The organism is Candidatus Neomarinimicrobiota bacterium (assembly GCA_041154365.1).
Taxonomy (GTDB): domain Bacteria; phylum Fidelibacterota; class Fidelibacteria; order Fidelibacterales; family Fidelibacteraceae; genus Fidelibacter; species Fidelibacter multiformis.
Window position 1 is genome coordinate 2,479,872 of record AP035449.1, and the last position, 230,686, is coordinate 2,710,557.

Sequence of the window (230,686 nt, forward strand, 5' to 3'; positions counted from 1 at the left end):
GAAACGAATTATGACAAAAAAATTTACATGTATAATATGGCTGATTTTGATTGGAATTTCTTCATTAGCCGGGATTGATGATTCGTTGCCATTTGACAGTCTTATTCCCGGTGCAATGGAAAAAAATCCTGTCGTAAAACGTGCCAAAATGGATATTAAAATGTCAGAGCTTGATAAAATGGAGTTTTATTTTGATTATATTCCTCCAATAAATCTCTCCCTTAGCAGCAGCAGCATGATACAGGGAGCCAGAAAGGTGCAATTGGGCGGAGATATCTTTCTTCAGGAGGGGAAAAAATATCAAAGTCATTTAATGGGAGTCTCATTATCGTACTATCTTGTTCAGTGGGGAGAAAAAAGAAGAAATTTGAATATTCAGGAAATGAAGGTGTTGAAAAGCCGTTACGAATATATATCTGTTTACAGGGTTCATCTATTACAATTAATCAAAGACTTGCTGAAATTAGAGTCACTCCTTTTTCAAACCAGGCTGAATGAAAAGGAGATAGAAGATTTAAATCGTCAACTTGAATTGGTAGAAAAAAAAATTGAGTCCGGCAGCCTTTCAGCAGTGAATGGCTGGAAATTTTCAGCAGAAATAAGCAACGAACTCAATCGAACGGATCATCTCAAACAAGAGGTCCTCAGTCTAATGCGAATTATTGAGAACAACTATGGATTAGAGACTCATACACTTAACCATATAAACCCGGTTCCAGTAATGAATGAAGTTGATTTTTCTTTGCCAGACAGGCTCCCGGCTATCGAAACAATTCAGAAAAACATCGATATTGCATACAAAGAGATGGAAAACATCAAACGAAAAACACTCCCTGATATTGGTATCAGTATGGGATATTTTCGAAGTGGGACTGAAATAGCCGATGTGTGGTCAGCATGGGATGAAAACTGGAATGCCAGCGCCTCTGTCAATCTTTCATTGAACCTATCCAACATTTTTCTCAATAAAACCCACATAGAGAAAAAACAGGTTCAAATTAATCAAATGCAGGAGGATATCAACAGCTATTATCAGGAATGGAATCAATGGCTGGAAGATCTGACTCGTAGATTTAAACAAACCCAAAAGGATATTTTAATGATTCAGGAAAATCAAAAAATCTACGATAAAATATTTGAATATGAATCTAAGCGGTATGAACAAGGCCTTGTCAGTTTTGAAAATTATATTGAAATCAGACGCCTGATAGTGCAGAATAAAATTGATCTTCATCAAAGTTATTTAAACTATCTGGAGTTACGTTATGAATATCGCATCAATTCAGGGAAATATGATCCTGATTGATAGATACTATTTTTATAAATTTACTAAGATCCCTGATTTATTAAACACACTATCATGTTATCTTACTACGTCCTAAAAAGCATTGTAATCCGATTTACAACAACTTATTAGACTCGCGTTGAAAATGTAAGAAGCGGCTACTTATCATACAGACGTAAAATCTTGCGACTCTCATTCATCACTACTTGACTGCCGACTGTCCACTGTCCACTGTCGACTGCCGACTGAAAAAATGACTCGTAACGCGTGACGCGTGACAAGGGGGTTTGAGGGAAAGGTATTTATTGGCGGGAAAGGTAACGAATCAGGTCGATATCCATGTTTTTGAATTCAAGAATCTCTTTTAAATATGTTTCTAATAATTCTCCTGAAATGTACTCGAGACGATGTGAGGTGAGTTGTGTCTCCAGTTCCGATAAACTGCCAGAGCAGAAGGCAATGTTGGATGGAATTGAAACCACAGATCGTTGTATCCGACGGATCATACCATATTTCCTATCATCTGGAAATGCTTTCGTTATCCTGTATATCCTGGTTACTCATGCAATACTTCTTTTCCAAACATCCAAATCTTTGTGTGATTTCAAAATAAATCCCCATTTTACACAATTAACTAACATATACTAATATTCATCACACTAAACAATAATTATCCCACAAAAACCACTTGTTACTTGTCACTCGTCACTGCCTTGTCCCTTTTCACGGGGCAAGCAATCATCACCTGGAAGTTAGAAATTAGCGTCGCTTCGCTCCTGGTGTGTCAATCAAATCAATCAAACCAATCTAGTCAATCGACTTTTCGACTTTCGACTATTGACTGACGACTGCCGACTGTCGACTGTCTACTGCCCACTGCCGACTTGTCCCTTGACATTCCCCCAAATTCAACGGAAATTTCAAGACTATGAAAATAATTACGTGGTATTATCCCGACAACCCGGCAGAGGCCGCCGGACTTTCTGAATCGGATAAGGTTTTTCTTCACAGCGGGGGGACCGGCTTGCTGATGAGCAACCTGAAAGGGGTACAGGGTCTTGTGGATTTGAACAAACTCCCCCTGAAAACCATTCATTCCGAAAAAGGCCTCATTACCTTCGGCAGTCTGTGTACCTATGCCGATGTGGTATCCTACTTTAAAAAAAAGAATCCGGATCATCTCCTGGTTCACTCTTTGCACCAGTCCGCCAGTACACCTCTCCGGAACCGGGTTACCCTGGGCGGTACACTGGCCATGGCACCGCCCTGGTCCGATCTGACAGGCCCGCTCATGGCCCTGGATGCCCGCCTGGCTTTGGAAGGAAAATCCCGGGGGGAATATTCCGTAGAGGATTACCTCACACAAAAAGAACTCCGGAGCGGCACGGTGATCACATCCGTTAAAATCCCCCTGGAATGCGGTCTGTGTGCCCATTACCGGGAGGTCCGGACACAGCGGGATATGCCCCTGTTCAACCTGACAGTGGTTTTGAATGTTGAAAAGGAGAGGATCTCCCACGCCCGGCTCATTGCCGTAGGGACCCGAACAAAATTCACCCGGATGAAGGAAATGGAAACCTGGCTCAAAGGACAATCCTTAAAATCCGTGAAGATTCCGGAAGTTGAAAAACGGTGCCAGCTTTCCTTTGGGAATAAAGCAGGGACCGATCCCGAATATCTGGCTGTAAAGGCCTCTATCGAATTGGGTCGCATGATCGCCGGTCTGGCAGGAGTCACATCATGAAAGCAGAATTTACCGTAAACGGAAGTGCCCGGACCTTTACCTTTGAGCCGGATGAACGTCTGTTAACCACTCTGCGAAATCACGGCTATATGGAAGTGAAAAACGGTTGCCTGGAAGGGGTCTGCGGTGCCTGCGTGATCCTCCTGAACGACAAACCGGTGAATTCCTGCCAGGTTTTAACGGCTTCGGTAACGGGACAAACCATCACCACGGTCCGGGGTATCGGCACCCTGCACACACCCCATATCATCCAGGAAGCCTTTGTGGAAGCCGGAGCGGTCCAGTGCGGATTCTGTACACCGGGAATGATCACTGCAACATACGCCCTCCTCCGGGAAAATCCTGATCCTTCTGAAGCAGAGATCAAGAATGCCCTGGACGGAAACCTCTGCCGCTGTACCGGCTATGTAAAAATTATCGAAGCAGTTCAACGGGCAGCCCAAAGACTCCGGGAAACGCAAGGAAACGAATAATACCATGAAAAAATATACACGCATCGGCAAGGCTGAACTGAAGATCGATTCCCTCTCCCTGGCCACGGGAAACCATAAATTTACCGATGATTTCGCCGTGAAGGATTCTCTCCATTTGGCCCTTCTCTACTCTCCCCATGCCCATGCCGAAATTCTGGATATTGACGACTCGGAAGCCCGAAAATCCTCCGGAGTGATGGGTGTCTTCCACTATAAAAATGTCAAACCCATCCTTCATACCACGGCCGGACAGGGATTCCCGGAACCCTCTCCCTATGACACGGTTCTCTTTGATAAAAAGGTCCGCTTTGTGGGGGATAAAGTGGCCATGGTGGCAGCAAAAACCCTGAAAGAAGCCCGGGAAGCCCTGAAAAAGATCAGGGTGGAATACAAAATCCTCGACCCGCTATTTGATCCGGAAAAGGCCATGGAGGCCGATGCACCCAAACTTCACGGACCGGATCACCATGCAGCCATTCCTGTGACTTATGATCCGGATAAAAACCTGGCGGCGGAAGTGGAAATCGACTTTGGCGATCTGAAGAAAGGCGAATCGGAAGCCAATTTCATTGTGGATGAAACGTATCATGCCCATTACGCTTCCCACTGTGCCATTGAGCCCCATTCCGTGAAAACCTTTTTCGATGAGATGGGCCGCCTTGTTATCATTTCATCCACCCAGGTCCCTTTTCATGTCCGCCGGATTGTCTCCAAAGTCTGTGAATTCCCCCTGGCGAAAATCCGGGTCGTGAAACCCCGTATCGGCGGCGGATTCGGTGCCAAACAGGAGGTAATGCTTGAACAACTGGCAGCCTGGGCCACCATCAAACTGAAACAGCCGGCTACATTGATTCTTTCCCGGGAGGAAGTCTTCCGCTCTTCCAGAACCCGCCACCCTGTCCGAACCCGCCTGACAATGGGTGTGAAAAAAAATGGGGAAATTACTTTCCTGGATATGAACACCCTTCTCAATTCCGGGGCTTACGGAACCCACGCCCTGACGGTTCTTTCCAACTGCGGGGCCAAGGTTTTGCCGTTGTTGAATAAAATTGAAAACCTCCATTTTCTGGGCCGGTCCGTCTACACCAATCTTCCCGTAGGCGGCGCTTACCGGGGATACGGCGCCACCCAGGGTTATTTTGCCCTGAATCAGCACCTGGATATCATTTCCCGAAAACTCCATGTGGATTTTATCGATTTTGTGAAAAAACATCATATCCGTGAAGGGGAAACGTCCGAAGTTTTCAAAGCCATCGGCGAGGGGACGGAAGGCGTGACCCAGACAGTGAAATCCTGCAAACTGGATGCCTGTCTGGACTGGGGCGCCAGGGCCATCGGCTGGAAGGAAAAACGGGGTAAACGGATAACCAATGGTGACAAGGTCCGGGGAATCGGGGCCGCCGTGGCCATGCAGGGATCGGGCATTCCCCTCATCGACATGGGGGCCGCTTCCATGAAAATCAACGACGACGGGTCGTTTAACCTGGATGTGGGTGCTACCGATATCGGGACCGGCTCTGACACCATCCTGGCACAGATCGCCGGAGAGGTTTTGGGCGTGGGACCGGATAAAATCATCGTCCTCTCGTCCGATACGGACCGCACACCCTTTGATGTGGGCGCCTATGCTTCCTCCACCACCTACATTTCCGGCAGGGCTGTAAAAAAATGTGCTGAAAAAATCCGCGAACAGATTTTTGATGTGGCTGTTACCATGAAAGGCTGGAACCGGAAAGACCTTGTTCTGGCGGAAGAATCCGTAAAAAACAGGAAGACAGGTGAAGCGGTCTCATTATCCGACATTGCCATTTTCGCCCTCTACACACAGGACCAGTTCCAGATACAGGCTTCCGCATCCCATACCGCCCCTGAATCCCCGCCACCATTTATTGCCCATTTTGTGGAACTGGATGTGGATAAACGCACCGGAAAGGTGGATCTGATCCGGGTGGTCACAGCCGTGGATTGCGGACAGGCTATCAATCCGGTTCTTGCAGAAGGTCAGGTGGAAGGTGCCGTGGTGAACGGACTCTCTTATGCCATGGCGGAAAAGTACGTTTTCACGTCTAAAGGAAATCTGATCAACGCCCATTTTAAGGATTATAAAATATTTACTGCGGCGGATCTGCCGGAAATGAAAACCCATATCGTGGAATCCCATGAAGTAACAGGTCCCTTCGGCGCCAAATCAGTGGCGGAAATCGGCATCAACGTGTCCATGCCCGCCATCGCCAACGCCATTTACGATGCCGTGGGTGTCCGCCTTTTTCAGGCACCTTTTACACCGGATAAAGTCTACACAGCGTTAAAGAAAGCAGGTAAGCTTTGATTATCAAACACGGTTATATCGCCCTTCCCGGCGAAAAATCCTTTCTCCCCCTGGATATTGAGATCGAAGACAGTAAAATTGTCCGTACCGGTTCCAATCTTTCGGGAAAAGATATTTTTGATGCGGAAGGATTATTGATCTTTCCCGGAGCCATCGATCCCCATGTCCACTTTAATGATCCGGGATACACGGAACGGGAGGATTTTACCCATGGAAGCCGGACTGCCGCATCCGGTGGCGTAACCACCGTTATCGATATGCCCTGTACCTCCATCCCTCCTGTGACAACACTGAAAAATTTCCACAAAAAACTGGATGCCGTCAGAAATAAAAGTGTGGTGGATTTTGCCTTCTTTGGCGGTGTTTCGGGACAGTGTTTTGAGAATGATCCTGACAAAAACATCTCAGAACTGGCCCCGCATGTGCTGGGTTTTAAAACCTATTTTATATCGGGGATGGATACATTTCGCCGGCTGACTTTTGAGCAATTCACCCATGTGTTGAAAAGCACAGCTAAAGTCAAACGCCCTGTCCTTCTCCACGCGGAAGATTACGATACGGTAACCCGCTATGAAGCGACAGAGCGGGAAAAGGGTTCGGACTGGCAGAACTTTTACGCCTCCCGGCCGGAAGAAGCAGAACTGATCGCTGTAAAACATGCCGTGGATCTGGCCCAGGCCGCGAAGGGATCTCTTCATATTGTCCACATCGGCACGGCAGAAGCAGCCGAATACCTGGCAGGTAAACCCTTTGTGACCGGCGAAACCTGTCCCCACTACCTGGAATTTTCCCGGGAGGATTTTGAGGAAATCGGCGGCGCCCTGAAAACCACGCCTGTGGTCAAATCCCCGGGAAACGGGGAAAAGCTGTGGAAACACCTGATGACGGGAATTCTGGATTTTGTAGCTTCCGACCACGCCCCTGCCCCGGCTTCCCAGAAAAACACCGGCTCTGCCTGGACCGATTATTCCGGCATTCCCGGTACAGGAACGCTTTTCCCGTATCTCTATTCTGAAGGACTTGTCCGGCGGAAAATGCCATTGGACCGATTTTTGAAGGTCATCGCCGAAAATGCGGCAAAGCGGTACGGACTCTTTGACCGGAAAGGATCCATCGAACCGGGAAAAGATGCCGACCTGATCCTCCTGGATCCGGACAAAACAACACGTATCCGGGGGAAAGAGTTTTATTCCAAGGGGAAAATCACACCCTTTGAAGGGCTGACTTTCGAGGGAAAAATCATGAAAACCCTGCTTCGTGGACACATTATCTACGACGCGGATAAAGGGATCACCGTACCCCCGGGTACCGGACATTTTTTACGAAAAGGATAGCTTTTTATGGCATATATACTCGGTAATGCTGTGATTACAGACGGATTCTCCACCCTTATAGAAAACGGGGCACTGGAAATTTCAGAGGGAAAAATCATCCGCATGGGCAAAACAGAGGAACTGAAAAAAGAAGACGTCCGGTTTTACGATCTGAAAGGCCGGCTTATCCTGCCCGGACTATTAAATCCCCATCATCACCTCTACTCCGCCCTGGCAACGGGACTGGCGCCTGTCGGCCCAACTGAGAATTTTCAGCAGATCCTGGAAAATCTCTGGTGGCATCTGGATCAGTCCCTGGATAAGAAAACCAGCCATTATTCCGCCCTTCACGGACTTCTCCAGTCCATTAAATTCGGCGTCACCACCGTCTTCGACCACCATGCTTCCATGAATGCCGTGAGAAAAAGTCTGGATTTTTTGGAATTCGCTTTTCTTGAAGCAAATCTGAAAGGACTTCTCTGCTATGAAATATCCAACCGGATGGGTAAAGAAGCGGTCAAGGAGCACCTGGAGGAGAATATCCGGTTTTATGAGGATCATAAAGGGAACCCCCAAATTCAGGGACTTTTAGGACTCCATGCCAATTTCACCCTGAGTGATGAAAGCATGACATACATCGCGGACAACAAACCCCCGGATATGCCCATTCATATCCATTGCGGCGAAGATAGATCCGATTTTGATTTCTGTGTTAAGCAGGGGACAGCCGGACCGGTAGACCGTTTGCAAAAGTATGGACTTCTGGACCGTAACTCCCTTCTGGCCCACTGTATTCACCTGTCCAAAAAAGATTATGAGTGGATCGAAAAAATCAATCCCATCGTCATATCCAATCCCGAATCCAATGCCAATAACAATGTAGGCATGATGAATACAGACCGGATCAGCAACTATATTCTGGGGACGGACGGGATGACAGGAAACGTCCTTGGCACCCTGCGTTCCCATTTTCTGCTCCGGAACGGGAAAATTGACGAACCTCTGAAAATCCTCTTTCAACGTCCGGCTGACGTGATTCAACGGTTCTTCCCCCATGCCGGAACCCTGAAAGAAGGATTTGACGCAGATGTGGCCGTGACGAATTACATTCCCGTCACACCCATATCCCTTGAGAATTTATTCTATCATTTGATCTTTGGTGTTCAGGGACAGGAAATGCACATGACCATCGCAAATGGCACCATCCTCTGGGAGAAAGGGGAATTCAAAACATTCGATGAAGGAAAAATCCGTCATGATGTAAAAGAAGCCGTCCAGAAACTACACAAGGTGTATCATGAGTGACCGTTTCGGTATTATCCCTTTCCGGATCCTGATGTCTTATCTACTCCGTTCCCTTGAACTGGGAAGGGCTTTCGGGATTTATGACCATCTCTTTTTTACACCGTCAGACAAAGATCCTTTTAAAACAGAAATTTTCGGTCAGCCCCTGGATACCCCCGTGGGTCCCGCTGCAGGCCCACATACCCAGATGGCCCAGAATATCGTATCCGCCTGGCTTTGCGGCGCCCGGTACATCGAACTGAAAACGGTCCAGACGCTGGATGAAATTACCGTCTCCAAACCCTGTATCGAACTTCAGGATGAAGGCTACAACTGCGAATGGTCCCAGGAATTGAAAATCGAGGAATCCTTCACCGAATATCTGAAAGCCTGGATATTGATTCATCTCCTCCACCACAAATTCCGGCACCCGGGTCCTGTTGGAACGGTCTTCAACATGAGTGTAGGCTACGATATGGCCGGCATCCTCAAAGAGAATGTCCAGTGGTTTTTCCATAAAATGGCAGACTGCCGGACGGAAAAAGAAGCGCTTCTGGATGAAATCCGGGATCTGTACCCGGCGGTGGATGAACTGAATATCCCCAACTGCATATCAAACAACATCACCCTGTCCACCATGCACGGGTGTCCACCGGATGAAATCGAAAAAATCGGCACATATTTGCTGGAAGAGAAAAAACTCCACACCTATATCAAACTCAATCCCACTCTTTTAGGCGCCGAAAAAATCAAAGATATATTGAATAAGCTTGGATATGAAACGAGAGTCCCCGATGTGGCCTTTGAACACGATATCACCTGGGATGCAGCGAAACAGGTTATCCGGTCCCTCCAAAACAAGGCGAAAAAGCACGGACTCCATTTCGGAGTCAAACTCACCAACACACTGGAAGCCCTGAATCATAAGGATGTTTTCAGTGAGGATGCCATGTACATGAGTGGCAAGGCCTTGCATCCCATCAGTATAAATGTAGCTGATATGGTACGCCAGGAATTCCCCCGGCTGCCTGTCTCCTTTTGTGCCGGCGTAACTGTCCACAACATTCAGGATGTGCTGTCCTGTGGTTTTTCACCGGTCACCGTTTGTTCAGATCTTTTAAAGCCGGGCGGATATGGCCGGTTATCCCAGTACGTGGAAAAGATGGGCACCCTGCCCGATTCTTTTTCTTCAGAAGCCCGGCAATATCTCAGGACTTATGCACAAAAAGTGGCAGACAATCCCCTGTATCAGGCAACCTACCCCAACATCAAAACAGATCGGGAACTGAAATCCTTTGATTGTATTGCCGCACCCTGCGTGGGAACCTGTCCTGCCAATCAAAATATCCCCGAGTATATGTACCGCACAGCCAATGACGACCTTCCCAATGCCTTCCGGACCATACTCGGCACCAATCCTTTCCCGTCTGTTACAGGCATGGTCTGCGATCACCTGTGCCAGACCAAATGCACCCGGATCAACTACGAAAAGGCTTTACTGATCCGTGATATCAAGCGCTATGTTGCTGAAAATGCCCCGGTGGAAGAACTGACGCCTTCGACTCAAAAAAACGGAAAACACGTTTCTATCATCGGAGCGGGCCCGTCGGGACTGGCCTGTGCGTATTTTCTCATCCTTTCCGGATTCGATGTGGATGTATATGAAACCAAAGCATTTCCCGGGGGCATGGCCGCCGATGCCATCCCCAAATTCCGTCTTTCTGAAAAAGCACTGCAGGAGGATATCCACCGCATCGAAAAACTGGGGGTAAGAATCCACACATCCCAAAATATTGATCAGGACCGTTTCGAAGCCATCCGGCAAAAAAGTGATTTTGTATACATTGCCGTTGGGGCTCAGAAATCCCTGAAGGTTTCCATTCCCGTAGACGATCTACAAAAGGTCCCAGCAACTATGAATAATTATAAAAAAACCTCTGCGCCCTCCGCGGTTAACCCAAAAGGGTTCCTTGATCCTCTGGAATTTTTATCTGCCGTACGGCAGGGGAAAGAAAAATTTTCCGGGAAACAGGTCCTGGTATTAGGTGGTGGTAACACCGCCATGGATGCGGCACGAACAGCCAGACGGCTGGCGGGAAAAGATGGGGGTGTTACTATCATCTACCGGCGGACCCGGCGGGAAATGCCGGCAGATCAGGATGAAATCTCGGCTGCCCTGAAAGAGGGTATCAAGCTGATGGAACTGGCGGCGCCGGAAAAAATCCTGTCTGAAAAGGGACACGTCACCGGACTGGTTTGCAGCCGTATGAAACTGGGGGAAAAAGATGCTTCCGGGCGACCCCGTCCGGTTAAAATCGAGGGAAGTGAATTCACACTGAAAGCAGATACGCTGATTCCCGCCTTTGGCCAGGAACGGGATATACCTTTTATGTCTGCAAATGACCTTGAAATCCGGGATTCTGAGACCCGGGAAACACAAATAGATAACATTTTTATTGGCGGAGACGCTTTCAGGGGGGCTGCAACGATCATCAAAGCCATCGGAGACGGACGACAGACGGCCCGGGTGATTCTTGAACGGTGCGGACAGGCACTTGAAACAGCCCGGCTTACCATCCCCCGGGAAAGCCGTTCACACCGGGAGCACCACAAAGCCCGGGCACGAATTGTTCCAGGTGTACATCCTGAAGAAATCCCCCTGGAAAAACGGGACGGGCAAAACCTTGTGGAACTCACACTGACACACGAGAATGCCGTAACAGAAGCGTCCCGCTGCCTGCTGTGCGATGAGGTCTGCGATATCTGTGTTACGGTGTGTCCCAACCGGGCAAACATCTCCTACACAGTAGAACCTTTTGAAATTCCCCTGAAAAAAATCCAGTGGAAAAACAAGCAGATTGAAACGAAAAAGGATGGTATATACCGGATCCGCCAGCCTTACCAGGTCTTGAATATCGAGGATTTCTGCAACGAGTGCGGAAACTGTACGACATTTTGTCCCACCGCCGGGGCACCGTATAAAGACAAGCCCAAAGTAGCCCTGACGGAAGAGAGTTTCCGGAATATGACAGAGGGGTTTTTCCTGGAGAACCGGGTACTCCGCTATAAGAAAGAGGATGAAATCCTCTCCCTGACAGAAACAAAAGACGCCTGGATATACGAAGGCAAAGATTTTTCCGCAATCCTGGATCAAAAGTCCTTTGAAATCCGTAGCATAGATATCTCATCACGGGAACAGAAAGAGATCCGTCTGCATGACGCCGTCACTATGAGTCTGATACGAAAAACACTGATACACGAAAGGATAGGATATGAGAACCGCTGAATATATCCGGCAAAAAGCCCGTGAATACCGGAATGACACTGCCCAATACCTGTCAGAGATGGTAAAGATTCCTTCTGTCAGCTGTGAAGAGAAAGAGGTGGTGCTTAAAATCAAGGAGCTCCTCGAATCTGCCGGTGTCCACAATGTGCGGATTGATGCCCTGGGAAACTGCATTGCCCGGGTGGGAAACGGACCGAAAGTTTTGGCAATTGATGCCCATATTGACACAGTGGATACGGGAGATGAATCCCAATGGGAGTTATCCCCTTTTTCCGGGATTATCAAAGACGGGTATGTCCACGGCCGGGGAACGGTGGATCAGGAAGGGGGTGCCGCGGCCATGATCACCGCCGCCCGGATACTGACGGAAATGAAATATGACGGTGACTATACCATCTATTTCACCTTTACCGTCATGGAGGAAGACTGCGACGGCATGTGCTGGGAATACCTGATCACCGAGGAAAAACTGGTCCCCGATTTTGCCGTTATTACCGAGCCGACGAATCTGGGAATTTACCGGGGACACCGGGGACGGATGGAAATGGAGCTTTATTTTAAGGGGCTCTCAGCCCACGGCTCAGCGCCGGAACGGGGAAAAAATGTGATCTATTCCGCTTCAAAGGTGGCCCTGGGAATCGAAAAACTGAATGAAAATCTCCGTTCAGATCCTTTTCTGGGCAAAGGAACCATCGCCGCCACCCTTTTCCGGAGCCAATCTCCCTCTTTGTGTGCCATTCCCGATCTTGCCCGTATGCACATTGACCGGCGCCTGACCTGGGGAGAGGACAAAGAAAGTGCTTTGGCGGAATTGAAAAAAATCTGCGGCAAAGATGTGACAATAGAAGTCCCGGAATATCACCGCCCAAGTTATCAGGGCACTGTTTATACCGTTGAAAAGTATTTCCCCACCTGGAAAATTCCGGAAGACCATCCACTGGTACAGTCCGGGGCAAAAACTTACGAAGCGCTTTTCAACGAAAAGCCACGGATTGACAAATGGACCTTTTCAACCAATGGGGTGTCCATCTGCGGACGTCACGGGATCCCCTGCATTGGTTTCGGACCGGGGAATGAGATTCACGCCCACGCTCCCAATGAAAAAACACCGGTTGAGCATCTGGAGAAAGCTGCGGCGTTTTACACACTGATACCATACTTGCTATAAACCGCAGAGAGCACGGAGGACGCAGAGGAGATGAGATGATTTATGGATGATGATATTAATAAGTTGACTGAAAAAATAATAGGACTGGCAATCAAAGTTCATAAGAATCTTGGTCCTGGTTTTCTGGAATCTGTCTATCAGGCAGCACTGGCATATGAACTTCAAAAGGCAGGAATCACGTTTGAAAAAGAAAAAAATTTACCAGTTCATTATGCAGATATTGTTATCGAAAAAGGCTTTCGTTGTGATTTTCTTATCGACAACCAGCTGGTTGTCGAATGTAAAGCCGTCAACAAAATGACAAATATTGATCAGGCTCAACTTCTGAATTATCTGAAAATTTCAAAATTACAGGTGGGACTACTGATAAATTTTAATGTACCTATTCTGAAAGATGGACTTAAGCGAATCGTGAATAATTATAAAGGAAAAACTCCGCGTTCTCAGCGCCCTCCGCGGTTAACTCAAAAGGACCCAGCGAGCCTTGAATAATTTTAAAGAAAAAACTCCGCGTCCTCAGCGCCCTCCGCGGTTAACTCAAAAGGACTCAGCGAGCCTTGAATAATTATAAAAAAAACTCCGCGTTCTCAGCGCCCTCCGCGGTTAACTCAAAAGGACTCAGCGAGCCTTGAATAATTATAAAAAAAACTCCGCGTTCTCAGCGCCCTCCGCGGTTAACTCAAAAGGAACTACAATGCCTCAAACACTCTTACACGGAAAACACCTGATCACATTCCAGGACTGGACAAACCCGGAAATCGAAATGGCCCTGAATGTGGCATCGGATTTAAAGCGACGCTTCGCCATGGGTGAAGCCCATCGCCTTTTGCAGGATAAAACCCTGTTTATGATGTTTTTTGAACAATCCACCCGGACCCGGAATTCCATGGAAGCGGGTATGACCCAATTGGGCGGACATGCCCACGATCTGACACCGGACAAGATGCAACTGTCCCACGGTGAATCGGCCAAAGATACGGCCATGGTTCTCTCACGGATGGGACACGGTATCGCCTGCCGGAACTGCTTTTACGGCATCGGGAATCCCTACCTGAATGAACTGGCAAAACATGCATCGATCCCGGTCATGTCCCTGCAGGATGACCTGTACCACCCCATGCAGGTCATTGCAGACCTGATGACCATCCGGGAATATTTCGGGACCAACACAAAGGGATTAAAGGTGACCCTCTCCTGGGCGTATGCCACATCCCACGCAAAACCGCTCTCCGTCCCCATATCCCAGTTCCTCATGTTCCCCCGCTTCGGCATGGATGTCACCATCGCCGCGCCCAAAGAATTTCCCTTCCCTGATTTTCTGGTAAAGCAGGCCGGTGAAAATGCACGAAAATTCGGCGGTTCACTCCGGTACACAGAAGATATGGATGAAGGATTTGAAGGAGCACACATTGTCATCCCCAAAAACTGGGGTGGGTTCGGAAACTGGAGCTTTGATGAATACAATGCCAATGAAGAAGCCTGTAAACAGGAGATGAAAGCGAATCTGGAAAAACACAGGGACTGGATCTGCGACGAACGGCGTATGAAGTTGGCGGCACCGGAGGTAAAATACATGCATGCCCTTCCGGCAGACAGGGGCAGGGAAGTCACGGATGCAGTGATTGACGGACCGGCATCCATCATCTACGACGAAGCGGAAAACCGGCTCCATACGGCCAAGGCCGTCATGGCCCTCACCATGGGCGGAAGACCTTAAACGCCAGCTTATGAAATAAAAAGATTAAACTGATGATACACTTTTTCTACAGATGCTCCGAATGCGGCAGGGAATACGAGATCCATCCGTCACGGATGGTCTGTCCGGAGTGCGTAAAGAACCAGTCTCCGGACGAACCCCTCCGGGGGATTTTGGAAGTGATGCTGGACGGACGGGTTTCCAACCCGGAAGACCCGTTCGCTTTTCTGCCTGTGGAAAAGAGATATTTTCCATCGGTACCTCTTGAATCCATGCCCTTATGGCAATCCGCACGGCTGACAGATAAAACGGGATTTACACATCTGTATCTGAAAGACGACACCCGTCAGCTTACCGGTTCTCTGAAAGACCGTGCATCCCTCATGGTGGCTGCTTTTGCCCGGCGGGAAGGCATCCGGGAAATCACCGTAGCTTCCACCGGCAATGCCGGTTCATCCATGGCAGGAATCGGCGCAGCAGCAGGACTCCAAATCACCCTTTTTCTGCCAAAATCCGCCCCGAAGGCCAAAATGATCCAGGCCCTTCAGTATGGAGCCAGAGTGATTCCTGTAGACGGTAATTACGACCGTGCCTTTGACCTTTCCCTGACGTACAGCCAAAAAGGCAAAACCTTAAGCCGGAACACGGCCTATAATCCCCTTACCATCGAAGGGAAAAAAACTGTTTCCCTGGAAATTTTCCGTCAATTGAAAGATATCCCTGATATGATCTTTGTCCCTGTGGGCGATGGTGTGATTTTAAGCGGCGTGTATAAAGGATTCCGGGATCTGAAACATCAGGGATTGACCAATCGGATTCCCCATGTGGTGGCTGTTCAGGCAGAGGGCAGTGATGCCATCGCACAAGCCCTGAAAAAGGGCAGCTTCACACCAATTACAGCCTCCACCCTGGCTGATTCCATCTCTGTGGATATCCCCCGGAACGGGTATTATGCCCTGAAACAACTGAAAGAAAACGACGGATCCTGCGTGACGGTGACCGATAAAGAAATCCTTCAGGCACAAAAGGAACTTGCTTCCACGTCCGGACTTTTTGCCGAACCCGCAGCTGCCGCCTCTTATGCAGGGTTTCTAAAAATAAAACAGTCCATCCCCAAAGATAAAAAAGTGGTGCTGCTCATCACCGGAAACGGTCTGAAAGATACCGGTTCTGCACAAAAAGGAATTCTATTTCCCAATCAGGCCATCTCATCCCTGGAGGCGTTGGATCATGATTGAGGGTGTGATACTTGCTGCAGGATTTTCACAACGGGCGGGGACATTCAAACCGGCCCTTCTTCTGAACGGGAAACCCCTGATCCGGCATTGCATTGACAGTATGCGTCCCGTCTGTGAACGGATTATCGTCGTGGGCGGTTATGACTTTGAAACCCTCCGGGATATATGTGTCGGTGACCCGGAGCTGGTCCTTGTTTTCAATGAAAAATTTGAATCCGGGATGTTTTCTTCGGTGCAGAGTGGTCTCCGGGCTGTGAAAGGAGAAAAATTTTTTCTGATTCCCGGCGATCAGCCGGTGGTAAAACCGGAGACATACCGGCAGATGCTAAAAGCACCAGGGACACTTATTGTTCCACGATATAAAGGTAAAAAAGGCCACCCCGTGCTCTTTTCATCCTCCCATATTCCGGGGATTTTATCCATGCCGGAAGACGGGATTCTCCGGGATTATATTCATAGCCAAAAGGTAACAATTCTTGATGTGGACGATCCGGGGATCGGAATGGATGTGGATAATCTCCATGATTTCGACAAAATTAAAGCATACACACGGGAGAAAACACCGTGAAAATGACCATCAGTAAATCGATAAAACGGACGGATGCCCGTGAAAAAATCCGGGGTGAGGCCCAATATATCGGTGATATGGCTTTTGACAATCCCCTTTATCTGAAAACCGTCCGCAGCACACGGCCTCACGCAAAAATTCTGGATATCCGCCTGCCTGATCTTCCTGAAAACTGTTTTATTATCGATAAATCCCACATCCCGGGAAAAAACCGCATGCGGACCGTGGTTTCGGATCATCCCATTCTGGCAGAAGATGAAGTGCTGTATATCGGTCAGCCCATCCTCCTGGTGGCAGGTCCCAGCCGGGAGCTTGTGTATCAGATTTCTGAAAAAATCCGGATAGACTATGAAGATCTTCCGGCGGTTTTTACCCTGGAGGAATCGGAAAAGCAGAACTGTGTTTTTACAGAATACTCATTCTCCAAGGGGGAGCCGGACACCGCTTTTGCACAGGCGGCGAGAATCATTGAGGACGAATACCGGACAGGTCTTCAGGAGCATGTATATCTGGAGCCCCAGGGGATGGCAGCAGAGGTGAAAGACGATACGGTCTTCGTCTACGGATCCATGCAATGTCCCTTTTATGCCGAAGGGGCCCTTACCGAAGCTCTGGGCAGGCCGGCAGACAAAATCCGGGTCATCCAAACCACAACCGGCGGAGCCTTTGGCGGTAAAGAGGAGTTCCCTTCCCTCACAGCCTGCCACACTGCCATTGCCGCACTGGCAACAAAACATCCCGTCATCCTCATCTACGACCGGGATGAAGATATCATCTGCTCTACCAAGCGGCATCCCGCCATCATCCGTTATAAAGCAGGACTCGATGACAATAACCGGGTGACTGTTCTGGATATGGATCTTTTATATGATGCCGGAGCCTATACCGGACTTTCCCCTGTGGTGTTACAACGGGGTATTTTCTCAGCCACCAATGTATATAATTTTCACCACCTGAAGGTCCGGGGACGGAATTTCCAGACCCATACCGTCCCATCCGGCGCTTTCCGGGGATTCGGGGCACCCCAGTCCGTCTTTGGTACAGAGATGTTGATGCACAACATTGCCATAACGCTGGGACTCGATCCCCTTGAGTTTAAAATGAAGCATATTTTGAAGCAGGGGGATCCTTCCTGCACCGGCGGAAAAATTCACGACAAAGTCATCCTCCCGGAATTGGTTGAAAGGGCTCTGGATTTATCGGATTACCGTCAAAAAATCCAAAAGAAGAAAAAATTCACCGGTGTGGGCATATCACTTTTTCTCCACGGCTGTGGTTTTACAGGAAACGGTGAGCAGACCATCAAAGGAAAAATCATCCTCCGGAAAAGCAAAGACCGGGTTGTATTAAAAGTTTCGAGTGTGGAAATGGGGCAGGGTGCCGATACCACACTCCGGAAAATAGTCGCCCATACACTGGATTTGCCCATAGAAAAGGTCACCTGTGAAATCCGGGATACAGGGCTTGTTCCCGATTCGGGTCCGACCGTGGCATCCCGGACCATCATGATCGTGGGAGGACTTTTAAAGACGGCGGCGGATGAGATGAAATCCCGGTGGAATGACACAGAGGACTTTGAGATCAGTAAAGTATATCATCATCCCGGTTTTCTTACATGGGATAACGACACGTTTCAGGGTAATGCCTATCCCACCTATTCCTGGGGAGTCAACGTGGCGGAAGTAGCGATCGATCCCGTGACGTATGATATTCACATTGAAAAAGTCACGGGAGTATATGACGTAGGCCGGGCTATTGATGAGCGGGCTTTGCGGGGACAGATGGAAGGAGGCATCGCCCAGGGAGCCGGATGGGCCACCCTTGAAGTCATGAAAAGCAAAGAAGGCAGATTGGTACAGCACAACCTGACGGATTATAAAGTCCCTACCTCCATGGATGTCCCGGAAATTATCTGTGATTTTATGGATAACCCCTATGAATTCGGTCCTTTTGGTGCCAAGTGTGCCGGAGAACTCCCCATGACCGGTGCCCCACCGGCAGTTGCTGCAGCCATATCCAACGCCCTGGGAATCCCCCTGAACGAAATCCCGGTGACCCCGGAAATGCTCATGGAGTTAGAAAAACATGAAGATTGAATTCATATTAAACGGTGAAACACAAACGATAGAGGTCCATCCGGCCCGGCGGTTGTTGGATATCCTCCGGGAGGATTTTCATCTTACGGCGGTGAAAGAGGGCTGCGGTGAGGGAGAATGCGGCGCCTGTGTGGTATTGATGGACGGAAAAGCGGTGAATTCCTGCCTGATACCTGCCGGTTATCTGGAAGGAAAATCCATCCTCACACCGGAAGGATTTAAAAAAACCCCCCGGGGGCAGATCCTTGAAGAAGCATTTATTGAAGCCGGAGCAGTTCAGTGCGGGTTTTGCACACCAGGTTTTATTATGGCGGTGGAATCCCTCCTGAAGGAAAATCCCAATCCCACGGACGCACAAATACGGGAAGGTCTTTCGGGTAATCTATGCCGGTGTACAGGCTATCAGATGATTTTCAAAGCTGTCCGCCTGGCCGTGGAAAAGGGAGAAGAATGATGGTAGACGCATACCGCCCCAAAACCCTTGCCGAAGCCCTGAAAATCCGGAATGAAACCGATTGCCTGCCCATTGCCGGCGGGACAGATCTCATGGTGCAGAAAGCACGGGGGACAGGCCTGGGACCCGGTTTTGAAAAGCCGCTGCTCTTTGTAGGACACCTGCCGGAACTACACCGCATTGAAAAAAAAGAGGGTTATATTCATATTGGTCCGGCTGTATTACTCTCCGAACTCCTTCACAATCCCCTCATTTCAGACACTTTTAAAAAGGCCGTGGCTTTGATGGCATCACCGCCTTCCAGAAATCTGGCAACCCTGGGAGGCAATATTTGCAATGCTTCACCAGCCGGTGACACCCTCCCCTTTCTATACGCCGCCGATGCGGAGCTCCTCCTGGAAAATCATGAATTTGAAAGACGGATAGCCATTGAGGATTTTATCACCGGTCCCAAACAAACAGACCTGAAACCCGATGAACTTTTAACGGATATTATCATTCCGGATATCAATTTTCCTGTCACCTATTACAAAAAAGTGGGACAGCGCCGGGGCATGAGTTTGACCAAGGCCTCTTTTCACGGACTGGCCGACGTGCTGGACGGGTATGTGGAAGATCTGCGTATGGCTTTCGGATCCGTTGCACCGACGGTTGTCCGCTCACGGGATATTGAAAACTCCCTCATCGGTGAATCCGTCAACAGCCTTAAAAACCGCTACCAGGAAATTCTTGAACTCTATGAACCCCTGATTCAACCCATTGACGATGCCCGGTCCAGTGCCATGTACCGGAAAAATGTCTGCTTCAATATTCTGAAGGATTTTCTCAACTACCTGGAAAAAAATCAAGGAGATATAATATGAGTGAGAACAAAAAAATTTTGAATCTGGCTATTTTTTACGGTGGCCTGTGGGGACTTGCAGAGGCTACACTGGGATATTTGCTCCACTTTTTGCCGACGGGTGTTGCAGGCATGATCATGTTTCCTGTCGCCTTTTATTTGATGTTTAACCTGTATAAGTCAACCGGTGTGCAATCTGCTGTTCTCATGGCAGGATGTATTGCCGCAGGCATTAAACTCACCGGACTGGCTATTCCCCTTCAAACACCGATGAGTGTCATCAATCCGGCTGTATCCATCCTTTTGGAATCCCTGGTTATATTTGTTTTCGTAAAAAGCACGGCAACACGGGAAAGCGTGTATATAAAAACCTTCGCCATGGCAACCATCCACATGGGACTCTTTGTCCTTGTCCAGACGCTCATATTCCGCCCGGCAGAGGGACTTTATCTCCTTTCCGCCTTACCTTTGGTGGGATATATTATACTGAGTGGGATAGTGGGTTCTGTAATCCTGGGCAGCTGGTTGCGTAATCCCCTGGGAAACCTTTCCGAATATACACAAGGGCTGTCCATACTTCATCCCGGACTCATGATCGTGGCAGCCATATTACTGGAAGCAGGAACCCGCCTGATCTGACATGACCGTCTATGAAAAACTTCTGGAAGATATTCCCCATATCCCGGTGGATGAAATCATCGTCGGTTTCTTTTCTGTTTTAGTGAAAACAGGAAAAACAGCCGGTATCGCCTCGACCATCAAGTACGGGAAAATACATGACCGGATTGGGGATGTAAGAGACCTGGAAAGAAAAAGTCTTCGGGAGCTGGCGGGGCTCGTCTGGTCAGATAACATGCTTGCCGCTTCTCTGGGGATGGCGGCCATAAATTGTTACTGGGCAGGGAGAGACCCGGATTTTATAACTATCAATGCCAAAGATATGGTGCTGGATAAAGGCCGGGGAAAAACCGTAGGTGTAATCGGGCACTTTCCCTTCCTCAATAAACACCGTGAACAATACAAAGAACTCATGATCTTTGAAAAATCCCCGCAGGAAGGGGATTGGGGAGAAGGGGATATCCCTGAGCAACTCCCCCGGGCGGATGTAGTCGCCCTGACGGCAACCACCTTAACCAACCATACCTTTCACGAAGTGATCCGTCACATGTCCCCGGAGAGCTATAAAATCATCCTGGGCCCTACCACACCCCTTTCACCGGTCCTTTTTGATTATGGATTTCATGCCGTTTGCGGCACACTGATCCGGGATTATGATATTGTGAGAAAACAGGTACTGATGGCTACACCCACACGGTATTTGAAGGGAGTGGAATATGTGGGGATGATAAATGAAGAATGATGAATGATGAATGATGAATTGAATTGGGGAATGATGAATTTGGCTTGGAGAATAAATAAATGACTTATCCTGAATATCCTGACTATCCATGTTAAATAAAAATGAAAGTACGATCCATGAAAAATGAAAAGACGATTCACGATGAGATATACCGTCTGAGTTCGGGCAAAGGGTCTGGCATTGTGGTGACCGTTGTAAAGAAAACGGGGTCGGGACCGGCGGAAACAGGGACAAAGATGCTGGTGTATCCCGATGGTTCAACGTTGGGGACCGTCGGCGGTGGAGCCATAGAAAAGATGGCAGTCGAACGGGCACTTGCACTTTTTAACGATAAGAAAAACCACCTGGAAGAGTTTGTGATGCAGAATGCAGGTGAAGGAACGCAGACCGGGATGATGTGCGGTGGTACGGCAACCCTGTTTTTTGAATATTATGCTCCCCACCACCATGTCTATATTTTTGGTGCAGGTCATGTGGGTTCGGCTCTTGTTTATCATTTGAAAGCTCTGGATTATTTTATAACGGTGCTGGATGACCGGGAGGATATGTTAAACGCCCTTCAGGGAGCCGATGAAAAGATCCATGGTTCATTTGAAACTGTATTATCCGACAAGGCTGTGGAAAGGGACAGTTATTTTATTATCGCAACCTATGAACACCGGGCAGACAGTCTGGTATTGAACCGGATATTTAAAGAAGGGTGGAAGCCCCATTATGTAGGCATGGTGGCTTCCCGGCGGAAACAGAAAATCATGTTGAAGGAGTTGAAAAAAGCTGTTCCGGAAGCGGATACGGATGTCTGTTATATTCCCGTGGGACTGGATACAGGCGGGGGGTTACCACATGATATCGCCATCTCAATCGTCGCGGAAGTTCAAAAAATCCGCTATCAATCCAATGGCGGCCATCTGCGGGATCAGGGATGATTCATCTTGTCACCGGTGGAATTAATACGGGAAAAACCACAAAGATGGTGGAACTGTATAAGCAAAATCCTCACGGAGACGGCTTTGTTTGTCCAAAAGTTTATACAAAAGGCATCTTTTGCCGGTATGATATCCGACATCTCCAAAGTGGCCATTCCATGCCCTTTGCGTATCCTGTTGATGCTGTGCCAGAAAACTGGGATGAACAGATCCGATACGGAAAATACACATTTTCTGCTCAGGCCTTTTTCTTTGCCGAAACGATTGCCGACCAGAGCATCAAAGATCATATTTCTCCGCTTTTTCTGGATGAACTTGGTCCATTAGAACTGGATTTACACCAGGGCTTTTATTCCATTCTAAAAAAAATACTTTCTCAGGACATAGATCTTTATATCAGTATCCGGAAAAGCAGAATGAATGACCTTGCGAATTATTTTAATATGGGGAAAACACACATCATTTTTCTCTAAAAGAAACTCATTTTTTCTAACACATTAATTTTAATTATTTGTATTTTCTTTATAGTAATCTATAATCTTATGAATGATAGCGATACCTATAAATTATACAAATCGTAGTGACAGGGATACTCAGGATGGTCAGGATAATATGATCAAGGGTTAATTATGAGAGAGCGAAAGAAACTTCGAAAACATGATTATGATTATTCAAAACCTGGTTTTTATTTTATTACAATATGTGTCCATCAAAGATTACGATATAAAAACATTTTTGGAGAGATTAGAAATAAGAAGATGTACCTGAATAGCAACGGAGAAATATTATTACATTGCTGGAATGATCTACCAAACCATTATCATAACATAAAATTAAATGAATTTGTAATCATGCCCGATCATTTTCATGGAATAATTCAAATTATCAAGAAAAATGCGGCAGGGAACGGTTTGAAACCGTTCCCTGCCGTAACGTTTCATGGATTACCCGAAATAATACGAGGGTTAAAAACATTTTCATCCCGGCGAATTAATGAAAAAAATTCCAATTTACATTTCAGGTGGCAAAAATCATATTATGACAATATTATTTATAATTTAAACATGTTACATATCTTTCAAAATTATATTATTTATAATCCCGAAAACTGGAAACAAAAATAACAACTATTGTACAGGCGCTTTCAACCCTGATACAAACCTTATAAATTCACTCAAGAAATGGCCAGACAACAAGTTTAAACTTTTTTTATTTTTCATCAGGATATATTGGAATTCAAAAGTTTAATCCTTTATATTGATGTATGAAAAACGTCCCAACACACATAGCGATATCATTCATTTAAACAACAGTAAAGGAGCATTATTATGGAGACACATGCATCCGGAAAAAATGCCAGACCCGGCGTTATTCTCACCTTCCTGAGTTTGATCGGTCTCGTCTGGGTTTTTGAATGCGCTTCTGCAAATGCATGGACTGCATTTATGATCGTTGCAGAAATCATTCTTGTCCTCATTTTTATTGCCGGTTTTATCGCCAGCGCCGTGAAAACCGGATGCTGGAAATATGTCAATACATCCATAAAAGATCTGGAAGAAAATGAGTCCATCGTGATTAATAAAGCCTTAAAAGCCGGTTATGCGCTCTTTTCTCTCATTGCATTATGCCTGCTAATTATTTTTGCACTTATCGGCAAACCTGTCAGCATTGTGATGGCTGTTGCTATGATCCTGCTGGCATATCTCATCCCCATATCCATCATCGCATGGACTAATAACGGGAAACCATCTTAATATACGTTATTGAATCCTGCGGAACCATTTTTGAGCCTCCAAGATGGAGACCGTATTAAAACCTTCCTTTATTTAAAGAAACTTTATGGGTTTTGGTGGATATAATTCTCGAAAATGTCACAGGAGTCTGTTTATGAAAGAAAAAATTCTTAATACTCTACAAAATCCCGAAGGGCTGGAATCCCTTTACCGGAAAGATCCCGGGGTCTTTGCGGCTTCTTTCCTCCAACTCCAACCGGAAACCACCGGTCCCCTTTGGGCATTCTGGTGTGCCCGTTTTGAGGCAGACGGCATACATACGGCAGGCGAAAAAGAGAGACATAAACAGGAAAAATCAATCTCCCTGCCCATATTGATTCTCCTTATTCTGACAGCAGGGACACTTGTCAAACTTCCGGATTTAACCGGCATCAGCGAAACATATTTTTATCCCCGCTTTTTGGGATTTGCCCTCTTTCCCGTCCTTTCTGCCTATTTCATCATTCGGAATGGGTTCAAAAAAAATGGTTTGATTTTCATGGCATCCCTTCTCCTGATCAGTGGGATCTACGCCTCAATCATTCCGGCACCCGAACAATCTCATACCGCTTTGATCGCACTGATTCACCTTCCTTTTTTTCTTTGGTTTCTCACGGGATTTGTCTTCGTAAAAGGGGACATAAAAACGATAGAAAAACGAGGCACTTTTCTGGATTTTAATGGGGAATGGATAGTATACTCAGCCCTTCTTGCCTTTGCCGGTATGATCCTCACTGGAATTACCGCCGGACTCTTCTCCCTGGTGGATGAATCATTGTTTGAATCCCTAATGCCCTGGATTGCTCCCTATGGAGCAGCTCTCTGTCTGCTGGGCGGAGCACATCTGGTCTTTTTCCGTGAGAAAAGTACAACACCCATGGCTCCAGTTATTGCCCGGATTTTTACACCCCTTTTTCTCCTGACCCTCCTGGCCTATCTGGGCATTGTCCTCCTGAAAGGCATGAATCCTTTTATAGACCGGAATACCCTTATGGTTTTCAATGCCATGCTTCTTCTGATCCTGGCTATGGCAATCTTTAGTATCCGGGAAAATGAGGTGTTTGAAAACAGCAGGTATTTGGATGTCATCCTGACCGCCTTGCTCTCTTTGGGACTCCTTCTGGATTTGACAGCCCTGTCCGCCATTCTTTTCCGTCTGGGATCCTATGGACTGAGTCCAAACCGGATCGCCGTATTAGGATTAAACCTGCTTATAGCCGGTCATGCGGCAGGTCTCCTCTATGACATCATCGGAAAAATCCAGGGGAAAAAAGAATTTTATCATCTCCGGAACAGGACCAACCGATATCTCACGGTTTATGCAGGATGGACTGCTTTTATGGTATTTATATATCCCCTTTTATACGGATATAAATAAACATATTCCCGGATAGACAGCTTGTACATTCTTTTGGAATGATTCCCTATAATCCCTACATTTGAGATGCAAAGGATTGGAAATGTACACTCATCAAACAGAAAGCAAATCGTCATGAAAATTGGTATCATTATTTGTGATCGGTATAAGTCATGTGCCGGTGGTAAATGTTTTCGGGCTATGGAGAAGTGGGATGGCGGATTCAGCATCTATTCCCATGATGAACCTTTGATTCTGGGGGGATATACCAGTTGCGGTGGGTGCCCGGGCGGAAACATCGAATATGCCGTGGATGAAATGATAAAAAACGGGGTTCGTGCCGTCCATTTCGCCACCGGTTTTATTGTTGGATATCCCCCATGCCCCTATATAAGCTATTTTAAAAAGTTCATTGAAAAGAAGTATCACATTCCGGTCGTCGCAGGAACTCACCCAATCCCCCGGAAATATTGGATCATGCATGAAAAACTGAAGACCTGGGACTCTGACGAATGGCGGTTATTGATTCAAGCGACAACAGCAGATGAAACGTTGCGCAAAGCCTACGATTGAGAGACAGACCATGTTTCAAACACTCTTTGGTCCCGTTCCTTCCCGGCGTCTGGGCATGTCACTCGGCATCGATTTGGTCCCCCTAAAAGTTTGCTCTCTAAACTGCGTCTATTGTGAAGTCGGACCTACGACAACCCTGACTCTTGAACGAAAAGAATACATTCCTTTCAACCAGGTCAAAAAAGAGTTGACGGAATTTTTTCAATCGCAACCCGATCCTGATTATATCACCTTTTCCGGTTCCGGTGAACCCACCCTTAACAGCCGAATCGGAGATGTACTGATATTGGCTAAAACATTGCGTCCTGAGATTCCTGTTGCTGTATTAACCAACGGAACCCTCTTGTACGATCCGGATGTAAGACATCAAATTCATAACGCCGATGTAGTACTCCCCTCATTGGATTCAGCGACAAAGACCGGCTTTTTAAAAATCAACAGGCCTCAGAAAAACCTGAAACTTGAGGATTATATTCAGGGACTCATCGATTTTAGAAAAGAATATCCGGGTCAAATCTGGCTGGAAGTCTTTATTCTCCCCGGGTATAACGATTCAGAAGAAGAATTAAAGGCTTTGAAACAGGCTATTCTTGAAATAAACCCGGACCGGATACAATTGAATACATTGGACAGGCCGGGAACGATAAAAAATTTACACAGTGCGTCCCGCCAGGATCTCCAACAAATCATTGATTTTTGGGCTTTGGATCATGTAGAAATTATTGCCGCCGCCCCTTTGCGGAAAAACATCCCATCTTACCGGGGAGATATTGAATCCACCATTCTTCAGACCATAGCCCGCCGCCCCTGCACAGCCCTCGATTTATCCCAGCTCCTGGGTATTCACATGAATGAAGTCAATAAATACCTGGATGTCCTGGACGCTGAACATAAAATTGAATCTATCTCCGGGGACAGGGGATTTTTTTATCAAATATCAAAAAAATAATTCTGAATTTTGAAGTCTGGATTCTGAATTGAATTTTTTAATGATGATCCCGTGAAATTCCCAATCTTGATTGGGAGGCCTATTTCACGGGGGATTGATTCGATTGAATAGATTGATTGGATTGGTTTGATTGGGAGATTGGCATTTCGCTGCGCTCAGCATCTCCGCCCTCTCTGCACTATAAAGAACATTCTCTGCGTCTCTGCATCCTCTGCGGGAGGAAAAAAATCCTCCGCGCTCTCCACACTCTCTGCACACCCTCCAAAAACATTCTCCGCATCTCCGCGCCCTCTGCAGGAGGAAAAAAATCCTCCGCGCTCTCCGCACTCTCTGCACACCCTCTAAAAACATTCTCCGCATCTCCGCGCCCTCCGCGGGAGGAAAAACTCAAAACTCAAACTCAGTGGCAGGACACGTCCTGCCCCTACAACTCATCACTCTCCACTCTCAACTCTCCTTTATTCTTACTGCTTGTAACCCCAAAGTTTGTTAATTTCCAGGGAAACGTTATTCATAAGAAACGAGGAAATGATGATTGATCTGACACTGAATCCCACACAGTTGAAACAAACCGTCCAACGATGTAAAGAACGGGATATTATTATTCCAACCTTTGAACAGATGAAAAATCCGGAACGAATCCCTGATCATATAAAGGAAGAACTGAAATCCATCGGACTCTGGGATGTTCATCCAAGAAACCTCTTCAGGATCACGTGGAAAAATGAGCCGGTCCCTGAAGGTGGTGGTTTTAATGGCGTGAACTATATCGAACTTCCCCCGGAACTCACAGAAGTGAAAGCCCGGATCATTGCGCTGGTGGGACGGTGGTTCCCCACCGGATCCCATAAAGTGGGAGCAACCTTCGGCTGCCTGGTTCCCCGACTGGTGACGGGACAATTTGATCCCACCTCCCAGAAGGCAGTCTGGCCTTCCACGGGAAATTACTGCCGCGGAGGAGCCTATGACGCCGCCCTTCTGGCTTGTGAATCTATTGCCATCCTCCCGGAAGAAATGTCCAAAGAACGCTTTGAATGGCTCTCCCGTGTCGCCGGCGAAGTCATCGCCACGCCGGGCTGCGAAAGTAATGTAAAGGAAATTTTCGACAAATGCTGGGAACTGAAACGGTCCCGGGGAAGTCATGTGGTAATTTTTAACCAGTTTGATGAATTCGGCAATCACCTGTGGCATTACGAAATCACCGGCCGGGCTATGGAAGAGGTGCTAAAAAAGGAAATGAAACCCGGGGACCGTTACTCCGGTGTGGTATCGTCCTCCGGTTCCGCCGGGACTCTGGCCTGCGGCGATTACCTGAAAGAAAAATTTCCTGCGTCCAAAATCACTGTGGCCGAAGCTCTCCAATGTCCCACCCTCCTTAATAACGGTTTCGGAGGTCACCGCATCGAAGGCATCGGCGATAAACACGTCCCCTGGATCCACAATGTGAAAAATACCGATTTTGTCATCGCCGTGGATGATGAACATACCATCCGCCTCATGCGCCTTTTTAACGAGGAAAAAGGCAAAGAATATCTAGTCAACCTGGGAGTTAAACCGTCCCTTGTTGAGAATCTGGATCTCCTGGGGATTTCATCCATCGGGAATATGGTGGCGGCGATTAAATATGCCAAATACAATGAACTCACAGAGAAAGATATCGTCCTGACCGTTTTCACCGATTCCATGGAACTCTATAACTCCCGCATGCGTGAAACCCATGAGAAATATGGTGAATATTCCCGGGATGATGCCATCAGGGACAGTGAAATTCTGAATCAGATCACCATTGACAATATGCTGGAACTGGATTACTACAGCAAGAAACGCATCCACAACCTGAAATACTATACCTGGATTGAACAGCAGGAAAAGCCTCTGGATGAACTGAATGCCCAGTGGTATGACGCGGAAACATACTGGGGTTCCATTCATCAAATGGCCCCAAAAATTGATGAATTGATCAAAGCGTTTAATGAAAAGACAGGACTGTTGAAATAATGTCCATTTTGATTAAAAATCCCCGCCTGGCCTGCCGTATGAATAGTGACTGGAAAGATGGCGGTGATCTGCTGGAATCCTTTTCCGGCGGACACATTTATATCGAGGACAATCAGATCATTTCGGCCGGTTCTGAACCTTTTACCGGCCATGCAGATACCACAATCGACGCATCGCGCATGGTTGTCCTGCCGGGATTAGTCAATACCCATCATCACTTTTTTCAAACATTGACCCGGAATGTCTTGGCAGCCCAGGATTCGGAACTCTTCGACTGGCTGATCACCCATTATGAAATCTGGCGGGGAATCAGCAGTGAAGCCTTTTATATAAGTGCCAAAACCGCTTTGGCGGAGCTTCTGAAATCCGGCTGCACCACCAGTTCGGACCATTTGTATCTCTTCCCCCGTGAAGCAGAAACAATTCTCATTGACCGGGAAATTGAAGCAGCCCGTGAACTGGGAATCCGTTTCCAGCCTACCCGGGGTTCCATGTCCATGAGTCAAAAGAATGGCGGGCTCCCCCCCGATGACGTGACCCAGACGGAACAAGAGATCCTGGAGGATACGCTTCGCCTGATCAAAACCTATCATGATCCGTCTCCCGGTGCCATGACCCGGATTGCCCTGGCGCCCTGCTCTCCCTTTTCCGTGACCCGTGAACTGATGAAACAAACGGCAAAAATCGGGAAAGACAACGGGGTGCAGATACACACCCATCTGGCAGAGACAAAGGATGAAGAAAATTTCTGCCTGGAAAAATTCGGCCAGCGGCCTTTTGATTACATGGAATCCCTGGGCTGGATCGATTCCCACGCATGGTTTGCCCATTCCATCTATCTGAATGAAGGTGAAATCTGTAGGGGCGCAAAATCGGGTATTGGTGTGGCACACTGCCCATCTTCCAATATGCGACTGGGTTCCGGCATTGCCCACATCAAAGAGATGCTGAAAGCCGGTATCAAGGTGGGAATCGGTGTGGACGGATCCGCCTCCAATGATTCATCCAACATGCTCATGGAACTTCGCCAGGCCATGCTTCTTTCCCGGCTTCGTGAACCCGAATCCCGCCTGACTGCCGGTGATGTGCTCTGGATGGGAACTGTCGGCGGAGCCAAAGCCCTGGGACGGGATGACATCGGCCGGATCCTTCCGGGAAAATGCGCAGATCTGATTATGATCTCCATGGACCGGCTGGAATATGCCGGGGCTCAGCACGATCCGGCGGCTGCCCTGGTCTTTAATGTGGCCATGGAACCGGTAGATTATTCCATTGTGAACGGAAAAATCATAGTGGAAAAGGGTATTATTCAAGGCTTTGACGAGGCATCCCATATTGCCCGCCATCAAACCCTGTCAGACCAGCTGGTGGCCAAGGCCCAAAAAATCCTCCCGGATAAAAAACTGACCCGGTAACACACGCCACCGGGCCAGAAAAAATCTATTCATTCAATTTTTGAATATTACTTAAACAGAAACTTTAATACAGCATCCATCAGGGTATTTCGGTCTGCTTCTTCAAGAATTGTTTCAAAGGGGAATCCCATGACCACGTGGCGGTAATCACCGTCGTAAGCCACGGCGGCGCTGTAATAATTATCCCCGTAGCGCAGGATGGTTGTGGCCAGGGAATCTACAGGATCGATGGCATCCACGGCTTCCGCCTGGTAGATCTCCGGATGATAACGGGTGTTGAAAGAGAGGGTCGTGCCGTCTTTCAGGAATGCATCCTCAAAAGAGATGGCTTTTCCGCCCCATTCGGCATAGGAGGATGCCAGGGTGAATTTCAGCACATCCATGGCAAACAGACTATCCGCTTTGCTCTTTCCGTTTTTAAACAAATCCGTCCCCACATACGAACCGGAGATGAACATCTTCCCGCCACCGGTCAGATAATCTGTGATCAGGGACTGAAGCTCCGGATCAAAGGTTTGAAAAGCCGGTTTCATACCCGGAGACGGTCCGGGGGTGCTTTTTTCCTCCCCGAGAATCAGGATAACCGCCGGGACATCCTTCAATTTGTCCGGAAATTTTACAATGGCTTCATCAGAGGTGGAAAGGAAGCTGTATCCTGCCTGGAGGATGGATTGGCCATACACTTCAGGGAAATTATGGGTATTTCCCGGTGTGACTTTTTGTTCATGATACGCCATACTGGCCCCGTGTCCCGGTGCATCGTTGGTCAGGAAGGGAGATGAGGGCGCCCAGTCCGTTTGTCGGCCTGTAAAGAGATAATCCTTTCCGTCTGCCACCCCCATATCCATAAAACCGGCAAATCCTTCAAAAATATTCGTTTCAACCGTCGCCGGACCGCTGACCCGGTCAAACCCGTTAATCACCCAAACTGTTGTATCGGAACGGGAAGAAAATCCGGCAGACAGTATTTCGGACGGAAAACTTTCACCACCCGTATTCACCGCTGTCACTTTGAAGGAGTAGATTTTATCCATTTCCAAACCAGTCACTATGAATGAAGTATCCTCAACCGGCCGGCCGTTATCGAAGGCTTTTCCTTCCTCACGGATATAGACCCGGTAGGATTTTGGTTCAGCCGTGGGTTCAAGGGGATCGCTGACCGGTTTCCATTTCAGAACCAGGGTCCCCTTTTCCGGACTCTCCATGGTAAAATGATCCACGGGCAGGGGCTGAACCACATAAGGCCGGTCATACTGATCGGCGATAAATTTCAGCATGGCCTTATAAATGGAGCGGCTGATGTCGAAGCGGAACCTGGGATCCCAGGTAAATTTCATGTCGTAAAAATTCTGATGGGATAAAAGCTCCAGGAGTCCGGCAGGCATGTTAGGGCGATACGCTTCGGAATACATGCCCTGCATCAGCTGCCGGCGGGTCCAGAACGGGTCATATTTTGCCCGGATATCATTGACAATCTGGGTTTGGAGGATATCGGCATAATCCCGGCTGGCGAGTCTGGATTGTCCGTCAGGAAATTCGCGGTTATTCTCTTCATCAAACATGCTGTAAATGGAGAGGGTTCCCACGGAACGGCCGTCTTTCCGGATTCCCGCATCCGTATGAAAGGCAAAACTCAAATCCACGGGAATGCCCAGTCCCGGCGCATCGCGGTTTACATTGGGACCATAGGGTGCTCCTTTCAGATAATTCGCCCATTCGCCCCGGCTTTTATAATCATCGTTGTAATCCAGCGTATCGTCATGGAAATCATAAACCAGGGTATCCGGCATGCCGGCAAATTGAAGATAATATCGGGAAGCTTCAAGCCACCGGGGCCGGCCACTGAGACGGCCATTCCGGGCCACATCACCCATACCTCCGCCGAATTTCACTGCATCGGCAGTTATCATCCGTCCCCGGCTCTCTGTTTCATTCGTCAATACGATTGAACCCTTTTCCGGATTTTGGCCGGCATCAAATTCAAAATAATCCAGGAAGATCCAGGTTCTGCCGCCTATAGTCTGGTTGACGGCAAATTCAGTCTTCCCCCCTTTGTGATACACGGTATACCGGGCATCGGTTACATTTCCCGGATGGTGCTCATAAGAGACATACACGGCATAACGCCCTGCTTCAGGTATATCAGGAATCCACCGGATTTGGGCCGTTGCCACCGAATCGGCTTCAGTCCGCCGGATGGTTCCGAGCCGGAAAGGATTCACATTGTGTTCATAGGGGGGATTCCCTATCGCAAATCCGGGAATTTCACTGTTTCCCCAATCCCCCTTTTCCCGGTAGGATAAAGAATCGGAAGAATCATTATCTACAATCACCTCATGGACCTGCGTATCCCGTTCCCGGGCCACGAAAACGGTACCGCCTGCATTTTCCAGCATGGGAATGATATAAGGGATCATGAACGAGAGGGGCAGTTTATCCTCCACCGTTTCAAACAGCCGGGGGCGTTCCCATTCCCAGCGATCCTTTTTCAGGTTGTAATACCATCCGTGACTGTGCCACAGCGCGATGGCATTTCCGGAAAGTCCTGAATCCGGATTTACCTGCTTACTCAAATTACGCACCAACGGTTCTGGACGGTCCACCATCGTACCCCGGCGGGCCGGATCGGTTTCTGTTGAATCCCGGTAAACATTGGGGACCAGCTCGGAAATGGGTGTTTCAAGGGTGTATAATGTCACGTTCCATTTCCGATACCACCAGCCCAGATCATCTTTTAACGCATCATATATCATCGTAACCCGCTCCGGGCGATAGGGGAAATAGGAGAAATATTGGTTTAAATAGATTTTCATGGACTGTGTTTCTTCATCAAGGAGAACGCTGTCCACCCGGGACTGTTGACCGATATAGGCCGGGATTTCCGGTGTTTGAAAAGATTTGAGAAATCTTTCTGTCCGGATCACAATTCGCCGGGTTTTCCGGTCCATGCTTTTAAAATCGTAGGCTTCTTTTGAAACGGGCATCATAGAAGCACATCCGCCAAGTGCCAGTGCCAGTAGTATGAGTATGTGTTTTTTCATAATATCTCCCTGTCAAGAGTATAAGATGTTCCGTGATCGTCAGGTTACACTCTATATGATTTCAGACCTTGTTTCAATCTCATAATCCGTTCAAAAGAACGATCAATCACTGATTCCTGAATCCGTCCCTTCCGAATCCCTTCCCGGATCATGTCCATAATCCGGAGGGCGATTTCGGGATCATAGTGATTCGCATTGGCAATGGCAAGGATATCCACTCCGGCATTCAGGGCCAACTCCACGGCTTCCGCCTGATCGTAGTGGTCATGTATGGCAGCCATGTTCATATCATCGGATATCACCACACCTTTGAATCCCAGCGTATTCCGAAGAAGATCCGTCAGGATTTTCCGGGAAAGGGTTCCGGGAAAATCAGGGTCCAGTTTCCGATTATAGGCATGGGCAGTGAGAATAAAATCGGAAAATCCTTCTGTAATCAACGTTTTAAAAGGATCCAGTTCCCATTCACGCCACCCTTCTGTGACATCCACCAGTCCGAAGTGGGAGTCATTGGTGGAGCTTCCGTGTCCTGGAAAATGTTTTAGGGTGGAATAAATTCCCTGATCATGAAAGACTTGAATCATAATCCCGGCATGTTTTGTAACAATTTCCGGATTGTCGGAAATACACCGTTTCCGAAGACCCAGTGCCGGATTTTGGGGATTCACGTTCACATCCACTACCGGCGCCAGATTGACATTGATCCCAAGTTCTTTCAGCAGCTTTGCCCGCCTTTTCGATTCCTCACGTGTGAATATCTCATCATCCCGATCCCCAAATTCAGATGCGGAACACGCAGGAGGAAAACCATATTTTTCTTTCAGGCGGTTCACACTGCCGCCCTCGTGATCAAGAGCGATAAATAGAGGAATATCTGCGGTATTTTGAATTTCCCGGGTCAGGGCTTTCAATTGTTCCGGACTTTCTACATTACCCCGGACAGGGGGACCGAAAGGGCTCACATCATCTAAAAGAACCACCGATCCAAGATGATGGTCACGGATAATTTTCCCGATATGTTTATCTTCCGAAAGACTTCGTCCCCGAAATCCGACCATCAGCAACTGACCGATTTTTACATCCCTGGAAAAGTTCGGCATCGTACCTCCTGATAATTCACCTGATAATTTGGCACAACTCTATTACAAATCAAAGGAGTTGAGAGTGGAGAGTGATGAGTTGAGAGTTTGAGTTTTTCCTCCCGCGGAGGGCGCTGAGATACAGAGGACTTTTATCCTCCCGCGGAGGACGCGGAGATGCGGAGAATGTTTTTAGAGGGTGTGCAGAGAGTGCGGAGAGCGCGGAGACTTTTTTCCTCCCGCAGAGGGCACAGAGATGCAGAGAATGTTTTTGGAGGGTGTGCGGAAAGCGCGGAGGATTTTTTTCCTCCTGCAGAGGGCGCGGAGATGCGGAGGGATTTTGGGTGATGCCTCCCGCAGGGGGCGCAGAGATGCGGAGGGATTTTGGGTGATGCCTCCCGCTGAGGGCGCGGAGACGCGGAGAGTGTTTTTATATTGCGGAGGGCGCAGAGACGCGGAGATTATTTTTTATATATCGCAGAGGAAATTTGGGAGCACGGAAGGTATGAGGGTATAAGGGCACGATGGGGAGAGGGTGCAGACCTGTATCTGCCCGAAATATTGGCACCTCGATATGCCGGCCAGTCGGCGGCCTACTCAACGACCGGGATGATTGAAATAAAGCCTCAATCTGTTGTTTTATTCGATAATACATATATACGAATAACAATATTATCTTGCATTGTGTCGCATTTCGGTGTATTTTACCCCCGGGGTGGGGGGCGCTACCTAATCGAAATCATATATCTCGTTTCACTTATAGCCTTTGCAGTAATTGATTGCAAAATCATCCAATGAATAAAAGTCTGAAAATCTGCAATTTTCTAAAAACATACACTCAAAACTCAAGACTCCAACTCAGAGGCAGGACACGTCCTGCCCCTACGACTCTCCACTCTCCACTCTCCACTCATTCAATGTATTTTACCCCCGGGGTGAGGGGAGTTACCTAATCGAATTCATATATTCCATCTCTCCTATAATCTCATCTTCAGTTCAGCTAAACACAACAATCTAATAAAATCAAATCCCCTCGTGAAATATTCCAATAAATTCGGTCCCTTTTCATGGGGCAGACAATCCCCTGTGAAATACGCTGCGCTCATTTCACGGGGCAAGCAATCCAGTCAATCTATTCAATCGAATCAATCCCTCCAATCTCCTCGTCACTGATGACTGTCGACTGATGACTGCCGACTGTCGACTGTCCACTACCTCCCCCTACTTTCCCTTTTTAATTTCGATCTTTGACATTAATTTTTAAACATGCGAAAAAATGTGATTTTGTTCATATCCGTCATTTTCCTGTTTGCCTGCGAATACCGGGATGAGGTCCCTCCGGCAGTACATATTGCACGACCGGAAGATGGACAAATGGTGGCGGATAACATGGAAATTCTTGTGGCAGCCACGGATAATACATCCATCCGGGATGTGGCTATAACTCTTGATGACCATTATATCACTGATGTCACAGGGAATCCCTTTATGCGCGCCAGGTGGGACAATCACACACTGGATGACGGACGGTTCCATATCCTCCGGGCAGTAGCAACAGACCGGGAAGGTAACAGTTCAGACTCTCCGCCGGTCCGCATTCTGGTCCACAGTATTCCCACATCCGAATCCCCCATTACCCTACACGCTGATCCGAAAGGGTTTTCATGGCTGTCCATCTCCGGCGAACCCTATGACATCAGCCTGATCAATCCTGAAATTCCTGCAGATACGCTGGAAGGCTATACGGCATATCCCGATACCTTTCTCTCTGTCAATCACCTCACAGATCTCCTCATCCAAATCCGTCCCCACGACACCGATACGGTTACTTATGAACGTTATGCAAGTTTTGCACCTTCCTTCGTATTTCTCGATATTCGGGATGACAGATTTCAATCGGCGTACATCCGGAGTATTCAAACACCTTTCATACGCCGTATCACCCATGAAAAAACTATTTACAGTGTCCAGACTTTCCCCGGCAGAGATCAGGTGAATTACCTTCTTTCTGACGGCTTGTACCAGTCTAAATCAGACGGTTCGGGATTTGAACGCATCCAATCGGGCAATTTTTTCCGGATGGATGTGAACCACTACACCGGTGATATCCTCCTCCTGTCCTATCAAACCGTACTGATCTGTCATCCGGACGGAGAAAGTAAAGAGATTCCTTTCAAGGGATATCCAAGGGACATTCGATGGTCGTCCCGTGGCGAACGTATCCTCCTGACGGGCATTCCCTATAAATTGGAACACCAGAGGATTTACGAAATCGACCCTCAAAATCCGGATCAGATCACACGGCTTTCTCCAAATGAGGATATCCGGCATTATTCATTTCCCCTTGATATTGACCCGGGGAATCATACCCTTTTCACATCGGATAGTACTGTATACCATTTAAATCATGCAGACGGATCTGTTCGCACACTTGCCCGTTTTGACGGAGATATCCTTCAGATGGAAGGAGATCCGGAGGGCCGGCAATTTTTCATTGTCCTACGAAAACAGGGTTTTATGGTCGGGGATACCCACTATGATGTATTCTCACTCTCCTGGCCCGGATTGGAAAAGAGACTGATCCTGTCAGAACCGGCTGAACCGGATCTTCGTCTTTCACCTTCAGGCGAACATCTTTTGTATAATCAGAATGGACATCTTTGCATTTCTGATGACGAGGGACAAAATGAGCGCATCCTTGAAAACACCGGTTACGGACAGGACTGGTGATGAAATATAAACACATCTTCCTGTTTCTTATTTTTACAGTTACTCTGCTTCAGGGAGAAACGTTCCGTGTGATGGATAAAAAAACGGGGGCTCCGCTGGCAGGTGCCAACGTTCTGATCGTGGGATCGGAAAAAGGAACGGTATCCGATGAAGAGGGTTATTTCACCCTGAAGAACCTGGATCCCGCGACGGAAATCCGCATCACGTATATGGGGTACTATGCCCTGGAAATCAACTGGAGTAAATTGAAAAACCAGACAATCGTGCCACTGATGCCTACCGCCATTCCCATGGGACAAATCGTGGTGCTGGGGGATCAGAAAGACTGGACCAAAGAAGAAGTCACTACAAACATTCGTCTTTTGGAAACGGAGGAGTATCTCCGCTTTGGTGTAACAGGTCCGGCTGATGTGCTTGCCATGGAAGCCTCAGTGCAGATTACGGGTCCACCGGATGGCAGCCAGTATATCTCTATCCGGGGAAGCAATGCCGACGAAGTGCTCATTGTCTATGATGGCCTCCCCCTGAATACTGAATTCAGCGGCACCTTCGATCTGTCGCTTCTGAATATTTACGATATTGAATCTTTTCAGATCCTTAAGGGAAGTCATTCCACGTTGTTTGGTTCCGGTGCTTTTGGAGGAGTTGTAAACATCACACCGAAAATTTCCGGGGACCGGCACCTGGAACTTTTCGCCCGGGCTGACGAGTTGTATGGACAGGATGCCGGGACAAACATCTATCTTCATCTGAAAGGGCTCGACACCCGTTTAGGAATCATGTCCAAGACTTATAAACTCCAGGACCAGCCCATTGTCCGGCATGAAACCTTTTATTCACTTCTCAGCCGGTATCAATTTGAAAATGATAACCTTTTTTCCGGAAAAATCCTCTACCGGCCGGCCATGTCCGGAGGAACCACCCTGCCCTATGCCAACGAAGAAGAACATGGTATTGCTCATCTTTCATTTAACGGATCCCTGGGATTTCTGAAAGATATTCAGGCAGAAATGGCCTTTAAAAATTATCGGACCGAGTCCTTTTTTGTTCAGGATTCCTACCACCGGAAAGCTGTCAAATCTGAAGAAAACAGAATCTATACATTGGGAAAGAAGCTGCTGTTCCCCTATGGATCCCTGCAGCTCAGGGCGGATATGAACGGGTCTGAATATGCCGGAACCCAGATGAAAAAGGGATACTATATTGAACCGGTGGTCTATCATTACGAGGATATTCTTACAAAGAAAGCTTACGACGGGGTAGGCATCCTGAAATTAAAGGATGAGACGGGTTATTCTCTTATTGAATGGTTTGAGATTGACATTGCCCTCCGGCTGGACCGGCAGGAAATCCGGAGTGAAAAACACGGAGAGGGCATGGAGTATCCCATCTTCCGTGAAAAAGAGTACAACTGGCAGAAATTCTCCCGAAAAATGAGTTTTTCCGTGAGTTCGCATCTGAAAAACAGTGATTACGTGCTGTACGTCCTAAGTGGGGATAATGTTCGTTTTCCAAAGTTGGATGAATTGTACCGGTCCGGATTTACTGAACTGGGGGCTTTTCAGGATTGCACCCTTGTTCCGGAGCGAAATGTCTCGTTTGAACTGGGAATCAACGGGACGGGCTATCCTCAGGGGACATGGGGTTTTCTGGATAAAGTGGAATATGCCTTTTCATATTTCAACAACCGGTATGAAAACAAAATTTACGAAGTCTATGCCATGCGGAAAGATCCCACACCGGTGAATTCGGTAAACCCCTCGGAGATTCATGGTGTAGACCTCTCCCTCACCGCCACCACCCTTCACGGTGCATTGGAAATCCAGGGAGGGTCCATGCTTTTGGATATCAGTGACATCCGGGTTTTTCAAAACAAACCTGAATACCGGCATCAGCTTGAATTCCGCTTCCATCCCTGGAAAACACGATACCGGATCCGCCTGTTTTTGGAAGGGCGCCAAAGTTATTACTACAGCCAGACAGAAGGCATTATTTATCAGGGTGAACTGGAGGGTCGTAAAAATGTGGACATGTACATTAGCCGGGATTTTAAAACAGGTCCCCTGACCTGGACAGCCGGCGGGTCGGTCAGAAACCTTTTTTCAAACCATGCAATTTCGTACCTTGACCGGCGGTATTGGATGATTTCACTGAATATGACCTGGTAGCACTATGTACATTCCAGAAAAACCCTTGGATACCGGCAGAATCGCCATCGAAAAAGCCCGTTTCCTGAACGGCCAGAAACCTTCACCGGATATTGTCCGGGATTTTATTCTGGATTCCTGGGAAAGATCCAGAATTTACGGCATAACCCTGGCACCATCTCCTGAACCGGAAAGGGCTGCCGAAGGTGAAATCCGGCGGCGCATGCAATCGCTTGCCCCTTTTATCGAACTGTTTGAAAACGTTCGGGAAAGCCTGGATATCCTTTTAAAACATAAAAACATTCCTGTCACCCTGATCTGGGTGGATGTGGCAGGAACCGTCATTAAAACGGATGGAGAATCTCCACTGTACCGGACGGGCATACGGGTAAGTGAACGGGATATAGGAACCAACATCGCCGGGACCTGCATCACTCTGAATCAGTCCATGGTGATGACCCAAAAGGAATTTTTCCAGAGCCACTTTCACGACAGCATTTATGCCGCTCATCCCCTGAGAGACGCCGAAAAACATGTGGCAGGATGCTGCATTCTGGAGATGCACACAAGCACCTATGATCCGGAAGCGGTTCGGATGTTTCTGCTCATCGGTGATTTGCTGAACCGGCAAAGAATCCAGCATACACATTTACATCAAGTACAGGAACGGGAATCTGTCCTTTTAAGGATTTTGGACCATATCCCTTCAGGAATCATGGTCCTGAACACATCCGAGCAAATCACCTTCATCAATCAGCAGGCCCGGAAACTCTTTGACCTGAATCAGAAATCGGTGGAAAAACGTTACCTGCAATCCATCATCCGGAAAGGGCTTGTCCCGGGAGATCTGATACGCCTTGAAAAGGAATTTTTATACCGGGAACATGTGCTAACCTACGGAAATCAGTCCAAAACTTTTTTTGTCTCTTCAGCCCTCATAAGAAACCATGAAAAGACAATCACCGGATTACTTCTGGCTTTTTCCCCTGTTGAAAGCATTACCTGTCTCAGACCGGCCCGGGAATCATCCGTACCGTCGCAGATTCCACTCCAGGATATTCTAAAAAACACGGCATATCAAAAAAAAATTCAGAATGCTCTTCAGGATTTGGGCAGATCCCCCTGGGATATTCTCATCACAGGCGAAAAGGGACTGTTTAAAACTGAGTTCGCCCGCCTGATTCATGCCGGATCTCCCCGGGCATCGGGACCTCTGACGATTTTTGATGTCGCCGGACATCACTCTTTAGAAATCCGGGATCTCCTTTGGGGAGAATTTAAAACGAACCCTGAGAACAATACGGGACAGTGCCTGATATCCAGGTCCAACAGTGGAACACTTGTCATGAATCATGCAGACCGGATGAAAGAAGATCTTCAGGTGGATTTTTACCATTTGCTGCGAAACCGGGAATTGCCGGATCATACAAAATTCAATGTACGATTTATCTGTATCACCGGGGATGAAAAACCCGGTGGGTTTATTCCGGAACTGGCTGCATTCTTTGATAAAGGACAGTTGTTGCCGGATCCGGTAAGAAGTCATGCTTCGGATATAGAAATCTTTACAGACAATATCCTGCACACTTTATCATCCCGGTTCCATTTGCCCGCCCCGGAGGTCTCTCCGGCCGTCCGGCAGATCTTTTCCCTGTACGGCTGGCCGGAAAATCTGGAAGAGATGCAGGATGTGCTGGCAACAGCCCTGTTGAAACACCGGCCCAAAATCCTGGATGAAAATCATTTGCCCGGACGCATGAGAAAATTAAAAGCTCCCACCTTTTACAAAGACCTTAACGCACAAAAGAAAATCCGTGAAATGACAGATGTCCTGAAAAGCAGCGGCGGAAACTGCAAAGAAGCAGCAAAACAGATGGGCGTAGCCCGGAGTACGTTTTACGAGTGGCTGGCTAAATATAATATACCGCATTGAGAATGAAGAATGATGAATGATGAATGATGAATTAAATGAAGAGTTATGAGTTTGGCTTTGTTTGTCAGATATGGTATTTAGGTTTTGATCATATCTTTTTTTGTTTAAGATATATTCGAAAAGCATAGCTGATCACAGAACCAAATTCATAATTAAATAATTGATCCCACTCCGAAAAGTCGACAGCCATGCTCGGGTACAGGCGTTATGACAGGCGTCAAATAGTCTATAAGTCTTTGATAATCAGTAATATAACTTGATATTGTTGATAAAATATTGTAAAATATGAGCAATATTTTAAGAGGCAAAGATGTTCAAAGAGACAGAGTCCAGTCGGCCGGTAGAGTTGTTTGGTGATGTAGAGAACCTGTTAGAATGGAACAAGAAGAAGCTGAAGAAATACCGTGATGAGACGCGATGGCACAATCAATTCCGGTGCATGGTCTATGATGTCATTGACGAGACGCCTTACCGGATATTGTTTGATGCGCGGATGGGCGCACCGAATGCCCCAGTAAAACAGTTGGTATCCATGATGATTATCAAAGAGCTGTTTCGCTGGAGCGACAGTCAGTTATTTGAGCAGTTTGAGTTTAATGTTTTGGTCCGTCGCGCCATCGGAATCGACACGCTCACGGAAGATATCCCGGTTCCCTCCACCTATTACTTATTCCGAAAGCGGATCTATGAGCATGGTAAAGAGACGGGCGAGGAATTGCTGGAAGAGACTTTTTCCCAGATAACGGAAGCACAAGTTCGTGAATTCAAGGTGGATGGACGGCGTATCCGGATGGACAGCAAATTACTGGGGAGCAATATAGGCTGGTACAGTCGTTATGAGTTGGTCCACAAGAGTTTTGAGATGTTTTATCGGGGGCTAACCAAGAGTGATAAGCGTTTTCTACAGACGCGGTATCGGACAGAGATCAGTCGTTTGTTGGGAGAAGAGGCAGAGAAGGTTGTCTATCGTCATAACCGTGATGAAGTCAATGAACGCCTAGTGCGTTTAGGTGAATTACTTTATATGGTCATCCGTCATTATAAGGGAAAAAAGGAGGAATCATTCCGGGTATTGAAGCGGGTCTTTGAGAACCAATATGAGGTGAATGAAGAGGAGAAGATTATCTTACGCCCGAAGGAGAAAATCCCCCCGGATAGTGTTCAATCGCCCCATGATCCGGACTGCACCTATCGGGGCAAGTCAGGAAAGAAGGTGAAGGGGTATCATGCGAATGTGACAGAGACCTGTGGAGAGGACTTGCATTTAATCACGGATATCCGGATAGAGGCCGCCAGTTGCGGGGAGGCCCGTTTTTATAAAGAGGCGGTGGAAGGCAGTGAAAGAGTCACGGGTCAAAGGGTAGAACATGTGCATGCTGACGGGGCTTATTACAGCGAAAGTAACAGCCGGTACTCGGAAGAAAGAGACCTTGATTTTGTGGTGACCGGAATCAAAGGAAGTGAGCCCCGATATCTGATCCATGAAACACACGAAGGGTATGTTGCCGTGGACCGCGAGAGCGGGAGCGTGTATGAACTTCATAAAGCAGAGACGTATCAAGACTCGGAAGAAGCACGATATTATATCCGAACAGACTCCGGCCGGAAATACTTTAGCAGTCTGGCCATATACACTGCTTTGCAACGTCAAAAACTGATATCCCGTCCTGAAAGAGAACTGCAGATCCGTAATAACGTGGAAGCCACGATTGGTCATTTTGCTTATGGACTTCTGAATAATAAAACACCCTACCGTCGAAAGCAGAAACAGCAGATGTGGGCTTATTGCCGGGCGATGGCGGTAAACATCAAACGAATCGCGGGATACGTACGTCCAAAAAAGCCGTTTGAAGAGCAAAAAGCAGCATTATGTGCACAAAAGGTTCAAAACACAGTCCCATCCACCCCTTGCTTTTTCATTTTTTCCTCAATCGGTCGCCATCTGGCTAATTTTTATGGCTTTTTCCAATCCAATCCCTCGATTTATCCGAAAACCCCCGTATTTATACAATTATAACCGTATTTTTTAATGGGGTTTTCGGAGGAGGCTCAATAATTCAATTCATCATTCATCATTCTTCATTCATCATTCAAATAATAACTATGAATTATCCGGATAATTTTTAAATTTCTATCCAGATATGGGGCTATAGCTCAGCTGGGAGAGCGCGACGTTCGCAATGTCGAGGTCAGGAGTTCGATCCTCCTTAGCTCCACAAAACCCATCCGTCACACGAATAGAATCTCATCTTGAAAAATTCTGCGCCGGGTCATTTTATTTTGTATATTTTTTCAGCTTTCAGAGGGAGAGGAACAACACATGGCAGAGATTACCATCACCCGCGGTTTTGATATTCCCATGACAGGTCAGGCACGAAAAGAGCTGGATATCCTGCCGGATACCCCCTTGGTTGCCGTCCTGCCAGATGCTTTTCACAATATCAAGCCCAAACTTCTTGTGCAGGAAGGCGATACGGTTTTGGCCGGTACTCCGCTCTTTTTTGATAAACAGGAAGAACGCTTCCACTTTTGCAGTCCCGCCAGCGGAACTATCAAAACCATTCACTATGGCGAACGGCGGAAGATCGAACACATCATCATTGAAACGGACGGAAAAAATAAACACGTCTCTTTTCCGGCACGATCTTTAAAGGATCTTGAAAAGGCCAATCCGGAAGATCTTCAGGAAGACCTGCTGAAAGCCGGTTTATGGCCTCTTTTGAGGGAACGGCCATTCAATCGAATAGCCCGGCCGGACAAAAAACCAAAAAGCATTTTTATCTCCCTCATTGATACAGCCCCCCTGGCGGCCGATCCCCTCTTCCTTATTCAGGGGAAAGAAGATTTGTTTATCCAGGGGATTACATGTTTGAAAAAATTTACTGACGGACCGGTTCACATTTGCGGAAACGGTACCACAGACCTGGAAAAATCCCTGAAAGGGGTTGAAAAGCATGTGTTCACCGGTCCACACCCTGCCGGTAACCCGGGTGTCCATATCCACCATATTGATCCCGTCAACCGGGGAGAATCGGTTTGGGTGGTCCGTCCCCAGGATCTGGTCCTGATTATGTCCTTTTTGACAACCGGTGTTTATCCCCAACGTATCCGGGCGGCTGTAGCCGGTGAAGCTGCTTCCAATCCCCGCTATGTGGAAATCCCCTGGGGTGCCCCTCTGACCCAGGCCATGGGAAAAATCTCAAAAGATGCCGATGTCCGCCTGATTGCAGGAAATGTTCTCACCGGTGAAAAAAAAGAGAAAGACGGATATTTCGGATTTTACGACACCCTTCTCACCCTCATCCCGGAAAACCGTGAACGCCGGTTCCTGGGATGGATTACGCCGGGGTTAAAAGCATTCAGTTATTCCAAAACCTTTTTAAGCGCCCTGTTTCCCCAAAAGAGCTACTCCTTTGATACAAACCGGCACGGGGGACACCGGGCTTTTGTACAGACCGGTCTTTTTGAAAAGGTGGTTCCCATGGATATCTATCCCGATTACCTGATCCGAAGCATTTTAGCGGAAGACATACCTGAAATGGAAGCCCTTGGACTTTATGAAGTGGTTGAGGAAGATCTGGCCCTCTGTGCTTATGTGGATCCATCGAAAAATGATATCAATGCAATTGTACGTCAGGGACTCGATCTCCTGGAACGGGAGGGTTGATTGTGAAAATGATGCGAAAACTCTTTGATACACTCCGGCCTTACTTTGAAGAAGGCGGCCGTTTTCACGGACTCTGGTTTCTCTTCGAAGGCATTGAATCCTTTACCTTTACCACCGGGAAAGTCACGGACGATGCCCCCCATATCCGCGACCATCTGGATATCAAGCGCCTAATGTCCATGGTGATCATCGCGTTGATCCCTGCCATTCTCATGGGTATTTACAACACAGGACTTCAGGGACTCATTGCCGACGGGATTTCTGTCACGTTTTGGGGTGCTGTTTTTCGGGGACTCCGGGTTGTGTTGCCCATTATCATTGTGTCCTATGCCGTGGGCGGGTTCTGGGAAGTGCTTTTTGCCGTGATCCGAAAACATGAAATTAACGAAGGGTTCCTGGTGACGGGCATGCTTTTTCCCCTGGTCCTTCCTCCGAATACACCCCTTTGGCAGGTTGCCCTGGGCATCTCCTTCGGTGTGGTTATCGGGAAAGAGGTCTTCGGAGGAACGGGCATGAATATCTTTAATCCCACGCTGGTGGGACGGGCTTTTCTCTTTTTCTCCTACCCGTCCGGGTTTTCCGGTTCAGCCCCCTATATGGCGGCACGATCGGTGGATGCCGTAACCAGTGCGACACCCCTGGCGGTAGCATCGGCCACTCCTGCGGGAGAATCGGTCACAACCTCCCTCATGAATTTCTCCCTGAATTACGATTTGAAAACTTTTTTAACCGGACTCTATCCCGGATGTATCGGTGAAACATCGGCCATCGCCATTTTGTTAGGCGCCCTTTTCCTTCTCATCACCCGGACGGCAAGCTGGCGGTCCATGGCCGGTACAGTTATCGGTGCTTTCCTCACCGTTTCTCTTTTCAATATCCTGGCAAAGCCCGGCTCCAATCCCATGATGCACCTGCCCTTTCAGTATCATATTCTCATGGGAGGATTTCTATTCGGAACCGTTTTTATGGTGACGGATCCCGTATCGGCGGCCATGACGCGGACAGGGAAATGGTTTTACGGGCTTCTCATCGGTGTGATGACGATTCTCATCCGGGTGGTCAATCCGGCCTATCCGGAAGGGATGATGCTGGCGATCCTCTTTGGGAATCTTTTCGCCCCCCTCTTTGATTACTACGTGGTGAAAACCAACATGAAAAGGAGGTTGAATCGTGCACAGCAATAAATACACCCTTCTTTTCGCCGTGATCGTGACGGTTCTGGCCAGTCTGCTTCTGGCATCCGCTGCCACCCTCCTTAAACCCTACCAGGAACGGAATGAAGAACTGGATTTAAAAACCAATATTCTGAAATCCCTGGGACTTGTGCCTGAAGAAGGCTTATCCCCTGAGAAAATCGAGCAGGTATATGCCGACTCACTGGAAGAAATTTTTGTTACGGAAAACGGTAAACTCTCGGATTCCGGAGAATTGCCCGTTTACCTCCGGAAAAACAGGGCCGGTGATCTGGTTGCTCTGGCCATCCCCGTTTCAGGCAAGGGACTCTGGTCCACCATTTATGGTTACCTTTCTCTTGAACCTGATTTTGAAACGGTCCGCTGGGTAACTTTTTACAAACACGGGGAGACGCCCGGACTCGGCGGTGAAATCGAAAAAGAGTGGTTTTCAGAAAACTTTGCCGGAAAAAAGATCTTCAGTCCGGATGGAGAGCTGGTTAGCATCCGGGTCGCCCGGGGGGATGCAGAATCATCCGTTCCCCAAAATCAGCTTTTTCACACGGTGGACGGCATCAGCGGAGCAACACTCACGGGAAAAGGTGTCACACAATTTCTCCGGGAAGATCTGCAAAAGTACGAAGCCTGGTTTAAACACCGGAAAAAGGAGGTGGATTAATGTCCCTTTTATCCTCCACCCATAAACGGGTTTTAAAAGATCCGATTATCGATAACAATCCCATCAATAAACAGGTTTTGGGTATCTGTTCGGCCCTGGCTGTAACCGTTCAGGTGAAAACCGCCCTGGTGATGACCCTGGCCGTGATCTTTGTTCTGGCTTTTTCAAACCTTTTTGTGTCCCTGCTCCGGGAAAAGATCCCCTCAAAAATCCGCATCATTGTGGAACTGACCATTATTGCTTCTCTGGTGATTTTAGTGGATCAGGTTTTACGGGCTTTTTTGTATGATATCAGCAAACAACTCTCTGTATTTGTAGGGCTCATCATCACGAATTGCATTGTCATGGGACGGGCCGAAGCCTTTGCCATGCAGAACAAACCCATTCCATCCCTCCTGGACGGTATCGGGAACGGACTGGGATACGGCATGATTTTAATTCTGGTCTCCATCGGGCGGGAAATTCTGGGAAGCGGCAGCTTTTTCGGGATCACTTTGATTCCATCTGCAGCGTATGAAGCGGGATATCAGAATATGGGACTCATGGTTTTAGCCCCGGGGGCTTTTATCCTGTTGGGACTCATTATCTGGCTCCAGCGGACCCTGTTTAAATACTCGGAAGAAGAGTGAGGTGAATGATGTTTGAACACTATCTGAGCCTGCTTGTCAAATCCATTTTCGTGGAAAATATTCTCCTGGCATTCTTCCTGGGGATGTGCTCGTTTCTGGCCGTCTCGAAAAAGGTGGAAAATTCGGTGGGACTGGGATTTGCCGTGGTTTTTGTTTTGACAATCACCACGCCTGTAAACTGGCTGATCAATCATTTCCTCCTGGAGGATGGAGCCCTGGGCTGGGCAGGGCTGCCGGAAGCGGATCTGAGTTTTCTCCGTTTTATTGCCTTTATTGCCGTCATCGCCGCCATGGTCCAGCTTGTGGAAATGATCCTGGACCGCTTTAGTCCGGCCTTGTATGCGGCACTGGGAATTTTTCTCCCCCTTATCGCCGTCAATTGCGCTATTCTGGGTTCCTCCCTGTTTATGGTGGAACGTTCCTATACCTTCGGTGAATCCATCGTTTTCGGTTTCGGCGCCGGAACCGGCTGGATGCTGGCCATTGTGTCCATGGCGGCCATCCGGTACAAACTCCGGTATTCAAACATTCCACAGGGCTTGCGGGGACTCGGGATCGCCATGCTGGTGACGGGACTCATGGCTGTGGCTTTTATGAGTTTTTCCGGTATCAGCTTATAACCTTAAAATGAACGGAGACGTGTTTTGACAACATTAGGCGTCTTACTTATCAGTACTCTTGTTTTTGTCGGCATGATTGTTGTGCTGGTGCTGATCCTTATCGCCGCCGAATCCAAACTGGTGTATAAAGGCGATGTAAAAATCACCATCAATGAGAATGAGGAAAAAAGCATCACCGTCCCGGCAGGCAAAACCCTGCTGAACACCTTGTCCGACCAGAAAATATTTCTCCCTTCGGCCTGCGGCGGCGGCGGGACCTGTGCCATGTGTAAGTGCCAGATCCTTGAAGGTGGCGGTGAAATCCTCCCTACGGAAACTAGCCATTTCTCCTACCGGGAACAGAAAGATAACTGGCGCCTATCCTGCCAGGTGAAAGTCAAAAACGACATGTCCATCCGGATTCCGGAAGAAATTTTTAATATTCAGAAATACACTTGCACTGTGGCGTCCAATAAAAATGTGGCAACCTTTATCAAGGAACTGGTTATGGATCTGGATGAGAATCAGCGACTGGATTTCCGGTCCGGAGGATACATTCAGATCGATATCCCTGAATATGAGTTGAGTTTTAAGGATTTTGACATTGATGAGCGGTTTCGGGAGGACTGGGAAAAGTACAACTTATTTGATTTACAGGTAAAAAATCCCGAGCCGGTTTTCCGGGCTTATTCCATGGCCAATCATCCGGCAGAGGGACAAAAAGTCATTTTAAATGTCCGGATTGCCACACCGCCCCGGGGAATGGACGTTCCCCCCGGCATTGCCTCATCCTGGATTTTTAATTTGAAGCCGGGTGATAAAGTCACCATTTCGGGTCCTTACGGTGAGTTTTACATTAAAGATACGGACCGAGAAATGTGTTTTATCGGCGGAGGTGCAGGGATGGCCCCCATGCGGAGTCATATCTTTCATCTTTTCCACACGGAAAAAACAAAACGGAAGGCCACCTTCTGGTATGGAGCCCGGTCCAAACGGGAAATGTTTTATGATGAGGAATTCAAGGCCATTGCCAAAGAACACCCCAACTTTTCATACCATGTGGCCCTGAGTGATCCCTTACCGGAAGACAAATGGGACGGACCGGTGGGATTTATCCATCAGGTGGCCTTTGATGAGTACCTGAGCAAACACGAAGACCCTTCAGAAATAGAGTATTACCTTTGCGGCCCGCCCATGATGCTGGATGCGGTGCAGAAAATGCTGTACAACCTGGGTGTGGACGAGGAAAATATCGCGTTTGATGATTTTGGATAGACAAGATGGCAGGTTGACAGTCGGCAGTCATCAGTCGAAAGTCAGTATCGAGTAGCGAGGTGCGAGGAACGTGAGAACGTGAATTTGCAGGGGCGAACCTTGTGTTCGCCCAAGAGCTATCATCAGTCGACAGTCGTCAGTGGACAGTTGGCAGTAGTTAGTGGATTGATTCGATTGAATAGATTGACTGGATTGCTTGCCCCGTGAAAAGGGACCCGGTTTACCGGGATATTTCACGGGGGATTGATTCGATTGATTAGATTGGAGAATTGACCTGGTTGAAACACCGGGAGCAGCGATGCTAACTTCAGACAGGCCGCAGCCTGTCCCTACATCTCGACACACATCAGGAGCGCAGCGACGCTAACTTCCAACTTCCACCTTCTAACTTCTTTAATAGAATTGGCGATTAATTTGATTTAGCACAAGGATTATAAGAGAGATGGGATATATGATTTCGCTTAGGTGACGCCCCCACCCCGGGGGTAAAATACATTGAATGAGTGGAGAGTGGAGAGTGGAGAGTCGTAGGGGCAGGACGTGTCCTGCCTCTGAGTTGGAGTCTTGAGTTTTGAGTGTATGTTTTTAGAAAATTGCAGATTTTAAGACTTAGATTTTCAGACTTTTATTCATTGGATGATTTTGCAATCAATTACTGCAAAGGCTATAAGTGAAACGAGATATATGATTTCGATTAGGTAGCGCCCCCCACCCCGGGGGTAAAATACACCGAAATGCGACACAATGCAAGATGATATTGTTATTCGTATATATGTATTATCGAATAAAACAACAGATTGAGGCCTTATTTCAATCATCCCGGTCGTTGAGTAGGCCGCCGACTGGCCGGCATATCGAGGTGCTAATATTTCGGGCGGACACAGGTCTGCACCCTCTCCCTATCGTGACCTTGTACCCTCATACCTTCCGTGCTCCCAAATTTCCTCTGCGATATATAAAAAATAATATCAGCGTCTCCGCCCCCTCCGCAATATAAAAACACTCTCCGCGTCTCTGCGCCCTCAGCGGGAGGCATCACCCAAAATCCCTCCGCATCTCCGCGCCCTCTGCGGGAGGCTCATTTCATATACACAATCTTCCGGATCTGCACCTGCCGGTCAAAACGGGCCCTGACGATATAAAGACCCGTAGAGAGGTGTGAAGCGGTGTAATCAAAATGGTGTTCGCCGGCGGGATGATTCGAAAAAGCTATCCGGTCTACAATGCGGCCGGTGATATCCACAACTTCAAACACAAGATCCCCCGCATCCGGCAGGCTGTAGGTCAACCGGGTCACCGGATTGAAGGGATTGGGATAGGCGGATCCAAGTATAAAAACTTCGGGAAGGATCTCCTCTTCCTGTCCGGGAAGGGTCCGTTTCCGGATCACCACTTTCTCCGGATCTTCTCCCCAATCGATTCTGGCAATGCCGGTCAGTTCATCCTCCGGATATTTGGTTTTCAGTTCTGTTAAATAATACTCCGCCTGAACACTATCCGCTAAATCCTTATCATAGAGATTGAACAGATCAAAAAGGGCCGTGGTTTCATGGATGGTTTCCGGGTTTTCCGCAAGGATTTCACGGGAGAGGGCGATGGCCTGTTTCGTATCTTTCATCCGACGGTATTCGGACACTTTCCGGGATTTGATCACGGCCCGGAGGGTCTTATCGTCGACACCGGTCAGGAGTTCATCCAGATACGTCAGCATATCCCGGGGTTTCTGTTCACGGCAGAGGCGTACGGACATGCTCAAGGCCCGGTAGGCATAAGTGGAGGCGGGATATAAGCGGATCAGGGTCTGAAAATCATCGAGTGCCCCGGTATAGTTCTTTTCCCACACGGCACTCATAGCGACTTCCCACAGGGCTTTGGCCGCTTCGTCGCCCGGTTTTTCTTCCGGATGGGATGCGATGACCGATTCAGGGCTGCTTTTACTCAGGGTGCTGCCGGAACCGGGATCGGATTGCAAAGGATATGTGGTGAGTACATCTCCGTAACAGGCAGATGCTGAAGGTTGACCCCACCAGCAACGTCTTGCATCGATGGATGATGTGCCATCCGATGCGACGGCGGCATAATAGGTCCCCTGCCAGATAATGGAGTTTTTGCAATTTCCCCACACTTGTGGGATATGTCCACCCATAACAGGCGTTGAAGCATTGGATGCTAAAATAACACCCTCTGAAGATTCTCCGGATGACATATAATTAAAGCCCGTGTATGTATAATTTTCATACTGTCCAAACAGCGGATCGCTCCCGTTGTTTGCATACACTGCCCATAAAGCATCCGTGGTGCTGATCGTATTATAATACAGATCCGGTGATGATGAATACATTATAAAAGCATAATTCCCGCTTCCGCCGGTAATCAAATTATTGTGCATTTCCGAATTACTGTTCACAAAATATAGACCGAATAACCCGGATTCCGTGATTGCATTTGATTCTATTAAGGGGGACCCGTTGTAAACATACAGGCCAAAGGTTGAGGCATTGCTGATTGTATTATCAGAAATTTCCGAACCCGCCGGGACATTCAGACTCATGATCCCATATCCGGAATTTGATAGTTCGTTGTTGGAAATAACGACAGACCCATTCGAACCTGAACAATAAATAGCATACGTCTCTATATCGGACAATGTATTCTCATATATGTATGGGGTCGATCCATTAGAACAGTAAATACCATTTTTACTGTTTGAGATTTCATTAAAGGTTATAACAGGTGTCCCATTCAATCCTGAATTAATTGCCCTGCTTGAAATATTTGTCAGATGATTATAAAAAATATACGTTGAAGAATTCAGAGAGCTTATTCCGTAAGATGCATCAGATATGGTATTTGAACTGAGTACCAGGGCATCCTGGCCTGTTTTCCCTGAATGATCACGAATGGCTGTGGTTGCATGGGTTATAGTGCATCCGCTTAATGAGCCCGAACTGTTTTCCTGATAATATAGACCGCCCCAGGTTCCGGAAATACTTGTAAACGTTGCATTATTTCCTTCCAGGGTTGCACCCCCTGCTATCTCCAATGTTTTTCCCGATGGATATTTTAACAGGGCTCCATCCTGAGCCACCAGCTTTCTTCCACTCGTCAGGGTATACGTATCATTAAAAATAAATTCTCCGCGAAGGTAAAGTTCTGATCCGTTATTAAATGCATCATCAATTGTTGTATACAACCCCAGAACCGTTGACCCGGACATAAGACGGATATCCGGAGTAAAGCTTGCACCGGATTCGATAGCAAGTGACCCGGATCCTTTTTGAATGGTATGACTGTCTAACGTAATATCTGACCCGTTTCTAAATGTCAGTGTCACCCCCGGGGGAACGGTGAGACTCACGGCAAGGGTGTGAGAACCATATACATCGATACTCTGGCCACTGGTGGCGGCTGACATGGCAGATGTGATTGTGGAATATATCCCTTTAATGGCACTTCCCGTTATAAGCCGGGTATGGGAATTGGAGGAGTTGATGGTTGCGCCGGATTCGACGGTGATCGTTCCGCCGGTAGAAATTATTGAATACCCATTCAGAGTAATATTCGTACTATTGGATATAGTTAGAGTAATACCAGAAGGAACAATAATAATTCCTGTGATTGTGTGGGATCCGGACCATATTGCATTTGCTGGCAACGTGCCTTCCGACAACATGCCATTATCAATACCATCAAGAACTGTAGCACCTGTGTTATCCGGATCAAGCCAATCTCTTAGGCGAGAAGAAGAACTGCCCCCATAATTCCATGACATAGAAAATTTGCCATACCATTTAGTTCTATATTCACAAAAAGGAACATCTCCTGTTCCTCCTTGATTCTGACCTACAACTCTATGGTCCTGATTAATTAATGGTGCTCCAGATGACCCCCTTTCTGTAGTTCCATCATCAAATGTAACTCTCCAATGAGAATTTTCTGGTGTTACGTCCCAAGAACTGGATATTGCTTGATCGTATTCAAAGGAAATTTTTTTGATATCACCACTTGGATGATGGATAACTACAGAAGATGTCGGTGGAGTATTAATATTAGACCAACCGTTATAATATACATTGTAATCAGAAGGCGGTGTTTCATCAAGTATGAGTAATGCAAAATCTGATGCTATATTACTAGCTTTGAGAGATGCTCCAACAAGTGTTTGTGCAGTCGGCTCTTCAGGAGGATTGTTACAGGTGTTGCTTTCATAATTAAACCAAATAACCCAGGTGTCAATATCCCCGTCTAAACAGTGTTCGGCAGTTAAAAAATAGGGAGCATAATTTTCTTTAACATTGTTAAGTAAAGAGCCGGAACAAAGTCTGGTACCATCACCTAGGACAATCAAACCAACCGATCGAACTTCATTCTGCCAGTCTTCAGCTTCCGGACAATGGACATTATTATTACAAGCTTCAGAATCACCATAACCGGTAATTTTATAAAAATGACTCTTATTAGCACCCTTAAAAAAATCACGGTAAGCATGAACAACTCTGGAAATACTAATTTCACCGGTTCGGATAACATTTGCGGGTTCATAATATTCAAGAATAATTTCATCACCTCTAACTAATCCGGTAGCAAACTTACCATGCGCTTTATTATTTCGGGATGTAAAAGCACCAATAATCATACTTTTTTCATTATTATATAAAAAATATTTTGATCCTTCTGGCAACCAAAATTTATCATAAATCAAGTTTATTGAATATGCACCACGAGATATTATTTTTAAACGCCATAGTTTACTTCCATCGGGAAAATTTACCCACGTACCCGAGTTTTGCATATTATATGAAACATCAAATCCATAACCAAAACGATAAGGTTCAAATTCCGGCGCATATTCGTCCTCAAACAGAAGCATTTCCGTGTCAATTTCCATCATTTCTTTAACCTCGATGGATTCTGAAACTTGTCGGCTAAAAGAGTAAGGCTGTCCCCCTTCACTTAATTGTGCATAACTATCTGAGTATGCACATACTAAATAAAATACAACAAACAAAAAAGCTTTCAATTTCATAATTACTTTTCCTTATCTTATACGTTCTTTCATTCTTTATAAGAATGGAAAGCTGAGACACAATACTAATTAATAAAAAATATTAATCTGTAGTTATTTTCATAATAAATATATAAACAATCATTTTTTATTGCGTAATTATGAGCTTTACGAAGTGCGGAAAGATATTTATCACTTACGGATTGATCACCACTACAATTCTTTTCTGTTGTAACCAGTTGATCAATTTTTAATGAATCACCGGAAAAAATGATATATTTTGCAAAGAAATCGTTACAGTCATTTTTACCTGAGATCGTGCTATCGTTATTAAAATGGATAGTATAAATTTTATCCTTTGGTGGTTTGAGAATGTTGCCGTCATTATCAAATGATTTCAATGTCCATAGAGTATTTTGAAGACTTATTTCATTATCATTATTTTCATCTGTTAAAATACAATTAGAAAATATTATTATAAAAACAAGACTAAATAATATCTTGAACTTTTTCATCCTTATACCCCTTTTTTCTTTCTAATATAATTTCCCATTACTATTCCACCAATTTTCCGTGTAAAACCAAGTCATATGGGCCAGGACATAGTATACTAAAAATTATATCTTTTTCTAAAATCAGAGGGTCACCAACAAAACTAATGTTTTCTGTTGGAAGCTTGTAGAGATATTCCATGTCTGTGCCATTATAGTGAACAATGCCGTCTTTCATGCAAATAAAAATATCTTTTTCATTTCTCCCGAAAATTGGTCTATAGAAATTATTCATATTTATGGAAATAAACTTTTTAAAATCATTACTTTTATAATAAAACACGTCATTACCAACAGTAAAATAAACCTTTCCATATATTGAGCTTATTCCAGCCCAGGAAATTATGCTTTCTTTATTGGAATAGATTTGCTGTAGTTCATTATCTACTACCTGATAAAATTCCACATCGCCGTCACCGGTCTCATAATTGATCCCGTATGAAAATACATACACCTTGTCATTCTCTGCTCTAATCCTCAAAAACTGTGAATTAAAATCAGCCCGGGCCATTTCCCGCCAGTTCGTGCCGTCATAATGCAAGACAAACCCTCGCCAACACTCATTTGTTCCATCAAAAAAACTGATAACACCACAGGCATAAACATCGTTTGGTGAGGTTCCCCACATATCATAAATATTAATAGAATAGTAATCCTCTTCGATACTATACACATAGTTTTGTTTCCATTCCGCACCGTCATAATGCCAGATCCCTGCTCCATGCTCAAGCCAGCCTGCACCACCCCCCATCCATACATCATCCGCACTGAAACCAAACAGCGTAAATCCGGAACACCAGATTGTTTCATTGGTGTACGTCGTCCACTCTGTGCCGTCATAGTGCAGCAGCCGGTCATACTGGGTACCGCCACCGCCAACCGCCCATACGTCATCAGGTGAAGCACCCCATACCGAACTGATATAATTCATGGGCATATCCAGCGTATCCAATGTCCATACATAGTTCCGTTTGCCCGGTTCCGGCTCAGGTTCAAATTCCGAAGGATTATCTTCACAGGAACAAAGAGCCAATAGTGTTATCATACTTACTATCAGACATGTTTTCCGGATCATGCTTGCCTCATCTGTTTTTTCGAATTGCACCATTAGGGTGAAAAGTCTGGAATATTTTCATTCTCTTGGTTAAAAGATTGAAATCAGGTAATAAATTTTTACTTTTTCTGCAATTGTTAAATATATTGTTACATTGGCACAAATAATTACACATTAAAATAACTATTTTTGATTTTTGGCTCATATTACCAACACTTTTTACGAACTTACTGCATATTATAAAAAAAAAAAAACGATTGTCAAGATTATTCAGGTTGAGACTCGCTGTTTGCAGTCGGCAGTGGACAGTCGACAGTCGACAGTCGACAGTTGGCAGTGACGAGGAGATTGGAGGGATTGATTTGATTGAATAGATTGATTGGATTGCTTGCCCCGTGAAATGAGCGCAGCGTATTTCACAGGGGATTGCCTGCCCCGTGAAAAGGGATCCGGTTTACCGGGATATTTCACGGGGGATTCGATTGAATAGATTGATTGGATTGGGGGATTGGATGATTGGCACTTCGCTGAGCTCAGTGTTCAAACGCCTTCGGCGATCAAGAATTCAAGCGGCACTTCGTGCCGTTCAATTGCTTCACTTTGTTCAGCATTCAAGCACTGCTTCGCAGTGTTCAAAAAAGAATTCCAGTCACCCATTGAAATCCGCATATCTGGAATTGAACACCGAACGAAGTGAGGTGCTTGAACCCCATGAAATGGGGGTTGAACGCCGTCAGGCGTTGGAATACCGCACAGCGGTTATTGAACACCGAACATTGTGAGGTGCTTGAACACCACGAAGTGGTGATTGAAAGCCGCGTAGCGGCGTTTAATAAATCAAGCGGCACTTCGTACCGTTCAATTGCTTCGCTGCACTCAGCATCTCCGCCCTCTCCATAAAAAATCACTCTCAGCATCTCCGCGCCCACTGCGGGAGGAAAAAGTCTCCGCGCCCTCTGCGGGAGGATGTCGACTGCCCACTGACGACTGATGACTGACGACTGATTAAGTTTACATAAAATCATTGTGTATCCCAAAAGCCTGTCATAAATTTTATTCCTAAACATAAAGAGACGAGGCAAAACGTGGCATCAACAGCAGATTTCAGAAACGGGATGGTCATTGTATACAATGGCGCCCTGTGTAAAATTGTAGAGTTTCAACACAGCAAAATGGGTCGCGGCGGTGCCGTGATCCGGACCAAGCTGAAAAATATTATTACAGGACAAGTCCTGGAAAACACATTCCGCTCCGGCGAAAAGGTGGAAGAAGCCCGGGTTGAAGCCCGGGAAATGGAGTACCTGTATAATGACGGGACCTTCTATTACGTGATGGATCACGAAACCTTTGAACAAATCCCCCTTTCGGCTGATATGCTGGGAGATGATGTGTACTATATGAAGGAAAACGCCTTTGTGAAGGTCCTCATGTATCAAAACAAACCCATCGGCATCGAACTCCCCACGGCTGTTGTTCTGAAGATCACGGCCACTGAACCGGGCGTCCGGGGAAATACGGCCACCAATGTGACCAAACCGGCCACCTGCGAAACGGGACTGGAAGTCCAGGTCCCGATTTTTATCAACGAAGGGGATCTGATAAAGGTGGATACCCGGGACGGTTCTTATCTGGGACGGGAAAGCAATTAATTAAAAATGAGGGGTTGTCATGAGTGAAAGCTGGATTCGCCGGATGGTCAGTCTGGTGGAAGAAAGTGATATTGAAGAACTGGAATTTTCCGGTTTTTTCCGAAAGATCCGTATCAGTAAACACAAGTCCCCGGGAGGCGGTTCTGTCGTCTATTCTTCATCGCCGGCTTCGGCATCCCATACACCTCAAACCCCGCCGAAAGAGAGTCCCGAAACCTCAAAACCTGCACCACAAAAAGCACCGGCGGAAGACCCTGCCATAGTGACGAGTCCCATGGTGGGGACATTTTACCGGGCACCGTCTCCGGAAGATAAATCCTTCGTGGAAGTCGGGGATACAGTGGAAATCGGCCAGACACTCTGTATTATTGAAGCCATGAAGATTATGAATGAGATTCAGGCGGAACGGGCGGGGACGGTGAAAGAAATTTTTGCGGAAAATGCCTCACCCGTGGAATACGGAACACCTTTATTCCGGATTGAATAATGGCCCTGAAGAAAATTTTAATAGCCAACCGCGGCGAAATCGCCCTGAGAATTATTCGTGCCTGTCACGAACTGGATATTCCCACGGTGGCCGTTTATTCCAAAGCCGATAAATTATCCCTCCACGTGCGGTTTTCCGATGAGGCGATTTGCATCGGCGAGGCGAATCCCCGGGAGAGTTATCTGAATGTGACCCGGATTATGGCGGCGGCGGAACTGACGAATGCCGATGCCATCCATCCCGGATACGGTTTCCTGGCGGAAAATGCGGCCTTTGCCGAACTCTGCGGCGATCACCACCTGGCTTTTATCGGTCCAACCCCTGCAGTGATCCGGGAAATGGGGGATAAGGCCCGGGCCCGGGAGATCATGAAAAAAGCCGGTGTACCTGTCATTCCCGGAAGCGACGGAGTCGTTAAAGATCCGGAAGCAGCGGAAAAAATTGCCGGAAAACTGGGATATCCCGTCATCCTGAAAGCCGTGGCCGGTGGCGGCGGAAAAGGGATGCGCATCGTTCACGAACCGAAAAATATCCAAAACGCCTTTAATACGGCCCGGAATGAAGCGGAGAATTCTTTCAGCAACGGGGATCTGTACATCGAACGGTTCATTCGAAAACCCCGGCACATCGAAATCCAGATTCTGGGAGATATGCATGGCAATGTATACGCCCTGGGAGAACGGGAATGTTCCATTCAGCGCCGTCATCAGAAACTCATCGAGGAATCCCCTTCCACCGCCGTAGATCCGGAATTACGCCACCGGATGCAGGACACCGCCGTCCGGGCTGCCAAAGCCGTCAACTATACCGGCGCCGGGACCATCGAATTCCTCCTAGATGATAAAAAGAATTTTTACTTCATGGAGATGAATACCCGTATCCAGGTGGAACACGCCATTACCGAAATGGTCATGGGAATGGATCTGGTGAAAAAACAAATCCAGATCGCCGATGGATATATTTTGCCGGAACGACTGAAGGATTACAAAATCCGGGGACACGCCCTGGAATGCCGGGTCAACGCAGAAGATCCGGCAAATGGGTTTAAGCCCTCTCCGGGAACGATTGAAGCCCTTCATATTCCGGGAGGATCGGGTGTGCGTGTAGATACCCACCTCTACAGCGGTTATACCATCCCCGTGAATTACGATTCTCTTCTTGCAAAAATCATCGTCCAGGGTTCCAGCCGTGAATCGGCGATCCACCGTATGGTCCGCGTCCTTGAAGAAACAGTTATCGAAGGAATTAAAACCACCATTCCCTTTCACAGACAGGTTCTTTCACATCCTGATTTCGTGAATGGGACCTTCGATACGGATTTCTTAGAACATTTTCATTTTAACCCCAATAAAGTATAAGGAGTGTATGATGAATTTCCCTAAAAATTTAAAGTATTCCGATGATCACGAATGGGTCCGTGTGGAAGGTGACGAAGCGGTTATCGGAATCACGGATTTTGCCCAGAGCGAACTGGGTGATGTGGTTTACCTGGAACTTCCCTCCGTGGGTGATGAAGTCAGCAAGGGCGATGCTTTCGGTACCATCGAAGCGGTCAAAACCGTCTCCGATATGCTGGCACCCGTTTCCGGTGAAATCATTGCAGTGAATGAAGACCTGAATGATTCTCCGGAAGACGTGAACAAAGAGCCCTATGAAAGCTGGCTGGTTAAAATTAAAATGTCCGATCCTTCCGAAACGGAAGACCTGATGGACGCGGAAGCCTACGAAGAATTTATCGGCTGAGTCTTCCTTCAAACGGACAAGTGAACACCATTCTCTTATGAGGAGAAACCATGGTTTATATCCCCAATTCTGAAAAAGATTTTCAGGAGATGTTACAGGCCATCGGGGTTAAGGATTTCGAGGATCTTCTACAATCCATCCCTGATGTGTTGAAATCGGACCGGACGCTGGATCTTCCGCCGCCCCTAACGGAAATGGAGCTGGAGGCGGAAATCGCCGGAATCGCCGGAAAAAACCGGGCTTCAGACCGGCTGATCAACTTTATGGGCGGGGGAGCCTATGATCACTTCATCCCAAAGGTGGTGGATTATATCCTTTCCCGTTCAGAATTTAAAACAGCCTATACCCCTTATCAGCCCGAAGTCAGCCAGGGCACCCTCCAGGCCATGTATGAATACCAGTCCATGATCTGTGAACTGACAGGCATGGGCGTTTCCAATGCCTCGCTCTATGACGGCGCCAGCGGCCTGGCGGAAGCAGCCATGATGGCCCGGAATATTACCGGAAAAAACCGCATTCTGATCGCTGAAACGGTCCACCCTCTTTACCTGCAGGTCCTGAAAACCTACGCCGGTTCCCTGGAACTGGATATTGACATTCTTCCCGCCAAAAATTATGTGACCGATCCCAATGCATTGGATGAAAAACTGACATCCCAAACGGCAGCGGTCATCCTTCAGAGTCCAAATTTTTACGGTTATGTGGAAAACGCTCCGGCAGCGGCGGAAAAAGCCCATCAGGCGGAGGCTCTTTTCATCCAGGGTTTTGATCCCATTTCGCTGGCCATTCTCAGGGCTCCCGGGGATTACGGGACGGATATCGTTTTTGGCGAAGGGCAGTCACTGGGAAATCATCTGAACTTTGGCGGACCGTATCTGGGACTTTTTGCGGCAGACCGGAAGTATGTGCGAAAAATGCCGGGACGGATAATCGGCGCAACGGAAGATACACAGGGCCGCAGGGGATTCGTCCTAACGCTCCAGACCCGGGAACAACATATCCGCCGGGAAAAGGCCACCAGTAATATCTGCACAAACCAGGGACTCAATGCCCTGGCAGCAACGGTCTATCTGGCGCTACTGGGAAAATGCGGCATTCGGAAAGTTGCCGAACTGAGCACCCAAAAAGCCCACTACCTGCATGAAAAAATCACCGCCTTGAAGGGATTTGATAAAGTTTCGGATGAACCTTTTTTCAAGGAATTCACCGTTTACACCCGTATCCCGGCAGCAGAAGTGGTCCGGGAAGCAGAACAGGCGGGATTTCTGGCGGGAGTCCATGTGGGACAATTTTATCCCGGCAGGATGCATGAACTGATCCTGGCGGTTACAGAAAAACGGACGAAAGCACAGATGGATAAACTGATCAACTTTCTGGGAAGCCTATGACGGTCTACGAACACTTACTTAAAGCCCGGGAAACATATCAGGCCGGATACATGGTCCTGATTGATCCTGATGCACGGCCAATAAAGGAAACCGCTGAATTTGCACGGGTGATCAGCCGCGCCGGTGCCGATGCCATCCTCTATGGAGGCAGCCTGATCACCGACGAGGGATTTACGGATAAATTGATTGCACTCCATGAAGCATCCGATATCCCCGTGATCCTCTTTCCCGGATCTATCGGACAGGTAACATCCCATGTGGATGCCATTTTATATATCAGTGTCATCAGCGGCCGGAATCCAAATCTGCTCATCGGTGAACATGTGACCACCGCCATTCAAATCAAGCGTTCCGGCGTGGAAACCATTCCCACAGGGTACATGCTGGTGGAATCCGGGAAAGTAACGACCGCAGAGTTCATCAGCGGGACCCGTCCCCTGCCGGCCCATAAGCCGGAACTGGCCCTGGCCCATGCCCTTGCCGGTGAGATGCTGGGCTTTAAAATTCTCTACCTGGAAGCCGGAAGTGGTGCAGAACGACCTGTTCCCAATGCCATGATCAGCACGATAAAAAAATATGTCCGGATTCCCGTAATCACCGGCGGCGGTATCCGAACCCCCGAAACTGCCCGGGAAAAGGTTTTGGCCGGAGCGGATTTTATTGTCACCGGGAATGTTTTGGAAGATTCGAACAACACAGACCTGCTGGAAGCCTTTGTGAAAGCGGTCCACGGAGAATAACATGATGAACAGCTCCTTCGACCTGATCCGTGCCCATCTGAAAGCCGGTGGCGATCTGAAACACCGGATTGCCGCATCGGATGATCTGGTTCAGCGTATTTATGACGCCTCAGCCATCATGATCCGGACTTTGAAAAAGGGGAAGAAAATTCTCTGGTGCGGTAACGGCGGCTCAGCAGCCGACTCCCAGCACCTGTCCGCCGAACTGGTGGCACGGCTGAACATAACCCGGCCCGGGCTGGCGTCCCTGGCCCTCACGACGGATACATCCCTCCTCACCGCCTGGAGCAATGATGTAGGTTTTGAAAGCCTCTTCAGCCGCCAGGTGGAAGCTCTGGGGGATAACGGCGACGTGCTTATGGCTCTGTCCACCTCGGGAAAATCCCCCAATGTTTTAAAGGCAGTGAAAAGCGCCCGGGAGAAGAAAATCACCACCATTGCCCTCCTGGGACGGGACGGTGGAGTAATCCGGAGTGAAGCGGATCTGGCCATCGTGGTTCCCTCAGAAAACACACAACTGATCCAAGAAATCCATGTCACGGTAGGGCATCTCCTTTGCGAGCTGGTTGAAACAAAACTGTTTAAAACCTGACCTGCCGCCATGAATCGACTCAAAGAGACCCTGACCGATTTTATCAATCATTTGAGAGTGGAACGTAATTTAGCTGCCAATACCATCGAATCCTACCAGATCGATCTGAACCGCTATCTGGCCTATCTGGAGAGTCTGGAAATTCAAAATCCCGACGCGGTTGAAATATCCCATGTCATTGCTTTTATCCGGGAACTCCATGATGTTCCCCTGGCGCCCCGGAGCATCTCACGGAACCTTTCTGCCATCCGCATGTACCATAGATTTATGATGAATGAAGGGTACATTCAGAAAGACGTCACGGAAAACATCGATCTGCCGAAGCTTCCGGCCCGACTCCCCAAGGTTCTGGAAATTCACGAGATGGAAGCTATCCTCAATGTGATCAACACAGAGACGGATCTGGGAAGGCGGGATCGTGCCATGCTGGAATTGCTTTACGCCTGCGGGCTTCGGATTTCAGAACTTTTGGATTTGCGTCTATCCAATGTCTATCTGAATCATGGCTGGCTGAGGATTTTCGGAAAGGGTTCAAAAGAACGGGTGGTGCCCATGGGTGCGGAAGCCCGGGAATGGTTAAAGCACTATCTGACCTATGTGCGATACACCCTGGCGCAAAAATCCATCGAGAGTGAAGATGTGGTTTTTCTCAATGCCCGGGGCAAGCCCCTGAGCCGCATGGGCGTGTGGAAAATCATCCAGCAGTATATCAAAGCGGCTAAAATCACCAAAAAAGTGAGTCCACACACCTTCCGTCACTCCTTTGCCACCCATCTGCTGGAAGGCGGCGCCGATCTTCGGGCCGTTCAGGAAATGCTGGGACACTCGGACATTTCCACTACCCAAATTTACACCCACCTGGACCGGGAATATTTGAAGGAGGTCCATAAAACCTTTCACCCCAGAGAACGGAGACACGATTGAACAATCAGATATTAGATATCCTCGCCCTGGCTGTTCCCATTTTAATTGCCCTCACGGTCCATGAAGTTTCACACGGGTATGTGGCCTGGAAACTGGGAGATCCCACGGCAAAAATGATGGGGCGTCTGACTCTGAATCCTATCGCCCACCTGGATCCCATCGGAACCCTTATGCTTTTTCTGGTCCGCTTCGGCTGGGCCAAGCCGGTCCCTGTGGATCCCCGTTATTTTAAAAATCCCAAACAGGATATGCTGTGGGTTGCCCTGGCCGGTCCGGCATCCAACATGGTATTGGCCTTTCTTTTTGGCCTGCTGATCCGGGCAGTGGGACTCCAGTCTTCCGGAAATTTTACCGGAGATTTCCTGAAAATGATCCTTCTTTACGGCCTCTATATCAACCTGGCCCTGGCGATTTTTAACCTGCTTCCTATCCCGCCTCTGGACGGGGGTCGTATTCTGCGCGGACTCCTACCCTGGCGCTATGAACATTACGTAGACCGTCTGGAACAATACGGACCTTTTGTATTGATGGGACTCATTTTCCTGGGAATGTTTACCGGATTCAGTGTTTTCGGGATTATTATCACACCTTTTGTGCGGTTTTTTGGGGGAATGTTTGCGGGGATAAACCTGTAGAGAACGGTTTGAAACCGTTCTCTACTATTACAATTGATAACATAATATGCTGAGGATGGCCGCCGCTGCTGTAGCTGCATTCAGGGATTCGCAATCGCTCAAAGGCGGCAGAGTAACAGGTAAAACAGCATCACCGTTCCATTGGGGATTTACACCCCGTGCTTCGTTCCCAATCACAAGCAGAAAAGGTTTATCAGATATTTTCAGTTTGGAAACCGGTGTACCATTCCGGACCACGCTGGCTAAAATTTGGTGGGAATTCCGGGTTTTTTCCAGGATATCTGAGATCGTCATTTCGAAAACAGGCAGGTGAAAATGGGATCCCATGGCGGACCGGATCACCTTGGGATTTACCGCATCCACCGTCCCGGGTGTTGTAATCACCCCGGCCAGTCCAAACCAGTGGGCAATGCGGATCAGGGTCCCCAGGTTTCCCGGATCCTGAATTTCGTCACACACCAACAGAGAGCCTTCAAGCGTGATATCCGGAGAAGACGGCATGGCAATAAGAGCAATCACCCCTTGGGGACTCACCTCGGTACTGAGGCTTTTTATCACACCAGGAGAGACTTCATACACAGGGATATTTCGGTGGCGGGCTGTATCCAGGAGTGCATTAAATCCTGGTTTATCCAGGAGATAAGGCTGGTAGAGAATTTCCTGAACCCGTGCCTGCATCTTCAGGGCTTCCTCCAGGAGAAGAATTCCTTCCAGCAGATAAGCCTGGTGAATTGAGCGATACTTTTTCTGTTGCAGGGAGCGGATACGTTTTAGATGTTCTTTGGAAAGTGTTTCCATAGAAAGAATTTAAGAAGAGTCTGCCTGCATAACGACAAAAACCGTCAGGAGGAACCGACAGCTTACAGATGTGTATAAAGTATTGAACGGAACGGGGAAAATCCCTATACTACCGTGCTTTTTGAAAAGGGGGTGTACAGGTTTCGACGGGATAGACCGGTTTATGCGATAGCGTGCCGAGGTGTTCAGGATTCCTCGTGAATCAACCTGAAAACAATCGTAATTGCAGACAATTACGCTTACGCTGCTTAAACAACATTAGGTAGCCGTCCGCCCGGGTTTGTTCGTGGGCCCGGACCGGGCGCCAATAACACGGACTCGTTCCTGGTATTGTCTGGGTACTAAGAACTAAACACTTTCAGACTGGCTGCCGGTGGTTTGTTTTTTGTCCTCCCGGCAGTAAGACTCAACAAAAAACTGCGCACGGAGAAATCGTGTAAGTCGCTATTTCGGACCCGGGTTCGATTCCCGGCACCTCCACTTGTAAATGTTTAGACGTTGTTTTGTTGGCAGTCGGCAGTTGACAGTTGTCAGTCATCAGTCGTCAGTCGGCAGTCGGCAGTCGGCAGTGGTGAGGGGATTGGGGAGATTGATTCGATTGGATAGATAGATTTGATTGAAACACCAGGAGCGACGCTAACTTCCAACTTCCAACTTCCAGATTTTGATTGCCTGCCCCGTGAAATGAGCGCAGCGTATTTCACAGGTGATTGATTGGATTGGGGGATTGGCACTTCGCTGCACGCAGTGTTATAGGATTCAAGCGGCACTTCGTGCCTTTCAATTGCTTCGCTGCGCTCAGCATTCAATCGCCTTCGGCGTTCAATGATTCCAGGCGTCGACATTTGAACGCTGCGCAGCAGCGTTTGAAAACCGCGAAGCGGCTATTGAACCCATGAGCCCCTGAACCCATGAACCAACTATCAGGAGCAAAGCGACGCTAAATTCCAACTTCCACCTTCTAACTTCTTAAATAGAATTGGCGATTCATTTGATTTAGCACCAGGATTATAAGAGAGATGGAATATATGATTTCGCTTAGGTAACGCCCCCCACCCCGGGGGTAAAATACAGCGAAATGCGACTTAAAGCAAGATAATATTGATAATAATATATATGATGAATAATTTTTTATAATTGTTCCGGGGCTTTACCAAAATAGAATTTGATAATGGGAGTGAGCAGACTGACATCGACAGGTTTGCTAAAATATCCCAGCGGATTCAGTTTTTTTGCCTGTTCACTGAAATCCGACTGAGAGTAACCTGTCATAAAAATAACTGGGATATCCTGTTGTTTACGGATCTTTTCCATGGTGTGGATACCATCTATATCATCCTGTAAAGAGATGTCCATGAGTATCAAATCAGGTTTTTCCTCCTGGGATTTTTGTATAGCTTTTTTACCACATGCCACACAACCGCAAACATCATACCCTTCCAGTTCCAATTCCAGACTAAGGTTGTAAGCAATAATTGCTTCATCTTCCACCAGCAAAATTCGAATCTTTTTCATTCTTTACAAATCCCCCATCCCATATAAATTCGTAACATTAATGAGAAAGTTTTTCATGTTCATTCCGGGTTTATAATTTCATTAAAAATAGAGCTAAGTCTTCGTGGCGTTTCAACGGCATTTTTTTCCTCAGACGATAACGGGTGGTTTCCACCGCCCGAAGCGTACGACCTGAGATTTCAGCAATCTGACGGGTTGTATATCCGGCTCTCAGAAAACAACAGACCCTGAATTCTGCTGTTTTTAAGTTGGGGAAAGACTTGGATAAATGCCGGATAAAATCTTCATGACGGCTGTTAAACCTCTCAAAAAAATCAGGCCACGAATCGTTATTTACGGGTTCCATATAAAAAAATAGTGGGGAAATCGCTGAAAATTGCTACTACAAAACTACGCAAACAGGTATAAAACAAGAACGATGACAATTCCTTAGATTTGATTGATAAACTCCTGAAAACTCATTTCTTCTGGAATTTCAAGTTTTTTACGCAACCGGTATCGGCTGGTTTGAACTGCCCGGACGGTAAGATAACAAAGTGATGCAATTTCCTTGGTGTCCAGGTTCATCCGGTGGTAAGCACAGATTTTTATATCCTGAGAGGTCAGAGCAGGATTGATGGCTGTTAAATGTTGAAAAAAGCCCGGGAAAATCTGAGTAAAACGGGTTTCAAATTGTCTCCAGGCCTGGCCTCCCTGTAGTGAGCGATCAATGGCATGGACAGCTCGCCGAAGCATTCCACCAGAATTACCACTATCACTACCCGTCAGTTCCTGTAAATCAGACTTCAGCTTTTCAAGAAAACTTTTCTGTTGTTGTATGAGAGTCGCCTGGCAGATTAGCTCCCGATTTGCCTGATCTTGTTTGATTTTCTCAAGTTGTAATTGCTGTACATGAATTTTTTCCTTCTGATTCAATATTTTTTGGTGTGTTTTTTTTCTATTATGATATCTGGCGATCAACAACCATAGCATTGCCAGAAACAGCAGGCTGATAAAAAATGCCCCATTTCGCCAAATGTGTGCTTTCTCAAGTTCCAGTTTTTTTATGTATAATTTATGTTGATACTCTTGAAGCAGGTTTTGGATATCAACTCGTTGAATTTGTGCAGAGACTTCCGACTCATAGCGCTTTTCCATAAGTTGATTCAGAAAATGTTGATGCCGGATCAGTAATTCCTTCTCACCTGTCAATTTATAGTGTTCAATCAATCTTTTTTCGATTTGGATCTGATGATGTATCATCCCTTCTTTTTCAAATAATTCCCGGGCCTGATCTAAAACAAGTAATGCAGAATTATCATCATGCATATCAAAATATAAATCAGACATTGTCAGATAAAGGTCCGACAGGTAAAAGAGATTTGTGTTCTGGATAAAATCCGCTTCTGCCTGTTTCAAATATTGGATGGCTGTCAATGTATCGCCCTGTTCCAATAGCACGGAAGCGGCTTTTTCTCGTATGAGACCGATAAGATTGTCTTCCGGATCGGTTACCGTCACATTCAGGGTTTTATTGTAGTAGACCAGAGCTGAATCTCTTTGTCCCATAGCACGATATAGATCGCCGATATATTTATAACTGTGAGCCAGCAAATAAGGAATGTCAAGTTTTTCGTGTGCAATATGAAGCGCATCCAAAAATAATTGATGTGCTTCATGATAATTTCCTAATGCTTTTTCAATAAGAGCCAGATTGTTGATGGAAGTGTAAACACCTGCCCAATTATTTTCTTTGTGAAATAGATTTTTGGCGACTTGATATTTTTCGGCAGCAGGTTCAAATTGATTTTGATGATAATAAAGATTGCCGATATCGATATTCAGATATCCGGTCTTTGGACCCATGCCCGATTCCTCCAACAATCTGGCGGCATCCAGATAAAAAGCCAATGCCTGCATAGGAAAACCCTGTTTATCCAGTAGATATCCCATATGCAGAGTGGTAAATGCACGTATTGTATCAGGAATTTCATCAGGTGTAAGGTCGAGAATCTCCAGGCCTATTTGTATTGCTTTTAGTGGATTGGATTTGAGATGTGCTGTAAGCGAATCATGCATCCATACACCGGCAGGTATGTTGGAATGGGTCCGATTGGCTTGTATGGGCCTTGTTGAAAAAAGCAGACAAATTCCCAGAATTATCAGGAGGTGTGAACACATATATAGGGTACGGTTTGTTGCCATATGTGTTATTGCTTTTTCCAGGTATCGTTCATTTTTGAATATAAGGAAGTCTCCAGTCATTATAGATTTTTTTCAGAAATACGAGGTTTTTTACATTGCAGACACATCAAAGTGATATCTTAATCAGAAAATCTTCGGATTAATACAGGATATACACATGAATAATGGTTAAATTTTTCTTATACTTTAACCAACAAATAAGGTGAGATATGAAAAAAAGTATACGACATAAGTCTCCTTTTTACATCCATAATACTCCTTCTTTCATGTTCACAGGAAATGATGGACCCGCCGGTTGCTCCGAGAATTGAAAAAAAGATTGAAGCTTTCGGAGATATTCGGGTGGATCATTATGACTGGCTGAAAGATAAACAGAATCCGGAGGTTATCCGATATCTGGAGGCGGAAAACGATTATGCAGACTTTATCCTGAAAAACACCCGTAAGTTGCAGAAAAAACTGTACCGGGAAATGATCGGACGGATACAGGAAACAGATATGTCCGTCCCTGTGAAACACGATGATTACTTTTATTACAGCCGGACGGAAAAAGGGAAACAATACAGCATCTATTGCCGGAAAAAAGGATCCTTGGACCATAAAGAAGAGATCTATTTTGATGCCAATACACAGGCTGAGCATAGTGATTTTTATTCCTTGGGACTTCTAAGTGTGTCCTCCAACCATCAGATCCTTGCCTATGCCGAAGACCGGAATGGCTCGGAAGTATATACCCTGCGTTTTAAAAATCTTGAAAAGGATTCCCTCTATCCGGAAGTCATCGACAGTGTGGCCGGCGGGGTATGGGCAAATGACAACAAGACCTTTTTTTATTCAACCATTGATTATACCTACCGCCCATGGCGGGTTTACCGGCATGTTCTGGGAACTCCCGCTTCAGAGGATGTCCTGGTGTATGAAGACCCGGACATGGCCTACTATGTGGATGTGGACCGTTCAAAGGACAGGCAGTACATCTTTATTACATCCGCAAGCAAGATCACAACAGAAGTCCATTACCTGAAAACCAGCGATCCTGAAAAGGATTTCACCCTTTTTGCACCCCGGGAGAAGGGAAAGGAATACAGCCTGGAACATCGGGACGGATTTTTCTATATCCTGACCAACCTGAATGATCAGAAAAATTTTATCATCCTCCGTCAGCCGGTTTCAGCACCGGCCTTTACACAGACCGTCACAGTGTATGAACACAATCCGGAGGTTAAAATCACCGGTTTGGATATGTTTGAAGATTATCTTGCCGTCTACAAAACCGGAAATGCCCGGGCCATGATTGATGTGTATACTTTTGGGGATAAAGAAGCCCATACCATTTCCTTTCCGGAAGAAACGTATACCGCCCGGGGGACCGGCAATCCGGAATATACATCGGACGTTTTGAGAATTTACTATACCTCACTTCTTACCCCCGAGACGGTTTATGAATATAATATGAAAACCCGGGAACTCTCCCTGCTGAAACAAAAAGAAGTCCGCGGCGGTTGGGACCGTCACGATTATACCACGGACCTCTTATGGGTCACAGCCCGTGACGGGGCGAAAATCCCGGTGTCGATGCTCTACCCGAAAGGATTTAAAAAAGATGGGACTCAGCCTGTGTTTCTTTATGGATACGGAGCATACGGTATTGCCATGACACCCTATTTTTCCTATGCCCGCTGGAGTCTGGTGGACCGGGGATTTGCCTATGCCGTCGCCCATATAAGGGGTGGCGGAGCCAAGGGTGAATACTGGTATGAAGACGGGAAATGGCTGAAGAAAAAAAATACCTTTACGGATTTTATTGATGTGGTTGAATATCTTATCCAGGAAGGTTACACGACACCTGAAAAACTGGCCATAGGTGGCGGGAGCGCCGGCGGTCTTCTCATGGGAGCTGTCGTAAATATGCGCCCGGATCTCTTTGGGGTTGTGGTGGCCAGCGTTCCCTTTGTGGATGTCCTCAATACCATGTCGGATCCCGATTTACCCCTGACCGTCACCGAATATGACGAATGGGGGAATCCGGGCATCGAAACCTATTACCGGTACATCAAAAGTTATTGTCCCTATACCAATGTGAAAGCACAGGACTATCCTCCCATGATGATTACAGCGGGGCTGAATGATCCCCGGGTTTCCTATGCCGAGCCGGCCAAATGGACCGCCAAACTCCGTGCCCTGAAAACAGATCATCATCCCCTGATTTTAAGAACCAATATGGGGGCCGGACACGGGGGAGCATCGGGCCGTTATGATGCCTATAAGGAAATTGCTGAGGAATATGGGTTTGTTTTGGGAATCATTAAAGGAGAATGAAGAATGAAGAATGAAGAATGATGAATGATGAATGATGAATTGGGTGCAGAGGCTCATATAAGGAAGAATATGAAATTATTGATTACAGGAACGGCCGGTTTTATTGGATTTCACCTGACACGGCGCCTTCTGGCCGAAGGTCATGATATCACCGGCCTGGATAACCTGAACGAGTATTACGATGTCAACCTGAAATTTGCCCGGTTGAAGAAATTGGGAATCGACCTGTCTTCGAAACAAAAGAGTTCTGAATCCTTTTCTGTTCAGGCGGGCCGGCTGCATTTTATTCGGGCCGATCTGACGGACAAAGAAAAACTTCTCTCCCTTTTCAGGGATACATCCTTTGACCATGTAATCCATCTGGCTGCCCAGGCGGGAGTCCGGTACAGTCTGGATCACCCTCAAACCTATGTGGACAGCAATGTAACAGGTTTTTTGAATATTCTGGAAGCCTGTCGGCGCTATCCCGTATCACATCTGATATATGCCAGTTCATCCAGTGTGTATGGGTTAAATACAGATTTTCCCTATTCAGAAGAGGACCGGACCGATCAACCTGCCAGTTTGTATGCCTCCACGAAAAAGGCCGATGAAATGCTGGCCCATGCCTACAGCCATTTGTTTTCCATTCCCGTTACAGGACTCCGATTTTTTACCGTCTATGGTCCATGGGGACGACCGGATATGGCCTTTTTTAAATTTACCGATGCCATTTTGCACCAAAAACCTATTGACGTGTATAATCACGGCAAAATGGCCCGGGATTTTACTTACATCGACGATATTCTTGAAGGAATTCTTGGAGTCATGAAAGGGGATGCTCCCCGGGGAAATCCTCCGTGTGACCTTTATAATATCGGCCTTGGAAATCCCGTCAATCTCATGGACTTTATTCGGGCCATCGAATCTGCCTGCGGGAAAAAAGCAGAAATCCGCTACCAAAATATGCAACCAGGAGATGTCCTTAAAACCCATGCGGACATATCCGCCCTTCAAACCTTATGTGGTTATCACCCGAAAACAGATATCCAAACCGGAATGAAACATTTTGTGGAATGGTATAAAAGCTATTACCACTTATCATAAAAGAGTTAAAAAAAATTCACAAGTGGGTGGATATTCTAACGGGCAAGGTATTCTGTATAAATATAAAGCGAAGCTGCAAAAATCAAAGCCAGTACAAAAGCCCTGATAATGCCTGCCTTTAAGTCTTCGAAGTACCGGTTTTTTTCTTTCATTTCACTTGCATCCATGACTCGATGAAACCTCATAGTTTTTTGTATACAGAATATACGGTGCTTACGCCGTAGATAATGTGATATCTGTCAAATTCATGCAAAGGGTATTTTGTCTTCAGGCAAGATTTACCAGAACAAAATAGAGAAACTGGGCAATAAAGATATGCATGGGAATTAATTGCCGATCTTTAACAGGCGGGAAATACCGTAGGAAAGGAAAGGAGAAAATAAAACCGAAGGCAAACCATGCCACATAATTTTGCCAGGGGATGGTATAGTTCTGCCAGTACCAGAATCCTAAAGCCCGGGCCGCCGGTTCCATCACACCGTCAAATCCGGTCATCAATAGTGCGGCAAAAAGTGATCTGAAACCCCAGGCATAACGGGAAAGATACAGGTTTGCAATCTGGACGGCACCAAAAACCAGGTTGAGCCAGCTAAAGCCGATCACCAAAGGAACGCCGAAAATCTGCGGAGAAAGGGCATTGGTATAGGCATAATGTCCGAAAAGGATTCCGGTTTTTTCACCCACAATTTCCAATACCAGGGCGGTTATAAAAATTAAACCGGTCCAGATGAAAAAAATATTCAGTAGGGGTGTTTCCCGATAAAGAGAGATAAAATAAATCAGATTAATGGAAAAGAGGAGGACCAGAAGTGGAACGTACAGTATTTGGCTGGTTTTGTGAAAAAGTCCTGCCAGGTGCCAGATCCCTCCAAAGATCATCACCGCGTATATGAGGATCATGAGTCCGTATGTTTGGAAAAATTGTTTCTTCATCGTGTATTTTCCTCTTTTATGACAGCTCTTCCCTTCCAGGTGATACTGCCTTTTCGGTAACTGTTCCAGGAGTGAAGTGCGATACGGGCTGTATACAGGATGGATATGGGGTGCAGAACGATGCTGACAAAGGGCGGGTGACGGTAAGCCAGCACCAGAAGCATGCGGATCAACAGGTTGAGAATCACAGTTCCTGCTACTGCCAAACCAGGAGAAAAAATCAACAGTCCGTAAGGGATCACCATTGTCAACAGCAACATGGAAAAAATAAGAAAAAACAATCCCGAATGAAATCCGGTAAGTCCGAACAGATTTTTTGCAAAGCCGGCACGAACCTCTTCCGCATTCCGGTACATACGGCCGTATACCGTGCCCGTCCCGGGCGTGGTGAGGAGATGCAGTCCCCGTTTCTTGGTTTTTCGGCTCATGGCCACATCTTCAACTATTTCGGAAGCCATTTCTTTGTGTCCACCCAATGTGTCGTAAGCCTCTTTTCTGAACACCATCCACTGCCCATTTGCAGCAGCCAGGGAAGGAAAGGGTGAAAACCGGGTGAGCCAGAGGGGAAGCATACTGTACACAAAAAGATCTACCACTGGTATCACCAGCTTTTCAGGAAGGGTTTTAAGAGTTTGTTGGGGAAAAGCAGAGAGCATGTCCAGATTCAAGGCCTGCATCCATCGGACGCTTCTTTCCAGTGCCGCCGGATGGTAGGTGTTATCGGCATCGGTAAAGACAAGGATCTCACCGGATGCTTCCTGAGACAGCTGATGACAGGCCCATGTTTTTCCCACCCATCCAGCCGGAAGTTCTTTTCCCCGTATTCCCCGGACCTGCTTGTGTTTGAAGGCAAATCCCTGAATGATTTCCCGGGTTTTATCTGTCGAGTGATCATCCAGGACCAAAATTTCCGCAGGTGCCGGATCCAAAGCCAGCAGACTTTCCAGACACGCCGGCAGGTTGTGTTCTTCATTCCGGGCCGGGACAAGCACCGATATGGTGGGGTTTGTAAAACGAGATTTTTTAGGAGGATGGGATAAGCGCGGGCCTGTTGATACATTGACCAGCGTGACCAATAGAAAAAGGCCCAGGATTCCATAGAGAATAATTATAAAAAATGTCATCGGGATCCCGGTGATTGCCTGCCTGTAAAAAGGCGGTGACCTGTTTCACCCTGAATAATGCTGTTTTCCATTTCCTGAAGCAACATGTCCATCTTAAGGGCAGCAGGGGCTGGAGAAAATGCGGAATTTTCAATTTTTCGGAACATGATAAAGATATCCGGACGCTGATCTCCCAGAAATTCTGTCCGGATACCACAGATAAACACATCCGGTTTTCCTGAGGATGCAGAAAGAATATGTGAAAATCCTGCTTTAAAGGTCAGGGGTCGCTGATGCCAGGGCAGCAGTTTCCCCTGGGGGAAAAGAAAAAGCAGATGCCGGGGATTTTCCAGCAGGCGTGCACTGTAAGCCAGGGTTTTTTCAACATCTTCACGGTCCCCCGGCCGCACTGAATATGCACCAAGACGGTTGAAAAAGGGAAATCGATCCAGTTGTTTCTCTTCCATCATCACAAAGGGTTTTTTTTGCCAGACAAGATCATTGATCAGATAAATGATAAAACCATCCCACCAGGTGCTATGATTGGGAAGGAGTAAGACACTCCGATCTTCAGAAAATGGAGGAAGTTCTCCCAAAATCTGCACACTGTGAAAGGAACACCGGACCAGATGATGTAAATAAGGCCTGAAAACAATATGGGCCCACCCTGTATGACGAGCCGGTTTCATTTCCTGTTGAAAACCTTATCTCTTCGGTATTTCATGTATTCTGTTAAAGTGATGGCTATTTTCCGGTTAAAACTGACACTGACCCGCCCCTTAAAGGGATTGTAGTCATTGGCTCTGAATTCTTCCAAAATGCCCCGGTAAATCCGGGAAGCAGCATGGATGGCAAAACGGGAATCGGTATCCAGGTAGCGGATTCCTGATGCAGATTCTTCATAATAACGGTGGGCGTTATCGGCAGTAGCTTTCAACATGCTTCGCATGGCCGGTGAAAAACGTTCCTGAAAGATATCTTCTTCAGCGACATCATATCGCTCCAGTTCCGACATGGGGATGTAAATTTTACCCCGGTTCTTATCTTCCCGGATGTCCCGGAGGATATTGGTCAGCTGCATGGCGACACCCAGTTTTTCGGCATATTCAAAGGCATCCCGGTGTGAAAATCCTATAATGTATGTCATCATGAGTCCGATGGTGCCTGCCACACGATAACAATACACATACAAATCTTCAACGTGGGTATAACGGCTGTGGGAAATATCCATACTGACACCTTTGATCAGATCGAGAGGATATTCAATAGGAATGGAGAAAGAGATGGCAGTCTGGATAAAAGGTTTTAAAACGGGATGCTCCGATTCTTTTCGCCGGTAGGCTGTTTCGATTTCCCATCGCAGGTGGTCCAGTTCCCTCTGGAGTTCTTCCCGGTCCCTGTCCCGGGGATTATCAACCAGGTTGTCTGTATACCGGGCAAAACCATACAGGGCATAGGTCGCCTGGCGTTTGTGTTTAGGGAAAAACCGGGAGGCAAAATAAAAACTCCGGGCGTACAAGGCCGTGATGTTTTTAACGTAGGCGTGGCTCAAAAGATGTGGCTTGTTTGGATCCCCTTTCATCAAACCCCTTCAGTCTCTGTCAGGATGACATGTTCCGTCGTTTCAGCCGTCATCAGTGTTCCGGGGAGTCCGGCTCCCGGATGGGTGCTGGCCCCAACCAGGTATAAGCCCTGAATATCTTCGCTCCGGTTATGAGGCCGTAAATAAGCGCTCTGGGTCAGTTTGGGTTCCACACCCCAGGCGGCTCCAAGATGATTGTTTCGATCCTTTTGAAAATCTTCAGGTGTAAACACCGATTTGTAAATAATATGTTTTGAGAAATCTTCCAAACCAAAGCTGTGTTCCAGGTAATGGAGAATGCTGTTGACAAACATTTCACTGAATTCGTCCCAGTTTGTCCTGCTGAGCTGATTGGCAACAGGAACCAGAACATACATGCTTTCTCCTCCGGGAATGGCCATGGTTTTATCGGTCCGGCTGGGTACATGAAGGTACATGGAAAAATCAAAGGGGACCTTCTTTTTATCAAAAATATTCCGGATAAGCCGTTTGTAATCTTTTGAAATGATCAGGGTATGGTGTTTTAACTTGTCGTACTTTCGGTCCAGTCCCAGGTAGATCAGAACAGAACTCATGGAATAATCAATTTTCTCCAGCTTTTTATTCCGCCATTTTTTCCGGTCCCCGGCATCCACCAGGTCATGGTAAGTGTGATAGAAATCGGCATTGGAAACAACGATATCCGCCGGATAAAAGGATTGACTGCTTTTTACACCCGTCACCCGCCGGTTTTGGGTTTCGATACGGGTTGCCGGCTCAGATGTGTGGATGTGCCCGCCCAATTCCTGAAAAAGGGACGTGAAGGCTTGAATGAGTGAATACATTCCACCGGGGGTATAATGAACTCCGCCCTCTTTTTCAAGCCACGGAATCATCTGATAAACCGCAGGTGCTTTAAACGGATTACCTCCGATAAACAGGGGATGAAAGGAAAAGACAAAGCGGCTTCTGGGATCTTTGAAATACCGTTTGACAAAGGTATAGGCCGGCAAAAAAACACCCAATCGAATGGCTTTTGGCGCAAAGCTGATCATGGATTTCAAGGTCATGAAAGGTTTTGTCCCCAGCCCCTTTTTGATGACGGCTTCTTCCATGATCCTGGAGGATTCCATAAAGGCATCATACCGGGCTGCATCTTTGGGATGAAAGGTTGCCAGTTGTTCTTTCATCCTTTCTGTATTTCCGGAATAATCCAGATAACTGCCATCATGAAAATAGATGCGGTAGTAGGGATCCAGGGGGATCAGTTCCAGGTAATCGGACATTTTCTTCCCTGCAGACTGAAATATCTGATCCACCACGTCCGGGGCGGTAACCAGAGAGGGTCCCATGTCAAATGTAAAACCCTCTGCCTTTAACTGTTGGGCGTGTCCCCCTGGGGCAGCCTGTTTTTCCAAAATAGTGACTTTGGCTCCCCGGGACTGAAGGCGGATACCCAGGGCCAGCCCGCCGAAACCGGAACCAATAATGACCACATTTTTTCCCTTTAACGTCATATCTTCCCTCTTTCCCTGAATTGTTTTACCAGTTTCCCCGTGATCTGTCCTGAAAGAATCACCAAGGGTACTCCACCACCGGGATGAGCAGATCCACCACAAAAATAGAGTCCCTTTACATCCCGGTTCCGGTTGGCCGGCCGCCGAAAAGCCGTGTTCCGGTCATTGGATGAAATTCCGTATATGCTGCCACGGTTCGATCCGTATAAACGCTCCATGTCCCTGGGATCGGTCACAGCTTCCGCCACGATCCTGTTCCGGATATCCAGGCCGTGATCCAAAAGTTTCTGTAAAACACGCTCCCGGATGGCAGGGATCCACGTATCCCAGTCCTGATGTGGAGCCAGACTGGGCATGTTGACCAGAACAAACCAGTTTTCATGGCCTTTTCGTGCATGTTCTTCGTCTTTTTTCGATGTGACGGCCACATATACCGTCAGATCTTCTGCAGGGGTTTGGGTTACGAACAAATGTTCAAATTCCTGGTCATAATTTCGGGCAAAAAAAATGTTATGGTGGGCCAGTTCCGGATATTTTCCTTCTACACCCCAGTAAAAAATCAGTCCGGAGAGAGAAGGTTCAAGCCGTTCAAGCCGGTGGAGGGATTGATTCTTCCCTTTGATAAGGTGTCGAAACGTAGTGACGGCATCGGCGTTGGAGACGACGGCTGAGGCACCCGTGAAGTGCTCACCGGTCTGAAGGCCGGTCACGTGATGGCTGTTGTAAAATATTTGCCGGACCGGAGTGTGATACTCAATGGGAATGTCCAATTCGGCACACCGTTGGGTCAGTGCATCAGTAAGCCGGGCAATGCCTCCTTTGATGTAAACGGCCGGAAGGCCATATTCCACATAGGAGATCATGTTCAGGGTCGCCGGAGCTTTTCGGGGATCGGCGCCCACATAGGTGGCATACCGGTCCATCATCTGCCGGATGCGATGATCGGTGAAATAGGAGGAAATCGCCTGGTGCATGGACCGGAAAGCGTCAATTTTCAGCAGGGATGGCAATCGGAGGAGACTTTTCAGGGTCAGCAGGGTGGCCAGTTCATGGATAGGCTGAAAAAGAAAGAGATCTGCCGTCCGTTCATAGAGTCCCCGGCCGTAACGAAGAAAAGACTCCCATCGTTGTGCGTCTTGGACGGATAGCCGGCCAAGATTTTCAGTCATCTGCTCCGGGTCGGCCGTGGCATCGAAAGCCTCCCTTTCTCCCGGAAAAAAATAGCGGCAAAGGGGGTCAATGGGTACATAATCCAGATAATCCTGCCGGTGGGCACCCGTTTGTTCAAAGAGCCGGTCGATTACGAAAGGCATGGTAATCAGGGAAGGACCTGTATCAAAGCGGAAACCGCTCACAATCCGTTCTCCGGCTTTTCCGCCGGCATGGGCATTTTGCTCGTAAATTTCTGTTTCAATACCCAGAGATTTCATCGTAAGGGCGGCACTGAGTCCACCCAGGCCCGCACCAATCACCGGGACTTTTTCAATCACGGGACCTCCGGAATTTGAGATATGTGTAGAAGGTAAGGATGATGCTGATATGGGACAGACCAAATAAGAAATCTTCAAGGGGGATGGTCCATACGTGAAGATTGCTCCGGTACAGGGAGGTGTATTCTACAACCGGCCGGGCTGTCAGATATCCATTGGCAATCAGAACCATCACAATAAATATAAGGAGAAAACGGTACCACAGGGACTGATACCAAACAGATTTTTCACCCAGGAGGATAAAATCCACCCCAAGGGCCAATGCAAAGGCCAGAAAGACCAGGGCGGTGTAATACCACTGGAAAAGTGTGGCAAAAATGAGGGCACCTCCCAATCCTCCGGGGATGAGGAGAAATATCAATCTTTTGACCGGCAAGTGCCGGCTGGTAAAATAGGCCCGAAAAACCTCCCAGGTAAAAAGAACAGCATAAGGTACTGTGAAAAAAAAGAGGATTTCTTCCAGGGGAAGAGGCCCGATGTTGATTCCCAGTGTGTACAAGGGGTTAAATGTCCAAAAATGACCTTCTGCAAAATAATCCCAGACAAGAAAAGGAAAACTGCCGGCTGCCATGGCAGGAAAGACTTTGGACCAGTACTGCCTGAAGCAGACCTTTCGATCAAAACTCAGGGAAAAAGGTCCTGCCAGAACCAAAATATTGAAGAGCAGGTATTCACTCCCCATAGATCCTCCGGAGTTGCTTCAGCATATCTTCCAGGCAGGCTTTTTCGTCCGGACACAAATGGCTGTGTTCTTCCAAAAAATTGATGACATTGACGACAAGGTCCGCCGGGTATTCATGATGTACCTGGGGCAGAAGCCTTACGATGGCGTGAAAATTTGCGACTGCCCGTTTCTGCTGATGGAAAAAGAAGGGTAAATAATAGGTGGTCGTTCCCTGGATGAATAAAATTTCCACATTGGTGGAATCCATCCTACGTGCCTTTTCCATCATCGGCAGGGATTCCATCACATAATGATATTTTTTTCGGGGTGACAGGGCATGTTTTCCTTTGAGTCCTGTGAGAGATCCTTCATAGACGGTTAATAAAGCGTCATTAATCCGGTTTTCCCGGCGAAGATCCTCTATATATGTCAGGGTTTTATCCAGTGAACTTTTATCTTCCACACTCCGGTAGTAAAGAATTCGAAGAGAATCCATGTCTCCTGCGAAAAGTATGTTTCCCAACGGAGTTCCAAAGGCAGCAAGAAAGAAGAAAACAAATGAGGCGCACCATATATATTTTTTGTTTTTCATGTCCCTTAGAGCACCCTTTTGGGTCGGAAGTTACGGAGTGGACAGGCTAAATTTAAAAAAAGTAAAGATATTTTATAAAATAATGCTTATAATTTCCTTACTGGTTCAGCTAACAGTTGGGAACAATCGCAAATTTTGGCGTGTACATACTTTTGTGCTTGACATGGAAATATCACTTTGGTAATATCTTGTCCGCACACATTTACCACGGCATGACATTCAATCAAAACGTGTATCACCCATCAATCATTTAAAAAATGAAGGATTTTTTCTGTGAAAACAAGTAAACAAGCCGGCAATGCTGACAATGGAACCTATCGCATATCAGAATTGCAGGAAAAGACCCTGAAGCAATTGCAAAACATTGCTGCCGATTTTGAAGTCCCCGGGACTCAGAACATGAAAAAGATGGAATTGATTTTTAAAATCCTGGAAGCTCAGGCTGAGATTTCGGGAAATATTTTTGAAGAGGGTGTTTTGGAAATTCTTCCGGATGGTTACGGATTTCTCCGGAGCAGCCGGTTTCATTATTTGAACAGTCCTTATGATTTATATGTCTCACCTTCTCAGATCAAGCGGTTTGGTTTAAAAACGGGGCACATTATCAGTGGGCAGGTTCGTCCGCCCAAGGACAATGAGCGATTTTTTGCCTTATTAAAGGTGGAATCGATAAACTTTGAAGATCCTGAGAAGGCCAAGATGACCCGTCCCTTTGGAACCCTGACACCTTTGCATCCCGAAGAGCGCCTGAGCCTGGAACGGAATCCCAAAGATTACTCCACCCGGATTATCGATTTGTTATCGCCCATCGGGAAGGGTCAGCGCGGACTTATTGTCGCCCAGCCTAAGACAGGGAAGACCATTCTTTTGCAGAAAATCGCCAACAGCATATTAGCCAACCATCCGGAAGCGATGCTGATTGTGCTTCTTATTGATGAACGGCCGGAGGAAGTGACGGATATGCAGCGGAATGTCGATGCTGAAGTCGTGAGTTCCACCTTTGATGAACCGCCGGAACGGCATGTCCAGGTCGCTGAAATGGTGTTACAAAAAGCCCGGCGCATGGTGGAATTCGGTCATGATGTGGTCATTCTTCTGGATTCGATCACCCGCCTGGCTCGTGCCCACAATTCCGTGGTGCCCCACTCCGGGAAAATCCTCTCCGGGGGTATTGACAGCAACGCACTGCACCGGCCGAAACGCTTTTTCGGTGCAGCCCGGAATATTGAGGAAGGAGGCAGCCTGACCATTATTGCTACTGCCCTCATTGATACGGGAAGCCGGATGGACGATGTGATTTTTGAGGAATTCAAGGGAACCGGTAATATGGAACTGGTTCTGGACCGGCGCCTTAGTGACCGCCGGATCTTCCCGGCCATTGATATTAACCGGTCAGGAACCCGTAAGGAAGAACTCCTGATGTCCAAAGCCGAACTGGCCCGGGTGTGGATCCTGAGAAAATTCCTTAATGAAATGAGTCCCGTGGAAGCCATGGAGTTTCTCCTGGATAAGATGTCCGCCTCCCGGACAAATAAAGACTTCCTGCGAAATATGAATTCCTGACGCGGATTTCCCATGGAGTTGAAAGCCCATATCCTGACACTCGATAAACCGTTTACGTCTGATGCCTATACCCTGAGACATACTGTTCTGGAACAGTATGCCGGTTCGGATTTTTGCAGCTATATCGACGGAGAATTGCGGAAAAAAGTGATCTATCCCCGTATTCATTTCACCCTGGTGGATGACAAACCGGTTGTGGTGGGAATGAAAGAGGCCATGGACACAACGGATGCATTTGTCAAAGAATTGAAAAAAATCCGGATTCATGAAAAGGAATGGACGGTGCAATCGGTGGAATCCAGGCATGATCGCACCTGTTTTGATAAAACGGGGACTTTGTATACCTACCGGTTTTTAACCCCCTGGGTGGGTCTAAACTGGCAGAATCTGATCCGGTACAAATATTTGTATGCGGCCGAACGGACCGCTTTTTTGAATAAAATGCTTTCTCAGAACATCGTGTTCCTGATGAAAGAATTCGAATATTCTCCCCGGTTTAAAATATCCTGCCGAATCCGCATTAACGGCTTGAATCCCACTGTTCACCCCGAAATTGGGATGGGGTATTTCACGGGAGAGTTTCAATCCAATGTCTATCTGCCTGAATACCTGGCCATGGGATGTGGTATCAGCCGGGGATTCGGTACGATTGCCTGCATTGACAAATCCCGTAATACCAGGCATAAACCGGACTTTTCGACAGATTAAGGCAATCTTTACAAACCTGAAATCATTGACCAAAGGAGCGGGTGTTCATGTCCCGATTAAGAGCGTATTTTGTTCTGGGAAGACCGATAAACCTTCTTCTCAGCACACTGACGGTATTGATCACAGCCTCATTTTTTGTTCCTTTTCCCCGTTGGGAAATGATACTATCCGCCCTGTTGACTGTCGTGATGCTCAATGCCGGCGGGAATGCCGTCAATGATCTGTATGACGAAGCCATCGACCGGATTAACCGTCCCCGCCGCCCCCTCCCTTCCGGACAGTTATCCCGGAAAAATGTTCGCCATTATGCCATCGTGACATTTATCATAGGAAATGTGTCTGCCCTTTATGCCGGGTGGATGCCCTTTGTCATTGCGGCTCTTATTTCAACACCCCTCATGATTGTATACTCCGCACGTTTTAAACGAAAACCCCTCAAGGGAAACCTGATCATTGCCTTTATTCTGGGACTAGCTTTTATTTTTTGCAGCCTGGTTTTTGGTAATATCAAACTGGGAATCACGCCGGCGGTTCTGGCCTTTTTTTATACCCTTATCCGGGAAATCATCAAAGATCTGGAAGATATGAAAGGTGACCATGCCGAAGGAGCCCAAACCCTGCCCCTCCGCATTGGAGAAAGGAAAACCCGACAGATGACTTCTCTACTTTTGCTGTTTTTGGTTCTGGTGCTTCCATTCCCTGTGACTTTTTCTTTTTACTCCAATGCTTATCTGATGTTGGTCCTGCCTCTGGTTGGACTCCCACTAGCGGCAATGGCGGTCTATCTTTTGATCCCCCGTGAAAATTTCCAATACGGTTTCTTGTCTCAAGTTTTGAAAATTGATATGTTTGCAGGTCTGGCAGCCATATTTGCCGGTATTCACTTTTGAACAGGTTAACAGGATTCACTATGCCCGGTTTTGTACATCTTCACACACACAGCGATTATAGTCTTCTCGACGGTGCCCAGAAAATTGAGCGTCTGGTAAAACATACCAAGGAATTGGGAATGTCGGCAGTGGCATTGACAGACCATGGCGTTTTATACGGCGTCATAGAATTTTATGAAACCTGCATAAAACAAAAAATCAAACCCATCATCGGATGTGAGGTTTACGTTGCCGAAGGATCCCGTTTCGACCGGAAGGCGACACGAGGTGAAGGGTTTGGTAATAATCACCTGGTATTGCTGGCAATGAATAATACCGGGTATAAAAATCTGGTGAAACTGGTCTCTTTGGGTTTTACGGAAGGCTTTTATTACCGCCCCCGGGTGGATCTGGAATTGTTGAAAAAATACAATGAAGGATTGATTGCCACCTCAGCCTGTCTGAAAGGGCGCGTCGCGGAACTTTCGATCAAGCACAGCTATGAAGCGGCAAAGGAAGCGGCCCTTGAATATGCAGAGATCTTTCCGGACCGCTATTACCTGGAAATCCAACGGCACGGTATTGAGGAAGAAACCCTGGCAAATGAATCCCTGATTCGGATCCATCAGGAAACCGGTCTGCCCCTTGTGTGTGCCAATGATGCACACTACAATACAAAAGAAGAGGCGGAATCTCACGATATCCTCATGTGCATAGGAACCGGAAAACAATTTAGTGATCCCAACCGAATGAGATATAAAGGGGATAGTTTTTATCTGAAATCACCGGAAGAGATGGCGGACCTCTTCAAGGATATTCCCGAAGCCCTGGAAAACACCGTGAAGATCGCCGAACAATGCAATGTAAAATTGAAGTTCGGTGAATATCACATGCCGAATTTTCCCATCCCTGAGGATGTCCCCGGTAAAGATCCGGCTGTGTATCTCAAACGTCTGAGTGAAGAGGGACTTCAGAAGAAATTTCCCGATGGACAGATTCCGGAAAAATATCAAAAGCGCCTGGATTACGAATTGAATGTGATCAATTCCATGAAATTTCCCGGGTATTTTTTAATCACGCAGGATTTTATGCGGTATGCCCGTGAGCATGATATTCCCGTCGGACCGGGCCGGGGTTCGGCAGCTGGAAGTCTGGTCGCCTATTCCCTTGGAATTACAAATATCGATCCCCTGAAATATGATCTGCTCTTTGAACGTTTTTTAAATCCCCGCCGGGTGAATATGCCCGATATTGATACGGATTTCTGTTATGAACGCCGGGGTGAAATCATTGAATATATTCGTCAGCGCTATGGTGCCTCCAGTGTGTCCCAGATTATTACATTTGGCACTTTGAAAGCCAAGGGGCTTGTCAGGGATATTGCCCGTGTTTTGGGGATGACCTATGCGGAGGGGGACCGGATTGCCAAGCTGATACCCGATGATTTAGGCATGACGCTGGAAAAGGCTGAAGAGCTTTCGGAGGATATCCGAAACCTTCTGAAGAGTGACAACCGGTACCAGATTCTCTGGCGTCATGCCAAAGTTTTACAGGGTATGAACCGCCATTTTGGTGTTCATGCAGCCGGTGTTGTCATTGCCCCCGGGGATCTGACAGATTACAACATTCCTGTAGCCGTAAACAACAATGGTGAACTGATCACCCAGTATGATATGAAATCCGTGGAAAAGGCCGGGGTGATCAAAATGGATTTTCTGGGCCTCCGGACCCTGACGGTAATTTATCATGCCATCCGGATGATTAAAGCCCGGGGAATTGAACTGGATATCGATTCCATCCCCCTGGATGATAAGGAGACCCTCCGTTTATTCAGTGAGGGACAGACCCATGGAATTTTTCAGTTTGAATCGGGAGGCATGCGTGAATATCTGAGAAAGCTCAAACCCTCCCACATCAATGATTTGATTGCCATGAATGCCCTCTACCGGCCGGGCCCCATCGAAAATATCCCTGCCTTCATATCCCGGAAAAACGGGATCGAAAAAGTGTCTTATCTGCATCCCCTTTTGAAACCCATCCTCAAAGACACCTATGGGATTATTGTCTATCAGGAACAGGTGATGCAGATTGCTTCAGAAATCGGCGGCTTTGATTTGGGGGATGCCGATTTACTCCGCAGGGCCATGGGAAAAAAGAAAATGGATATCATGAAGGAGAAGCGGATCCAGTTCGTTCAGGGAGCCAAAGAGCGGAACGTTCCGGAAAAAATCGCCAATGATATCTATGATCTTCTCATCAAATTCGCGGAATACGGTTTTAATAAGAGTCACAGCGTGGCTTATGCCTACGTGGCCTATCAAACAGCCTATCTGAAAGCCCATTATCCGGCGGAATTTATGGCGGCCTCTCTGACCAGTGAACGGACGAATATCAAGCGGGTGGTGGAACTGATTAATGAAGTCCATAAACTGGGTATTGAGCTTATTCCTCCGAATGTAAATATATCCGAAGCTCTTTTTACCACAAAAGATAATGCCATAGTATATGGCTTGAACGCCATTAAAAATGTGGGCGAAAAGGTTTCAGATGCCATTGTTGAGGCACGGAAAGAGGGAGGTCCCTTCAAAACCATTTTTGACCTGACCTGCCGGGTGGATCCCAGGGTTCTGAACCGGAAAGTTCTGGAAAGTCTCATCTACGCCGGGGCATTAGACTCTCTGGAGGGAAACCGGGCGCAAAAGATGAATGCCGTGGATCTTTCCCTCGCTTATGGCCAGCGTTATCAGGATGAAGCCAACAATTCACAGGTGAGTCTCTTTGGTGAAATGGCACAACAGGTGGTTTTAACTGAACCACCCCTGGAAAATATTCCGGAATGGAATGTCTCTTTTCAGCTTGAGAGGGAAAAAGAGCATATCGGTTTTTACCTGAGTGGCCATCCCCTGGAGGACTTTCGGGATGAAATTGAAGCAGTGAGCAATATCGATCTGATTCGGGATGAAACTCAAAAACCTCCGGAGATTATCAAAGCCGGAGGGATTATAAAAAGCCGGAATATCCGGTATAATAAGCAAAACAATCCCTGGGCTATCCTGAAGCTGGAGACACTGACAGAAGATATCACGGTTATTGCTTTTCATAAAAGTTATATGGCCTATAAGGATCTGATTGAAGAGAATCACAAGGTTTTTGTCACCGGAAAATTATCTGAGCGGGATCTGGACCGGGATGAGATATCCATTATCCTGGATACCCTTGAGCCCATAGAACACATCCGGGATGTCCAACTGAAACAGATCCACCTAAGATTGAAAAATGAAATGGCGGAAAATGTGACCATACTGAATAATTTAAAATCCCTATTCAACCGGTATCCGGGCAAATTGCAGATCTTTTTTCATATTGTGTGCAGTCACCAGAAAGAAAAAGTGATACAGGTTCAAAATATCCGGGCGAATGCTTCCGGAGAGCTGTTGGATAAACTTCGGGAGATGCTGGGAAAACCCAATGTGTGGTTAACGGCATGATTGCTGTATTACAACGTGTCAGCAGGGCATCGGTTCGTATCGGTGGAGAAGAAACCGGCCGGATCGGCACCGGCTTGATGATTCTTTTGGGGGTTGTGGCAGATGATCAGAAACAGGATGCCGATTACCTTGCTGAAAAAATTTCCAGATTCAGGATTTTTGGCGATGAGGAAAACCGAATGAACCGGGATATACTGGAGATAGGAGGAGCATGTCTGGTGGTATCCCAATTTACCCTTTGCGCAGATTGGCTGAAAGGCCGGCGTCCTGGATTTACGAAAGCGGCTCCCCCCGAAAAAGGTGAGGAACTCTACGAATATTTCTGTGAGCGTCTTCGGCGAAGCGGAATCCCGGTGGAGACAGGACGCTTCGGGGCGATGATGTCTGTTGCTTTGGTGAATGAAGGCCCGGTAACCTTTATTCTGGACAGTGAAAAGAAATTTCAGCGCCACATAAATAAATAAATATTATAATATGTTCTTTGAAATCGGTTTCAGGTGTTCTAATTTAAGACATGAAACAGAATATGAAAACATCACCGGACCGTTCCACCGCTTTACACTTCTGGCCGGAAGAGGATCGCCCGCGGGAAAAACTGGAAAAATACGGAGCCGATTCCCTGAGTGATGCCGAATTAATCGCCATTTTGATCCGGTCTGGTACCCCCACCCTCAATGCAGTGGATTTATCCCGAAAAATCCTTCAGGAAAATGGTGGAATTGCCGGTCTGGGACGGATGTCCGCAAAGTCCCTTCAGCATATCAGGGGAATGGGTCCGGCAAAAGTAATGACCCTGATTGCTGCGTTTCAGCTGGGAGCCCGATTTGCTGCCACGGAAGCCTTAAGCAGCAAGTCTCAGATGACAAACCCCCGGAACGTGGCGATGCGATTCGGACCGCCTCTTCGCCTGCTGAATTATGAGGTTTTTAAAGTGATTCTTCTGAACAGTCATAACCGGATCATCCGGGACATTGTCATCAGCCGTGGACATTTGAATGCGTCAGTTGTTCACCCCCGGGAGATCTTTAAAGCGGCGATTGACTATCTGGCTGCTGCTGTCATTCTCATGCACAACCATCCCAGCGGAAACCCTGAACCGAGCCGGGAAGATATCGAAATCACCCGGAAAATTGTAGAATCCGGAAAAATTATTGGGATTCCTGTCCTGGATCATATTATTATTGCAGACAGGGATTTTACCAGTTTTGCAGACAGACAACTGATATAAAACGGAGCATCCCGCAATCCCCAACCTGCATCCTGCAACCCGCAACCTGCAATCCGGAGAAATCAAATCATAAGGAGGAATCATGAACACATATATGGATAGAATTCACGAAACGTATAGAACCATCGGTGATTTATTGGAAAAAGGGTTGGCGGATCAGGGTCTGAATGTCATAAAACATGTTCCGGCAGATATCCGGGATCACGTGGTGATCCGCTATCTGAATGGGGTATGCCAGCAGGAATCGGGCGCTGCCGAGATGGCTGAGTATTATTTCCGCAGTGTCATTCATGAGGATTCCGGGTTTATTTCTGCAGCAGAAGCTCTCCTGTATATGCAGGACAATATGCTGACAGACGGGGAAAAGGCCTATCTTTGTGAGCTCATCGGATGGATGAAACCGGATTCAGGTTCTCTGAAGGATATTCGGGAAAACCTGGCCGGGGTCGCCCCGGAACCTCTTAAACTTCATGAAAAACCGGAAGAAACACCCTCTATTCTTCATTCCCGGCCTGGAATAAGCCAAACAAAACCTGAAAAACAGGAGGAGGCTTCGGAAGAGGCACCCATCCTCCAGACAATTCAGGGAGAAAAGACAAAAACACCTTCGGATAAAGCTGAGGAATCTCCTGCAGAGACGCCTGACAAGGAAAAATCCTCCTATCTGGGGGATATCCTTATCGATCTGAAGAAAAAAGCATCGGAAAAGGAAACACAGAAACCGGAAAAACCCCGAAAGGGTGATGAAGAAGAAAAAGAACCGGCTCTGGACATTCACCTGTCCCCCGAGGAAGAAGCAGAAATTGAACGGGAAGAAAAGCTGGAAGAAAGCGAATTACTCGCTGATTCGGAAGAAGCTTCCAAGTTGAAAGATCTGCTGAAAACACTTCATGAAAGAAAACACCGGGATATTGAGGATCAAAGACCCGAAAGTACTGAAGCGGCATTCCAGGAAGATGACCTTGAAACGGCCGGACCTTTTGACACGCTGACCATGGCCAAAGTGTACTTTAAACAGGGGGCATATTCTTCTGCCCTGCGCATTCTGAGACTCCTGAAGAAAAGCACATCTGATGACGCAAAGTTAAAGGAAATTGAAACTCTGACGGATAGGGTCCGGGAAAAAATCGAAGCAGAAAAATCGGAATAAGCATGCCTGTTATCAAAAATCTTGTTCTGGACCTTGGGAATGTGGTTGTTGACGTGGATTATCCCCGCTTTTGTCTGAAAGCCGGTATTGACGTGGATGCATTCGAAGCTTTTTACAATACACCTTTTTTCAGGGATTTTGAAACCGGAAAAAAGTCACGGGAGGATTATTTCCCGGCCTTGGAGAAATATACCGGATTTCCCGCTGCCCGGCGAAAGGAGTTTGAAAGACAGATTCATACGGCTTTTCCACTCCGCCTTCGAACCTGGGGCCTGATTCATTTTCTAAAACAGCACATACCCGTCTATCTTTTATCCAATACCAATGTGGTGGATTTTGAAAACATCGATGCGTATGTCGGATTAAGAAAAGCCTTTCATAATGTCTATCTTTCTTATGAACAGCAAAGGAGCAAACCCGATCCTGATACCTATCATCATGCAGCCAGGGTCCTGGGCGTCCGGCCGGAGGAAACCCTTTTTTGCGACGACCGGCAGGACAATATTGAAGGAGTCCGCCAGGCAGGCTGGCATGGATTTCAGGTCGAAAACGAAGATGACTTTTTGATATTTCTTACGAATACCCTGAAGCTGAATCACGGAGGATTGACATGGTAGCCATGAATTCCCAAACACCCCGGACCAAGTCCAATGTGTGGATACCGCTCCTGTTGGGACTCCTGCTTTCGGTGTTTTATTTCTATCACGGGCGTATGAGTACGTATGAACGCTTTTTCAGCAATAATACAATCACAGCCCCTCTGCTGTCCGTGTATTACCAGTGGCTTTCAGCGGTTTTGATCTTTTTTATCATCCCGTCTCTCACCTGGACCGGTGTGATGGGATACCGTTTAAAGGAAATGGGACTTCGTTTCGGAGATTGGAAAAAAGGGCTGCTGGCCCTGGCGATTGGCATTCCGCTTATGCTGCTGTATGCCTTCGGCGCCTCTCAAATGTATGAATTCCAGGATATTTATCCCCTGTATAAATATATTGGCATGGAAAATATCTGGGTGATTCTCCGGTATTACCTGACGGCATTTCTTTTCTATTTTTCGTACGAGGCCTTTATCCGGGGTTTTATCTTTCATGCTATGAAGGATGAACTGGGTATATTGGGAGCTATCCTCATTGCCGCCCTTGCCGGAGCTCCCGTCTATATCGGTGCTTCAGAAATGGAAGGTGTTGTATCCATTCTCCTCCATATGGCATTTGGTGCTGTGGCCTGGAAAACCCGTTCCTTTCTCTATACAGCTGTCCTGAGTTGGATCTGGCTTGTGGCTGTGGACTGGTTTATCATTCTGGGGATCTGATCCTAAAAACCACCTTTTTATCAATTATGTGTTATGAAACACGAAATTATTTAGTATCCTTTGTTAAATTCTAATAAAATATTTAAAAAGCACACTTGTGACAGTGTTTTGTGTTGGATACACTATTTTGGAGGATATCCATGAAACTGAAAAAAAATATCGCCATCAGTGAAACGGGATTTGTCTTTGACCCCACAAGCGGGGATTCCTATACCCTGAATCCGGTGGGAATGGAAATTTTATCCCTTTTGAAGGAAGGTCTGGAACTGGAAGCCATTTCCGCCAGAATTCTGGAAAAATATGATGTGGAAAAAGGGGTTTTAGAACGGTATCTCTATGATTTTCTGGGACTGTTAAAACAATATCAACTGGTTGAAGAGGATGATGAAAACTAAAATCACTGTTGCCGTTTCCGGATTGAATAATGTCGACAGCCCGGGCCCTGGCATTCCTGTCGTTCGGGGTCTCCGGGAATCAACATTTTTTGAGCCACGGATTGTGGGACTGGTATATGAAAATCTGGAGCCAGGCGCTTATATGCATGACCATGTGGACAAGAGCTATAAAGTGCCCTATCCATCCGAAGGAAGTGGAATACTGATGGAGCGGATCCGGGATATTCATGCCAAAGAATCGATCGATGTGCTCATACCCAATTTCGATTCGGAATTGTATACGTTTATGAAAGCCGAGTCTGAACTCAAACACCTTGGCATTCATACTTTTTTACCCACACTGCAACAATTTGAGGAACGGCACAAATCAAATCTGCCTGAGTTTGGTGAGAAATATAAAATAAAGGTTCCTAAAAGCCGCCCTATTACACGTATTCAGGAATTGAAAGAGCTGGAAGAGGACTATGACTATCCCATGGTCATCAAGGGAAAGTTTTATGATGCCTCTATCGCCTTTTCATTTGAGCAGGCCCAAATCTATTTCAATAAAATCGCTTCCAAATGGGGATTGCCTATTGTTGTTCAGGAATATATCCGTGGGACCGAAGTAAATGTGGTTGCCCTGGGAGACGGCCGGGGAAACACCATCGGAGCCGTTCCCATGAAAAAGCAGTATATCACGGATAAGGGAAAAGCCTGGGGCGGTATTACCCTGGATGACCCCAAAATGCTGGAGTTGACACATGACATCATCGGCCAAACCCACTGGCGCGGAGGCATGGAACTGGAGCTCATCCGGACCGATAAAAAGGAGCTGTATCTGATAGAAATCAATCCCCGCCTTCCCGCCTGGGTCTATCTAGCCGTGGGAGCCGGACAAAACCTCCCTGAAGCCCTGGTCAAACTGGCACTGGGTTATCCTGTTGAACCTTTTACAGATTATACCGTGGGTATCCTTTTTATCCGGTATTCGTATGATATGATCTGTCCCCTGGGGGATTTTCAGTCACTCACAACCCGGGGGGAGCTATAGGGGGATAGGGCGAGAACTCTCCAACCCCCACCCCGCAACCCCCAACCTGCAACCCGCAACATCATACATAAGGAAAGATAAAAAATGGAAAAAATCCCTTTTGAAAGACCGCTGATACAAAAAATCAACGCCGGACTTCCGAGTAAATACGGAATGGTCCGGCGGCCGGACCCCATGGAAAATATCGAAGGAATTGCCGTTGAATTTCTTTTAAAAGAATATGGTTCACCTCTCTTTATTTTGTCTGAAAAAGTGCTTCGAAAAACATATCAAGAGGCGTACAGGGCGTTTTCGTCGCGCTATCCCAAAGTCCAGTTTGCCTGGTCCTACAAGACGAATTATTTAAATGCGGTGTGTAAAATATTCCACCAGGAGGGCTCCTGGGCTGAAGTAGTTTCCGGATTTGAATACGAAAAGGCCCTGGCAAATGGAGTCCCCGGTTCAAAAATCATTTTTAACGGTCCCTTTAAATCCCGGGAAGATTTGAAAAAAGCCGTTGAGAATGATTCCTTAATCCATATTGACCATTTTGATGAACTCTATGAACTTCTGGATCTTGCAGAGGACCTGGAAAAACGCCCCAAAGCAGCAATCCGGGTAAATATGGATACGGGGATTTATCCCCAGTGGGATCGGTTCGGATTCAATTATGAAAACGGGGAAGCCTGGGATGCCCTCAACCGGATCATGATCAGTAAGCAAATAGACCTTCTGGGACTTCACACCCATATTGGTACCTATATGATGACGGTTCAGGCATATGAAAAAGCGGCTTTGAAACTGGCGGATCTGGCCATTGGTCTTGAAAGAAAATATAAACACACGATAAAGTATATCGATATGGGCGGCGGATTTGCGTCTAAAAATACTCTGAAAGGAGCCTATTATCCCGGGAGTGATACAGCTCCCTCTTTTGATGATTTTGCCGAAGCCATTGTTTCCGCTCTGATGAAATCGGAATTCAAACCGGATCATTTACCCCTGCTTATACTGGAAACGGGCCGGGCACTGGTGGATGACGCAGGCTGGCTGGCAGGCAGGGTGGTTGCCAACAAACGCCTTGCTGATGGCCGCCGGGCAACGATTATCGATGCAGGTGTGAACCTCCTTTTTACATCATTCTGGTATGAACATGACATTCGCCCGGCGAAACACCTTTCCGATCAAACTGAAGACACAACCATCTACGGCCCCCTCTGTATGAATATTGACATTATCCGGGATCATATTCAATTTCCCCTTCTGAAAAAGGGAGATCCTTATGTGATCCGGAGGGTTGGTGCTTACAATAATACGCAATGGCTACAATTTATTACACTTCGTCCACGGGTGGTTTTAATTGACCCGGAAGGGAAAACCCATATCATCCGGGACGGGGAAACACTTGAAACCCTGAACCACTGCGAACATCTTCCGGAACATCTGATCTGACGAAGGAACCACTCATGAAACGTGAGTTCGATTTTACAGGCAGCCTTTTAAACAGCTATTCGCAAATTTTCTTTTCCGATAACCGCTTGTTTGCCGGTATTCTGATTCTGGTAACCTTTGTGGATTTTTATACCGGCCTTTTCGGTTTGCTGGCCGTCCTCACCACAACTCTTTTGGCCCGATATCTGGGTTTTCATCCCTTCAAAATTCACCAGGGATATTATGGTTTTAATTCCCTGTTGGTAGGACTTGGACTGGGTATTTTTTTTCAACCGGGGCCTCTGCTGGTCCTCATCGTCATCCTGGCATCAATTCTTACCCTGTTTATTGCCGTCAGTTGCGAAGGGATTATAGGAAAATATGCCCTTCCTTACCTCAGCATCCCTTTTGTCGTGTCCATGTGGATTCTGACACTGGCTTCCCGTGAATTTCAGGCCCTGGGTTTGAATGAGCGGGGCATCTATACCTTAAATGATTTATACATTATGGGGGGGAATTCACTCGTTCAGGTGTATGACTGGTGGAATCAACTGGCAATCCATTCCTCGATCCGTGCCTATTTCCTCTCGCTGGGTGCGATTCTTTTTCAGTACAATATGCTCACAGGTATCCTTGTGGCTGTGGGATTGCTTCTGTATTCCCGCATCGCCTTTACCTTGTCTTTACTGGGTTTTTATACGGCATATTTCTTCTATCTGCTGATTGGTGCTCCCTTTTCAGAAGTGAGTTACAGCTATATTGGTTTCAACTATATTCTGACGGCCATTGCCACCGGAGGTTATTTTATCATCCCCAATAAAAATTCCTATGTGTGGGCAATCCTGACAATCCCCCTGGTGGCGGTGATGACGATTGGATTGTCCCGCATTCTTGCCGTATTCTATCTGCCGGTTTATTCGCTGCCTTTTAATGTGCTCTCCCTCCTCTTTCTGTATGTTTTGAAATTCAGGGTGGATAACAGGGCAAATCTGACACCGGTACTTATTCAACAGAATACTCCGGAGAAAAACCTCTATTCATACCTGAATTTCATGGAACGCTTTGGAAAAGAGAGTACAGTGCCGGTTCACCTGCCATTTTTCGGGGAATGGATTGTGACACAGGGGCATGACGGTGAATATACCCATCAGGACCGGTGGCGCCATGCCTGGGACTTTGAAATAGCTGATGAGACAGGACAAACCTGGAAAAATTCAGGGGATTTTCGTGAGGATTATTTTTGTTATGATAAAACAGTCATTGCCCCGGCCGACGGGACTATTGAAACGGTGGTGGATGATGTCCCGGATAATACGATCGGAGAACGAAACCTGGAACAAAACTGGGGTAATACGATTCTGATCAAGCATGAAGATGACCTGTTTACCAAACTGAGCCATCTGAAACCGGACTCAATCCAGGTGAAGCCCGGCGATAAGGTCCGGAAAGGAGATATGCTGGCCCGGTGTGGAAACTCGGGGAATTCCCCCTATCCCCACCTCCATTTTCAGGTCCAGCAAACCCCTCATATCGGCTCTGAGACACTCGATTATCCCATCTGTAACTATATGCTCCGCCAGGATAGGGAATTTTCCCTGAAAACCTATGCGATCCCTGAGAAAGGAAACCGGGTATCTGCTGTTCAGGTAAATTCAGCCTTGAAAAAAGCCTTTCATTTTATCCCCGGAGAAAAAATCCGGTTCACCCTGGAGGATGATTCCGAACCCTTAATATGGGATGTGAAAATCAATGAATTTCTCAATACCTATATTGAATGCCGGAAGTCCGGATCGAAAGCCTGGTTTAAAACCGATGATGCCATGCTTTATTTTACCCATTTCGAAGGAACCCGGGATTCTCTCCTCTATCACTTTTATTGTGCAGCATTCCGTGTTTGCTTTGGGTATTACAAGGGACTTGTGATTGAAGATTCTTTTCCCCTGAGCATGGTGTTTTCCACAAAGGATCTTATTTTTCAGGATTTTGCAGCTCCCTTTATCCGTTATAAAAAAGGTCAATATCAACTTTCCTATACCAGTCTGGAAGAAACGCTTTCCGATACGCATCTTCTTCTTGAATCTGTAGTAACAACCTACTCCTTTGGAAAAATCCGTTCACATACAAGCTATGTCTGTGATATTGACAACGGTGGACTAAAAACGTTTTCAATTCATCAAAAATCAAGAACCCGGAAGGCATTATGCGCTACAGAATAACCGGAATCATCTACCTGATGGCGGCCATCACGCTTTTTGCCGGGGAGCCCATCATCAATACACTTACTGTGGAACAGGAAACAGCCCGGTTTACCCGGAGTGAGGACTGGAAATCCATGATTCAAACCGGACAAAAAGCCCTGAAAAAAGGAATTGATTTTTATAACCTCCGGTACAGACTGGGAATTGCTTACTACCAGCTGGAGAATTATCATGCGGCAATCCGGCATTTTACCAGAGCATACCGTATCAACAGCGCCGATCCCCTGTTAAAGGAATATCTGTACTGGGCATACCGGTATGCGGGCCGGGAAGGGGATGCACGGATACTGGCTGCCGGCTTTTCACAGGAGCTGAAAAGAAAGGCAGGCGTTCCAGACCGCTTTCCGGGAGAGTACCTGAGTGTCTCTTTAAATGCCGGTTTCCCCGTCGATAAATCCTTTACAGACGATTATGTTAATGATACCGGACTTGCGATCAACGGATCCCAGTTTTTATCCAAAACACTGGGTTATGCGGATGTCGGCCTTTATAAAATCTTTTCACCCCGCCTGTCTGTGTATGGAAGCTATGCCCGGCTCAGGAAAACATCCTATTTATACGCCCAGGAAAACGGGGTTGCTGTAACCAAACCTGATTATGTGACCAATCTGAATCAGATCTATCTATCCGGAACGTACCATGTGGCCCAGGGAACGGATCTGACATTTGGTGCCCATTTTATCAATCTGGTATATTTAAGGGACCGTTATGTTTTTGAAGGGCTGCAAGGACGGATAGTCACAGATGAAATAACGGATAATGACAGGCTTTCGTTTGTGTCCGTCTTTCATTCCTTTCCTTATGTAACAACCGGTATGACAGCGTTGTTCAGCAACCTGAATCAAAACAATCAGATCCAGGGGGATTGGCAACTTACCGTATATCCCCTTGGAAATCTCAATCTTTATGGAGGATTTATCCTGTCGTATGTTCACCAGGATCCAGACGAAAATATGGTGATAACCGATCTGCTGATGGGAGGAAAACTTCTGTCCTGGCTGTGGGTAGAGGGGATGTATGCCACCGGAGACTTGCATCATGCATCCCGGCATCAAGGCTACATCGTGTATAATGGGATGGATGTGATCACACGGCGCATCGGTGGACGATGGATTTTTCCGGTCTCGGATGATCTCACAATCCGTCTGAATTATACGTATCAAAACCATGAGAGTTCTTTTCGTCCGGACAATACAAGTCTACCGGAAACAAATCCGATTCATTATAAAAGCCATTCCATAACGGGAGCACTGCAATGGAATTTTTGAAACATCGTTATATGCAATTTATGGTTCTGTTTCTTGCCGGCTGGGGGATTCTGTACGCTCAGGACCAGGTGATCAAAGCCTTTGAAACAAGCTATACACAGGAAAATGAAGGTCAGTATCAACGTGCAGCAGAAACGTTGACAGCCGTCTATGATGAAGATTCCTATGAGATAAACCTCCGCCTGGGCTGGTTGTATTATCTGGGCGGGAAAATGGACAAATCTGAAACATATTACCGGAATGCCGTGAAACTCCGGCCCTATGCCATTGAACCCCAATTGGGACTGGCGTATCCTTTATCCTCCCAGGGAAAATGGGATGAGATTGAGAAGATGTATCTGAAAATTCTGGAGATGGACCCACAAAATACGCTTGTTAATTACAGGATGGGTCTTATTTGTTACAACCGGGGAGAATATGAGAAAGCAGACCGTTACCTGGAAAAGGTATTAAATCTGTATCCTTTTGATTATGATACTCTGTTGTTAAGCGCCTGGACAAAACTTCACCTTCAAAAACTCAGAGAAGCCAAAATATTGTTCCATAAAACACTCATGGCCAGCCCCGGTGATGCATCTGCGCTCGAAGGACTGGCCATGCTTCCTTAATCAAAGGAAGTTTCCCTTTTCTATAAAAAACTTTTTAAATCATCTGAAACATTATTTAATCCAACCCAATTCCCAGGGAATTGTTCCTTCAGGGGATTCAAAATATTCCGGATGAAGCAGATAAGCCAGTTTTTGTGTGGCAACGACCTGCCGGGGACCAAAGTGTTTCATCAGGGCTGAATCGTAGTACAGAACACGGCTCCGGGTCACAGCATCCGTTTCGTCATACCCGGGTCGGGTATATATTTCTCTCAGGGGTGTTATGCCTTTCCAGCCTCCCAATTCAGCATCCAGCCAGATGGGAGAAAGAATAATATCCGGATTTTTCTCAACGACTTTATCATTGGATGTTCTGAAAACTCCCACCGCCGTATCTCCGAAAACATTCACGCCACCGGCGGCCCGGATCATATCATGGAGGGGTGATTCACTGCCAAAGGTCCAGGGACCCATGTGATTGATTTCCATATAGACTCTGACCGGTTCCAGCTTTGAACTGACGGCGCGGATTTTATCCATGCCTGCTTTCATGTGATCCACCATATCATGGGCACTTTTCGCATTATTCGTCACCTCACCGATTTTTAAGATGCACGCGTATACATCCTCCAGCCGGTTTGGCTCGAAATGATACACGGTGAACCCCATGGCCCTCAGGCTGTCTGCAATCTTCCGTTGCATGTTTGTATCTGTAAAAATCAGGTCTGGTCCGATGGAGTCAATTCGAGCAAAATTGATGTTGATAAAATCACCTACGACCTTCAACCGGCCGGCTTCTTTATCTTTCATGACCTGCTCCGGGAAAAAGCAGAAACTGGTTGCTCCCAAAACCTGGTTGCCGGCACCGATTTCATAGATGATTTCGGTCATGGTGGATGAGCAACTGACAAGTGTTGGTTTTTCCCCTTGGCTGCAGGCTGTGAGAGAAAAGACGAGTATGATTAAAATGAGAACATGTTGTTTAATGGTTTTCATCACAATCTCCTTTTATTTCAGATTGGCCAGAATGACGGCAAGAATACCAAAGCCGATAGTAAAGTACCAGGCAGTCGTCCGCTTTTCACCAAAGAAGAACACGGAGGCCAGGGCACCGGCCAAGATGGTTATCATGCCGTTGATGGTGAAAACAAAAGCGGCCGGATAGGGAGCACACAGGCTCAGTAAAAAAAGTCCGGCAATAGAACCTACGCCACCCATGAGTCCCAGGCGGATGAGTGTGCCAGTGCTTTCCGGTTTTATCTTTTGAAATGAGACGACGGTTCCGCAGACCAGGGCCATCATGGCATAGAGGATAAAATAGATATTCGGAAGGTATTTCCCCAGATAGCTGACAACATCTCCGGGCACCATCCGGCTGCCCAGATCCCGGATAGTGAGAAAGACAATGCTGTTGCTGAAGAGAATAATAATCAACATAAGGCCATACAGAATTTTATCTTTCAAAGCTGATTCCTTCCCGTCTCCACCGTCTTCATTTTCCAGATTGGAAGCGGCAACGACACATAAAAGGCCGGAAACCAATGCCAGTGCCTGAAAAAGATGGACGGCTTCCTGATATACTACCGCAGCATAGATGATGACAACCAAAAAGTTCAAATTCAGGGCGCACCATACAGGAGACAGGGGCCCCCGTTTCAGACTTGCTTTTGTTAATTCCATGGCTACGATTTGTCCCAGGGCATTGATTAAAGCCAGACCGTATATAAAGAGGGGAATCTCTTTCATCAATCCCCAATCCATCTGTACACCGAAAAAGATCATTCCGCAAATTCCCATGCTTGTGGCAATGTGCAAAGGGACTACATTTTTTGATTGTCCCAACCGGAAGGCGATTCCGATCAGGGAAAGACTCAGGCCGGAAACGGCAGCCAGTACAAATCCCATAAGACTTATTTCCATGGCAAATCCTTTCAATCTATCAAGGGGTTAGGTCAGGTTATCCCAATCATTTTCTATCGTTTTCTGAAGTTTTGTTTTGATATCCGGTGTAAAAAAAGATGCTTTCAGTGCATAATGGGTCAGGCGATCCAGATCATCAGCCTGAAAGCCATATTCCCGACAGATGAATTGAAATTCCTCTGTCAATGTCTGATTAAACATGGTTGGGTCATCGGAATTGATGGTGATTAAAAGTCCCTCATCGTAAAAGATTTTCACAGGATGTTCCCGGGCACTTTTTACCACCTGAGTTTTCAGATTGCTGGTGGGACATATTTCCAGGGGAATTTGACGATCCCTGAGAATCTTCATCAGTTCCCTGTTCTGAATGGCTGTAATCCCGTGGCCGATTCGTTCTACATTCAGGCGGGATACGGCATCCCAGATGGAATAAGGACCTTCAGTTTCTCCGGCATGTGCCACGGTGTGAAATCCTTGTGACCGGGCAAGCCGGAAGACATCCTCAAAGCGAAATGCAGGGAAATGCGTTTCATCTCCTCCCAGGCCGATTCCGCAGATACGTCCTTTATAAGGGGCCAGTTGTTTTAACTTATCTTCCGCTTTTTCATGACCGTGATTGCGTACAAGATCGGCGATCAGATTCACGGGGATTCCAAAGTCCTTTTCTGCTGCCTCTTTGCCTTCGAGGGTCGCTTCGATGATGGCCTCTGCCCCGGGCCCCCAGGCGTCAAAATCCCAGGGAGAGAAAAAGGCCTCCAGGGCAATCACGTTTTGCCTGGCCAGAGATTCTATAACCAGGTATGTGGAATCCCGGAAATCTTCTGCCGTGCGAAAATACCTGTTTTTCCAAACCCAGGACCGGATGAAGTGGTCAAAATCCCCAAAGACAAATTGTTTCCGGAGGGTCTCAAGATCCCGTATTTCAGATTCGGGTTCGTACTTATGGATCCGGCTCAGAAGAAAATCCAGCGTAAATGCCCCCTCCAGATGGCAGTGGAGCTCAATTTTCGGCATATCCCGGATAATGTGATTTAACGGTTTCATTTTATGGCATGAGGATGGTTCCGCCGCTGTAAAAGAGTCCGGCAACGGAGGCGGTTAAAAGGTTTGCAAAGGTTGCCCCCAAAAGGGCCTTGAAACCCAGTCGACTGATATCTTTAATCCTTTCAGGAACCAGGGCGCTGAGGCCGCCGACAAAAATGGCAATAGATGCCACATGGGCAAAACCAGTGAGGGCATAGGTGGCAATCACTATCGATCGGGGAGATTGCACGGCACCGGACTGGATAAGGATTGACAGATTCTGGAAGGCTGTAACTTCAGAGAGGATAAGCCGCTGGCCAATGATGGGCGACAAGGTGGCCACATCGCTGACAGGAATACCGATGATAAAGGTCAGGGGATAAAAAAGATATCCTAAAAATCCTTCCAGGCTCCAGTTGATGTGTGTTCCCAGCAGATTGTTCAGGGGCGAACCCACATAACCGATGATTACATTTACCAGCTCTACCAAACCCAGAAAAGCAATGAGCATGGAAACAATACCCACAACCAGCTTCACACCTGAATTGGCACCATTAATAATGGCGGCAAACAGATTGGGATCTTTTTCATAGTGAGGCCGGATGTTTTGTCCCAGGGTCACAGGGGATCCATCTTCCGGGAGGAGGATTTTTGAGATAACAATGGCCGCGGGTGCATTCATAATGGAAGCGGACACCAGGTGTCCGGCAATCATGGGAAATTCTCCCTTCAGGATAAAAGTATACACTGCCAGCATACTGGAGGCGATGGTGGCCATACCGCATGTCAGAATGGTGTTCAGCTCGGAGCGGGTCATTTTGCTCAAATAGGGTTTTACCACCAGGGCCGATTCAATACCGACAAAGATATTTGAAGCGGCACTGCAGGATTCGGCCCCGCTGATTCTCATGAGCCTGGTAAAGGCATAGGAAAACCATTGAATGATCCGGTTCATGATCCCCAGATGGTAGAGGATGGCCACCAGTGCGGCAAAAAAGATAATCGTGGGAAGCGCCTGAAAAGCCAGAAAATATCCCAGAGAGCTTTCCCCTGATTCACTCACGGTGCCCGGCCCAAGGGCCAGCCTGCCAAACACAAAGTAGGAGCCGGCGGTAGCCGTCTCAAGAACTTTGATTACAATTTTGTTGATGACCATGAAAAAGCGTGTTCCAATAGGAATCATAAACACAAAGAGGGCAAAAAGAAGCTGCAGACCCAGTCCCCAGGATACCACACGCCAGCTCACCTTTTTTTTATTCGCCGATAAAAGCCAGGCAAGTCCAATCAGGATAAAAATTCCAAAAAAACTGGTTAGTCTCATAATGATCTCTCAATAGGTGTTAAGCGTTGCGGATTCATTCATCTATAAAAATCCCATCGGCCATCAGGCGTTCCCGGACTACCAGTTCGTCAATCTCCCGTGGGACGGGATAGTATCCCGGTTTCAGTTCAGGATGTGATAAAACGTAGTTCAGGGAAGCCAGTTGAAGGCCAAAGCTCAGATCCAGGATTTCCACGGGATGGCCTAAACCACCTGCAATGTTGATAATACCACCTTGTGCCAGCAAGTAGATGGACCTGTTGGAATCAATCCGGTATTCTTCAATTTCATTCCGGACTTTTACGGGATCACCGGCAATTTTTTTCAGTCCGGGTACATCAATTTCGTAGTTAAAATGTCCGGCATTTGCCAGAAAGGCTCCGTCTTTCATGACCATAAAATGTTCAGGGCGGAGAATATTTTCCTCCCCGGTCGTGGTAATAAAAATATCGCCTTGTCGGGCGGCATCCAGCATGGGCATCACCCTGCATCCGTCCATTCGGGCTTCCAGGGCTTTCCAGGGGTCGATTTCTGTGATGATCACATCGGCACCCATCCCGGAGGCAATATTGGCAACCCCCCGGCCACACCATCCATATCCGGCCACAACCACGGTTTTCCCCGAAATGGTCATGTTCGTCAGGTGGGCGATGGCAGTCCATGTGGATTGCCCGGTCCCGTACCGGTTATCAAAAAGGTATTTGCTGAGGGCATCGTTAATCCCCAATGAGGGATATTTTAATAATCCTTTTGCCGCCATACGCCTTGCCCGGTTTACACCGGTGGTGGTTTCTTCACAAATACCAGCAATATTTACTGCATAATCAGGGTGTTCGTGGAGATAGTTGCAGATATCTCCTCCGTCATCCACCACTGCATGGGGCTGGGCGGAGGTGATTGCATCAATGTAGGACCAGTATTCTTTTTCCGAGGCACCGTGTTTGGCGAATACATGGATATCCTCTTTAGCCAGAGCGGCGCATACTTCGTCTTTGGTAGACAGGGGATTGCTGCTGGTAATCCATACATCCGCTCCCAAACGGCGGATCGTCTGGGCCAGATAGGCCGTTTTTGCTTCCAGATGAATACATAAAGCAATCCGCTTTCCCTGAAAAGTTCCCTCAGCATTAAATTTTTCAGCAAGACGGTTCACCACTTTCATCCATTTTGAAACCCAGTCGATGTTCTGCTGTCCTGATTCTGCCAGTGAGATGTCGCGAATACTGTATTTCATTTCGGATCCTTTCCTATCCATAAAAACTCAAAAAAGGCGGGGGAATATCTCCCCCGCCGGACATCTGATTAATAGATACGTTGTGCAAGACTCATGGGACTGTCGCCCACATTGTAGGTTTTAAGGACAGTTCCAGTACTGTTGACCTTCACAACCTGGTCATCATCCCATACACTGACCCAGACATAACCTTCCGTATCCACCAGGATACCGGATCCGCCTTTTCCAAGGAACATGTCTTCCGAGTCGTTCAATATGGTGTAATCCGTGGTGCTGTATACCATACAACCCATACCCCATACACTCAGATAGGCTAATTCGTTGACGAGATCCGTTGCAACCATACCAGGTGCTCCACCGATTTCAACGGTCTCAACAACCGTATCTGTTGCCGGATCAATCACGCTGGCAACACCGGGATTGGCGCCGTAATCTCCGGTGCAGGATACATGAAGTTTACCGTCTGAAGCAACAGCAATCGACTGGGGATTGGTTCCCACATCGATGGTTTTGATCACTTCGCCATTGGTGGCATTCACCACGGTGACCGTTCCCTGTTCATAGGGCTGATCCCAGCCGACATAGCCGGTATTGGATACGTAGACTTTATCCCCGCTGATGGCGATACCGGTGGCTCCTGTTCCGGCGGTTGTTTCTGTAACCACCGTTTTTTCCTGCATATCCACTTTCAGTACCTGGTTGGACATGGAACAGGTGACGAAGGCATAACGATCGTCATAGAAAGCCATGTTCATGGGATTTTTCCCGTCTCCCAGGGCAATCGGCGTTTCGGCTTCCCAGGTGTCTACATCGAAGATCATGATATTGTTTGAACCGGAGTTCACACAATACAATTTTTCATTATGGTAAACAAGCTGGTTGGGCCAGGTTCCTACGGTTGCCACATTGTTATATACCGTATCTGCCTCCAGATCGATGACTGAAATGCTGGTCGCGGCAGAATTCAGTACATAAATGGCACTGGATGTTTCAGGTGTGTCCGACCCTGTCGGATCATCCTCACATCCCCAAAAGCCAAAGGCTGTAAACAGAACAGCCACACACAATACCCATACTTTTCGATTCATCCGAACCTCCTTTTTCATGGTATTATTTCTTTTCTACTGTCAATGAAACCCTCCATTCCCTTCCGGGAACGGGCATGTTTTTAATAACTCTGTATTCAGTACCAAACAGGTTTTTCAAATGTGTATTCACCGTTAGACGAAAGGTTTTATATGCCATCTCATAACCTATACTGATGTGGGACAGACTGTAAGGATCCAATGAATTCCTCCAGACATTTGTGGCGTCCGTGTATCGTCTGCTTACATACTGGTAACTGTATGTCCCATAAATATGCAGAATCCGTCCCGTGAGTGAAACATTCACTGTATGCTTCGGTCGATAGACCAGGATTTTTTCATATTCTGCCGGGGATTCCGGGTTGGTGTTCCGGGCATCCATAAAGGTGTGGTTAGCCTGAAAGGTCAGATTATTTTTCAAAGGACTGAATTTCAGGCTGTTTTCAACGCCCCTGATCCGGGCACTTTGGACATTTTCAGGCATCCACAAACCGGCTGTTTCCTGCCAGATGATCATATCGCTCAGGTAATTTTCAAAGTATGTGGATTCAAGGTAAAAACCATTCAGCACCGGATATTGAAGACGGATGCCCATATCCCAGTCCATGCCGTTTTCCGGACTCAAATCGGGATTCCCCTTGGTCCATGCATCTTCCGGCCAGTACAAATCATTGAAAGTCGGAGCCCGGTAACTGAGGCCGGCATTCATTTTCAAAGACGTCAGCCATCGTTCACCCCAATTGAAAACCAGACCGATCTTTGGAGAAAAGCGGTTTGGATAATCGGAGTTCCAGTCGTAGCGAAGGGAGGGGACAAGGGACAGCTTTTTCATTCCCAGGATTTGGACAGGCAGCTGGTTTTCACTAACAGTAAAAAAGTAGGCAGATGTGCGCAGTCTTTCATCGGATGTTTGGTGATCCTGCATATAATCCAGCCGGATGCCGCTTCCGTAAGTGAGGGTACTCCAATCTTCCAGAATGCTCCGGACCTGAATTTCACTGCCGCCGGTCCGGGTTGTAAATCGGGAGTCCACCTTCTGAAGGGATTCATCATTGAAATAACGGCTCCATGAGTCGTAGTAGTAGTTTTGCCACCTCAGTTCGTGCAGACATGAAAAAATTTTGCCACTCAGAAGCATATTGGCCTGGTTTTGTTTATCCCACATCCGGGCCTGGTAATAATAGGGTTCAATGGTGCCCGGCGCCCCCCGTTCCGATTCATGATGCCGGAGTGTGAATTCCAGGTGACGGGTAAAAAGACCCTCACCCAAAGACGTGGCAAGCCGGCCATGTAAATCGGTGGATTCAATATCGGCGTTTTTGCGTGTTCTTTCCTGTCCGTAGTTGTCTGTAAATGTAAAATCCCCTTTTGAATGCAGATACTTTCCGGAGCCACTTATATCCCATCGTTTGATTTTGGCATCCACCGTGGATTCCAGGGAAAAGGTCCCGAATGAAGCACCGGTGGTTTTTACAGATCCCTGCCATCCGCCTTCTTTCTGTTTGTCCGACCGGGTGATAATATTCACAACTCCTCCGATGGCATCAGCACCGTAGAGAGCTGAATTGCTTCCCCGCACCACTTCAATCTTTTCCACTCCTTCCAAAGACAAGGTACTCAGATCTACTTCTCCTGTTTGGGGATTGTTGATGCGCTGGCCATCCAGCAACACAACAACCTGCCCTGCTGTGGATCCCCGCAACGAGATGGTTTTCGTGTTTCCCAATCCGCCCTGATCCTTGATGAACACTCCCTGAATGTTCTGGAGGATTTCCCCCAGGTTTTGGGCATTCTGATATTCCGGTGCATCTGTATCCAGTACGTTCACCGATGCGGGGACATCCGTTACCAATGTGGGTCCCCGGGTGGAGGTGACGGTAATGCTCTGATTGTATTCCAGCACCGTCGGATTCATATACACATCCAGGGTTACGGTTTCATCTTCAGAGACGGAAATTCCGGGGAATTCCTGGGTCTTGTATCCGATCATCCTGAAAAGTACCGTGTAATCACCAGGAGGAATATCATAGATGCAGTAATTTCCATTACTCTCGGATGCAGCCCCCAGAGAGGTCCCTTTTAGATAGACATTTACGGCACCCAGCGGTGCTCCGCTTTCATGACACCGAATCGTACCACAAATCCGGCCCTGGCCGTTCCCCGACAGGAGAACGGGAAGGAGAAGAAGGATGGAAAGCAGCAAGGGCCGGATCTTGTGTGGCATGAGAAGCTCTCAGTGTGTTAAAAATTTGCACCCAGGGTAATCTTGTACATTCTTCCGGGCTCGGCTGTGCCCCGGACTTTCATGTAATTCTCGTCCATCAGGTTGGTAACCTCCAGGGTGGAAGCCCACTGAATTTTCAACAGCGGGAAGCGGTAGGAAATATTTGTATCGTAAGTGGTAACCTGGGGCAGCCAAAGGGTGTTGGCCGGATTGGTATAACGCAATCCCACATAGTGGACCATGAAATTCCATTCCAGTCCTTTAAAACGGATGGTGCTTGTAAGATCCAGTTTGTTTTTGGGGCGGTATGTGATGTATTTGTTGTGCCGGTTGGGATCCGGACCTTTATCCAGGGCTTTCATGTATGTGTATTCAGCATTCAGGACAAGTGAATTATTAAAAAGATCCAGGGTTCCGGACGTTTCAACACCCTGGGTGCTGGTTTCAGATATGTTCTTTGGAGTCCAAAGGTTATCCATGAACGGATCCTGTGCCCAGAGAATCAGGTTGTCGATTTCATTCCGGAAATAATTGGCCGATACCGACAGCCCTTTTAAACCGGCAGTCAGTCCGATATCATAGTTGAATCCGTCTTCGGGCATAAGGTTGGGGTTTCCCACGGCAAAAGCATCCCGGGGCCAGTACAGATCATTGAATGAGGGAGCTTTATAGGATTTGGCAATATGAGAGACAAGGGAAAGATTCAACACTCCCTGATGAACGGCAGAGAGGCTGAGGCGTGGACTTAAGGCGTTTTCGAAGTCCGATGTGGCATCATAGCGAAGGGCGATGGAACTCTCGAGTTGTGAGATAAATCCTCCCAGAGGGAGTATTCCGGTGAAAGACGTATGGGCACTGTGGGTATTTCGTGTTTTTTCACCGACATCGGTGCTTTCTATCCGGTCGTTCCGGTAGGAATATCCATAACTCACATTCAGAAATTCACCAATGGTCCCGCCCTGCTGGAGTTCAAGACCCAGGGCATAATTGTCATGATCGCTGTGTGTGCCGCCTCCCAGGGCATCCGGATCATCAAATTTGGTTTCATAATCCAGAAAATAGCTCTGGGCTTTCAGGTTAAAATCCCTGAAAAGGACGGCCTGATCATAGGTCAGGTTGTAGGATTTATTGTCATAGCGGAGCCGGGCATTGGGTGTGGGATTGTCAATCATGCCGGGGGTTCCGTTATCTGCATTATACCAGTTGGTGGAAAGGCTGAGATTTTTCCCTTCCGCCAGCCGGTAACCCGCTTTGGCGAAAAGATTGTATGAAGACTGTTCGTTGTTTTTCAGGATTTTTTCATTGCCGTAATAATCGGTATAGGGGAAATCCCCGTCCCACAGATCCCGCTGCAACGAGATAAAAGTATTCAGGCGTTTTTTATTGTAGGAATGGTTGATATTGTAAGTCTGCCGGTTGTAGGAACCATAGGACACCTGAAACCCGTAGTTCATGGGCTTGATGGATTCTGTTTCTGTTTTTGTGGTAATGAGAATGACGCCTCCCACGGCATCGGCACCGTACTGGGCCGAGCGGCCGCCCCGGAGAAGCTCTATTTTTTCAATGTTGGTGATGGGAAGACTGGCCACGTTCACACCCACAGAGCCCGGTGTGTTCAGTCGCTGGCCATCCATAATCACCACCACTTTCGAGGCACTGACATCCCGAAGTGAAATTTCTCCGGAGGAATTTACCGATACACCGGAGATGGTCTGGAGAGCGTCACCTACATTGTCGCAATTGTGTTTTTGAAAATCCTCTTCCGTTAAAATGACTTCGGATGTGGATTTGGATGATTTTTCCTCCTGTTCTTCGGCTTCCTGGGCCCACACAGGACCGACGAGAAGTGTGAACATAAGGACCACAAGGGTCAAGGGTTTAAACCATTTCATGAAAGTTCTCCTTTTCCAGATGATTCTTGAATGATCGTCCATAATTTTTCTGCATAATCGTCAAAATCAATGTCATTGACTTCCGCCAGCTGTTCGATCCAGGCATCGGGGAATGAATCCACGCCTTTCAGGCTCCCGCAGACAGCACCGGTGATAGCTCCGATGGTATCGCAATCTCCGCCAAGGTTCGCCGCTGCAAGGATGGCTTCCACAGGATTTCCGTTTACCAGGCTGGCCAGGGCAAGGCAGGTAGGAACTGTTTCGGAAATTTGCACGCCGGCTCCGATGATTTCATACAAATCCCGGCGGGCTTCATCAGTCGATTCGGCGGTTTTGATAATTCCCAGGGCCAGTTTCAACCGTTTTGATATAGAAGCGCTGTACCAGTCCACTCCCCGGGTCATCCCCAGGTCAATCGCTTCATAAACTGCCGGAAGAATGTTTGACAAATTGTTTTCGCCCATGATGCCCTTTCCGATAGCCACGGCTATGCCTGAAGCTCCGGCAATGGCGATATTTGTGTTATGGGTCGGCAGACAGGCTTGCTCCACGGCATCTACCGTTCGTTTCACATCCCCTTTTCCGTAAATGCCTACCGCGGCAATCCGCATCACAGCCCCGTTGGTATCTCCGGCACTGCCTGCTTCGTACACCGATTTGCCATTCCGGATGGCGTAAAGGGCCCGGAGAGAACTCGGACCGATCAGCATGCTGTCGAAAGCACCAATTTTTTCAGCCCACGTGATCAGCCGTTTCCCGATATCTTCAGGATCCACCTTTCCATTGGCAATGATAGAGTCGGCAATGAGCAGCGTTTGCTGGGTATCATCCGTGATTTCAGCGGCTTTTAAACCGCCATGAATGACGTGTCCTTCCGGTGCCGGCAAAAAGGTCCGGATTTTGCCGAAGACCTTTCGGATGGTTTCCGGACTCATCATGGACGAGGGCATACCCATGGCATCTCCGGCCGCAACGCCGATCAGACAGCCTTTAATGCGTTTTTGAATCTTGTTCATCTGTTTTCCTTTCACTTTCCCTGCTGTATGACCCCTATTTTATTGACTGGAGAGGCAATGTGTGTAGGAAGGGTTTTGAAAGCGTCCTCCGTCATGGATGCAATCACACAGGTTGAAGGACCCCCTGATTTTTTTAAATCCAGGAAGGATGCGACAGGTTTAGCTGTAAATCCTGCAGAGCTGGCCATTTGGTCCATTTCGAATCCAGTCCCATGGGATCCCACCGGAAGCATATCATGAATCCCCGGCAGGGATTGAATTGTCAGGAGATCCCTCGAAGCCAGAATCTCCGGGTCATTGACGCGTACAGTATCGGCAGGTGCTGATTTTGGAAGCCCGATGCAGACAACGCAATCGCCGGGGGCTGTAGTACCGGGACGGAAATCCGCTTCATGGACCAGTCCGATCACACAGGTTCCCACACCGGTCATATTCGTGGGGACATTATCCTCCGTACTGCCGGATATGTGAAAATCCTTTCCGAGTCCTGCCGCTTCAATTTCTTCCCGCACGCCCCTGAGGATTTCTTTCCCCACATCATCCATGGGAAGGGTAAGCATGTCATAAGCAGCCATGGGGATGGCTCCGGACGCCAGCACTTCCAACAAGGGGACCCGGATGGCAAAACGTCCCAGTTCATAAGGGGGACAGGGGACTGTATCGCCGGGGCGTGGACCGATACCGCCGTCTGAATCCACAGCCACAATCAGGGAATAGCCGTCCTGCAACTCCATTTTGGTCAAATCACGGACAGACCGGATCCGGGAAATGCCACTGCCTTGTTTCCGGAGGGTCTGATACAAATCGGCCAGGTAAAATGATGACATCATGTTTCCTAAGAATTTCCTTCTTTCAGGATTTCCACATAAAATTTCCCTTTGTCTCCCCGGAGAATTGTTTTGACGAATTCAATGACATCGCCAGAGTCAATCTTTGTAATCCTTTCCAGAAGGAAGACCGGATCTCCGGGCTTGATCTTTAATAAGTCCGCCTCATAGGGCGTGGCCTTGACGGCCTGAAGGGTTTCATGGGCATCTACAATATTTAACCCATATTCACTTTTAATGGTCATAAACATGGAATGCTCTTCAATATCCTTATCAATAAGGCCAGGAACCAGTTTGACCGGCAGATAGGATGTTTGAAGGGCAATAGGATAATCGTCGACATAGCGGAGTCTCTGGATGCTGTAAAACCGGGTGTTTTCATCGGCATTCAGCATTTTTGAAATCAGTTTATGAGCTTTGATCTCATCGGCACAGATCAGTTTGCTGCGGACCTTTTTATTCATGCCGATCATTTCAGCGGAAAAGCTGAGGGAGGCAACAATACTGTAGGTAATGGATTTATTGGCAACAAAAGTCCCTTTCCCCTGGATGCGGTATGCCAGTCCCCGATCCACCAGATTTTTTATGGCCCGTTGCGCCGTGGCGCGACTGATCCCCAAATACTCTTTCAATTCGTTTTCTGAGGGGAGTTTCTGATCCGGTTTGTAATATCCCTGTTCAATCAGGTTTTCCAAAACTTCCTGAAGCTGATAGTAGTAAGGAACGATACTGGATTTATCAATTTTGCCCAAAAGTTCATTCATGGAACACTCCTTAATCGGATGTAAAATCTATGGTTTTTTGGATACACCGGGTCCGGGTATCGCTGAAAGATACCCTAATGGTTACAGGAATACTTCCCTTTTTTTCAAAATAAATCTTGGATGTAGTTCCTTCCCAAAGAGGGGCCGGTGTGAACCATTGACCGGTATTGGAATAATTGGCCCATCCGATACGCTCCCCGGGAGCAAGGGTTATAGGAGGTGTGGTATCCGGATGATTCAGCCAGCGGATTTGTTCAAAATCCCGGGGCTGCGTATCGATGGAAAGTTGAATGGGCACATCAATGGGATTGGCCAGGGATGCCAGGCGGACGATTGCCTTTTCCGGTATTTCAGTGGGTGTGTGAATGAATTGAGCGTCCTGGTATAGATTGTCCAGCATGCAGGATAGCGCCTGGATGCGGTCCATGGAACGCCGGGGTGTCAGTTCCAGAAGGGTATCGCCGGGGACATCCAGCAGACGGATATCCTCGAGTCCCCGGGGAGTCAGTTTCATCAGCCCCACCATGTGTGTTCCCCCTGAATGGGCATCCGAAGTTTTCACTGCTCCGCCGGTGGCTCCCATCACCAGATACCGAATACCGTCAATTTCTCCGTCATCCTGATCATAGTGGTAGTGACCGGCAAGGACGGCTTTTACGTTGTATTTTTTCAGCACATCGTGTACCCGGGACCAGTTGGACCACACATACCAGTGAGGATGATGAACCAGGACCATAATCGCTTTTGCAGACGAATGTGTTTCAAGATCCTTCTTGAGCCATGCCAGTTGCTTGTCTGTAATCTGGTTAAGAAAGATGGATCCCCACCGGGGATCGGTGTGGAGGTTTTCCATACTATAGAGGCTGATAAAATGGTATCCGTTCAGGGTAAATGAATAATAGGGAAGGGAATCGATGGGGAGGGATGTTTCCTGGCTCAGGGACAGAAACCAGTTTTCCCGGCTCCGGTCTTTGGAGAGGGGTTGATATCCGGGAGGAACCACATCGTGGTCTCCAATGGCCACCAGCCAGGGAAGGTCTGTTTTTTCCATGATGCCGGCGGCCCGATTGAACACGGCTTTGTAATCTTCATAGGAATCCACATCCCGGACACTTTCCACCATATCTCCTACATGGAGGAGAATCTGGGGCTGGTGGTTCTCAAGCATGGCCACACCCTTTTCCATGATATCCAGGGCTTCTTCTGTATCATAAGCACCGAACTGATCCCCCACAATCCCAATGATAAGGGGATCTTCTTCCGGGGCACAGGCAAAGAAAATGAAGGAACAGGCCAGTAAAAGCACAGAGATTGTTGAAAGCCCGGTTCCCTTTACACTGTTTAGTCTCATCGTATTTGTCCGAATGATTGGTTGTCCGTACAAGTTAATGTAGAGACTCCTTTTTATCTTGTCAACACTAAAATGAGTTTTGAGTCTTTCTCCCGCAGAGGGGCAGAGTGTGCGGAGGGATTGATTTGAATGAGGGATTGGATGATTGGACCTCTTGTTGCGCTTCACGCGTTACGCGTCACTTTTTCAGTCGGCAGGCGGCAGTCAACAGTCGAAAGTCGAAAGTCAAAAAGTCGATTGATTAGATTGATTTGATTGAAACCCCAGGAGCGAAGCGACGCTAACTTCCAACTTCCAGCTTCTAACTTCATAAAGATGATTGTCTGCCCCGTGAAATGAGTGCAGCGTATTTCACAGGGGATTGATTGGATTGGGGGATTGACACTTCGCCGTGTTCAGTATTCAAACGCCTTCGGCGATCAAGAATTCAAGCGGCACTTCGTGCCGTTCAATGGCTTCACTGCGTTCAGCATTCCAGCACTGCTTCGCAGTGTTCAAAAAAGAAATAACCTATTGAAATCCGCATATCCGGGATTGAAGATCGAACGCAGTGAGATCCTTGAACGCTGCGCAGCAGCGTTTGAACACCGAACGTAGTGAGGTGCTTGAAAGCCGCGTAGCGGCGTTTAATAATTCAAGCGGCACTTCGTGCCGTTCAATAGCTTCGCTGCGCTCAGCATTCCAGCACTGCTTCGCAGTGTTCAAAAAAGAAATGACCCATTGAAATCCGCATATCCGGGATTGAAGATCGAACGCAGTGAGATCCTTGAACGCTGCGTAGCAGCGTTTGAAAGCCGCGTAGCGGCTATTGAACCCCTGAACCAACTATCAGGAGCGAAGCGACGCTAACTTCCAACTTCCAGCTTCTAACTTCTAGGAGATGATTGCCTGCCCCGTGAAAAGGGACCCTATTTACCGGGATATTTCACGGGGGATGTTTAATATGGGAAGTTTTATATATAAAGGGAGCCATTTTAAATGAATGCGATCGAGAATAAAAAATCTTGTAACGTTAGTTAATAATTACTAACTTACCGTAAAGTAGGAGGAAAAAATGCTGAAACTGGTGACAAAATTGAGAATTATTTCCCTGATTGCCCTGATCATTACATCCGTCCCCCTGGTGATTACCTACTGGGCGGGGACTGAACCCCGGAATCCCCTCATTACACACCTGCACGTCTATATCGGTATTCTCTTCACACTTTTGGCCATTGCCAATATGATCCTGATGAAAAAAGATAAGAAAAATTCCGAAAAAGGAATGCCTATATGAAAACGGACCGGCAAAAAGAAATTATCCATGTCTCCCTGGAACTTCTCTCTGAATATGGTATCCAGGGACTGACCATGAAAAACCTCTCGAAAAGGATTGGAATATCCGAACCTGCCATCTACCGGCACTTTGACAATAAGGTGGAGATTCTCTCGGCCCTGCTGGATTTTTTCCGGCAAAATAATGAAGGTTTCTTTGAAAAGGAGGTGGATAAATCCTTCCCGGCTCCGGATAAAATTGAAAATATTCTCATGAATCACTTCCGGGTCTTTACGGAAAATCCGTCCCTCGTGACTGTAATCTTTGCCGAAGAACTTTTTCGCAATGAAGCCGCCCTCTCTGATAAAGTGATTTCCATTATGGAATATAACAGCTCCGTCATAAAAACGATTCTCGATGACGGTCAGGCTGCCGGAACAATCCGGAAGGATATCCCAGCCGAACACCTGATCCTGATGATCCTGGGTGCCCTGCGCCTTTTTGTAAAAAAATGGCAGTTGACCGGTGCTCCCTTCAGTTTGAAGGATGAAGGTTTAAAATTAACTGCATCCCTTAAGTGCCTGCTTAAACCCGCGAACGGATCATAAGAGATTCCGCCATGAAACAGATCATACACCGGAAAGAAAGAGCCCCCTTCCCCTTCAGAGTGATGCTTATCCTCCGAAATCTAAAATACAGGCTCCTGTTTCTGCGCCTTTTTTTACCCGGTACGTTAGTTAACATTAACAAACATTGAGGAAAACATGAAACAATCCTCCCTTAAAACAAAACTCTTTGCCGGACTGGTCCTGCTGGTCATTGCTGCCATCACGGTGTTTTTCATGCAGCAGATCCGTCAGAATTCCCGCATGGAGACGAACCTGGATAAGTACATGCCCCAAAACCATCCCGCTTTTGTTTACAGCGATCAGGCGGAAGAGTGGTTCAATATTAAAGACGGTATTCTGATTGCCATCGAAAATCCCGATGGTATCTACAATTCCGTCACCCTGGAAAAAATTAAGGATATCTCCCGAAAACTCCAGAAAATGCCGGAATTCGATGATCATGATGTCACCTCACTCTATACGGCGGATAATATTGAAGGCACAGAGTACGGACTGGAAGTGAATGCCTTTTATTCCCGGGTTCCCCAAGATGCCGAAGCTCTGGATGAACTCCGGCAAAACGTGCGGGAGAATGATATGATCTACGGGAGGGTCGTCTCCCGTGATGAAACAACAGCCCTCATCGTAGCCGGAATGGAGAGCGAATATTTCACCGATGATTTCTATCGTGAGATCCTGGCCTTTGCCGGTTCCTATGAGGATGAAAACAATACCATCTATGTTGCCGGCCGTCCCATTGTGGAAGGCACCATGGGTAAACTGGGACCCAAAGACATGCAACGCATGGTGCCCATTGTCCTTGTAGTTATTACAGGCGTCCTGCTCCTCCTTCTCCGAAGTTTCCGGGCTACGTTTGCTACCCTTCTCACTGTTTTTGTAAGCACCATCTGGGCTTTTGGACTCATGGCGGTTCTGGGAATTCCCGTCTATTCCGTCTCCACCATGATCCCCGTGATGCTCATTGCCATCGGTGTGGCTTACGGTATTTATTTTTACAATCACCTGAAACAATATGTGGAGCGCCATCCTCAGGCTAAAATACTCACATCCCTGAAACATACTCTGACCGTTTTGTGGAAACCCCTTGCCATGGCGGCCTTTACCACGATGATCGGTTTTATCTCCCTCCTCACATCGGAAGTCTATCCCATCAAATATTTTGGTATTTTTACAGCTTTCGGGATTTTCACGGCCTTTCTCATGGCACTGATTCTTCTGCCGGTGATGGTGGTCCTCACGGGATATCATCCCGGGAAAAAGAAAGAAAAAGCAGATTCAGAACACAACCCCTTTATCCGTTTTACCAATGGATTGCTGGCAAGGAAAAAAATAGTCTATGTTACAGTCCTGATCATTGTAGCCGTTTCTCTTTTCGGGATTCAGCGTGTCTGGATCAATTCCAGTTTTCTGGACAAATTTGAAAAAGATAGTGAGATTGTCAAGACAGATACTTTTGTGAACAGCAAATTTGGCGGGACATCCACCCTGAATGTGGTTCTTGAAAGCCGTGACGCAGATACCTTTAAAAAGCCGGAGACCCTGCGCCTGATAGACGCCCTTCAGGCCGAAACGGTGAAGCTGGACAAGGTGGGAAATTCCTTCTCCCTGTCTGATTACCTGAAGCGGATGAACAAGGTGATGAATGAAGACCGGGAAGAATTTTATGCCATTCCTGAAACCCGGAACATGGTTGCCCAGTACCTCCTGCTGTATGAAATGTCCGGTGATCCGGAAAACCTGCTGAAAGTCACCAATTACGACTACAATAAAGCCAATGTGACCTTTCAGCTGAAGGGGGACGATTCCAAAACGATCAATGAAGCCCTTGCTGTGATTGAATCCTTTGAAGATGATTTTCAGGAACTGGGCGTTGAAATAAACTTTGCCGGTTCGGGCTACAAGTCCCTGGTTTTTACGGACCTGATTCTTGAAGGTCAGATCAAGAGCATCGTGATGTCTCTTTTTCTGGTGCTGGGACTCCTGATGTTGATGTTCCGGAGCATTAAAGCCGGGCTCATTGGTGTTACGCCGATCCTGATTACCCTCCTGATCAATTTCGGGTTTATGGGAATCCTGAATATTGCCCTGAGCACCACCACAGCCCTTTTATCCAGTATTGCCATGGGTGTGGGTATCGATTATGCCATCCACTTTCTCCAGCACTACCGCATGAACCTGTCCACCAATCCATCGAAAGAAACCGCCTTGTACGCCACCATGAACCAGACAGGCAAGGCAATTCTGTATAATGCCATCGTGGTAATTTCAGGCTTTCTTGTGCTCCTCTTTTCTGTTTTCCCTCCCAACCGAACATTAGGCGCATTGGTATCCATGAATATGTTCTCAAGCCTGACCGGAACATTAACCATTATGATGATCCTGGTCTATACGCGTAATCTGTTTATAACAAAAAGGAAAGATACCTAGATGAAACGTGTCCCTGACACATGGTTGATATGGCTGTTTTTTCTGAGCCTTGGGTTGAATACACCTTATGCCCTGGCGAAAACGGTGCCGGAGAATAATTTCTTCCGGTCCATCCGTGCCAATCAGAAAGAAAGTTATATCACCTTCAGTCAGGGCATGGGAAATCTTGAACCGTTGATTTTTGAAGGACTTGTGGCGCCCTACTTTTTGCTCAGGACAAACAGGGATTCCCGCTGGGGTGCCACGCTGTCTCCTGCCATCATGATACGGATGCAGGCAACGGAATCCTTTCCGGTCCGGACCCCCAGTTACATGCCCCAATTGAGTTTTTACCACCAGCTGACCCGCTTTCTGGATCCGGATGAACCGGTGCGGTATCTCTTTCTGACTCTGGCACACCATTCCAACGGACAGGATGAACCTTTTTATCTGGAGGATGGCCGTATCAATACCCGGTCCGGCGACTTTTCCACCAACTATTTTGAAATCGGTGCCTTCTTTAATGAACGGATTATTCCCTTCTCTCATACCACGGAATATTTTAAAACATCATTAGAAGTTCACGTGAATCTTGACCGGAGCCGGGAACTGGAAGGACAATACAGCTTTCTCCGTTGGAATAACAGCTTCCGGATCAACAAGTTCTCGTTCAAGCGTCTGCGGTCTCTTTTCAACGGAAGGATTCACACTTTCGATGATATCCCCATTGTCCAGACCTTAATCAATACAAGCTGGATGTTCGGGGATATGGACGATACAGGATTCTGGGATATCACAGAACGTCTGAATGTGGAAGCCATGATTTCCTACCGTCCTAAAATCCTGAAAGATGTAAGTCTTTTCCTGCGGTATTATAATGGACAGGACTATTACAACATGTTCTTTTATCGCCGCATCCACACACTTCAGTTTGGATTGCAGGCTTATTCATTTTAACACAAACAAGGAGAATACCATGAAACACAAAAGCACACCTTTCATCCTGAGTCTTCTGCTTATGATACTGATGATTCAGCCTTTGAACGCTGAAATCACCGGAAAGCAAATCATGGAGGATGTTTACAATAATCCTACCGGTGATGATATGCAGGGAGAACTCACCATGACCCTGACCAACAAGCAGGGGGAAAGCAGAGTCCGTACTCTGAAACAATACATCAAATACGGGGATGAAATGGACAAGAAAATCATGTTCTTCATGGCACCGGCCGATGTGCGGGGAACATCCTTTATGAACTGGAGCTATGCCGACGGCCGGGATGACGACCAGTGGATCTATTTACCGGCCCTGAAACGGACCAAGCGGATCTCCAGTGACGGAAAAAGTGATTATTTCATGGGATCAGATTTTACCTATGACGATTTGGGTGACCGCCATCCCGGGGAAGATACCCATACACTCCTCCGGGAAGAAACCCTGGACGGGAAAGCGTGCTGGGTTGTGGAAAGCATCCCCAAAGAAGAGGATTATATGTATTCCAAAACCATCACATGGGTCATGAAAGATAATTATCTGGGACTCCGTCGGGAATTCTATGATGAAGACGGCGATCTGTTGAAAATCCTTACGATTCACAAGTTTGATAACATTGACGGATTCTGGACTATCCTGGAAACAGAGATGAAAAACGTGCAGAAAGATCATAAAACAAACATGGCTTTCAACAATGTACAGATCAATCAGGGTATTCCGGACAGCCGTTTTACAGAGCGCAGTATGACCCTGGGACGATAAAAGAGAAAAAGGAGAATTCATGTTATTTGGAAAAATAAAAAATATCATGCTTTTGGGATTGCTGGTTTTGACAGGCACAGTTTATGGAATGGATAATATCTACATCTCGGGATACGCCCGGAATTACACCGGGATGCTCACCGGAGGAAGCCGGGACTTTTCCATCGTACAGAATACCCTGGATTTGAATTTTGAAAAGAAAAGCATGAAAGGGGGACTGCTGGTCAATCCCTACTTGTACCACACCTTTGACCAGGATCTGGAGATCGGTCTTCGGGAAGCCTATCTCGATCTGTTCTTCGACAAATTCGACCTGAGAATCGGGAAACAGCAGATCATACAGGGAAAGGCGGAAGGCGCCTTCATTACGGATATTGTATCCCCGAAAGACCTGCGGGAATTTCTCCTGCCGGATTTTGATGAGATCCGTATGGGTGTAACGGCCTTTAAAATCAACGCCTATCATGGAAATTCTACCTACGAAGCCGTATGGGTCCCGGTATTTACTCCGACCCGGATGCCCGATGCAAGCTCCATCTGGAATCCGGGGATGGATTATCCCGTACAACCCGTTTTCGACTATTCCACGTCGGATGTCTCCGCCCGGCTGGAAAACAGTGAAGTATTCCTCCGGTACGGTACCATGACCTCCCGTTTTGATCTTGAACTGGTGGGAGGATATATGTTCTATGATGATCCGGTCATGCACATGACGAAGCAGTTTAACCCGGCCACGCAGCAATTGACCGGGCTCACGGTTCGTCCCGAATATCACCGGGTCACCATGGGAGGCGGCAGTTTTAGTCTGCCGGTGGGTCCCCTTGTACTCCGGGGTGAAAGCGGATTTTACTCCGGCCGCTATTTTCAAATCGAATCTCCGGCCTATCCCGATGCCACCGTGGAAAAGGATTTCCTCCACAGCATGGCGGGACTGGATTTTAATGCCTGGGGGATTACCTTCAGTTCCCAGATCATCCAGGAGTATATCATGGATTATGAAACAGGCATGCAAAATGATGAATTTGAACATACTCTCACATTCCTGGCAAAGAAAGATTTTCTCCGGGAAAAATTATGGCTTGAGCTTTTCACCTATACCGGATTGAATGAAGGGGATGCCCTGATCCGGCCCAAAATCTCCTATTCCTTTACCGACGGATTTGATATCCTGTTGGGAAGCAACCTGTTTGTCGGGGATGGCGGCCGGTTTGGGCGCTTTGATGACAATGACATGATTTACACAAAAATAATATATTATTTTTAGAGTTATGAGTGGAGAGTAGTGAGTCGTAGCAGCAGGACACGTCCTGCTGCTGAGTCTGAGTTATGAGTTATGAGTTGTTCTTGTGCAGGGCTCGCAGAGGAGATGGAAAGATGGAGAGAGGGGGAGAAAGGGTGACGACGTGAAGGGGGGATGGGGAGCACAGCGAAGCAATTGAACAGCACGAAGTGACGCTTAAATTTTTGAACACCGAAGGTGCTTTACCACATAGGAATAGACATAACCATGAGAATTGATCCCGGTCTACAATAGGTTGAATAATTCGGCTATTCATATATACGAATAACAATATTATCTTGCTTTATGTCGTTTTTCGGTGTATTTTACCCCCGGGGTGGGGGGCGTCACCTAAGCGAAATCATATATCGGATTTCTCTTATAATCTCATATTCTGATCAGCAAAAGAATCTAATCAATCATTAATAAGAAATTGGAAGCTGGAAGATGTAGGGACAGGCCGTGGCCTGTCTGAAGTTAGCGTCGCATCGCTCCTGGGGTTTCAATCAAATCAATCCCCTGTGAAAGACGCTGCGCTCATTTCACGGGGCAGACAATCATCTTTATGAAGTTAGAAGTTAGAAGCTGGAAGTTGGAAGTTAGCGTCACTTCGCTCCTGGGGTTTCAATCAAATCCCCCGTTAAATATCCCGGTAAACCGGGTCCCTTTTCACGGGGCAGGCAATCAAATCAATCTAGTCAATCGACTTTTTGACTTTCGACTTTTGACTTTTGACTGTCAACTGACGACTAACGACTGCCGACTGTCCACTGCCGACTGCCGACTGTCGACTAACCTACGGAAATATCAAAAACTTCACCCCCACCACAAACAGAAACACTGCAATCACCCGCCGGAACTGTTCCTGGGGAATGCGATCGATTACTTTTTTTGCAAGGGCAGCCCCGGCAAGGGAGGCAGGAATGAAGAGGAGTAGTCCCCATAAGTAGCTCTCATCCAGTCGAATCCCGTTGCCTAGATAGGTGGCGATGCGGGTGATGTCGATAAAGAAGGCGATGGCACCGGCTGTGGCAATATAAACTGCTTTCGGCAGGTCAAAGGCACTGAGAAACATGCTCCGTACGGCTCCGCCCACACCGAATATCCCTGCCAGAAAACCGGATAGGGCGCCACCGCTTACCGCCGTAGCCGATTTTTTGGGAATTCTAAACGTGGGATTATAAAAGAGAAACAAGACATAGAAGATAAAAAATCCCCCCAAAATTCGTGATAAAAGGGTTTCGGAAACAGACAAGACAATATTCGCTCCCAGAAAGGATGCAAGGATTCCTGCGGCACCAAATGAAAGAATCAGTTTCCACTGAAACCCTTTCCGGAAAAAAAGCATTTTCCAGATATCCCCGAACCAGTGAATAATTCCCACCAGAAGAAGTGTCTGGGGCAAAGGCAGAAAAAAGAGTAATATGGGCACCATGATGGTGGATGTCCCAAAACCGGTCAGTGTTCCTACACCTCCGGCAAGGATGGTTATGAGTGTAATGTAAAGGATTTCCATGGTCTTACTCCTTCAATTGTTCAAAAAATATATATTAGAATTTTGTGAGAAATGATATAATCGGTTACAAGTTGTTAAAGTGTAAATTAAAAATGAAGCTTTGCCCTGAACAGGAAAAATACAGCCCCCATCAGACAACAACCGGCATATACATAATCAACAGTAAGTTTTTCTTTTAAATACAGGATGGAAAAGGGGACAAACACTGAAAGCGTGATGACTTCCTGAAGAATTTTTAATTGTCCCACAGACATAACCGTATGACCAATGCGGTTTGCCGGAACCTGCAGCAGATACTCAAAAAAGGCAATCCCCCAGCTGATGACAGCTGCAATGATCCAGTGTTTGTGAGACAGATGTTTCAGATGGCCATACCAGGCAAATGTCATGAAAATATTGCTGGCACTCAGCAACAAGAGGGTAATCCATGTCCGGTTCATCACTTTCTCCTGAAATAAAGATGCAATATTACATCATTTCCCAATGAAATAAGTGATAATTTTTTCATTACGTAAGGTAAATGATTATATTCCTTTTACAGACAAACATACTCAGTATTATCATGCATACCTCATCATTCCCATCATTCTTCTGCTGATTGGAGCAGATATTGAATTATTCAGCAATAAGGGACGGATCAAAGATGAATAACCATACAAAAAAAATCCTTCTGGTGGAAGATGAAATGCTCATCGCCCTCCATGAGCAGATGATCCTTGAAGATTATGGATATTCGGTGCTGCATGTCCCCACCGGTGAAGATGCCATCGAAGCTGTCCGAAACACACCGGATATTGACCTGATTCTGATGGATATCAATTTAGGAGATGGGATAGACGGGACCGATGCAGCCAGGCAAATTCTATCTGAGCAGGATATCCCCCTTGTGTTTCTCTCGTCCCACACAGAGCGGGAAGTGGTGGAAAAGACAGAAGGAATCACATCCTATGGATATATTGTAAAAAACTCCGGCGAGACGGTCCTGATTGCCGCCATTAAAATGGCTTTTCGCCTGTTTGATGCCAAAATGCGGGAAAAGGAAAAAGAGAAACGGCTTGAGCACTCAAGAAACCTTCTTCATTACATTATAGAACATAGTAACAGCGCCATTGCAGTCCACGATAGAGATTTGAGATATATTTATGTCAGTAAGCAATACCTGAAACAGTACCAGGTAAAAGAAAAAGATATCATAGGGAAGCCTCATTATGATGTATTTCCCGACTTGCCCGAAAAGTGGCGGATTGTGCATCAGAGGGCGTTAAATGGAGAAGTCATCACATCAGATGATGACCCGTATATACATACGGATGGCTCGATTGAATGGACACGCTGGGAATGCCGACCCTGGTTTGAAAGCGACGGATCTATTGGTGGAATTATTGTCTATACAGAGGTCCTTACCCGGCAGAAAAAAGAGACGGATGCCCTGAAACATGGTGAAGGACGCTTCCGTCTCTTTGCTGAACTGGCGCCGGTCGGTATTGTCATATCAGATCAGGATGAAAAAGTTCAGTATGTAAGTCCGAAGTTTATGGAACTTTTTGGTTATACGATGGAAGATATGCCCACGGCAGACGCCTGGTTTCGTCTTGCATATCCCGATGAAAAACTCAGGAAAGAGATCCGCCACACCTGGAAACAGGCCATGGATCAGGCCCGGCAAAGCGGACATGAAATGCAACCCCTTGAATTTCCCGTAACCTGCAAGGATGGATCCCAAAAGTATATTGAATTCCGCATGAAAAGCAGCGGTGACCTGAACTTTATCGTTTTTATTGATATCTCAGAACGTGTTCAGGCTGAAAAAGCATTGATATCCAATGAAGAACGATTTCGCAACATTATCGGTAATATGCAGGACATTATTTTTACACTGGATACCCGGCAACGGCATACGGGTGTTTTTGGTCCGTGGGTTGAGAAAATGGGACTCAGCAGGGAGCATTTTCTGGGAAAAACCAGTGAAGAAATTTTAGGTAAAGAAGCGGGAAAGGTCCATACCGAAGCCAATGAAAAGGCATTAAAAGGTGAATTTGTCGTATATGAATGGGAAATTCCCACAGATGAGGGGGTTTTGTACTATCAAACATCCTTATCCCCCATTTTTAAAAAGGATGGTCAGGTCCACGGACTGGTTGGAGTAGGACGTGATATTACCCGGCTCATCCTGACGGAAAAAAAGATTAAACGCAATGAAGCCCGACTTGAAAGTCTTTTAAGAATTGCCCATCATCCGGCGAAAGATATTCAGGAACTCCTGGATTTTGCCCTCGAAGAAGCCATTAAGCTTACTGAAAGTGAAATCGGGTACATTTACTTCTACAATGAAACCGAAAAAAAATTCAGGTTAAACACCTGGTCCAGAGAAGTCATGCATCAATGTACGGTGACGGAAAAGCAGACTGTTTACGACTTGGACAAGACCGGGATATGGGGTGAAGCGGTGCGTCAGCGGAGACCCATTGTTGTCAAAGACTTTGCCGCCCCCAATCCACAGAAAAAGGGTGTGCCTGAAGGACACGCACCTTTGCATAAGTTTCTGACAATTCCCGTTTTGTATGATGACGAAATTGTTGCTGTGGTGGGTGTGGCCAACAAAAAGACGGATTATACAGATTCGGATATCCGCCAACTGACCCTGATGATGGATACGGTTTGGAAACACGTAAAACGCCGGGAAGTCGAAAAAGAACTGATAAGGGCCAAAAATGAACTGGACCGGTATTTTACATTGAGTCTTGACTTGCTGTGTATTGCTAACACGGATGGTCAGTTTATCCGCCTGAATCCTGAATGGGAAAAGGTCCTGGGATATCCCCTTCATGAACTGGAAGGCCGGTCTTTTCTGGAACTTATTCATCCCGATGATCTGGACTCCACACGGAAAGCCATTTCCACTCTGAGTGACCAGGAAGATGTCTGGAATTTTGAAAACCGTTACCGATGCAAAGATGGAAGCTATCGATGGATTGAATGGCGGTCAAGGCCCTCCGGAGAAACCATCTATGCCGTTGCCCGGGATGTGACAAAGCGAAAGAAGGCAGAGGAAAAAATTCAAACATTGCTCCGGGAAAAGGAACTTCTGCTGAAAGAAACCCATCACCGGATTAAAAACAACATGGGGACGGTAAAGAGTCTTTTAACCCTGCAATCCCGTTCAATCAAAGATTCCGAAAGCCAGAAAATCCTCCAGGATGCTGCCGGACGAGTCCAAAGCATGATGGTGCTGTATGATAAATTGTACCGCTCAGAAGGATATCAGGAACTCAATATCCGGGATTTTTTACCCTCCCTGATACAGGAAATTATCGGCCTTTTTCCCCAGAACAAGCCGGTCAAAATATCCACGGATCTTCAGAATATTAACCTGGATGCCAGGACACTTTCCACCATAGGTATCATCCTGAATGAATGTATTACAAATTCCATGAAATATGCCTTTGATAAAACACCAGAACCCCGGATATCCGTTTCATCCTGCCGTCAGGGGGATAAAATCATCATCCTATATCAAGACAACGGGAAGGGGTTTAAACGAAAACCGGAACAGGACAAATCCCAAAGTTTCGGTCTGAAACTCATCAGAATGCTGGTTGAACAATTGAACGGGGATTTAAGTGAAGAGGGTTCACAGGGTATGAAAGTACAGATCTCCTTTACTCCCCCCTCGTAGAATAACGAATAAATAAGCTACCGGAGGATTACATGGTACAGCTTTCACATAAAACGATACTGCTGGTTGAAGATGAATTCCTGATTGCCATGGCAGAAAAAGCCATACTGGAAGATTATGGATATTCGGTGCTCCTGGCTCATACAGGTGAAGATGCTGTACACATCATGGAAAAGGAAAATTCTATTGATTTAATCTTGATGGATATCAACCTGGGCAAAGGGATAGACGGAACGGAAGCTGCCAAACAAATTCTCAAAAATCATGATCTTCCTTTGATTTTTCTTTCCTCGCATACCGAGCGTGAAATTGTGGATAAAACGGAAGGGATCACATCCTATGGGTATATCGTCAAAGACTCTGGTGAGACGGTCCTGATTCAATCCATTAAAATGGCATTTCGTCTTTTCAATGCACAAATGAGCAGGCAGGAAAAAGAGGATCTGAAATTGAAATCCATGGTGTTGGATCAGATCAAGGATTTTGTAACGATTACCGATACGAAGGGGATTGTAACATATGTGAATAAAATTCAGGAAAAAGAGCTTGGACTTTCCAAAGAGGATATCATCGGAAAATCCATTCGTCTTTTTGGGGAAAATCCTGAACGGGGGGCTACACAACGGGAAATTTTATCGGAAACCCTGAATAAGGGGAGTTGGCGGGGGGAAGTTGTCAATCGTACGGCTGATGGCCGTGATATTATTTTAAACTGTCGGACCCAAGTGATATATGATGAAAAAGGGAATCCAATCTCCCTGTGTGGAATATCCACGGACATCACAGAACAGAAAGAGTATGAGGAAAAACTCCGCCGGAGTGAACACCTTCAACGATTGATTTTATCAGCTATTCCCGACATGCTGATGCGCTTTGACCGGGAGGGGAGGTATCTGGATATTTTGAATTATCGTGAGGATGAACTTGCCATGCCCAGGGATGAGGTGATTGGTAAAAAGGTGAGTGATATCATTCCCGGTGATCTGGGTACCCGTTTGGAAAAGGCGATTCTGACTGTTTTAAAAACGAACAAAGTGGAAAGTGTTGAATATGATCTGGATGTGCCGGCCGGACACAGTTCGTTTGAGGCACGAATTGTTCCCTTTTCTGAAAATGAGGTCATTGCCCTTATTCGGGATGTGTCTCAACGGAAGAAAACCGAAGAAGCTCTTATAAAAAGTGAAGAGAAATATCGACTAATTGTGGAAAATGCAAATGATGGGATTGAAATTTCTCAGGATGACAAAATAATATATTGTAATACCCGTTTTGCCCGGATGCTGGGTTACACAGTGAAAGAAATAAAGGATATCTCATTTAAGAATATATTTACCGAAGAAGGTATAAAATATTTGTATGAACGGGAAAAAAGTCGAAAATCAGGAAAACCGGAGCCCAATTATTATGAAACGACTTTTTATAAAAAAGACGGAAAGATCATTCATGTAGATATTAAATATGAAATTATTGATTATTTAGGGCATCCTGCCACATTTGCCATCATCCGGGATATAACACAGCGGAAAAAAGCGGAACTCCTGCTTCGGGAAAGCGAGGAAAAGTACCGGCTGATCATGGACAACAGCCTGGATGCGATATTATTGACAAATCCAAACGGTCAGATCATATCGGCTAACAAATCTGCCTGTAAAATGTTTGGCATGACGGAAGAAGAGTTGATCTCGGCGGGCCGGGAAGGCATCGTGGATATCCATGATCCAAGATTGGTTTCATTGCTGGAAGAAAGACGTCAACACGGGTATGCAAGCGGTGAATTGACCTATTTCCGGAAAGATGGTACATCTTTCGAGGCGGAAGTGTCCTCAGCCATATTCTACAACAGCCGGGGAGAATCCCGGACTAGTATGATTATCCGGGATGTGACAGAACGGAAAAGAACGGAGAAAAAGGTTGAAGCCCTGTTACGTGAAAAGGAACTCTTGTTGAAAGAGACGCATCACCGTATTAAAAACAATATGGGTATTATCAAAAGTCTTCTCAATTTGCAGGCCCAGAAAACAGACCGTATGGATAGCCGGATTATCCTGAAAGATGCCGTCTCCCGCGTCCAGAGCATGATGGTACTTTATGACAAGCTGTATCACTCAGAATCCTATACGGAATTGAATGTCAAAGATTTTCTACCTTCTCTGATTCATGATATTGTTGCCCTGTTTCAGGGAGAAAAGCCAGTCCGTACTGATCTTCACATCGACAGGATAGTGATGGATTCCAGGACCCTTTCTACATTGGGCATTATTCTGAATGAATGCATCACCAATTCCATGAAATATGCCTTTGACGCTGTTGAAGACCCTCGGATTACACTGCGTGTAAACAAAGATAAGGATAAAATGGTGGTATCCTATTCCGATAATGGATCCGGATGTCTGGATAAAGAATTGCCCGACAAGTGTCAGAACTTTGGATTTCAGTTGATGGATATGCTGGTTCAACAGTTAAACGGAACATTGAGAATTGATAGTACACACGGGATGAAGATTGTTGTAGAATTCTGAATTGGGGATCCGGGAAATTGTTTCGGGTCCACACATAAACAAAGTCATTTGAACATTTTAAAATTAATTTTAAGAATACAGAAATAATCCAGAAAATGTTATGCCCGGGTTAATGGTACTATTTAATATATTATTTATAATATAAGCTTGACGCTTGGTAGAAATTCGTGTATTTTACCCCCGGGGTGGGGGGCGCTACCTAAACGAAATCATATATTCTATCTCTCTTATAATCTCATCTTGAGATCAATAAAATCTCACAGCCCAATCAACCGACTGTTTACTGTCGACGGCCGACTGTCAACTAAAAAAAGTGACGCGTAACGCGTGACGCGTGACAAGGGGTCCAATCCTCCAATCGAATCCCCTGTGAAATACGCTGCGCTCATTTCACGGGGCAGGCAATCATATCCTAGAAGTTGGAAGTTGGAATTTAGAAGTTGGCGTCGCTGCGCTCCTGGTATGAGATTCAAGCACCACTTCGTGGTATTCAAGCACCTCACTGCGTTCGGTGTTCAAACGCTGCTGCGCAGCGTTCAAGAATCTCACTTCGTTCGATCTTTAATCCCAGCTTTGCAGATTTGAACAGGTGACTGGACTTCTTTTTTGAACACTGCGAAGCAGTGCTTGAATGCTGAACGTAGTGAAGCAATTGAACGGCACATAGTGCCGCTTGAATCCAATAACACTGCCTGCAACGAAGTACCAATCCACCAATCAAATCAATCTATTCAATTGACTGCCAACTATCGACTAACGACTGTCGACTGTCGACTGTCGACTGTCGACTATATATTGAAGATCAAAAACAGAATATAAACACAATAGCCAATGAGCAAAATGCCGCCTTCCAGCCGGTTTATCCGTCCTTGTTTTCGGAATCCGTATCCCATGATAAAGAGAGAAAACGTAAGCAACAGCATAACCGGAATATCACGTAGAATCAGTGTTTTTTCAGCTGAAAGGGGACGTATTAGTCCGGCCAGGCCGACAACGGCCAACGTATTGAAAAGGTTGGATCCAAGAATATTTCCCAGGGCCAGATCGTGTTCTCCCTTGCGGGCTGCTGCGACCGAAGAAGCCAGTTCGGGGAGAGAAGTTCCGACTGCTACTATCGTCAATCCGATAATCGTATCACTCACACCAAGGAATATAGCAACCTTTATGGCACTCCAAACCAAGGCCCGTGAGCTGCCTATTAGAAGCAAAAGTCCAAATATCATGAATATAATGGCTTTTTTCATCGGAACCGGATGAGTGGTCATTTCCTGTTCCATATCAATATTTAGGGCGTCAGTTTTACGGTATATGTTTTGCCTGAGGGTCCATACCATAAGTCCTGTAAAAATCAACAACAGCAAGAGAGCATCCCATCGGCTGATTAATCCATCATGGATTTGCCAGGCTGCCACGAGTGAAACAGCCATAAGGATAGGTAATTCTTTTTTCAGGACGGAAGAGTGAACTCTGACGGGATAAATCAGAGCTGAGAGCCCCAGAATGAAAGCAATATTCGTGATGTTTGAACCGTAGGCATTACCGAGGGCCATTCCAGGGTTGCCCTGTCCGGCAGCTAATGCCGATACCAGCATTTCCGGTGTGGATGTCCCAAACCCAATGATGACCATTCCGATTAAGAGGGGGGATAATCCTAAATGTTTTGCAACAGCAGCAGATCCTTCCACAAAACGGTCTGCACTCCAGAGCAGAAGCATCAAACCGGCTATAAGTATCAGTAGAACAATGATCATTGAAGGGAAACTCCTCATACTTATGGGATGATAATTTATGAAGATTATTACAGATACAATAAATGACAATAAAAAATTCTTTTAATCCGGTGAATGTGTTTTCTAAAAATCAGGGATTTTTACCCGTGAAGCACTTATATTAAATAAACTCATAAGGAAAATCCCATGAAACATATCAAGACGACTCTTTTATGTCTCATTTTTGTGTATTCATCCCTTTTTTCAGAGGAGTTTTTACGGGTGGAAAGTGGTGCCAAGTGGCTTATGTGGTTTCCGGACCAGCCGAAACGGGCAGAGATTCAAACAAAGGGTTATGCAGGGATAACCCTCAATGCCCGGCTGAATTACAAAAATATTATTCGTTTGTACAATCTGAAATATGAATTTTCAAATGGCATTCAGGCTCCTACCACAAAGGGACGGGATGAACTGATCAAAGACAAAGCCGGAACAGCCGGGTATATTCTGTTCCACCTTTTATCTGATATGTTCATTCCGGATGCCTGGAACAATCTGGCTGTGGTTCTTCGGGCTCATTATGAGGATTACCGGTCCATTGTACATTTTACGGATAATGTAAAATACATCCCCTATAATTTCAATGACGACCCCTATATCGATTATTATCGTGCCGGACAGGAAGCAGAATTTTATACCCGGTTTAGTGATGCCTTTTTCGGAATTTCTCTTGGGAGTCCACCCGGTGCAGAAAAATTTGCCAGAGCTTATGTCGGAGGAGGTAAAACTCTTTATCAGAAACCATACACTTTTCATATTGGCGAACAGGAAATTGAGGATACGATTACAGATACCCGTTTTACCGGTTACTTTGCCGGGGCGGGACTCGTTGCCCGGTATCCGCTACAAAGTCAGGATGCCCTCTTTTTTACTCTGGAATATCATCTGGGATCCGGTGAAATGGAATTGGTGAAGGACCGGGTAGATATAACCCAGATCGCAGACAATAATAAGAGCAGTATCAATTATTCTGGCATGGAAATGGGAGTGGAATATGAGCGGGTTCTCATCCCGGATAGAATCATACTGGGAATGGAGAGCAATTTTAAAATTAAATCTTTTGATCTTCAAACACCCAGTACAACCTATGAAGAAGCTTATAATATGAATCAGGACTACTTTTGGGGCATCAAGGTGAATGTGGGGTGGGTGATTTAATTGAGAATTGAAAATTGAGAATTGAGAATGGGGAATTGAGAATGGGCATCCTGTGGAGTACGCGGAGTCGCAGAGATAATTGCACTACGATATATCCGTCAGCTGTCAATCATTCAGTGACCGTTTTGGTAGATTATGTTAGTTCATCATCCATTGAATGATTCGACAGATCATATATACAAATAACAATATTAACTTGCATTGTGTCGCCTTTTGGCGTATTTTACCCCCGGGGTGGGGGGCGCTACCTAATCGAAATCATATATTCCATCTCTCTTATAACCGGGTTTCAGTTAGGGAAAAAGATTCCAATCATTTATAAGAAGTTGGAAGCTGGAAGATGTAGGGACAGGCCGTGGCCTGTCTGAAGTTAGCGTCGCTGCGCTCCTGATAGTTGGTTCATGGGTTCAAGAGTTCAGGGGTTCAAGGGTTCATGGGTTCAGGTGTTTAGGGGCTCAGGGACCAGGGATGGTCAACTGTTCACTGCCAACTGTCGACTGGCGACTGTCAACTGTCAACTAAAAAAAGTGACACGTAACAAGTAACGCGTGACGAGTGGGTTTAGGGGACAGGCTTTTGTTGACGGGAAAGATATTGGATCAGGCCGATAGTCCTGTTTTTGATTTCAAGTGATTATTCCAAACTATTTTATACAATTAACTAAGTTATACTAATAAATATTACAAAAAATAAAAATTATCCCACAAAAACCACTTGTTACTCGTCACACGTTACGCGTCACTGCCCCGCCCCATTTCACGGGGCAGGCAATCATCTCCTAGAAGTTGGAAGCTGGAATTTGGAAGTTAGCGTCGCTGCGCTACTGATGTATTTATCAAGTCAATCAAATCAATCAATTCAATCGACTTTTTGACTTTCGACTTTCGACTGTCGACTGCCGACTGATGACTGACGACTGATGACTGTCCACTGCCGACTGCCGACCAAACGTTCCCATTCACTTCCGGTTTGTTTCTCCCGGGGGATTTGATAAATTCCAAACATGAAACATTCCGTATCAAGGCAGTTCCCTGGGTCCTTTACTCTTCCGGCTATTTTGCAAAAGGATCTGGACAGGCTTGAAACCCTGATTCGCGAGCGGGGACAATCTGCATATCCTCTTATGAATTCCATGATCGTAAGTTTGATTCAAAATGGTGGGAAGCGGATACGTCCTCTGGTACTGATGGCTGTTTTCCGTGGAATGGAAGGGCCTGAAGATGCAGCCCCGGAAGCCTACAAGGCCGGAGCTTCCCTGGAACTCATTCACACGGCAACGCTGATTCATGATGACCTGATTGACCAATCCCTGGTACGCCGGGGAGCACCTACCATATTCGCATCTCATGGCATCCCTTCTGCCGTTCTGGCCGGTGATTACCTTTTTGTGGAAGCCTACGCCCTTACATCGGGCCTGCCGGAAAGGCTGATCCAAAAAAGTGTGTCAGATTTACGTAAAATGGCGGAAGGTCAATTACTGGAAGAAAGCACACCTCCCGAAACCCTTAATTTTCATACGTACCTGGAAATCATCCAATCCAAAACGGCTGTGATGTTTCGCAGTGCCTGTATATCCGGAGCCATGTTGGCAGGTGCGACAGAAGAGGATCAATATTGTTTAGGTGAAGCAGGACTTATGCTGGGTGTTGCCTTTCAGTTTATAGACGATATCCTGGATGTGACGGGAGATGAAGAGATTACCGGCAAACCGGTGGGAACAGACTTTCTGTCCGGGAAAAAGACTCTGCCCTACTTATTGTATGAAGAACAGGTCGGTGTACTTCCCCGGGTACGAACACCGGATACTTTTAAAAGCATTTACAATGGTTTGCGGTCCGAGGCTGTCATTTCCAGGGCGAGAAAAATGGCCCGGGAGAAAACCATCCGGGCCAAAGAAGGGTTTGGTGTTTTAGTGAATCCTCAAATCCGGTCCTTTATTCTGGACATGTGCGACCGGATGCTAAACCGGATTTTATAATCCGGCGGTGATCATCCGGTACCGGTTTTCATTTTTTACGTAGTGCTCGTTTGTCTTTAATTCTTTTGAGATAAATTCACTCAGATGATTTAAACGGTTTTTGAAACTGTAGGGAAACCAGTGGCGGACATCGTCGGGGTCGGGGTTCCTGGGAATTTTAGTTTCCAGTTTCCGCATGAGGGTGAGCATACCATCCGGTTCATAACCTGCCCGATAGGCATAGATGGCTCCCTGTACATCGGCTTCGGCTTCATACTCTTCTTTACGACCTTTAATGGCCCTTTCATACATTTCATCCGCCAGGGCATCCATCTCCTTCGTGTCTGTGCCAAAGGCTTCATCCAGCTCACCGAAGGCATCTTCCGCCCGGAACTTCACCTTCCGTTTATCCATTTCAGTCTCTCCGTGTCCCAGGGTCACGTGAGCAATTTCGTGCCCAATCAGACATGCCAGTTCATGTTCACTGCTAATCTGTTTAAGCATTCCTTTTGAAATCACAATCACTCCGATAGGCAGGGCATTGGCATAGATGTCATCTGTATCAACCACATGCACCGTCATGGGCAGGTCATAGAATTCCGTATTCTCGGCAATCAGCTGAGCAATTTGATTCACATAAGCTGTCAGGCGCGTATCCCTGACAAGTCCGGGCGCTGTTAACCGGCCGGCCGTATAAGCACTCACAGCAAAGAGTGTCTCATCAATGACAAAGCCTTTGTTCTGTTTTAAGCGGTACTGGCGCCGAAAACGGTTTGGAGACCATCGTGTGTGATAGGTGTTTTCGCGAAATGTCAGATAATCCTGTGGGTTGAATGTCCGCCGGATGGGCTGGTCCATAACGGATTTATTCAGAACGCCCTCCCGTTCAAACTGATTTTCAAAAAAACCTTTGACGGCAGCATTCACCATGGTTTTAGAGGCTTTCCGGTCTGTCCAGTCATTTGCCATTACCCCGTAATCAATGGATTCAGCCCCGCTTTCAAATGCCATGGCCGAAACCCAGCCGGATTTCTGATCTGATGTGCTTACCTGGATCCATTGCTCACCACTTTCACGGATAGATACATCATCGCCTCTGTTTAAAATTTTCACAACGGGGAAAAAGGCGCCGGCACCTTCCCGAAGAGATACATTGCTTCGCTGAATGGTTTCAGCGGACAATCCGGAAAGACATCCCCATGCTAAGATCAAAACAAGACTCTTTTTCATAATCCCCTCTACTTTGTTTTAAACGTAAACACACCGGACTCATCCACCAGGTCCGGATTTTTCTTCAAAAGCATGCACCGGTCTACAAAGGCTGCCGAGGGTTTATCCCCGGGATTCAGGCGGAGAATTTCCTGAAACGCAGACATCGCTTTTCGCCAATCCCGTTTCCGGTACCATTGCATCGCATCAGCAAACATGCTTTCAATCTCAAGCTCCTCTGGTGAAAGGTCACCTTTCCGCCCTACCAGCGTAAAGACCCGGATAGGCAGGTTTTTCCCTTTGACCCGGATGTAGTCCAGTTCTCTAAAAATATAATCATCTTTTACGTATTCCCATGTGAACTCGCTCATAATATTGGTGGTCCCGTAGGATTTATTGACCCCCTCCAGCCGGGCAGACAAATTTACCGTATCTCCTACGGCCGTATAATCCATCCGCCGGGCACTGCCAAGGTTTCCAACCACCATGGGGCCGCTGCTGATGCCGATCCGGGTTAGAATGTGTCCGGAAGGCAATGGAATCAAGTCATTGACTTTCTTTTCCCGAAATTTCAAAATCACCTCACAGGCAGCTTTGGCATGATCGGAACGAGGAATGGGTGCACCAAAAATGGCCATAATCCCATCCCCGGTGTATTTATCCAGGAGCCCCCCAAAATCCAAAACAATGGAAGAGATGGTTTCAAAATAGCTGTTTAACACCCGGATCACATCTTTGGGTGATTTCTGTTCCGAATAGGTGGTAAAGCCCTGCAGGTCGGTAAAGAGGACGGTTCCGGTGACTTCCGATCCTTCCAGATCGACCCGTTCAGGATTTTCCATTAAAAGGTTGATGACATCTGAGCTGAGATACCGGGAAAAGAGGGAGCGGATTTGCCTTTTTGCCCGGCCTTCAGTAAGGGTCCGGTACATGGCTGATGATCCGGTTGTCAGCAAAATCCCCAGGACGGGAAAGAGAAGATCCATTTCGGTGTGCAGATACCTGAAACATCCCAAAGAAACCAGGATAAAAAGGAAGGCGCCGGCTAAAGCCAGAATCACCGATATCCCGAATTTACGGTTCAGGATGATAAAGGCAAGAAAGAGGAGAAAACACAGGGTTAGAACCTGTACATACAAATCTGAAAAAGAGTTCAGCGCATCCCCTTCTGTAAGGTTTTGCCAGATTGTTACATGAATTTCACCACCGGGATAGGGTTGGATGGATGTAAAGGGTGTGGGTTTTAAATCCAACAATCCCCCTGCAGAGGCACAAATCATAATCTTTTTATTGGTATAGTCCCTGGGAGGAATAATGGGCTCCACTCCGGATTGTGCACGGATTGCAGAAAGAAACACGGCATGGAAAGAGTCGTAGCGGTAAACCCCTGATTCACCACCAGGGCCATACCAGTAGATTGGAAATTCACCCCGTGCTGAAAGGGGAATGGTTGTTTTCTGCGTGATTAAACGCTTTTTCCCCGCATCGTAGGACAGGATCGAATCTCCTGAGGATTCCAGGTAAGCCGCCAGTCCCAGCTGGGGATAGATCTCATTACCTGCGCGGACCATAAGGGGCAACCGGCGGCTAATCCCATCTGAATCCGTGATAAAATGGGTTGTGCCAATGCGTTCAAGTCCTTTGGCCAAAACAGGGATCGGAAAACGGATCCCGCCATACGTTGGAAGGTGCAGGTTTTCGGATCCGGTAAACACTAAGGGGCCGGTCCCTTCAAAGGTCCCCCGTCGATAGAGAGAATCAGTCAGCATAGCTCCCATAACCACATGGGGAAAGGCGGCAATGGCTTCACCAAAATCCCGGTCTGACGCTTCGGCAGAGAGTTCAATCCGCTGTTGGTCCGGCTCAGAAAAATGCATATCGAAAACCACCGTTTGGGCACCGGCATCCCGAAGATAATTTAATACTATCCCGTAAAACTGCCGGGGCCAGGGCCAGGTGATATTATAGCGGTCTGCAAAATAACTGATGGAAGCATCATCGATGGCAATCACCAAAAAAGATGTATCAGGTGACTCTTTTTCAGACAAAAGATGCCATTTATAATCTGTGACGGCATACCGCATGTCCCTGTAAATATTGGTAAGACTAAAAAGAGCCATAAGGATAAAAACGGTCAGGGCAATCGCAAGGGTGGGCCATCTTGTTTTTTTATTCTGTTCTTTCATAACTGGGCTGCCCTTTCTCCATGGGTATATCCCGGTGGAAGATTTTATTATGGAGGTATGGCGCCTAAATCAATGCAAAAGAGTGACGCCAATATCATCTATTCCCCGTTTGGGTGTTCACATGATTTTTCACTGTGATTATCTGCTTCAACGTGTTTAAATATAAAGAAGTTGATTTCTTTAAAAAAGGGTGGACTTATAATCGTTTTCCTGTTTTAGCATCAAAGAGGTGAGCTTTGGACATATCGGGATAGAGATCCATGTGACTCAGTTCTTCTGTCAGGGGATCAAAGGCTCCGGTAATACAGTGCAGGCGGGTTTCATTCCGGGTCAGATATAGGATAGTTTCATTTCCCAGGGGCTCCACCAAATCCAGCCGGGTTTGAATAGGTACCGCCGATTTATTCGGTGGTGTGATATACAGATGTTCAGGGCGGATACCAATGATGACGGCTTTTTGTGATTCATTTTTCAATCCTTCACAGCAGGATTCAGGAAAATCAAAGGCCAGGTTCATATCTTTGGAGTAAAGGGTTTTTTCTTCGGTGATTACAGCCGGAATGAAATTCATGGAGGGACTCCCAATAAAGCCGGCGACAAAGAGATCTGCCGGTTTTTGATAGATTTCCATAGGTGTATCAAGCTGGTGGATAATCCCATCCTTCATGATCGCGATCCGGTCTCCCATGGTCATGGCCTCAACCTGATCATGGGTTACATAGACCATGGTGATTTTCAGCTGCCGGTGGAGTTTCTTGATTTCAGCCCGCATCTGGACCCGTAATTTGGCATCCAGGTTGGACAATGGTTCATCAAAGAGAAACACCTTGGGTTTTCGCACAATCGCCCGTCCCAGGGCGACCCTCTGACGCTGTCCACCGGACAATTGTTTGGGTTTTCTTTTCAGGAGGGAATGAATTTCAAGGATATCCGCAGCTTCCTGCACCCGTTGTTCAATTTCTTCTTTTGGATACTTCCTCAGTTTCAGTCCAAATGCAATGTTATCATGGACCGTCATGTGGGGATAGAGGGCATAATTCTGAAAAACCATGGAGATGTCCCGGTCTTTCGGCGGAATATGATTCACACGGTTCTCTCCAATAAAAATATCTCCTGCGGTCGCCGATTCCAGGCCGGCAATCAGCCGGAGTGTCGTGCTTTTGCCGCATCCGGACGGCCCGACCAAAACTAGAAATTCCCCGTCATGGATCGTCAGGTTTAAATTATCGATGACTTTCTGGCGTTCATCAAATGTTTTGTCGATATTTTTCAGTACAATCTGAGCCATGGCAAACCCTTTGTTTATTTCGATTTAACACGTTTTTCAAAAAAAGACCGGTCCAGATGGGTCATCCGGCAGGCCAGATCCAATTCACCGGAAGCGACAATGAGCCGGCCCTCATCTTCCTCTACGCCGGTTGTAAATACGACATCGGTCAGATAAATCCAATCGGAAAGGAAAGCCGTTAAAGAGGGATCAGCTTCAAGAACCGGCGATGTATCGTTTAATGTGATGATCTTTTCCGGATGATGCCGGTCCAGGATAGCATAGAAGGTACGGTATTTCCCCACGGTACCGTGTTTTTCCACTCCGTGGAACAGGCATAGCCAACCCTGATCCGTTGCCAGTGGAGGAGCCCCTGCCCCCAGCTTGTACGAGATCAGGGTATCCCTTCTTGCCGGCATAAAGACATTTTCCACCGGTTTCCAATGGTAGAGGTCCGGCGATTCAGACAAATTGATGGAGGGTCCGGGAAGAATATTTCCCTCCGAACCGGTCGTAAAATACAGTTCCCCCAAAGGACGGGTCAGGGCATAATAGGTGCCGTTGATTTTCTGGGGAAAGAGGACCATATCCTTATTCTGATGGTCCATGATGATACCCTTCAGGGTATAATTCAACCCGTCATGTGAATGATACAGGGTGGTAGAATGACGCTCAGAACTCACGGAACAGGTGGTCATATAGTAATCCGGACCGATTTTCGTAATGCGTGGATCTTCAATGCCATATTCCTGATAACTTGCAGCCGGCTCAATGATCTTGTCATAGTGAATTTTCTGGACTGTCAATCCGTCCGGACTCAGTTCAACGGGAAGAAGCCAGGAAAAAGAGGTGAGCCCGAAAACACGGATGTGCTCATATTCCAGAAAGCGGAATTTCCGGGGATCGCTGGTATCCAGTTGATACGTTGGGTGTTCTTCGACGATATAGTGGTCCGGTGCTGACCACCGGATAAAACGAAAACGCCCTTCTTTAATGGGCTCCCGGATGGCTTCGGCCACCCGTACCATGAGGAGGAGATTCCCGTTACCAAGACGGGTCATCCCGGGATTGAAAGCCCCCAAAATAAAGGTTTCAAGTCCCGTTTTTACATGGATCGGACACCGGCTCAGGTCAATATCCACAGGTGATAACACAATTTTATCTGATAAAATATGTCCCCGCTTCATCGTATCCCTGCCTTCTTTTTCATGTTTTTGATCATCCGTGTACAATTTAAACCGTTTTCAACATTTTATCCCAGGGATAATATAATGCTTGACAAGGGAAATATGATAAAATAAATTAAAACGTTTCGATAAAAATAATGAGATAGCCATGGCGACAACAATTAAAGACATTGCCAGAAAAGCCGGTGTATCCATTTCCACCGTCTCACTGGTCCTGAACCGAAGGGGATATGTGGCGGATGAAACCCGGGAAAGGATTTTATCCATCATTGAAGAAATGGATTACAAGCCTCTCCATTCTGCCCGGAAACTGGCCACCCAGAAAACGGGTAACATTGGATACATTCTTTGGGAAGGCCATTTTTCCGAGGTGGAAATGTTTTACAGTCAGGTTTTTCTGGGAATGGAGTATGCCGCCCGGAAAAATGATTACTACATCCTTTTAACCACCGTCAACGATCATTTTGACCCCCGGCAGGACCTCCCCCGTTTTTTGCAGTATAACGATGTGGACGGCGTGGCACTGGCAGGACGGGTCCCCCTTGATCTGATTCACTACCTGGATAAACACGCCATTCCCTTTGTCCTCGTGGATTATGAAGTCCCGGGGAAAAATTACAATACCATCAAAATAGACAATTACAACGGAGCCTTCCGGGCAGTGGAATCTTTGATTGAACAAGGCCGGAAGTATATCTCCTTTGTGGGGGGAACTTTCATTCATCCTTCCATTAAGGAACGGTACCGGGGATACAAGGACGCCCTGGAAAAACATGGGCTTCTAAACAATTCCTATCTGGAGACCTACAGCTATTGTGAAGATGTAGAAACATCCCGGGCTATCGGGGAAAAAGGCATTAAAAAACTCCTGAAATCCCGGCCGGAAATCGACGGTGTATTCTGTTGCAACGATACCACCGCCCTGGGGGTCCTTTCCGGAATCCAGTCCATGGGTAAAACCATCCCCGGAGATGTGGCCGTCATCGGTTTTGATGACATACCCCCTGCCGAATTCAGTTCTCCAAAACTCAGCACCGTAAGTGTCCCAAAACTGGATATCGGAAAAGAAGCCTACAAATTACTTTACGAGCGAATACATAATCCCAACATCATGCCACAGACCAGGACCATTTCCGTTGATCTGGTCATCCGGGAAAGCAGTCAAACAAAAAATAAACCGTGAGGGGATCCCGTCCTTGACCGAACCGCTTTTTAAAACGAAAGAAAACACCTTCCCCTTTTTACTGGGTGTGAATTACTGGCCTGCCGATTCGGCGATTCACATGTGGAAACGGTGGAATCCGAAAATCCTGGAAAAAGATATCCTCCGGATGAAGAAACTGGGCATGAACTGCTTTCGTCCTTTTTTGATGATGCCGGATTTTACTGACGAAACGGGAGCTGTTGTCCCCCTCATGGTGAAACGGCTCCAACATTTTCTAAGCCTTTGTGATGATCATGAGATATCCTGCATGCCCTCCTTCATTGTCGGTCACATGTCCGGTGAAAACTGGGATGTCCCCTGGCGACAGGGAAAAAATTTCATTCGTGACCCGGAAGTATACAAGATCACTGAAAATTATATCTGCACGATTGTCCGTGAGTGCCAGTCCCATTCATCGGTTTGTGCATGGCTATTATCCAACGAACTGCCCAATTATGCTGAGGAGGCCGATTCAAAAGCCGTTGCCATCTGGACTGAAAAAATCATCGGAGCCATCAAAAAAACCGATCCCCACCGGCCTGTGAGTATTGGAGACGGTGCCTGGAGTCCGGAAATCATCGGTGAAGAAACCGCCTATCATCTTCGAAAACTCAATCGTTATCAGGATTTTACCGGATTACATTATTACCCCCGGGGGATGAGTCCCTGGCACCATACATTTACAACCGCTTTCCGTCTTGCCATGGCCAAAGCCTGGGGAAAACCGGTCATCGTCGAGGAGTTCGGCACATCCACCACCCTCTGTTCAGAGGAAAATCAGGCAGCTTACTATCGTTCTGTTTTTTACAGCGCCCTGATCAATGGTGCCGGGGGAGCCCTCAGCTGGTGTCTGAATGATTTTGATTTTACAGATGAACGCCCGTACTCCCATCACCCCTTTGAAGAGCATTTTGGCATCATCCGCAAAGATACATCATTGAAACCGGCAGCCCGGGAGTTTCCGGCCTTTGCAAAAGTACTATCAGACCTAGCCCCTTACCAAAAAATATCCAGTCAAAAGCCCGTGGGTCTATTCATCCCCTCCAATTACTATTATCGTTATCCTTTTCAGTTTCAACCGGCATTCAAACAATGGTATGATCTGTACCTGGAAACCTTCTCGCTCCTGAAACGGGCAAATCTGGATGTCCACATGGTAGTGGAACCGGCGCAGGAATTGGATCATGAGGGGAAATATTCTCATACTCTCTCACTCAATCCTGAAGAAATCCCTCTCCTTATCATCCCCCGCATGAAACTCATGACCAAGCAGACTCGCCTGGCCCTGGACACATACCTACAAAAAGGCGGAACCCTGTATTTCAGTTTTGCCAACGACAGCTGGGTTCCGGACTGGCATACTCTGGCCGGAATTGAAACAGACTGCAAGTTCGGTGTTCCGGATTTCTATCCCCAGGAGACACTCCAGGTTACCTTTGCTAAAGCCTGGGGAGCTTTTCATGCGAACGATATTATCAATATTCCCCTGAAACATACAGAACCGGAATTCAGCGTCTGCCCGGTTTTAAACCATGGGGGGATTTCCATAGCAGAAGACGCCCTTCGTTCTCCTTTTCTTCTCAGGCATTCCGTCGGGAATGGGACTGTCTGGTTTAGTCCCTTTCCCCTCGAAATGCTTGCCCTGGGAAGCCAGCAGGATGATTGGAAATATCACCTGTGCAATATCTACCGGTCCATCTATGAATCCGTGGCTCCCCCGTCACTATTCACATTGCAGGGAGACGGACTGGAAGCAGGATTCTGGAAAAAAGGATCCCGGTATCTCATCATCATTTTTAATCATGACTGGAAAAAGGTCCACGGACAGCTTACCGTCAATTTACCCCAATGGAAACTGGATGCATCATCTCTTTCCTGCCAAAAGGAGGTCCCTGACAAGATTTCCTTTTCACTGCAGAGAAAAGGGGTGTGTATCCTGAAAATTTCCGGGAATTAAAATATGTACTGGTTGTCAACTAGAAACAAGGAGGAATGATGAAAAAGGGGACACTGTTACTACTTGCGATTTCCCTGATCTTTTGCGGCGTGGCATACGGGCAAAATGTCATCGGAAATCCGGGGTTTGAAGATCTTTCCCCGTCGTTCTGGAACCCGCTCAACGGGACTTTCGGAACGGAACTGGGTGTGGGAACCGACACCTCATCCAATGTACTCAACGGATTCCGGTCTTTCATGATCACAAAATCCGGCACATCGGCAGACATCATCGGGTGGAAATCCTGGGATAATGCCAATCTCTACTGGAACAATGCCGGATCCGGAACTTTCTCGGTCAATGCTTCCATCAAAACCGTCGGTGTAAACACCAACCCTGCCAATGATGACGAACGCATCGGGGTGTTGTTTGAGTTCAAAAATGCCGCCGGAGCCGAGCTGGCGACGGCGACACTCTGGGCGGATCAAACTGCGGCAGATGTGGACTGGGCCGATCTGAACGATGTGGTCATGCTTACCGAAGCTCCGGAACAGGTCTTTGTAACCCTGTTCATGGGAAAAAATGCCACGGGAACAGTCTATTTTGACAATGTAGACTGCAACACAGCCGACTCCTGGACCATGGGTGTTTTCAACGGTGGTGCGGAAGACGTGGCCGGCTGGATGGACTGGTACGGCGGCAATGGAAACTATGCCATCGTAACAGACGAAGAGGCTCACAGCGGGATTTATTCCGTGCTTCTTTATCAGGATGCAGATACCACCACCAGCCAGAGTGAACTGGTGTACTACTCACAGCCCTATCCCATTGAAGGAGGCGAGTGGTACAAGATCAGCGTCTGGGTCAAAACAGAAAATGTGCCGGATATCGGAACCGGTGAATTCACCTATCCCACCGGAGACTATCATGACGGCGGTATCAACCTCTGCTTTTTCACCCACGGCGGCAATATCGACACCGAATGGAGCGCACAGGGTGACCGCTTTATCTATGTGGACCAGCGGGACAGCACCACCGAATGGCGCCTCTATGAAGGGGTCCATAAAGCGGCTGACGATGCCAACGGCATCTCCGTCCGGGCCCGCTTCAACAACTGGGTGACAGGTAAAGCCTGGTTCGATGATTTCAGCGTAGAAAAAATCGTTCAGGATGGCGACAATATCATCGGAAATCCAGGACTTGAAGATCTTTCCCCGTCGTTCTGGAACCCGCTCAACGGGACTTTCGGAACGGAACTGGGTGTGGGAACCGACACCTCATCCAATGTACTCAACGGATTCCGGTCTTTCATGATCACAAAATCCGGCACATCGGCAGACATCATCGGGTGGAAATCCTGGGATAATGCCAATCTCTACTGGAACAATGCCGGATCCGGAACTTTCTCGGTCAATGCTTCCATCAAAACCGTCGGTGTGAACACCAACCCTGCCAATGATGACGAACGCATCGGGGTGTTGTTTGAGTTCAAAAATGCCGCCGGAGCCGAGCTGGCGACGGCGACACTCTGGGCGGATCAAACTGCGGCAGATGTGGACTGGGCCGATCTGAATGATGTAGTCATGCTTACCGAAGCTCCGGAACAGGTCTTTGTGACCCTGTTCATGGGAAAAAATGCCACGGGAACGGTCTATTTTGACAATATAGACTGCAACACGGCCGACTCCTGGACCATGGGTGTTTTCAACGGTGGTGCGGAAGACGTGGCCGGCTGGATGGACTGGTACGGCGGCAATGGAAACTACACCGTCGTCAGTGATGTGGAAGCCCATAGCGGCACGTATTCTGTCGAAATGTACCAGGATGCAGATACTACCACCAGCCAGAGTGAACTGGTGTACTACTCACAGCCCTATCCCATTGAAGGAGGCGAATGGTACAAGATCAGCGTCTGGGTCAAAACAGAAAATGTACCGGATATCGGGATTGGCGAATTCACCTATCCCACCGGAGACTATCATGACGGCGGTATCAACCTCTGCTTTTTCACCCACGGCGGCAATATCGACACCGAATGGAGCGCACAGGGTGACCGCTTTATCTATGTGGACCAGCGGGACAGCACCACTGAATGGCGCCTCTATGAAGGGGTCCACAAAGCGGCTGACGATGCCAACGGCATCTCCGTCCGGGCCCGTTTCAACAACTGGGTGACAGGTAATGCCTGGTTCGATGATTTCAGCGTGGTTAAAATGGTAGTAGCTCCCGGAAATGCCATTCAGCCCAAGGGTAAAGATATTCCCGAAATTCCTGAACACTTTGCCCTGCATCAGAACTATCCCAACCCCTTCAATCCTGTCACAACCATTCAATACGACCTGCCCCATCAGACACTTGTAACCATTGATATTTACAACATCATGGGACAACATGTCAAAACACTGGTCAATGCCGTACAGAATCCTGGCAGTTATTCCCTGATCTGGGATGCTACCAATGACCGGGGAGCCCTGGCGCCTTCCGGTATGTATCTCTATGTTCTGAAAACCAACGAACAGCGCCTGACGAAAAAGATGGTTCTGTTGCGTTAGTTTTTCTTTCCCCTGAATCTGCCGGAGCTTGCAGCTCCGGTAGATTCCTGTTAAAATCGTTGAAGGATTATCACATGAGACGTTCATTGCGAATTGCCATAATGGCTCTTTTCCTCCAGTGTTCCATCCTCTCCGCAGGGACAAGCGGAAAAATCGCCGGTCGGGTGATAGATGGAGAAACCGGAGAACCTTTAATCGGTGTCAATATCATCGTGGAAGGAACCTCCCATGGCGCAGCCACCAATGCGGACGGATACTATACCATACTGAATATGATGCCGGGGACCTACTCGGTCAGGGCTTCTATGATTGGCTATCAGGCAGTCGTACAGCAAAATGTGCAGGTGATGATTGACTTAACCACTCCCCTGGACTTCGAGCTGACAACTGAGGTTTTGGCTGGACAGGAAGTCATCGTGATTGCCAAAATGCCGACTGTGAAAAAAGACGTTACATCCACCTCTTTTCGTGTAAGCTCAGACGAAATCGAACAGCTTCAGGTTCAGACACTCAGTGACATTGTGAATCTCCAGGCCGGCGTGGTGGAAGGACACTTCCGCGGCGGGCGGGCCGGTGAAGTGATGTACATCGTAGACGGCATTCCCATGAATGACGCCTATTCCGGGGATAATCTCTTCGATGTAGAGAGCGACATGATTCAGGAAGTGGAAATCATCAGCGGCACCTTCAATGCCGAATACGGCCAGGCCATGTCCGGTATTGTGAACATCGTGACCAAGGAGGGACAGAAGCACTATTCGGGGAAACTCTCTTTTTTCTCTGGGGATTATCTAAGTTCACATACCAAAACTTTCATGCATATCGATCATATCAATCCTCTTTCTGTTTCCAACCTGCAAATGAGCTTAAGCGGTCCTTTACCTTTCATGAAAGAGAGGATCTCCTTTTCAATACTGGGAAGGGTTTACGGAAATGACGGCTGGCAATACGGCCGACGCATCTTTCGTCCCCAGGATTTTTCAACCTTTTCCGACAATCCTGAAGAAAATGTAATCCAATCAACCGGCGACAGCACCTACGTTCCCATGAATCCCAGCGAGATTAAAACCCTCCAGGGAAAAATCAGCCTGAAAGTATCCCAGAGGGATAAAATCAATTATACTTTTTTCTATGAAGATGAATACCACCGGGATTTTGACCGCCTTTTCAAGTACAATCCGGACGGCAATTATCATCACGAAAGCAACAGTTATCAAAATGGGCTTCAATACACCCGTATGTTTGGGAAATCCACCTTTCTTACAGCCAATGCGTCGGAATCCTTTACCGAATACAGCCAATATGTCTATAAGGATCCCCATGATCCCCGTTACGTGCCTATTGAGCATCTCACACAAAATAATTCCAACGGATTTTCCACCGGTGGCATGCGGATGTGGCACCATTTCCGGAACAATCGGACCCGCATTGCCAAAGCTGACCTGAGAAGCCAGTTTACCCGGAGTCAGACTTTGGGCCTGGGGGTTAGTTATAAACAGTGCCGTTTGTGGCTTCATGAATATCAGCTGTATTTCGATGAAAATGATGAAATCCGCATACCCTCCGATTCTTCCTGGTACAACAACTCCTATACCCGTAAACCTGTGGAAATTGCCGCTTACATCCAGGATAAACTGGAACTGGGGGAGATGATCATCAATATGGGAGTCCGGCTGGATTATTTTGATCCAAACGGCGAGGTCCCTGAATATTTTTACGATACCCAGGGAGCTCCCAAACGGGAAGCTAAAACATCCCATCAATGGAGCCCCCGTATCGGTATTGCCTATCCTATTTCCGATCAGGGGGTGATCCACTTTTCCTATGGACATTTTTTTCAGGTTCCCAATTATGAGCACCTCTATATCAACCCCGATTTTGAAGTGAATCTGATTCAGCTCAAAGGCGATCAGCCGCCCCGGGGCCGGTACAATATCATGGGCAATGCCGAATTGAAACCGGAAAAAACCGTCAGTTACGAGATCGGTATCAAACAGGCCATTACGTCCAACCTGACCATCGATATCACCGGTTACAACAAAGATATCCGGGATCTGATCGGTCAGATAACCATGCAAAATATCTACGGAGGAAAATTCTGGCGTTTTATCAATCGGGATTATGCCAACGTCAAGGGAATCACCGTGGCTCTTGAAATGCTCGAACAGCCGGGATCCGTTGGTTTTTCCGTGGATTATACCTATCAATCCGCCACGGGAAATGCGTCGGATCCCATGGATGAATCGAAAAATCAGGAATCGGATCCACCCATCCAATCAGAAAAAAAGCGCAGACCTCTGGATTGGGATCAAACCCATTCCCTGAACATGTCCATGACGACCACACAAATGGGCTTTCACATCAGTTTGATCGGAAAAATCGGCAGCGGCACTCCCTATACCCGGGAATCTCCCTATTATAACAACCGGATTCTGAACGGAGAACGCAAACCCATGACCATGACCTTTGATCTGAACGTCACCAAAGACTTTTTCCTTAACTCCTGGATCATTTCGCCTTTCATGAAGATTACCAATCTTCTGGACCGGAAAAACAATCGGGAAGTATATCCTTCCAGTGGAACAGCCGATTATAATTATGACATGGTTTTTGAAACGTACCGTGGATATAAAACCCAGGAAGAGTGGTATACACAGCCGAACTTTTATGATGAACCCCGAAAGGTCATCATTGGCTGCTCCTTAAGTTTTGATCAGAAAAGATGAGAATTAACATGAAGACATTCACCATGAAAAAACAAACAATTTTTCTGTCCGCTGTTTTATGTTTCCTGGCTTTGACCGTGATTCCACTTCAAGGGCAGACCCCCAAATCCATGAGGGGTCACCGGGAATGGCGCCGGCGTGGTCTGATGAACGGCAACCTGGTCCATACCCTTTTCTGGAATTACTGCGAAGTGGGCAGTTACCCTGATGATCCCTCCGGATGCTGGCCCTCTCCGGAACGGCATTATCTGGATGATATCACACTGATTGTCTCGGTGGAAACAACCAACCGCGATGGTGAAATCATCCATCCCATGGAAACCCAGTACCGGGAATTTGTGGATGTTTCCCCCGATGGAGTCCCCTGGGGATTTGAAGCCCGCCCCAACTGGTTTAACATGGACAAAGAATCCAACACCTCCCCGGCCATGAGTAATAATCCCAATTCCTGGCCGGATTACTGGCTGGATAGACCCCTGTCCTGGGCCGGACACTGGAACGGCTATTTCGGAAAAGGAATCTATAATGCCGATCTGGAAACAGTGTTTGTCTTCGATGATGATCCGGATAAAGAACCCAACCTTTTTATGAATTTTTACTGTGACTCCCGGGATTCCACCCGGGGCGGTGTGGGGCTTGTCGTGAAGGCCCGAGGATTTCAATGGAGCCAGGTCCTGGCGGAAGACTGTATTTTCTGGCTCTATGACATCACGAACGAATCCAATACCGATTATCAGAAATCCTACTTTGCCCAGTATATCGACTGGGGTATCGGAGGTGTGGGTAGTGATGTTCAAAACATCGGCGAATACGACCTGGATTTGGATATCGCCTTTGCCTACGGGCCTCCCGGTGCAGTAGGAACCCCAGGGAACTGGCAGCCCATCGGGTATGCCGGATACGCCTTCCTCGAAAGTCCCGGTATTGAAACAGATGGAAAAGACAATGACAATGACGGGATGGTGGATGAGTCCCGGGAAAGCGACGGACCCGGGGAATTTCTGGATACTTATCCCTATGGGATTGACAACGTGGAAAACTTTGTCCGGGTATACAAATATGATCCCATACCCCATTGGGAACATGATGAAGATTGTGACTGGGAGCCTTACACCGATGTAAATGGAAACGGACAATGGGAACCTGAAGAACCTTTGAATGATGACGTAGGAGCTGATGGCGTGGGTGTGTACGATTTACACTATACCGGTCCGGACGAAGGAGAAGGGGACGGAAAACCCACAAATGGAGAACCCAATTATAATGCCACGGATCCTGATGAATCAGATCAGATCGGATTAACCGGTTTTGATATTTTTCCCACCCACCGTTATGAACTCATCAATGACGAAGAAAACTGGGGTGTTTTCAGCCGGATGCCACCCCCCATGAGTGAAATTGTCCAACCCAATAATCTGAGCATGTTTTTCTCATCCGGCGCTTTTCCCCTCATGCAAAACCAAACAGAACGCTATTCCATGGCCTTGTTGTTCGGTGAAGACAAAGACGATCTGGTGAAAAACAAAAAAGCCGTCCAGCAAATCTATAACGCGGATTATCAGTTCGCCAAACCGCCTTTGAAACCCACGGTAAAAATTTATCCCGGTGACGGCGAAGTCACCCTGGTCTGGGATGATCTTGCCGAGCAGTCCTTTGACCCCTTTCTGCAGGAATACGATTTTGAGGGCTACATGATTTACCGCGGAACAGAACCTCAGTTTCTGGAAAGTAAAATCATCACGGATTCGTATGGTAATAAAACATACCGAAAACCCATCGCCCAATTTGATTTGCAGGATGGCATTACCGGTCCCCATCCGGTGGATATCTACGGCATCAAATTCAATCTGGGAGATGACACCGGGATTCGCCATGTGTTCACGGATAAAGATGTCAAAAACGGACAGACCTACTATTATGCGGTTGTCTCCTATGATTACGGTTTTTACACATACACGGAAGACGGTGTGGAAGGCTTTCAGCCTTCGGAATGTTCGGCCATCATCAACATGAATTCTCTGGGTCAGGTAACCTTTATGGATATCAACTGCGGCAGTGCCACGCCCCGGCCTGCTGCCGCCGGATATATTCCACCCCAGGTGGATGGCGACATCGATCATGTGGGCCCCGGCACCGGGCAGATTCATGTCGACCTGGTGGAAAAACACAAAATCCCCCCGGGAGAAACTACCTATGAGCTGGCCTTTATGGAATCCACCAAATTTCACAACGAAACAACACCTTTCTATTCGGTTCGTAATGTGGAAGCAGACACGCTGGTGCTGGACAGCATTCAGGTCACCTCTTATGGTGATGAGAGTCCCCTTTTCGACGGTCTTTCCCTCACCATCTATAATGACACAACAATCACAATCGATCAGAATAAAACCGGTTTTATTGCCGGATCCTCCGATTATGTCCCCAAAATCCGCCTGAATCCGAAAAATGAAGATGTCATCGGTTACCGCCTGAACCTGGAACAGCCCTCCGATTATATAATCTCTTTCTACGATTCTGTTTACACCTATTCTGCCGGTGTATTCGGGATTAAATCCGTACCCTCCACGGTCCGGGTATATAATGTGACCGATTCAACAGACGCCGTCTATGCCGTATCAGATATCGACAAAGACGGGCAATACAGTCATGGGGACGATATCTTCATCATTGTCCCGGATGACGAATTTATCTTTAAACGCTACACATCCTGGATGATTCGTTTTGCCCCTCTTCTGGAAATCGACACCGTCTGGGTGAATGAAGTCCCCTATGCCGATACCACCTGGATCACCGTTGACCCGCCTCAACCCGGAGACGAATTCTATGTGGCCACCCGGAAACCATTTCGTCAGGGAGAACTTTTCCGCTTTACCGTGTCGGGAGAAGATTCCAGCAACACGCTGGCAAAGGAAGAACTGGACGATATTTGTGTCGTTCCCAATCCCTATGTGGTCACGGCCTCCTGGGAACCGCGGAATATGTACAAATTCGGCCGGGGAGAACGGCGGCTCCACTTTTATCACCTGCCCAAAGACTGTACCATCCGGATTTACAACCTGAGAGGCCACCTTATCGATACGATTGAACACCACTCAACAGCCAATGATGGCATGGCTGCCTGGGATATCCTGTCCAAAGATGGCAATGAAATTGCTTACGGAATTTACATCTATCATGTGGAGGCTCCGGGCGTGGGAGAAAAAATCGGACGGTTTGCCCTGATTAAATAACATGAAGAAAACGTATACACATCGCATCCTAATGCTGATTCTTCCGGCTCTTATCCTCTATCCCTTTCTGCCGGGATGTGATCAGCCTGAACCGGAATCCTCTCCGGTTGCCACCGTAAACGGCCGGATTGTGACTGCCGATGAATTTGCTTTTTTCTATGAATTTATCCCCCGCCATATCGCTGCCCAGACAAAGGAAAAGGCTTACACAGATGCCTTACAACGGCTCACGGACCGGATCCTCCTGGCCCAGGAAGCCGAAACCATGGACCTCGGAACATCGGATACCCTCATGCAGCGGGCATTGGACCTTTTCCGCCGGCAGGCGGTGAATCGGGAACTCTACCTGAAATATATCCGGAATCCCATCACCGTGACAGAACATGAAGCCCGAAAAGCCTTTGAACGGTCCTGTAAAACACTGCATGTAAAACATTTCCAGACTGCCCTTGAACCGGAAATCAAAAATGTCCGGTCCGGCGTTGTGCCATGGAAGCACATTCCCATGTATCCCGGTGTTAAAACTATCGAATCCCCCTTATACGGTGCTGTGGATGCCGTCTCCTGGAACGATGTAGCCCCTGATCTGGAGGAAAGACTCTATTCCATGGATCTGCACCAGGTATCTGAACCGGTATTTGACGGAACCTATTATCACATATTTAAAGTCGTGGATTACGAGAAAAATGTGTTGATCCGCGAACATGATTTCCAGATTCACCGGGAATCGATAGCCGGAGTGCTCCGAAAGCGAAAAGAAACCCAGGCCTCCTTTGAATTTGTCCAACAGGTGATGGCTCCCCAGCAAGTCATCATCAAAGCCGATGCCCTCAATGCCCTGACCCGGCACCTGTGGGAAAAGAGGCCTCTGGAACCGGAGAAACTGCAATACCTCCCTGATCAGGAGGTGAACACACTGGAACACACAAAACGCCATCTGACATCCAGGGCTATTGCCACCTTTCGGGATGGAGAAATGACCGTTGGAGATCTGATCATGAATTACCGCGTTAATCCACAACCGGTTACATACACCTCGGAAACCGGTCTCCGGGAAAGTCTGAAAAATGCCGCAGCGGTCTATATCCGGGATCATGTCCTATCGGAAATGGGGCTCCGGGAAAAAATGGATCAGTATCCCTCTGTCCGGGAAGAAGTTCAAACCCGCAGGGAATATTTGCTGGCTGAAAAAATGATCCGGAAACTCTACCATTCGATCAAAGACAGTATCACAAGCGATGAAGAAAAAGAAGCCTGGCTGGAAAACCATCTGACAAGATTAAGGGCGAAAGCATCCATCGAAATTGATGAGGATTTTCTTTTAAGTATCAACACCTCAGACGAGGGTTTCACACGAAAAATAGATTTTGTGGGGGTCTCCACATCATATTAGTGAACAGGAGTTTTTCATGAAAAGGACTCAGGTAAAAAAACATCTTATGCAAACGGGGCTTATTTTGCTGCTTGGGGCATCCCTTGCATATGGTGAATCGGGCAGGATGACCAATGTAGGTACAACCGCCGCACCTTTTCTGGAAGTTGGCGTAGGATCCCGGGCTATTGGTATGGGAGGAGCTTTTGTGGCAATATCCAATGATGTATCAGCCCTGTACTGGAATCCTGCCGGCTTGTGCCGTATGGATCAGGGAGAGGCTGTATTTGAAAGAACCGAATGGCTGGCAGATATTTCATTCAATTATATGGGGGCTACCCTGCCCTTTCAGCGTTTTGGTACCGCCGGTTTTTTTCTTAATGCCATGACAGTCCCCCGCATGAAAGTCCGAACCGTGGATTTTCCCGACGGAACCGGTGAGGAATACGATGCGACAAGCTATGCTGTGGGACTCTCATATTCTTTTGGCATCACAGACCGTTTTTCCATGGGGTTTACCGGAAAGTATATCTCTGAACGTATCTGGCATGAGAACACATCCACTTTTGCCGTGGATATCGGAACTCTGTACCACACAGGATTCGGCAGCCTGCGTATCGGGGCAGCTATTACCAATTTCGGCCCGTCTCTTCAAATGGACGGGAGTGATTTGATTATTTACTACGATGCCGATGAATCCATTGAAGGGAACAACGACCGGATCATGGGGAAGCTGATGACCGATGACTGGCCCCTCCCATTGAACATGCAATTCGGACTGGCATACGATGTGATAAACAAACAACAAGCCCGCCTGACGATCGCTGTGGATGCTTTCCATCCAATCAATAATACAGAAAGCATGAATGCAGGATGTGAATTATTGCTGCTGAATATGCTTTACCTTCGGGCCGGATATAAAGCCATTGGACAAAGGGATACAGAAGAAGGCCTGACCCTGGGAACCGGACTCCGCTATCAGATGTTCGGACAATCCAATATTATGGTGGATTATGCCTACGCCGATTTCGGTCGCTTGCAACATGTCAACCGTTTTACAATCCGGCTGAATTTTTAGGCGTTGACAGTATAAACACGTATCACAGGAACATACATGAATAAACACCACGGGGGCAGGGCTCCAGTAAAATTCCTTGTCTGTCTGATCATTTGTTTTTCCACTTCCCTTGCAGACCAGATTCCCGTGCCCCGTGTGGAACAAATGCCGAATCTGCCCCAGCCCTATCTGATGAGGAACTGGAAACAGGTGGCTGTTGATTATGATAATCTCGTTTTTGATCTGAGCCGGACCGGTCAGTATTTGCCTTTGGTGTGGATTAATACCCATACGGTCAACTATCCCAATCATAACAGCTTTGGGCTCCATACCGTAGTGGGGACCCCTTACCCTGGGAACGCAGAAGCCATCAATGTATTACCGGCAGTCATCGGTGCCACACTGATTGGCATTGATAAAAGCAATCAAAACGGACACAACTGGGTATTAGGTTGCGAAGAATGGTTTAACCGCAGACCTGAAGAAAATGTTTATCTGAATAATCCCACCAGTCAGAGCGGAGATGACTGGTGGTATACCATGATGCCGAATGTCTTTTTTTACCAGTTATACGATCTCTATCCTGGAACTGGGGATTTTGACTTCCAGTTTACATCGGTGGCCGATCAGTGGCTGAAAGCAGTGGAAACAATGGGAGGCAGTGCCACTCCCTGGAACCGGGCATCCATGAATTACCGGGGCTGGTATTTATCCACCATGACACCCCACACGGAAGGGGTCACAGAACCGGAATCCGCCGGATCTATTGCCTGGCTTTTATACAATGCCTATGTTGAAACCGGAAACCCACGCTATCGGATGGGTGCCGAATGGGCCATGGAATTTTTGAGCGGTTTTTCCACAAATGCAGCGTACGAATTACAGCTCCCTTATGGGGTCTATATCGCCGCCCGGATGAATGCAGAACTGGGTACCACGTACAATGTGGACAAAATGCTCAACTGGTGTTTCGATCCCGAGGGAAATGCCCGGCAATGGGGTGTAACTCTGGGAAACTGGGGTGGATATGACTGTTACGGCCTGGTAGGAGAAGCCCTTTACGACGGATATGCCTTTGCCATGAACGGTTTTGAAATGGCAGGGGCACTGGTGCCCATGGTCCGTTATGATGACCGCTATGCCCGGGCCATCGGCAAATGGGTATTGAACCTGGCCAATGCTTCCCGGCTTTTTTATGCCAATTACCTCCCGGCTGATCACCAGGATGGGGAAGCCTGGGCGTATGAATACGACACCACCGCCTGTATCGCCCATGAATCCATGCGGGAATTTGCCATCGGAAGCGGTGTAAGTCCCTTTGCCACCGGCGATGCCATATCCGGCGGCTGGGGTGCGACGAATTTCGCTCTCTATGGCTCATCCCATGTGGGAATTTTGGGCGGATTGATCGATACCACAGAAATACCGGGGATTTTACGACTTGATGTATGCAAAACGGACTATTTCCAAAAAGACTTCTATCCTTCCTATTTATACTATAATCCGTATGACGAAGATAAAACGGTGACACTGAATGCCGGTTCAACAGGTGTGGATCTCTATGATGCTGTTACAAACCAAATCCTCAAGACTGCCATCAGTGGCGAAACTGTAATTACCATCCCCGCAGACGGCGTGATCCTGGCGGTCCTGATCCCCACGGGCGGAGCCATAACCTACGATGAAGAAAGGATGCTTGTTGACGGTATCGTGGCCGATTACAGCAGTGGTATGTCCGTAAGTAATCACAAACCAAGGATCAAATCCCTGGCAACAGACTCTGCCACAATCCTTTTCAACCAGGCTATTACCATCTATTGTACGGCGGCGGACCGGGATCTGGATGCCCTGACGTATTTGTGGTCTACAGGAAATGATACGCTGGATGGTAATTCACCATCTATCTCCTGGACTGCTCCGTCTGTAGATACGGTAATAACCCTTTACTGCTCTGTCAGTGACGGGATCGCTGAACCGGTCCGGGACAGCCTGACAATGACAGTCATTGAAGCCTTTAACCACGATCCGGTGATTGAAGAACTGATTGCATCTGCACGAAAAATTGACAAGCAGGATACCACATACATACAATGTGTGGCAAGCGATCCCGATTCGGATCTTCTGATTTACGAATGGTCTGCACCCTTCGGAACCATTACGGGAGGAGATTCCGTCATAGCCTGGATTGCACCCGATTCATCGGGATATTTTTATATCACATGCACCATCGACGATTCCCGCGGCGGATACGATATGGACAGTCTCGGGATCGTGGTTCGGGATTCATCCGGCGCCCAGACCGGTGATCCGGTAGCCTGGTATCCCTTCAGCGGCAATGCACAGGATGACAGTGGTATGAATAACCATGGCATCGTAAATGGTGCCACTTTAACAGAAAACCGTTTTGGAAATGCCGATTGCGCTTTTTCCTTTAACGGTACCAGTCATCATATCCGGGTACCCAACAGCAGCAGCCTGAATTTCACCAATGCCATTACCGTCAGTTTCTGGATGAATGCTTCAGAACTTTACAGTTCCCGGGAATCTTACCCCATTTCCCACGGGAACTGGGAAAATCGCTGGAAAATCTCCATCATCCCTGAGAAAAAAATCCGGTGGACTGTGAAAACAACAGACGGTGTAAAAGATCTGGACTCACAGATCAAGGTTTCCACTAACGCATGGTACCATGTTGTCGGATTATACGATGGTCAAAATTTTGAATTATTTATTAACGGGAATCTGGATTCCCATTCCTCCTTTTCAGGTACTCTCCTAACGACTTCCATCGACCTGATGATCGGGCAGGTATTACCCAATGTCACCGAATATAATTTTAAAGGCAGTCTGGATGATATCGCCATCTATGATTATGCATTATCCCTTGAAGAAATAGCCGAACTCTATTCCGTAACCAGCAGGAATCGTGAGAATGGCAGTGAACTGCCGGTCAGTTTTCACCTCTCCCAGAATTATCCCAATCCCTTTAATCCCACCACTACTTTTCAATTTGATATCCCCCGGGGAAGTCATGTAACACTGGAGATCTACGACATCAACGGACGGCTGATTGAAACACTTGTGGATGAATATAAATCTGCCGGTTCCTATTTTCATATATGGAATTCTCCCAATATCAGCTCGGGGGTTTATATGTACCGTTTACAGACAGATGAACTGACACTGGTGAAAAAATGTGTGAAATTGAAATAAGGATAAAACAACAAATATGAAAAACCTTATTGTTCTCTGTCAAAAACTCATCCGGCAAATCCAAAAATCTTCTGTGAAAAAAGTATCACATCGTTCACGAACTTCCCCATTGAAATATACTTTGCGCATTTCACCGGGCTTAATCTTAATCTCAATCTTAACCTCCACCTTAACCTCTTGCTCTTCCCCAAAAAGTATCGATTCATCCAAACTACCGGTCAACTTTACCGGAGACGCCAAAATTGAGGTGGGTGGTCCTTTTGTGGGAGTCTCCTTCCATCACAGTTCCATGATCCCCCAACGTATCAGCTTCTATTATCCTGTTGCCAACAGCATTGATCACAGCCGGGATTACTGGACCCGGGATACCTCTTACGTGGCGGACTGGACCCTGAAAATCGGAGACGGGCCATTGCGGATCATTGGAAAAGAACCGGCACCTTTTGAACTCACCCCGGCTTCCGTTTCCTTTATTCAGGAAAAGGGGGATTTTCTTCTGAAGGCAGATTATCGCTTTTGTCAGAACAAACCGGCCATGATCCTGACAATTCAGATGAAGAACACATCGGATAAAACCGAAAAATTTGAATTCAGTACCCATTTGAAAACGGCCATCCGGACCTGTCACACTTTCCGGCCGATTGACCGGGCTGTAAACACCCTTGAAGAGGACGCGGCCTATTTCCATTTTCAGGAGGATGATGCCGGTCATGCCGTGGTTTTTCTCGCTAACGGTGGAGACAAGCCGATCAAAAGCATTCTCTCCAATCCGCCTCTTCCGCCTTCTGTACGCCAGGTTTATACAAAAAATCTCAACCCGGGAGAAACCCTGGACATCGTACAGATTATTGGTTCATGCAGTCATGAAGAAAGCGGGGAACTGGTTGCGGATTTAGAGAAGAATTTTCAACAGGAAGTCAGTCTGTATGAAAATTTTGTGGCCGATAAAGCATATCAGACCATTTTCCACACCGGCACCCCAGAAACAGATCATTCCACCGCGTATGCAAAAGCCGTCATGGCCGCCAATGCCCATTATCTGGACAGTGAAATCGTCCCCATGCCCTGCCCGGCGGAATACAATTTCTATTTTACCCATGATGCTTTGGTCACCGACCTGGCGGCCGTGAATTTTGACATTGACCGTGTGCGAAATGACCTGGAATATATCATTCACCACGCCAGTGATGCCCATGTCATTCCCCATGCCTACTATTGGAAAGACGGTCGTTATGTGACGGAACTCGCCGATTCGGACAACTGGAATAATTTTTGGTTCGTGCAGGTGGCGGCCAAATATCTCCGCCATTCCGGGGACAGTGCCTTTGTGGAATCCCTGTTTCCCTATATCACCACCCGTGTAACAAATTCTCTGCTCACCCTGGAAGAGGATTATCTCATGTGGTCTTACCGGCCGGACTGGTGGGATATCGGCCATAATTACGGTCCCCGAACATACATGACCCTTCTTGCCATAAAAAGCTTAAGAGATTATATCTATCTTTCCACGGCACTGGATAAAGCTGACGTGCCCCTTCAAAAATATGCATCTCTGGCGGACAGCATGGAAACAGCTCTGGTTGAAAAGCTGTGGGTTAAAGAGGCAGGCTACCTGATGAACTACCACAACAACGGTTCATTGGATGAGCACTATTACATCGGCTCCCTGCTGGCGGCCCATTACGGTTTGCTGGATGAAACAAAGCAGGATAAACTGGTTCAAACAGCTACTTCCGTCATGGTGGATCCGGCTGTGGGAATTTACAATGCGTATCCCATGGATTTTGAACAGTGGGGCGAATTCATGAAATTCTCAGGCAATGAGGCCGGTGCCAAATACTACTATTTTAACGGCGGGATCTGGCCTCAGGGGAATGCCTGGTATGCCATGGCCCTCATTGCCAACGGGGAAAAAGCCAAAGCCGCCGAATTCATCAGCACGACCATGTCACTCCACGGCATTATGGAAGGTCCAAACGGCCAGCCGGCCTATTATGAAGTCCGCAATGCCAACAAGGAAAATCCTGCCGAATATGGAACGGTGGACAAACCCCAATTTTTGTGGGCCGGAGCCTGGTATCTGAACTGCCTGTATCAATTATACGGCGTGACCGACAATGGATGGAATATTGCCCTCGATCCCTTTTTAATGGAAAAACAAGAGGATTGTTCTTTTACCCTTTATGTCAACGGGAATCCTCTGTTGATTCATCTGAAAGGCAGTGGAACGGTCATCAGAGACATTAAATTTGGGAATTCCGCCGTAAATACAGCTGTATTTCCCAAAAATTTCCCAGAGATGAAAACCGTCACGGTTGTACTGGGGGAATCGCCAAAATCCCCTACTCTGCTGAGCACACAAGCTGTTCTGGAATCCTGTCGTTTTGATACCAACCAGTTTCGGCTGACCCTGAAAGCGTATCCGGGACATGAGTGTGAATCGGTTATGATTTCACCAGCCATACCCAAATCAATTACCTATAACGGATTACCTTATAGCGGATTGTGGTCTTACGAAAACAGGGGCGGATATTACACAATTTCCATTCACACGGTTCATACTGCCAATATCGATAAACTTGTGGTAACTTTTTAAAAACTATGAAAAAGAGACTGATACTTCTCGTAATTCTCATGAGTGTGGCCGGAGTCCTGTCCTGCGACAGGAATTCATCACAAAGAAAGGATGATGAGGCTGGAGTCATCCATTTAACCTATTGGTGTTCTTCGAATCAGAATGAGATCAATCTGGCAGAAGAACTGGTAGAAAAATGGAACAGCACCCATCCTGAGATACAGGTCCGATTACAACCAATCCCAGCCAGTCAGTCCTCTGAGGAAGTTTTATTGGCTGCCATTGCCGGTAAAACCACCCCGGATATCTGTTCGAACATCTGGCCTGGAGCCATGGATGATTTCACGAATGCCGGGGGGCTTGTCCGCCTAAATGAGTTCCCGGATTTTTTCGATGTGATGGCTTCACGGATTTCCATGGAACTGCTGAATGCATTCCAGTCCCCGGACAGTCATTACTACCAGATCCCATGGAAAACCAATCCCATAATGGTCATGTATAATGTCCGTCTTTTCCGGGAAGCCGGTGTTAAAAATCCACCGGAAACATACAGCGAGTACCTTGACGCAGCCCGGTTGATCACAAAAGATCTGGACGGGGACGGCCATTTCGACCAGTGGATGGGGTACCGGGATATCCGTCCTATCTGGTGGCAACGATTTTTCGACTATTACACCTTTTACATTGCGGCTTCCGGCGGTAAAACCCTCTTTGACAAATCAGACATTGTTTTTAACAACGATGCATCTGTGGAAGTCTTTCAGTTTTTTCAGGAATTGTATGCCAACGGTTATTATCCCCGGACAACCTTTCAGGGGGATCAGTTTGTTGCCGGAAAACTGGCCACTCAATTTACGGGTCCATGGAATGTGATTCATATCCAAAACTATGCCGGAGCGGATTTTGAATTTGATATTTCACCCATACCTGTCCCCGATGATACGGAAGGACCGGTTTATACTTACGGCGACCATAAAAATATTGCACTTTTCAGTACCACCGAACATCCGGAAGCCGCCTGGGAATTTGCCAAATTTCTGATCACCCCGCAGGCCGATTTAAGATTGCTTGAACTATGCAGCCAGATTCCCTTACGGCAAAACCTGACGGGAGATCCCCTTTACAAAGATTATTTTACCCAACATCCCCGAATGGTAAAATTTGCCGAACAGGCACCCTACACACGGGGAGTAGACGGGGCTTCGGATCTGAAAGAGATTTTTGACGGAATTTCCCAGGAGTATGAAGCCTGTGCCGTTTTTGGTCTGAAACGTCCGGAGCAGGCCGTTAAAGATGCAGCAGAACGGGCAGAAATGATTATTGAATGGAACCGCTCACGATGAAACAAAAAAACACAAATTCCGAAAGCAAAATAGGCTACCTGATGAGCCTCCCTTACATCCTGTATTTCCTTCTGTTTGTCGGGTTCCCCCTTGTTTTTTCATTTATCCTGATTTTCCACAAATGGAATGTGATTACCCCCATGGAGTGGGTAGGCCTGCGGAATTTTATCCGCCTTTTTCAGGATAGACTTTTTTTCCAATCCATCCTAAACACCCTCAAATTTCTGGTCATCCATATCCCCCTTCAAATCATCGTAGCCCTTCTTCTGGCTGTATTGCTCAATCAAAAGATCAAGGCACGGGGGTTTTTTCGGGCGGTCTATTTTCTGCCGGTGATTGTCTCAGGAGTGGTGATTACCCTTTTATGGCGTCAGCTCTATGCTTATGATTCAGGTCTGCTGAATATCCTTCTGACAAAAATGGGCCTGTCTCGTATCCCCTGGATTACCCATCCGGACTGGGCCATGCCTTCCATCGCCATTATGGCCACCTGGAAAAATGTGGGCTTGTACATTGTCCTTTTTCTGGTAGGGCTCCAGGGCATCCCCCGTTATTTGTACGAGGCCGCGGAAATTGACGGAGCAAGGCCCATTCAGCAATTCTTTTTCATCACCCTGCCGGCTTTGAACAGTACCATCGTCCTTGTGATTATCTTATCCACCATCGGCGGTTTTTCACTCTTTATCGAACCCTTCGTCATGACCGGCGGCGGCCCTGTTAACAGCACTTTGTCAGCTATGCTATATATTTACAATCAGGCGTTTTATTTCGGTCACATGGGTTATGCCGCCACACTGGGATTTTTCTTTGCTGTCATTGTATTACTCGTTGTGTTGATTCAAAAGAAACTTGTGGAGCAAAAAGACAAATGAAAAAATTCTGGATATACCTTTTCCTGATTGTAGGAGGATTAATTTTTGCTTATCCTTTTTTATGGATGATCTCTGCCAGCTTCAAGCCGGAAATTGAAATCAGTCATGTAGGGTTGTGGTCATCCAATTTTACACTGAACAGTTACGAAGCTGTTGTGCAGAAAATTCCCATCTGGCGCGCCCTTTTTAACAGTCTTTTCGTTTCCTCATGTGTGACATTATCCGTCATCTTTTTTGGATCCATAGTGGGGTATGCCCTCTCCCGGCTCCGCTTTTTCGGACGGGATTTTATTTTGGGTGTCATCCTTTTTACCATGGTGATTCCCTTTCAGATCACCCTGATTCCCATGTATATCCTCATGGTTAAATTCGGCTGGGTGGATAGCTACATGGCTCTTATAGTGCCCGGAATGATCAGTACATTCGGTATTCTCCTCTTTCGGCAATTTTTCCTGGATATTCCCCAGGATCTCATAGATGCCGCCCGGATTGACGGATGCAATGACCTGATGATTCTGTTCAGGATTTTCTGGCCCCTTTCCCGGCCTGTGATTATCACTGTGGGCATTCTTTCCTTTATGGGAAGCTGGAATGATGTGTTATGGCCATTAATTGTGATCCGTGTCCGGGAATTGATGACCATGCCCCAGATGGTCACTCTATTTGCCGTAGGTGGTCAGGCGGAAGCCCAGCTCGGGGCCGAACTGGCGGCGGCAACACTCCTGGCAATCCCCATTATTTTGGTCTATGCTTTCTTCCAGAGATATTTCATTGAAAGTATGGCAACAACGGGGTTAAAAAACTAATGATGAAAGCCATACAATTTAACGGAAAGAGCCTGAATCCCATTGAGCGGGATCTTCGGGATCCCAGAAGCCATGAGGTTTTGCTTCGGGTCCAGGCCTGTGGAATTTGCGGGACGGATATCAAAATCCTGAAGGGTGAATCTGAAGCCAGTCCCCCCGTAATTCTGGGGCATGAATTCTGCGGTATTGTTGAAGAGACGGGCACACAGGTCACCTCTGTCAAACCTGGTGATTCTATCAGTGTGGATCCCAATATTGCATGCGGACAATGCCGCTTCTGCAGGAAAGGAAAGGTCCATCTCTGCGAAAATCTGACAGCTCTGGGTGTGAACATTGACGGCGGATTTGCCACACACTGCTTCGTTCCTGAAAGCCAGTGTTACCATATCCCACCGGATTTGCCCCCTGAGCAGGCAGCTTTGATGGAGCCCCTCTCCTGTGCACTCTATGGTTTTCAAAAAGCAGAGATTCATTCCGGAGATGCCGTAGTTGTTGTAGGCGGCGGAATGATTGGGCTTCTTATGCTGAAACTTGTCATGCTTTCTCCGGCACGCATGGTTCTTCTGGTGGAACCCGATGAAAGCAGGAGAAATTCCGGGATATCACTTGGGGCGGACGCGGCTTTCAACCCTCATGACCTTCGTCTTCAGGAAAAAATCCGCACATTAACCCGGGGCGGAGCTGATTGTGTGATAGAATGCGTGGGAAACATCCAGGCTGTTAAAACGGCATATTCCCTCTTAAACCGTGGAGGACATTTAATCCTGTTTGGTGTTCCACATCCTGAAGAATCTTTTGCCTTATATCCGTATGAACTCTTTAAAAATGATATCCGGATCAGCGGCTCATTTCTTAATCCGGAAACGTTTCAAGTCGCCATCGATTTGGTACAATCGAAAAAGATCACATTAGATGATATTGAAATAAAAACATTCTCACTGGGGGAGATTAAACAAGCCATCGAGAATCAAACCGAACACAAAAGCCTGAAAACCGTTGTAACCATGAAACCGTAAAGACAGGACACAGAAGCAATGATCACACTACACAGAATTTCAAAAGACCCGGTTTTTTTACCCGATCCGGAACATGAATGGGAACGGGCGGCCGTTTTCAATGCAGGGGCTGTATACGAAAACGGACGATTCCATATGATTTACAGAGCCACCAACATCGGTGGCCATGCCCGTTATGGCGAATATATAAATCAACTGGGATATGCCACAAGTGATGATCTGATTCACTGGGAAAGGCGGCAAGAACCGATTGTAAAAAATGACGTCCCTCAGGAACTGAGAGGACCTGAAGACCCGCGAATAGTAAAAATCGACGATACCTTTTATATGACCTATACAGGATTTGGAAACCGCTTTCCCGGGGATTACCGGATCTGCCTGGCTACCAGCCGGGATCTGATTCACTGGGACCGAAAAGGGGTCCTTTTAGATGAAGAAAACAAGAATTCTGCCTTTTTCCCAAAACAAATCAGGGGTGAATATATCCTTTTGCACCGACGCCATCCTGATATCTGGATTGCTTATACTCAGGATATGAAGCAGTTTTACAAGCATACAAAAATCATGACCCCCATCAGCGATGACTGGCAGAGTGTCCGTATTGGTATTGCAGGTCCACCCGTTAAACATCCGGAGGGCTGGCTTCTTTTCTATCATGCTGTGGATGAGACAAATGCTTACCGTCTGGGTGTGGCGTTGCTGGACTATGACGATCCCACAAAAATCCTGGCCCGTCAATCCCGGCCTGTCATTGAACCGGAAATGGACTGGGAAATCCACGGCTTTGTACCTAATGTGATCTTCAGTTGTGCTACCATGGAAACAGAAGATCAATATGTGGTGATTTATGCCGGGGCCGATACGGTCATCGGAGCGGCTGTTGTGGATAAAACAGATCTGATTTTTGAAGAGAAAGACCGGATATGAGATGGACAATTTTTCTGCTGAGCCTTATGTTTTATTTTCAGGGATGTGATTCCCGGAAAGATCAGCTACAATCTTCTGTAAACCTGAATCACGCCCTAAACCTGACAGACAGTCTTACAGTGGATGGGGAGGAATCTCTTTCTTTTATCTACATCTATGCCGATGCCCCTTCTTATGAACCTGTGATTGCTTCCGGAGAAGGTATTACCTGTGTGGACGATGTGGGACGTTTCCTGGAAGTCCTGGAAACAGAAATAATCCGGCGTAAGAGGGGGGACTTACTTCCCATTGCTGCTGGAATGACCCGTTTTTTGCTCTATATGAGTCGCGATGATGGATTGTGGTACAATTTTATGCATGAGGATGGTTCCATCAATACGGAATACCGGACCAGCACTGCCGAATTTCAATGGTGGGCGATTCGGGGACTTCGGGGGCTTACAGCAGCTTACAACATATTTCGTGAGCGACCAAAATATGCAGATTTGCTCGAACGGGTAAAGAAACAAATCCAAACCATGGACCCTCATTTGGAAGATATTTTATCTCTTTATCCGGAAACGGAAGAAACATCTTTGGGAGGCCGCCCTTTGTGGCTGGTAAAAAAGGCTCCGGACATGAATGCAGAACTCCTTACAGCTCTGGTTCGTCTGACTGAAACAGGAGATTTTAATTACCATGAAGAGGTAAATAAAATAGCCGAAGGTTTGATGAAATACCAGTATCTGAATCCGGAAAGTGAACTACATGGAATGTATTTCTGTTGGGAATCAACCTGGCATAACTGGGGCAATACACAGGCTGCAGCCCTTATGGCAGCATACCGGTTAACTGAAAACTTTGTCTATCTAGAAAGTGTCCGGCTGTGGGCGGACCATTTTATTCCCTTTGTTCTGTCTAATAATTATCCCTGGGAGATCAAGGTTCTGGCTGATGAGGCATATACAGTGACACCTTATCCCCAGATTGCTTACGGTATCAACTCCATGTATCAGGGAATGCAGGCACTTGCGGATGAAACAGAACATCAAAAATATTACAAAATTGCCGGGGAAATCCTCTCCTGGTTCACGGGGAAAAATTCAGCCCGGATTCCCATGTATGATCCAAAAACAGGCCGCTGTTTTGACGGGATTGATGATGCAGGAAGTGTGAATGATAATTCCGGAGCCGAATCCACCATTGAATGCCTGCTGGCGATGCAAAGGGCAGAGAGTCGTTAGTCGACAGTGGACAGTCATCAGTCGGCAGTCGACAGTCGAAAGTCAAAAAGTCGATTGAATTGATTGATTTGATTGACTTGATAAATACATCAGGAGCGAAGCGACGCTAACTTTAGACAGGCCACGGCCTGTCCCTACACCTCGACACACACCAGGAGCGCAGCGACGCTAACTTCCAACTTCCACCTTCTAACTTCTTTAATAGAATTGGCGATTCATTTGATTTAGCACAAGGATTATAAGAGAGATGGGATATATGATTTCGCTTAGGTGAGGCCCCCCACCCCGGGGGTAAAATACAGCGATATGCGACACAATGCAAGATAATATTGTTAATCATATATGTGTTGTTTCGAATTATTTAATGGATTAAATACAGTCCTCATTTAAACTTTGTAGCAGTCGTATCAAGATATCAGCTTATGAAAGATAATGGACTTGAACGCTGTGAAGCAGCAATTGAACACCGCAAAGCGGTGCTTGAACACCACGAAGTGGTGATTGAAAGCCGCGAAGCGGCGTTTAATAATTCAAGCGGCACTTCGTGCCGTTCAATAGCTTCGCTGCGCTCAGCATTCCAGCACTGCTTCGCAGTGTTCAAAAAAGAATTCCAGGCACCCATTGAAATCCGCATATCTGGGATTGAAGATCGAACGCAGTGAGATCCTTGAACGCTGCGCTGCAGCGTTTGAACACCGAACGTAGTGAGGTGCTTGAACACCACGAAGTGGTGATTGAAAGCCGCGTAGCGGCTATTGAACACCGAATGAAGTGAGGTGCTTGAATCCTATGCCGGAGCGAAGCGGCTTCCAAAAGTCACAAACTGCCGACTGTTGACTGCCGACTTTCGACTGAAGCCCCAGGAGCGAAGCGACGCCAGCTTCCAACTTCTAACCTCATAAAGTTGATTGCCGACTGTCAACTAACGCACCGTTTCAACATCTAAACCTTTCAACGTTTAAACGTCTAAATATTTAAACGTTTAAACGTAAAAAATTCCTGCAAACCGACTTCCACCCTGTTTTCACTCCGCTTCTCCGGATTCCACCGGTCCGGTGGTCAAATCCAATAATTTCACCGCCCAGTTCGGGAATAATGCGAAAGGCATAGAGTCCCGATTCGTGGGAGAGCAATTGCCGGGGGCTGTTCCCGTTAAAATCCAGCAGGTTTTCCGAATGAATGGCATAAAGTCCGCCTGTCCCCCGGGTCCCGGGCACCGAATCATAGTCCGGGCCTGTTGAACATATGAGTTCATATCCGCCATGTGGATTTTTAAAAACCTGGTTCACATCCATTTCGGAAAAAAAGCCGGTATTGGCGAGGGGTGGCAGGTATTCCCATTCTTTCAGAAGTCCGTCACAACATCTCAATAAACCGGCCACACCGTTGTGCTTAACCGGCCTTGATACCGATTTTGCCGTCACCAGCATGTAGATATTGTCTTTATGCCTGAAAAGATAGGGATCCCGCCAGGAATGGATGGATACATCCCCCGGGACATACCGTTGTGTATAGTATCGGCCATCGGGTTTAACTCTGAAATCGGGGACCGGCTCCCAATGATCTGTATCGATCTTTTTCGAAAACGCACAGCCAATATGCTGGGTTTTCCCATCATCAAGATTGCCATCCCGGGATGTATAATAGAGCAGAAATCCATTTTTCACTTTAATGATATCACCCGTCCAGATAGATGTGTTATCCCAACGGTCCGGAGAGGCGGTTAAAACATCTGTGGGCCCCCAATCCATGTGGATAAAATCTCTGGTCACCCCATATCCCACCTGAGTGAGAGGCCCAGTGAAACTGTTCCGACGGGACAAGGGACGGGTCGGCATTCAGGTAAAATACATGAAAAAGGTTTTTTACCGGTTCGTAATAATACCAAAAATCCCAGATAAACCGGAAAGGGTGTTTGAGTGTATCAATCATGGTAAGGAAATATAATACTATCTTTTGAAAAAGAGAATTTAATGTTTGAAGAATTATGATTAACTCCGTGAAATTAGAAAAGCGTATTTTACAGGGAAGGTTGAGGAGGGGTTGCACTTCGATACGACCGCCTACCGGTGGTCTATTCGGTGACCTGGCGTTGTTACGTAACTGGAAATTGGGGAATAGGGAGTAGCGAGGTTCGAGTAGCGAGTCGTGAGGTTTGCGGTAACTGGGGGCGGAACAAATTCTGGACCATAGCTTTGCTCCGGCAAAAAATCAGGCATTCAAACGCCATTGGGCAACGTCAAATATTATGGATAAAGTATAGCTGTTTATACAAATCATATCTCTTTCACAAAACCAAATTCAATAATTCCTAAATTCAATTCATCATTCATCATTCATCATTCATCATTTATCATTCATCATCCCTCATTCCTAACTACCCATAAACATGTATACTCTGCATCCCCGGTAAAAACCGGATCCCCATCCAGGTAATGATCAGCACCAGAAAAGAAAATCCCAGCAACCATAGCAATAATTTTCGTTTTTCCTGGAAGTTGTGATGAATATGAATCGTGATCAGGTAAAAGAGCCAGGTGAGCAATGCCCAGGTTTCTTTGGGATCCCAGCTCCAGTAATTTCCCCAGGCGATTTTTGCCCAGATAGCACCCAGAATCATCCCCAGCGTGAGAAGCGTAAAACCGGGATACACCAGTTGCATAGAAAGGGTTATGTAATGTTTCTGTGAGACGGCTGAATTCCCCCGGTTGTGAAAAAGTCCCCGTAAAGCGGACAAACACGCCGCCGCCAGAACAGCGTAGGATATCATATAAACAATCACGTGTGGAATAAACCAGGGACTTTGAAGTGCCGGCATCAGGGCTTTGCTTCGGTATTCCGGATGGATGACATCCACAATAAGAAATACGGATGCCATCATGGCACCCAGAAAATAGAGTGCGTTATCCCGGGTTTTCACAAAGAGAATGGAAATAATTCCCGAGACAAAAAGGGCATACCATAAACGGGTTTCCGCCATGGTCCGCAGAGGCGGGCGTTCCAGTTCACACCATAAAAAAATGACAAAAATTGTCAGAACAAGGGTTGAAAAGAGGGGTCCGGCTTTTACAATCCACCCGGCTCTTCCGGTCTCTTTCTTCAGGAGGAGAAGTACGGTTCCCGCAAACCATCCGGCAATAAAAAGAATCGTTGTAAGCAGAAGAAAATTCCAGGTCATAAGTTTTCCCTTTTTCCGGATTTTGGGCTTAAAAAAAGCAATCCCAACGCGCCGGCAATCATGAAACATAGACCGGCATACACCAAAGGGAGCCAGGGATCTTTAACGGCCAGAAAAGTGTACCTTTCTGCTTTTCTGCCCATAGCCTGATCAAAACTTTGCAGATAAATCCACCAGCCTTCTGCTTTTATTGGATGATTTACTTCAATCAGTCGCGATTCACCGTCTATTCCCGATTGGGTATATAGACGGGCTCGCGCTCCGTAATAAGCCGGTTCAGGTGGCAGGAGAGCCAGATAAAAATCCGGGGAAAGTTCAAGACTTCGGGGCGGTGTTATTGAACCGCCTGGACTGATCCATCCCTGAACCTTTTTACCCGAAGGGGGTGTAACACGGACACGGGCTGCCGGTGCTGTTCCGGCAATGCCCCGCACATTCAGAACGGTATCGGGTTTAACAAATGCTTCCGGATAATATGTTCCAACATGAATGTCAAACGAATCGATGGCAAAGATTCCCGGTTCATCAACAGATGTCCATTGATCACCCCGCGCTTTCACGAGAGCACCAGCCTGATGAAAGAGGGCCAACCGGGGAGGATATTCTTTCACGATAAATTCCTGAAGCTCCAGTGCAAAGGGAAGTTCCATGATACCGGTGTATTCATTCTGACCATACCAGACCAACTGATCCTGTCCTGCCTGTATGATCACTTCTTCTTTGTCTGCCTGTCCCAGAGATCCTGCAAGCAACACCAGCCATAACCCAAAGTGATTCATTGTGAAAATGATATTTCTCCGGGATAAAGGCATCAATCTGCGAAGGATGGCAAATCCAAGGGTGACTAATAAAAACATGACGGAAACAGCAAACATCCATGTATTCACAATTCCTTTTAAACCCAAAGGATCCGGATGTCCCCCCTGGGGAATCAGAGCCATCAGAAAAACCAGAAAAGTAAAAAAGATCATGGATGTTACAGCCGCTTCAGGGGATGAAAACCACCGGATGATCTTCCGTTTATGAAATAAAATCCACAGGAGGGGGATGAGAACCAGAAACTCAGTAAAAAGAATAATATTCACCGGTGTCTTAAAGAGCCCAAGGGGGAAATTTCCAAAAAAATACTGGATTACACTTCCAGAAATAAAGAGAATCACAGACACAAAAAATGCGTTTTTAAACACCTTTAAATTGCCGGATTGGAAGCCTGTCATATCATGAAACCCGGTTTCAACGGATACGCTCGGGCATTTTCATTTGCGCTTCCCGTTCTTTGGCAATTTTCAGCCATTCAGGCAGTTCTTCGGCAATCCATTCATTCTTTTCTTTCCGAAGTTTTACCGGGTCAAGGCCCAGATAGCGCTGGGCTTTCTTTTTGGTACTGATATCAGGCAAAGGCACATCTTCATAATAACCCAGTTTCGCCAAAACCCGGGCAATTTCCCGCCGGGCTTCCGAGGCTTTTTCCATCCCGTCGGAGAGGATTCGCATGGATTCCAGCGGGGAATGAAAAGAAGCCCCATGGCTGGCCGCCACAAAATCCCAGCGCCATTGTGCCTGTCGGATAAAATCCTGTGCCCGTTTCATATCCTCACTCCCGGCACCTTTATCAAAAGCAAACGCGGCTTCTATATGAGATTTGACCAGCATATCCTCCAGAAGAATTTTCTGTTCATATACCTTATCCTGGCGGTCATAGACATTTTGGATCAACGTTTCCTTCTCCTCACGGTGACACACCATACAGGAATTTTCAATATTATTCAGCGGACTTTGAATCTTATGATCGGTAAGTTTCTGGCTTCCTTCCGTGATATAGGGCATGTGACAATCGGCGCATGAAACACCCCGCTCAAAATGAATACCTGTCATAAAGAGTTCGTAATCAGGATGCTGGGCTTTGATAATGGGGGTTTTGCTCAGGGGGTGAACCCAGTCATGAAAATCATAGGCATCGTAATAGGATTCAATGGCTTCCATACTGTAGCCGTTGTCCCAGGGGAAGGTCACATATTTTCCCGGACCCTTAAAATAATACTCCACATGACACTGGGCGCAGACCATGGTTCGCATATTGTTAATGGGAACATCGGTGATATCAATATTTTTTCGTTCATACGCTTCAATAAAGGGTGTTTGCACAATGCGAAGATGTTGATTTTCCGGGTTATGACAGTTGGCACAGCCGATGGGATTGACAATTTCGGACAGCATTTCCGACCAGGGTGTTTTAAAAAATTCCGCGGCGCCGATTTCGTGGATCACACGGGGTACATCCGGACTTTTGCAGGTCCAGCAGCTGGATGTTTGCATGTCCGGTGTCTTTTCATCCGGAGTCCCGGTCCGCAGAGTATGGTGTATATCCTGCACGGCATAAATGTGTCCTCGCGGCTGGTTATAATCCCGGGAGAAGGAATACCCGGCAAACAGAATTACCAGCCGTGGATCCTCTTCCAGGGCATCCCGGAATGCATTTCCATTATATCTGGACTCAAAGGAGGTATCGGCCATCTCCTTGTACCGGGCATATTCCCGGGGATAGGCCTTTCCCCAGATTTCATTCCGGGGTTCAAATTCTTCCAGATCATACAAGGGAACATTCATCACGGTTGCTTCTGTCCGACGCTGGATAATGGTAGAGGCAAAGAGTCCCAACAGAAAGACCACCACCGCCGTGCCCAAAAACAACAGCCAACCCAGCCAATGGTGTTTGTCAACAAGTTCATTGATTTTCATCTGGCTCACCTGCCTTTTTTTCCAAGAGTTTTTTCAACCAGTCCGGTGCGGGGGACTCCGGCACAGGAACCTGCGTAAAGGGTGTTACAGAGAGGCTTCTGACCCGGCCATGGGGAATTTCACGGTGACAATCCCAACAGACACGCCCCTCCCCTGCTAAAACTTCAGCATGTGAGACATCCGTCCCCACCTGATCATTTAAATGTTCATGGCACCGGATACAATTTTCCTGAACCACCCGTATTCCCGGTTCCAGCATCCGGATACTCTGCTCATACCCCCGTGTTGTAAAAATGGCTGAATGACGCAATCCATCCTTTGCTTTGAAATAGTAGGCATGAAATATCGTATTGTGTGGCACATGGCAATCATTGCATACCGCCTGTTCCCGATGGGAAGAATGTCGCCAGGTTGTATACTGAGGGCTCATGATGTGACAATTGATGCACGTTTCAGGGTTATCAGAAACATAGGTCCAAGCCCGCGAAACATAGATTGTATATGCACCACTTCCTGCAATCGTCCCCAACAGGAGGATGACAGGTATACGCCACCGCCGGGGCGGCACCACAAGGTTGATAAGTTTGCTGATTATCTTATCCAATAATTAAATATAATCAGCTTCAGACCAAAGATAAACCATGAAAATACCAGGGGTAAAAGATATCAGGACAATTATTGTTTCTTTGAAATCCGTATCTTGTGGTAAAAACCTGTCTTTCCATGGGTTAAATTATACCTTTATAGAAATATCCCTATGTTTATGCACCCCCGGGGGTAAAATACAGACCCGAAATAGATTTGTCAAGCTTATATTGTAAATTATATGTTTATATATTGCCTTTTTTCTTCAAGAAACGTTTCAACAATTCATGCCTTGCATTTAAATTTAGATATAAACAAAATCCCGGAGAAATCATGAAACGAATTCTTGTATTTTGCCTGTTTATAATCTCAACTCTACAGATTCTGTATGCTGTTGAAGGCATGTACCTTCTCAATAAGCTGCCCCTGAAATCCATGCGTAAAGCCGGTCTCCGGATGAAATTTGATGTGGACCCCCAAACAGGTTATCCAAAGATCGCAGCCGGTGTGGTGAACCTGAATGGTGCTTCCGCTTCATTTATTTCCCCGGAAGGACTTATTCTCACCAACCATCACGTGGCATTCAGTGGTATTCAGCAACTCAGTACCCTTGAAGACAACATTCTGGAGAAGGGATTTCTGGCCCGAAACCATGATGAAGAAAGACATGTCCCACGTTTCCGGGCCTCTATTACAATTTCTTTTGAAGACGTTACTCAGGAAATTTTACACGGCCTTACCGACACCATGAATCCCGTTGCACGATACGATTCTGTGGATTACCGAATCAAACGTATTATCGCCCGGGAAGAAAAGGGGCATGAAAAGGTTCTGATCCGCTCCTTCTACAATGGAAAATCCTATTTTTTAATTCGCCGCCTTGAATTTAATGATGTGCGTTTGGTTTATACTCCTCCCCGTGCCATTGGGGAATTCGGAGGCAATATTGACAACTGGATGTGGCCCCGCCATACTGGGGATTTTACCATCCTCCGGGTCTATGCCGATTCTGAAAATAATCCGGCAGAATATTCAGAAGACAATATCCCTTATCAGCCTATTCACTACTTTCCCCTATCGGTAAAAGGCCTGAAACCCGGAGATTTCACCATGATCCTGGGATATCCCGGCAGAACCCAACGCTACCTCACTGCCCGGGAGGCCGCATTTACCCTTAATGTGGAATACCCGGAAGCTATTCGGCATTTTGAATTTTTGGTGGATCTTATGGATTCCCTGGGTGCGGCAAATCCGGAAAAAACCCTGAAATTTGCCTCCCGAATCAAGGGACTGAACAACTATAAGAAAAAATACCAGGGAATGCTGGATGGATTAAAGAGCCGGGATGTTATTGGTGAAAAACAGACGTTGGAAGAAAAACTTTATCATCAGGGTAAGAACCGGGACATTTTGCAACAACTGGATAAACTACAGAAAGCATACGAAACGAATTATCATGCCCGGGAAAAATTTTATAATTTGCAGCGGGATCCCCGTCTAGTTGCCATCGCCTCGGATCTTGTCCGCTGGAATCATGAAAAGAAAAAACCGGACCTGGAACGGGAACGGGGGTTTCAACAGCGGGATTACGATAAACAGCAGCGTTCCATGGCTTATTACATGTCCGCTTATGACGAAACACTGGATAAAATCCTCCTGCACCACCACCTCACACAGATGTTGAAGGCACCGGCAACAGAGCGGATTCCTTTGATCGACTCACTCTTTTCCATGATAAAAGGAGAATCTGTTTCTCAGGTTGTCGGAAGATTTGTGGAAAATCTCTACTCTGAAACCCGGTTGACGGACCCGGATTTCAGACAACGTCTTCTTGACATGACTCCGGAAGAATTCATTAAAATTCAGGATCCTTGTATTCTCTTTGCATGTTTGCTGGAAAAACAAGCCCGGGAAATCCGGGAAGAAGGCAAAAAACGCGCAGGTCAGAGAATGGTCCTGATGCCACCCTATTTTGATGCACTAAAAGATTTCTTAGACCATACAATCTATCCGGATGCCAATGGAACCCTCCGTTGCTCCTTTGGCCATATCCAGGGATATTCACCGGCTGATGCCATCTGGTATGAACCCTTTACAACACTCACCGGTGTATGGGAAAAGGACCGGGGTGAACACCCCTTCAATGTTCCTGAACCCATAAAATCCATTCGTCTGAATCAAAATAACCAGGTTTTTTATGATAAAGGGCTAGAGGATTTTCCTGTCAATTTTCTTCATACCATGGATATCACCAACGGAAACTCCGGCAGTGCCGTCTTCGATAAAAAGGGTCGCATCGTAGGTATTGCCTTTGATGGTAACTATGAAGCCATGACCAGCGACTGGATCTATGATGATCAACTGACCCGTGCCATCTCGGTGGATATCCGGTACCTTCTGCTGAACCTGACTGAAATTGAAAAGGCGAAAGACCTGTTGAATGAGTTGACAATCATCCAATAAATACAGGGACTATTCTCCCTGAAGGGCTCGCTGCCGGAAGAGAAAGTGGTAAATAAGATCGGTATAACGGTTCAGCTTCACCTTCCCTTCGGCCGATTCAGAAAAGCGCCAGAAACCATATAGTTTTGCAAGGCTTACAAGTTTTTCACTGTAAAGAGCCCAGGTAAAATAGCTGTTCACCCGTTTAATCCCATTTTCAGAAATGGTTTTCCAAAGCCCGGTGTTTTTTTCACAGGACTCCATAAAAGTTTCCAGGCTTTCAGCAATCAGTTCCGGTTTGCTGGTATTCATCAGAAACCCGCTCTTGCCCGGCTCGATAATTTCTGATGGTCCCCCGAATTTAGGGCCAAAGGTCGGCAATCCGGAAACCATGGCTTCAAGAATTGTCAGACCGAATGCTTCAAAATGTGCCGGCTGAACGAAAATTCCTTTTTTATCGGCAATAATCCGATAAACCTCACCGGTATCCTGTTTTTTAATACTGGGTAACCAACGGATTTGTCCGTGCAAATCATATTTACCAATGAGTTCATAAGCCAGATGGATCTGTTCCCTTTCCTCATCATCCTTTGACTCTTCGATACGGATACTGCCGGCAGAAAAGATGAGGTTACAGGATTCCCTTAGTGCATCACTCTGTCCGAACGCTTCGATAAGGCCGGTGATGTTTTTTACCTTGTCAAAACGGGCCATGGTAAAGATCGGCCGTTTATCCGGATTCTCCAGTCTGCCGTAAATATCCTCCGCAGGATCTGTAAAAAGCCGGTTTTCCCAAGTATGTGTATGCTCCTGAATGCGTTTATCCGATTCATGATAAGGGAAATAAATCCGTTCATCCACGCCAGGGGGAATGACATTGAATTTGGGTGCAAAAAGATTAATCCCGTTGATTACCTGGTACAAACCGGGGAGAGTAAAATTCTGGTAAGATTCATACTGTCCCATCTCCGTTTCGGTCCCAATGATCTCCTGGTGAGTACTGGCAATGATAAAATCGGATTTGTTCATGGCAATCATATCGGCCGTAAACTGGAGGGAGAAGTGATAATGGTCTTCCACATTCTTCCAATAAAGATCCGAAAAGAGATATTTTGTCTTTTCCAGGGCGTGGGCAATGGTACACTGGGTCACATCCAGGGCATCAGACATGAGTGACGCCACCAGGTTTCCATCCGAATAATTTCCGATGATCAGATCCGGTTTCCCTTCAAATTCACTTTGAACGGCAAAAGCGGCGTCTTCGGCAAATTGTTCCAAATAGGGCCAGACATGAAAACGGGAAATCCAGTGTGGAATCACCTGATGGTGCTCATCCCGGAAAGGAATTCTCAAAATCCACCCGTTCTTTGTCCCATGGATTTTCTCGTGCTTCTGGTCGCATGTGGTATCTCCGGCTTCAGGAATAAGCCGGGTAATCACGATAATCCGGGGATCGATATCCAGTCCGGATAATCGCAGGGATTCTTTCAGATATTTTTCCAGTGCCCTCACCTGATCCAAAATATAAATCACCTGTCCGCCTGTATCCGGTTTACCCAAAACATGCTCCTGGCCAAACCAGCCGTGGGGAGAAATAATCGCGATTTTTGAAATATGGGGCATGGGTACACGGGCAATGAAGGCTTCCAACAAAGAATCATCCGGCTCATTGATGAGATCATAAAGCAGCTGCATGGTTTTAACAATCCTGCCGGCTGTGTTGCCCCAACCAGGCTCAAATCCAGCTTTTTTAAGAAGGGGTTCTACCCTGGAATATGGCGTTTCCTCAGATTCCCTGGAAAGGGTTTCAATCATTTCGTCAAGGGCTTCATAAAAAGAATCAAAATCCGTCAGAATTCCCCCGTTGACCAGCAATTGAAAACCGTTATGACTGTGCATTTTGATAAAACTGAAGAGTTTTTCATTCCATTCTTTTGGATTTTGAAAGAGGTGGCTGCTCAGGTAACGGTTCAGATAGCGGATCCCGTTTCCTACCGAGCGCGTATCCCGGATGGAAGGGGAAAAATCATAAAAGGGCATAAAGTCGATGTGAAGAGGGGTCAGTATCTTTTCCTCGCTGGAAATTTGTGTATCCTTAATATCCAGATACTCCCCGGGAGCCATGATTTCCATATACTCCCCATATTGTCGCAACATGTAAAACCGGTATTTCCCGATGCCATGCCGGTACATAAGGGCCATATATTCATTCCGGATGATAATTTCCTGAATCCGTTTCAGAAATGCGGCAACAGATGAATCCTCCAGAAAAGCATTTTCAAGATTTTTTTCAGCACAAAAATCCTTGAAGATCAACAGCAAATCATTTTGAAGGAGGATTTTTCCTTCATGCCTGGCCAGGACGGCAATGAATTCTTTAAATGTATGGAGTTCCTTTTTTTTAATCAGTTTTTCTGTTTTATTGTTCAAATTCAAGAACGATTCCTTTCTTTTGCTTTCTCAATAATCTGATAATGATCCAGCCCTTCCAGAATACCACCGGCATAAGGTTTCTCCGCAAAGAAAATACGGTTTACATCCTTCAGATGTTCCAGTTCAGAGCTGTAATTTCCCACAACCACACCCAAAGCACCGCTTCGAAGCATCTCTTCATCATTTCCCGAATCCCCTGAAACAATCACCTGCCGGAGGGGAATTTCCCACTTATAACTCAAATACCGGATGGCCTTCCCTTTGGAAGCCATGACAGGCAGAATATCCAGGAACTGTCCATGGGAATAGATAAGGTTGTATTTCAGCTTATTTTTGACCAGGGCATGGTGCACCGATGCCAGGCGGTCTTTGTCCGGTTCCATGTAATAGCTGACTTTGAATTTCCGTTGGGTGTCCTCTTCCTGATAGATCAGAAAATCCAGCGTATCCAGGACTTCCCGGATTTTATCACGGTTCCACCGTTTGGAGATATGGGCATCGTAGCCATGATCATAGGTCAACTCATTCCCATAGTAAATCTCGGTTCCCACCGATGTAATCAGGAAATCCGGCTGGGGAATATCGTGTTCCCGGATGATCTCCATGGCAGATTCAATCGTCCGTCCGGTAGCTACGCCAAATCCCAGAACATCCCGGGCATCCTCAAGCCGCCTTTTCAATTCATCCAGATGCTCATTATCACCGCCAATCAGGGTATAATCGATGTCGGTAATCAACAGATGGTTCAAAGAGAGAAGGCGTTTGCCCACCGTGTCTTTTGTTTTTCCCTTGATAATGGGAGACTCCTGTGCTTCTTTCGGCATTTTTTCAATTTCCTTTATATAGGTATCCACGTGTGCATCCCAGGAATAATATTTTTCCACGTTGATAATTCCGTTTTGAGAATATTTTTTCCAGAGTTCCGGATCAGCAAGAATGGTTTTCAAAGCCTCGCTGATTTTTTCCGTATCCCGTACATTAACCAAAATTCCGTTTTTCAGATTCGAGATGATATCTCGGGGTCCACCATCATCTGTAGCTACGATGGGTAATCCCGATGCCGAAGCTTCAATGAGCGTCAGCCCAAAGGGCTCTGTAAAAGCCGCATTGATAAACACTCCATGTTTTTCAGCCACAATCCGGTATAATTCCGGGACTTCATGTTCGAAATCATGTTTTTTGGGAATGGCCATTTTACCGTAAAGGTCGTATTTATCCATGAGGAGAAGCATTTCCGTTAGCACATCCTGCTCATTTTCCTCCATTTCGGTAATATCTTTCCGGATGCCGGCAAAAATAGCCAGATTGGCCATGGCCTGGAGCTCCAGATCTTCGCCATAGGCTTTAATCAATCCGCTGATATTTTTCCGCTGATCCGGTCGGCATAGGGTTAGCACTACCGGCTTTGAGGGATTCAGGAAAAAACGGTGGAGTTCTTCAGAAATTGAGGCTTTGGCAGCCATTTGCCGGCCATCAATACTCTTTTCAGACATGTGATTCCTGAGGTAGTGGTAAAACTTCTCCAGATCAATTCCCGGGGGAATCACTTTGTAACGGGTCATGGTTTTGTTGTGGTACTGCCCGTACTGGGTATTCACTTCCTGCCGTGTACTGGTTACCACAAGATTGGCATTTTTAAGGATATTTTCCTCGACGGCGATGCGGTGATCAATTTTATATTTTCGAATAATCTCTTTTTCCTTCATCCCTTCATTCAGAAGTTTTGAAAGTTTGGAACGTCCCAGGGAATGACCGGTGAAAAAGAAAGGAAGTCCCAATACCATCGCCAGTTCGGAGGCCACATACCCGGCATCCGCATAGTGACCATGGACGAGATCCGGGATATCCTTTTCTTTTTTGATAAACTTCAACACTTTGTCGGTATACTCACCAAGATAGGGCCAAAGCAATTCTTTCCGCATATATTTTTTCCCGCCGCACTGGATACGGACAATCCGGCAATTCTCTCCCAGATCTTCGACCGGCTTTGCATAATCGTCCGAAACCGTTTTGTCATCGATCAGGCGGGTAAACAGATCTACTTTGCGGATCTTTTCATGGCGGCTCAACGCCTTTGCCAGTTCGACCACATATTTGATCTGTCCACCGGTATCTGCATCCCGGCCCATTTCCAGGTTGGATCCTCTCACCAGTCCATGGATACTGAACATCATGATATAGAGACCGTCTTTAGTCATCGTTATCTCCATGTATCTCTTTTTTGATGGATGTATAAAAACCCGGGGCTTCCGGTAAAGCACCTTTCAGGGTACAAACTTTGCCGGCAAAATCTGTGGCATTTTTCAGGATTTTTTCGGGATCCCAGTTCAGGAGGATGCCGGCTGCCAAAACGGAGGCGTAGGCATCTCCCGCTCCCACTGTATCCCGGATGGAGAGGGCAGCTTTAGGCTTCATGGAATAGGAGCCTCTGGAAGTCATCAGCCGGCTGCCGTCCGCATCAGCTGTCAGGGATATCATCCGGAAAGAAAAGGAATCCATAAGCCAGGTAAGCATCTCTTCCTCCTGCTCCGGTCCCGAAAAAAGCTGCGAAAGCGTTTGCAGCTCCTCCCGGTTCAGTTTCAGGATATCCGTCTTTTTCAGGGTTTCCCGAATCGTTTTCTCCGTATAACAATCCGGCCGGAGATTGATATCACACAAAACAAGGGCCGTAGGGTTCCGGTGTTTTAACAGGCTGTGGACCGTCTCAAATCCCCGGGCTGACCGTTGAATCAGGGTCCCCACATAAATCAAATCAGCCCTGGAAACCCGGTCCAGTGCCTCAGGGGTAACTTCGAGGAAATCATAGGCAACAGGCCTGATAATCTGAAAGCGGGCATTGCCCTTTGGGTCCAAAGCAACCTCAACCCGTCCCGTGGGATAAGCTGCATCCTCCTGCACCAATCCCGGATCCAATCCATAGGATGAGACAACAGAGCGGAGTTCATCTCCATCTTTATCGTTTCCCACCCGTGTGATAAAATCCGTCTTCAAGCCAAAGGAAGACAAATGGGCTGCTACGTTAAAAGGAGCTCCTCCAATCCGCCGGTAGTCCGGAAATTGGTCGAAGAGAATTTCTCCGATTGAAACAATCATCATGTCCTCACGACACCATTGAACAGTTAGGACCCATCCTTTCTTATAGTTAAATATAACAATTTTCATGCAGGATTGAAAGGGTGATTCCCGGTGAACCGGTTGAGAATAATCCTTCTTTTCTTTAATCAGGATTCCCTAAATTGTTCATGATGAGATGAAATCCCTCCATGAAAAGATCTTTCAATCAAAGGGATATTCCGTATTACTTGAGGTCATGAATAGAGTTCCGGATATACATCCCCGATATTAAAAAACCATGATAAGAACAAAAGGCTTCATTAAAATTGTACACAACTTAACCCCCGGCATACAGAGACTTCTGGGCACCTGCCTGCTCATTCTACTGCTTAGAGTTTCAGCCCCGGCATCTGAACAATCAATTTTCAGATTTACCCACTGGACCTCGAATGACGGCCTTTCCCAGTCAAATGTGACCTGTATAACCCAGGATAAAAGCGGTTTTATGTGGTTTGGAACCTTTAACGGGCTCAATCGCTTCGATGGATATCATTTCAAGACTTTTCACTATACACAGGATCGTGAACAAAGCCTGGCACATAATTACATTTCAGACCTTGCCGTAGACCAGGATGGCCGTATCTGGATAGGCACGAGTGATGGATTGAACAGATTCGATCCGGCAGCCGATCAAATGATTACCTATCATTCTGAAGCCGGTGATACTTCTTTTTTCACAGATAATCAAATTGAAGCACTACTGATTGACAGTGATAACCGTGTATGGATTGGGACCCGCAACGGTGGATTGATTCTTTATAGAGAAAACACAGGATTCACGACGATAAATAAAAACCTTCAAAGCATGACAATCAGTCTCTTATTTGAGGATCACGAACACAATATATGGATCGTTCACGATAACGGAGCCATCGATATCTTGAATGGAACCAGCCTGGCGGTCTCTCACCTGTATGGGGAAAACGGACTCACACCCTATCATATCACTGCCATCGTACAGTCTGATGAAGATCATCACGTTTGGATAGGAACACAAGGGGATGGTCTGTATCGCTTGCTCGTTCAGTATAATCAGCCCAAAGTGATCGAACACTATTCAACACGGTCAGATATTAAACCACTCACAAGTGATATTGTGATCAGCCTGCTCATAGATCAAAAAGGATTTTTATGGATTGGCACCGAAGACCGGGGTATTGATATCCTGGATATTTCTGAAGGAAACATGTCACATTATGAACATGATCCCTATAATAAATACAGTTTAAGCCATAATTCCATCTGGTCCATTTTTGAAGATATGGCAGGAAATATCTGGATTGGCACATATGCTCACGGCATCAATTTGTTGATTGACAGGAACACTCCCTTTAAGCACTTTAAGCATCAACCGGGAGACCACGCATCCCTCAGTCATAATATGGTGAATACCTTTTTGGAAACAAAAGACGGAGGCTTGTGGATTGCAACAGATGGGGGCGGACTGAATCAGTTTGACATGGATAAAGGGCGTTTTCTGCATTATACCAAAGAGAACACCCGGCTGGAAACGAATGTCATTCTTTCTTTATACGAAGATCACAAAGGCAGATTCTGGGTTGGTACATGGGCAGAGGGTTTATACCTTTTCGATCGAAAAAATGCTCGTTTTATAAATTATACACAGTCTTCTGCCGGATTGGCAAGTGACCGCATTATGGATATAGAGGGTGACGGAAAAGACGGTTTGTGGCTTGGAACATTCTGGCGCGGCCTTACCCATTTTAATCCGGATAAAGACCATGTCCGGATTTATAATACAACAAACAGCGGATTGAGTGACAACAATGTCCGTGTTCTTCTGCGGGATGATCAGAACAGGCTCTGGGTCGGCACCGATGCCGGGCTGGACCGTCTGGATCCGGGAGCAGATACGTTTATTAATTACATGCATAACGGTCAAGACCCTACAAGTCTCAGCAAAGGATTTGTCCTGTATCTTACACAAACAAAGGATGGATCTGTCTGGGTCGGGACCAGCGGCGGACTGAACCGGTATAATCCTGAAACAGATAGCTTTACCCGTTATGACACACGGCATGGACTGCCGGACAACGAAATCAAATGTATTCTGGAAGGTGAACCGGGTTTTCTGTGGCTCAGCACCAACAAGGGTATTTGCCGCTTCAATCCGGATCAGAATGAGGTTCAGCTTTTTGACGTATCCGATGGACTCCAGGGGAATGAATTTAATATCCGCAGCGGATTGAAAACCCGGCAGGGTGAAATCCTCTTCGGTGGGAATAATGGTTTCAACATCTTTTATCCATCCCATATCCGATCCAATCAATATATCCCTCCCCTTGTCTTCACGGATTTCAGACTTTTCAATCAATCCGTTTCCGTCAATGGACCGGATTCAATTCTGAATCACCACATAAATAATACCAAGAAGATCACACTGGCCCATCACCAGAACGTATTCGCCTTTGAATATGCCGCCCTGAACTATATTTCCCCACAGGACAACCAATATGCCTACAAACTGGAAGGTTTTGAAGACTCCTGGAATGATGCAGGGCATGCCAGAACCGCTAATTATACCAACATTGATCCCGGTGAATATATTTTCAAAGTCAAAGCTTCGAATAACGATGGGGTTTGGAATGAAACCGGGCGATCTATAAAGATATATATCACACCTCCGTTCTGGGAAACCTGGTGGGCTTATATCATTGAGGCACTCCTGATCCTGGGCATTCTTACTTTTATTCTCAATTACTTTATCAGCCGCCAGAGAATGAGGGCTGATTTGCGTCTTGAACAACTGGAACTGGAAAAAATGTATGAACTGGATCAAATGAAAACACGGTTCTTTACGAATATCTCCCATGAATTTCATGCTCCCATGACACTGATTCTGAGTCCTTTGGAGAAATTAAGCAGTTCTGATTCCCTGGATTCCCGGTCCCGTGAAAACATCGGACTAATCCTTCGAAACGCCCAACGGCTCCATCGGATGATCAATCAGTTGAAAGATATTCAGAAAATTGAAACCGGTGACTTATCCCTGCAGCTTTCCACCGGTGATATTATTGCTTTTCTAAAAGAAACCGTAAATTCATTCAGGGAATACGCGATTGATCACAAGATGGAATTAACCTTTACAAGTTCAACCGACAGGGAGATTGCCTGGTTCGACACAGATAAATTGGATAAAATCATCTACAATCTTCTCTCAAACGCCTTCAAATTCACCAGGGATGGGGGAAGAATCCACGTTTCAGCAACGATTCTTGATCCTGAAAAGAACAAAAAACAAAACAAAGACATTCTAAACGTCCGGAATATAGAAATCGCCGTATCCGACACAGGGATCGGCATTCCCAGGGACAAGATCAATTTAATCACCCGGCGTTTTTTCAGAATAGAGGGGAAGGGTCTGGATGTCCGGGAAGGGAGTGGTATCGGCTTGGCTTTCGTCAATGAACTGATCAAGCTGTATCACGGGAAGATCCGAATCGACAGCAAAGAGGGGCACGGTTCTGTTTTTACCGTCAATATTCCCCTCGACGAAAAATACCTGGAAGAGCAACAGGTCGTCAGTCAGTTCATCCGCACACCCATCCGTGAAAAAACATCCGGTATACTTAAAATACCTGATGCAACAAGCGAAAAAAACGAGTCTTACAGCCCAACACCCGGCAGTAAACCACTGATTCTTGTGGTAGAAGATGACGAGGAAATACGAAATTATATCCGGAAATCCCTTGCGGAAGATTATCAAATTCAATGTGCCCAGGATGGAATCATCGGACTTGAACAAGCCAAAAAACAGATCCCGGATTTAATTATCTCAGATATTAAAATGCCAAACATGGACGGGATAGAGCTGTGTAACCGTTTGAAACAAAGTGAAAAAACCAGTCACATTCCGGTCATCCTTTTAACAGCTTATTCTTCAAAACAATCAAAAATCGAGGGTCTTGAGAAGGGCGCAGATGCTTACCTGGCAAAACCATTCAATATCGATATGCTGAATGTTCAGATAATCAATTTGTTGGAATCCCGAAAAAAACTCCGAAAGAAATTTTCCGCCGATTTTCTGATCGGCCCCAAGTCCGTCAATATTGAAGATGTCGATGAAAAATTTCTCCAGAAAGTTGTTGAAATGATTGAACGCAATATTTCAGATACCGGTTTGAATGCCGATACGCTCGGCAAAAAAGTAGGCATGAGCCGCACACAACTTTACCGTAAAATCCGGGGACTTACAGACCAGACCGTAAACGAATTTATCAAAAGCATTCGTTTGAAAAGAGCCGCACAATTGCTTAGCGAAAAAAGAGTGACTATTACAGAGATTGCTTATGCCGTGGGGTTTAATGATCTGACCTATTTTGCGCGGTGTTTCCGGAAACAATACCATAAATCTCCATCAGAATATATATCTCCTCCAAAACATAAATGACATTATAGTCCGACATTTTGATACTATCTTCCGAGCAATAATCCCCAAAAAGTCCTAAATCATCATTAAGATTTTTTGAATTAGCAATTCATGGCAAGATCCTTCTGTGGATGAACCAACACATGCCAAATGCTTGACCGGAGGCCATCTTATGTCCAACAGCTTACATCAGGAAAACATCCATATCGGTCCCACTTCCCTGAAAATCAACGCTCAGCCGGTTCAGGGCAAGATGGTGGATTTTCAGGGAAAACCCTATTACTGTATAGAAAACTACGACAATATGTCTCCTTTTTTCCTGAGTGTTATCAGTGACTCAGATATCTGGATGTTTGTATCCAGTTCCGGAGCCTTGACCGCCGGTCGCTGCAATCCGGATAACGCACTGTTCCCTTATTATAATGATGACCGCATTCACGATTCAAAAAATACAACCGGTGGTAAAACATTGATCATGGCCACCATCAACGGTAAAATAAATTTCTGGGAACCCCTTTCCAACCGGTATGAGGGCCTTTATGAAACCAGCCGTAACATGTATAAGCGTCCTTTGGGAAATGATATCATATTTGAAGAGATCAATCATGACCTGAAGCTTGCGTTTTATTGCCGGTGGACAAATTGTCACCGCTTTGGGATTGTTCGGGAAGCAGCCATCACCTCTTTAGGGCACCAAACCGTCACGATCCGCATTCTGGATGGCATTCAGAACATCCTGCCCACCGGAGTGGACCGTGGCACACAACTGGCCTACAGTACACTCCTTGATGGTTACAAGAAAAATGAGCTTCTGCCAGAAAACGGTATCGGGATTTATACCCTCAGCTCCCTGCTTACCGACAGAGCCGAACCGGCAGAATCTTTACACTCCACCACCGTATGGTCTGCCGGTTTGCACCGGGATCATGTATTATTGTCTTCCACCCAGCTTGACGCCTTCCGGAAGGGAAAAGCGATATCCACCGAAACAGATATCAGAGCACGCCGGGGAGCATATTTTATCGAAAGCACTTTTGAGCTTCCACGAGGAAAAAGGGAAAATTGGTTCATCCAGGCGGATCTGAAGCAGGATCTTGTCCAACTCACTGAACTGAGAGATTTTTTACAAAGAGAGCCCCATCCTGAAAACATCCTAATATCCGAATTGCAGAAAAGTGACGAAGCCCTTGAACAACTGGTTGCCCGAAGTGACGGCCTTCAACTGGGACGCGATCAGCACATGAATTTCCGTCATTTTTCGGTGACCCTTTTCAATATTATGCGGGGAGGAATATTTGAATATAATAACACCATATATAAAGATGATTTTCTGAAGTTTTTGCGAACGTCAAATGTGTCATTATATCAAAAATATCGTGACGAATTGGAAAACCTTCCTGCCATCATGGCACTAAATGATATCTCGGGCTTCTTAAACAAAAAAGACAACAATCTGGAGCGTCTTCTTTATGAATATCTGCCTTTAAGCTTCAGCCGCCGTCACGGTGATCCAAGTCGTCCCTGGAATGATTTTGCTATTCATATCCGGGATGAGGATGGAAACCGGCTCCTGAATTATCAGGGGAACTGGAGAGATGTTTTTCAGAACTGGGAAGCCCTGACTTTATCGTTTCCGGAATTCATTGAACACATGATCACAAAATTTGTGAATTCTACAACCGCAGACGGGTACAACCCCTATCGACTGACACGGAATGGTTTTGAATGGGAAACTCCAGACCCCCATACTCCGTTTGCCAATATCGGCTACTGGGGGGATCATCAGATTGTCTATTTGCTCAAACTTTTAAAACTCTCTTATCACTTTCATCCGGGAAAACTTCAAAAACTTCTGACACAAGATCTGTTTACCTATGCCAATGTCCCCTACCGGATCAAACCCTATGCTTCCCTTGTGGAAGATCCCCATCATACCATTGATTTCGATGCAAACCTGCACGACGAGATTATGAATGCGATGAAAAACATGGGGACAGATGCCCAGCGCCTCCATGATGCAGAGGGGTCATTGATTCTTGTCAACCTGGCTGAAAAACTGCTGGTTCCGATTCTGGCCAAACTGTCCAACTTCATTCCCGGCGCCGGAATCTGGATGAATACCCAGCGGCCGGAATGGAACGACGCAAATAACGCATTGGTCGGATTTGGCGTTTCCATGGTGACCTTGTATTATCTTCGGGATCACCTCCACTTTTTATCAGACCTTTTTGGGAAACTGGATATCGATACAATTGATATTTCTCAGGAAGTCTATGATCATTTTCAAAAGATCCTAACGACTTTCAATAACCATAAGAATATGATTGGGGCCGTCCTCAGGGATAAAGACAGAAAAGTTTTCCTGGATGAATTGGGACATGCAGGCTCTCAATACCGGTCCCTCATATATACCAGGGGATTTTCCAAAATACGGAAGGGATTACCCCGACAAGACATGTTGAATCTCTTTTCCCTGGTTCTTCAACATATCGATCACACCATCAGCCTCAACAAACGGGATGATGGGTTGTTTCATGCCTATCATGTCATCCGTATGACCGACAAGGGAATTGCCCTCCGGAAGCTTTATGAAATGCTGGAAGGACAGGTCGCCGTACTAAGTTCAGGGTATTTGTCCGCCCAGGAGGCTCTTGACGTTTTAGAATCACTTCGGGAAAGCAGACTCTATCGTCCGGATCAACAGTCGTATGTTTTATATCCTGATCGTCAACTCCCGCGCTTTACAGAGAAAAACATAATCCCCAAAAAATATATAAATAAATCTTCTTTTTTAAAGAATTCTCTCCAGGCTAAAGATACCCGGGTGGTTCAACAGGATATTGACGGCAATGTCCATTTCAACGCAGTATTTAGCAATGGCCGCATCCTGAAACAAACCCTGGAAAAAATGGACTTGAATGCTCCGGAAATCGATACGATTCTGGATATTTACGAATCTGTTTTTGATCATCAATCTTTCACCGGACGCTCCGGTACCTTTTTTAAATACGAAGGCTTGGGATGTATCTATTGGCACATGGTTTCAAAATTACTTTTGGCGGTTCAGGATACCTATTACCGGGCTTACAATGATGGATCCGATCCGGAAATCCTGGAAATGTTAAAAACATATTATTTTGAAATTAAAGAAGGAATCGGAAGCCATAAGAATCCGGACGAATATGGCGCTTTTCCAATGGATCCCTATTCTCACACGCCCGGGTATTCAGGCGTACAACAACCGGGCATGACAGGTCAGACAAAGGAGGATATCCTTGCACGAACCGGTGAATTGGGAGTGCGCATCAAACAAGGAGCCATTCATTTTACTCCGGCTCTTCTGAACACAAAGGAATTCCTTTTAAACTCAAAAGTTTTCAGCTATTTCGATGTGGAGAATAAAAGACAAACATTGATGCTAAGTGAAAATATGATGGCTTTCACCATCTGCCAGGTTCCCGTCATTTACATCAAATCAGATATGGAAAAAATGATTGTGACATTTCGGGACGGTCACGAGAAAGTACTGGACGGATTAACACTTCCAGCATCTTACAGTTCACATGTGTTTGAGCGGGACAATAAAATAATAAAAATACACGTATTGTTAAAGTTATTATAAAGCGAGGTATAGAATGCAAAAGAGAAAAAGATTGATTCGTTTATCATCATTGATCTTCTTCATTTTTACAGTCATTGTAACCGGATTAAGCGCCAAGGAATTCGATCAGGTAATGGTGGTACAGGATGAGAACGGTTACCGTCTACAGGTTCAGGGAGAAGATTTTTTTATCAAGGGGATGAACTGGGATTATTATCCAATCGGGACAACCTATACCTATTCAATATGGAACCAGCCGGATGATATCATCGTGGCAGCTTTAGACAACGAAATGTCCTTGCTTAAGGCAATGGGGGTCAACACAATACGCCAGTATGTGGGCATTCCTTCCCGCTGGATCGAATATATTTATAAAAAATACGGGATATATACAGTGCTCAACCATGCTTTTGGACGTTATGGTGTTGAGGTCAACGGTGCGTATATCCCTCATACAGACTACGCAGACCCTGACACACGAAAAGCGCTACTCAATGAAGTCCGCGAGATGGCTGAAGAATACAAGGATACACCGTGACTGCTGATGTGGATGTTGGGAAATGAAAACAATTATGGCCTTTTCTGGGATTCGGCAGAAACGGAAAATATCCCCGGAGAGCCTACACGTGAAGAAGTGCGGGCCCGCCACATGTATGCCCTTTTTAATGAAGGTGTAAAAACAATTAAAGCCATCGATGATAAACGACCTGTTGCTATGGTGAATGGTGATTTGCTGTTCCTTGATATCCTCGCCAGTGAGATAACAGATCTTGATATCTTTGCCAGCAACATGTATCGCGGTTACACATTTACAGATGCTTTTGAACGGGTTGAAAAAACACTGGGGCTTCCTTTTATGATGGCCGAGTTTGGATCGGATGCTTTTAACGCCCGAACCGGTGAAGAAGCTCAAATTGATCAGGCAGGGTATTTTATATCCAATTGGGCGGACTTGTATAAACACGCTGCAGGTATGGGACTTACCGGCAATTCAATTGGCGGATTTACGTTTCAGTTTAGTGACGGGTGGTGGAAAACCGGGCAGGAATATGACCTGGATGTTCATAATACCAAGGCCTCATGGGCAAACGGGGGCTATCAGTTTGATTACCGGGAAGGGTCCAACAATATGAATGAAGAGTGGTTCGGTATCTGTGCCAAAGGTCCGACAAACGAACGTGGCTTATATGAATTGTATCCAAGGGCTGCTTTCTATGCCTTGCAACAGATCCATGAACTGAGCCCTTATGAACCGGGATTAACCCATGCTGGAATTGATCAATTTTTTTTAATACTCTCAATATTCAGGAAATGTACCTGAAAGCCCGGGGAGACAGGGCTGCCTTATTATCCGAGAATCAAAAGGCTTTTCGCATCAGCAATGCCTTTATCAAAATGGAAACGTATTATACAGGCGGTTCCCATATCACAACACCGGCTTCTACAGATACAGATTTTGACGGTTACCCCCGTTTCCAGGGATTTGACCATTTGCAATCCTATTTTACAACCGTTGCCTTCAGTCCAAATGGCCATTTCAATGGTTTTATTTCTCTCAACTTTCTGGCTCATGTTCCCAAAAACCCCATCGATGAAATCTTTTATGAAAACCGGGGTCGCGAACAGGTTGTTCGCGCCGAAGAGGGATTATACACGATCACTGATGCAGAGCGGGTTAAAGTCTACAGGGCTGAATTCAACTGGGATGATGACTGGTTCAACCTGACAGGCTTCTATCGTACCGGCCATTATCACTGGGGTTATGAGGGTGATTTTTTTGGATTGTATCCAGAAGCAAATTACGGTCCCAATATTGACATTTACAACGGTGAAGCGCCTCTGGGTGTTGAGTTTGCCGGTAAACAAGCATTGGAAGGATTAAAAATTGCCTATGGACCCGAACTCTGGTGGGGAGCAAATCCGGCCATTTTATTGAAATACCGGAAACAATTTGGACGATTTACTACAACTGCTATGTATCAGGAAGACCTGAGTTCTCAGAGCCTGGCAACAAGTTCTTTCGCCATACCTCTTCCACCTACAAAAAAAGCCACTCTTCACCTGGCTTTTCCGGTGGGAAAAGCCGGTATTGAATTGGGCGGTATCTGGTCCGGTGAAAACCGTCTTGAAGAAACCTTCCAGATTCTGGATAAAGACGCCGGATCCTATCGTGTGTTGCAAGACGAAATCCGGCCTGCAGATATGTTTGGCGGAAAATTTAAGGTGACATACTCACAAGGCCGGTTCAACTGGTATGCCCAGGGTGCCATGATGGGATTGGTCGCTGACGGTCGTGTAAACAGTGCCCTGACCTATACAGGCTGGCGCCTGAAAGATAGCGGCAGAGGTAACCAAACAAATATCTTAACAGGTCTTACCTATTTAATGGGTAACTGGCAGATAGCTCCCAATTTCCTCTGGCAAAAACCCCTCGTGGACCCCATCCCCTCTGATGCTCCAGCCCCTGCCACACCCCGTAACGTACTTGACGATCCGTTTGCCGTCATTGACAACCGCGAAACCACAGCCGGGGAAATACTCCTGACGTATGATCCCACACCTGCCACATGGATGTATAATTGGGACAGCGATATGCGTGAAGATGCCAAACTGGCTGCAAGCATTGGCTTTGTCTACCGGCACCATCCCACAACCCGTGATGCATCAATCGGTATCCTGGGTGACGGGCGTACCCTCTTTGCCTTTGACGGGGCTCCACCAGCCCGAGATCTGTGGGAAGTTTATGCGCGGATCGTTTCAAAAGCACGTACGGATCTGGGTCTGATCGCGAATCTTTATACCGGAAACGGAGAACCGAAGGGAAATGACCCACGGGAAATCTTCCGCATGGGAGCCGATGTCCGTTTCATCGTAAAAGATATCAAGCTGATCACCATGGTAAAGTTTAACGATTGGGGACCTTATGATTATCATCAAGATTTTAACCTGACATATCCCCTTCAACTCAGTGTTGATATTTCAAAATCCCTCGGAAAACAAGGTTGGCTCTATGACAGCAAACCCCGCTTTGGCTTGAAACTCGGATGGCGTTCCCTGAATGAATATTCTCCCCGCTATGAACCCGGTCCAGGCACAGATGAAAACGGTTCTGAATGGGAAATCAGAACTTATTTCCACATGAATATCAACATGAAATAACACAGGATAACACATCAATTGCATTGGAGACGATCATGATACAAAAACAAAAAAAATCATTCTTCATAATGGTAATAATGATCATTTTGAGCTTGAGCAGTTGTGAACGGGATATTACAGGCCTTGATCCGGCACCCTTCCCGGATGATCCCGAAGTATTCATGGATGAATTTGGAGAGGGTATTCAATATCAGGCCTTTCTTAACTCAAAATATGATGCACTTGAAATGGATGCTATTGAATACTATGACGGAGACCGTTCCATGAGTTTTATTGTGCCCGATGCCAACGATCCCAGTGGATGGTTTGCCGGTGGTGCCCTCGTTCATCCCGTTGGCCGCGATCTTACACAATATGACGCCCTGACATTCTGGACCAAAGCAAGTATGCCGGCAGAGGTGGGGGTCTTCGGTTTCGGGAATGATAATTCCGGGACATCAAAATACACTGTCGAAATGCCTGACGTCACGGTAAATACCCTCTGGAAAAAAGTGATTCTGCCCATTCCTTTGGCATCAAAACTCACGCGGGAAGGCGGGATGTTCCATCTGGCCGCCTCTCATGTGAATGGCCATGGGTACAAAATTTGGGTGGATGAAGTCCGTTTTGAACACCTGGGTACGATTGCCCATCCCCGGCCGGTCATCAACAATCAAACGATTACCGGAGAGGTCGGCGACAGCCTGACACACTTCAGCGGCACTCGGGTCACAATGAATGTCGCCGGAAATGATGTAACAGTGAATATGAGTTCTCACTACCTGACATTTATCTCGTCAAACGATACCATTGTTTCTGTTGACGAGGAGGGCATTATCAGACTGGTCGGCCCTGGAACAGCGGTTTTGTCTGCAAAACTTGGATCTGTCGATGCGGAAGGCTCCGTAACAATTATATCCAAGACACCCCCGCCTGCCCCTGAAACGTCTGCACCAACACCCACTTTTGCTTCGGAAGATGTAATCTCGCTCTTTTGTGATGAGTATCCCAATGTAAGCATTGACACCTGGTCTGCCGAATGGGATGCTGCCAATGTGGAAGATTATACAATCGGCAGTGACACTCTGAAAAAATATTATAACCTCCAATTTGCCGGGATTGAGTTTACAAGTTCACCCATAGATGCATCCGATATGACTCATTTTCACCTGGATATGTGGACACCCAATTCTACCTCACCCCCGGCACTGTTTAAAATTAAATTGGTGGATTTCGGGGCAGATGGTGTATTTGGCGGTGGTGATGATTCTGAACATGAATTGACATTTAGCGCAGGTACCAATCCGGCTCTTGCAACAGAAAGCTGGGTGCGTTTTGATATTCCTTTAAGCCAATTTACCGGTATGACCGGGAAAAACCATATCGCCCAACTGATTATATCAGGGAATCCCAACATCGTGTACATTGACAATATATTATTTCATAAATAGGCAGGAAACGCTCGTGAATAAAACAATTCAACAGATCATCCTTCTGCTGTTTTTTATCATCACCGGAGTATCTATAGCATCCTGTGATCTGGGAGGTTCTGAAGAATCGGAATGGGAGCTGATCTGGCAGGATGAATTTGAAGGACCTGCCGGTCAAAAGCCGGATGCAAATAAATGGGTCTATGATATAGGTACCGATTGGGGTAATGCTCAGTTGGAGTATGATACGGACCGCCCGGAAAATGCATCACTTGATGGAGAAGGAAACCTGGCCATCACCGCACGAAAGGAATCCTATGAAGGCCAGAACTATACCTCAGCACGCATTTTGACTCGGGGAAAATTTGAAACAACATACGGAAAAATTGAAGCAAGCATCCTCTTGCCCTGGGGTCAGGGAATCTGGCCGGCTTTCTGGATGCTGGGCAATGATTTCAATACTGTCGGATGGCCTGCCTGTGGTGAAATCGATATGATGGAATACCGTGGACAGGAAGTCACCAAAATATCGGGGACAGTCCATGGCCCCGGTTATTCCGGGAGCAACGGCATAGGCTCGGAATATGAACTGGTTAAGGACCGTTTCGACACAGGCTTTCACACCTTCACGCTTGAATGGGGAGTGGATTATTTAAAATGGTTTGTCGATGGTATCCTCTTTCAGACAATTACTCCTGACGACCTGCCCGGAGAGTGGGTTTATGATCATCCCTTTTATATCATTTTAAATGTGGCGGTAGGTGGAAATTATGTGGGATCTCCAAATCAGGATACTCTCTTTCCCCAAACTATGCGGGTAGATTATGTGCGGGTTTACCGGGCAAAACAATAATTAATGGACATTTATACTCATAGGACATTAACACATGAATGCACATCAACATCATCAAACGGCTGAAAAAGACAGAGTCTCTTTCGGACAAAAATTTGCTTACGGCCTTGGATCTATCGTTAACAACCTTTTGGGATCAGCCATTGGTTACATGTCTATTGTTTTGAATGTCGGCCTCGGCATGAATCCGGCATTGGTTGGAACCCTCCAGGCCATTCCAAGGCTTACTGATGCTTTTACAGATCCTATTATGGGATATATTTCTGATAACTCCCGTTCCAAATATGGTCGAAGGCGACCCTTTATTTTTGTGGGTGCCATCGGTGTAGGACTCATCTTCGCTTTGATGTGGCAATTACCTCCCGGAAGAAGTGAATTGTTTTATTTCGGTATATTTCTTACCGGCTCTATCATCTTCTATCTGTTTTATACCATTTATGCCACACCCTGGGTTGCTCTGGGGTATGAACTCACAGAAGATTATCATGAACGGACCCGTGTACAGGGTGTGACAAATTTTATGGGACAAATCGCCTGGATTATATTGCCCTGGTTTTACGCCTTTATGGAAAATGACCGGATCTTTTCAAACTCTGTGCAGGGTGCAAGAACGCTGGCAATCATGATCGGTATTTTGGTGATTGTCCTGGGCGTTATGCCGGCAATCTTTACCCGGGAACGATATATTCAAAAAGATGGAAAAGGCAAGACAGATATTGCTTTAAAAGGTATCTGGCACAATATAATGGTCTTTTTCTCCGGCCTGGGAACTACATTGAAAAACAGAGAATTTCTAAAACTGGCTGTCGGGACCTTTTTTATGTTCAATGGGATGATGCTCGTCGGAGCTTTCAGCTCATATATTATCATATTTTATGTCAGTGGCGGCGATAATGACCTGGGAGCACGTTATATCGGACTCTTTGGCACCATAAACACAATTTCCACATTTACTGCTATTCTTTTTCTAACATGGCTCTCTACAAAAATCGGTAAACGAAAAACCTTTATGCTGGCAGCATCTTCCACAATGATCGGAAGTCTTTTAAAATGGTTCAGCTATGATCCCATGGCCCCCTGGAAAGTACTCTTACCTGCCCCTCTCATTGCAATCGGTATGGGAGGATTATTTACCCTTATGGGATCCATGATGGCGGATGTCTGTGACCTGGATGAGCTTAAGACCGGTAAGCGTCGTGAAGGTATGTATAGCTCAATTTACTGGTGGACTGTAAAGCTCGGGATGTCTCTGGCCTTCGCGTTATCCGGTTTTCTTTTAAATAAAACAGGGTACCTTGTTGATCTGGGGGGTGCTCAATCATCCAGTACTTTTTTCCAAATGCGTGTCATTGATATTTTGGTTCCGGCGGCTTGTGCTGCAATCGCCATTCTATCTGTTAAAATGTACAAAATTACGGAAGACCGGTCTTACGAAATTCGCAAACTACTTCAGGTAAAACGTGCCGCCCTTGAGACCGTTGAAATGAAACCTGCCCAATAGGAGATCACCATGAAAAAAAATCATATAAAAATCCTTGTGATAACCTTGATTGCAAGTTTATTCCTGACCCAATGCGGGATAAACGGAAAAGACAGCAGCGGTGAAAAACTTTCACAACAGTCTATTCACATCTGCATGATTGGCACGGCACTTCATGATCCTGTCTCACAAAAAGCCTTTCTGGGTGCTGAAAATGAAATTGAAAAGATTACCCGAAAGTACTCAAAATTAAAAATTATCCTTGATTACAAAGCACCTGAAAAAGAGAGTCCGGAAAGACAACAAGTATTCATTCAAGAGGCTCTGTCCAACCATATCGACGCTATTATTCTCTCATGTTCTGATTCTGCAGCACTTAATAAAAGTATTCATCAGGCCATTGAAGCCGGCGTACCCGTTATTACGTACGATAGTGACGCCCCCTCATCAAAACGGATAGCCTATGTGGGGCCAGATCACTATAGCCTTGGTGAAAAACTTGTGGGGCTCATGGCCCCCTGGGTGGATTCCGGGCAGATTGCAATCCTCTCAGGGAACAAAAAAGCCTATAAACACACCTTGCAGCTGGCGGGCATCCAGAATGCTCTGAATATGTATCCCGGGTTAGAGATCGCTGATATTATAGAACACAATGAAACACCTGAATCGGCAGTAAGAGCTTTACATAAAGCCCTGGAATCCCATCCCGACATATCCGGAGTGATTACACTGGGATCCTGGTTGTTTGATCGCCACACGCTTATGGAAAACCAAACCATGTCAGGGTTAACCTTTGTCAGCATTGATGCCTTCCCTGCATCCTTTCCATATATAGAAAACAATATACTGACAGCAGCTGTGGGACAAGCCACATTCCAGATGGGAAGTCAGGCGTTAAAGCTTGCAGTAGACAAACTGTATCTGAACAAAGATATTGATGAGCTCAATATCATGAAGGTTATCCCCGTATCCATTCACAATCTGGGGGGATGGGCCCGACAGTTAAGGGCCTGGGGCCAGATTGGTATTGATGAAAAATATCTGACCATGTAAAGGTGCAAAAATGATGATAAAACCAACACATAAAAATATCATTCAAATTACGCTTCTGATCCTTCCGGTGTTGATGTTTTCCTGCAAAGCGGATCATTCCGAACTCCAAAGTTCAGAAATATTGCTTACCTCAGAATCCGGAGACCGTCTTGCTGTGAAAGACAATGTCAATTTTGTCTATGGGCAGGCCAAGGGAACCGTTTTGAAAATCAAGCCTGATGAACTCAAACAACACATAGAGGGGATTGGTTCATCTTTTACAGAATCATCTGCATTTGTTCTGGCTCACCTGGATTCAGAAAAAAGAGAAGAAGTCATGCATAGAATCTTTGGTGATAAGGGAGCCCATTTTTCTTTGGCCAGAACACACATCGGAGCCTGTGATTTTACAGTAGAAGGGAAATATTCTTACGCGGACCTTTGGGATGACAAAGAATTACGCTCTTTTAGTATCGAAATGGATACAAAAGGTTTCAACAAGAAAGATTATCCTGGAATAAAGGATGAGACCTATGACCTGCTTCCCATGATTCGGGAAGCATTGAGGATAAACCCCTCTATCCATATTGTTGCTTCTGCCTGGACGGCGCCGGCCTGGATGAAGGATATCGAAGACTGGTACATCCCCGGTTCTCCGGAAAACAATTGGCAGGGTACCGGAGGATCCCTAAAAAAGGAATATGTGCAAACATATGCCGAATACCTCGTGAAATATCTCAAAGCTTACAGGGATGAGGGTGTAGATATATGGGCACTGACCCCCGTCAATGAGCCCCATGGCAACAATGGGCAATGGGAAAGCATGCACTTTTCTCCTGAATCCCAAAATCAGTTTATTCAAAACCACCTTGGTCCTGCCCTGAAAAACAACGGCTGGGATGACATAAAGCTCTTTGTGTATGATCAGAACCGTGATGGTTTGGAGCACTGGGCGAAGACAATCTTTTCAGATAAAAGAAGTGCCCCGTTTGTGGACGGTGCCGCCATACACTGGTATGAAAGTACTAACAAGGTTTCCGAGGAAGTGCTTGAAAAAGTACATCTTGCGTATCCAGAATATAATATCATCCATACGGAAGGATGTATTGACGATTTGGGAAAAGAGGCTCCAGGCGGCATTCAGGATCCTGAAGGATATAAAGAGGAAAACTGGTTTAGTAACGATTCGTTTTGGTGGAATAAAAATGCAACAGACTGGGCTTATACGGCAAGCTGGGAAGGGGTAATCCCGGAAGATCATCCCATGTACACCCCGGTCCATCGGTATGCCCGAAATATTATTGTGAGCCTGGATCATTGGGTCACGGGATGGATCGACTGGAATATCGTGCTGGATAAAAAAGGCGGCCCTAACCATGTGGGAAATTATTGTGGTGCCCCGATTATGATCGACACGGAAACCCAGAATATCTATTACACACCTATCTTTTACATCCTATCACAATTCAGCAGAACCATCAGGCCCGGTGATTATGCCGTAAGAACAGAACGTCATCTTAAGGGGGTGGGTGCTGATGATTTATACACATGCGCAACACTTAACAGCAACAATCTGCTAAGTGTACAGGTATTGAATACCACAAAAGAACCCATTGACTATCATTTGCAAATCAAAAATGAATATGCAAAAATCAAAATTCCGGCAAACTCCCTGCAAACCGTCAGGATCCCACTTGAAGAAAGACATTTACAAAAAGAACGGCCCGTTGAAATCGTTCCTCATGCTGTAGCTTATGGCTTCTATCGGAAAGGCCAGGCACCTGGTGTTGTGGGTCCATCGGAAAAAGAAATGCTGCAGGATCTGGATATCATAACCCGTTATTGGGATCACATCCGGATTTACGGTTCTGATCGTGACAGTGAACAGCTCCTTGATCTCATCCATGAACATCACATTCCCATAAAAGTGATGCTGGGTATCTGGCTGGAGAATGAAAGCCGGGATCCTGCCAAAATTTTTGACAATCTTAAACAGATTAAAAAAGGGATTCAACTGGCCAATAACTATCCCGAGATCGTGAGTTCTGTAAGCGTTGGAAATGAAACCCAGGTTTACTGGTCTTACCACCGGATGAAACAGGAGAACCTGCTCAAATACATCCGCATGGTGCGTCCGGCAGTGCCACAACCTGTTACAACGGCAGATGATTATCTTTTCTGGCTTGAGGAAAGCAGTCAGAATATCGCCAGCGAACTGGATTTTATATCCACACATATCCATCCCCTGTGGAATGGTATCACTTTGGAAAAAAGTATTTCCTGGATTGATTCCGTCTATAAACAACTTAAAAAAATCCATCCTGGTAAAAGGATTGTCATCGCAGAAACGGGATGGGCGACAGACTATGATAAAAACGACACCGGTGTGGGTGCACAGGGGACACAATTCAGAGAAGCACCAGATGAAGCACAACAGAAGATCTTTTATCACGCCATGAGCAAATGGGCTGAAAAAAATGATGTAATGACATACTGGTTTGAAATATTCGATGAATCGTGGAAAGGCGGAGGAGAGGATTCTTCACCGAAACATGCAGAAAAACATTGGGGCCTTTTTTATGAAGACCGCACACCCAAAAAAGTCATGAAGGATTTATAAATGAAAAAGAGACTTGATAAAAGGAACACACAATCAAGCAAAAACCATAAACAAAAACATGTTGGAGGAGAAATGAAAAAGCAAGTCAAACGATGGATTGGGCTCGCCGGAATTCTTCTGTTCAGCGGAATGCTCTTTGCACAGACCGCGCCTTCCGGTGCAGCACCGACTCCGACCGTACATGCCGACAGTGTTGTATCGCTGTATAGTGATGCATACACCAATGAAATCATCGGCACCTGGTCGGCAGATTGGGATGTGGCAGATGTGGCGGACACAAACGTGGCCGGCAATGCGACCAAGCTCTATACGAACCTTTCGTATGCAGGTATCGAATTTACATCACCAACCATTGACGCATCATCCATGAAACGTTTTCACATGGATATCTGGACACCGGATGCTGTCGATGGAGGACAGGTTTTCAAGGTCAAGCTGGTGGATTTCGGTGCTGATGGTGCGTATGGAGGAGGTGATGACGTAGAACATGAACTCACTTTCAGTTCAAGTACATCTCCTGCCCTGGCAACTGGAACCTGGGTTTCCCTGGATGTATCTTTAAATGAATTCTCAGGATTGGTATCAAAAAGCCATCTGGCGCAAATGATCATATCAGGTGATCCAAACACCGTGTGGGTGGATAACATCTATTTCTATGATGACGGCAGTGGTCCGGAAATTACACCGGGACCCTCAGTTGCAGCACCGGTTCCCACGGCTCCGGCAGATAGTGTTATTTCACTCTTCAGTGATGTCTATACCGATATTCCGGTCACCACCTGGTCTGCAGATTGGGATGTGGCATCCCTTACGGATACAACCGTTGATGGAAATGCCACAAAATTGTACAGGGGATTAACCTTTGCCGGAATCGAATTTCAGGCGGATGCTTCACAGATGACTCATTTCCACATGGATCTCTGGACACCCGATGCGACAGCTGGAGGACAAGTCTTCAAGATTAAACTCGTGGATTTTGGTGCAGATGCGGCATATGGCGGTGGTGATGATGTGGAACACGAATTGGTCCTTGATAATGCCAGCACACCTGCCATTGCTTCAGAACAATGGGTAAGTCTGGATATTCCATTAAGCGATTTCTCCGGACTGGTGACAAAAAGTGCCGTGTCCCAAATGATTCTCTCCGGTGATCTGGGTACGATTTGGGTGGACAATGTCTATTTTCATGCCCAGGCGGGCTCAGAAGAACCAACCGAGCCTGTCGTGGCAGCTCCGGTACCTACCGAAGAACAAAAAGATGTTATTTCATTGTTTGCTGACGTCTATCACAATGTACCGGTCGGTACATGGTCTGCCGACTGGGATGTTGCCGATGTTGAGGATGTCATCATCGCAGGAGATACGACGAAATTGTATACCAACCTTTCGTTTGCGGGCATAGAATTTACGTCACCTACGATAGATGCCTCAGCAATGGAATACTTTCATATCGATATCTGGACCCCCGATCCGGTTGATGGAGGACAGGTCTTTAAATTGAAGCTGGTGGATTTTGGTGCCGACGGCGTTTGGAGCGGCGGCGGTGATGATGTGGAACACGAACTTACCTTTTCCAGTACCACCACTCCTGCTCTTAAAACAGGCACCTGGGTCAGTTTTGATATTCCCATGACTGATTTCACCGGATTGGTGACCACTGCTCACGTATCTCAGATGATTCTCTCGGGAGATCTAAGTACACTCTACATTGATAATGTCTATTTTTACAGAGAACCCCAGGTTGCCACTCCCCTGGTTCCGGCACCTGTCCCCACAGAACCCGAATCTGATGTTGTTTCAGTTTTTAGTAATGTTTATACAAATGTCCCGGTTTCCAGTTGGTCTACGGATTGGGATTGGGCCAGTGTGGAAGATGTTCAGATATCAGGTGATGATGTAAAAAAATACACATCAACAGGATTTGCAGGCATTGAATTTAGTGCAGATGCTACATCCATGAGCCATTTCCATATGGATTTATGGATCCCTGATTCCGTTGCAGACAAAGTATTTAAGGTTAAGCTGGTTGATTTTGGCAATGATGGTGCTTATGGTGGCGGAGATGATGTGGAACACGAACTGAGTTTTACCGACGCCTCTACACCAGCCCTTAAAACAGGTGAATGGGTCAGTATTGATGTCCCCCTGGCTTACTTTGCCGGCTTGACAACAAAAGGCCATCTTTCCCAGATGATCCTCTCCGGTGATTTTGGGACATTCTATGTAGACAACATCTATTTCTACATCGGTGAAGCCCAAATTCCCGAACCGGAAATTCCTGCTCCTACACCGGATCGTGCAGCTACAGATGTGATTTCTCTATTTAGCAATGCCTATACGGATGTGACTGTAGACACCTGGTCTGCAACATGGGATGATGCCCAGGTCAGTGACGTTCAAATTTCTGAAGATGATGTAAAATTATATACCGGCTTATCTTTTGCAGGTATTGAATTTTCATCATCAACCGTGGATGCGTCATCCATGACCCATTTTCACATGGACATCTGGACACCGGATTCTACAGCTTTACCTGCTGAATTCCGGATCAAACTGGTTGATTTCGGCGCCAATGGAGTCTGGGAAGAAAATGGAGATAATGTGGAACACGAGATTGTTCTCACAGCGTCTACCACACCGGCACTTGCCAGTAACCAGTGGGTGAGTATTGATATTCCTTTCAGTGATTTTACAGGATTAACAACCCGTGGACATCTGGCCCAATTGATTCTGTCCGGGGATCTCAATACGGTATATGTGGACAATGTCTATTTGTACAAAGTTGAAACAGCACTTATAGGAGATCTTGTACCAACAAACTATGCACTGGAACAGAACTACCCGAATCCCTTCAATCCCAGTACCTCAATCCGTTTCCACCTGCCTGAATCAAACCACGTAACATTGACGCTGTATAATATGCTCGGTCAGGAAATCATGACACTGCTGAATGAATATAGAACTGCCGGAAGTTATGAGCTGACACTCGATGCGTCATTCCTGCCGTCCGGTACCTATTTCTATTCCATTACGGCCGGAGATTTCCACTCTGTTAAAAAGATGGTTCTTATTAAATAACCGAATCTAAATCATGCATAAAAGCCGGTATGATCATACCGGCTTTTTTTATCTCAATCTTTTTATTCGGGAGTCCGGGGGCGACGAGACTTCCCGACATGTCGGGACAACTTCCGGCGTTTCCATTTTTCATCCACATAATAGATCTGTGATGCTATATTCTTAATCCTTCGGGGGTGCGGGGGCGACGAGACTTCCCGACATGTCGGGACAACTTCCGGCGTTTCCATTTTTCATCCACATAATAGATCTGTGACACTATACTTTCAATCCTTCGGGGGTGCGGGGGCGACGAGACTTCCCGACACGTCGGGACAACTTCCGGCGTGATCTTCAAATTACTTAAAAAGATTTTCAATATATTTCCGACTCTTCTTCTTCTTTATTTGATATTCTCGTCTTATCGCATCACTCTTTGATGAATATTTTTCTGAATAAACAAGTTGCCAGGGGATACCATGCTTTGTTGATTTTGACCATCCATCATTATGGTGTTTTAATCTTAATTTTAAATCATGGGTGGAACCAACGTAATATTTGTCATCACTCTCCGAATAAATAATGTATGTATAATATGTTTTACACATCGTAAGCTTTAAAACTTTTAACACTAACTGTCTATGTGATTATCAAAAAAACTCTCCAGCGTCCTTTTTCTTCTTTCAGGGGCGACGAGACTTCCCGACATGTCGGGACAACTTCCGGCGTTTCCATTTTTCATCCACATAACACATCTGTGATGCTATATTCTTAATCCTTCGGGGGTGCGGGGGCGACGAGACTTCCCGACATGTCGGGACAACTTCCGGCGTTTCCATTTTTCATCCACATAATAGATCTGTGACACTATATTCTTAATCCTTCGGGGGTGCGGGGGCGACGAGACTTCCCGACATGTCGGGACAACTTCCGGCGTTTCCATTTTTCATCCACATAATAGATCTGTGACACTATACTTTCAATCCTTCGGGGGTGCGGGGGCGACGAGACTTCCCGACACGTCGGGACAACTTCCGGCGTGATCTTCAAATTACTTAAAAAGATTTTCAATATATTTCCGACTCTTCTTCTTCTTTATTTGATATTCTCGTCTTATCGCATCACTCTTTGATGAATATTTTTCTGAATAAACAAGTTGCCAGGGGATACCATGCTTTGTTGATTTTGACCATCCATCATTATGGTGTTTTAATCTTAATTTTAAATCATGGGTGGAACCAACGTAATATTTGTCATCACTCTCCGAATAAATAATGTATGTATAATATGTTTTACACATCGTAAGCTTTAAAACTTTTAACACTAACTGTCTATGTGATTATCAAAAAAACTCTCCAGCGTCCTTTTTCTTCTTTCAGGGGCGACGAGACTTCCCGACATGTCGGGACAACTTCCGGCGTTTCCATTTTTCATCCACATAACACATCTGTGATGCTATATTCTTAATCCTTCGGGGGTGCGGGGGCGACGAGACTTCCCGACATGTCGGGACAACTTCCGGCGTTTCCATTTTTCATCCACATAATAGATCTGTGACACTATATTCTTAATCCTTCGGGGGTGCGGGGGCGACGAGACTTCCCGACATGTCGGGACAACTTCCGGCGTTTCCATTTTTCATCCACATAATAGATCTGTGACACTATACTTTCAATCCTTCGGGGGTGCGGGGGCGACGAGACTTCCCGACACGTCGGGACAACTTCCGGCGTGATCTTCAAATTACTTAAAAAGATTTTCAATATATTTCCGACTCTTCTTCTTCTTTATTTGATATTCTCGTCTTATCGCATCACTCTTTGATGAATATTTTTCTGAATAAACAAGTTGCCAGGGGATACCATGCTTTGTTGATTTTGACCATCCATCATTATGGTGTTTTAATCTTAATTTTAAATCATGGGTGGAACCAACGTAATATTTGTCATCACTCTCCGAATAAATAATGTATGTATAATATGTTTTACACATCGTAAGCTTTAAAACTTTTAACACTAACTGTCTATGTGATTATCAAAAAAACTCTCCAGCGTCCTTTTTCTTCTTTCAGGGGCGACGAGACTTCCCGACATGTCGGGACAACTTCCGGCGTTTCCATTTTTCATCCACATAACACATCTGTGATGCTATATTCTTAATCCTTCGGGGGTGCGGGGGCGACGAGACTTCCCGACATGTCGGGACAACTTCCGGCGTTTCCATTTTTCATCCACATAATAGATCTGTGACACTATATTCTTAATCCTTCGGGGGTGCGGGGGCGACGAGACTTCCCGACATGTCGGGACAACTTCCGGCGTTTCCATTTTTCATCCACATAATAGATCTGTGACACTATACTTTCAATCCTTCGGGGGTGCGGGGGCGACGAGACTTCCCGACACGTCGGGACAACTTCCGGCGTGATCTTCAAATTACTTAAAAAGATTTTCAATATATTTCCGACTCTTCTTCTTCTTTATTTGATATTCTCGTCTTATCGCATCACTCTTTGATGAATATTTTTCTGAATAAACAAGTTGCCAGGGGATACCATGCTTTGTTGATTTTGACCATCCATCATTATGGTGTTTTAATCTTAATTTTAAATCATGGGTGGAACCAACGTAATATTTGTCATCACTCTCCGAATAAATAATGTATGTATAATATGTTTTACACATCGTAAGCTTTAAAACTTTTAACACTAACTGTCTATGTGATTATCAAAAAAACTCTCCAGCGTCCTTTTTCTTCTTTCAGGGGCGACGAGACTTCCCGACATGTCGGGACAACTTCCGGCGTTTCCATTTTTCATCCACATAACACATCTGTGATGCTATATTCTTAATCCTTCGGGGGTGCGGGGGCGACGAGACTTCCCGACATGTCGGGACAACTTCCGGCGTTTCCATTTTTCATCCACATAATAGATCTGTGACACTATACTTTCAATCCTTCGGGGGTGCGGGGGCGACGAGACTTCCCGACATGTCGGGACAACTTCCGGCGTTTCCATTTTTCATCCACATAATAGATCTGTGACACTATACTTTCAATCCTTCGGGGGTGCGGGGGCGACGAGACTCGAACTCGCAACTTCCGGCGTGACAGGCCGGTGCTCTAACCAGTTGAACTACGCCTCCGTTTGCCAAAAAGCGGATAATGTTAACGGTTTTTAAAATGGGAGTCAATGAGTTTTTCTTCCAATTTTTAAAATTTTTACAGATTCCCGAAATAAAAAAAGCCTCCTAAAGGAGGCTTTTACCCAATTGTGTCATGTTCTGTTATTAAGGTGCCGCAATGATTTTAAAGGGCTCTTTCGGATGAAAGGGATTCTCAAAATCCCGGGTCGATCCATCCCGGAGGTATACAGTCATGGTCGGAGATGTAAGCATTTTCACGATTTCAGCAGAATCCACCTGGGCCGGATCAAAGTAAATATGGGCAATAGGCTTGTCCGTATAAAGGGTTTCAAAACGAACAATGCCGTCATTCCCCGATAAATGACTCACATAATAGCTCAGATGGCGTTTATAAGAGCTGTTGTCAGCCTCCGGTAACCCGATTTCCAGAACCTTCAAATCAGATGCTTCATATGTCTCATAGTCATTGAATGTCTGGTTCACCGCCGGAAAGAATTCCTGAACAAAATCCCTGAAAGAGATAGGATCAAGGAGTTTCTCACCTTCTGCGGTTTCAAATTCCACCTGGACCAACTCTTCTTTCCCTTCTTTCACCATGGTGTATTCACCGGCATTGATTGTATTCAAAAGAGCTTCAACCGGATCAAGGTCCTGATCAAAGTAGATATCCACCATCACAGGTTCACCAAATTCGGTCTTAAAGGCAAACACACCTTTGTGTTTTGCAAGCATTCGGTACAGGTCGTAATTATCATATCCATCAAAAAGTTCATAAACACCAACCTGAAGAATATCCACCTGATCAATGGTGGCTTCGGGAGAACGGATTTTATATTTGCTGGGTGAAAAGACAGCTTTCATCACACCGCTTTCATTCAAAACGTCCCCATTATAAAAGATGATGACCCTGTGCTCACTGGCATAGGCATCCACGCCGATGATACCGGGTTTACGCATCAGTTTTGCCTTCAAACTGCTAGCGCTCCCAAAACAATTGACAGTCCGGAGATCTTTAATTTCAACCGATTGAACATTTTCCACATTCTGATAATCTCCCCAGCGTTCACTGATGGTGGCGATTTCATAATTGCTGGCAAAGAGAAGAGCCAAAACAAAGAGCACAGCAATGATGACCGGAGGAATCCAGGTCTTGTTCCATTTCCAGAAATGAATAGCACCCTTTGTCGGACAGGTTTTTACGCAATCCATGCACAGGGTACAATCCGGATGGTCTACTGTTTCATATTTATGGACTTCAATACCCTGGGGGCATTTTTGATCGCAAAGTGCACAGCTTGTACACTGAGACTCGTTGACTTTAATCCTGAAAGGTGTTAAACCATAAAATTTATAACGAAATATTTCCGTTGCCGCACCGCTGAGTGCCAATGCGCCCAAAAGCCAGGCCACATGCAAATCAACACCGACCCAACGGAGTATGAGATATACCACAAGAATAGGAGCTGAAACCAAAACATTCGCCGCAATATTACTAACCGCTGAAAGAGGGCATAAATACTTGCACCAGAAGTAGCGTATAAATACAGAAACGACCAGAACAATAAAGAGAGCACTTAATGACCACCAAAGGACCGTATCCACATCAAATCCGGAAGTCACTCCATAATACGGGTCAAACTTTTTACAGAAGAGTTCACTGGACGTAATGGAATAGTAAGCTGTAAAATAGAGTATCAGATATTTTAAAACTCTCAGAGCCCGATCCAGCCAGCCTTTTAATGTGATGGTTTTCAAACCGATTTTGGCAGCCAGTTTCCGCAGATGTTCAATCACCGTTCCAATCGGACAGATATATCCGCAGAAAAGTTTTCCGAAAAGGATGATACCCACCACAAGTGCCACACCCATAAAGAGTTGTGTTGCACTCATGGAACAGGACAGGCTCCCAAGCCAGGCCTTACTACCCAGTGTCATCAATCCACCGAAAGGACAATAGGCTTCAAAATCTACGACAAAATCCTTTTTGAACAGCGGAATCAGCATGAAAAGAACAATGAGTCCCAGAATTGTCAGCTGAATCGTTTGCTTCAAACGGTTGTTATATTGCTTCGCCATAACGACCCCTATACAGATAAACAATAAAAAGGGGGAGATGGAAATCTCCCCCTTTCAGAAGGTTATACGTGTTTACTTAAGCAGTACCATTCGATGGGTTGACTGATGTGTACCGGCCTCTACATGATAGAGGTAGATACCGCTTGCTACAGACATACCCATCTGGTTTGTGCCATTCCAGCGGATACTGTGATATCCTGCCGGCATCTGAGTATTATTCACAAGTGTTTTGACCAGTTCACCCAGAATATTGTAGACGTGTACCGTGACATTCATCCGTTCCGGAAGATCAAACCGGATAGTTGTCTCCGGGTTGAAGGGATTGGGATAATTCGCATGAACAGCGAATGTCTTCGGTAATCCATCCACAACAGAAACAGGTGGGAACTCTTCGTTGGCGGCACCCGGTGTTGCCGGCATATCCTGCCATGTATCTGTCCCGTCGGGATAACGGCCAACGGCCGTATCCGGAGATTGGGCTTCATAGGTATATGAATCTACAACCGTAGGTGTATCATTCAGATTCTGAACCAGTCCGATATATCCGCCGGCAGCATCCAGTAAAACACCGGCATGAAGCGTGCCTTCCGTCGGCAGGTTATCGGCCCACATTACCAGGTATCCTCCACCGGGAATTGTGGTTGCTGTCGGATCTGTATCAGGAATCTGCCATTCCAGAGGAGACTCGGAATCCGTTGAGAGATACAATCCTCCAATATCCACGGCTTCGGCATTCGTGTTGTAAAATTCAATGAAGTTCTCGTCGGCGGCTTCAACATTATTCGCCAGAATTTCATTGATGACAATACCCGTTACAGGTTCTTCCGGTGTCATGTCCAGTTTAAGGATTACACCGTTCTGACCCACTGCCCAGAGGACATTGTTCCGATAGGCACATTTCTGTAGTGTGGGTTCAGAAGCTTCCACGCCGGAAACATCCTGGACCCAGGTCAGTCCGGCATCTTCGGATTTATAGATTCGGCCGCGACGTCCTACGGCATAAACCAGATCATCCGTGACAAATTCCAGGTCATAGATATCGTTTCCATCCGGATCTGTATACACCGCTTCCAGAGAATCCAGGGCATTGAAATCCGTTGTCCGGTAAATTTCACCGGAAGAAGCACCAATGAGCAGAACACCGTTTCTGGATTCCACAGACCGCATGGACATGGACCCATAATCCCGGGCAAGGTAAAAGGTGTCCAAGTCAGCATCGGCATAGAGAATCTGACCGCTTCCCACAGACGCAAGGGTCAGGTCGGGAGATACCGGCCAGAAGTCATACACGGTGCTGCTTCCCTCACTGCCGATTTCTACCCAGGTATCCCCACCATCCGTGGATTTCATAATAATCCCGGATGATCCACCGGCCAGAACGGTATTTTCATCCACATATCGCAGGGCATTGATATGTTTTCTGGACATCTGAGCCATGGGATTGTCGACAAAAGTAAAGGTCTGTCCGCCATCGGTGGTTTTTTTAACCAGCCCGTCACTCCCGGCAAGCAAACCGGTATTCTCATCGGCGAATTCTATTTCATAAATAGATACAACGGTCTGTGTAACTGCATTGGAGGGATATGACCAGGTGAATCCCAGATCTTCACTAACGGTCATGTCACCACCGCTCCAGTCAGTCACAATCACTTTGGTATCTGTGGGCAGTGCAAGTCCCCAAAATGAGGATGACGGCCATTCATTGATGGGTTCAAATGTTGCACCTCCATCTGAAGTCGCCATCCACTGGGCATAATTTCCGAACACAAATCCTTCATCAGCATTGACAAAGTGGACAAGGTCCGCATCATTTCCAGTATTGAAATAAAGGGTATCCCAGGTGGCACCGGCATCAGATGTTTTCAGGAACCAGCCGCCGTTTCCTCCTACATAGAAAGTATTATCATCGATGGCATCCACCGAGATATTCCGGTCGTAGTCATAGGAAAAAGGACCGCTTAATGTCCAGGTTTGACCATTATCCGTCGAGATAAACGTCGTCCGGTGATATCCGACAACCACGAAGGTTGTCCCGGCAGCATCGATATCATACAGACGGGAACTTGTGGTTCCCACGGGAAAATACCCCGCCAGCGGGCTGTAATTCCAGGTGTCTCCGCCATCTGTTGTATACCATGCATCTCCGCCATTGGCATCCGAAAGAACCACGCCATGATCAGCATCATAGAAAGCAATGCCGCCATCCAGATCTGCATTGGCAAAATTAAAGGTGCTTCTGATCCAATTGGCACCGCCATCGGTTGTCTTCAGCAATGTTGAATCATCGCCGGCCACATAGGCTACCTGGTCAGAAATCACAGCGACACCGGCCAGGTCAACGACCACGTTGGTATCGGACACATCAATCCAGTTACTACCGCCATCCGTTGTTTTCAGGATCAGGCCATCGTCACCTACTGCATAACCGTTATTGGCATCTGCAAAGTGAACGTCCACCAGATCCGGAACCGCCGGATCGGCTGCAATTACAGGTGTGAGTGTTTTCGCACCATCTGTCGTTGAGTAAATCGCGCCTTCATCTCCCACAAGAACACCATTTTGGGCATCGTGAAAGTACACATCTGCCGGATCAAAAGAAATGGATTGTTCTCTGACAATTTCCCATGTTTGTCCCATGAGAAGCGTTGCCGAGAGAAGAACAGCTACTAGTGTTAACACTTTTCGCATTCTTACCTCCTTGTTTTATGTATAATCGGAAGCATTGTCCGTTATCGCATCACCGATAGACGGATTTGCCAGATTGTATTTTCCTTATCCAGGCCTTCTGCACTTTCAATGCCCCACACCAGAGCCGGGCAAATTCGGTTGAATCCCCACTGATATTCAACACCGGCCTGGACAAGATAGCGGGTCAGTGAGGGAATGTTCCATGTAAAATGCAGGGGCTGTTTTTCCACGCTGACCCCCCCGGTATAGGATACAACCGGAAAGGGGTGGATATCAAAATCGAAGGAGACTCTCCATTCGTTTTCTTCACGGGTTTCACTTTGGGCTTTCAGATAATTGTGGTAGTCCCACGAGTGCATTCCGGCACGGGCCATGATATCCAGCCGGGTATTTTTGATTGCTGTGAATTGCAATCCAATTCCCGCCGTATACCGGGATTCCTCCGTCTCGAAAAAAAGTGCCTCGTATATCCCGGTCTTTCCCCAATCCTCAATGTGAACCATTGTGCCGAAAAGACTCCAGGACGCTTCAGCCTGTTTATAATTCAGCCAAATCTGTCCCTCTGACGTATTCCGTTGCCAATAACCACGCTCGGAAGCAACACTTTTTGTGCCTTTCCGGGCATCATTTTCTTCGGCACCTCTGGAAAATCCCAGATAGGCTGAAAAAGGTCTGTCCGGTTGTCCAAAAAGCAGTCCCGCTCCCAATTCATATCCATCTTTATTACGTTCCATGTCGACAGAGGATCCGGGGTTTTCCATCCGGTAAGCCAGATATCCCAGCCATGTTTGGACCTGGGCATCCTGGAATTCCTTAACTGCTTCCAGGGCCGTCCGTCCATGATAGCGACGAAACCACCCATCCACAGAAAGAGATAACATCGGTCTGATCCGCAGGGAACTTGTTACATCACTGTTCAACTCCCGGGACTCCGCCTGGGTAAAGACATCCTTGATTCCCCGTTCTACACCATAATTGATGCCAAGCCCCCAGGTTATCCGTTTCCCAAAATCCCTGGAGAAGAAAAAATCGATCAGAGGCCCGTTATACTGAAAATCGCCGGTTGTTGTATCGGTAAACGCAATATAAGGAGAATAAAAATCTTTTTCTATCGATCGGAATTGGTGATTATGAATGGTATTCCCAAAATCAATCGCCGCGTAGAGGGCTGTTTTCTCATTCAGTTCACGATATGTTTCAAAGACGGCTCCATAGTGCCATACGGTTTCCGGATCAAAGGTCCGGCGGATATCCTGTGAATTATAACCGGTATACACAATTGTATTCATACCTTCAGCATGATCATATGTGTTGAAATGAAGAGGATGTTTATCAAATTCCCAAAGTGTATTCCAGGTATCGGGAACAGACACACCGATGGCATTGGTATATCCATATCCTATGGACATGGTAATCAGAAACAAGAACGTGAATTGTCTGATGGCTTTATTCATGGTGATATCCAGGCGTTGGTGTATCAAGAACGATAAAATCGATGGTGCTGTTATCCGTATCAAAACCCGGTTCAATTCGTTCCACGGACTGGCCGCTGTATTTGATGGCACCTGTGCCGGCCCATCCGGCATCCAGTTCTTCAGTAATATCTTTGACATTTGTGGATGAAGAACTGTATTCCACGACATCAATAATCGTTTCCATATCGATACCGTCGGCATAATTTACATCCCGGCCATCCGCAATAAGCACCACATCATCCCCCAGGGAAATCATGAAATCCCGCCGGTGTCCTTCTTCGATATTATCAAGATTCGGGACGTCCGGATTATCTGTGTCGGCATAATCCTGTGAATTCACAAATTCCCAGTCTGCGTCTGTTAAATCAATACTGTTCACTAGGGTATCATTCCCCTGAACAATCACGTGATTCATGGCATCCTGGGCCAAAACCACAAATTCACCGGGTTCTACGGGATATTCACGGCCTGTGACCGGTTCACCGGGGAATTGAAAAATATAGGTCACGTTATCTGCCCCGATGGTACAGGGACCCATCCGGCACACGATCATTCCATCCAGATAAATGGTTTCGGAAGATGCATTGTACAATTCAACAAATTGATCGAAGAAGTAAAAAATCTTATTGGGAGGACCCATGTAATATATCTCATTAATCTTGAGTCCGGGATTTCCACTGACACGTACCGTCAGGGTATCAATCGCCGGGACTTCATCATGAACGTAAAACTCCTGTTGTCCTGTAACCCGGGACGTATCCAATGCATTGTCGAAAGGATAATCAACACCCACACTGGCAATATAATAGCCATTCAGCAGGCTGTCGAAATAGACCCATCCGCTGTCATCCGTGTAAGCAGTCCGGACGAATCCTTCATAATCATGATTCTTTAAAACAACCGGAATTCCGGACAAAACGGCACTCTGACCGTTAAAAAATTTCCCCAATGAGGTGGTATCCAGGCTGATCAACAGATTTTTCTGTTGCGTTCCTTCATATTCCAGTGGTTTATCATCCACTTCCATACAGGAAAAGAGGAGAAAAATCCCAGCACTGAAGATGGCGATCCCTTTCATCCAATGTTTCACCATTGCGTACTGACCTCCAGCCCGTAATAAATGGGCACATTCAATTCATAAATACTTCCCCGGAAGGGATCGATCCATAATCCCGGGTCATCAAACACGTTATTCACGTAGAGAGACACTTCCGTATTTTGCCCCACCGATTTACTTAAACGGGCATTCAAAACCCAGTGATCACCATATTCCCAGCGTTCGGCATCATACCAGTATGTCATCCCCTGATAGAGGGTAACCGGATGATCTTCGAGGACTGTTTCAATGGAATTTGATTTATAAACCGTTCTTTTCTGATCAAAGGGAATATACTGGAGATCCACTGTAAGCCAAACGCCCAGTCTCTGGTTAATATAAGATGTTTGCTGTCCGAGGATGATTTTATGTTTCCAGGTTTCCGGATTGGGGACCCAGATTTCTTCCCATGAAGTATCTACAGAACTGTCGTAATAGCGGCCTTCTTCACCCCGGAGGGAATAACGATAGGTGGCATTGAAAACAAATTTCAGGTTTTTAATCCGTTTGGTATTCAGAGAGAATTCAACCCCCCTGTCCTTGCTCCAGGCCGTGTTTTCCATCAGGCTGTAGGTGAGTGAGGTAAGGGTATCGGGATTGATTTCGTATCCGACGGGATAAGCCATTGTAGAGGGTTGATCTTTCGATTCCTGGTAGTATGCGGTCAGAGTCAGTCCAAGCCAGTCTGTTGCTTTCCAGTCCAGGCTGGTTTCCAGCTTATCCGTATAATAAGACTTCAAATCCGGGTTCTGTTGTTTATATTCCACTTCGACCCATTGGGAATCAATGAATGTCTGCACATAAGCTGAATTCCGGTATACATGACTCAGGGAAATCGATTTGACACTGCGTCCTGCGCCGAGGCGCCAAAAAAGGCCGTCTGCCAGTTCGATCCGGGTATTAAAGCGGGGACTCAGAAATTCTCCCTGCCGTGCATTGAGAAAAGAGATGCCGTCATTGCCGGCACTGATGTCCAGGCCCCGAACATTGATTGCATCATACCTTAGTCCGAGCATCATCTCAACAGAACGGTCCCTGACCTTCCATTTCCAGTTTCTTTCTCCATAGACACTGAGTTTGGGGAAGCCGGGATAATCATCGAAGGAGTAGCTCCTGCGCGTGCTGTAAGCACCATAGTAGTTGTAAATGGAATCCAGGTGAACACCGCTTCCGGTATTTTTCTGATAGCTGAATTCCAGCCCGTAGAGCGTCCCTGTTTCATTTCCGTTTTTTTGTTTGACTGTTTTATCCCGGAGCAATTTATAATTGATATCCCACTCTCTGCCATCTTCCCAAAGTTCACCAATATACCCGTAAACCGTGTCAATCTGATCATTGACCCAACGGCTACGATAGTTGTTTTTCCGGTTCATATCCACATTGAAATAATTGGAATATACCAGTTGAGGATCAGGTTTGTATTTCAGGATGAGTCCGCCGGTCGTTCTGTAATCATGGCTGTGGCGTCCCACTCTGTTGGCATCTGTGGGTTTCTCATCATCCAAAGATCGTGTATAACTGCCTTTCAGTACGTAATCCAGCTTTTTATCCAATGCATCGCCGGAGTAAGCCGTACTCAGGTAGAAGCGGTGATATTCATCGCCCTCTTTCCGGATATCCCGTTCGCTGTAAGCATAGTTTACATGGTAATCCAGGGTCCCTCCAAAGGGCACCTTTAAACCACTGCTGAAACTGGCTCCTTTGGTATCCGGATTGAACTTCCCTTTCAGCCGTGACCGGACCTGTCCGCGCTTTGTGTTCACCTTGATCACGCCATCGGCAAAATTGCTGTACTCTACAGAGGGAATACCGGTGATGACTTCTACACTTTCGATATCGTCGGCAGGGATCGTCCGTAAATCAATCCCGGAAGCAAGGGAGCTGCTCATGCCGGTGATCATGGCATCATTATTGATCACGTTACCGTCCACCATCACCGTTGTTCCGAAGGTCTCATTTCCGGACAGGGTGGTATAGCTGTTCGCCACTTTCCGGATACCGATGCTTTGATCAGAGGACAGGCCAATTTGGCGGGATTTTTCCACACCGGGAACAAGGGTCAGCACATCACCCAGGTTATCCGCCTGAAGGTGATCAATTTCTCCGCTGTCTATGCGGCGGGTCGTCACCATTTCACTCTGGATAACATCTTTTTCCACCGCTTTGACTTCGATTCCGCCGATCATGAAACAATATTCTGAATTCCAGCGCCCTTTTTGATTGATCAGGCGGATGGTGACGTCATAGCTTTGATCCGGCAGCACATCAAAATCAAAGAGGCTGTTATTATAAAAGCCTTCTTTCAGGGCAGCCAGCTTATACCGGCCCGGGGGAACATCCCGGAACATAAAAAAGCCTTCTTTGTCCGACATGGTTTCCATCTGGAATGCATCATCCTTGGGATCCTCAAGCACAATCAGCGCTTCGGGGATCACGGCTTTATCCATGTGACAAATCACCTTTCCCCTGATCACCGAGGCCGAAGCTCCGGCGACAAAGGTCAAGAGTATCAGGCACAGATGTAGGATTCTTTTTTTCATTTCCTTTCCGAGCGCCACAGGGGCACATAAATATAGACCATGCAGGCAATCAGTCCATACAAACCCGTTACGGCTACAAGCAACAGTTCCGGTATGGACTTTTTCAGTTTACGATCTTCTTTTTTCAGGAAAAAGGCAAAGATGAGCAAGGCAATGATATTCCCGATCCAGGCAAGAGGAAAATGCCAGTCCGTATAAAGTCCGACATAGGTAGAAGAACCATCATTGAGGGAAACAGAAAAGGGAAAGATCGCCCGGGCAACTTTACCCTGGGGATACTCTTCCCGGGTCTTCCACGATTCATGATACTCATCAATCAGGTTATAATCCCGGTCCGTGACGAAAACATCGATACCATCTTCCTTATCCAGGGTCACCTGGCGGAAAAAGAGATCGGTTGTAATCAGAAGAGTGGCTTTCCCGCTGTCATAAGCGCCTTTCGTAGGCAATTCTATCAGCTTATAGTTGTCATAGGTTAAGAAATAAATCCGGTCATCCTCAGAGATAATGGTTCCGTAATATTCCCTGAGAGTGTTTTCAGAGACCATCATGTGTCGGATCCTGATATCTTTGGGGAAATGTGTGTTGGCAACAACAGGCTGGCCCTTTGCTTTTTTAATGTGGTACAGGTCGTCCTTCGAATCCACCACAAAGCACCCTTCGTCAAATGCCTTCCGGGTTGTGGGATTTGTGAATATTTTTTTTGCCGGAAATTCAAACCCTTTTTCTTTCAGGGCCCGGGTAAACAGGGCACTCATGTCTTGATCCACTTCCCGGCTGATACTGTTGACAAATTCCATCCCCTCATCGGTGATCCGGAAATATTCATCGGGAAATTCGAGCCGTACCCGGCCGGATTCAGATTCCAGAAGAGGATAGAGGGGAATCTGGGGAATATCCAGCTGATAGGATCTGAGCCGATGCATATTCCGGTTCTTTTTAATTTCATTCACATCCAGTTCGATTCCGTGGATGGATTCGGGCATTCTCCCGTCGGAGATCAACTGCATATAGTAGAAAAAGGGCAGTTTTGCTTCATATTCATCGCGGGTATAGGTATTGCCTTCTTCATCCCGGAACACCAAATCGTTATCCTCCCGGCGGTACATAATGAACATGGAATCCACCGGTGAGAAAGAGACATAGGGTGACGGTGTTTTCACATCAAAGAACAACCAGTAAAAATCGGGAAGGTAGATAGCCATCACCACAACGGCAACGAGTATTAATGTATAGCGGCTGATACGAACAATCATTTAAAGACCCCCTTTTTAAAGCGGTGACCGGAATAGATAACAGAGACAGAGAGGAGAATTGTGAGAACCAGCATTCCGATCAGGACCCTGTCGTAAATATTATAGAACCATCCGTACAGAAAGAGTTTTCCAAATCCTACGGCAAAAAGGATATAGAAAATCCGCCGTTTCCACAACGGTTCCAGAATCACGTAGGATGCCAGGGAATAGGCGGTCAATCCCAGAAGATACCAGGGAACCATCGTGAGAAATGCACTATGGATAATTTCCGCCGGGAAATAGGCATAACCCGCCAGCAGAAAAATCAGGGAAGACACGACAAACATGGCGAGGAGTGAAATAAAGCCAATCCCGGCCATCGCCAGTAACACGTTGTATTCATCAACAGGCAGGTGAAACGTCAGTTTGATCCGTTTCCGTTGAATTTCGGGAACAAACTGAACCGCAGCAAGCACGAGTCCTGCCAGAAGTGGCAGATATCGAAGGGTTGTGTAAAATTTTACACCCCTGAAAATAATGTTATACCAATAGCTGGCCGCTTCATTGAACTTATACGAATGTCCCACGGAAGCAAAGACATAGATAAGCGCTCCCGCAAACAGCAAACCCATGGCCAGATAAGCCCACCGGATTTTCAACCATTCTTTATAGAATATATTCTTTATCATCTCTCCTCCTAATACTTCCCGGTTATACCGATAAAGGCATCTTCCAGTGTCATGGGGACTTCTCTGAAATTATCGTAAGCGATACCTTTGTCTTTCAGGTATTTTTTCACGTCTTCCGGGGATTTAAATGAATAGACAGACGCATGATTCTTCACCCGATCGTAATTGGTGATCACATCATCTTTGGTCAAATCCACGGGACCGTCTTTCACCTGAAAATCATACTGGCGGAAATGGTTCATGAAGTAATCCATTGAAGAGGAGTGTAAAACTCCCTCGTATCCCATGATCACCACATCATCAATCAGGCGTTCCATATCCTGAATGATGTGGGACGTGACAAAAATCGTTTTGTTTTCCGCTTTGCCATATTCTGCCAGGAATTCAACAAAAAGACGCCGGTATCCCGGATCAAGTCCCATGGAGAAGTCATCCATGATCATCAAATCCGGATCCTGTGCCAGAATGAGCCCTAAGGCAACCTGGCTTTGCTGACCGCAACTCATGGTGGATATTTTCTGCTTGTCCGTGATTTTGAGTTTGCTCATGAGCTCATAATAGGGCTCTTTTTTCCACTGGGGATAGAACTGTGAATAGAATTTCTCAATCTGGTAGATATTCATAAAATCATACTGAATATGTCCCTCCAGAAGAAATCCTACTTTTGATTTGGTTTCAGGACTCAGATACTGGGAGTTTTCACCCAGGATAAAGCATTCTCCGGCTTTCGGTTCCAGAAACCCGTTCAAAATGTTGATGGTGGTGGTTTTACCCGTTCCATTCTTACCAAGAAGCCCCAATATTGAACCGGTCTTAATATTAAAACTCATGTTCTCGTAGACCTTCTTGGCTCCGTAATAGTGTGTGAGATTTCTACATTCTACAGCGTATTCCATACACTCTCTCTCGGTTATGTGTTTAGCGTGTTTATAGCGTTCCCAATTTTCGCAAACTATCTGATAAATGGCAAGCATCAATTTCAGAAAATCTTATATTTTTCCAACAAAACAACAAATTATTTGCAAAATTTTTATACTTTGTAAAGATAAAACCCAAATATAGACGCATATAGTAAAAAAGTTGTGTTTTAAAAATATACAAATTGTGTATAAATATGCACTATAGTTCAAATGATTTTATCTTTTGGATATAGCCACCGGTAAACCGGGAGTGGTTTTCCCGGATACCGGTGGTTGTGATATCACATCAGAATTTATTTTTGTGGATACAGAACCACCTGGATATACTCATCTGTGTCGAGATACGTTCGGGCTTTTTCAACCACAATATCTTTGGACAGGTTTTGAATATAGTCATCAACGGCCAGGAGTATTTCAGGGCTATCACCATAAAAGTAGATGTTTTTCAGTTCATTCAGCCAGTATCTGTTCTGTTTCAGATTGTTTTCCCGCTGACGGACGGCGATTTCCCGAACCTTTTCAACAGCCACAGGATCCAGTTCCCCTGCTTTGATCCGTTCCAGTTCATCAACCAGTTTATCTGTCAACTCTTCAACCCGGGCCGGTTCACAGGTAAAATAGAACTGCACAGAGGTTTCTTCCACGGGAAGCCGTGAAATGTTACCCCGGACAGACACGCCGTAGGTCCCGCTGCTTTCTTCACGGATAACCTCCCTTAACCGCGCCTTCACCACATCTTTCATCGCTGTGATATAAAACTCCTCGGCGGGAGAATATTCAAAAGGACTATGAAGTAACATAAAATTAATACTTTTATCTTCCTCTCCCCGATAAATTTCTTTTTTAAGAGGGCCTTCGGCAAATCGAACCCCTTCATCCCGCCAGTTTTCCTCGCGGTTCAGGGCTGGAAGGGTGGCAAGATATTGTTCTACAAGAGGACGTATCTCATCGAGGGTAAAACTCCCGACAAACACAAAGGTGAAATCGCCGGCATCTGCATACCGGTCTTTATAGAAATCCACAGCGGTCTTCATATCCATCTTGTCCAGATCTTCCAGGGACATCGGTTCCCGGCGGGGATGATGGTCATACATAATTGCCATCACACTGTCATAATAAACAGATTCCGGGTCTGCAGCAGCATTATAAAGCCGTGCCCTGTACTGTTCAACAAGGGTATTAAAGGCACTGCTGTCCGCACGGGGCTGGACAAAATAGGAATAGATCATTTCGAAAAGGGTCTTTGAATCTGAAACCGTGCTGTTACCACGCATCCCTTCCGAGAGAATGGCAATATAGGGATTTACTTTTACATTCTTCCCGGCCAGTTTCTTCTGAAGGTCCGTGGCATTGTAAGCACCCAATCCGCTTTGCTGTATAAGTTGTGCCCCGATTTTGGCGCTGACCAGGTCTTCCGTAGGCGCCAGGCTCCATCCTCCGGGACTTACAGCCGCAAATTCAATTTCATCGGCCTTGAAATCCGTGGGTTTGAGTACCACTTTTGCCCCGTTTGAAAGGGTCCATTCTGTGACACCCACCGAAGGATACTCTTTTTCCCCGACAATTTCTCCAGGTTCCGGCAGTTCTGCAATCAAGGGCTCCGTTAAAACAGTTTCTATATAAGGTTCGATCTGACTGGCAGCCACTTTTTCAAAAATAGTATTTATCTCCTCTTTTGTGGGGATAGGCAAGCCTTCTTTTTCCGGCATTTCCACCAGGACAATGCGGTTTTCATCTGTCATCAGACCTTCAGATACGGCCATGACTTCCTCCAGACCGATGCCGGGAATTTCCTGCTGAGCCAGTTTATATTCCCATTCAATTCCAGGAATACTTTCACCACTGAGGAAATTCCGGATATACTCAGAAGCAATGGCTTCTGAATCCCGGTTTTCCCGCTCTGTATAACTGCGTTTATAGCCCGTTAACAGTTGTTTTTTTGCCCGTTCCAGCTCTGATTCAAGAAATCCATGCCGCCGGGCCCGCTCCGCCTCGGTCAGAATGGTTTCGATACTTTCCAGGAGCCGCCCGGGTTTGGCGATCACATTCAGACCGAAAACGTCCACGGTTCGCACAAAACTTCCCTTGCCGCTACTGGCCCGGACAAAAGGTGCACCGGGCTCCCGGTTGATTTCAGCCAGCCGGGCATTCAGCATGCGGAAATAGAGGTTCTCAATCAGCGTCTGCCTGTAATCGGCCGCTGTTTCATTCACGATGGGTTTTTTCTTATAATAGATGCTGGCCCGCTCTACCGTGGCCTCTTTATCCGTACAAATGGAATACAGCGGCTCTTGATTCTCCGGGACCTGAAACAGTTCCCTCTCCCGGGGATTATCCGGTCCTTTAAAAGGTTCAAATGTATCCCGGAGCCATGTCAGCATTGAATCTGCTTCAAAATCTCCCACGGCTACCACAGCCATAAGATCCGGCCGGTACCACTCATGGTAATAGCGCTTGATTTCCGAATGGGGGGCTTTGCGGATGACGAGTGTATCACCAATGGTCAGCCGGTCTGCATATTTGGATCCCTTGAACAAAACCTTGATATGCTCATCAAACATCCGTGACCTGGCAGATCGCCCGGAGCGGAATTCTTCAATGACCACGCCCTTTTCTTTTTCCACTTCAAGGGAATCAAATGAAAGTTTGTAAGCCCAGTTTTCAAGGATATTAACACCCATTTTCAACAGGTGCAGGGAATCCGTGGGAACCTCCAGGATATACACGGTTTCATCAAAACTGGTATAGGCATTCAGATCATACCCAAAGCGGATACCAATGCGTTCCAGGGTGTCGATCAGGGAGTTGTGGGGATAATCGGCCATCCCGTTGAAATGGAGATGTTCCAGTAAATGGGCAAATCCTTTCTGGGAATCATCCTCAAGGATTGCCCCGGCATTTACCACCAGGCGCAATTCCGCCCTGTTTTCCGGCTCTTCATGCTCCCGGATATAGTATGTCATACCATTATCCAGGGTCCCCTTTAAGATTTTTGAATCAACAGGGATGGGAGCATCCAGGGGAATCTGCTCCGGATCTTTAACAGCGGATTTATCGGCACAGGAAACCAGGAGTCCTGCAGTGATAAGTATGAGTATCCATGCAATGTGTTTGTGCTTCATCTTTTTCCTCATTTTAATACTTAGACCCATGATGTCCAATCCGTTTCAATATCCTGAAGGTATACTCCGGACAGGATGAAGGGTTCCCTCAGGGTGTGATGGGATTATTGGCACCTTCTTTCAGACGGTTGTAGCTTTTCAGGGCTTCTTTCCGGACGACTTCCGGTGTTTGGGGATCTGTAGCTAATTTTAACAGGGCCTCTTCTGTTTCGGCAGGAGCCTCCGGATTCAGATGGTACCATCCCAGGGCTTCCAGGGCGACAGTCCGGATATAGTCACTTTCTTCAAATGAGGCGCCAAATTTCAGTAATACGGGAATTGCCTCGGGAAACTGGTAGTTCCTGAAAATCCGGAGTTGTCCGTTTTTCTGTTTATCAGTCAGTGTTGTATCCTCAAGGGATTTCAGCAAATCGTCATATAGACGGCGATTGGAGCTGCGATCCAGACTTTGAAGTGTTTCGTTGATACGTGTCAGTTCGTGGTCGGTTTTCATCTCATCACGATAGATGTAACAGCTATCTTCTTCATCTGCCAGGATAATTTCCAGAGCTCCCCGGGCGGCAAAGCGGACCCGTTTGGACACATCAGATTCCACAGCCCCGGCCAGAACCGGCAGATAACGCTCCTGTCCCGTAGCACTCATCATGTTCATGGAAATACGGCGGATCAGCTCGGACGGATCCTGTGCCGCTTTTTCCAGAAGATCATAAAACTCAGGCGTACGGAGGATGGCCAGGCATTTCAACGCCTGAAGGCGGACATTTTCCGAGGGATCATCCAAAAAGGTCTGCACCAGAAAGCTGTTCCCTTCTGTTCCTTCCAGTTCAAAGACTTTCCGGACCGCTAATCCACGGAGTGTCAAGTCTTCAGACTCAAGTTGTTGTTCCCAGAATTCTGCATCGTTTTTGTGTTGGTTCAAAATCCCGTCCCACCACGCAGTCTCCCGGTCTTGATTGGAAAAATGAAAGGTGGGATCCCCGATCACATGGTTTTCAAGATAGGTGTTGAACTGATGCCACTGACCCACACGGGCTCCCCGGGGGATTATGCCGATCAGTTCGTTTGGCCAGATATCCTGTTTCACATTCACTGTATTGGCCACACCCACAAGTGTTGCACCCTCTTCCATGATGTAGGTCCCCGAAATGTAGTTTTCCATGAAAAACTGCCCGTTATAACACTCATCAAAAATGACCATCCGTGCCATGGGATCGGTTTCTTCAATATCGGTGCTGTAAATATCCATGGCTGCATAATACAGGGAATCCTGCCGGATGGATTCGGGATCGTAGAGTCCTTCAAACCATTCGTCTTTTACGTGATACTTGTCCTGATAGTACTTCCGGGTTTCTTCAGCCTTTTCTTCGCCGTAGCGTTCCCGGGCCGTGCGGATTTTGCTCCTAAAATGGCGTTGAATATACTCCGCGGCCATGGGTGGACTTTGGGGTGTTTCAAGTCCAAGAAGGTATTGTGTATCATATCCTCCATGGCAGTGAAAAACCGCCAGATCCAGGTCGGGATGCTGCAATTCATCCAGAAGAATGGCTTTCAAGTCCTGGCTCATGGTATGATAATAATTTTTCAAATAGGCTCCGGGAAGGTAGAGTTGAGGAAACTGTTCTTTCAGCATATAGAGCTGATCTTCCCAGGCACTGAGGGATTCACTGTGGTATCCGTGTCCCGCAAAGGTGATGGCGTGGTCCAGTGCGTTGCTTTCATATTTCGCATCTGCCGCCTTTTTCAGATAAGCGGCGATATCCTCATATTTTTCATCGGAAAGACGGGGAGAGATAATACGGCCACTGTAAATATCCTTATCAATCCGTTGGGGAGAATCTGCCCGCAGGGAGTAATAAAAAAGGCGGGAATCACTGGTATCCTGGCTGATAAAGTCAAAGCGCAGGTCCGGATCGTCGTAAAAACGGTCCGAGGCAATGGACGAGCGCTGCATGTCTTTAAACCGCACCGGATCCATTTTAAAAGCAGAGGTAAGGTGCTGGGCATCCCGGATCATGGGAATGGGGATATCGCCGATAAAAACAGCTCCTTCCGTTGCCGGATCTTGTCTAATCATGGCAACGATACTGTCTTTGATTTCACCGGGGTTTTCCCAGGACTTGCTGAAAAGTGTAGGTTTCATCCCGTCATACCGGAGGGCTTCCAGATAGGCTGTCAATTCCTCGCGGACATGTTCATGGGTTTTATCATCGATGAACACCAGAATACCCGGTTTTTCGCCGGTTTCAGGTGTCAGCTTGTCACTTTTTACCGTTGTGTGAGAGCATCCGGATATCAGGATGGTCAGCAACACAAGGGCTGTGGTTATACGCTTCATAAAGCAGATTCTCCTTTTATTCATGCTTCGGAATGAGTGTCATTTTCACAAAAAATTGATCCCGCCGGGCATGGGTGGTATGATGATCATCCAAATCCGCCAGCCAGGCATAGGAAACATCCAGGCGGACAGAAAAACGGGGCAGAATATTGGTTTCAACGGATGAGCCGGCGTTCAAAAGTGTGTTCCCGGCCGTCATGGCCCAGGCTTCATCCTCCAGAAATGCCGGGGGTATACTGTAAAACTTCTGTTCCAACCGGGATTCACCTGAAATTTCCTTCAGGGCTGCCACATAAAAACGGGATACTAATCCGGATGCCGGATCTTTTTGCACCTGGAGTTTCGGTCCCATCATAAGTTGTTTGCCGTAGAGGCCTCTTCCATGAAATGAATCTTCACGCCATGTTTCAAAACCTTCAAGGTATATACCAGCAGTGAGAAATGATGTATACCCCAGGGTTATTCCTGCGAAGGCAGTTACTTCCGTCAGGTTTCCTTCATATAGTGTCAGGGGAAAATCGGGATGTGTGGCTTCAGACATCACGGTGTGTCCTTCTGCAGACAACACCGGGGAGATGAAAGAGCTCTGTTGCATTTGAACAGCCAGTTCCCAGTTGATTCGCCGGGTTGTCCAGGAACCCTGGGGAATGGCATCGGTCCCTTCGTCTTCGGCCTCACCCCGGCTCCATTCCGCCGATACTTCTCCTTTCAGGGATGATCCTGCCGGAAGTGTGGTTTTCATACCGGCAGACAGGGAAAATCCCTGACGCGTCTGCAACCGTTCATAACTGGTTTGCCCCCGGTAAAAAACAGGTTGGCTGAAGCCCCGGTACAGCATAAAAACCGGTGTGAGATTCTGTTCAAGGCTGTATTTTACGGTTTCAATCTCTTCCTTGAATTCAAATAAAGAGGTGGAAAGGCTCAGGGCCTGCTTTTCGGAATGATAGTACAGTCCGGATATCAGTTCATACCCGTTTCGTTTAACACCCGGTTTGGGAAAATTCTGCTTGATCTGTTCATCCACCAGATATGTCAGTCCCAGTCCTCCGGAGAATGATTCAGACAGGGGCTTTTGTATGTCCAGGGTCCATTGAATGCCGCTCATGTGCCAGTCCCCGGTGGTGGAATCGGCCAGATAGACCGGAATGCCTGTATTGAGGGTGCTGTTGTGACGAAAAAGCCGGTCATATTCCCGGTTTTCCCGGTAAGAGAAGGTTCCGGAAAAGCGTGTTTTATCTTTCAGTGTTTTATATCCTGCCGCCGTTATTGTGTGGAAAATCGCCGCATCGGATTCAAAGGGGTGATGAATGGAACCGGATATATTCGTGAGCCCATAACGGTACCATGAGCCGTTCGGATCCGGTGTCACAAGGGATGCCGGGTTGTTAAATTCCCTGCTTGTGGCATGCACAACAGGGGATCCTTTAAAATATTCCACAGGGGAAGTGCCGGAGAGTCCCGTTGTCAGACCCATAAAGAGGCATAAAACCATCCACATCCCTCGTCTCATCATTGGGGCACCTCCCCGGGCGTGAGCTCCTGGCTGGTGATGAAATCAAAACTGCTGTTGTTGCTGTCTTTCAGGATGACCCGTCCATCCACGGCCACCGTATCCACAATCCGGGAAACAGACTGGGTTGTATAGGCCGGCATCCCTCCTGCAAGTCCGGCATCGATGGCAGCACTCAACCGCTTTTTATCCATCAGGGACGTGTTTTCCCGATAATCTACCCCGTCAATCACACTGGTCACGGGAATCAATAAGCGTTCAAAATTATCATAACCGTGTTTATAGGGGTCTTTTACTTTTACAAGAAGAATCGCATCATTAAAAACCGAATAGAGAAAATCAATACCATACTTGTGATGAATCTGGATCATATCCACGGCATCGGTGTTGTTCACATCCCCCTGGTCTTTCACATAGTATTCAAAATCCGCGTCTGTAAGATCGATGGAACTCTTGTTGTATTGGGCGTGATTAATGGCATCCTGGGCAATGACCACCGCCTCGCCGGGCTCCAGGGGATAATCGGTCCCGGTTCCGGGAAACATGTAGGCGTGGATGGCATGAAGGTACGAATCCTCGGCAAAACCATAGTCTGTATCACAAATGATGAGGCTGTCCAGATACTGGGTTGTTTCTGAGTTGTTATAGATTTCCAGGAACTGATCATGAAAATAATTGGGGATAGGATCGGGTTTTGAGCCGCTGTAATAAATTTCTGAAATCACCAGGCTTCCGGAACGGGACCGGGAAAGGGGAACGGTTACCGTAAGGGTTTCTCCGGGTTCGGCAAAAAGAATCACGTTGGATGAATCCCCGTTCAGGGTCCACATTTCGTTCCGGTTCAGGACTTCCCAGATCTCTTCTGTTTTCAGTGGGCGGGAAACAGAGATGCTGTACCGGTCCGGAAGGACGGCACTAAAAGAGGCCGTTCCCAACGAATCAGTAACGGTTGTGAGCTTATTTCCGTCAGTCAGCGAGAGGAGGGTTACGGTGGCTCCTTCCGTGCTGTTAAAGGATCCGGTGCTGAAAACCGTTGTATCCTGCAACTGGATTTTCAGGTTAAAATGGGCGGAATTCGGGGCTTCGGGGACATCCACACATGCCCAGGTAAAAAGGAAAAGTATGCTGAGTAACAATGTATACTGCTTCATTCTTTGCTCTCCCGGAGTGTGAAGAGAGGATTCATCTGGACACTCAGTTCAAGGCCAAAGTAAAGGTCCGGATTTTGTTTCAGGTAGGATTCCACAGGTGTCCGTTTCCGCCGGTAAAGGGGGTGGGAATTAAAAAAATTATTCACAAAAAAGCTAAGCCGGGCATTGTCGCCAAGTCCTTTTGTCGCCCTGAAGTTAAAAACCCAAATGTTTTGCACGCTTTCCGTTCTGAAATTATAGGCAGGTTGTGACCGGACAAAGGCAGATCCTTCCTCTTCCGTGAGGAGTACTCTGTTGCCGCCGGGAGTCAGGTACCCCACCGCCAGGGAATCCTCCAGGCCCAGGAAACGGTTCCGGTCAAAGACCACCTGCTGTGCAGAAAGCGTCGCCCAGGCTCCCAGATCCTTGAGCCTGAAATCCAGGATGTAATTAATCAGAAATTTGTCCGCTTCCATGGTGATGGGTTTCCAGTAAGGCTTAATCCGTTCATCCAGGCCGGGGTCATAGCGGTAGGTGGTGGCATAATCATACGCATTTTCTTTTTCACTGGTCGTATAGATATAGGATCCTTCCAGTCGGAACTGCATGTTCAAAGGAGTCAGGGGCCTGGATTGGATACTGGCTTCAATTCCCCGGGAATAGGTTGTCAGACTGTTTTCCCACACAGAATACGTTGTAAAAACAGAGTCTGTGACCGTCATGTCAGGATCATCCCGGTCATATTTGTATTCAAATATGGGGCGGCTCAGGGTTGTGGCAAAGCCATGGTCTGTCACATTGCTGAAAGCCGTCAGGGAAAGTCCAAAATTTCCGATTTTCTGGTCTATACTGGCTTCTATCTTATTTTGCACAGACGCTTTCAGGTCCGGATTTTCCAGGCTGTAGATATAGGTGGATACGATAACCCGGTTGTTTAGGATATCATTGATATCGTCTACATCAAAGTAGATGGGGTTGGGATATAGCATGCCGAGGGATGGACTTTTGGACGTTCGCCCATAGCCGATCCGGAAGCGGGTATCCTGAAAGGGGGAGAGCATGAGATTTATTCTTGGATTCAGCCCGGATCCGTGATGGGTCCCGGCAAAATGATCTTTGCCGTACATATCGTAACGAATGCCCAGATTCAATTGATAATCCATAAGAAGCCGGCCTTCGATCTTATCCTCGGCATAAAAGCTGGTTGTGGATAAACCCGGGATATCGTCATAAGGCCGTGGGCGTTCCCGTTTATTGCTGCTGACGGTCGGCGGTTCCAGGGGATCATAGATCCGCCCTTCTCCGTCATTAAATTCAAGGCGCCAGGTGATACCCGCAAGAAAAGTGTGGGTTGTTTTATTGAGGATGAGTTCCTGGTGATAATTTAAATCCTGATATATGTTCCAGGCACGGCCTTTTACAGAGAGTTCCGAGATATAATTCTGGATATAAATTCCCTCTTGCCACCCTTCGGTCATTCTGTCCGAAACATAGGTATGGTCTGTACTGATGAGCTGTTTCCGGTATGAATTCTGACGGGTCATGTTGACTGAAAAATTGTAATCCAATTTTTGGGATGTGGAGAGCAGATAAGTACTTTGATTACTGAAGCGCAGCGTATAATCCCGGTTATATTTCACCGTTTGGTACAGATCGTCCGGGCGAAGACCCCTTTCATCAAAGGAGCGCGTATAATAGAGCCTGTTTTTCAGTGTGAGGATATTATCCAAAAGGACGGAAGTCATGCTGATCTGTCCCGCCAGGCGCGAATAATTTTCTTCGGGAATACGGATATTGCGCACACTGTGGGCATAATTGGCATTATAATCGAATTGCTGCCCGAAAAGAGAAAAACCACCCCCCAGATTTGCTTCCTGGTTATTGAAATTGTATTTGATTTTCAGGCTGTGTTTCCGAAGGCCGGTTTTTGTTTTGACATTCACAATGCCGGAGGTAAGGTCACCGTATTTCACAGAGGGGATCCCGCGGATGACTTCCACCTCTTCCAGGTTATCGGCGGGAATTTGTCTCATATCCAGACCGGAGTTGGCAGTTGCCAGTACATCTCCGCTGCTTGTGGTTGTTTTGGTATCCAGCTGTAAATTGGCATTGTTGGACAGTGGAATATTATCAATAATAATTTGGGTACCGAAGAGTTCATTCGATTCCGCATCGCTGTCTGTCACATTATTCCGGATGGAAACCTGTTTTTTTTCTGCCATTCCGGGATTTTCAAAACGCTGTCCCGGGACCAGCAGCATCACATCCCCCAGACTGGAAGCCTGCAGGTGTTCAATTTCGCCGCTGTTGATCCGTGTGCTGGTTTCCACGGCATCCGGAATCAACTCCCTTTCCGCCAGGACCACCACATCGCCGATTTTGAAATAATCCAGCGTCATCCGGACCGTGATATTTCTGGAATCTCCCGGAGGAACGGTGACTGTATCGGAGTACGTTTTATACCCCATATAAGACACGGTAAAAGGGACCTCCCCTGCTTCCAGGCGGATGCTGAAATAGCCGCTTTCATCCGTACTGCATCCTGTTTGCTGACGGGGGATGATAACATTGGCAGCCTGAAGGGGGTTCCCCTTTTCATCGAGAATCCTTCCACGGAGCAGGCCGGTCTCGGCGCCTGTTAACAGAGATGCCAGACAAAAAGTTGTAAGTATGATTTTACAGGAGACTCTCATTATTTCCCGGAGACAGCCTTTCTTTATGGGCGGCGATCCGCTATGTATATAGAGGTTATCAAACAAACAATTTTCGGCATCCATCATACCGAAAGTCTTAAAATTTACAGCATAAGATAACAGTTATAAAGCAAAACTGTGATTTTTTTGAATTATTTTATGGTAAACCAGCCACAAACCGACAATCATTTTCTGTTTATATAAAACTACCTTTCTTATTTGTATCCAATATATTAATAATGCCATATGCTTAATTTGTTCATGTCCGGGGATTTAAACGAACAACTTCAATTTATTAAATAGTTTTTCATGTGTTGAAGTCAGGGTGCTCGATAAAAAAATTTAATGAATATCAGGCACAAATCATTATTCCGCTTAACCTGTGCATTTTGTCCGAATTGAAATCGGAATTAGTGTCCGAAATGGATCGGAATAGTGTCCGAATTGAAATCGGAACAATCAGGTTTTTCTAAATCATGTGATTTTCTCGTGAGGCAACATGCGGGGAATAATAGTTGACGTTTACCTATATAACTTAAAAAAATTTACAAGCCTTTTTAGAGAAAGAAAATGATACGACCAAGGAAAAATGGATACACTCTTTTCTAAAATGTGCTCATGAATCAAGCAATTAAATGGTTCATATTTTCTGTAAATGTATTATATTAACAGTAAAATGGAACCGTTCATTATGAACAACATTATCAAATATTTTCTTGATCACAGTGGATATGCCCGTATGCAGGATCTCAAAGAGGCTTCTTTTCATACGCGCGATATTGCGAAACTACTCAAAGAAGGTAAGATAGAAAAAATCAAACCTGGCTATTACCGGCTGACAGACATGAATCATCCGGATCATATTCCACAAAGTTTTATTGATATAGCCCATCTGATACCCAAAGGAGTGATTTGTCTTCTGTCAGCACTTGAATACTACAACCTGACAACTTTTAATCCACCTGAAGTCTATGTGGCAATTCCTCAGTCGGAAAAATTTCCGAAAATGAAATATCCCCCTATTAGAGGATATTATTTTCCGAAGCGGTTTTATTCCGAAGGGATTGAGTATATCGAATCAAACAATATCAAGATCAAAATTTACTCGGCAGAAAAGTCCATAGCCGATATGTTTCGCTACAGAAAAAAACTGGGAGAAGATATAGCGATTGAAGCCCTGAAGACATACCTTGCCCGGAAAGGGGCCAATATTAACCGTCTTTATGAATATGCTGAAACATGTCAGGTCAAAACAGTGATGAATCCATATATAAAGGCGATTGTCGGATGAAAAATAAAGATCACAGCGTTAAAAATATCCCGGCTTCTGTCAGGGCACGGCTATTAAATATTGCAAAACAAATTTATGGCAGTAAAGCGAAAATGCTGATGAATTTTATTTTTTTAAAAGGGGATAGTATTGGCGCCGATAAAATAGATTCGATACAAATCCTTCAAAGTAGCATTCAAAGATAATTCTTCAAATCTCTATAATAATTCTCGTGAAAACCCAGCATTATAAATTCTATATTTTCATGATTTAAACGATAGGCAAGTAAAAATTGATTTGTCTTAATTTTGAATTTATAAACGAATATTCCCTTTAAATCACCTTTCTTTTCCTGTCCAATTTCGGGATGATCGATAATTTTTCGGATTTCAGAATCTAATATGGCTTTTTCAGATTTTGATAATTTCTTAACCTTTTTTGCAAAGAGTCTGGACTGTAAAATTTTCATTTAAATTATCCAAATTCATATTCGCTGTGTTCACCATGATCCAATTCTTCGATTCCAATCAAAATATCCCGAATACATTCATACGATAAATCCGGGTTTTCTTCGGCACATTTACCAATTCTGGCCCAATGTTCAATCTGGCCGGTAATCGAGCGATGCTCTATTTTGCTGAACTTTCTTGCTTCCTGAAGCAATTTATCTGACACTCTGACTGCTGCCGGCATATCCACTCCTTTCTTTACTGATATTATACAGAATAAAATAGATCATTGCAATATGCAACAATGCAATGATCACACGGCATCATATTTAGTGGCTAATGGTGTTGATAACGGCTAGGTATATGAGCAGGTTTGCCTTGTAGTAATTATCAATTTAATAGTAACCTTAATGGCAAACTTGCTTATATACCTTGTTAGCGGTTCGGTTTTTAATAATCCAATATTGTTTTCTTATTATCAATATCAAACGTTATTCTTTTAAAGATTTCTATAAAATCTCTACCCAATATGATTTGATGGTTTGGATGTTGAGTATCCATGACACCTACCTTTAATTCCACCCAATTTCCTTCCATTGAATCCACAGATAGTTTTATTTGAATTACAGGTTTTCTTTCGATATTTGAATTAATACCACTTGTTGTTATAGTATCTATTATAATTCCATTTATTTTTTCAGCAACATACACATCGACAAACGAATTGTTTGACCCACTATCAATTAATCCTGTGAATATTTCTTGTTCATTATTACCAAAAGAAACCACAACTGGAACTGCTGGAAATTTTTTAAAATTCTCTGTGGGTAGGTTACTTTCCATGTAATCAAATGATTTTACTGCCATACTACCATATTTTAATGAAATTAAATTTCTCTCAAAATTAAGATAATTATCATACGTATCGCATCTTTTATTAATTCTAATGTTTCCATATATTGGATAGTTGCTTTTCTTTAAACTGACCGCTAACGTCTGTATAAACCCAACTGTGTTTATTCCACCATATTGGAAGGCTAAACACAATTGTGTTTATTTTACTTTTAGCGGTATGTTGTTCTATTTTGTCAGCCATTTGAACCATATTTTTTGGTCAATTAATGGGATATTATTTTGTTTGCAAATGTTCATTGTGTGTCCCGTTCCACCTGACATTGGGTTATCTAAATCGTCATAGAATATACCAAAAATTGCTGGCTTTATTTCGTCTGTTCCTATTACTTTTATAGTGTCTCGGATTATATAAGCTGCTTTTATTGTATAACGATTTTTGTCACCTGAGACAAATTGGTCAATGAGCTTTTCAGTTTTCTTATTTCTTTTGGACTGATACACCACTTCTGGTTCGGCAGCAATGTTTATGTCATCTAAAGAAATTGTGTAGTAAGCTTGATTGGTTTTTTGTCTATGTCCAGAAAACGGAGTAATAACTTGTAATCTTTTATTATCGACTGCGGTAACACCATCAGAAAACAATTGGTCTGAACCTTCTGCATTTCCGCTTCTAAATATCATTCTTTTTGTCTTTGATGCTAACAACCTTCCAAGTGCTGTCAACTTTTCTTTGTCTGCCTCTCTAACATTTCTTTTGCCTTCAAGAAGAACAACTGAATTGGTTTTATCAAACTGTTTTATAAATTCTTTTAATGTCATTGTTGTGTCGTTTGAAATTACCGCCAACGTCTGTGTATACGCCATGTTTCGTTTATTCTTCTAATTCGGAATAATATGCAACATATGGCGTTTATTTTTTCCTTAGTAGTAATTATTCTACTTACCATTCTATTATTTACTTTAATCGAATATACTTCATCGCACTTATAGCAATCAAGGGGAAAGAGCCAATATTTGTAATTAGTTTCTTCATAGTCATATCTCACTTATCTCCTTCTCAATCATCCTATATTTATCTTTGACATCTTCTCCGGAATAAAAATCAAGCAGATCTTTTTTGGAAAGTTTTCCGTCTTTCAGAAATTTTTTCAGGTATTCCCGGTTGAATTCCATGAGTAAGAGGGATTTATCCAGTTGTTTCAGGATGGCTTTATTGTTGTCAATGTTGTTCCGGACAAGCTTTTTAATGGAAAGTATTTCAGTGATGTCTTTGATGATCCTGTTGATGAGTATGGCTAATGTGTCTTTGTCAAGATCCACTTCTTTGGCATGGAGTGCGATGTCTCTGGCAAGCATGTAGGCAATGACGAGATTTGAATAATCCCCTTTCTGTGAATCCACAACAGCAATCAAACCAACTCCGGGGATGTATCCAACGTTTTCATAGTTTTTCAGGATTGAATTGTCAACAAGAGAGATATCAAAAACAATCAGACTTACTTGAGATTCCCGGTTTGCCCGGGCTTCCAGTAACTGGCTCCAGGCTGTGTCCGATTTACGGATAAAGATGTCTTTGCCAGCAATATCACCCAAATGGATACTTTTATCGAATTTACATTCAATGGCAATTTTCAAGTCCGCATTACCATTAACCTCACAAATAATATCACCTGTTTTGTTTTTGGGAAGGGTTCCGGCAACATTGCCGGTGAGCATTGCCCGGTCTTTTAGTTTCTTTTCGGAAAAGTATTGATTGAGAAATTCAGCAATCTCTGCCTCGGCAATCGTGCCTTTAACAGTTGTTTTGTAAAATATCTCCCTTTTCATATCGAAGATCATTTTCAGGCTTTCCAGTTCGGTCCCAAGTTCATTTTGGGTTTTTGATAAAAAGGCTGCAATCCGGTCTTCCATGAGGGCCAATACTCCAATGTATATGGCTCTAAACAATGTATCATCCCTTTCTGATACCGGGAGCTTGTCAAAATAATTGAAGACAACCGGATTGTCGATTT

Annotated in this window: 172 protein-coding genes, 2 tRNA genes, 1 other RNA gene and 1 pseudogene (2 of these 176 only partly in view); 105 read left to right on the forward strand and 71 right to left on the reverse strand. The window is 46.4% G+C overall.

Going from position 1 to position 230,686, the window contains the following annotated elements; genetic code table 11:
- A protein-coding gene (locus tag strainIA91_RS10555) for an efflux RND transporter permease subunit (RefSeq protein WP_400166741.1) crosses the window boundary here: on the forward strand, nt 1–14 show its 3' portion. The gene continues 3,127 nt to the left of window position 1, outside the view; 14 of the gene's 3,141 nt are visible here — the last part of the coding sequence; its start codon lies off the left edge, out of view; its stop codon occupies nt 12–14.
- Complete coding sequence (locus strainIA91_RS10560; RefSeq protein WP_400166742.1) at nt 11–1,306, forward strand: TolC family protein; 1,296 nt, start codon at nt 11–13, stop codon at nt 1,304–1,306. The genes strainIA91_RS10555 and strainIA91_RS10560 overlap by 4 nt, the downstream gene beginning before the upstream one ends.
- A gap of 281 nt (nt 1,307–1,587) precedes the next feature.
- Here strainIA91_RS10560 and strainIA91_RS10565 read toward each other — a convergent pair whose 3' ends face one another.
- Complete coding sequence (locus strainIA91_RS10565) at nt 1,588–1,836, reverse strand: four helix bundle protein (RefSeq protein WP_400168263.1); 249 nt, start codon at nt 1,834–1,836, stop codon at nt 1,588–1,590.
- Nucleotides 1,837–2,213: 377 nt separating this feature from the next.
- Here strainIA91_RS10565 and strainIA91_RS10570 point away from each other — a divergent pair, with 377 nt between their 5' ends.
- The 24 genes from strainIA91_RS10570 (at nt 2,214) to strainIA91_RS10685 (ending at nt 30,125) form a co-directional block, all read left to right on the forward strand.
- On the forward strand, nt 2,214–3,029 hold the full coding sequence (locus strainIA91_RS10570; protein WP_400166743.1) for an FAD binding domain-containing protein: 816 nt from the start codon (nt 2,214–2,216) through the stop codon (nt 3,027–3,029).
- A complete protein-coding gene (locus tag strainIA91_RS10575; RefSeq protein ID WP_400166744.1) occupies nt 3,026–3,502 on the forward strand; it encodes a (2Fe-2S)-binding protein in 477 nt (158 codons plus the stop codon). The genes strainIA91_RS10570 and strainIA91_RS10575 overlap by 4 nt, the downstream gene beginning before the upstream one ends.
- Before the next feature lie 4 nt (nt 3,503–3,506).
- Nucleotides 3,507–5,831, forward strand: a complete 2,325-nt coding sequence (locus strainIA91_RS10580) for a xanthine dehydrogenase family protein molybdopterin-binding subunit (protein WP_400166745.1) — start codon at nt 3,507–3,509, stop codon at nt 5,829–5,831.
- A complete protein-coding gene (allB, locus tag strainIA91_RS10585) occupies nt 5,828–7,165 on the forward strand; it encodes an allantoinase AllB (protein WP_400166746.1) in 1,338 nt (445 codons plus the stop codon). The genes strainIA91_RS10580 and allB overlap by 4 nt, the downstream gene beginning before the upstream one ends.
- A gap of 6 nt (nt 7,166–7,171) precedes the next feature.
- Complete coding sequence (locus strainIA91_RS10590; RefSeq protein WP_400166747.1) at nt 7,172–8,449, forward strand: amidohydrolase family protein; 1,278 nt, start codon at nt 7,172–7,174, stop codon at nt 8,447–8,449.
- On the forward strand, nt 8,442–11,714 hold the full coding sequence (locus tag strainIA91_RS10595) for an FAD-dependent oxidoreductase (protein ID WP_400166748.1): 3,273 nt from the start codon (nt 8,442–8,444) through the stop codon (nt 11,712–11,714). The genes strainIA91_RS10590 and strainIA91_RS10595 overlap by 8 nt, the downstream gene beginning before the upstream one ends.
- A complete protein-coding gene (locus tag strainIA91_RS10600; RefSeq protein ID WP_400166749.1) occupies nt 11,701–12,882 on the forward strand; it encodes a YgeY family selenium metabolism-linked hydrolase in 1,182 nt (393 codons plus the stop codon). Before strainIA91_RS10595 ends, strainIA91_RS10600 begins: the two co-directional genes overlap by 14 nt.
- Nucleotides 12,883–12,924: 42 nt before the next feature.
- The gene (locus strainIA91_RS10605; RefSeq protein WP_400166750.1) at nt 12,925–13,374 is read left to right on the forward strand and encodes a GxxExxY protein; all 450 of its coding nucleotides are present in this window, start codon (nt 12,925–12,927) and stop codon (nt 13,372–13,374) included.
- Between the two features lie 202 nt (nt 13,375–13,576).
- Nucleotides 13,577–14,599 (forward strand): ornithine carbamoyltransferase, encoded by a 1,023-nt coding sequence (locus tag strainIA91_RS10610; protein WP_400166751.1) that lies wholly within the window; start codon nt 13,577–13,579, stop codon nt 14,597–14,599.
- 32 nt (nt 14,600–14,631) lie between these two features.
- A complete protein-coding gene (thrC, locus tag strainIA91_RS10615) occupies nt 14,632–15,816 on the forward strand; it encodes a threonine synthase (protein ID WP_400166752.1) in 1,185 nt (394 codons plus the stop codon).
- The gene (locus strainIA91_RS10620) at nt 15,809–16,384 is read left to right on the forward strand and encodes an NTP transferase domain-containing protein (RefSeq protein ID WP_400166753.1); all 576 of its coding nucleotides are present in this window, start codon (nt 15,809–15,811) and stop codon (nt 16,382–16,384) included. The genes thrC and strainIA91_RS10620 overlap by 8 nt, the downstream gene beginning before the upstream one ends.
- Nucleotides 16,385–16,386: 2 nt before the next feature.
- On the forward strand, nt 16,387–18,480 hold the full coding sequence (locus tag strainIA91_RS10625) for a xanthine dehydrogenase family protein molybdopterin-binding subunit (RefSeq protein ID WP_400168264.1): 2,094 nt from the start codon (nt 16,387–16,389) through the stop codon (nt 18,478–18,480).
- Nucleotides 18,470–18,934, forward strand: coding sequence for a (2Fe-2S)-binding protein (locus strainIA91_RS10630; RefSeq protein WP_400166754.1), 465 nt, complete (start codon nt 18,470–18,472; stop codon nt 18,932–18,934). The genes strainIA91_RS10625 and strainIA91_RS10630 overlap by 11 nt, the downstream gene beginning before the upstream one ends.
- Nucleotides 18,931–19,797 carry an FAD binding domain-containing protein gene (locus strainIA91_RS10635; RefSeq protein WP_400166755.1) on the forward strand — a complete coding sequence of 289 codons (867 nt, stop codon included), beginning with the start codon at nt 18,931–18,933 and terminating at the stop codon, nt 19,795–19,797. The genes strainIA91_RS10630 and strainIA91_RS10635 overlap by 4 nt, the downstream gene beginning before the upstream one ends.
- Nucleotides 19,794–20,414, forward strand: a complete 621-nt coding sequence (locus strainIA91_RS10640; RefSeq protein ID WP_400166756.1) for a hypothetical protein — start codon at nt 19,794–19,796, stop codon at nt 20,412–20,414. Before strainIA91_RS10635 ends, strainIA91_RS10640 begins: the two co-directional genes overlap by 4 nt.
- A gap of 1 nt (nt 20,415) precedes the next feature.
- Nucleotides 20,416–21,135: a Rossmann-like domain-containing protein gene (locus tag strainIA91_RS10645; protein WP_400166757.1), complete on the forward strand. Its 720-nt coding sequence runs from the start codon at nt 20,416–20,418 to the stop codon at nt 21,133–21,135.
- A gap of 116 nt (nt 21,136–21,251) precedes the next feature.
- Entirely contained in the window at nt 21,252–22,061 is an 810-nt protein-coding gene (locus tag strainIA91_RS10650) for an XdhC family protein (RefSeq protein WP_400166758.1), read from the forward strand.
- On the forward strand, nt 22,058–22,534 hold the full coding sequence (locus strainIA91_RS10655; RefSeq protein ID WP_400166759.1) for a nucleoside-triphosphatase: 477 nt from the start codon (nt 22,058–22,060) through the stop codon (nt 22,532–22,534). Before strainIA91_RS10650 ends, strainIA91_RS10655 begins: the two co-directional genes overlap by 4 nt.
- Nucleotides 22,535–23,389: 855 nt before the next feature.
- Nucleotides 23,390–23,815: a hypothetical protein gene (locus tag strainIA91_RS10660; protein WP_400166760.1), complete on the forward strand. Its 426-nt coding sequence runs from the start codon at nt 23,390–23,392 to the stop codon at nt 23,813–23,815.
- Between the two features lie 133 nt (nt 23,816–23,948).
- Nucleotides 23,949–25,211, forward strand: a complete 1,263-nt coding sequence (locus strainIA91_RS10665; RefSeq protein ID WP_400166761.1) for a hypothetical protein — start codon at nt 23,949–23,951, stop codon at nt 25,209–25,211.
- 114 nt (nt 25,212–25,325) lie between these two features.
- The gene (locus tag strainIA91_RS10670) at nt 25,326–25,763 is read left to right on the forward strand and encodes a CGGC domain-containing protein (RefSeq protein WP_400166762.1); all 438 of its coding nucleotides are present in this window, start codon (nt 25,326–25,328) and stop codon (nt 25,761–25,763) included.
- Nucleotides 25,764–25,773: 10 nt separating this feature from the next.
- Nucleotides 25,774–26,712, forward strand: a complete 939-nt coding sequence (locus tag strainIA91_RS10675) for a radical SAM protein (RefSeq protein WP_400166763.1) — start codon at nt 25,774–25,776, stop codon at nt 26,710–26,712.
- A gap of 531 nt (nt 26,713–27,243) precedes the next feature.
- The gene (locus tag strainIA91_RS10680) at nt 27,244–28,710 is read left to right on the forward strand and encodes a pyridoxal-phosphate dependent enzyme (RefSeq protein WP_400168265.1); all 1,467 of its coding nucleotides are present in this window, start codon (nt 27,244–27,246) and stop codon (nt 28,708–28,710) included.
- Nucleotides 28,710–30,125 carry an 8-oxoguanine deaminase gene (locus strainIA91_RS10685; protein WP_400166764.1) on the forward strand — a complete coding sequence of 472 codons (1,416 nt, stop codon included), beginning with the start codon at nt 28,710–28,712 and terminating at the stop codon, nt 30,123–30,125. The genes strainIA91_RS10680 and strainIA91_RS10685 overlap by 1 nt, the downstream gene beginning before the upstream one ends.
- A 47-nt stretch (nt 30,126–30,172) precedes the next feature.
- Here strainIA91_RS10685 and strainIA91_RS10690 read toward each other — a convergent pair whose 3' ends face one another.
- Both strainIA91_RS10690 and strainIA91_RS10695 read right to left on the reverse strand, forming a co-directional pair.
- A complete protein-coding gene (locus strainIA91_RS10690) occupies nt 30,173–33,166 on the reverse strand; it encodes a fibronectin type III domain-containing protein (protein ID WP_400166765.1) in 2,994 nt (997 codons plus the stop codon).
- Between the two features lie 44 nt (nt 33,167–33,210).
- Nucleotides 33,211–34,266, reverse strand: a complete 1,056-nt coding sequence (locus tag strainIA91_RS10695; protein WP_400166766.1) for a glycoside hydrolase family 3 protein — start codon at nt 34,264–34,266, stop codon at nt 33,211–33,213.
- Between the two features lie 1,245 nt (nt 34,267–35,511).
- On the opposite strand from strainIA91_RS10695, the gene strainIA91_RS10700 reads away from it, so the two are divergent.
- The 11 genes from strainIA91_RS10700 (at nt 35,512) to nqrF (ending at nt 49,076) form a co-directional block, all read left to right on the forward strand.
- A complete protein-coding gene (locus tag strainIA91_RS10700; RefSeq protein WP_400166767.1) occupies nt 35,512–36,975 on the forward strand; it encodes an Ig-like domain-containing protein in 1,464 nt (487 codons plus the stop codon).
- Nucleotides 36,975–39,143 (forward strand): TonB-dependent receptor plug domain-containing protein, encoded by a 2,169-nt coding sequence (locus strainIA91_RS10705; protein ID WP_400166768.1) that lies wholly within the window; start codon nt 36,975–36,977, stop codon nt 39,141–39,143. The genes strainIA91_RS10700 and strainIA91_RS10705 overlap by 1 nt, the downstream gene beginning before the upstream one ends.
- Before the next feature lie 4 nt (nt 39,144–39,147).
- On the forward strand, nt 39,148–41,055 hold the full coding sequence (locus tag strainIA91_RS10710; protein WP_400166769.1) for a sigma 54-interacting transcriptional regulator: 1,908 nt from the start codon (nt 39,148–39,150) through the stop codon (nt 41,053–41,055).
- A gap of 310 nt (nt 41,056–41,365) precedes the next feature.
- A complete protein-coding gene (locus tag strainIA91_RS10715; RefSeq protein ID WP_400165908.1) occupies nt 41,366–43,072 on the forward strand; it encodes a transposase in 1,707 nt (568 codons plus the stop codon).
- Nucleotides 43,073–43,198: 126 nt separating this feature from the next.
- Nucleotides 43,199–43,271 (forward strand) — tRNA-Ala (locus strainIA91_RS10720).
- Nucleotides 43,272–43,375: 104 nt separating this feature from the next.
- Complete coding sequence (locus strainIA91_RS10725; protein ID WP_400166770.1) at nt 43,376–44,722, forward strand: Na(+)-translocating NADH-quinone reductase subunit A; 1,347 nt, start codon at nt 43,376–43,378, stop codon at nt 44,720–44,722.
- Between the two features lie 8 nt (nt 44,723–44,730).
- The gene (locus strainIA91_RS10730; protein ID WP_400166771.1) at nt 44,731–45,906 is read left to right on the forward strand and encodes an NADH:ubiquinone reductase (Na(+)-transporting) subunit B; all 1,176 of its coding nucleotides are present in this window, start codon (nt 44,731–44,733) and stop codon (nt 45,904–45,906) included.
- Entirely contained in the window at nt 45,893–46,573 is a 681-nt protein-coding gene (gene nqrC / locus strainIA91_RS10735) for an NADH:ubiquinone reductase (Na(+)-transporting) subunit C (RefSeq protein WP_400166772.1), read from the forward strand. Before strainIA91_RS10730 ends, nqrC begins: the two co-directional genes overlap by 14 nt.
- Entirely contained in the window at nt 46,573–47,202 is a 630-nt protein-coding gene (locus tag strainIA91_RS10740) for an NADH:ubiquinone reductase (Na(+)-transporting) subunit D (protein WP_400166773.1), read from the forward strand. Before nqrC ends, strainIA91_RS10740 begins: the two co-directional genes overlap by 1 nt.
- 8 nt (nt 47,203–47,210) lie before the next feature.
- The gene (gene nqrE, locus strainIA91_RS10745) at nt 47,211–47,822 is read left to right on the forward strand and encodes an NADH:ubiquinone reductase (Na(+)-transporting) subunit E (RefSeq protein WP_400168266.1); all 612 of its coding nucleotides are present in this window, start codon (nt 47,211–47,213) and stop codon (nt 47,820–47,822) included.
- Between the two features lie 24 nt (nt 47,823–47,846).
- Nucleotides 47,847–49,076: an NADH:ubiquinone reductase (Na(+)-transporting) subunit F gene (nqrF, locus tag strainIA91_RS10750; RefSeq protein WP_400166774.1), complete on the forward strand. Its 1,230-nt coding sequence runs from the start codon at nt 47,847–47,849 to the stop codon at nt 49,074–49,076.
- Between the two features lie 1,078 nt (nt 49,077–50,154).
- Here the strand turns inward: nqrF and strainIA91_RS10755 are convergent.
- The 4 genes and pseudogenes from strainIA91_RS10755 to strainIA91_RS10770 all read right to left on the reverse strand — a co-directional run bounded on the left by strainIA91_RS10755 (nt 50,155) and on the right by strainIA91_RS10770 (nt 55,740).
- Complete coding sequence (locus tag strainIA91_RS10755; protein WP_400168267.1) at nt 50,155–52,848, reverse strand: right-handed parallel beta-helix repeat-containing protein; 2,694 nt, start codon at nt 52,846–52,848, stop codon at nt 50,155–50,157.
- 81 nt (nt 52,849–52,929) lie between these two features.
- A pseudogene (locus strainIA91_RS10760) lies at nt 52,930–54,102 on the reverse strand (trypsin-like serine peptidase); the annotation flags it as partial.
- A gap of 65 nt (nt 54,103–54,167) precedes the next feature.
- Nucleotides 54,168–54,596 (reverse strand): META domain-containing protein, encoded by a 429-nt coding sequence (locus strainIA91_RS10765; protein WP_400166775.1) that lies wholly within the window; start codon nt 54,594–54,596, stop codon nt 54,168–54,170.
- A 40-nt stretch (nt 54,597–54,636) separates the two neighbouring features.
- Complete coding sequence (locus tag strainIA91_RS10770; protein ID WP_400166776.1) at nt 54,637–55,740, reverse strand: hypothetical protein; 1,104 nt, start codon at nt 55,738–55,740, stop codon at nt 54,637–54,639.
- 1,031 nt (nt 55,741–56,771) lie between these two features.
- Between strainIA91_RS10770 and efp the strand changes: the two genes are divergently transcribed.
- From efp to strainIA91_RS10815, 9 genes are read left to right on the forward strand one after another with little or no spacing between them, the layout of a single operon-like run.
- Nucleotides 56,772–57,335 carry an elongation factor P gene (efp, locus tag strainIA91_RS10775; RefSeq protein WP_400166777.1) on the forward strand — a complete coding sequence of 188 codons (564 nt, stop codon included), beginning with the start codon at nt 56,772–56,774 and terminating at the stop codon, nt 57,333–57,335.
- Nucleotides 57,336–57,354: 19 nt separating this feature from the next.
- Nucleotides 57,355–57,822 (forward strand): acetyl-CoA carboxylase biotin carboxyl carrier protein, encoded by a 468-nt coding sequence (gene accB / locus strainIA91_RS10780; RefSeq protein WP_400166778.1) that lies wholly within the window; start codon nt 57,355–57,357, stop codon nt 57,820–57,822.
- On the forward strand, nt 57,822–59,180 hold the full coding sequence (accC, locus tag strainIA91_RS10785; RefSeq protein ID WP_400166779.1) for an acetyl-CoA carboxylase biotin carboxylase subunit: 1,359 nt from the start codon (nt 57,822–57,824) through the stop codon (nt 59,178–59,180). The genes accB and accC overlap by 1 nt, the downstream gene beginning before the upstream one ends.
- 10 nt (nt 59,181–59,190) lie before the next feature.
- Entirely contained in the window at nt 59,191–59,565 is a 375-nt protein-coding gene (gene gcvH, locus strainIA91_RS10790; RefSeq protein WP_400168268.1) for a glycine cleavage system protein GcvH, read from the forward strand.
- A 50-nt stretch (nt 59,566–59,615) separates the two neighbouring features.
- The gene (gene gcvPA / locus strainIA91_RS10795) at nt 59,616–60,953 is read left to right on the forward strand and encodes an aminomethyl-transferring glycine dehydrogenase subunit GcvPA (RefSeq protein WP_400166780.1); all 1,338 of its coding nucleotides are present in this window, start codon (nt 59,616–59,618) and stop codon (nt 60,951–60,953) included.
- Nucleotides 60,950–61,693: a geranylgeranylglyceryl/heptaprenylglyceryl phosphate synthase gene (locus strainIA91_RS10800; RefSeq protein ID WP_400166781.1), complete on the forward strand. Its 744-nt coding sequence runs from the start codon at nt 60,950–60,952 to the stop codon at nt 61,691–61,693. Before gcvPA ends, strainIA91_RS10800 begins: the two co-directional genes overlap by 4 nt.
- Nucleotide 61,694: 1 nt before the next feature.
- Nucleotides 61,695–62,285, forward strand: a complete 591-nt coding sequence (locus strainIA91_RS10805; RefSeq protein ID WP_400166782.1) for an SIS domain-containing protein — start codon at nt 61,695–61,697, stop codon at nt 62,283–62,285.
- A gap of 9 nt (nt 62,286–62,294) precedes the next feature.
- The gene (gene xerD, locus strainIA91_RS10810) at nt 62,295–63,209 is read left to right on the forward strand and encodes a site-specific tyrosine recombinase XerD (RefSeq protein ID WP_400166783.1); all 915 of its coding nucleotides are present in this window, start codon (nt 62,295–62,297) and stop codon (nt 63,207–63,209) included.
- Nucleotides 63,206–63,844 (forward strand): site-2 protease family protein, encoded by a 639-nt coding sequence (locus strainIA91_RS10815; RefSeq protein ID WP_400166784.1) that lies wholly within the window; start codon nt 63,206–63,208, stop codon nt 63,842–63,844. The genes xerD and strainIA91_RS10815 overlap by 4 nt, the downstream gene beginning before the upstream one ends.
- Nucleotides 63,845–63,871: 27 nt before the next feature.
- Here the strand turns inward: strainIA91_RS10815 and strainIA91_RS10820 are convergent, their stop codons facing one another.
- The gene (locus strainIA91_RS10820) at nt 63,872–64,642 is read right to left on the reverse strand and encodes a TrmH family RNA methyltransferase (RefSeq protein ID WP_400166785.1); all 771 of its coding nucleotides are present in this window, start codon (nt 64,640–64,642) and stop codon (nt 63,872–63,874) included.
- Nucleotides 64,643–64,770: 128 nt separating this feature from the next.
- On the opposite strand from strainIA91_RS10820, the gene ssrA reads away from it, so the two are divergent.
- Nucleotides 64,771–65,125, forward strand: a transfer-messenger RNA (tmRNA) gene (ssrA, locus tag strainIA91_RS10825).
- Nucleotides 65,126–65,773: 648 nt separating this feature from the next.
- On the opposite strand, the gene strainIA91_RS10830 is transcribed toward ssrA, so the two are convergent.
- The 3 genes from strainIA91_RS10830 to strainIA91_RS10840 all read right to left on the reverse strand — a co-directional run bounded on the left by strainIA91_RS10830 (nt 65,774) and on the right by strainIA91_RS10840 (nt 68,317).
- Nucleotides 65,774–66,157, reverse strand: coding sequence for a response regulator (locus tag strainIA91_RS10830; RefSeq protein ID WP_400166786.1), 384 nt, complete (start codon nt 66,155–66,157; stop codon nt 65,774–65,776).
- A gap of 70 nt (nt 66,158–66,227) precedes the next feature.
- Nucleotides 66,228–66,503, reverse strand: coding sequence for a helix-turn-helix transcriptional regulator (locus tag strainIA91_RS10835; protein ID WP_400166787.1), 276 nt, complete (start codon nt 66,501–66,503; stop codon nt 66,228–66,230).
- 83 nt (nt 66,504–66,586) lie between these two features.
- Nucleotides 66,587–68,317, reverse strand: coding sequence for a tetratricopeptide repeat protein (locus tag strainIA91_RS10840; protein ID WP_400166788.1), 1,731 nt, complete (start codon nt 68,315–68,317; stop codon nt 66,587–66,589).
- A gap of 303 nt (nt 68,318–68,620) precedes the next feature.
- Here strainIA91_RS10840 and strainIA91_RS10845 point away from each other — a divergent pair, with 303 nt between their 5' ends.
- Entirely contained in the window at nt 68,621–70,660 is a 2,040-nt protein-coding gene (locus tag strainIA91_RS10845) for a S9 family peptidase (RefSeq protein WP_400166789.1), read from the forward strand.
- Between the two features lie 69 nt (nt 70,661–70,729).
- Nucleotides 70,730–71,746: an NAD-dependent epimerase/dehydratase family protein gene (locus strainIA91_RS10850; protein ID WP_400166790.1), complete on the forward strand. Its 1,017-nt coding sequence runs from the start codon at nt 70,730–70,732 to the stop codon at nt 71,744–71,746.
- A gap of 35 nt (nt 71,747–71,781) precedes the next feature.
- Here strainIA91_RS10850 and strainIA91_RS10855 read toward each other — a convergent pair whose 3' ends face one another.
- The 9 genes from strainIA91_RS10855 to strainIA91_RS10895 all read right to left on the reverse strand — a co-directional run bounded on the left by strainIA91_RS10855 (nt 71,782) and on the right by strainIA91_RS10895 (nt 79,510).
- Entirely contained in the window at nt 71,782–71,913 is a 132-nt protein-coding gene (locus strainIA91_RS10855; RefSeq protein ID WP_400166791.1) for a hypothetical protein, read from the reverse strand.
- Between the two features lie 100 nt (nt 71,914–72,013).
- Nucleotides 72,014–72,679 (reverse strand): carotenoid biosynthesis protein, encoded by a 666-nt coding sequence (locus strainIA91_RS10860; RefSeq protein ID WP_400166792.1) that lies wholly within the window; start codon nt 72,677–72,679, stop codon nt 72,014–72,016.
- The gene (locus strainIA91_RS10865; RefSeq protein WP_400166793.1) at nt 72,676–73,803 is read right to left on the reverse strand and encodes a glycosyltransferase; all 1,128 of its coding nucleotides are present in this window, start codon (nt 73,801–73,803) and stop codon (nt 72,676–72,678) included. The genes strainIA91_RS10860 and strainIA91_RS10865 overlap by 4 nt, the downstream gene beginning before the upstream one ends.
- Nucleotides 73,800–74,471, reverse strand: coding sequence for a lysophospholipid acyltransferase family protein (locus tag strainIA91_RS10870; RefSeq protein ID WP_400166794.1), 672 nt, complete (start codon nt 74,469–74,471; stop codon nt 73,800–73,802). The genes strainIA91_RS10865 and strainIA91_RS10870 overlap by 4 nt, the downstream gene beginning before the upstream one ends.
- The gene (locus strainIA91_RS10875; protein ID WP_400166795.1) at nt 74,468–75,364 is read right to left on the reverse strand and encodes a phytoene/squalene synthase family protein; all 897 of its coding nucleotides are present in this window, start codon (nt 75,362–75,364) and stop codon (nt 74,468–74,470) included. The genes strainIA91_RS10870 and strainIA91_RS10875 overlap by 4 nt, the downstream gene beginning before the upstream one ends.
- Nucleotides 75,364–76,860, reverse strand: a complete 1,497-nt coding sequence (gene crtI / locus strainIA91_RS10880) for a phytoene desaturase family protein (RefSeq protein ID WP_400166796.1) — start codon at nt 76,858–76,860, stop codon at nt 75,364–75,366. The genes strainIA91_RS10875 and crtI overlap by 1 nt, the downstream gene beginning before the upstream one ends.
- Nucleotides 76,857–78,350 carry a phytoene desaturase family protein gene (locus strainIA91_RS10885; RefSeq protein ID WP_400166797.1) on the reverse strand — a complete coding sequence of 498 codons (1,494 nt, stop codon included), beginning with the start codon at nt 78,348–78,350 and terminating at the stop codon, nt 76,857–76,859. Before strainIA91_RS10885 ends, crtI begins: the two co-directional genes overlap by 4 nt.
- Nucleotides 78,343–79,032: a lycopene cyclase domain-containing protein gene (locus tag strainIA91_RS10890; RefSeq protein WP_400166798.1), complete on the reverse strand. Its 690-nt coding sequence runs from the start codon at nt 79,030–79,032 to the stop codon at nt 78,343–78,345. The genes strainIA91_RS10885 and strainIA91_RS10890 overlap by 8 nt, the downstream gene beginning before the upstream one ends.
- Nucleotides 79,022–79,510 (reverse strand): hypothetical protein, encoded by a 489-nt coding sequence (locus tag strainIA91_RS10895; protein WP_400166799.1) that lies wholly within the window; start codon nt 79,508–79,510, stop codon nt 79,022–79,024. Before strainIA91_RS10895 ends, strainIA91_RS10890 begins: the two co-directional genes overlap by 11 nt.
- Nucleotides 79,511–79,879: 369 nt before the next feature.
- Between strainIA91_RS10895 and rho the strand changes: the two genes are divergently transcribed.
- The 15 genes from rho to strainIA91_RS10970 all read left to right on the forward strand — a co-directional run bounded on the left by rho (nt 79,880) and on the right by strainIA91_RS10970 (nt 96,896).
- Complete coding sequence (rho, locus tag strainIA91_RS10900) at nt 79,880–81,169, forward strand: transcription termination factor Rho (protein WP_400166800.1); 1,290 nt, start codon at nt 79,880–79,882, stop codon at nt 81,167–81,169.
- Between the two features lie 12 nt (nt 81,170–81,181).
- Nucleotides 81,182–81,877 (forward strand): CRISPR-associated endonuclease Cas6, encoded by a 696-nt coding sequence (locus strainIA91_RS10905; protein ID WP_400166801.1) that lies wholly within the window; start codon nt 81,182–81,184, stop codon nt 81,875–81,877.
- A gap of 47 nt (nt 81,878–81,924) precedes the next feature.
- Complete coding sequence (locus tag strainIA91_RS10910) at nt 81,925–82,767, forward strand: geranylgeranylglycerol-phosphate geranylgeranyltransferase (protein WP_400166802.1); 843 nt, start codon at nt 81,925–81,927, stop codon at nt 82,765–82,767.
- A gap of 20 nt (nt 82,768–82,787) precedes the next feature.
- Nucleotides 82,788–86,234, forward strand: coding sequence for a DNA polymerase III subunit alpha (locus strainIA91_RS10915; protein WP_400166803.1), 3,447 nt, complete (start codon nt 82,788–82,790; stop codon nt 86,232–86,234).
- Nucleotides 86,231–86,698: a D-aminoacyl-tRNA deacylase gene (dtd, locus tag strainIA91_RS10920; RefSeq protein ID WP_400166804.1), complete on the forward strand. Its 468-nt coding sequence runs from the start codon at nt 86,231–86,233 to the stop codon at nt 86,696–86,698. The genes strainIA91_RS10915 and dtd overlap by 4 nt, the downstream gene beginning before the upstream one ends.
- Before the next feature lie 50 nt (nt 86,699–86,748).
- Complete coding sequence (gene radC, locus strainIA91_RS10925; protein WP_400166805.1) at nt 86,749–87,462, forward strand: RadC family protein; 714 nt, start codon at nt 86,749–86,751, stop codon at nt 87,460–87,462.
- 82 nt (nt 87,463–87,544) lie between these two features.
- The gene (locus strainIA91_RS10930; RefSeq protein ID WP_400166806.1) at nt 87,545–88,612 is read left to right on the forward strand and encodes a hypothetical protein; all 1,068 of its coding nucleotides are present in this window, start codon (nt 87,545–87,547) and stop codon (nt 88,610–88,612) included.
- Between the two features lie 2 nt (nt 88,613–88,614).
- Nucleotides 88,615–89,229, forward strand: a complete 615-nt coding sequence (locus tag strainIA91_RS10935) for an HAD family hydrolase (RefSeq protein ID WP_400166807.1) — start codon at nt 88,615–88,617, stop codon at nt 89,227–89,229.
- Complete coding sequence (locus strainIA91_RS10940) at nt 89,223–89,924, forward strand: hypothetical protein (RefSeq protein ID WP_400166808.1); 702 nt, start codon at nt 89,223–89,225, stop codon at nt 89,922–89,924. The genes strainIA91_RS10935 and strainIA91_RS10940 overlap by 7 nt, the downstream gene beginning before the upstream one ends.
- Before the next feature lie 140 nt (nt 89,925–90,064).
- Nucleotides 90,065–90,319, forward strand: coding sequence for an HPr-rel-A system PqqD family peptide chaperone (locus tag strainIA91_RS10945; protein WP_400166809.1), 255 nt, complete (start codon nt 90,065–90,067; stop codon nt 90,317–90,319).
- Nucleotides 90,306–91,352: an ATP-grasp domain-containing protein gene (locus strainIA91_RS10950; RefSeq protein ID WP_400166810.1), complete on the forward strand. Its 1,047-nt coding sequence runs from the start codon at nt 90,306–90,308 to the stop codon at nt 91,350–91,352. Before strainIA91_RS10945 ends, strainIA91_RS10950 begins: the two co-directional genes overlap by 14 nt.
- Before the next feature lie 84 nt (nt 91,353–91,436).
- Entirely contained in the window at nt 91,437–92,783 is a 1,347-nt protein-coding gene (locus strainIA91_RS10955) for an alanine racemase (protein WP_400166811.1), read from the forward strand.
- Nucleotides 92,784–92,797: 14 nt separating this feature from the next.
- A complete protein-coding gene (locus strainIA91_RS10960; protein ID WP_400166812.1) occupies nt 92,798–94,978 on the forward strand; it encodes an urea transporter in 2,181 nt (726 codons plus the stop codon).
- Complete coding sequence (locus strainIA91_RS10965; protein WP_400166813.1) at nt 94,963–96,288, forward strand: tetratricopeptide repeat protein; 1,326 nt, start codon at nt 94,963–94,965, stop codon at nt 96,286–96,288. Before strainIA91_RS10960 ends, strainIA91_RS10965 begins: the two co-directional genes overlap by 16 nt.
- Nucleotides 96,276–96,896: a tetratricopeptide repeat protein gene (locus strainIA91_RS10970; protein WP_400166814.1), complete on the forward strand. Its 621-nt coding sequence runs from the start codon at nt 96,276–96,278 to the stop codon at nt 96,894–96,896. The genes strainIA91_RS10965 and strainIA91_RS10970 overlap by 13 nt, the downstream gene beginning before the upstream one ends.
- 51 nt (nt 96,897–96,947) lie before the next feature.
- Here the strand turns inward: strainIA91_RS10970 and strainIA91_RS10975 are convergent, their stop codons facing one another.
- The 12 genes from strainIA91_RS10975 to strainIA91_RS11030 all read right to left on the reverse strand — a co-directional run bounded on the left by strainIA91_RS10975 (nt 96,948) and on the right by strainIA91_RS11030 (nt 111,532).
- Nucleotides 96,948–97,871 (reverse strand): ABC transporter substrate-binding protein, encoded by a 924-nt coding sequence (locus strainIA91_RS10975; protein WP_400166815.1) that lies wholly within the window; start codon nt 97,869–97,871, stop codon nt 96,948–96,950.
- A gap of 12 nt (nt 97,872–97,883) precedes the next feature.
- Complete coding sequence (locus strainIA91_RS10980; protein ID WP_400166816.1) at nt 97,884–98,795, reverse strand: hypothetical protein; 912 nt, start codon at nt 98,793–98,795, stop codon at nt 97,884–97,886.
- Nucleotides 98,796–98,822: 27 nt separating this feature from the next.
- A complete protein-coding gene (add, locus tag strainIA91_RS10985) occupies nt 98,823–99,809 on the reverse strand; it encodes an adenosine deaminase (protein WP_400166817.1) in 987 nt (328 codons plus the stop codon).
- Between the two features lie 31 nt (nt 99,810–99,840).
- Nucleotides 99,841–101,139: a NupC/NupG family nucleoside CNT transporter gene (locus strainIA91_RS10990; protein ID WP_400166818.1), complete on the reverse strand. Its 1,299-nt coding sequence runs from the start codon at nt 101,137–101,139 to the stop codon at nt 99,841–99,843.
- 34 nt (nt 101,140–101,173) lie between these two features.
- The gene (locus strainIA91_RS10995; protein ID WP_400166819.1) at nt 101,174–102,373 is read right to left on the reverse strand and encodes an adenosylhomocysteinase; all 1,200 of its coding nucleotides are present in this window, start codon (nt 102,371–102,373) and stop codon (nt 101,174–101,176) included.
- A gap of 68 nt (nt 102,374–102,441) precedes the next feature.
- Nucleotides 102,442–103,461, reverse strand: a complete 1,020-nt coding sequence (locus tag strainIA91_RS11000; RefSeq protein ID WP_400166820.1) for a YncE family protein — start codon at nt 103,459–103,461, stop codon at nt 102,442–102,444.
- A gap of 22 nt (nt 103,462–103,483) precedes the next feature.
- Entirely contained in the window at nt 103,484–105,682 is a 2,199-nt protein-coding gene (locus tag strainIA91_RS11005) for a TonB-dependent receptor (protein ID WP_400166821.1), read from the reverse strand.
- 17 nt (nt 105,683–105,699) lie between these two features.
- Complete coding sequence (locus strainIA91_RS11010; protein ID WP_400166822.1) at nt 105,700–107,574, reverse strand: TonB-dependent receptor plug domain-containing protein; 1,875 nt, start codon at nt 107,572–107,574, stop codon at nt 105,700–105,702.
- Entirely contained in the window at nt 107,571–108,590 is a 1,020-nt protein-coding gene (locus tag strainIA91_RS11015; RefSeq protein WP_400166823.1) for an ADP-ribosylglycohydrolase family protein, read from the reverse strand. The genes strainIA91_RS11010 and strainIA91_RS11015 overlap by 4 nt, the downstream gene beginning before the upstream one ends.
- Nucleotides 108,591–108,601: 11 nt before the next feature.
- Nucleotides 108,602–109,420, reverse strand: a complete 819-nt coding sequence (locus tag strainIA91_RS11020; RefSeq protein WP_400166824.1) for an AIR synthase related protein — start codon at nt 109,418–109,420, stop codon at nt 108,602–108,604.
- Nucleotides 109,421–109,425: 5 nt separating this feature from the next.
- On the reverse strand, nt 109,426–110,181 hold the full coding sequence (locus strainIA91_RS11025; protein WP_400166825.1) for a GntR family transcriptional regulator: 756 nt from the start codon (nt 110,179–110,181) through the stop codon (nt 109,426–109,428).
- Between the two features lie 10 nt (nt 110,182–110,191).
- Entirely contained in the window at nt 110,192–111,532 is a 1,341-nt protein-coding gene (locus strainIA91_RS11030; protein ID WP_400166826.1) for a metallophosphoesterase family protein, read from the reverse strand.
- 1,054 nt (nt 111,533–112,586) lie between these two features.
- On the opposite strand from strainIA91_RS11030, the gene strainIA91_RS11035 reads away from it, so the two are divergent.
- From strainIA91_RS11035 to strainIA91_RS11060, 6 genes are all read left to right on the forward strand, one after another.
- Nucleotides 112,587–112,808 carry a hypothetical protein gene (locus strainIA91_RS11035; RefSeq protein ID WP_400166827.1) on the forward strand — a complete coding sequence of 74 codons (222 nt, stop codon included), beginning with the start codon at nt 112,587–112,589 and terminating at the stop codon, nt 112,806–112,808.
- Entirely contained in the window at nt 112,805–113,395 is a 591-nt protein-coding gene (locus tag strainIA91_RS11040; RefSeq protein ID WP_400166828.1) for a TetR/AcrR family transcriptional regulator, read from the forward strand. Before strainIA91_RS11035 ends, strainIA91_RS11040 begins: the two co-directional genes overlap by 4 nt.
- A gap of 156 nt (nt 113,396–113,551) precedes the next feature.
- Complete coding sequence (locus tag strainIA91_RS11045; protein WP_400166829.1) at nt 113,552–115,843, forward strand: RND family transporter; 2,292 nt, start codon at nt 113,552–113,554, stop codon at nt 115,841–115,843.
- Nucleotides 115,844–116,779: a hypothetical protein gene (locus strainIA91_RS11050; RefSeq protein ID WP_400166830.1), complete on the forward strand. Its 936-nt coding sequence runs from the start codon at nt 115,844–115,846 to the stop codon at nt 116,777–116,779.
- A gap of 19 nt (nt 116,780–116,798) precedes the next feature.
- Entirely contained in the window at nt 116,799–117,578 is a 780-nt protein-coding gene (locus tag strainIA91_RS11055) for an outer membrane lipoprotein-sorting protein (RefSeq protein WP_400166831.1), read from the forward strand.
- A gap of 19 nt (nt 117,579–117,597) precedes the next feature.
- A complete protein-coding gene (locus tag strainIA91_RS11060; protein WP_400166832.1) occupies nt 117,598–118,842 on the forward strand; it encodes a DUF1302 family protein in 1,245 nt (414 codons plus the stop codon).
- 811 nt (nt 118,843–119,653) lie between these two features.
- Here strainIA91_RS11060 and strainIA91_RS11065 read toward each other — a convergent pair.
- Both strainIA91_RS11065 and strainIA91_RS11070 read right to left on the reverse strand, forming a co-directional pair.
- On the reverse strand, nt 119,654–120,373 hold the full coding sequence (locus tag strainIA91_RS11065) for a sulfite exporter TauE/SafE family protein (RefSeq protein ID WP_400166833.1): 720 nt from the start codon (nt 120,371–120,373) through the stop codon (nt 119,654–119,656).
- Nucleotides 120,374–120,459: 86 nt separating this feature from the next.
- Nucleotides 120,460–120,813 carry a DMT family protein gene (locus strainIA91_RS11070; RefSeq protein ID WP_400166834.1) on the reverse strand — a complete coding sequence of 118 codons (354 nt, stop codon included), beginning with the start codon at nt 120,811–120,813 and terminating at the stop codon, nt 120,460–120,462.
- Nucleotides 120,814–120,865: 52 nt separating this feature from the next.
- Between strainIA91_RS11070 and strainIA91_RS11075 the strand changes: the two genes are divergently transcribed.
- From strainIA91_RS11075 to strainIA91_RS11085, 3 genes are read left to right on the forward strand one after another with little or no spacing between them, the layout of a single operon-like run.
- Nucleotides 120,866–121,024, forward strand: a complete 159-nt coding sequence (locus tag strainIA91_RS11075; RefSeq protein ID WP_400166835.1) for a hypothetical protein — start codon at nt 120,866–120,868, stop codon at nt 121,022–121,024.
- Entirely contained in the window at nt 121,017–124,049 is a 3,033-nt protein-coding gene (locus strainIA91_RS11080; protein WP_400166836.1) for a PAS domain S-box protein, read from the forward strand. Before strainIA91_RS11075 ends, strainIA91_RS11080 begins: the two co-directional genes overlap by 8 nt.
- Nucleotides 124,050–124,081: 32 nt before the next feature.
- On the forward strand, nt 124,082–126,568 hold the full coding sequence (locus strainIA91_RS11085) for a PAS domain S-box protein (RefSeq protein WP_400166837.1): 2,487 nt from the start codon (nt 124,082–124,084) through the stop codon (nt 126,566–126,568).
- A gap of 788 nt (nt 126,569–127,356) precedes the next feature.
- On the opposite strand, the gene strainIA91_RS11090 is transcribed toward strainIA91_RS11085, so the two are convergent.
- Complete coding sequence (locus strainIA91_RS11090) at nt 127,357–128,319, reverse strand: calcium/sodium antiporter (RefSeq protein WP_400166838.1); 963 nt, start codon at nt 128,317–128,319, stop codon at nt 127,357–127,359.
- 165 nt (nt 128,320–128,484) lie between these two features.
- Here strainIA91_RS11090 and strainIA91_RS11095 point away from each other — a divergent pair, with 165 nt between their 5' ends.
- Both strainIA91_RS11095 and strainIA91_RS11100 read left to right on the forward strand, forming a co-directional pair.
- Nucleotides 128,485–129,495, forward strand: a complete 1,011-nt coding sequence (locus tag strainIA91_RS11095; protein WP_400166839.1) for a hypothetical protein — start codon at nt 128,485–128,487, stop codon at nt 129,493–129,495.
- Between the two features lie 1,003 nt (nt 129,496–130,498).
- Nucleotides 130,499–131,473, forward strand: a complete 975-nt coding sequence (locus strainIA91_RS11100) for a polyprenyl synthetase family protein (protein ID WP_400166840.1) — start codon at nt 130,499–130,501, stop codon at nt 131,471–131,473.
- Here strainIA91_RS11100 and strainIA91_RS11105 read toward each other — a convergent pair.
- The 4 genes from strainIA91_RS11105 to strainIA91_RS11120 all read right to left on the reverse strand — a co-directional run bounded on the left by strainIA91_RS11105 (nt 131,468) and on the right by strainIA91_RS11120 (nt 137,346).
- A complete protein-coding gene (locus strainIA91_RS11105) occupies nt 131,468–132,682 on the reverse strand; it encodes a M48 family metalloprotease (RefSeq protein ID WP_400166841.1) in 1,215 nt (404 codons plus the stop codon). The two genes, strainIA91_RS11100 and strainIA91_RS11105, sit on opposite strands and share 6 nt — an antisense overlap.
- Before the next feature lie 8 nt (nt 132,683–132,690).
- On the reverse strand, nt 132,691–134,847 hold the full coding sequence (locus tag strainIA91_RS11110; protein ID WP_400166842.1) for a CHASE2 domain-containing protein: 2,157 nt from the start codon (nt 134,845–134,847) through the stop codon (nt 132,691–132,693).
- Nucleotides 134,848–135,043: 196 nt separating this feature from the next.
- The gene (locus strainIA91_RS11115; RefSeq protein WP_400166843.1) at nt 135,044–136,135 is read right to left on the reverse strand and encodes an ABC transporter ATP-binding protein; all 1,092 of its coding nucleotides are present in this window, start codon (nt 136,133–136,135) and stop codon (nt 135,044–135,046) included.
- A 14-nt stretch (nt 136,136–136,149) separates the two neighbouring features.
- The gene (locus tag strainIA91_RS11120) at nt 136,150–137,346 is read right to left on the reverse strand and encodes a glycosidase (RefSeq protein WP_400166844.1); all 1,197 of its coding nucleotides are present in this window, start codon (nt 137,344–137,346) and stop codon (nt 136,150–136,152) included.
- Nucleotides 137,347–137,449: 103 nt separating this feature from the next.
- On the opposite strand from strainIA91_RS11120, the gene strainIA91_RS11125 reads away from it, so the two are divergent.
- The 16 genes from strainIA91_RS11125 (at nt 137,450) to strainIA91_RS11200 (ending at nt 164,015) form a co-directional block, all read left to right on the forward strand.
- Complete coding sequence (locus strainIA91_RS11125; RefSeq protein ID WP_400166845.1) at nt 137,450–138,484, forward strand: LacI family DNA-binding transcriptional regulator; 1,035 nt, start codon at nt 137,450–137,452, stop codon at nt 138,482–138,484.
- Nucleotides 138,485–138,497: 13 nt separating this feature from the next.
- A complete protein-coding gene (locus strainIA91_RS11130; protein ID WP_400166846.1) occupies nt 138,498–140,462 on the forward strand; it encodes a cellulase family glycosylhydrolase in 1,965 nt (654 codons plus the stop codon).
- 35 nt (nt 140,463–140,497) lie between these two features.
- Nucleotides 140,498–142,993, forward strand: a complete 2,496-nt coding sequence (locus tag strainIA91_RS11135; RefSeq protein ID WP_400166847.1) for a T9SS type A sorting domain-containing protein — start codon at nt 140,498–140,500, stop codon at nt 142,991–142,993.
- 74 nt (nt 142,994–143,067) lie between these two features.
- Nucleotides 143,068–145,719: a TonB-dependent receptor domain-containing protein gene (locus tag strainIA91_RS11140; protein ID WP_400166848.1), complete on the forward strand. Its 2,652-nt coding sequence runs from the start codon at nt 143,068–143,070 to the stop codon at nt 145,717–145,719.
- 23 nt (nt 145,720–145,742) lie between these two features.
- Complete coding sequence (locus strainIA91_RS11145) at nt 145,743–148,949, forward strand: hypothetical protein (protein ID WP_400166849.1); 3,207 nt, start codon at nt 145,743–145,745, stop codon at nt 148,947–148,949.
- Between the two features lies 1 nt (nt 148,950).
- Nucleotides 148,951–150,342, forward strand: a complete 1,392-nt coding sequence (locus strainIA91_RS11150; protein ID WP_400166850.1) for a hypothetical protein — start codon at nt 148,951–148,953, stop codon at nt 150,340–150,342.
- Between the two features lie 16 nt (nt 150,343–150,358).
- The gene (locus strainIA91_RS11155; protein ID WP_400166851.1) at nt 150,359–151,399 is read left to right on the forward strand and encodes a PorV/PorQ family protein; all 1,041 of its coding nucleotides are present in this window, start codon (nt 150,359–150,361) and stop codon (nt 151,397–151,399) included.
- Between the two features lie 36 nt (nt 151,400–151,435).
- Entirely contained in the window at nt 151,436–154,591 is a 3,156-nt protein-coding gene (locus tag strainIA91_RS11160) for a LamG-like jellyroll fold domain-containing protein (RefSeq protein WP_400166852.1), read from the forward strand.
- A gap of 247 nt (nt 154,592–154,838) precedes the next feature.
- Nucleotides 154,839–157,187 carry a hypothetical protein gene (locus strainIA91_RS11165; protein ID WP_400166853.1) on the forward strand — a complete coding sequence of 783 codons (2,349 nt, stop codon included), beginning with the start codon at nt 154,839–154,841 and terminating at the stop codon, nt 157,185–157,187.
- 5 nt (nt 157,188–157,192) lie between these two features.
- Nucleotides 157,193–158,509, forward strand: coding sequence for an extracellular solute-binding protein (locus strainIA91_RS11170; RefSeq protein WP_400166854.1), 1,317 nt, complete (start codon nt 157,193–157,195; stop codon nt 158,507–158,509).
- Nucleotides 158,506–159,381, forward strand: a complete 876-nt coding sequence (locus tag strainIA91_RS11175) for a carbohydrate ABC transporter permease (protein ID WP_400166855.1) — start codon at nt 158,506–158,508, stop codon at nt 159,379–159,381. Before strainIA91_RS11170 ends, strainIA91_RS11175 begins: the two co-directional genes overlap by 4 nt.
- Entirely contained in the window at nt 159,378–160,187 is an 810-nt protein-coding gene (locus strainIA91_RS11180; RefSeq protein WP_400166856.1) for a carbohydrate ABC transporter permease, read from the forward strand. The genes strainIA91_RS11175 and strainIA91_RS11180 overlap by 4 nt, the downstream gene beginning before the upstream one ends.
- Nucleotides 160,187–161,203, forward strand: coding sequence for a zinc-dependent alcohol dehydrogenase family protein (locus tag strainIA91_RS11185; protein ID WP_400166857.1), 1,017 nt, complete (start codon nt 160,187–160,189; stop codon nt 161,201–161,203). The genes strainIA91_RS11180 and strainIA91_RS11185 overlap by 1 nt, the downstream gene beginning before the upstream one ends.
- Nucleotides 161,204–161,221: 18 nt before the next feature.
- Nucleotides 161,222–162,130 carry a glycosidase gene (locus tag strainIA91_RS11190; RefSeq protein ID WP_400166858.1) on the forward strand — a complete coding sequence of 303 codons (909 nt, stop codon included), beginning with the start codon at nt 161,222–161,224 and terminating at the stop codon, nt 162,128–162,130.
- Nucleotides 162,127–163,353 carry a hypothetical protein gene (locus strainIA91_RS11195; protein WP_400166859.1) on the forward strand — a complete coding sequence of 409 codons (1,227 nt, stop codon included), beginning with the start codon at nt 162,127–162,129 and terminating at the stop codon, nt 163,351–163,353. The genes strainIA91_RS11190 and strainIA91_RS11195 overlap by 4 nt, the downstream gene beginning before the upstream one ends.
- A 422-nt stretch (nt 163,354–163,775) precedes the next feature.
- Complete coding sequence (locus strainIA91_RS11200) at nt 163,776–164,015, forward strand: hypothetical protein (protein ID WP_400166860.1); 240 nt, start codon at nt 163,776–163,778, stop codon at nt 164,013–164,015.
- A gap of 312 nt (nt 164,016–164,327) precedes the next feature.
- On the opposite strand, the gene strainIA91_RS11205 is transcribed toward strainIA91_RS11200, so the two are convergent.
- From strainIA91_RS11205 to nrfH, 6 genes are all read right to left on the reverse strand, one after another.
- Nucleotides 164,328–165,104 carry a beta-fructosidase gene (locus strainIA91_RS11205; RefSeq protein ID WP_400166861.1) on the reverse strand — a complete coding sequence of 259 codons (777 nt, stop codon included), beginning with the start codon at nt 165,102–165,104 and terminating at the stop codon, nt 164,328–164,330.
- Nucleotides 165,052–165,285, reverse strand: a complete 234-nt coding sequence (locus tag strainIA91_RS11210) for a hypothetical protein (protein ID WP_400166862.1) — start codon at nt 165,283–165,285, stop codon at nt 165,052–165,054. Before strainIA91_RS11210 ends, strainIA91_RS11205 begins: the two co-directional genes overlap by 53 nt.
- Nucleotides 165,286–165,730: 445 nt before the next feature.
- Nucleotides 165,731–166,531 carry a cytochrome c biogenesis protein CcsA gene (gene ccsA, locus strainIA91_RS11215; RefSeq protein WP_400166863.1) on the reverse strand — a complete coding sequence of 267 codons (801 nt, stop codon included), beginning with the start codon at nt 166,529–166,531 and terminating at the stop codon, nt 165,731–165,733.
- Nucleotides 166,528–167,748: a hypothetical protein gene (locus strainIA91_RS11220; protein WP_400166864.1), complete on the reverse strand. Its 1,221-nt coding sequence runs from the start codon at nt 167,746–167,748 to the stop codon at nt 166,528–166,530. The genes ccsA and strainIA91_RS11220 overlap by 4 nt, the downstream gene beginning before the upstream one ends.
- Nucleotides 167,749–167,764: 16 nt before the next feature.
- A complete protein-coding gene (locus strainIA91_RS11225) occupies nt 167,765–169,270 on the reverse strand; it encodes an ammonia-forming cytochrome c nitrite reductase subunit c552 (RefSeq protein WP_400166865.1) in 1,506 nt (501 codons plus the stop codon).
- A complete protein-coding gene (gene nrfH / locus strainIA91_RS11230; RefSeq protein WP_400166866.1) occupies nt 169,257–169,874 on the reverse strand; it encodes a cytochrome c nitrite reductase small subunit in 618 nt (205 codons plus the stop codon). Before nrfH ends, strainIA91_RS11225 begins: the two co-directional genes overlap by 14 nt.
- A gap of 314 nt (nt 169,875–170,188) precedes the next feature.
- On the opposite strand from nrfH, the gene strainIA91_RS11235 reads away from it, so the two are divergent.
- Nucleotides 170,189–172,318: a S46 family peptidase gene (locus strainIA91_RS11235; RefSeq protein WP_400166867.1), complete on the forward strand. Its 2,130-nt coding sequence runs from the start codon at nt 170,189–170,191 to the stop codon at nt 172,316–172,318.
- A gap of 9 nt (nt 172,319–172,327) precedes the next feature.
- Here strainIA91_RS11235 and strainIA91_RS11240 read toward each other — a convergent pair whose 3' ends face one another.
- From strainIA91_RS11240 to strainIA91_RS11250, 3 genes are read right to left on the reverse strand one after another with little or no spacing between them, the layout of a single operon-like run.
- Entirely contained in the window at nt 172,328–174,733 is a 2,406-nt protein-coding gene (locus strainIA91_RS11240) for a sucrose synthase (protein WP_400166868.1), read from the reverse strand.
- The gene (locus strainIA91_RS11245; RefSeq protein WP_400166869.1) at nt 174,730–176,928 is read right to left on the reverse strand and encodes an HAD-IIB family hydrolase; all 2,199 of its coding nucleotides are present in this window, start codon (nt 176,926–176,928) and stop codon (nt 174,730–174,732) included. The genes strainIA91_RS11240 and strainIA91_RS11245 overlap by 4 nt, the downstream gene beginning before the upstream one ends.
- Nucleotides 176,921–177,826 carry a PfkB family carbohydrate kinase gene (locus tag strainIA91_RS11250; protein WP_400166870.1) on the reverse strand — a complete coding sequence of 302 codons (906 nt, stop codon included), beginning with the start codon at nt 177,824–177,826 and terminating at the stop codon, nt 176,921–176,923. The genes strainIA91_RS11245 and strainIA91_RS11250 overlap by 8 nt, the downstream gene beginning before the upstream one ends.
- A gap of 256 nt (nt 177,827–178,082) precedes the next feature.
- Here strainIA91_RS11250 and strainIA91_RS11255 point away from each other — a divergent pair, with 256 nt between their 5' ends.
- The 11 genes from strainIA91_RS11255 to strainIA91_RS11305 all read left to right on the forward strand — a co-directional run bounded on the left by strainIA91_RS11255 (nt 178,083) and on the right by strainIA91_RS11305 (nt 199,466).
- Nucleotides 178,083–182,255, forward strand: a complete 4,173-nt coding sequence (locus strainIA91_RS11255) for a two-component regulator propeller domain-containing protein (protein ID WP_400166871.1) — start codon at nt 178,083–178,085, stop codon at nt 182,253–182,255.
- 151 nt (nt 182,256–182,406) lie between these two features.
- Nucleotides 182,407–185,856, forward strand: a complete 3,450-nt coding sequence (locus strainIA91_RS11260) for a hypothetical protein (protein ID WP_400166872.1) — start codon at nt 182,407–182,409, stop codon at nt 185,854–185,856.
- Nucleotides 185,857–185,869: 13 nt separating this feature from the next.
- Entirely contained in the window at nt 185,870–186,373 is a 504-nt protein-coding gene (locus tag strainIA91_RS11265; protein ID WP_400166873.1) for a hypothetical protein, read from the forward strand.
- 12 nt (nt 186,374–186,385) lie between these two features.
- Entirely contained in the window at nt 186,386–187,156 is a 771-nt protein-coding gene (locus strainIA91_RS11270; protein WP_400166874.1) for a hypothetical protein, read from the forward strand.
- Nucleotides 187,147–188,994, forward strand: coding sequence for a hypothetical protein (locus strainIA91_RS11275; protein WP_400166875.1), 1,848 nt, complete (start codon nt 187,147–187,149; stop codon nt 188,992–188,994). Before strainIA91_RS11270 ends, strainIA91_RS11275 begins: the two co-directional genes overlap by 10 nt.
- A gap of 77 nt (nt 188,995–189,071) precedes the next feature.
- Nucleotides 189,072–190,424 carry a glycosyl hydrolase family 16 gene (locus tag strainIA91_RS11280; protein ID WP_400166876.1) on the forward strand — a complete coding sequence of 451 codons (1,353 nt, stop codon included), beginning with the start codon at nt 189,072–189,074 and terminating at the stop codon, nt 190,422–190,424.
- 13 nt (nt 190,425–190,437) lie between these two features.
- On the forward strand, nt 190,438–191,256 hold the full coding sequence (locus tag strainIA91_RS11285; protein WP_400166877.1) for a family 16 glycosylhydrolase: 819 nt from the start codon (nt 190,438–190,440) through the stop codon (nt 191,254–191,256).
- 34 nt (nt 191,257–191,290) lie between these two features.
- Nucleotides 191,291–192,757, forward strand: a complete 1,467-nt coding sequence (locus strainIA91_RS11290) for an MFS transporter (protein ID WP_400166878.1) — start codon at nt 191,291–191,293, stop codon at nt 192,755–192,757.
- Between the two features lie 9 nt (nt 192,758–192,766).
- Nucleotides 192,767–193,789: a substrate-binding domain-containing protein gene (locus tag strainIA91_RS11295; protein WP_400166879.1), complete on the forward strand. Its 1,023-nt coding sequence runs from the start codon at nt 192,767–192,769 to the stop codon at nt 193,787–193,789.
- Nucleotides 193,790–193,799: 10 nt separating this feature from the next.
- Entirely contained in the window at nt 193,800–196,388 is a 2,589-nt protein-coding gene (locus strainIA91_RS11300; protein ID WP_400166880.1) for a glycosyl hydrolase family 17 protein, read from the forward strand.
- A gap of 72 nt (nt 196,389–196,460) precedes the next feature.
- Nucleotides 196,461–199,466 (forward strand): T9SS type A sorting domain-containing protein, encoded by a 3,006-nt coding sequence (locus strainIA91_RS11305; RefSeq protein WP_400166881.1) that lies wholly within the window; start codon nt 196,461–196,463, stop codon nt 199,464–199,466.
- Between the two features lie 338 nt (nt 199,467–199,804).
- On the opposite strand, the gene strainIA91_RS11310 is transcribed toward strainIA91_RS11305, so the two are convergent.
- The 18 genes from strainIA91_RS11310 to strainIA91_RS11395 form a co-directional block, all read right to left on the reverse strand.
- On the reverse strand, nt 199,805–200,053 hold the full coding sequence (locus strainIA91_RS11310) for a GIY-YIG nuclease family protein (protein ID WP_400166882.1): 249 nt from the start codon (nt 200,051–200,053) through the stop codon (nt 199,805–199,807).
- Between the two features lie 443 nt (nt 200,054–200,496).
- On the reverse strand, nt 200,497–200,745 hold the full coding sequence (locus strainIA91_RS11315; RefSeq protein ID WP_400166882.1) for a GIY-YIG nuclease family protein: 249 nt from the start codon (nt 200,743–200,745) through the stop codon (nt 200,497–200,499).
- A 443-nt stretch (nt 200,746–201,188) separates the two neighbouring features.
- Complete coding sequence (locus strainIA91_RS11320; RefSeq protein WP_400166882.1) at nt 201,189–201,437, reverse strand: GIY-YIG nuclease family protein; 249 nt, start codon at nt 201,435–201,437, stop codon at nt 201,189–201,191.
- A 443-nt stretch (nt 201,438–201,880) separates the two neighbouring features.
- Complete coding sequence (locus tag strainIA91_RS11325; RefSeq protein ID WP_400166882.1) at nt 201,881–202,129, reverse strand: GIY-YIG nuclease family protein; 249 nt, start codon at nt 202,127–202,129, stop codon at nt 201,881–201,883.
- Nucleotides 202,130–202,517: 388 nt separating this feature from the next.
- Nucleotides 202,518–202,591, reverse strand: a tRNA-Asp gene (locus strainIA91_RS11330).
- A gap of 144 nt (nt 202,592–202,735) precedes the next feature.
- Nucleotides 202,736–204,667: a 4Fe-4S binding protein gene (locus strainIA91_RS11335; protein WP_400166883.1), complete on the reverse strand. Its 1,932-nt coding sequence runs from the start codon at nt 204,665–204,667 to the stop codon at nt 202,736–202,738.
- Nucleotides 204,668–204,739: 72 nt separating this feature from the next.
- Nucleotides 204,740–207,355 carry a YCF48-related protein gene (locus strainIA91_RS11340; protein ID WP_400166886.1) on the reverse strand — a complete coding sequence of 872 codons (2,616 nt, stop codon included), beginning with the start codon at nt 207,353–207,355 and terminating at the stop codon, nt 204,740–204,742.
- Between the two features lie 41 nt (nt 207,356–207,396).
- The gene (locus tag strainIA91_RS11345) at nt 207,397–208,809 is read right to left on the reverse strand and encodes a DUF6850 family outer membrane beta-barrel protein (RefSeq protein ID WP_400166888.1); all 1,413 of its coding nucleotides are present in this window, start codon (nt 208,807–208,809) and stop codon (nt 207,397–207,399) included.
- Complete coding sequence (locus tag strainIA91_RS11350) at nt 208,802–209,923, reverse strand: DUF4876 domain-containing protein (protein WP_400166890.1); 1,122 nt, start codon at nt 209,921–209,923, stop codon at nt 208,802–208,804. Before strainIA91_RS11350 ends, strainIA91_RS11345 begins: the two co-directional genes overlap by 8 nt.
- Nucleotides 209,917–212,466, reverse strand: a complete 2,550-nt coding sequence (locus strainIA91_RS11355) for a carboxypeptidase regulatory-like domain-containing protein (RefSeq protein WP_400166892.1) — start codon at nt 212,464–212,466, stop codon at nt 209,917–209,919. The genes strainIA91_RS11350 and strainIA91_RS11355 overlap by 7 nt, the downstream gene beginning before the upstream one ends.
- Entirely contained in the window at nt 212,463–213,722 is a 1,260-nt protein-coding gene (locus strainIA91_RS11360; protein ID WP_400166894.1) for a DUF4857 domain-containing protein, read from the reverse strand. Before strainIA91_RS11360 ends, strainIA91_RS11355 begins: the two co-directional genes overlap by 4 nt.
- The gene (locus tag strainIA91_RS11365; RefSeq protein ID WP_400166896.1) at nt 213,719–214,390 is read right to left on the reverse strand and encodes a hypothetical protein; all 672 of its coding nucleotides are present in this window, start codon (nt 214,388–214,390) and stop codon (nt 213,719–213,721) included. The genes strainIA91_RS11360 and strainIA91_RS11365 overlap by 4 nt, the downstream gene beginning before the upstream one ends.
- A gap of 8 nt (nt 214,391–214,398) precedes the next feature.
- The gene (locus strainIA91_RS11370) at nt 214,399–215,286 is read right to left on the reverse strand and encodes an ABC transporter ATP-binding protein (RefSeq protein ID WP_400166898.1); all 888 of its coding nucleotides are present in this window, start codon (nt 215,284–215,286) and stop codon (nt 214,399–214,401) included.
- Nucleotides 215,287–215,603: 317 nt separating this feature from the next.
- A complete protein-coding gene (locus strainIA91_RS11375; RefSeq protein ID WP_400166900.1) occupies nt 215,604–218,432 on the reverse strand; it encodes a M16 family metallopeptidase in 2,829 nt (942 codons plus the stop codon).
- An 88-nt stretch (nt 218,433–218,520) separates the two neighbouring features.
- Nucleotides 218,521–220,767, reverse strand: a complete 2,247-nt coding sequence (locus strainIA91_RS11380; protein WP_400166902.1) for a HEAT repeat domain-containing protein — start codon at nt 220,765–220,767, stop codon at nt 218,521–218,523.
- Nucleotides 220,768–220,783: 16 nt separating this feature from the next.
- A complete protein-coding gene (locus strainIA91_RS11385) occupies nt 220,784–222,280 on the reverse strand; it encodes a DUF6850 family outer membrane beta-barrel protein (RefSeq protein WP_400166904.1) in 1,497 nt (498 codons plus the stop codon).
- A complete protein-coding gene (locus strainIA91_RS11390) occupies nt 222,277–223,428 on the reverse strand; it encodes a DUF4876 domain-containing protein (protein WP_400166906.1) in 1,152 nt (383 codons plus the stop codon). The genes strainIA91_RS11385 and strainIA91_RS11390 overlap by 4 nt, the downstream gene beginning before the upstream one ends.
- A complete protein-coding gene (locus strainIA91_RS11395) occupies nt 223,425–226,100 on the reverse strand; it encodes a TonB-dependent receptor domain-containing protein (RefSeq protein WP_400166909.1) in 2,676 nt (891 codons plus the stop codon). Before strainIA91_RS11395 ends, strainIA91_RS11390 begins: the two co-directional genes overlap by 4 nt.
- Nucleotides 226,101–226,776: 676 nt before the next feature.
- On the opposite strand from strainIA91_RS11395, the gene strainIA91_RS11400 reads away from it, so the two are divergent.
- A complete protein-coding gene (locus strainIA91_RS11400; protein ID WP_400166911.1) occupies nt 226,777–227,391 on the forward strand; it encodes a type IV toxin-antitoxin system AbiEi family antitoxin domain-containing protein in 615 nt (204 codons plus the stop codon).
- Nucleotides 227,388–227,576, forward strand: coding sequence for a hypothetical protein (locus strainIA91_RS11405; RefSeq protein ID WP_400166913.1), 189 nt, complete (start codon nt 227,388–227,390; stop codon nt 227,574–227,576). The genes strainIA91_RS11400 and strainIA91_RS11405 overlap by 4 nt, the downstream gene beginning before the upstream one ends.
- On the opposite strand, the gene strainIA91_RS11410 is transcribed toward strainIA91_RS11405, so the two are convergent.
- The 5 genes from strainIA91_RS11410 to strainIA91_RS11430 all read right to left on the reverse strand — a co-directional run.
- Nucleotides 227,567–227,839, reverse strand: a complete 273-nt coding sequence (locus strainIA91_RS11410) for a type II toxin-antitoxin system RelE/ParE family toxin (protein ID WP_400166915.1) — start codon at nt 227,837–227,839, stop codon at nt 227,567–227,569. The two genes, strainIA91_RS11405 and strainIA91_RS11410, sit on opposite strands and share 10 nt — an antisense overlap.
- Nucleotides 227,840–227,844: 5 nt before the next feature.
- On the reverse strand, nt 227,845–228,063 hold the full coding sequence (locus tag strainIA91_RS11415; RefSeq protein ID WP_400166917.1) for a TA system antitoxin ParD family protein: 219 nt from the start codon (nt 228,061–228,063) through the stop codon (nt 227,845–227,847).
- A 206-nt stretch (nt 228,064–228,269) separates the two neighbouring features.
- A complete protein-coding gene (locus strainIA91_RS11420) occupies nt 228,270–228,686 on the reverse strand; it encodes a retropepsin-like aspartic protease (RefSeq protein ID WP_400166919.1) in 417 nt (138 codons plus the stop codon).
- Between the two features lie 213 nt (nt 228,687–228,899).
- Entirely contained in the window at nt 228,900–229,538 is a 639-nt protein-coding gene (locus strainIA91_RS11425; RefSeq protein WP_400166921.1) for a hypothetical protein, read from the reverse strand.
- A 171-nt stretch (nt 229,539–229,709) separates the two neighbouring features.
- Nucleotides 229,710–230,686 carry the 3' portion of a hypothetical protein gene (locus tag strainIA91_RS11430; RefSeq protein ID WP_400166923.1) on the reverse strand. The gene runs 55 nt beyond the window's last position, so 977 of the gene's 1,032 nt are visible here — the last part of the coding sequence; its start codon lies beyond the right edge, outside the window; its stop codon occupies nt 229,710–229,712.

What these genes read in the sequence shown, in the direction of transcription:
- strainIA91_RS10560 (WP_400166742.1), top strand. Translation starts at nt 11, where the DNA reads ATGACAAAAAAATTTACATGTATAATATGGCTGATTTTGATTGGAATT.
- strainIA91_RS10570 (WP_400166743.1), top strand. Translation starts at nt 2,214, where the DNA reads ATGAAAATAATTACGTGGTATTATCCCGACAACCCGGCAGAGGCCGCC.
- strainIA91_RS10575 (WP_400166744.1), top strand. Translation starts at nt 3,026, where the DNA reads ATGAAAGCAGAATTTACCGTAAACGGAAGTGCCCGGACCTTTACCTTT.
- strainIA91_RS10580 (WP_400166745.1), top strand. Translation starts at nt 3,507, where the DNA reads ATGAAAAAATATACACGCATCGGCAAGGCTGAACTGAAGATCGATTCC.
- strainIA91_RS10590 (WP_400166747.1), top strand. Translation starts at nt 7,172, where the DNA reads ATGGCATATATACTCGGTAATGCTGTGATTACAGACGGATTCTCCACC.
- strainIA91_RS10595 (WP_400166748.1), top strand. Translation starts at nt 8,442, where the DNA reads ATGAGTGACCGTTTCGGTATTATCCCTTTCCGGATCCTGATGTCTTAT.
- strainIA91_RS10600 (WP_400166749.1), top strand. Translation starts at nt 11,701, where the DNA reads ATGAGAACCGCTGAATATATCCGGCAAAAAGCCCGTGAATACCGGAAT.
- strainIA91_RS10605 (WP_400166750.1), top strand. Translation starts at nt 12,925, where the DNA reads ATGGATGATGATATTAATAAGTTGACTGAAAAAATAATAGGACTGGCA.
- strainIA91_RS10610 (WP_400166751.1), top strand. Translation starts at nt 13,577, where the DNA reads ATGCCTCAAACACTCTTACACGGAAAACACCTGATCACATTCCAGGAC.
- thrC (WP_400166752.1), top strand. Translation starts at nt 14,632, where the DNA reads ATGATACACTTTTTCTACAGATGCTCCGAATGCGGCAGGGAATACGAG.
- strainIA91_RS10620 (WP_400166753.1), top strand. Translation starts at nt 15,809, where the DNA reads ATGATTGAGGGTGTGATACTTGCTGCAGGATTTTCACAACGGGCGGGG.
- strainIA91_RS10625 (WP_400168264.1), top strand. Translation starts at nt 16,387, where the DNA reads ATGACCATCAGTAAATCGATAAAACGGACGGATGCCCGTGAAAAAATC.
- strainIA91_RS10630 (WP_400166754.1), top strand. Translation starts at nt 18,470, where the DNA reads ATGAAGATTGAATTCATATTAAACGGTGAAACACAAACGATAGAGGTC.
- strainIA91_RS10635 (WP_400166755.1), top strand. Translation starts at nt 18,931, where the DNA reads ATGATGGTAGACGCATACCGCCCCAAAACCCTTGCCGAAGCCCTGAAA.
- strainIA91_RS10640 (WP_400166756.1), top strand. Translation starts at nt 19,794, where the DNA reads ATGAGTGAGAACAAAAAAATTTTGAATCTGGCTATTTTTTACGGTGGC.
- strainIA91_RS10645 (WP_400166757.1), top strand. Translation starts at nt 20,416, where the DNA reads ATGACCGTCTATGAAAAACTTCTGGAAGATATTCCCCATATCCCGGTG.
- strainIA91_RS10650 (WP_400166758.1), top strand. Translation starts at nt 21,252, where the DNA reads ATGAAAAATGAAAAGACGATTCACGATGAGATATACCGTCTGAGTTCG.
- strainIA91_RS10655 (WP_400166759.1), top strand. Translation starts at nt 22,058, where the DNA reads ATGATTCATCTTGTCACCGGTGGAATTAATACGGGAAAAACCACAAAG.
- strainIA91_RS10660 (WP_400166760.1), top strand. Translation starts at nt 23,390, where the DNA reads ATGGAGACACATGCATCCGGAAAAAATGCCAGACCCGGCGTTATTCTC.
- strainIA91_RS10665 (WP_400166761.1), top strand. Translation starts at nt 23,949, where the DNA reads ATGAAAGAAAAAATTCTTAATACTCTACAAAATCCCGAAGGGCTGGAA.
- strainIA91_RS10670 (WP_400166762.1), top strand. Translation starts at nt 25,326, where the DNA reads ATGAAAATTGGTATCATTATTTGTGATCGGTATAAGTCATGTGCCGGT.
- strainIA91_RS10675 (WP_400166763.1), top strand. Translation starts at nt 25,774, where the DNA reads ATGTTTCAAACACTCTTTGGTCCCGTTCCTTCCCGGCGTCTGGGCATG.
- strainIA91_RS10680 (WP_400168265.1), top strand. Translation starts at nt 27,244, where the DNA reads ATGATTGATCTGACACTGAATCCCACACAGTTGAAACAAACCGTCCAA.
- strainIA91_RS10685 (WP_400166764.1), top strand. Translation starts at nt 28,710, where the DNA reads ATGTCCATTTTGATTAAAAATCCCCGCCTGGCCTGCCGTATGAATAGT.
- strainIA91_RS10690 (WP_400166765.1), bottom strand. Translation starts at nt 33,166, where the DNA reads ATGAAAAAACACATACTCATACTACTGGCACTGGCACTTGGCGGATGT.
- strainIA91_RS10695 (WP_400166766.1), bottom strand. Translation starts at nt 34,266, where the DNA reads ATGCCGAACTTTTCCAGGGATGTAAAAATCGGTCAGTTGCTGATGGTC.
- strainIA91_RS10700 (WP_400166767.1), top strand. Translation starts at nt 35,512, where the DNA reads ATGCGAAAAAATGTGATTTTGTTCATATCCGTCATTTTCCTGTTTGCC.
- strainIA91_RS10705 (WP_400166768.1), top strand. Translation starts at nt 36,975, where the DNA reads ATGAAATATAAACACATCTTCCTGTTTCTTATTTTTACAGTTACTCTG.
- strainIA91_RS10710 (WP_400166769.1), top strand. Translation starts at nt 39,148, where the DNA reads ATGTACATTCCAGAAAAACCCTTGGATACCGGCAGAATCGCCATCGAA.
- strainIA91_RS10715 (WP_400165908.1), top strand. Translation starts at nt 41,366, where the DNA reads ATGTTCAAAGAGACAGAGTCCAGTCGGCCGGTAGAGTTGTTTGGTGAT.
- strainIA91_RS10725 (WP_400166770.1), top strand. Translation starts at nt 43,376, where the DNA reads ATGGCAGAGATTACCATCACCCGCGGTTTTGATATTCCCATGACAGGT.
- strainIA91_RS10730 (WP_400166771.1), top strand. Translation starts at nt 44,731, where the DNA reads ATGATGCGAAAACTCTTTGATACACTCCGGCCTTACTTTGAAGAAGGC.
- strainIA91_RS10740 (WP_400166773.1), top strand. Translation starts at nt 46,573, where the DNA reads ATGTCCCTTTTATCCTCCACCCATAAACGGGTTTTAAAAGATCCGATT.
- nqrE (WP_400168266.1), top strand. Translation starts at nt 47,211, where the DNA reads ATGTTTGAACACTATCTGAGCCTGCTTGTCAAATCCATTTTCGTGGAA.
- strainIA91_RS10755 (WP_400168267.1), bottom strand. Translation starts at nt 52,848, where the DNA reads ATGTCATGGAATTATGGGGGCAGTTCTTCTTCTCGCCTAAGAGATTGG.
- strainIA91_RS10765 (WP_400166775.1), bottom strand. Translation starts at nt 54,596, where the DNA reads ATGAAAAAGTTCAAGATATTATTTAGTCTTGTTTTTATAATAATATTT.
- strainIA91_RS10770 (WP_400166776.1), bottom strand. Translation starts at nt 55,740, where the DNA reads ATGGTGCAATTCGAAAAAACAGATGAGGCAAGCATGATCCGGAAAACA.
- accB (WP_400166778.1), top strand. Translation starts at nt 57,355, where the DNA reads ATGAGTGAAAGCTGGATTCGCCGGATGGTCAGTCTGGTGGAAGAAAGT.
- accC (WP_400166779.1), top strand. Translation starts at nt 57,822, where the DNA reads ATGGCCCTGAAGAAAATTTTAATAGCCAACCGCGGCGAAATCGCCCTG.
- gcvH (WP_400168268.1), top strand. Translation starts at nt 59,191, where the DNA reads ATGAATTTCCCTAAAAATTTAAAGTATTCCGATGATCACGAATGGGTC.
- gcvPA (WP_400166780.1), top strand. Translation starts at nt 59,616, where the DNA reads ATGGTTTATATCCCCAATTCTGAAAAAGATTTTCAGGAGATGTTACAG.
- strainIA91_RS10800 (WP_400166781.1), top strand. Translation starts at nt 60,950, where the DNA reads ATGACGGTCTACGAACACTTACTTAAAGCCCGGGAAACATATCAGGCC.
- strainIA91_RS10805 (WP_400166782.1), top strand. Translation starts at nt 61,695, where the DNA reads ATGATGAACAGCTCCTTCGACCTGATCCGTGCCCATCTGAAAGCCGGT.
- xerD (WP_400166783.1), top strand. Translation starts at nt 62,295, where the DNA reads ATGAATCGACTCAAAGAGACCCTGACCGATTTTATCAATCATTTGAGA.
- strainIA91_RS10820 (WP_400166785.1), bottom strand. Translation starts at nt 64,642, where the DNA reads ATGGAAACACTTTCCAAAGAACATCTAAAACGTATCCGCTCCCTGCAA.
- strainIA91_RS10830 (WP_400166786.1), bottom strand. Translation starts at nt 66,157, where the DNA reads ATGAAAAAGATTCGAATTTTGCTGGTGGAAGATGAAGCAATTATTGCT.
- strainIA91_RS10835 (WP_400166787.1), bottom strand. Translation starts at nt 66,503, where the DNA reads ATGGAACCCGTAAATAACGATTCGTGGCCTGATTTTTTTGAGAGGTTT.
- strainIA91_RS10840 (WP_400166788.1), bottom strand. Translation starts at nt 68,317, where the DNA reads ATGTGTTCACACCTCCTGATAATTCTGGGAATTTGTCTGCTTTTTTCA.
- strainIA91_RS10845 (WP_400166789.1), top strand. Translation starts at nt 68,621, where the DNA reads ATGATGGACCCGCCGGTTGCTCCGAGAATTGAAAAAAAGATTGAAGCT.
- strainIA91_RS10850 (WP_400166790.1), top strand. Translation starts at nt 70,730, where the DNA reads ATGAAATTATTGATTACAGGAACGGCCGGTTTTATTGGATTTCACCTG.
- strainIA91_RS10855 (WP_400166791.1), bottom strand. Translation starts at nt 71,913, where the DNA reads ATGGATGCAAGTGAAATGAAAGAAAAAAACCGGTACTTCGAAGACTTA.
- strainIA91_RS10860 (WP_400166792.1), bottom strand. Translation starts at nt 72,679, where the DNA reads ATGAAGAAACAATTTTTCCAAACATACGGACTCATGATCCTCATATAC.
- strainIA91_RS10865 (WP_400166793.1), bottom strand. Translation starts at nt 73,803, where the DNA reads ATGACATTTTTTATAATTATTCTCTATGGAATCCTGGGCCTTTTTCTA.
- strainIA91_RS10870 (WP_400166794.1), bottom strand. Translation starts at nt 74,471, where the DNA reads ATGAAACCGGCTCGTCATACAGGGTGGGCCCATATTGTTTTCAGGCCT.
- strainIA91_RS10875 (WP_400166795.1), bottom strand. Translation starts at nt 75,364, where the DNA reads ATGAAAGGGGATCCAAACAAGCCACATCTTTTGAGCCACGCCTACGTT.
- crtI (WP_400166796.1), bottom strand. Translation starts at nt 76,860, where the DNA reads ATGACGTTAAAGGGAAAAAATGTGGTCATTATTGGTTCCGGTTTCGGC.
- strainIA91_RS10890 (WP_400166798.1), bottom strand. Translation starts at nt 79,032, where the DNA reads ATGGGGAGTGAATACCTGCTCTTCAATATTTTGGTTCTGGCAGGACCT.
- strainIA91_RS10895 (WP_400166799.1), bottom strand. Translation starts at nt 79,510, where the DNA reads ATGGATTCTCTTCGAATTCTTTACTACCGGAGTGTGGAAGATAAAAGT.
- strainIA91_RS10905 (WP_400166801.1), top strand. Translation starts at nt 81,182, where the DNA reads ATGGAGTTGAAAGCCCATATCCTGACACTCGATAAACCGTTTACGTCT.
- strainIA91_RS10910 (WP_400166802.1), top strand. Translation starts at nt 81,925, where the DNA reads ATGTCCCGATTAAGAGCGTATTTTGTTCTGGGAAGACCGATAAACCTT.
- strainIA91_RS10915 (WP_400166803.1), top strand. Translation starts at nt 82,788, where the DNA reads ATGCCCGGTTTTGTACATCTTCACACACACAGCGATTATAGTCTTCTC.
- dtd (WP_400166804.1), top strand. Translation starts at nt 86,231, where the DNA reads ATGATTGCTGTATTACAACGTGTCAGCAGGGCATCGGTTCGTATCGGT.
- radC (WP_400166805.1), top strand. Translation starts at nt 86,749, where the DNA reads ATGAAACAGAATATGAAAACATCACCGGACCGTTCCACCGCTTTACAC.
- strainIA91_RS10930 (WP_400166806.1), top strand. Translation starts at nt 87,545, where the DNA reads ATGAACACATATATGGATAGAATTCACGAAACGTATAGAACCATCGGT.
- strainIA91_RS10935 (WP_400166807.1), top strand. Translation starts at nt 88,615, where the DNA reads ATGCCTGTTATCAAAAATCTTGTTCTGGACCTTGGGAATGTGGTTGTT.
- strainIA91_RS10940 (WP_400166808.1), top strand. Translation starts at nt 89,223, where the DNA reads ATGGTAGCCATGAATTCCCAAACACCCCGGACCAAGTCCAATGTGTGG.
- strainIA91_RS10945 (WP_400166809.1), top strand. Translation starts at nt 90,065, where the DNA reads ATGAAACTGAAAAAAAATATCGCCATCAGTGAAACGGGATTTGTCTTT.
- strainIA91_RS10950 (WP_400166810.1), top strand. Translation starts at nt 90,306, where the DNA reads ATGATGAAAACTAAAATCACTGTTGCCGTTTCCGGATTGAATAATGTC.
- strainIA91_RS10955 (WP_400166811.1), top strand. Translation starts at nt 91,437, where the DNA reads ATGGAAAAAATCCCTTTTGAAAGACCGCTGATACAAAAAATCAACGCC.
- strainIA91_RS10960 (WP_400166812.1), top strand. Translation starts at nt 92,798, where the DNA reads ATGAAACGTGAGTTCGATTTTACAGGCAGCCTTTTAAACAGCTATTCG.
- strainIA91_RS10965 (WP_400166813.1), top strand. Translation starts at nt 94,963, where the DNA reads ATGCGCTACAGAATAACCGGAATCATCTACCTGATGGCGGCCATCACG.
- strainIA91_RS10970 (WP_400166814.1), top strand. Translation starts at nt 96,276, where the DNA reads ATGGAATTTTTGAAACATCGTTATATGCAATTTATGGTTCTGTTTCTT.
- strainIA91_RS10975 (WP_400166815.1), bottom strand. Translation starts at nt 97,871, where the DNA reads ATGAAAACCATTAAACAACATGTTCTCATTTTAATCATACTCGTCTTT.
- strainIA91_RS10980 (WP_400166816.1), bottom strand. Translation starts at nt 98,795, where the DNA reads ATGGAAATAAGTCTTATGGGATTTGTACTGGCTGCCGTTTCCGGCCTG.
- add (WP_400166817.1), bottom strand. Translation starts at nt 99,809, where the DNA reads ATGCCGAAAATTGAGCTCCACTGCCATCTGGAGGGGGCATTTACGCTG.
- strainIA91_RS10990 (WP_400166818.1), bottom strand. Translation starts at nt 101,139, where the DNA reads ATGAGACTAACCAGTTTTTTTGGAATTTTTATCCTGATTGGACTTGCC.
- strainIA91_RS10995 (WP_400166819.1), bottom strand. Translation starts at nt 102,373, where the DNA reads ATGAAATACAGTATTCGCGACATCTCACTGGCAGAATCAGGACAGCAG.
- strainIA91_RS11000 (WP_400166820.1), bottom strand. Translation starts at nt 103,461, where the DNA reads ATGAATCGAAAAGTATGGGTATTGTGTGTGGCTGTTCTGTTTACAGCC.
- strainIA91_RS11005 (WP_400166821.1), bottom strand. Translation starts at nt 105,682, where the DNA reads ATGCCACACAAGATCCGGCCCTTGCTGCTTTCCATCCTTCTTCTCCTT.
- strainIA91_RS11010 (WP_400166822.1), bottom strand. Translation starts at nt 107,574, where the DNA reads ATGAAATGGTTTAAACCCTTGACCCTTGTGGTCCTTATGTTCACACTT.
- strainIA91_RS11015 (WP_400166823.1), bottom strand. Translation starts at nt 108,590, where the DNA reads ATGAACAAGATTCAAAAACGCATTAAAGGCTGTCTGATCGGCGTTGCG.
- strainIA91_RS11020 (WP_400166824.1), bottom strand. Translation starts at nt 109,420, where the DNA reads ATGATGTCATCATTTTACCTGGCCGATTTGTATCAGACCCTCCGGAAA.
- strainIA91_RS11025 (WP_400166825.1), bottom strand. Translation starts at nt 110,181, where the DNA reads ATGAATGAACTTTTGGGCAAAATTGATAAATCCAGTATCGTTCCTTAC.
- strainIA91_RS11030 (WP_400166826.1), bottom strand. Translation starts at nt 111,532, where the DNA reads ATGAGACTAAACAGTGTAAAGGGAACCGGGCTTTCAACAATCTCTGTG.
- strainIA91_RS11035 (WP_400166827.1), top strand. Translation starts at nt 112,587, where the DNA reads ATGCTGAAACTGGTGACAAAATTGAGAATTATTTCCCTGATTGCCCTG.
- strainIA91_RS11040 (WP_400166828.1), top strand. Translation starts at nt 112,805, where the DNA reads ATGAAAACGGACCGGCAAAAAGAAATTATCCATGTCTCCCTGGAACTT.
- strainIA91_RS11045 (WP_400166829.1), top strand. Translation starts at nt 113,552, where the DNA reads ATGAAACAATCCTCCCTTAAAACAAAACTCTTTGCCGGACTGGTCCTG.
- strainIA91_RS11050 (WP_400166830.1), top strand. Translation starts at nt 115,844, where the DNA reads ATGAAACGTGTCCCTGACACATGGTTGATATGGCTGTTTTTTCTGAGC.
- strainIA91_RS11055 (WP_400166831.1), top strand. Translation starts at nt 116,799, where the DNA reads ATGAAACACAAAAGCACACCTTTCATCCTGAGTCTTCTGCTTATGATA.
- strainIA91_RS11060 (WP_400166832.1), top strand. Translation starts at nt 117,598, where the DNA reads ATGTTATTTGGAAAAATAAAAAATATCATGCTTTTGGGATTGCTGGTT.
- strainIA91_RS11065 (WP_400166833.1), bottom strand. Translation starts at nt 120,373, where the DNA reads ATGGAAATCCTTTACATTACACTCATAACCATCCTTGCCGGAGGTGTA.
- strainIA91_RS11070 (WP_400166834.1), bottom strand. Translation starts at nt 120,813, where the DNA reads ATGAACCGGACATGGATTACCCTCTTGTTGCTGAGTGCCAGCAATATT.
- strainIA91_RS11080 (WP_400166836.1), top strand. Translation starts at nt 121,017, where the DNA reads ATGAATAACCATACAAAAAAAATCCTTCTGGTGGAAGATGAAATGCTC.
- strainIA91_RS11085 (WP_400166837.1), top strand. Translation starts at nt 124,082, where the DNA reads ATGGTACAGCTTTCACATAAAACGATACTGCTGGTTGAAGATGAATTC.
- strainIA91_RS11090 (WP_400166838.1), bottom strand. Translation starts at nt 128,319, where the DNA reads ATGATCATTGTTCTACTGATACTTATAGCCGGTTTGATGCTTCTGCTC.
- strainIA91_RS11095 (WP_400166839.1), top strand. Translation starts at nt 128,485, where the DNA reads ATGAAACATATCAAGACGACTCTTTTATGTCTCATTTTTGTGTATTCA.
- strainIA91_RS11100 (WP_400166840.1), top strand. Translation starts at nt 130,499, where the DNA reads ATGAAACATTCCGTATCAAGGCAGTTCCCTGGGTCCTTTACTCTTCCG.
- strainIA91_RS11105 (WP_400166841.1), bottom strand. Translation starts at nt 132,682, where the DNA reads ATGAAAAAGAGTCTTGTTTTGATCTTAGCATGGGGATGTCTTTCCGGA.
- strainIA91_RS11110 (WP_400166842.1), bottom strand. Translation starts at nt 134,847, where the DNA reads ATGAAAGAACAGAATAAAAAAACAAGATGGCCCACCCTTGCGATTGCC.
- strainIA91_RS11115 (WP_400166843.1), bottom strand. Translation starts at nt 136,135, where the DNA reads ATGGCTCAGATTGTACTGAAAAATATCGACAAAACATTTGATGAACGC.
- strainIA91_RS11125 (WP_400166845.1), top strand. Translation starts at nt 137,450, where the DNA reads ATGGCGACAACAATTAAAGACATTGCCAGAAAAGCCGGTGTATCCATT.
- strainIA91_RS11135 (WP_400166847.1), top strand. Translation starts at nt 140,498, where the DNA reads ATGATGAAAAAGGGGACACTGTTACTACTTGCGATTTCCCTGATCTTT.
- strainIA91_RS11140 (WP_400166848.1), top strand. Translation starts at nt 143,068, where the DNA reads ATGAGACGTTCATTGCGAATTGCCATAATGGCTCTTTTCCTCCAGTGT.
- strainIA91_RS11145 (WP_400166849.1), top strand. Translation starts at nt 145,743, where the DNA reads ATGAAAAAACAAACAATTTTTCTGTCCGCTGTTTTATGTTTCCTGGCT.
- strainIA91_RS11150 (WP_400166850.1), top strand. Translation starts at nt 148,951, where the DNA reads ATGAAGAAAACGTATACACATCGCATCCTAATGCTGATTCTTCCGGCT.
- strainIA91_RS11155 (WP_400166851.1), top strand. Translation starts at nt 150,359, where the DNA reads ATGAAAAGGACTCAGGTAAAAAAACATCTTATGCAAACGGGGCTTATT.
- strainIA91_RS11160 (WP_400166852.1), top strand. Translation starts at nt 151,436, where the DNA reads ATGAATAAACACCACGGGGGCAGGGCTCCAGTAAAATTCCTTGTCTGT.
- strainIA91_RS11170 (WP_400166854.1), top strand. Translation starts at nt 157,193, where the DNA reads ATGAAAAAGAGACTGATACTTCTCGTAATTCTCATGAGTGTGGCCGGA.
- strainIA91_RS11175 (WP_400166855.1), top strand. Translation starts at nt 158,506, where the DNA reads ATGAAACAAAAAAACACAAATTCCGAAAGCAAAATAGGCTACCTGATG.
- strainIA91_RS11180 (WP_400166856.1), top strand. Translation starts at nt 159,378, where the DNA reads ATGAAAAAATTCTGGATATACCTTTTCCTGATTGTAGGAGGATTAATT.
- strainIA91_RS11185 (WP_400166857.1), top strand. Translation starts at nt 160,187, where the DNA reads ATGATGAAAGCCATACAATTTAACGGAAAGAGCCTGAATCCCATTGAG.
- strainIA91_RS11190 (WP_400166858.1), top strand. Translation starts at nt 161,222, where the DNA reads ATGATCACACTACACAGAATTTCAAAAGACCCGGTTTTTTTACCCGAT.
- strainIA91_RS11195 (WP_400166859.1), top strand. Translation starts at nt 162,127, where the DNA reads ATGAGATGGACAATTTTTCTGCTGAGCCTTATGTTTTATTTTCAGGGA.
- strainIA91_RS11200 (WP_400166860.1), top strand. Translation starts at nt 163,776, where the DNA reads ATGAAAGATAATGGACTTGAACGCTGTGAAGCAGCAATTGAACACCGC.
- strainIA91_RS11205 (WP_400166861.1), bottom strand. Translation starts at nt 165,104, where the DNA reads ATGGATTGGGGGCCCACAGATGTTTTAACCGCCTCTCCGGACCGTTGG.
- strainIA91_RS11210 (WP_400166862.1), bottom strand. Translation starts at nt 165,285, where the DNA reads ATGATTGATACACTCAAACACCCTTTCCGGTTTATCTGGGATTTTTGG.
- ccsA (WP_400166863.1), bottom strand. Translation starts at nt 166,531, where the DNA reads ATGACCTGGAATTTTCTTCTGCTTACAACGATTCTTTTTATTGCCGGA.
- strainIA91_RS11220 (WP_400166864.1), bottom strand. Translation starts at nt 167,748, where the DNA reads ATGACAGGCTTCCAATCCGGCAATTTAAAGGTGTTTAAAAACGCATTT.
- strainIA91_RS11225 (WP_400166865.1), bottom strand. Translation starts at nt 169,270, where the DNA reads ATGAAAATCAATGAACTTGTTGACAAACACCATTGGCTGGGTTGGCTG.
- strainIA91_RS11235 (WP_400166867.1), top strand. Translation starts at nt 170,189, where the DNA reads ATGAAACGAATTCTTGTATTTTGCCTGTTTATAATCTCAACTCTACAG.
- strainIA91_RS11245 (WP_400166869.1), bottom strand. Translation starts at nt 176,928, where the DNA reads ATGACTAAAGACGGTCTCTATATCATGATGTTCAGTATCCATGGACTG.
- strainIA91_RS11250 (WP_400166870.1), bottom strand. Translation starts at nt 177,826, where the DNA reads ATGATGATTGTTTCAATCGGAGAAATTCTCTTCGACCAATTTCCGGAC.
- strainIA91_RS11255 (WP_400166871.1), top strand. Translation starts at nt 178,083, where the DNA reads ATGATAAGAACAAAAGGCTTCATTAAAATTGTACACAACTTAACCCCC.
- strainIA91_RS11260 (WP_400166872.1), top strand. Translation starts at nt 182,407, where the DNA reads ATGTCCAACAGCTTACATCAGGAAAACATCCATATCGGTCCCACTTCC.
- strainIA91_RS11265 (WP_400166873.1), top strand. Translation starts at nt 185,870, where the DNA reads ATGCAAAAGAGAAAAAGATTGATTCGTTTATCATCATTGATCTTCTTC.
- strainIA91_RS11270 (WP_400166874.1), top strand. Translation starts at nt 186,386, where the DNA reads ATGTTGGGAAATGAAAACAATTATGGCCTTTTCTGGGATTCGGCAGAA.
- strainIA91_RS11275 (WP_400166875.1), top strand. Translation starts at nt 187,147, where the DNA reads ATGTACCTGAAAGCCCGGGGAGACAGGGCTGCCTTATTATCCGAGAAT.
- strainIA91_RS11280 (WP_400166876.1), top strand. Translation starts at nt 189,072, where the DNA reads ATGATCATTTTGAGCTTGAGCAGTTGTGAACGGGATATTACAGGCCTT.
- strainIA91_RS11290 (WP_400166878.1), top strand. Translation starts at nt 191,291, where the DNA reads ATGAATGCACATCAACATCATCAAACGGCTGAAAAAGACAGAGTCTCT.
- strainIA91_RS11295 (WP_400166879.1), top strand. Translation starts at nt 192,767, where the DNA reads ATGAAAAAAAATCATATAAAAATCCTTGTGATAACCTTGATTGCAAGT.
- strainIA91_RS11300 (WP_400166880.1), top strand. Translation starts at nt 193,800, where the DNA reads ATGATGATAAAACCAACACATAAAAATATCATTCAAATTACGCTTCTG.
- strainIA91_RS11305 (WP_400166881.1), top strand. Translation starts at nt 196,461, where the DNA reads ATGAAAAAGCAAGTCAAACGATGGATTGGGCTCGCCGGAATTCTTCTG.
- strainIA91_RS11310 (WP_400166882.1), bottom strand. Translation starts at nt 200,053, where the DNA reads ATGTGTAAAACATATTATACATACATTATTTATTCGGAGAGTGATGAC.
- strainIA91_RS11315 (WP_400166882.1), bottom strand. Translation starts at nt 200,745, where the DNA reads ATGTGTAAAACATATTATACATACATTATTTATTCGGAGAGTGATGAC.
- strainIA91_RS11320 (WP_400166882.1), bottom strand. Translation starts at nt 201,437, where the DNA reads ATGTGTAAAACATATTATACATACATTATTTATTCGGAGAGTGATGAC.
- strainIA91_RS11325 (WP_400166882.1), bottom strand. Translation starts at nt 202,129, where the DNA reads ATGTGTAAAACATATTATACATACATTATTTATTCGGAGAGTGATGAC.
- strainIA91_RS11335 (WP_400166883.1), bottom strand. Translation starts at nt 204,667, where the DNA reads ATGGCGAAGCAATATAACAACCGTTTGAAGCAAACGATTCAGCTGACA.
- strainIA91_RS11340 (WP_400166886.1), bottom strand. Translation starts at nt 207,355, where the DNA reads ATGCGAAAAGTGTTAACACTAGTAGCTGTTCTTCTCTCGGCAACGCTT.
- strainIA91_RS11345 (WP_400166888.1), bottom strand. Translation starts at nt 208,809, where the DNA reads ATGAATAAAGCCATCAGACAATTCACGTTCTTGTTTCTGATTACCATG.
- strainIA91_RS11350 (WP_400166890.1), bottom strand. Translation starts at nt 209,923, where the DNA reads ATGGTGAAACATTGGATGAAAGGGATCGCCATCTTCAGTGCTGGGATT.
- strainIA91_RS11355 (WP_400166892.1), bottom strand. Translation starts at nt 212,466, where the DNA reads ATGAAAAAAAGAATCCTACATCTGTGCCTGATACTCTTGACCTTTGTC.
- strainIA91_RS11360 (WP_400166894.1), bottom strand. Translation starts at nt 213,722, where the DNA reads ATGATTGTTCGTATCAGCCGCTATACATTAATACTCGTTGCCGTTGTG.
- strainIA91_RS11365 (WP_400166896.1), bottom strand. Translation starts at nt 214,390, where the DNA reads ATGATAAAGAATATATTCTATAAAGAATGGTTGAAAATCCGGTGGGCT.
- strainIA91_RS11370 (WP_400166898.1), bottom strand. Translation starts at nt 215,286, where the DNA reads ATGGAATACGCTGTAGAATGTAGAAATCTCACACACTATTACGGAGCC.
- strainIA91_RS11375 (WP_400166900.1), bottom strand. Translation starts at nt 218,432, where the DNA reads ATGAAGCACAAACACATTGCATGGATACTCATACTTATCACTGCAGGA.
- strainIA91_RS11380 (WP_400166902.1), bottom strand. Translation starts at nt 220,767, where the DNA reads ATGAAGCGTATAACCACAGCCCTTGTGTTGCTGACCATCCTGATATCC.
- strainIA91_RS11385 (WP_400166904.1), bottom strand. Translation starts at nt 222,280, where the DNA reads ATGATGAGACGAGGGATGTGGATGGTTTTATGCCTCTTTATGGGTCTG.
- strainIA91_RS11390 (WP_400166906.1), bottom strand. Translation starts at nt 223,428, where the DNA reads ATGAAGCAGTATACATTGTTACTCAGCATACTTTTCCTTTTTACCTGG.
- strainIA91_RS11395 (WP_400166909.1), bottom strand. Translation starts at nt 226,100, where the DNA reads ATGAGAGTCTCCTGTAAAATCATACTTACAACTTTTTGTCTGGCATCT.
- strainIA91_RS11400 (WP_400166911.1), top strand. Translation starts at nt 226,777, where the DNA reads ATGGAACCGTTCATTATGAACAACATTATCAAATATTTTCTTGATCAC.
- strainIA91_RS11405 (WP_400166913.1), top strand. Translation starts at nt 227,388, where the DNA reads ATGAAAAATAAAGATCACAGCGTTAAAAATATCCCGGCTTCTGTCAGG.
- strainIA91_RS11410 (WP_400166915.1), bottom strand. Translation starts at nt 227,839, where the DNA reads ATGAAAATTTTACAGTCCAGACTCTTTGCAAAAAAGGTTAAGAAATTA.
- strainIA91_RS11415 (WP_400166917.1), bottom strand. Translation starts at nt 228,063, where the DNA reads ATGCCGGCAGCAGTCAGAGTGTCAGATAAATTGCTTCAGGAAGCAAGA.
- strainIA91_RS11420 (WP_400166919.1), bottom strand. Translation starts at nt 228,686, where the DNA reads ATGGCAGTAAAATCATTTGATTACATGGAAAGTAACCTACCCACAGAG.
- strainIA91_RS11425 (WP_400166921.1), bottom strand. Translation starts at nt 229,538, where the DNA reads ATGGCGTATACACAGACGTTGGCGGTAATTTCAAACGACACAACAATG.